Annotated in this window: 213 protein-coding genes and 2 pseudogenes (2 of these 215 only partly in view); 119 read left to right on the top strand and 96 right to left on the bottom strand. The window is 55.6% G+C overall.

The genetic code is table 11. The features are described from left to right. The 18 genes from dinG to AACY09_RS03720 all read left to right on the top strand — a co-directional run. A protein-coding gene (gene dinG, locus AACY09_RS03805; protein ID WP_339486149.1) for an ATP-dependent DNA helicase DinG crosses the window boundary here: on the top strand, positions 1-1,581 show its 3' portion. The gene continues 564 nt to the left of window position 1, outside the view; the window shows 1,581 of its 2,145 coding nt (coding positions 565-2,145); the start codon falls outside the window, past its left edge; its stop codon occupies positions 1,579-1,581. A gap of 70 nt (positions 1,582-1,651) precedes the next feature. Then, positions 1,652-4,105 carry a beta-galactosidase gene (locus tag AACY09_RS03800; protein WP_339486148.1) on the top strand — a complete coding sequence of 818 codons (2,454 nt, stop codon included), beginning with the start codon at positions 1,652-1,654 and terminating at the stop codon, positions 4,103-4,105. Positions 4,106-4,128: 23 nt separating this feature from the next. After that, on the top strand, positions 4,129-5,274 hold the full coding sequence (locus AACY09_RS03795; RefSeq protein ID WP_339486147.1) for a serine hydrolase domain-containing protein: 1,146 nt from the start codon (positions 4,129-4,131) through the stop codon (positions 5,272-5,274). A gap of 215 nt (positions 5,275-5,489) precedes the next feature. Beyond that, the gene (locus tag AACY09_RS03790) at positions 5,490-6,134 is read left to right on the top strand and encodes an OmpA family protein (RefSeq protein ID WP_339486146.1); all 645 of its coding nucleotides are present in this window, start codon (positions 5,490-5,492) and stop codon (positions 6,132-6,134) included. Between the two features lie 111 nt (positions 6,135-6,245). After that, positions 6,246-6,893 carry a pyridoxamine 5'-phosphate oxidase gene (pdxH, locus tag AACY09_RS03785; RefSeq protein WP_339486145.1) on the top strand — a complete coding sequence of 216 codons (648 nt, stop codon included), beginning with the start codon at positions 6,246-6,248 and terminating at the stop codon, positions 6,891-6,893. Positions 6,894-6,934: 41 nt separating this feature from the next. Beyond that, the gene (locus AACY09_RS03780) at positions 6,935-8,056 is read left to right on the top strand and encodes a CdaR family transcriptional regulator (protein ID WP_445323766.1); all 1,122 of its coding nucleotides are present in this window, start codon (positions 6,935-6,937) and stop codon (positions 8,054-8,056) included. Positions 8,057-8,223: 167 nt separating this feature from the next. Then, positions 8,224-9,591 (top strand): GntP family permease, encoded by a 1,368-nt coding sequence (locus AACY09_RS03775; RefSeq protein WP_339486144.1) that lies wholly within the window; start codon positions 8,224-8,226, stop codon positions 9,589-9,591. Positions 9,592-9,669: 78 nt separating this feature from the next. Next, positions 9,670-10,809, top strand: coding sequence for a glycerate kinase (locus tag AACY09_RS03770; RefSeq protein ID WP_339486143.1), 1,140 nt, complete (start codon positions 9,670-9,672; stop codon positions 10,807-10,809). Between the two features lie 143 nt (positions 10,810-10,952). Continuing rightward, positions 10,953-11,417, top strand: a complete 465-nt coding sequence (locus AACY09_RS03765; protein ID WP_339486142.1) for an outer membrane lipoprotein — start codon at positions 10,953-10,955, stop codon at positions 11,415-11,417. Between the two features lie 482 nt (positions 11,418-11,899). Then, positions 11,900-14,692, top strand: coding sequence for a monovalent cation/H+ antiporter subunit A (locus tag AACY09_RS03760; protein WP_339486141.1), 2,793 nt, complete (start codon positions 11,900-11,902; stop codon positions 14,690-14,692). Position 14,693: 1 nt separating this feature from the next. Further along, on the top strand, positions 14,694-15,023 hold the full coding sequence (locus AACY09_RS03755) for a Na+/H+ antiporter subunit C (RefSeq protein ID WP_087517786.1): 330 nt from the start codon (positions 14,694-14,696) through the stop codon (positions 15,021-15,023). Then, positions 15,020-16,525, top strand: coding sequence for a monovalent cation/H+ antiporter subunit D (locus AACY09_RS03750; RefSeq protein ID WP_339486140.1), 1,506 nt, complete (start codon positions 15,020-15,022; stop codon positions 16,523-16,525). The genes AACY09_RS03755 and AACY09_RS03750 overlap by 4 nt, the downstream gene beginning before the upstream one ends. Next, on the top strand, positions 16,522-17,025 hold the full coding sequence (locus AACY09_RS03745; RefSeq protein WP_339486139.1) for a Na+/H+ antiporter subunit E: 504 nt from the start codon (positions 16,522-16,524) through the stop codon (positions 17,023-17,025). The genes AACY09_RS03750 and AACY09_RS03745 overlap by 4 nt, the downstream gene beginning before the upstream one ends. Then, positions 17,010-17,279, top strand: coding sequence for a K+/H+ antiporter subunit F (locus AACY09_RS03740; protein ID WP_339486138.1), 270 nt, complete (start codon positions 17,010-17,012; stop codon positions 17,277-17,279). The genes AACY09_RS03745 and AACY09_RS03740 overlap by 16 nt, the downstream gene beginning before the upstream one ends. 8 nt (positions 17,280-17,287) lie before the next feature. Next, positions 17,288-17,620 carry a Na+/H+ antiporter subunit G gene (locus tag AACY09_RS03735; protein ID WP_339486137.1) on the top strand — a complete coding sequence of 111 codons (333 nt, stop codon included), beginning with the start codon at positions 17,288-17,290 and terminating at the stop codon, positions 17,618-17,620. 139 nt (positions 17,621-17,759) lie between these two features. Then, positions 17,760-18,668: a DMT family transporter gene (locus tag AACY09_RS03730; RefSeq protein ID WP_339486136.1), complete on the top strand. Its 909-nt coding sequence runs from the start codon at positions 17,760-17,762 to the stop codon at positions 18,666-18,668. 34 nt (positions 18,669-18,702) lie between these two features. Further along, positions 18,703-19,794 (top strand): PLP-dependent cysteine synthase family protein, encoded by a 1,092-nt coding sequence (locus tag AACY09_RS03725; protein WP_339486135.1) that lies wholly within the window; start codon positions 18,703-18,705, stop codon positions 19,792-19,794. After that, positions 19,791-20,300, top strand: coding sequence for a GNAT family N-acetyltransferase (locus tag AACY09_RS03720; RefSeq protein ID WP_339486134.1), 510 nt, complete (start codon positions 19,791-19,793; stop codon positions 20,298-20,300). Before AACY09_RS03725 ends, AACY09_RS03720 begins: the two co-directional genes overlap by 4 nt. A gap of 41 nt (positions 20,301-20,341) precedes the next feature. Here AACY09_RS03720 and AACY09_RS03715 read toward each other — a convergent pair whose 3' ends face one another. Next, positions 20,342-21,958, bottom strand: a complete 1,617-nt coding sequence (locus tag AACY09_RS03715) for an NAD(P)/FAD-dependent oxidoreductase (RefSeq protein ID WP_339486133.1) — start codon at positions 21,956-21,958, stop codon at positions 20,342-20,344. A 125-nt stretch (positions 21,959-22,083) separates the two neighbouring features. Continuing rightward, the gene (locus AACY09_RS03710) at positions 22,084-22,746 is read right to left on the bottom strand and encodes a COG3650 family protein (RefSeq protein WP_339486132.1); all 663 of its coding nucleotides are present in this window, start codon (positions 22,744-22,746) and stop codon (positions 22,084-22,086) included. A 65-nt stretch (positions 22,747-22,811) separates the two neighbouring features. Between AACY09_RS03710 and AACY09_RS03705 the strand changes: the two genes are divergently transcribed. Beyond that, positions 22,812-23,207, top strand: a complete 396-nt coding sequence (locus AACY09_RS03705; RefSeq protein WP_339486131.1) for a DUF488 domain-containing protein — start codon at positions 22,812-22,814, stop codon at positions 23,205-23,207. On the opposite strand, the gene AACY09_RS03700 is transcribed toward AACY09_RS03705, so the two are convergent. After that, a complete protein-coding gene (locus tag AACY09_RS03700; protein WP_339486129.1) occupies positions 23,189-23,524 on the bottom strand; it encodes a cupin domain-containing protein in 336 nt (111 codons plus the stop codon). The two genes, AACY09_RS03705 and AACY09_RS03700, sit on opposite strands and share 19 nt — an antisense overlap. A 64-nt stretch (positions 23,525-23,588) precedes the next feature. Further along, entirely contained in the window at positions 23,589-24,221 is a 633-nt protein-coding gene (locus AACY09_RS03695; RefSeq protein WP_339486128.1) for a LysE family translocator, read from the bottom strand. 331 nt (positions 24,222-24,552) lie between these two features. Between AACY09_RS03695 and AACY09_RS03690 the strand changes: the two genes are divergently transcribed. Next, a complete protein-coding gene (locus AACY09_RS03690) occupies positions 24,553-26,199 on the top strand; it encodes a phosphoethanolamine transferase (protein ID WP_339486127.1) in 1,647 nt (548 codons plus the stop codon). 154 nt (positions 26,200-26,353) lie between these two features. Here AACY09_RS03690 and plsB read toward each other — a convergent pair whose 3' ends face one another. Further along, the gene (gene plsB / locus AACY09_RS03685) at positions 26,354-28,837 is read right to left on the bottom strand and encodes a glycerol-3-phosphate 1-O-acyltransferase PlsB (RefSeq protein WP_339486126.1); all 2,484 of its coding nucleotides are present in this window, start codon (positions 28,835-28,837) and stop codon (positions 26,354-26,356) included. A 508-nt stretch (positions 28,838-29,345) separates the two neighbouring features. Here plsB and AACY09_RS03680 point away from each other — a divergent pair. After that, entirely contained in the window at positions 29,346-29,555 is a 210-nt protein-coding gene (locus tag AACY09_RS03680; RefSeq protein ID WP_339486125.1) for a cold-shock protein, read from the top strand. 55 nt (positions 29,556-29,610) lie between these two features. On the opposite strand, the gene AACY09_RS03675 is transcribed toward AACY09_RS03680, so the two are convergent. The 4 genes from AACY09_RS03675 to AACY09_RS03660 all read right to left on the bottom strand — a co-directional run bounded on the left by AACY09_RS03675 (position 29,611) and on the right by AACY09_RS03660 (position 34,705). Next, on the bottom strand, positions 29,611-29,985 hold the full coding sequence (locus AACY09_RS03675) for a hypothetical protein (RefSeq protein WP_339486124.1): 375 nt from the start codon (positions 29,983-29,985) through the stop codon (positions 29,611-29,613). A 36-nt stretch (positions 29,986-30,021) separates the two neighbouring features. Continuing rightward, a complete protein-coding gene (locus AACY09_RS03670) occupies positions 30,022-30,861 on the bottom strand; it encodes a putative RNA methyltransferase (RefSeq protein WP_339486123.1) in 840 nt (279 codons plus the stop codon). Continuing rightward, positions 30,858-32,000: a succinyl-diaminopimelate desuccinylase gene (gene dapE / locus AACY09_RS03665; protein ID WP_339486122.1), complete on the bottom strand. Its 1,143-nt coding sequence runs from the start codon at positions 31,998-32,000 to the stop codon at positions 30,858-30,860. The genes AACY09_RS03670 and dapE overlap by 4 nt, the downstream gene beginning before the upstream one ends. A 104-nt stretch (positions 32,001-32,104) precedes the next feature. Next, positions 32,105-34,705 carry a glycosyltransferase gene (locus tag AACY09_RS03660; protein WP_339486121.1) on the bottom strand — a complete coding sequence of 867 codons (2,601 nt, stop codon included), beginning with the start codon at positions 34,703-34,705 and terminating at the stop codon, positions 32,105-32,107. 352 nt (positions 34,706-35,057) lie between these two features. On the opposite strand from AACY09_RS03660, the gene tcdA reads away from it, so the two are divergent. Beyond that, complete coding sequence (gene tcdA / locus AACY09_RS03655; RefSeq protein WP_339486120.1) at positions 35,058-35,867, top strand: tRNA cyclic N6-threonylcarbamoyladenosine(37) synthase TcdA; 810 nt, start codon at positions 35,058-35,060, stop codon at positions 35,865-35,867. A gap of 5 nt (positions 35,868-35,872) precedes the next feature. Here the strand turns inward: tcdA and AACY09_RS03650 are convergent, their stop codons facing one another. The 4 genes from AACY09_RS03650 to AACY09_RS03635 form a co-directional block, all read right to left on the bottom strand. Then, entirely contained in the window at positions 35,873-36,280 is a 408-nt protein-coding gene (locus AACY09_RS03650; RefSeq protein ID WP_339486119.1) for a SufE family protein, read from the bottom strand. Then, positions 36,277-37,482, bottom strand: coding sequence for an aminotransferase class V-fold PLP-dependent enzyme (locus tag AACY09_RS03645; protein WP_339486118.1), 1,206 nt, complete (start codon positions 37,480-37,482; stop codon positions 36,277-36,279). Before AACY09_RS03645 ends, AACY09_RS03650 begins: the two co-directional genes overlap by 4 nt. A 191-nt stretch (positions 37,483-37,673) precedes the next feature. Next, on the bottom strand, positions 37,674-38,708 hold the full coding sequence (dapD, locus tag AACY09_RS03640; RefSeq protein ID WP_339486117.1) for a 2,3,4,5-tetrahydropyridine-2,6-dicarboxylate N-succinyltransferase: 1,035 nt from the start codon (positions 38,706-38,708) through the stop codon (positions 37,674-37,676). A gap of 39 nt (positions 38,709-38,747) precedes the next feature. Then, complete coding sequence (locus AACY09_RS03635; protein WP_339486116.1) at positions 38,748-39,095, bottom strand: ArsC family reductase; 348 nt, start codon at positions 39,093-39,095, stop codon at positions 38,748-38,750. Positions 39,096-39,446: 351 nt separating this feature from the next. Between AACY09_RS03635 and AACY09_RS03630 the strand changes: the two genes are divergently transcribed. Next, positions 39,447-40,262, top strand: coding sequence for a MipA/OmpV family protein (locus AACY09_RS03630; RefSeq protein WP_339486115.1), 816 nt, complete (start codon positions 39,447-39,449; stop codon positions 40,260-40,262). A gap of 100 nt (positions 40,263-40,362) precedes the next feature. On the opposite strand, the gene dapC is transcribed toward AACY09_RS03630, so the two are convergent. The 3 genes from dapC to map are packed head-to-tail and all read right to left on the bottom strand — an operon-like array spanning position 40,363 to position 45,183. Then, complete coding sequence (gene dapC, locus AACY09_RS03625; RefSeq protein ID WP_339486114.1) at positions 40,363-41,577, bottom strand: succinyldiaminopimelate transaminase; 1,215 nt, start codon at positions 41,575-41,577, stop codon at positions 40,363-40,365. Positions 41,578-41,637: 60 nt separating this feature from the next. Then, the gene (locus AACY09_RS03620; RefSeq protein ID WP_339486113.1) at positions 41,638-44,340 is read right to left on the bottom strand and encodes a [protein-PII] uridylyltransferase; all 2,703 of its coding nucleotides are present in this window, start codon (positions 44,338-44,340) and stop codon (positions 41,638-41,640) included. A 60-nt stretch (positions 44,341-44,400) separates the two neighbouring features. Further along, a complete protein-coding gene (gene map, locus AACY09_RS03615; protein ID WP_339486112.1) occupies positions 44,401-45,183 on the bottom strand; it encodes a type I methionyl aminopeptidase in 783 nt (260 codons plus the stop codon). Between the two features lie 420 nt (positions 45,184-45,603). Here map and rpsB point away from each other — a divergent pair, with 420 nt between their 5' ends. The 24 genes from rpsB (at position 45,604) to ispD (ending at position 73,633) form a co-directional block, all read left to right on the top strand. Beyond that, the gene (gene rpsB, locus AACY09_RS03610) at positions 45,604-46,347 is read left to right on the top strand and encodes a 30S ribosomal protein S2 (RefSeq protein WP_339486111.1); all 744 of its coding nucleotides are present in this window, start codon (positions 45,604-45,606) and stop codon (positions 46,345-46,347) included. Between the two features lie 118 nt (positions 46,348-46,465). Continuing rightward, positions 46,466-47,335, top strand: coding sequence for a translation elongation factor Ts (gene tsf, locus AACY09_RS03605; RefSeq protein WP_339486110.1), 870 nt, complete (start codon positions 46,466-46,468; stop codon positions 47,333-47,335). A 535-nt stretch (positions 47,336-47,870) separates the two neighbouring features. Continuing rightward, the gene (gene pyrH, locus AACY09_RS03600) at positions 47,871-48,614 is read left to right on the top strand and encodes a UMP kinase (protein ID WP_087517757.1); all 744 of its coding nucleotides are present in this window, start codon (positions 47,871-47,873) and stop codon (positions 48,612-48,614) included. Beyond that, on the top strand, positions 48,611-49,168 hold the full coding sequence (gene frr / locus AACY09_RS03595; RefSeq protein ID WP_339486109.1) for a ribosome recycling factor: 558 nt from the start codon (positions 48,611-48,613) through the stop codon (positions 49,166-49,168). Before pyrH ends, frr begins: the two co-directional genes overlap by 4 nt. A gap of 15 nt (positions 49,169-49,183) precedes the next feature. Beyond that, positions 49,184-49,945 (top strand): polyprenyl diphosphate synthase, encoded by a 762-nt coding sequence (uppS, locus tag AACY09_RS03590; protein ID WP_339486108.1) that lies wholly within the window; start codon positions 49,184-49,186, stop codon positions 49,943-49,945. Then, positions 49,938-50,753: a phosphatidate cytidylyltransferase gene (locus AACY09_RS03585; RefSeq protein WP_339486107.1), complete on the top strand. Its 816-nt coding sequence runs from the start codon at positions 49,938-49,940 to the stop codon at positions 50,751-50,753. The genes uppS and AACY09_RS03585 overlap by 8 nt, the downstream gene beginning before the upstream one ends. After that, complete coding sequence (gene ispC / locus AACY09_RS03580; RefSeq protein WP_339486106.1) at positions 50,750-51,940, top strand: 1-deoxy-D-xylulose-5-phosphate reductoisomerase; 1,191 nt, start codon at positions 50,750-50,752, stop codon at positions 51,938-51,940. Before AACY09_RS03585 ends, ispC begins: the two co-directional genes overlap by 4 nt. Next, positions 51,940-53,292, top strand: coding sequence for a sigma E protease regulator RseP (gene rseP, locus AACY09_RS03575; protein WP_339486105.1), 1,353 nt, complete (start codon positions 51,940-51,942; stop codon positions 53,290-53,292). The genes ispC and rseP overlap by 1 nt, the downstream gene beginning before the upstream one ends. A gap of 73 nt (positions 53,293-53,365) precedes the next feature. Continuing rightward, a complete protein-coding gene (gene bamA, locus AACY09_RS03570) occupies positions 53,366-55,762 on the top strand; it encodes an outer membrane protein assembly factor BamA (protein ID WP_339486104.1) in 2,397 nt (798 codons plus the stop codon). 47 nt (positions 55,763-55,809) lie between these two features. Beyond that, the gene (locus AACY09_RS03565; protein WP_339486103.1) at positions 55,810-56,319 is read left to right on the top strand and encodes an OmpH family outer membrane protein; all 510 of its coding nucleotides are present in this window, start codon (positions 55,810-55,812) and stop codon (positions 56,317-56,319) included. Continuing rightward, positions 56,319-57,380, top strand: coding sequence for a UDP-3-O-(3-hydroxymyristoyl)glucosamine N-acyltransferase (gene lpxD, locus AACY09_RS03560; RefSeq protein WP_339487067.1), 1,062 nt, complete (start codon positions 56,319-56,321; stop codon positions 57,378-57,380). Before AACY09_RS03565 ends, lpxD begins: the two co-directional genes overlap by 1 nt. Before the next feature lie 49 nt (positions 57,381-57,429). Beyond that, positions 57,430-57,870, top strand: a complete 441-nt coding sequence (gene fabZ, locus AACY09_RS03555; RefSeq protein WP_339486102.1) for a 3-hydroxyacyl-ACP dehydratase FabZ — start codon at positions 57,430-57,432, stop codon at positions 57,868-57,870. Next, entirely contained in the window at positions 57,867-58,643 is a 777-nt protein-coding gene (gene lpxA / locus AACY09_RS03550) for an acyl-ACP--UDP-N-acetylglucosamine O-acyltransferase (RefSeq protein ID WP_339486101.1), read from the top strand. Before fabZ ends, lpxA begins: the two co-directional genes overlap by 4 nt. A 2-nt stretch (positions 58,644-58,645) precedes the next feature. Continuing rightward, positions 58,646-59,776: a lipid-A-disaccharide synthase gene (gene lpxB, locus AACY09_RS03545; protein ID WP_339486100.1), complete on the top strand. Its 1,131-nt coding sequence runs from the start codon at positions 58,646-58,648 to the stop codon at positions 59,774-59,776. Continuing rightward, positions 59,776-60,372, top strand: coding sequence for a ribonuclease HII (gene rnhB, locus AACY09_RS03540; RefSeq protein WP_339486099.1), 597 nt, complete (start codon positions 59,776-59,778; stop codon positions 60,370-60,372). The genes lpxB and rnhB overlap by 1 nt, the downstream gene beginning before the upstream one ends. A gap of 255 nt (positions 60,373-60,627) precedes the next feature. Further along, complete coding sequence (locus AACY09_RS03535) at positions 60,628-62,094, top strand: alanine/glycine:cation symporter family protein (protein ID WP_339486098.1); 1,467 nt, start codon at positions 60,628-60,630, stop codon at positions 62,092-62,094. 123 nt (positions 62,095-62,217) lie between these two features. Further along, positions 62,218-65,736, top strand: a complete 3,519-nt coding sequence (gene dnaE, locus AACY09_RS03530) for a DNA polymerase III subunit alpha (RefSeq protein WP_339486097.1) — start codon at positions 62,218-62,220, stop codon at positions 65,734-65,736. A gap of 195 nt (positions 65,737-65,931) precedes the next feature. Next, entirely contained in the window at positions 65,932-66,882 is a 951-nt protein-coding gene (gene accA / locus AACY09_RS03525; protein WP_339486096.1) for an acetyl-CoA carboxylase carboxyl transferase subunit alpha, read from the top strand. Between the two features lie 49 nt (positions 66,883-66,931). Further along, on the top strand, positions 66,932-68,245 hold the full coding sequence (gene tilS / locus AACY09_RS03520) for a tRNA lysidine(34) synthetase TilS (RefSeq protein ID WP_445323765.1): 1,314 nt from the start codon (positions 66,932-66,934) through the stop codon (positions 68,243-68,245). Between the two features lie 182 nt (positions 68,246-68,427). Next, positions 68,428-70,059, top strand: a complete 1,632-nt coding sequence (locus tag AACY09_RS03515) for a CTP synthase (RefSeq protein WP_339486094.1) — start codon at positions 68,428-68,430, stop codon at positions 70,057-70,059. A 3-nt stretch (positions 70,060-70,062) separates the two neighbouring features. Then, positions 70,063-70,908, top strand: coding sequence for a 3-deoxy-8-phosphooctulonate synthase (kdsA, locus tag AACY09_RS03510; protein ID WP_339486093.1), 846 nt, complete (start codon positions 70,063-70,065; stop codon positions 70,906-70,908). Between the two features lie 206 nt (positions 70,909-71,114). Beyond that, positions 71,115-72,404, top strand: coding sequence for a phosphopyruvate hydratase (gene eno, locus AACY09_RS03505; protein ID WP_339486092.1), 1,290 nt, complete (start codon positions 71,115-71,117; stop codon positions 72,402-72,404). A gap of 224 nt (positions 72,405-72,628) precedes the next feature. Beyond that, complete coding sequence (ftsB, locus tag AACY09_RS03500; protein WP_339486091.1) at positions 72,629-72,907, top strand: cell division protein FtsB; 279 nt, start codon at positions 72,629-72,631, stop codon at positions 72,905-72,907. An 18-nt stretch (positions 72,908-72,925) separates the two neighbouring features. Then, complete coding sequence (ispD, locus tag AACY09_RS03495) at positions 72,926-73,633, top strand: 2-C-methyl-D-erythritol 4-phosphate cytidylyltransferase (RefSeq protein ID WP_339486090.1); 708 nt, start codon at positions 72,926-72,928, stop codon at positions 73,631-73,633. A gap of 139 nt (positions 73,634-73,772) precedes the next feature. On the opposite strand, the gene AACY09_RS03490 is transcribed toward ispD, so the two are convergent. Both AACY09_RS03490 and AACY09_RS03485 read right to left on the bottom strand, forming a co-directional pair. Beyond that, positions 73,773-74,087, bottom strand: coding sequence for an HPF/RaiA family ribosome-associated protein (locus AACY09_RS03490; RefSeq protein WP_339486089.1), 315 nt, complete (start codon positions 74,085-74,087; stop codon positions 73,773-73,775). A 96-nt stretch (positions 74,088-74,183) separates the two neighbouring features. After that, the gene (locus AACY09_RS03485) at positions 74,184-75,074 is read right to left on the bottom strand and encodes a LysR substrate-binding domain-containing protein (RefSeq protein WP_339486088.1); all 891 of its coding nucleotides are present in this window, start codon (positions 75,072-75,074) and stop codon (positions 74,184-74,186) included. Positions 75,075-75,248: 174 nt separating this feature from the next. Between AACY09_RS03485 and AACY09_RS03480 the strand changes: the two genes are divergently transcribed. From AACY09_RS03480 to rpoS, 9 genes are all read left to right on the top strand, one after another. Next, the gene (locus AACY09_RS03480; RefSeq protein WP_339486087.1) at positions 75,249-76,361 is read left to right on the top strand and encodes an S-(hydroxymethyl)glutathione dehydrogenase/class III alcohol dehydrogenase; all 1,113 of its coding nucleotides are present in this window, start codon (positions 75,249-75,251) and stop codon (positions 76,359-76,361) included. A gap of 79 nt (positions 76,362-76,440) precedes the next feature. After that, positions 76,441-77,292, top strand: coding sequence for an S-formylglutathione hydrolase (gene fghA, locus AACY09_RS03475; RefSeq protein ID WP_339486086.1), 852 nt, complete (start codon positions 76,441-76,443; stop codon positions 77,290-77,292). Positions 77,293-77,412: 120 nt separating this feature from the next. After that, on the top strand, positions 77,413-77,886 hold the full coding sequence (gene ispF / locus AACY09_RS03470) for a 2-C-methyl-D-erythritol 2,4-cyclodiphosphate synthase (protein WP_339487066.1): 474 nt from the start codon (positions 77,413-77,415) through the stop codon (positions 77,884-77,886). Further along, the gene (gene truD, locus AACY09_RS03465; RefSeq protein ID WP_339486085.1) at positions 77,883-78,941 is read left to right on the top strand and encodes a tRNA pseudouridine(13) synthase TruD; all 1,059 of its coding nucleotides are present in this window, start codon (positions 77,883-77,885) and stop codon (positions 78,939-78,941) included. Before ispF ends, truD begins: the two co-directional genes overlap by 4 nt. After that, a complete protein-coding gene (gene surE, locus AACY09_RS03460) occupies positions 78,929-79,678 on the top strand; it encodes a 5'/3'-nucleotidase SurE (protein WP_339486084.1) in 750 nt (249 codons plus the stop codon). Before truD ends, surE begins: the two co-directional genes overlap by 13 nt. A 41-nt stretch (positions 79,679-79,719) precedes the next feature. Further along, complete coding sequence (locus AACY09_RS03455) at positions 79,720-80,355, top strand: protein-L-isoaspartate(D-aspartate) O-methyltransferase (RefSeq protein ID WP_339487065.1); 636 nt, start codon at positions 79,720-79,722, stop codon at positions 80,353-80,355. 19 nt (positions 80,356-80,374) lie between these two features. After that, positions 80,375-81,313 carry a DUF368 domain-containing protein gene (locus AACY09_RS03450; RefSeq protein ID WP_339486083.1) on the top strand — a complete coding sequence of 313 codons (939 nt, stop codon included), beginning with the start codon at positions 80,375-80,377 and terminating at the stop codon, positions 81,311-81,313. 48 nt (positions 81,314-81,361) lie between these two features. Further along, entirely contained in the window at positions 81,362-82,207 is an 846-nt protein-coding gene (locus AACY09_RS03445; RefSeq protein WP_339486082.1) for a peptidoglycan DD-metalloendopeptidase family protein, read from the top strand. Positions 82,208-82,312: 105 nt separating this feature from the next. Further along, on the top strand, positions 82,313-83,323 hold the full coding sequence (gene rpoS, locus AACY09_RS03440) for an RNA polymerase sigma factor RpoS (protein WP_339486080.1): 1,011 nt from the start codon (positions 82,313-82,315) through the stop codon (positions 83,321-83,323). Positions 83,324-83,778: 455 nt separating this feature from the next. On the opposite strand, the gene fdxA is transcribed toward rpoS, so the two are convergent. Together fdxA and mutS are read right to left on the bottom strand one after the other, a co-directional pair. Then, a complete protein-coding gene (fdxA, locus tag AACY09_RS03435) occupies positions 83,779-84,102 on the bottom strand; it encodes a ferredoxin FdxA (RefSeq protein WP_339486078.1) in 324 nt (107 codons plus the stop codon). A 138-nt stretch (positions 84,103-84,240) separates the two neighbouring features. Then, complete coding sequence (gene mutS, locus AACY09_RS03430) at positions 84,241-86,808, bottom strand: DNA mismatch repair protein MutS (protein ID WP_339487064.1); 2,568 nt, start codon at positions 86,806-86,808, stop codon at positions 84,241-84,243. 336 nt (positions 86,809-87,144) lie between these two features. On the opposite strand from mutS, the gene AACY09_RS03425 reads away from it, so the two are divergent. From AACY09_RS03425 to recX, 5 genes are all read left to right on the top strand, one after another. Next, entirely contained in the window at positions 87,145-87,429 is a 285-nt protein-coding gene (locus tag AACY09_RS03425) for a type II toxin-antitoxin system TacA family antitoxin (protein ID WP_339486076.1), read from the top strand. Then, positions 87,387-87,908 carry a hypothetical protein gene (locus tag AACY09_RS03420; protein ID WP_339486075.1) on the top strand — a complete coding sequence of 174 codons (522 nt, stop codon included), beginning with the start codon at positions 87,387-87,389 and terminating at the stop codon, positions 87,906-87,908. The genes AACY09_RS03425 and AACY09_RS03420 overlap by 43 nt, the downstream gene beginning before the upstream one ends. Positions 87,909-88,029: 121 nt before the next feature. Continuing rightward, positions 88,030-88,542, top strand: coding sequence for a CinA family protein (locus AACY09_RS03415; protein ID WP_339486074.1), 513 nt, complete (start codon positions 88,030-88,032; stop codon positions 88,540-88,542). An 86-nt stretch (positions 88,543-88,628) separates the two neighbouring features. Continuing rightward, complete coding sequence (gene recA, locus AACY09_RS03410) at positions 88,629-89,672, top strand: recombinase RecA (protein ID WP_339486073.1); 1,044 nt, start codon at positions 88,629-88,631, stop codon at positions 89,670-89,672. Positions 89,673-89,675: 3 nt separating this feature from the next. Then, positions 89,676-90,140, top strand: a complete 465-nt coding sequence (gene recX / locus AACY09_RS03405; protein ID WP_339486072.1) for a recombination regulator RecX — start codon at positions 89,676-89,678, stop codon at positions 90,138-90,140. On the opposite strand, the gene AACY09_RS03400 is transcribed toward recX, so the two are convergent. Both AACY09_RS03400 and AACY09_RS03395 read right to left on the bottom strand, forming a co-directional pair. Beyond that, positions 90,137-91,213 (bottom strand): LOG family protein, encoded by a 1,077-nt coding sequence (locus AACY09_RS03400; protein ID WP_339486070.1) that lies wholly within the window; start codon positions 91,211-91,213, stop codon positions 90,137-90,139. The genes recX and AACY09_RS03400 overlap by 4 nt on opposite strands. A gap of 135 nt (positions 91,214-91,348) precedes the next feature. After that, positions 91,349-91,747, bottom strand: coding sequence for a quorum-sensing-regulated virulence factor family protein (locus tag AACY09_RS03395; RefSeq protein ID WP_339486068.1), 399 nt, complete (start codon positions 91,745-91,747; stop codon positions 91,349-91,351). A 228-nt stretch (positions 91,748-91,975) separates the two neighbouring features. Here AACY09_RS03395 and AACY09_RS03390 point away from each other — a divergent pair, with 228 nt between their 5' ends. Further along, complete coding sequence (locus AACY09_RS03390) at positions 91,976-92,689, top strand: tRNA-uridine aminocarboxypropyltransferase (RefSeq protein ID WP_339486067.1); 714 nt, start codon at positions 91,976-91,978, stop codon at positions 92,687-92,689. 27 nt (positions 92,690-92,716) lie between these two features. On the opposite strand, the gene AACY09_RS03385 is transcribed toward AACY09_RS03390, so the two are convergent. Continuing rightward, complete coding sequence (locus AACY09_RS03385; RefSeq protein WP_339486066.1) at positions 92,717-93,619, bottom strand: DMT family transporter; 903 nt, start codon at positions 93,617-93,619, stop codon at positions 92,717-92,719. Between the two features lie 194 nt (positions 93,620-93,813). Here AACY09_RS03385 and erdR point away from each other — a divergent pair, with 194 nt between their 5' ends. Then, entirely contained in the window at positions 93,814-94,473 is a 660-nt protein-coding gene (erdR, locus tag AACY09_RS03380; protein WP_339486064.1) for a response regulator transcription factor ErdR, read from the top strand. Between the two features lie 116 nt (positions 94,474-94,589). Further along, entirely contained in the window at positions 94,590-94,955 is a 366-nt protein-coding gene (locus tag AACY09_RS03375) for a diacylglycerol kinase (RefSeq protein WP_339486062.1), read from the top strand. 36 nt (positions 94,956-94,991) lie between these two features. On the opposite strand, the gene AACY09_RS03370 is transcribed toward AACY09_RS03375, so the two are convergent. Continuing rightward, entirely contained in the window at positions 94,992-95,918 is a 927-nt protein-coding gene (locus AACY09_RS03370) for a LysR family transcriptional regulator (RefSeq protein ID WP_339486061.1), read from the bottom strand. A gap of 115 nt (positions 95,919-96,033) precedes the next feature. On the opposite strand from AACY09_RS03370, the gene fpr reads away from it, so the two are divergent. Next, on the top strand, positions 96,034-96,813 hold the full coding sequence (fpr, locus tag AACY09_RS03365; RefSeq protein WP_339486060.1) for a ferredoxin-NADP reductase: 780 nt from the start codon (positions 96,034-96,036) through the stop codon (positions 96,811-96,813). Positions 96,814-97,021: 208 nt separating this feature from the next. Here the strand turns inward: fpr and AACY09_RS03360 are convergent, their stop codons facing one another. The 5 genes from AACY09_RS03360 to AACY09_RS03340 form a co-directional block, all read right to left on the bottom strand. Continuing rightward, positions 97,022-97,444: a DoxX family protein gene (locus AACY09_RS03360; RefSeq protein WP_339486059.1), complete on the bottom strand. Its 423-nt coding sequence runs from the start codon at positions 97,442-97,444 to the stop codon at positions 97,022-97,024. 141 nt (positions 97,445-97,585) lie between these two features. Beyond that, entirely contained in the window at positions 97,586-98,281 is a 696-nt protein-coding gene (gene tsaA, locus AACY09_RS03355; RefSeq protein WP_339486058.1) for a tRNA (N6-threonylcarbamoyladenosine(37)-N6)-methyltransferase TrmO, read from the bottom strand. A gap of 73 nt (positions 98,282-98,354) precedes the next feature. Further along, entirely contained in the window at positions 98,355-99,125 is a 771-nt protein-coding gene (locus AACY09_RS03350) for an SDR family oxidoreductase (protein ID WP_339486057.1), read from the bottom strand. Positions 99,126-99,236: 111 nt separating this feature from the next. Then, positions 99,237-99,698, bottom strand: coding sequence for a YehS family protein (locus AACY09_RS03345; protein WP_339486056.1), 462 nt, complete (start codon positions 99,696-99,698; stop codon positions 99,237-99,239). Positions 99,699-99,769: 71 nt separating this feature from the next. After that, on the bottom strand, positions 99,770-100,483 hold the full coding sequence (locus AACY09_RS03340) for an rRNA pseudouridine synthase (protein ID WP_339486054.1): 714 nt from the start codon (positions 100,481-100,483) through the stop codon (positions 99,770-99,772). Between the two features lie 207 nt (positions 100,484-100,690). On the opposite strand from AACY09_RS03340, the gene AACY09_RS03335 reads away from it, so the two are divergent. The 3 genes from AACY09_RS03335 (at position 100,691) to gltS (ending at position 103,651) form a co-directional block, all read left to right on the top strand. Continuing rightward, positions 100,691-101,416, top strand: a complete 726-nt coding sequence (locus AACY09_RS03335; protein ID WP_339486052.1) for an IclR family transcriptional regulator — start codon at positions 100,691-100,693, stop codon at positions 101,414-101,416. Positions 101,417-101,435: 19 nt separating this feature from the next. Continuing rightward, positions 101,436-102,374 carry a formimidoylglutamase gene (gene hutG / locus AACY09_RS03330; protein ID WP_339486050.1) on the top strand — a complete coding sequence of 313 codons (939 nt, stop codon included), beginning with the start codon at positions 101,436-101,438 and terminating at the stop codon, positions 102,372-102,374. 62 nt (positions 102,375-102,436) lie between these two features. Next, complete coding sequence (gltS, locus tag AACY09_RS03325; protein WP_339486049.1) at positions 102,437-103,651, top strand: sodium/glutamate symporter; 1,215 nt, start codon at positions 102,437-102,439, stop codon at positions 103,649-103,651. Positions 103,652-103,882: 231 nt separating this feature from the next. On the opposite strand, the gene AACY09_RS03320 is transcribed toward gltS, so the two are convergent. From AACY09_RS03320 to AACY09_RS03300, 5 genes are all read right to left on the bottom strand, one after another. Beyond that, positions 103,883-104,584 (bottom strand): ABC transporter ATP-binding protein, encoded by a 702-nt coding sequence (locus tag AACY09_RS03320; RefSeq protein ID WP_339486047.1) that lies wholly within the window; start codon positions 104,582-104,584, stop codon positions 103,883-103,885. Then, positions 104,584-105,351 carry a high-affinity branched-chain amino acid ABC transporter ATP-binding protein LivG gene (livG, locus tag AACY09_RS03315; protein WP_339486045.1) on the bottom strand — a complete coding sequence of 256 codons (768 nt, stop codon included), beginning with the start codon at positions 105,349-105,351 and terminating at the stop codon, positions 104,584-104,586. Before livG ends, AACY09_RS03320 begins: the two co-directional genes overlap by 1 nt. After that, a complete protein-coding gene (locus AACY09_RS03310; RefSeq protein ID WP_445323763.1) occupies positions 105,348-106,616 on the bottom strand; it encodes a high-affinity branched-chain amino acid ABC transporter permease LivM in 1,269 nt (422 codons plus the stop codon). The genes livG and AACY09_RS03310 overlap by 4 nt, the downstream gene beginning before the upstream one ends. Next, entirely contained in the window at positions 106,613-107,536 is a 924-nt protein-coding gene (livH, locus tag AACY09_RS03305) for a high-affinity branched-chain amino acid ABC transporter permease LivH (protein WP_339486043.1), read from the bottom strand. Before livH ends, AACY09_RS03310 begins: the two co-directional genes overlap by 4 nt. 118 nt (positions 107,537-107,654) lie before the next feature. Continuing rightward, positions 107,655-108,776, bottom strand: coding sequence for a branched-chain amino acid ABC transporter substrate-binding protein (locus AACY09_RS03300; RefSeq protein WP_339486041.1), 1,122 nt, complete (start codon positions 108,774-108,776; stop codon positions 107,655-107,657). Positions 108,777-109,071: 295 nt separating this feature from the next. Between AACY09_RS03300 and AACY09_RS03295 the strand changes: the two genes are divergently transcribed. Together AACY09_RS03295 and AACY09_RS03290 are read left to right on the top strand one after the other, a co-directional pair. Continuing rightward, on the top strand, positions 109,072-109,389 hold the full coding sequence (locus AACY09_RS03295) for a DUF2288 domain-containing protein (RefSeq protein WP_339486040.1): 318 nt from the start codon (positions 109,072-109,074) through the stop codon (positions 109,387-109,389). A 114-nt stretch (positions 109,390-109,503) separates the two neighbouring features. Next, positions 109,504-110,238 (top strand): DUF5064 family protein, encoded by a 735-nt coding sequence (locus AACY09_RS03290; protein ID WP_339486039.1) that lies wholly within the window; start codon positions 109,504-109,506, stop codon positions 110,236-110,238. A gap of 28 nt (positions 110,239-110,266) precedes the next feature. Here the strand turns inward: AACY09_RS03290 and phnE are convergent, their stop codons facing one another. From phnE to AACY09_RS03265, 5 genes are all read right to left on the bottom strand, one after another. Continuing rightward, entirely contained in the window at positions 110,267-111,034 is a 768-nt protein-coding gene (gene phnE, locus AACY09_RS03285) for a phosphonate ABC transporter, permease protein PhnE (RefSeq protein ID WP_339486038.1), read from the bottom strand. Next, complete coding sequence (locus tag AACY09_RS03280) at positions 111,031-111,858, bottom strand: PhnE/PtxC family ABC transporter permease (RefSeq protein WP_339486037.1); 828 nt, start codon at positions 111,856-111,858, stop codon at positions 111,031-111,033. Before AACY09_RS03280 ends, phnE begins: the two co-directional genes overlap by 4 nt. Next, positions 111,852-112,655 (bottom strand): phosphonate ABC transporter ATP-binding protein, encoded by an 804-nt coding sequence (locus tag AACY09_RS03275; RefSeq protein ID WP_339486036.1) that lies wholly within the window; start codon positions 112,653-112,655, stop codon positions 111,852-111,854. Before AACY09_RS03275 ends, AACY09_RS03280 begins: the two co-directional genes overlap by 7 nt. Beyond that, positions 112,652-113,503, bottom strand: a complete 852-nt coding sequence (locus AACY09_RS03270) for a putative selenate ABC transporter substrate-binding protein (RefSeq protein ID WP_339486035.1) — start codon at positions 113,501-113,503, stop codon at positions 112,652-112,654. The genes AACY09_RS03275 and AACY09_RS03270 overlap by 4 nt, the downstream gene beginning before the upstream one ends. 177 nt (positions 113,504-113,680) lie before the next feature. Next, positions 113,681-114,040, bottom strand: a complete 360-nt coding sequence (locus AACY09_RS03265) for a VOC family protein (RefSeq protein ID WP_339486034.1) — start codon at positions 114,038-114,040, stop codon at positions 113,681-113,683. 167 nt (positions 114,041-114,207) lie between these two features. On the opposite strand from AACY09_RS03265, the gene AACY09_RS03260 reads away from it, so the two are divergent. Then, positions 114,208-114,795: a LysE family translocator gene (locus tag AACY09_RS03260; protein WP_339486033.1), complete on the top strand. Its 588-nt coding sequence runs from the start codon at positions 114,208-114,210 to the stop codon at positions 114,793-114,795. Here the strand turns inward: AACY09_RS03260 and AACY09_RS03255 are convergent, their stop codons facing one another. Then, complete coding sequence (locus AACY09_RS03255) at positions 114,796-115,617, bottom strand: AraC family transcriptional regulator (RefSeq protein ID WP_339486032.1); 822 nt, start codon at positions 115,615-115,617, stop codon at positions 114,796-114,798. Positions 115,618-115,622: 5 nt separating this feature from the next. Then, the gene (locus tag AACY09_RS03250; protein ID WP_339486031.1) at positions 115,623-115,976 is read right to left on the bottom strand and encodes a RidA family protein; all 354 of its coding nucleotides are present in this window, start codon (positions 115,974-115,976) and stop codon (positions 115,623-115,625) included. A 162-nt stretch (positions 115,977-116,138) separates the two neighbouring features. On the opposite strand from AACY09_RS03250, the gene AACY09_RS03245 reads away from it, so the two are divergent. Together AACY09_RS03245 and AACY09_RS03240 are read left to right on the top strand one after the other, a co-directional pair. Further along, the gene (locus AACY09_RS03245) at positions 116,139-117,029 is read left to right on the top strand and encodes an NAD(P)-dependent oxidoreductase (protein ID WP_339486029.1); all 891 of its coding nucleotides are present in this window, start codon (positions 116,139-116,141) and stop codon (positions 117,027-117,029) included. Beyond that, positions 117,026-117,820, top strand: coding sequence for a hydroxypyruvate isomerase family protein (locus tag AACY09_RS03240; protein ID WP_339486027.1), 795 nt, complete (start codon positions 117,026-117,028; stop codon positions 117,818-117,820). The genes AACY09_RS03245 and AACY09_RS03240 overlap by 4 nt, the downstream gene beginning before the upstream one ends. 30 nt (positions 117,821-117,850) lie before the next feature. Here AACY09_RS03240 and AACY09_RS03235 read toward each other — a convergent pair whose 3' ends face one another. Then, entirely contained in the window at positions 117,851-120,031 is a 2,181-nt protein-coding gene (locus tag AACY09_RS03235) for a putative bifunctional diguanylate cyclase/phosphodiesterase (protein ID WP_339486025.1), read from the bottom strand. Positions 120,032-120,268: 237 nt separating this feature from the next. Between AACY09_RS03235 and AACY09_RS03230 the strand changes: the two genes are divergently transcribed. Beyond that, complete coding sequence (locus AACY09_RS03230; protein ID WP_339486023.1) at positions 120,269-121,618, top strand: spinster family MFS transporter; 1,350 nt, start codon at positions 120,269-120,271, stop codon at positions 121,616-121,618. A gap of 66 nt (positions 121,619-121,684) precedes the next feature. On the opposite strand, the gene rapA is transcribed toward AACY09_RS03230, so the two are convergent. Then, the gene (gene rapA / locus AACY09_RS03225; RefSeq protein ID WP_339486021.1) at positions 121,685-124,531 is read right to left on the bottom strand and encodes an RNA polymerase-associated protein RapA; all 2,847 of its coding nucleotides are present in this window, start codon (positions 124,529-124,531) and stop codon (positions 121,685-121,687) included. 182 nt (positions 124,532-124,713) lie between these two features. On the opposite strand from rapA, the gene AACY09_RS03220 reads away from it, so the two are divergent. The 7 genes from AACY09_RS03220 (at position 124,714) to AACY09_RS03190 (ending at position 129,714) form a co-directional block, all read left to right on the top strand. Continuing rightward, entirely contained in the window at positions 124,714-125,016 is a 303-nt protein-coding gene (locus AACY09_RS03220) for an aspartate-semialdehyde dehydrogenase (RefSeq protein WP_339486020.1), read from the top strand. A gap of 46 nt (positions 125,017-125,062) precedes the next feature. Continuing rightward, positions 125,063-125,680, top strand: coding sequence for an alpha-ketoglutarate-dependent dioxygenase AlkB family protein (locus tag AACY09_RS03215; RefSeq protein ID WP_339486018.1), 618 nt, complete (start codon positions 125,063-125,065; stop codon positions 125,678-125,680). Then, positions 125,673-125,834 carry a hypothetical protein gene (locus AACY09_RS03210; RefSeq protein ID WP_339486017.1) on the top strand — a complete coding sequence of 54 codons (162 nt, stop codon included), beginning with the start codon at positions 125,673-125,675 and terminating at the stop codon, positions 125,832-125,834. The genes AACY09_RS03215 and AACY09_RS03210 overlap by 8 nt, the downstream gene beginning before the upstream one ends. Before the next feature lie 379 nt (positions 125,835-126,213). Next, positions 126,214-126,324 (top strand): cytochrome c oxidase subunit CcoM, encoded by a 111-nt coding sequence (gene ccoM, locus AACY09_RS03205; RefSeq protein WP_339486015.1) that lies wholly within the window; start codon positions 126,214-126,216, stop codon positions 126,322-126,324. Positions 126,325-126,612: 288 nt separating this feature from the next. Beyond that, positions 126,613-128,601, top strand: coding sequence for an FUSC family protein (locus tag AACY09_RS03200; RefSeq protein ID WP_339486014.1), 1,989 nt, complete (start codon positions 126,613-126,615; stop codon positions 128,599-128,601). Continuing rightward, complete coding sequence (locus AACY09_RS03195) at positions 128,588-128,791, top strand: DUF1656 domain-containing protein (protein ID WP_339486013.1); 204 nt, start codon at positions 128,588-128,590, stop codon at positions 128,789-128,791. Before AACY09_RS03200 ends, AACY09_RS03195 begins: the two co-directional genes overlap by 14 nt. Before the next feature lie 62 nt (positions 128,792-128,853). Next, a complete protein-coding gene (locus tag AACY09_RS03190) occupies positions 128,854-129,714 on the top strand; it encodes an HlyD family secretion protein (RefSeq protein WP_339486011.1) in 861 nt (286 codons plus the stop codon). A 43-nt stretch (positions 129,715-129,757) separates the two neighbouring features. Here the strand turns inward: AACY09_RS03190 and codA are convergent, their stop codons facing one another. The 5 genes from codA to AACY09_RS03165 form a co-directional block, all read right to left on the bottom strand. Further along, a complete protein-coding gene (gene codA / locus AACY09_RS03185; protein ID WP_339486009.1) occupies positions 129,758-130,993 on the bottom strand; it encodes a cytosine deaminase in 1,236 nt (411 codons plus the stop codon). Beyond that, positions 130,990-132,219, bottom strand: coding sequence for a PucR family transcriptional regulator (locus AACY09_RS03180; protein ID WP_339486008.1), 1,230 nt, complete (start codon positions 132,217-132,219; stop codon positions 130,990-130,992). Before AACY09_RS03180 ends, codA begins: the two co-directional genes overlap by 4 nt. Next, complete coding sequence (gene codB / locus AACY09_RS03175) at positions 132,220-133,503, bottom strand: cytosine permease (RefSeq protein WP_339486006.1); 1,284 nt, start codon at positions 133,501-133,503, stop codon at positions 132,220-132,222. Positions 133,504-133,775: 272 nt separating this feature from the next. Next, on the bottom strand, positions 133,776-134,246 hold the full coding sequence (locus AACY09_RS03170) for a MaoC family dehydratase (RefSeq protein ID WP_339486004.1): 471 nt from the start codon (positions 134,244-134,246) through the stop codon (positions 133,776-133,778). Further along, positions 134,243-135,205 (bottom strand): alpha/beta hydrolase, encoded by a 963-nt coding sequence (locus AACY09_RS03165; RefSeq protein WP_339486002.1) that lies wholly within the window; start codon positions 135,203-135,205, stop codon positions 134,243-134,245. Before AACY09_RS03165 ends, AACY09_RS03170 begins: the two co-directional genes overlap by 4 nt. A 308-nt stretch (positions 135,206-135,513) precedes the next feature. Here AACY09_RS03165 and fadD2 point away from each other — a divergent pair, with 308 nt between their 5' ends. The 7 genes from fadD2 to AACY09_RS03130 all read left to right on the top strand — a co-directional run bounded on the left by fadD2 (position 135,514) and on the right by AACY09_RS03130 (position 147,864). Further along, on the top strand, positions 135,514-137,202 hold the full coding sequence (fadD2, locus tag AACY09_RS03160) for a long-chain-fatty-acid--CoA ligase FadD2 (protein WP_339486001.1): 1,689 nt from the start codon (positions 135,514-135,516) through the stop codon (positions 137,200-137,202). A gap of 345 nt (positions 137,203-137,547) precedes the next feature. After that, positions 137,548-139,236 (top strand): long-chain-fatty-acid--CoA ligase FadD1, encoded by a 1,689-nt coding sequence (fadD1, locus tag AACY09_RS03155; RefSeq protein ID WP_339485999.1) that lies wholly within the window; start codon positions 137,548-137,550, stop codon positions 139,234-139,236. 173 nt (positions 139,237-139,409) lie between these two features. Continuing rightward, positions 139,410-143,402 (top strand): ATP-dependent RNA helicase HrpA, encoded by a 3,993-nt coding sequence (hrpA, locus tag AACY09_RS03150; RefSeq protein WP_339485998.1) that lies wholly within the window; start codon positions 139,410-139,412, stop codon positions 143,400-143,402. 258 nt (positions 143,403-143,660) lie between these two features. Next, positions 143,661-146,567, top strand: a complete 2,907-nt coding sequence (locus AACY09_RS03145; protein ID WP_339485997.1) for an HD domain-containing phosphohydrolase — start codon at positions 143,661-143,663, stop codon at positions 146,565-146,567. A gap of 138 nt (positions 146,568-146,705) precedes the next feature. Next, positions 146,706-147,131 carry a 3-isopropylmalate dehydratase gene (locus tag AACY09_RS03140; protein ID WP_339485996.1) on the top strand — a complete coding sequence of 142 codons (426 nt, stop codon included), beginning with the start codon at positions 146,706-146,708 and terminating at the stop codon, positions 147,129-147,131. Positions 147,132-147,316: 185 nt separating this feature from the next. Then, positions 147,317-147,562 (top strand): hypothetical protein, encoded by a 246-nt coding sequence (locus tag AACY09_RS03135; RefSeq protein WP_339485994.1) that lies wholly within the window; start codon positions 147,317-147,319, stop codon positions 147,560-147,562. Continuing rightward, positions 147,559-147,864, top strand: a complete 306-nt coding sequence (locus AACY09_RS03130; RefSeq protein WP_339485993.1) for a cell division protein ZapA — start codon at positions 147,559-147,561, stop codon at positions 147,862-147,864. Before AACY09_RS03135 ends, AACY09_RS03130 begins: the two co-directional genes overlap by 4 nt. A gap of 118 nt (positions 147,865-147,982) precedes the next feature. Here AACY09_RS03130 and AACY09_RS03125 read toward each other — a convergent pair whose 3' ends face one another. From AACY09_RS03125 to AACY09_RS03115, 3 genes are all read right to left on the bottom strand, one after another. After that, positions 147,983-149,188 (bottom strand): MFS transporter, encoded by a 1,206-nt coding sequence (locus AACY09_RS03125; protein WP_339485992.1) that lies wholly within the window; start codon positions 149,186-149,188, stop codon positions 147,983-147,985. Between the two features lie 151 nt (positions 149,189-149,339). After that, positions 149,340-149,951 (bottom strand): LysE family translocator, encoded by a 612-nt coding sequence (locus tag AACY09_RS03120; RefSeq protein ID WP_339485991.1) that lies wholly within the window; start codon positions 149,949-149,951, stop codon positions 149,340-149,342. Positions 149,952-150,026: 75 nt separating this feature from the next. Further along, a complete protein-coding gene (locus AACY09_RS03115; protein WP_339485990.1) occupies positions 150,027-151,637 on the bottom strand; it encodes an FMN-binding glutamate synthase family protein in 1,611 nt (536 codons plus the stop codon). Positions 151,638-152,112: 475 nt separating this feature from the next. Between AACY09_RS03115 and AACY09_RS03110 the strand changes: the two genes are divergently transcribed. From AACY09_RS03110 to AACY09_RS03090, 5 genes are all read left to right on the top strand, one after another. Further along, the gene (locus tag AACY09_RS03110; protein ID WP_339485989.1) at positions 152,113-153,240 is read left to right on the top strand and encodes a beta-ketoacyl-ACP synthase III; all 1,128 of its coding nucleotides are present in this window, start codon (positions 152,113-152,115) and stop codon (positions 153,238-153,240) included. A gap of 8 nt (positions 153,241-153,248) precedes the next feature. Beyond that, positions 153,249-153,860, top strand: coding sequence for an RNA polymerase sigma factor (locus tag AACY09_RS03105; protein WP_339485988.1), 612 nt, complete (start codon positions 153,249-153,251; stop codon positions 153,858-153,860). After that, positions 153,854-154,087, top strand: coding sequence for a zf-HC2 domain-containing protein (locus AACY09_RS03100; RefSeq protein WP_339485987.1), 234 nt, complete (start codon positions 153,854-153,856; stop codon positions 154,085-154,087). Before AACY09_RS03105 ends, AACY09_RS03100 begins: the two co-directional genes overlap by 7 nt. Before the next feature lie 243 nt (positions 154,088-154,330). Continuing rightward, positions 154,331-155,644 (top strand): OprO/OprP family phosphate-selective porin, encoded by a 1,314-nt coding sequence (locus tag AACY09_RS03095; RefSeq protein ID WP_339485986.1) that lies wholly within the window; start codon positions 154,331-154,333, stop codon positions 155,642-155,644. Between the two features lie 161 nt (positions 155,645-155,805). Continuing rightward, complete coding sequence (locus AACY09_RS03090) at positions 155,806-156,933, top strand: GNAT family N-acetyltransferase (protein WP_339485985.1); 1,128 nt, start codon at positions 155,806-155,808, stop codon at positions 156,931-156,933. Between the two features lie 84 nt (positions 156,934-157,017). Here the strand turns inward: AACY09_RS03090 and AACY09_RS03085 are convergent, their stop codons facing one another. The 5 genes from AACY09_RS03085 to AACY09_RS03065 all read right to left on the bottom strand — a co-directional run bounded on the left by AACY09_RS03085 (position 157,018) and on the right by AACY09_RS03065 (position 161,887). After that, positions 157,018-157,284: a DUF2790 domain-containing protein gene (locus AACY09_RS03085; RefSeq protein WP_339485984.1), complete on the bottom strand. Its 267-nt coding sequence runs from the start codon at positions 157,282-157,284 to the stop codon at positions 157,018-157,020. 246 nt (positions 157,285-157,530) lie between these two features. After that, complete coding sequence (locus AACY09_RS03080; protein ID WP_339485983.1) at positions 157,531-159,360, bottom strand: ABC transporter ATP-binding protein; 1,830 nt, start codon at positions 159,358-159,360, stop codon at positions 157,531-157,533. 218 nt (positions 159,361-159,578) lie between these two features. Continuing rightward, a complete protein-coding gene (locus tag AACY09_RS03075; RefSeq protein ID WP_339485982.1) occupies positions 159,579-160,133 on the bottom strand; it encodes a peptidylprolyl isomerase in 555 nt (184 codons plus the stop codon). A gap of 11 nt (positions 160,134-160,144) precedes the next feature. After that, on the bottom strand, positions 160,145-160,948 hold the full coding sequence (locus tag AACY09_RS03070; protein ID WP_339485981.1) for an alpha/beta fold hydrolase: 804 nt from the start codon (positions 160,946-160,948) through the stop codon (positions 160,145-160,147). A 12-nt stretch (positions 160,949-160,960) separates the two neighbouring features. Continuing rightward, the gene (locus AACY09_RS03065) at positions 160,961-161,887 is read right to left on the bottom strand and encodes a LysR family transcriptional regulator (RefSeq protein WP_339485980.1); all 927 of its coding nucleotides are present in this window, start codon (positions 161,885-161,887) and stop codon (positions 160,961-160,963) included. 154 nt (positions 161,888-162,041) lie between these two features. Here AACY09_RS03065 and AACY09_RS03060 point away from each other — a divergent pair, with 154 nt between their 5' ends. The 6 genes from AACY09_RS03060 to AACY09_RS03035 all read left to right on the top strand — a co-directional run bounded on the left by AACY09_RS03060 (position 162,042) and on the right by AACY09_RS03035 (position 167,301). Further along, a complete protein-coding gene (locus AACY09_RS03060) occupies positions 162,042-162,356 on the top strand; it encodes a 3-phosphoglycerate kinase (protein ID WP_339485979.1) in 315 nt (104 codons plus the stop codon). A gap of 157 nt (positions 162,357-162,513) precedes the next feature. Continuing rightward, positions 162,514-163,113, top strand: coding sequence for an FMN-dependent NADH-azoreductase (locus AACY09_RS03055; protein WP_339485978.1), 600 nt, complete (start codon positions 162,514-162,516; stop codon positions 163,111-163,113). Between the two features lie 134 nt (positions 163,114-163,247). Continuing rightward, positions 163,248-164,120 (top strand): carboxylate/amino acid/amine transporter, encoded by an 873-nt coding sequence (locus tag AACY09_RS03050; protein ID WP_339485977.1) that lies wholly within the window; start codon positions 163,248-163,250, stop codon positions 164,118-164,120. Beyond that, positions 164,120-165,031, top strand: coding sequence for an EamA family transporter RarD (rarD, locus tag AACY09_RS03045; RefSeq protein WP_339485976.1), 912 nt, complete (start codon positions 164,120-164,122; stop codon positions 165,029-165,031). The genes AACY09_RS03050 and rarD overlap by 1 nt, the downstream gene beginning before the upstream one ends. 9 nt (positions 165,032-165,040) lie before the next feature. After that, positions 165,041-165,739 carry a cupin domain-containing protein gene (locus AACY09_RS03040; protein WP_339485975.1) on the top strand — a complete coding sequence of 233 codons (699 nt, stop codon included), beginning with the start codon at positions 165,041-165,043 and terminating at the stop codon, positions 165,737-165,739. Positions 165,740-165,951: 212 nt separating this feature from the next. Continuing rightward, positions 165,952-167,301: a DEAD/DEAH box helicase gene (locus tag AACY09_RS03035; RefSeq protein WP_339485974.1), complete on the top strand. Its 1,350-nt coding sequence runs from the start codon at positions 165,952-165,954 to the stop codon at positions 167,299-167,301. Positions 167,302-167,420: 119 nt separating this feature from the next. Here AACY09_RS03035 and AACY09_RS03030 read toward each other — a convergent pair whose 3' ends face one another. Both AACY09_RS03030 and AACY09_RS03025 read right to left on the bottom strand, forming a co-directional pair. Continuing rightward, complete coding sequence (locus tag AACY09_RS03030; protein WP_339485973.1) at positions 167,421-169,667, bottom strand: LTA synthase family protein; 2,247 nt, start codon at positions 169,665-169,667, stop codon at positions 167,421-167,423. Positions 169,668-169,979: 312 nt separating this feature from the next. Further along, entirely contained in the window at positions 169,980-170,168 is a 189-nt protein-coding gene (locus AACY09_RS03025) for a hypothetical protein (RefSeq protein ID WP_177408671.1), read from the bottom strand. A 319-nt stretch (positions 170,169-170,487) separates the two neighbouring features. On the opposite strand from AACY09_RS03025, the gene AACY09_RS03020 reads away from it, so the two are divergent. Together AACY09_RS03020 and AACY09_RS03015 are read left to right on the top strand one after the other, a co-directional pair. Further along, positions 170,488-171,330, top strand: coding sequence for a CvfB family protein (locus AACY09_RS03020; protein ID WP_339485972.1), 843 nt, complete (start codon positions 170,488-170,490; stop codon positions 171,328-171,330). An 84-nt stretch (positions 171,331-171,414) separates the two neighbouring features. After that, positions 171,415-171,759, top strand: coding sequence for a hypothetical protein (locus AACY09_RS03015; RefSeq protein ID WP_339485970.1), 345 nt, complete (start codon positions 171,415-171,417; stop codon positions 171,757-171,759). A gap of 74 nt (positions 171,760-171,833) precedes the next feature. Here the strand turns inward: AACY09_RS03015 and msrA are convergent, their stop codons facing one another. The 25 genes and pseudogenes from msrA to AACY09_RS02890 form a co-directional block, all read right to left on the bottom strand. Then, a complete protein-coding gene (gene msrA / locus AACY09_RS03010; protein WP_339485969.1) occupies positions 171,834-172,517 on the bottom strand; it encodes a peptide-methionine (S)-S-oxide reductase MsrA in 684 nt (227 codons plus the stop codon). 2 nt (positions 172,518-172,519) lie between these two features. After that, a complete protein-coding gene (gene msrB, locus AACY09_RS03005; RefSeq protein ID WP_339485968.1) occupies positions 172,520-173,044 on the bottom strand; it encodes a peptide-methionine (R)-S-oxide reductase MsrB in 525 nt (174 codons plus the stop codon). 73 nt (positions 173,045-173,117) lie between these two features. Continuing rightward, complete coding sequence (locus tag AACY09_RS03000) at positions 173,118-173,531, bottom strand: GNAT family N-acetyltransferase (RefSeq protein ID WP_339485967.1); 414 nt, start codon at positions 173,529-173,531, stop codon at positions 173,118-173,120. Between the two features lie 73 nt (positions 173,532-173,604). Then, complete coding sequence (locus AACY09_RS02995) at positions 173,605-173,736, bottom strand: hypothetical protein (protein ID WP_339485966.1); 132 nt, start codon at positions 173,734-173,736, stop codon at positions 173,605-173,607. Between the two features lie 115 nt (positions 173,737-173,851). Then, a complete protein-coding gene (locus AACY09_RS02990; protein WP_339485965.1) occupies positions 173,852-174,223 on the bottom strand; it encodes a DUF2025 family protein in 372 nt (123 codons plus the stop codon). A gap of 124 nt (positions 174,224-174,347) precedes the next feature. After that, entirely contained in the window at positions 174,348-174,872 is a 525-nt protein-coding gene (locus tag AACY09_RS02985; protein WP_339485964.1) for an ankyrin repeat domain-containing protein, read from the bottom strand. Between the two features lie 103 nt (positions 174,873-174,975). Further along, entirely contained in the window at positions 174,976-175,233 is a 258-nt protein-coding gene (locus AACY09_RS02980; RefSeq protein ID WP_339485963.1) for a hypothetical protein, read from the bottom strand. A gap of 189 nt (positions 175,234-175,422) precedes the next feature. After that, positions 175,423-176,058 (bottom strand): hypothetical protein, encoded by a 636-nt coding sequence (locus AACY09_RS02975; protein ID WP_339485962.1) that lies wholly within the window; start codon positions 176,056-176,058, stop codon positions 175,423-175,425. Between the two features lie 184 nt (positions 176,059-176,242). Beyond that, entirely contained in the window at positions 176,243-176,944 is a 702-nt protein-coding gene (locus AACY09_RS02970; RefSeq protein ID WP_339485961.1) for a YebC/PmpR family DNA-binding transcriptional regulator, read from the bottom strand. Between the two features lie 192 nt (positions 176,945-177,136). Then, on the bottom strand, positions 177,137-178,447 hold the full coding sequence (locus tag AACY09_RS02965) for an MFS transporter (RefSeq protein ID WP_339485960.1): 1,311 nt from the start codon (positions 178,445-178,447) through the stop codon (positions 177,137-177,139). Positions 178,448-178,563: 116 nt separating this feature from the next. Then, the gene (locus AACY09_RS02960; RefSeq protein WP_339485959.1) at positions 178,564-179,142 is read right to left on the bottom strand and encodes a hypothetical protein; all 579 of its coding nucleotides are present in this window, start codon (positions 179,140-179,142) and stop codon (positions 178,564-178,566) included. Between the two features lie 13 nt (positions 179,143-179,155). Further along, positions 179,156-179,764 carry a hypothetical protein gene (locus AACY09_RS02955; protein ID WP_339485958.1) on the bottom strand — a complete coding sequence of 203 codons (609 nt, stop codon included), beginning with the start codon at positions 179,762-179,764 and terminating at the stop codon, positions 179,156-179,158. Positions 179,765-180,076: 312 nt separating this feature from the next. Then, entirely contained in the window at positions 180,077-180,358 is a 282-nt protein-coding gene (locus AACY09_RS02950) for a peptidylprolyl isomerase (protein ID WP_339485957.1), read from the bottom strand. A 92-nt stretch (positions 180,359-180,450) separates the two neighbouring features. After that, a complete protein-coding gene (locus AACY09_RS02945) occupies positions 180,451-180,699 on the bottom strand; it encodes a hypothetical protein (RefSeq protein WP_339485956.1) in 249 nt (82 codons plus the stop codon). A gap of 140 nt (positions 180,700-180,839) precedes the next feature. Next, on the bottom strand, positions 180,840-182,249 hold the full coding sequence (locus AACY09_RS02940; protein ID WP_339485955.1) for an efflux transporter outer membrane subunit: 1,410 nt from the start codon (positions 182,247-182,249) through the stop codon (positions 180,840-180,842). Position 182,250: 1 nt separating this feature from the next. Next, positions 182,251-184,203 (bottom strand): MacB family efflux pump subunit, encoded by a 1,953-nt coding sequence (locus AACY09_RS02935; RefSeq protein ID WP_339485954.1) that lies wholly within the window; start codon positions 184,201-184,203, stop codon positions 182,251-182,253. After that, on the bottom strand, positions 184,197-185,363 hold the full coding sequence (locus AACY09_RS02930; RefSeq protein WP_445323784.1) for an efflux RND transporter periplasmic adaptor subunit: 1,167 nt from the start codon (positions 185,361-185,363) through the stop codon (positions 184,197-184,199). The genes AACY09_RS02935 and AACY09_RS02930 overlap by 7 nt, the downstream gene beginning before the upstream one ends. Positions 185,364-185,399: 36 nt before the next feature. Next, positions 185,400-185,744 (bottom strand): DUF3325 domain-containing protein, encoded by a 345-nt coding sequence (locus AACY09_RS02925; RefSeq protein WP_339485952.1) that lies wholly within the window; start codon positions 185,742-185,744, stop codon positions 185,400-185,402. Continuing rightward, entirely contained in the window at positions 185,744-187,381 is a 1,638-nt protein-coding gene (locus tag AACY09_RS02920; RefSeq protein WP_339485951.1) for a PepSY-associated TM helix domain-containing protein, read from the bottom strand. The genes AACY09_RS02925 and AACY09_RS02920 overlap by 1 nt, the downstream gene beginning before the upstream one ends. Then, positions 187,378-187,668 carry a DUF3649 domain-containing protein gene (locus tag AACY09_RS02915; RefSeq protein WP_339485950.1) on the bottom strand — a complete coding sequence of 97 codons (291 nt, stop codon included), beginning with the start codon at positions 187,666-187,668 and terminating at the stop codon, positions 187,378-187,380. Before AACY09_RS02915 ends, AACY09_RS02920 begins: the two co-directional genes overlap by 4 nt. Before the next feature lie 208 nt (positions 187,669-187,876). Continuing rightward, positions 187,877-190,378, bottom strand: coding sequence for a TonB-dependent siderophore receptor (locus tag AACY09_RS02910; protein ID WP_339485949.1), 2,502 nt, complete (start codon positions 190,376-190,378; stop codon positions 187,877-187,879). Between the two features lie 113 nt (positions 190,379-190,491). Then, the gene (locus tag AACY09_RS02905; protein ID WP_339485948.1) at positions 190,492-191,442 is read right to left on the bottom strand and encodes a FecR domain-containing protein; all 951 of its coding nucleotides are present in this window, start codon (positions 191,440-191,442) and stop codon (positions 190,492-190,494) included. A 2-nt stretch (positions 191,443-191,444) separates the two neighbouring features. Further along, positions 191,445-191,966, bottom strand: a complete 522-nt coding sequence (locus tag AACY09_RS02900; RefSeq protein WP_339485946.1) for a sigma-70 family RNA polymerase sigma factor — start codon at positions 191,964-191,966, stop codon at positions 191,445-191,447. 123 nt (positions 191,967-192,089) lie between these two features. After that, positions 192,090-192,749, bottom strand: a pseudogene (locus AACY09_RS02895) (sterol desaturase family protein); the annotation flags it as partial. 159 nt (positions 192,750-192,908) lie between these two features. Further along, entirely contained in the window at positions 192,909-193,436 is a 528-nt protein-coding gene (locus AACY09_RS02890; protein WP_445323783.1) for a GNAT family N-acetyltransferase, read from the bottom strand. Positions 193,437-193,721: 285 nt separating this feature from the next. Between AACY09_RS02890 and AACY09_RS02885 the strand changes: the two genes are divergently transcribed. Next, positions 193,722-195,788: a putative bifunctional diguanylate cyclase/phosphodiesterase gene (locus tag AACY09_RS02885; protein WP_339485944.1), complete on the top strand. Its 2,067-nt coding sequence runs from the start codon at positions 193,722-193,724 to the stop codon at positions 195,786-195,788. Positions 195,789-195,830: 42 nt separating this feature from the next. Here the strand turns inward: AACY09_RS02885 and AACY09_RS21985 are convergent, their stop codons facing one another. Both AACY09_RS21985 and AACY09_RS21980 read right to left on the bottom strand, forming a co-directional pair. After that, positions 195,831-196,661 carry a methyl-accepting chemotaxis protein gene (locus AACY09_RS21985; RefSeq protein ID WP_445323782.1) on the bottom strand — a complete coding sequence of 277 codons (831 nt, stop codon included), beginning with the start codon at positions 196,659-196,661 and terminating at the stop codon, positions 195,831-195,833. Positions 196,662-196,688: 27 nt separating this feature from the next. Further along, a pseudogene (locus tag AACY09_RS21980) lies at positions 196,689-197,465 on the bottom strand (MCP four helix bundle domain-containing protein); the annotation flags it as partial. Between the two features lie 257 nt (positions 197,466-197,722). Between AACY09_RS21980 and AACY09_RS02875 the strand changes: the two are divergent. Continuing rightward, the gene (locus AACY09_RS02875) at positions 197,723-198,466 is read left to right on the top strand and encodes a class I SAM-dependent DNA methyltransferase (RefSeq protein ID WP_339485941.1); all 744 of its coding nucleotides are present in this window, start codon (positions 197,723-197,725) and stop codon (positions 198,464-198,466) included. Positions 198,467-198,551: 85 nt separating this feature from the next. Here the strand turns inward: AACY09_RS02875 and AACY09_RS02870 are convergent, their stop codons facing one another. The 4 genes from AACY09_RS02870 to AACY09_RS02855 form a co-directional block, all read right to left on the bottom strand. Further along, on the bottom strand, positions 198,552-199,805 hold the full coding sequence (locus tag AACY09_RS02870) for an OprD family porin (RefSeq protein WP_339485940.1): 1,254 nt from the start codon (positions 199,803-199,805) through the stop codon (positions 198,552-198,554). A gap of 136 nt (positions 199,806-199,941) precedes the next feature. After that, positions 199,942-200,127 carry a hypothetical protein gene (locus tag AACY09_RS02865; protein ID WP_339485939.1) on the bottom strand — a complete coding sequence of 62 codons (186 nt, stop codon included), beginning with the start codon at positions 200,125-200,127 and terminating at the stop codon, positions 199,942-199,944. A gap of 487 nt (positions 200,128-200,614) precedes the next feature. Then, positions 200,615-201,178 (bottom strand): type 1 glutamine amidotransferase domain-containing protein, encoded by a 564-nt coding sequence (locus AACY09_RS02860; RefSeq protein ID WP_339485938.1) that lies wholly within the window; start codon positions 201,176-201,178, stop codon positions 200,615-200,617. A gap of 380 nt (positions 201,179-201,558) precedes the next feature. Further along, the gene (locus AACY09_RS02855) at positions 201,559-202,182 is read right to left on the bottom strand and encodes a cell wall hydrolase (protein WP_339485937.1); all 624 of its coding nucleotides are present in this window, start codon (positions 202,180-202,182) and stop codon (positions 201,559-201,561) included. Positions 202,183-202,521: 339 nt separating this feature from the next. Between AACY09_RS02855 and AACY09_RS02850 the strand changes: the two genes are divergently transcribed. Further along, on the top strand, positions 202,522-203,760 hold the full coding sequence (locus tag AACY09_RS02850; RefSeq protein WP_339485936.1) for a GGDEF domain-containing protein: 1,239 nt from the start codon (positions 202,522-202,524) through the stop codon (positions 203,758-203,760). Positions 203,761-203,836: 76 nt separating this feature from the next. Here AACY09_RS02850 and AACY09_RS02845 read toward each other — a convergent pair whose 3' ends face one another. Then, positions 203,837-204,280, bottom strand: a complete 444-nt coding sequence (locus AACY09_RS02845) for an Rrf2 family transcriptional regulator (protein ID WP_339485935.1) — start codon at positions 204,278-204,280, stop codon at positions 203,837-203,839. Between the two features lie 70 nt (positions 204,281-204,350). On the opposite strand from AACY09_RS02845, the gene AACY09_RS02840 reads away from it, so the two are divergent. Next, positions 204,351-205,130 (top strand): class I SAM-dependent methyltransferase, encoded by a 780-nt coding sequence (locus AACY09_RS02840; protein ID WP_339485934.1) that lies wholly within the window; start codon positions 204,351-204,353, stop codon positions 205,128-205,130. A gap of 217 nt (positions 205,131-205,347) precedes the next feature. Here the strand turns inward: AACY09_RS02840 and AACY09_RS02835 are convergent, their stop codons facing one another. Together AACY09_RS02835 and AACY09_RS02830 are read right to left on the bottom strand one after the other, a co-directional pair. Further along, positions 205,348-206,601 (bottom strand): ribonucleotide-diphosphate reductase subunit beta, encoded by a 1,254-nt coding sequence (locus tag AACY09_RS02835; RefSeq protein ID WP_087517616.1) that lies wholly within the window; start codon positions 206,599-206,601, stop codon positions 205,348-205,350. Positions 206,602-207,002: 401 nt separating this feature from the next. Continuing rightward, complete coding sequence (locus AACY09_RS02830) at positions 207,003-209,912, bottom strand: ribonucleoside-diphosphate reductase subunit alpha (protein WP_339485933.1); 2,910 nt, start codon at positions 209,910-209,912, stop codon at positions 207,003-207,005. 805 nt (positions 209,913-210,717) lie between these two features. On the opposite strand from AACY09_RS02830, the gene AACY09_RS02825 reads away from it, so the two are divergent. After that, positions 210,718-211,431, top strand: coding sequence for a response regulator transcription factor (locus AACY09_RS02825; protein ID WP_339485932.1), 714 nt, complete (start codon positions 210,718-210,720; stop codon positions 211,429-211,431). Further along, positions 211,428-213,029, top strand: coding sequence for an ATP-binding protein (locus tag AACY09_RS02820; protein ID WP_339485931.1), 1,602 nt, complete (start codon positions 211,428-211,430; stop codon positions 213,027-213,029). Before AACY09_RS02825 ends, AACY09_RS02820 begins: the two co-directional genes overlap by 4 nt. A gap of 51 nt (positions 213,030-213,080) precedes the next feature. Here the strand turns inward: AACY09_RS02820 and AACY09_RS02815 are convergent, their stop codons facing one another. The 4 genes from AACY09_RS02815 to minC form a co-directional block, all read right to left on the bottom strand. Further along, positions 213,081-213,716 carry an RluA family pseudouridine synthase gene (locus AACY09_RS02815; RefSeq protein WP_339485930.1) on the bottom strand — a complete coding sequence of 212 codons (636 nt, stop codon included), beginning with the start codon at positions 213,714-213,716 and terminating at the stop codon, positions 213,081-213,083. Positions 213,717-213,840: 124 nt separating this feature from the next. After that, positions 213,841-214,095: a cell division topological specificity factor MinE gene (gene minE, locus AACY09_RS02810; protein ID WP_339485929.1), complete on the bottom strand. Its 255-nt coding sequence runs from the start codon at positions 214,093-214,095 to the stop codon at positions 213,841-213,843. Then, the gene (gene minD, locus AACY09_RS02805) at positions 214,092-214,907 is read right to left on the bottom strand and encodes a septum site-determining protein MinD (protein ID WP_010490370.1); all 816 of its coding nucleotides are present in this window, start codon (positions 214,905-214,907) and stop codon (positions 214,092-214,094) included. Before minD ends, minE begins: the two co-directional genes overlap by 4 nt. A gap of 101 nt (positions 214,908-215,008) precedes the next feature. After that, a complete protein-coding gene (gene minC, locus AACY09_RS02800) occupies positions 215,009-215,761 on the bottom strand; it encodes a septum site-determining protein MinC (RefSeq protein ID WP_339485928.1) in 753 nt (250 codons plus the stop codon). 323 nt (positions 215,762-216,084) lie between these two features. Between minC and AACY09_RS02795 the strand changes: the two genes are divergently transcribed. From AACY09_RS02795 to AACY09_RS02740, 12 genes are all read left to right on the top strand, one after another. Beyond that, the gene (locus AACY09_RS02795; RefSeq protein ID WP_339485927.1) at positions 216,085-217,023 is read left to right on the top strand and encodes a lipid A biosynthesis lauroyl acyltransferase; all 939 of its coding nucleotides are present in this window, start codon (positions 216,085-216,087) and stop codon (positions 217,021-217,023) included. Between the two features lie 56 nt (positions 217,024-217,079). After that, positions 217,080-218,288 carry a patatin-like phospholipase family protein gene (locus AACY09_RS02790; protein ID WP_339485926.1) on the top strand — a complete coding sequence of 403 codons (1,209 nt, stop codon included), beginning with the start codon at positions 217,080-217,082 and terminating at the stop codon, positions 218,286-218,288. Between the two features lie 248 nt (positions 218,289-218,536). Next, positions 218,537-219,757, top strand: coding sequence for an aspartate aminotransferase family protein (locus AACY09_RS02785; RefSeq protein ID WP_339485925.1), 1,221 nt, complete (start codon positions 218,537-218,539; stop codon positions 219,755-219,757). A 199-nt stretch (positions 219,758-219,956) separates the two neighbouring features. Continuing rightward, complete coding sequence (gene aruF, locus AACY09_RS02780) at positions 219,957-220,976, top strand: arginine/ornithine succinyltransferase subunit alpha (protein WP_339485923.1); 1,020 nt, start codon at positions 219,957-219,959, stop codon at positions 220,974-220,976. Between the two features lie 9 nt (positions 220,977-220,985). Next, positions 220,986-222,002 carry an arginine N-succinyltransferase gene (astA, locus tag AACY09_RS02775; RefSeq protein WP_339485921.1) on the top strand — a complete coding sequence of 339 codons (1,017 nt, stop codon included), beginning with the start codon at positions 220,986-220,988 and terminating at the stop codon, positions 222,000-222,002. 71 nt (positions 222,003-222,073) lie between these two features. Then, the gene (gene astD / locus AACY09_RS02770; RefSeq protein WP_339485920.1) at positions 222,074-223,537 is read left to right on the top strand and encodes a succinylglutamate-semialdehyde dehydrogenase; all 1,464 of its coding nucleotides are present in this window, start codon (positions 222,074-222,076) and stop codon (positions 223,535-223,537) included. Beyond that, positions 223,534-224,883: an N-succinylarginine dihydrolase gene (astB, locus tag AACY09_RS02765; RefSeq protein ID WP_339485919.1), complete on the top strand. Its 1,350-nt coding sequence runs from the start codon at positions 223,534-223,536 to the stop codon at positions 224,881-224,883. The genes astD and astB overlap by 4 nt, the downstream gene beginning before the upstream one ends. A 14-nt stretch (positions 224,884-224,897) precedes the next feature. Continuing rightward, entirely contained in the window at positions 224,898-225,191 is a 294-nt protein-coding gene (locus AACY09_RS02760; protein WP_339485918.1) for a topoisomerase II, read from the top strand. Positions 225,192-225,287: 96 nt separating this feature from the next. Next, positions 225,288-226,295, top strand: coding sequence for a succinylglutamate desuccinylase (astE, locus tag AACY09_RS02755; RefSeq protein WP_339485917.1), 1,008 nt, complete (start codon positions 225,288-225,290; stop codon positions 226,293-226,295). A 200-nt stretch (positions 226,296-226,495) separates the two neighbouring features. Continuing rightward, positions 226,496-227,500, top strand: a complete 1,005-nt coding sequence (gene ltaE / locus AACY09_RS02750) for a low-specificity L-threonine aldolase (protein ID WP_339485916.1) — start codon at positions 226,496-226,498, stop codon at positions 227,498-227,500. Positions 227,501-227,726: 226 nt separating this feature from the next. Further along, positions 227,727-230,351, top strand: a complete 2,625-nt coding sequence (gene alaS, locus AACY09_RS02745; RefSeq protein ID WP_339485915.1) for an alanine--tRNA ligase — start codon at positions 227,727-227,729, stop codon at positions 230,349-230,351. Between the two features lie 81 nt (positions 230,352-230,432). Continuing rightward, on the top strand, positions 230,433-230,686 hold the 5' portion of the coding sequence (locus AACY09_RS02740; protein WP_339485914.1) for an aspartate kinase. 982 nt of this gene lie beyond the right edge of the window; the window shows 254 of its 1,236 coding nt (coding positions 1-254); it begins with the start codon at positions 230,433-230,435; the stop codon falls past the right edge of the window.

Genomic DNA, 230,686 nt, shown 5'->3' with positions numbered 1-230,686 from the left:
GAGCTTGAAGATGCCGACTGGGCGCGCCTGACCACCGATCACAGTCAGTGCACCAGTCGCCACTGCCCCAACTTTCAGCAGTGCGCCTTTTATAAGGCCCGCGAGGGCATGGGCAAGGTGGATGTCATCGTCACCAACCATGACATGGTACTGGCTGATTTGGCCTTGGGCGGCGGCGCGGTCCTGCCGGATCCTCGCGAAACCCTGTATGTGTTTGACGAAGGTCACCACCTGCCCGACAAAGCCATTGGTCACTTTGCCCACTTCACGCGCCTGCGTTCGACCGCAGACTGGCTGGAGCAGGTGGCCAAGAATCTGACCAAGTTACTCGCGCAAAATCCTTTGCCGGGCGACCTAGGCCGTTTGATCGAGCAGGTCCCCGAGTTGGCGCGAGAGATCAAGACTCAGCAGCAGTTTATGTTCAATGCCTGTGAGCAGGTGGCTGATTTCAAGCCGGGCGAAGACATGGAGGGCCGTGAACGCCCGCGTCACCGCTTCGTTGGCGGCGTGGTGCCCGAGCACCTGACTGAGCTGGGTGTCGAGCTGAAAAAAGGGTTTTCGAAACTCACCGATCTGTTTACTGGCGTCACCGAGCACCTTAAAGAAGCCATGGATGGTGAGGCCACTATCGGTATCGCCAGCCATCAGGCTGAAGAGTGGTACCCTTTGTTTGGCAGCCTGCTGGCGCGTGCGCAGGGCAACTGGGAACTGTGGTTGGCGTTTACCGCTGAAGACCCGGAAGACAACCCGCCGATGGCGCGTTGGCTGACGTTGGCCGAAAGCGGCGCGATGTTTGATATTGAAGTCAATGCCAGCCCGATCCTGGCGGCCGAGATGTTGCGACGTAACCTGTGGAATGTGGCATATGGCGCGCTGGTTACCTCGGCGACGCTGACCGCTCTGGGTACTTTCGACCGTTATCGGATGCGTGCGGGTCTACCCAAGGTCGCTGTCACCGCGGTGGTGCCGAGTCCGTTTCATCATGCCGATGCTGGCGTGCTCAAGGTTCCTGATTTAAAGGCTGATCCTCGCGATGCAACGGCGCACACTGAGGCGATCATTCGAGAGTTGCCACGGCTGGTAGAAGGCTCGAAAGGCACGCTGGTGCTGTTTTCGTCGCGCAAGCAAATGCAGGCGGTATTCGATGGGCTTGAGCGCGACTGGCGCAAGCGAGTTTTCATTCAAGGTAATTTGTCCAAGCAGGAAACCTTAAACAAGCACAAAGCCCGTGTTGATAGCGGTGAAGAGAGTGTTTTATTTGGTTTGGCGAGTTTTGCCGAGGGTGTCGACTTGCCCGGCGCTTATTGCGAGCACGTGGTCATCGCAAAAATTCCTTTTGCAGTGCCTGACGATCCTGTAGAAGCTGCTCTGGCTGAGTGGATTGAGGCGCGCGGCGGTAATCCATTTATGGAAATTGCCGTGCCTGATGCTTCACTAAGGTTGGTTCAGGCCTGTGGGCGGCTGCTTCGTACAGAAGAGGACCGGGGGATTATCACCTTGCTCGATCGCCGGGTCGTCACGCAGCGCTACGGCAAAGCAATTCTTAATGCGTTGCCGCCGTTTCGGCGCGAAATAAGTTAAGTCAAAAAAACTCGGGTGAATATTCGCTCATCAAGTTGTCCATTGGTGGGACGTTTTAGAGAGGCTGTAAATGAAGCACCGTCAATTGCTATTAGCTGTTGCCTTATTCACCTGCTCAAAAGCCTATGCGGCGCTTGAGGGGCAGCAAACATTGCTTAATTTTATCAGCCCGACTGATGTGGTCAAAGTCACCACCAAGGACGCGAGCTTTCCTCAGCTTACCGCTGAAGAAACGCCCGGGGGCGAGATCCTGCGCCGGTTTGTGTTCAACAGTGCGCAGCAACCTCGTCTTGAACTGACGCCCAATACTGGCGCATGGGATTGGTCTGATGATTCGCAGGTGACCCTGTATCTGCAAAACGCCATGGGTTGGGCACTCACCCTGAACGTACGAATTGAAAGCACTGACGGCAAGGTTTTGAACACCCGCGTTGCTTTGCCTGCTGGGCCGGGGCAAACCTTGATTGTGCCGCTCAAAGCCACCTCGGCCAATGCTCACGGCATGCGTGCTGCACCGCCGATGCCCTGGAAATATGACGGTAAGCCGGTGTTGCTCGCGACTCAGGTCGAGGGCGAACTAGACACGCAGAACGTCAGCCGTGTGACCCTGTCACTGACCAATCCAGATGTACCTCAAAGCATATTGCTGGGACGTTTTGGGGTCAACAAAGGCGCCCCAATTGAGGCGGCGGCCTATGACTCAATCGTTGATCAGTTCGGCCAGTTCACGCGCGGTAAATGGCCAGAAAAAGTTAACAGCAACGAAGAACTGAAAAGTGCGGCCAAGCAAGAGCAGGCGCAATTGGCCAAGTGGCTGACTGAACGTCCCAAGCTGGATCAGTACGGCGGTGTGCTCGGTGGGCCAACCCTTGAGGCCACGGGGTTTTTCCGCACGCAAAAAGTCGGCAAGCGCTGGATCATGGTCACCCCGGAGGGTAATCCGTTTTTCTCCCTTGGGGTCAATGCGGTGGATGCTGGCCAAAGCCAAACCTATGTCGAAGGCCGCGAGTCAATGTTCACGGACCTGCCTGATGCGGCAGGACCTCTGGCTGCGCATTACGGCAAGGGCAACAACCACAGCGACAATGGTTCGGGGAAAGGCCGTGGTTTCGACAAGGGCAAGTGGTTCGATTTCTACAAGGCCAACTTGCAACGCACCTATGCCGATGATGCCTGCATGCAGCCGGCCGCGCCCGCGACTGGAACTGCCAGTGTTGCAACTGCTTCGCCGCCAGCCGTGGACACCGGCACAACGCCTGCGGCGGGCAAGGGGGTTGATGACTCGGCCACCGCTGCCCCTGCAGTTGATTGCAGCAACGCCACATTCGATGCCAAGCGCTGGACTGAACTGGCATTGACGCGCTTGCAGGCGTGGGGCTTTAACACCATCGGTAATTGGAGCTCAGATACCTTGGGCGCAGCCCATCGCGTGCCTTATACCTTGCCGCTGTCGATCAGTGGCGATTACCAGACCATCAGCACCGGGCTTGATTGGTGGGGCGGTATGCCTGATCCCTTTGACCCGCGCTTTGCCATGGCCACTGAGCGTGCCGTCGCAATCGCTGCGCGGGATCATCGGAACGACCCTTGGCTGATCGGCTATTTCGCCGATAACGAATTGGCCTGGGCACATCCTGATCCGGGCCCCCATGGGCGTTATGCGCTAGCTTTTGGCACGCTGCGCTCGACTACGGATGTACCTGCCAAGCGAGCATTTCTTAAAATGCTGCGTGACAAATACCGTAATCAGCAGGGCCTGTCGAAAGCCTGGGGCATTGACCTGCCCGCTTGGGAGTTGATGGAAGACCCGGGGTTTGAAGCGCCGCTGCCGAATGAGAAATACCCGGCAATCGAGCAGGATTATCAAGCTTTTCAACGCAAGTTTGCTGATACATATTTCAAGACCATTGATGATGCGTTGCAATGGCACGCACCGAATCAGCTGTTGTTGGGCGGTCGCTTTGCGATTAGCACACCAGAAGCGGTTGCTTCCTGTGCGAAGTATTGCGATGTACTGAGTTTCAATTTCTACACCCTGGAACCGCAGCATGGTTACGATTTTGCTGCACTGCGGGCCTTGGACAAGCCGGTGATGATCACCGAGTTTCACTTTGGCTCCCGTGATCGTGGGCCGTTCTGGGGAGGGGTAACCGAGGTCTATTCCGAGAAAGACCGTGGCCCAGCCTATGCGCACTTTATTGAGCGAGCCTTGGCAGAGCCGTCAATTGTCGGCGCGCACTGGTTTCAGTATCTGGATCAGCCGGTGACCGGTCGTTTACTCGACGGCGAAAACGGCCACCTGGGGCTTTTGGGTATTACCGATCGACCCTTCGCAGGCTTTGTTGAGGCCGTACGCAAGACCAATCTCAAGGTGGATAGCCGTTTGCTTGAAACACTTGAAAATGGCCCCGACACCCAGAAAGCTGGCGCAGAATCTGATGCAAAACCCGCGGTGAAGTCGCCGGCAACGCCGCAACCCAAACCCGAAGCTGAGCCGCAAGCAGCGCCAGAATCGAAACCGTGACATTACCGCGATAAGGATAGAGCATGCAGATTCAGGGGTATTTCGACCTCAAGTTTGAAGGCGTCAAGGATGCCTTCGCCGAGCTGTTTGATAATCCCCAGGAACGTGGTGCTGCGCTTTGCGTTCAAGTAGCGGGTGAGACCGTCATCGATATCTGGGCGGGTACGGCGGATAAAGAAGGCTTGGAAGCATGGAGCAGCGACACAATCGTCAATCTGTTTTCGTGTACCAAAACCTTTGCTGCCGTGACAGTGATGCAGTTAGTGGGCGAGGGCAAGCTTGATCTGGATGCCCCCGTGGCGCGCTACTGGCCTGAATTTGGTGCGGCCGGTAAGGATGCAATCACGGTGCGTCATCTGCTGTGCCACCAGGCGGGTTTGCCCGCGCTTCACGCCATGTTGCCGGCTGAGGCACTCTATGACTGGGATGCGATGACCACCGCGCTGGCCGCTGAGCAACCCTGGTGGGCGCTCGGCGAAGGTCACGGCTATGCGCCAATTACTTACGGTTGGTTGGTCGGTGAAGTTGTGCGTCGTGTAGAAGGGCGTGGCCCCGGCGAGTCAATCGCTGCGCGAATTTGCCAGCCATTGGGCCTGGATTTTCATGTGGGCCTGGCAGATGAGGCGTTTCACCGCGTCGCCAATGTCTCGCGTGGCAAAGGTAATATGGGCGACGCAGCGGCGCAGCGTCTGCTCAAGGTTATGATGACCGATGCCACTGCAATGCCGACTCGCTCCTTCACCAACCCGCCCTCGATCATGACCAGCACCAATAAGCCTGAGTGGCGCCGCATGCAACAGCCCGCCGCAAATGGTCATGGCAACGCCCGTAGCCTTGCCGGTTTCTACAATGGTTTGCTCGACGGTCGCCTGCTCGAAGCCGAGTTGCTGAGCGAGTTAACCCGCGAACATAGCGTGGGTGAAGATAAAACCCTGCTGACACAAACCCGTTTTGGTCTAGGTTGCATGTTAGATCAGCCAGATGTTGCCAATGCGACGTACGGTATGGGGCGTGGGGCATTTGGGCATCCTGGCGCTGGCGGATCCATTGGTTTCGCTGACCCAGAGCGCGATGTTGCGTTCGGCTTTGTGGTGAATAATCTAGGGCCATTCGTCTTAATGGACCCCCGAGCCCAAAAACTTGCAGTGAAGTTGGCTGAATATTTGTAGAAAGCTCAGCTAAACTGTGCCGCAATTCAAAGCATTAGGGGAACGCTGAAAAGTTAGCGAGCCAAGGCAATGCCAGACTTAAAAGGCAAGTCACCGGAACTATTCGGTGTGCGCGATCTGTTTAAGTGCTTTAAAAACGGTTATTGTCCAGCGCAGTAGTTTTTCAGCGTATTCCTAAGTCTTATTTTGACTGTTCTATTAGGTGTGGATAATAAATGCGCTCACATAAGTTCTTAGCAATCGGTTTGGCTGTGCTGGTCTCTGGCTGTTCTAACTTCAAGTTGCCGGAGCAACTCAGCTTCTTGAGCCCAGGCCCCGCTAAAGCAGAAACGCCTGCATTACCTAGCCCTGCAGTGACCAAAGCCTGGTTGGATGAGTACGAGCCTCGTGTCCGTGAAGCGGTCAAGGGCAGCAACTTTGAAGTTGAGCGCCGTGACAACGTACTGGTCGTCACCGCTCCGGTGAAAGCGAACTTCAACCCTGATCGTCCAAGCATGTTGATGCCGATCACCTTGTCTCCCATTAGCAAAGTGGCCAAGTTGCTGGAAAAAGACAAAGACATGGGCATTTTGATTCTGGGCCACACCGATACCACCGGCTCGCTTGACCTGAACCGTGAGTTGAGCCAAAAGCGCGCCCGCGCCTTCGTTGCCATCTTTCAACTCAGCGGCCTGAAGCGTGACCGTCTGCTGGTTAAGGGCATGGGCCCGGATGCACCGCGTGCCGCTAACGACAGCGCGGCGGGTCGTGAGTTGAACCGTCGTGTTGAAATGATCCTCACTTCGCAGAAGACTCTGACCGCACTGCTGGCCACCTACGAGCAGCCGTTACCTGTCGTGGCCAAGACTGAGTCTAAATAAGCGATCCTTGATCCCGTTGCATCGCAGCGGGGCAGCGCCGGTTGTTGCAGATTAAGCCAGCAGCGCGGCGCTCGGGTAAGCTAAGCACTATCCTTCAGGAGGGCTTAGCTAATGACCCAGTCTCTGGCCGATATGCGCCGTGATTACACCCGTGATGGTTTAAGCGAGGCGCAGGCGCCACAGGCGCCTTTTGCGCTCTTCGAACAATGGTTCGAGCAAGCACTCAAGACCGAGCAGTTGCCAGTGGAACCCAACGCCATGACGTTGGCAACGGTTGATGCAAGTGGTCGTCCGCATTGCCGGGTCTTGTTGCTCAAGGGCCTGGATGCCAGCGGCTTTACCTTCTTCAGTAATTACGACAGCGCTAAAGGCGAGCAATTAGCCGCTCGGCCTTTTGCCGCGATGACTTTTTTCTGGCCGGCACTTGAGCGTCAAGTGCGTATTGAAGGGCGCGTTGAACGGGTCACGCCTGCGGAATCCGATGCTTATTTTCAGGTGCGTCCCATGGGCAGCCGTCTGGGTGCCTGGGCCTCGCCGCAAAGCCGGGTGATTGCCGACCGTGCTGAGCTTGAAGGGCTGTTGGCGCACGCCCAGCAACGATTTTCTGATCAGGCACCCGAATGCCCGCCACATTGGGGCGGCTATCGTTTGTTGCCTGAACGTATAGAGTTTTGGCAGGGCCGGGCCAGCCGTTTGCATGATCGCCTGAACTATCGTCTGGTCGATGGCCACTGGCAGCGTGAGCGGCTGGCACCCTGACTGCGCGTGGCAAGTGGTTTTCGCCGTTTTGACTGGCCAGCTTGAACAGGGCAAATAGATTGATACTCGACTCGGCGCTAGCGCAGCATATTGTTGATCGCGCAATGGCAATTCTGCCGCACAACATCAATGTCATGGATGCCCAGGGCATGATCATCGGCAGTGGTGATCCTGCGCGGTTACACACACGCCATGAAGGGGCGCAGTTGGTCTTGGCCAACCGGCGGGTGGTGGAGATCGACGTGCAAGCCGCCGCCTGTCTGCGCGGCGTTCGGCCGGGGGTCAACTTACCGCTGATGCATGCTCAGCAGCTAATCGGTGTTCTGGGAATTACCGGCTCTCCCGAGTTGGTACGGCCTTATGCCGAGTTGGTGCGCATGGCTGCTGAGATGCTGGTTGAGCAGCGCCAGTTGCAGGCTGAGCACAACTGGCAACGCCATCAGTTGGAGGCATGGTTACGCCTGCTGCTCGACCCGGGCCAATCATTGTCCAGCCTTGAGGCAGAGGCAGAGCGTCTGGATTTGCGCCTGAATTGGCCGATGCAAGCCTGCCTGCTGGAGTTGGCCGACGACAGCCAGTCGGCGCCAAGGCAGGCGCGTGTACTGAGTGCGCTGAACAGTAAAAGTGAACACCTCTGTACCTTGTCCAGCGCCCGTGAGCTGTTTTACTGCCGCCCGCTCAGCGCCGGCCGCACTGATAGCGCTTGGCTGAGCTCAGCAGATGAGCGTGATTGGGGGGTGTGCCGGTTACTGGTCAGCGATGCCGCACACTCGCTGGATGACTTGCGCCAGGCCAGTCTGGCGTTGCGCGACCTGCAGCAGTACGCCCGCGCACGTAACCCGCACGAGCGGTTGTTGCGTCTGGAGCAGCACCGTTTACCCACTTTACTCTTCGCCCAGCGTCACAGTTGGCTGTTGCAGGGGTGGTTGGCGCCGCTAAAACAGATGCTTAACCAAGACAGCAATGGTGTGTTGCTTGAAACCTTGCGGGCCTGGTGTGAACACGCGGGCCAAGCGCAGGTCTGCGCCGATGCACTGGGTATCCACCGCAACACCTTGCGTTATCGGCTTGAGCGAATTGCTGAATTAAGCGGCGTTGAGCTGACGCGCCCCGATCAACGACTACAGTTGACACTGGGGCTTGAGTTACTCGGTCCCGAATAGGCAGGCAGATATCGAATTCACCTGCTGTGCGCGTGCACAGTAAGGGTGTGGGTTTGCTTGATGTTTGTAGTGCGCAGGCACAGGGCATCTGCCTATGCGGCTGGGCGACAATAATCGGCTAACCGGCAAGCGCCGGCCATTCCTATAAAAACAAACTGGAGAGTGACATGGTCTTGGTCTTGATACTCATCGCGTTGATTGCATTTATTGTTCTGTCCACCACACGCTTAAAGCTTCACCCATTTCTCGCATTGCTGGCGGCTGCATTGATTGCAGGCTTTGCCTATCAAGTACCAGCGGGCGATATCATCAAAACCATTACCACGGGTTTTGGTGGGATTCTTGGTTACATCGGCATCGTTATTGTTCTTGGCACCATTATCGGGGTAATCCTTGAGCGCAGTGGTGCTGCTATCACCATGGCCGAGTCGGTTATCAAACTGCTTGGCGAGCGTTTCCCGACGCTGACCATGTCGATCATTGGTTACCTGGTTTCAATTCCGGTGTTCTGCGACTCTGGCTACGTCATTCTCAACTCATTGAAGAATGCCTTGGCTGCGCGGATGAAAATTTCGGTGGTTGCGATGAGCGTGGCCTTGGCCACTGGTCTCTATGCCACCCACACCTTTGTGCCGCCAACACCGGGCCCTATTGCAGCTGCCGGTAATCTGGGGCTGGAGTCGTCGCTGGGTCTGGTGATTGCGGTTGGCCTTTTCGTGGCGATGGTGACGGCATTGGCCGGAATGCTCTGGGCAAACCGCTTCATCAAAGAAGATGACGCTGAGCTGCTGGACGACGCGCCAAGTGAGCTGTTGGCTGAGGATGTCGACTTTGATGCACTGAAAGCCCGCTACGGCAAGTTGCCTTCGGCGATGCAGGCGTTCGCGCCGATCTTTCTGCCTATTGCATTGATCTGTCTGGGTTCGATTGCCGCGTTTCCAAGCAAGCCGTTGGGCGAGGGCGCACTCTTCAATGTGTTGAGTTTCCTGGGTCAACCTGTGGCCGCATTGCTGGTGGGCCTGGCCTTGGCCTGTACCCTGCTCAAGGGGGAAAACAAGCGCAAGCAGTTCCATGATCAGGTTGCCGAAGGGCTGGTAGCCGCGGCACCCATTTTGTTGATCACCGGCGCTGGCGGTGCATTCGGCGCTATGCTCAAAGTTACTGAGTTGGGCAGTTATCTGGGCACCAGCCTGTCTGCATTAGGCGTTGGATTGTTTATGCCGTTCCTGGTTTCGGCGGCGCTGAAAACGGCACAAGGCTCTTCGACTGTTGCCTTGGTCACCACCTCGGCGATGGTTGCACCGCTGTTGAGCAGCCTGGGCCTGGACAGTGAAATGGGCCGGGTATTGACGGTGATGGCAATCGGCGCGGGCGCGATGACTGTTTCCCATGCCAATGACAGCTTCTTCTGGGTGGTGAGTCAGTTCAGCCGCATGAAGGTTTCGACTGCTTATCGCGCCCAGACCATGGCGACCCTGATACAGGGCGTCGTTGGCATGATTACCGTTTGGCTGCTGAGCCTGGTGCTGCTGTAACTGACCGCTGCTTGCGGCACCTGCACCTTCCCATGTGCAGGTGCTGGCTTGCCAGATTCCTCTGTCTGAGAGCTGTTTATGAAAGTCGTGATTGCACCAGACTCCTTTAAAGAAAGCCTGACGGCTGCTGAAGTTGCACAAGCGATAGCGCTGGGCTGGGCAGCCGTGTATCCAGAAGCGGAGATGTCCCTCAAACCCATGGCCGACGGTGGCGAAGGGACTGTCGATGCCGTGCTTGCCGCCGCCGGTGGTGAGCGCCGGGAGCTGCAGGTGCAGGGGCCTTTGGGCGATGCAGTCACCGCGCACTGGGGATTGTTGAGTGACAACACCGCAGTGATCGAAATGGCGGCCGCCAGTGGCTTGCATTGGGTGCCCCGTGAGCAGCGTGACGCCACCATTACCAGCAGCTTTGGAACCGGTGAGCTTATACGGGCTGCGCTGGATGCTGGTGCCGGGCGCATTATTCTGGGTTTGGGCGGCAGTGCGACTAATGATTGTGGTGCCGGTCTGATGCAGGCGCTGGGTGTGCGTTTTCTCGATAAAGATGATCGCGAGTTAGCGCCGGGCGGTGCGGCGTTGATCAACCTGGCACAGGTTGATTTGTCTAACCTGGATTCGCGAGTGCTCAATGTTCAGTTCGATATAGCTGCGGACGTCGATAACCCGTTGGTGGGGCCCCGCGGTGCTTCCGCTGTCTTTGGTCCGCAAAAAGGTGCTACGCCTGAGCAGGTGCAGGCTCTCGACGCTGCCTTGCAGCGTATGTCGCGAGTGGTCACTTCAACGCTGGGTGAAGACTTCAGCGAGATTCCCGGTGTGGGAGCCGCTGGAGGCTTGGGGTTTGCAGCCAAAGCTTTCCTCAAGGCTGGATTTCGTCCGGGTGTGGACCTGGTCGCCGAACTCTCCGGCTTGAGGGCAGCGTTGCAAGATGCCGATCTGGTGATTACCGGTGAGGGCAAGCTGGATGCACAGACCCTTCACGGCAAAACGCCCATTGGGGTTGCCCGTTTGGCCAAGGCGGCCGGTGTGCCGGTTGTGGTCTTGGCTGGGAGTCTGGGCGAGGGCTACCAGCGTACTTATGCGGGCGGTATTGATGCGGCATTTAGCCTCACATCGGGGCCGATGAGCTTAGAGCAGGCCTGTACAGATGCTGCCGCTGAACTGCAGGCCAGAACCACCGATATTGCCCGGCTTTGGCAGGTTGCCCAGGCCGCGCGCTGAGCTTTTGTTTGCTGTCGGCAATGAAATTGCCGGCAACGATTGCGTTACCTTTTTCAGCGGAGCCTAAGTTATTGTTGATTAAGGCCGTGACTGCACTCAGCAAGACGCGGTCTAATGCAGTGATACTCACTGGAGGAATTGTTATGCGTAAACCCAATTTGCTCATTGCTTCGTTTGCTGCCTTGGCCCTGATGTTGGGTGGTTGCCAGTCCAGCCTGACCGGTGACAGCTATAGCCGCGATGAGGCTCGTCAAGTGCAAACCGTGCGCCTGGGGACTATCGAATCGCTGCGCCCGGTGAAAATCGAAGGTACCAAGACCCCAATTGGTGCCGGTGCAGGCGCTGTGGTTGGCGGTGTGGCGGGTAGCACAATCGGTGGCGGGCGCGGCAGTGCGGTTGCTGCAGTGATTGGTGCTGTTGCTGGCGGCCTGTTGGGCGCCGTAACCGAAGAAGGCTTTACCCGTACTCAAGGTGTAGAGATCACCGTGCGCGAAGATGACGGCAGCATGCGTGCCTACGTGCAGGCGGTTGAAGAGAACCAGGTGTTCCAGGTAGGGCAGCGTGTACGCATCATGACTGTGAACGGCACAAGCCGCGTAGCACCTTAGCGTTCACATGACGGCGGCAGCCCCGCTGCCCCGTTGCTTTATGTGCGTTGGCTTGTTCCTGGGCCTATGCACATGCCTGATAAAGCATGCAGCCAGACGATTATTGGCTGCATCGCGCAGTGTGTTTAGCCCCTGAAAATGCTGTTGCAACAGCGGTTCGCAGCTTATGTTGGCGCGCCGATCTGTGTGCAATTGCCCGGTTGACAAGGCTGTGCTGATGCCCGATTCGCAAGGGTATAAAATGCTGCACGGCTACAATTAAACATGCTCTAGAGTTTTAGTAATAATTCTATTCATGACGCTGGCTCCATAGGCATGGATAATCAGCAAATAGTCGAGCTTCTACAGGCACTTATGATCTGCACTAGGCAGATTGTCCGCCGATGGACGTTTCAGCGGGATGGCGCCAAGCCATCTGGTTGGCCAATGGATGTTTACAAGTCGCGGCGATTGCACCGCGTGCTTGCACAAGGGGTTTGTATATGGTGCTTGCGTTAATTATCGCCTTGCCTTTTTTCGGGGTGATCTTACCGCTAATGGCCGACCGGCTGGGGCGATCGGCATGTGCCGTCGCAGCGGGCATTGCGCCGCTCGCGGCACTGGTTTTGTTGATGTCGCAGCAGGCAACAGTGTTTGCTGGCGACATGGTCAGGGCCCGTGTGCAATGGCTGCCTGAGATAGGACTCAACCTTAGCTTGCGCCTGGACGGCCTTGGTTTTCTATTCGCCATATTGATCCTTGGCATTGGTCTGCTGGTCATTCTGTACGCGCGCTATTACCTCTCAAAGCAAGAGCCGATGGGGCGTTTCTTTGCCTTCTTGCTGTTGTTTATGGGGGCCATGCTTGGTGTGGTGCTCTCAGAAAATCTGCTGCTGATGGTGATGTTCTGGGAACTCACCAGCCTCTCATCCTTTCTCCTGATTGGTTTTTGGAATTCACGTACCGATGCGCGCAAAGGCTCGCGCATGGCGTTGGCCGTCACGGGTGGTGGAGGCTTGGCGTTGCTCGCCGGTGTCCTGTTGCTCGGTCATATTGCGGGTAGTTTCGAGCTTTCGCAGGTGCTGGCCGCAGGCTACGCGATACGTGCCCACGCCTTGTACCCGGTGGTTCTGGTCTTGGTGCTGCTGGGCGTTTTCACCAAGTCGGCGCAGTTCCCCTTCCATTTCTGGTTGCCCCATGCGATGGCGGCGCCAACCCCAGTCTCGGCCTACCTGCACTCGGCGACCATGGTTAAGGCCGGGGTTTTCCTGCTAGCGCGGCTGTACCCGGCATTGGCGGGCACTGATCTATGGTTCTACATCGTCAGCCTTACGGGGCTTGCGACCATGTTGATTGGCGCATGCATGGCGCTGTTCCAGCATGACCTCAAAGGATTGCTGGCTTACTCGACTATCAGCCACCTCGGCTTGATCACCTTGCTGTTTGGCTTGAACACCGAGCTGGGTGCGGTTGCCGCTATCTTCCATATTATTAACCACGCCACATTCAAAGCCTCGCTGTTTATGGCCGCGGGGATTATCGATCACGAAACTGGCAGTCGCGACATGCGGCGCATTAACGGTATGTGGAAATACATGCCGCACACGGCGATGTTGGCCATGGTTGCCGCGCTGGCAATGGCCGGTGTGCCGCTGCTCAATGGCTTCCTCAGTAAAGAAATGTTTTTCAGCGAGACCCTTAATCAGCACATGCTCGGCAGCTTTGACTGGGCAATTCCTGCGATTGCGACGCTGGCGGGTGGCTTCTCGGTGGCTTACTCGCTGCGTTTTATCCACGACGTATTCTTTAATGGCGAGCCGATCAATCTGCCGAAGTACCCACCTCATGAACCCCCGCGGTACATGAAGGTGCCGGTGGAAATCCTGGTATTTATTTGCCTGCTTGTGGGCATAGTCCCGGCGTATACCGTTGCTCCCTTACTGGCTGCTGCGGCTTCGTCAAGCTTGGGCGGCGAGTTGCCTGAGTACAGTCTGGCCATCTGGCATGGCCTGAACCTGCCGCTGTTGATGAGTTTTGCCGCGACGGTGGGGGGCGTATTGGTTTATACCTTCCGCCAGCCCTTGTTTCGCTGGTATGCCGGCTTACCGGCTATGGATGCCAAGATGGCGTTCGATCAGGGCATGGTGACATTTGTTGGTTTTTGTCAGCTGGTTACCCGACGCCTCGAGACCGGTTCATTGCAGCACTATTTAGCCCTGTTGCTGGGCTCGGCATTGGTGGTGGTCACGCTTGCGCTGGGGCCGTTGCCGCAAATGCAGGGCCCAGTGGCGTTGACGCCGATTGATGGCATCACCGCACTGGGGCTGGGCATCATGGCGCTGGCGGGGCTGATTACCGTGATATTCCACCGCCAGCGCCTGGTTTCGCTGTTGATGCTCAGCGTTGTCGGTTTGATGGTTGCTTTGGCGTTTGCCCGTTACTCCGCCCCCGATCTGGCACTGACTCAGCTCTCGGTTGAGGTGGTGACTATCGTGCTGCTAATGCTGGCGCTGTTCTTCTTGCCTGCGCAGACCCGAATGGAATCGAGCAGCATGCGCGCCTTGCGCGACTTCATTCTGGCCATCGGTTGTGGCGTGATGATCGCCATGCTGGCGTTTGCAGTCTTGACCCGGCCTTATGAAACCATTTCGGGCTTCTTCCTTGCCAATAGCGTCAGTGGCGGTGGCGGTCATAACGTGGTCAATGTGATTCTGGTCGACTTCCGTGGCTTTGACACCATGGGTGAAGTGACCGTGCTGGCGATTGCCGGTGTCGGCATTTATGCGATGCTTGATGGCCTGCGTCTGATTCAACCGCAGGCGGACGCTGAAGGCCGCAGTTGGGCGCGTGAACGCCATCCACTCATCCTCGCAACCCTGTCACGGGTATTGCTGCCGATGGCGCTGTTGATCTCGGTGTTTATCTTCTTGCGTGGCCACAACTTGCCGGGTGGCGGTTTTATCGCGGGCCTGATCACCTCTGTCGCGCTAATTCTGCAATACGTCGCCAGTGGCGTGCAGTGGACACAATCCCGATTGCCGCTCAACTATCACCGCATGGCAGGTGCCGGTGTCTTGATCGCAGGGCTGACCGGCCTTGGCAGTTGGTTGTTTGACCGACCCTTTTTGACATCGGCCTTTGGCCACTTCGAGATCCCGTTGATTGGTGAGATCGAACTGGCAACCGCTATTTTGTTTGATCTGGGTGTGTACCTGACAGTCGTCGGGGCAACGCTGCTGATTCTTGCGAACTTGGGAAAGTTGACCCAAGAAAAGCCCGGACAAGAGGTTCTCTGACATGGAAGCATTATTCGCCGCAGTGCTCGGCATTCTCACCGCGAGTGGCGTTTACCTGTTATTACGCGCTCGCACCTTTCCCGTGGTAATGGGACTCACGCTTATATCTTATGCGGTTAACCTGTTTCTGTTTGCCATGGGGCGGTTGCAAACTGGCGTTGCCTCGGTGATCACTGAGAACGGCAAGTACGGTGACCCACTCCCGCAGGCGCTGGTACTGACCGCTATTGTGATTGGCTTCGCGATGACTGCATTTGTTGTGGTCCTGGCTCTGCGCAGTGTCGGTGAGACTGAGACCGACCACGTCGATGGCCAGGAGAGCAAGCCATGAATCATGCGTTGATCCTGCCGATTCTACTGCCAATGTTCGTGGGCAGTATGTTGTTGTTTGGCGCACGATTGAGTATGCCGGTAAAACGTCTGATGTCGTTTTCAGTCGTGCTAATCATGCTGCCGTTGAGCTTTTGGTTGATGGCTCAAGCCGATCAGGGTGATTTGCAACTCTATGCGCTGGGTAACTGGCAGCCACCGTTCGGCATTATTCTGATGCTCGACCGCCTCAGCGCGCTGATGTTGGTCGCGACTGCAGTGCTGAGTTTCTTCGCCTTGCTCTATGCGACCCGTGGGGATGATGAGCGCGGCCGTAATTTCCACGCCTTGTTTCAGTTCCAGTTGATGGGTATTTACGGCGCGTTTTTGACCGCTGACTTGTTCAACCTGTTTGTGTTCTTTGAGATCCTGCTGATCGCGTCCTATTCGCTGCTATTGCATGGCGGTGGGCCCGACCGTGTTCGCGCAGGTTTGCATTATGTGGTGTTGAACCTGGTGGGGTCGGCATTTTTCCTGATTGCTGTCGGCGTGCTTTACGGCATTACTGGCACCTTGAACATGGCTGACATGGCGCAGCGGGTAGCCGTTGCCAGCGCCGATCAGGCGCCGCTGATTGGCGCTGCGGGATTTATGTTGCTGGTGGTATTTGGCCTCAAAGCTGCTTTTTTGCCGCTGTATTTCTGGCTGCCAAGGGCATATGCCTCGGCCACCGCGCCAGTTGCTGCGCTGTTTGCGATTATGACCAAGGTCGGGCTGTATTCGATTCTGCGGGTTTATACGCTGATCTTTGGTGATGATGCCGGCACCTTGGCCAATATGGCAGACGCCTGGCTCTGGCCATTGGCTCTGCTAACGATCGGCTTGGGTGCAATTGGGGCTCTGGCGGCAACCACTTTGCATAATCTGATTGCTTATTTGGTGGTGGTTTCAGTCGGCACAATGCTCGCCGGCTTAGCGATTGGCACCCCCGAGTCGACAACAGCGGCGCTGTATTACATGTTGCACAGCACTTGGGTTTCCGGCGGGTTATTCCTGTTGGCTGACTTAATCTCGCGCCAGCGCGGGGTAAAAACCACAGAGCTGGTGCAAGGGCCCGAGTTGCAGAATCCGTACATACTCAGCGCACTGTTCTTTTTCGGTGCTATCTCGATAGCAGGTCTGCCGCCGCTTTCTGGGTTTATCGGCAAGTTGCTGTTGCTGCGCTCGGTTGAGCCGGGCTTGCAAATGGCATTTTTATGGCCAGTGGTGCTGGTTGGCGGACTGATCACCGTCATTGCCTTGAGTCGTGCGGGCAGCACGCTGTTTTGGCGCGTTGGCGTAAGCCAACTGGACAGCGCCGAACTGGATTATGGCCGTCTTTTCGCCTGCATCGGCTTGCTGGTGTTGAGCCCGGTCATAGTCGGGCTGGCTGAACCCTTGTTGGATTACCTTCATGCGACCGTGAGTCAATTGCATGACCTGCCGCTGTACTACCAGATTATTCAGCCCGGAGGTGGCGCATGAAGCCTCGCCATTTATTGCCGCATCCGCTGTTAAGCCTGTGCTTGATGGTGGTTTGGATGTTGCTGGCCAATGATCTGAGTGTTGGCAACTGGGTGCTGGGTTGCATACTGGGCTGGTTGATTCCGCTGATTACCCAAGTGTTCTGGATCACGCCACCGCGCATCTACAAACCCTTCAAGCTGTGCTGGTTTTTCCTGCGTATTATTGGTGACATCATCATGGCTAACCTGCAGGTGGCCAAGCTGATACTCGGGCCGCAAAGCAAGCTGCGGCCAGCCTTTGTCGAGATTCCTATGCTGCTTGAGGATGATCTGGCGCTGACCATGCTCGCCAGTATCATCTCGCTGACCCCGGGTACGGTTTCTGCCGACCTGAGTGACGACCGCAAGATGCTGCTGGTACACACCCTTGATGTCGGCGATGAAGCGCAGTTGGTGGCTGAGATCAAGAACCGTTACGAAGCCCCCCTGTTGGAGGTGTTCACATGCTCGACTACGTGATCCCCATTTGCCTGGTATTTCTGGGTTTGGCGCTGTCACTGACTGTCGCTCGGCTGATCAAAGGCCCAGATATGCCCGATCGGATTCTGGCACTCGATACCCTGTACATCAACGCGATTGCCTTGCTGGTGTTGTTTGGAATCTGGCTCGGCTCGGATTTATATTTTGAAGCGGCGCTGCTGATTGCAGTGATGGGCTTTATTGGCACCGTGGCAGTGACTAAATATCTGCTGCGCGGCGATATCATCGAATAGGGACGGCCATGAATATCTGGATTGAAGCACTGGTTTCGCTGTTTCTGATTATCGGCAGTCTGTTTGCCTTCGTTGGTGCGCTGGGGCTTTACCGTTTGCCCGACTTTTTTATGCGTCTGCACGGTCCCACCAAATCAACTACCTTGGGTGTCGGGGGTATGGTCATTGCCTCATTGATTTATTTTGGTGCGCGGGGTGATGGCTTTAGTTTTCACGAACTGCTGATAACCTTGTTTCTGTTTATCACCGCACCGGTCAGTGCCCATATGTTGGCAAAAGCGGCGATGCAGCAAAAACTGCGGATCAACGAAAATACCAGCGGCAAACCCTGGGATCAGTAAGCCCCCCTCTGAACCCCAGCACCGAGTACGCCGTGCAGCAACATCTGCACGCGCTACCCGCACACTTTCGACACTTGACTGTATCTGTCGCCTAACGCCTGCTGGCTCTACACTGTGACCTCAATTGGCGAGGTTATTTATGAGTTCGGCGCAGGGCAGAGGTGTGGCAGTTGTCTGCCTGATAAGTGCAATGGCGATCTGGGGCAGCTCTTTTATCGCCCTGAAACTGGCGTTCGCTGAGCTCCCACCGTTGTGGGTGATCTTCGGCCGCATGCTGCTCGGTAGCCTGGTGTTCTTGTTGGCTTGGCGTTGGCGTGGCCGGTTTGACTATCGCCAAGGCGACTGGAAGTACCTGGTGGGTTTGGCAGCGTGTGAGCCGTGCCTGTACTTCATCTTCGAGGCCCTGGCCTTGCAGAATACCAGCGCTTCGCAAGCCGGCATGATCACGGCTCTGTTGCCCTTGATGGTTGCCGTTGCGGCGTTTGTATTTTTGCGCGAGCGCACCACCCGCACTACATTGGCCGGCTTCAGCCTGGCAGTGGTCGGCGCTGTTTGGTTGAGCTTGGCTGGCAGTGCCGATGAGCATGCGGTGAATCCATTGCTGGGCAACTTCTACGAATTTCTGGCGATGATTTGTGCCACAGGCTACACCCTGTTGCTCAAGCACCTGTCCGAGCGTTACTCGGCATTTATGCTTACGGCTATGCAGGCGTTTATAGGCGCGCTGTTTTTCTTGCCGGTTGCCGCTTCTCAGGCGCCGATGCCGGAGAGTATTAGCCTGCAGGGCATGCTTGTGTTGGTCTATCTGGGCATCGTCGTCACGGTCGGCGGTTATGGGTTATACAACTTTGGCGTAAGCCGTCTGCCGGCAAGCCAGGCTTCGGGTTTCATTAATCTGATTCCGGTCTTTACCCTGATCATGGCGATGCTGGTGCTGGGTGAAAGCCTCAATTTCATGCAGGTTTGCGCTGTTGGGTTGGTCTTTGCCGGTGTCGGCTTGAGCCAATGGCGTAACACGCCGCCCCTTCCGGCCGGCGTGCTCGACTAACATTAATTCAATAAAAACAGCTTAGGAGACAGCGGTGAGTGATTTGAGAGCCTGGAGTCGGGAAGCCATCCGCATCATTGAGGCTGACTTTCAGCGCAGCGCCGATACGCACCTGATTCCACTCGACCTGCCTGGTCTGCCGGGAATCGACCTGTATTTTAAGGATGAGTCGAGCCACCCAACGGGCAGCCTCAAGCACCGCCTTGCACGCTCGCTGTTTCTCTATGCCTTGTGTAATGGCTGGCTTAAGGCTGGCGCGCCGGTGATTGAAGCGTCGAGCGGGTCGACTGCCGTTTCCGAGGCTTACTTTGCACGGTTATTGGGGGTCGCATTTATCGCCGTCATGCCCGCCAGCACCTCAAAAGAGAAGATCGCGCAGATCAGCTTTTACGGGGGGCAGTGCCATTTGGTGGATGACCCGGCACAGATATCAGCCGAATCAGAACGCTTGGCGCGCGAGACAGGCGGGCATTTTATGGATCAATTCACCTATGCCGAGCGGGCGACTGACTGGCGGGCCAATAACAACATTGCCGAATCGATCTTCCAGCAACTGCGCTTTGAGCGTCATCCCGAGCCGAGCTGGTTGGTTTCCAGTGCAGGCACCGGCGGCACGCTGGCGACCCTGGGCCGTTATGTGCGGTATCGCCAGCAGTGCACCAAGGTCTTCTGCGCCGACACCGAGCACTCTGTGTTCTACGACTATTACCGCAACGGCGACGCCAGCCAGACCTGGCATTGTGGCTCGCGTATTGAAGGCATAGGCCGACCGCGGGTCGAACCTTCATTCTTGCCCTCGGTGATCGACGCCATGGGCAAGGTGCCCGATGCCTTGTCACTGGCTGCCATGCATTACCTGGCGGGTAAACTGGGGCGTCGTGTCGGGGGGTCGAGTGGCACTAACCTAGTCGGTGCCTTGCAAGTGGGTCAGCATATGCTTGCGCAGCAGCAAACCGGTTCAATCGTGGCTATTTTATGTGATGGCGGAGAGCGCTACGCCGCCACTTACTACGATGATGCCTGGTTGCAGGCGCAGGGGTTCGAGTTGGGGCCCTTGATCGAAGTGATTCGTGCCTGTGCAGAAGAAGGTGCAGCGCTACCGACCATGGCGGTGACAGGGTTATGAGCCAAGATATCAGCCTGCGTCAGGCTAATGCCGCGGATATCGACGCCCTCTGCACGCTGATTTTCGAGCACGGTCCAAACCCCTGGAATCACCTGCCGCCGGCTGAAGTGCGCGAACATTTGCAGGCGATTGCCAGTGGTGAGGTACAGGCGATACTGGCCAGCAACGACACTGAAATGCTGGGCTTTGTCAGCTATCGACTGGCAAATCATTTAGCCCACTACCAGCCGCTTGAACGCAATCATCAGCAGCATGCCTATATCTGCGAAGCCGTCATCGCGCGGCAAGCGGCAGGACAAGGTTTGGGCTCACGGCTGTTGTTGGCTGCGGTCGATAAACTGGCGGAGCAGGGCATCAAGGATATCTACATAGACCGTCACGAAGAGAACGCAGCCTCTGCTGGAATGATGCGCAAGGCTGGTTTTGTCGAGATCGATTGTTTCGATGACAAAGCCCGTCGCCCGAATGGTTCGGGGCGCACCAGTGTCTGCTGCATAAGGGTGTGAAGCACATGTCAGCGTTGCGCTGACCTGCGTCTCTTATGGTTCTACTCTTCGTTCAGACCAAGCATGCTGCGGGCAACAGCCTCGGCAACGCGTATGCCATCAACCCCGGCAGAAAGAATTCCGCCTGCGTAACCTGCACCTTCACCGGCGGGGAACAAGCCTTTTACATTCAGGCTTTGCATCTCGGCGTTACGGGTAATTCTCAGCGGTGATGAGGTGCGGGTTTCAATCCCGGTGAGCACGGCGTCATGCATTGAGAATCCGCGAATCTGCTTGTCGAAAGCAGGCAGGGCTTCACGAATTGCCTCAATCGCGAAATCAGGCAGCGACGGCGACAAATCACCCAGCTTAACCCCCGGCTTGTAAGAGGGTTCAACTGTGCCCAGTGCGGTCGAGGGTTTGCCGGCAATAAAGTCGCCGACCAACTGGCCGGGGGCTTCGTAGGTGCTGCCGCCAAGGACATAGGCGTGCGACTCCAGGCGCTCTTGCAGTTCGATACCGGCCAGTGGACCGCCCGGAAAGTCTTGCTCGGGGGTAATGCCCACGACGATACCGGCGTTGGCATTGCGCTCGTTGCGCGAGTATTGGCTCATGCCGTTGGTGACCACGCGATTGGGCTCGGACGTCGCCGCGACAACGGTACCGCCCGGGCACATGCAGAAACTGTAGACCGAGCGACCATTTTTGGCGTGATGCACCAGTTTGTAATCCGCCGCGCCGAGTTTTTCATGACCGGCGTACTTGCCGAGACGCGAGCGGTCGATCAGCGACTGGGGATGCTCAATGCGAAAGCCAACCGAGAAGGGCTTGGCTTCCATAAATACATCACGGCTATGGAGCATGCGGAAGGTGTCCCGCGAGCTGTGACCGAGGGCCAGAATAACGTGCTGGCTGAGCAATTGCTCACCATTCTCGAGGACCACGCCTTGCATCTGGCCGTCTTCAATCAGCACATCGCTGACCCGCTGCTCAAAGCGTACTTCACCGCCAAGGGCCTTGATCTCTTCGCGCATGGTGGCAACCACGCCCGTCAGGCGGAAGGTGCCGATATGCGGCTTGCTGACGTACATGATCTCTTCTGGGGCGCCGGCTTTAACAAACTCTTCAAGGACTTTACGGCCAATAAACTTGGGGTCCTTGATCTGGCTGTACAGTTTGCCGTCGGAAAAGGTGCCAGCACCGCCCTCGCCAAACTGCACATTAGACTCAGGATTCAGCACATTTTTGCGCCACAGCCCCCAGGTATCTTTGGTGCGCTGGCGAACTTCTTTGCCGCGTTCGAGCACGATAGGACGCAATCCGGCCTGGGCCAAAATAAGTGCGGCAAAAATCCCACAGGGGCCAAAGCCGACGACTAGCGGGCGCTGTTCCAGGGTTTGTTCGGCGCGGCCAACTGCTTGGTATTGGGTGTCGGGTGAAATACTGATATGGCGGTCATCACTGAGCTTGGCCAGCACTGCAGCTTCATCAGCCAAGGTGCAGTCGATGGTGTAGATGAACTGGATTTCGCTGGATTTTTTCCGGGCATCGTAGCTGCGTTTGAACAAGGTGAAATCAAGCAAATCGCTATCGGCAATTTGTAAGCGCTCGATAACGGCAGGACGCAAGGCTTCGTCAGGATGATCAAGCGCGAGTTTCAGTTCAGTGATTCGTAACATCGGACAACCCAATATCAGGGCCGGAGGTAACCCGGCAGCTAGTGTAAGCCGGCGATTATACGCCCCTATACCCGTCACCGCTCAGTGGATTCAGAGCGGCTCTGATTAATGGTCTGTGTTGTTATTCAGGGCTGTGCGCCACCAAAGAAACCGCAGCCGCGCATGACTTGGCCGTTAACCCGCAACTCAGCGCTAAGGTGGCTGACCGCGCCGCTCATGCTGTCTACGCAATGCTGCGGTGTGACCCAGAGCTCAACGCGATCGCCATTGGCTTCGCTGGAGATGCTCATGCGGCCTTCAGGTAATTGTTCTTCAAGGTAGGGCAATACCAGGTCTTTTTGTCCTGGTCGTTCGAGTAACAGGCCCTGTGCGCTGACGCCGAGATTCCAGTCAGGCTCATGGCCACTGGCGCGCACTTTGGTCAGGCGGTAAGCCAGATCCTCACACAGGTCGCCCTCGCGTTGCAGGCGATACACGGTGTCAGGTTTGAATGAGCCGTCATTGCTCTGTGCAGAAGCCAGCAGACCTCGCATATCAACCTTTAACCTGGATGCGCCATCGGCTAGCAGGGTTTTGGCATCTTCACGCAAGCGGCTGGAACCGTCATCCTTGATAACGAACTGGCGTTTTTCAGCGCATGGAGTAAAGATTAATTGTTCGCCGCTGAAATACAGTTGGCCCTGCAGGCGGGTCATTGCAGCTTGTTCATCGACCGGTTTGCCGGTGTAAACCTGGCAGCTGGCGAATAAGGGGAGTAGCGTGAACAACAATGTACGGCGTAGGCGCATCAGGAGTCTCCGGGCAAGTCGCAACACGTTACCGGTGCCAGTAGCCCACCACAAGGGTCAGCTCAATGATTCAATGTAAGCGGGTGTATGACCGCGTCGAGCCAAGTGATGGTCAGCGCATTCTGGTTGATCGATTGTGGCCCCGTGGCGTGAGCAAAGCGGCGCTTGGGCTTGATAAATGGTTACCGGAACTGGCGCCAAGCACCGAGTTGCGCAAGCAATTCGCCCACGAGCCAGATCGCTTTGCTGCATTTCGGCACAGCTACTGGCAAGCGCTTAACCAGCACCCGGAACACTGGATGGCGCTGCTGGATATCAGCGAGCAAGGCACGCTGACACTGCTCTATGGCGCTAAAGACACCCAGCACAACAATGCGCAGGTGCTCGCCGAATTTTTAGAGCAAGCATTGGATCGACGTGATCGTCCCAGTTCAGCCGTGTGCTATGGCAATGAGCTGTGAGTCTGTGATTCGGGTTTGAACCAGAGTTCAACTTCGTCGGTTTCCACCTCAAAGCTTGCGGCATGCTTGGCCTGTGCCGGTACGTGATACCAGTCGCCCACGCCAAAGCGCTGAATTTTACCGTCCATGTGCAGGATCAATTCGCCGCGGATGATCACGCCATAGTTGTCGCTGTCGTGAGTATGCGCAGGTATTGCTGTGCCTGCTGGATAGGATGCGAACAATATATCTGCGCCAGTAGCGGCAAGTTTGTAGGCATCGAAGCGGCCGTCGAACAGCGGCAGAGATCTGATTTTATCGGGGTAATTACCGGGCATCTCAACCTCCATGTTGGCTGTGTAGCAGTAAGCCAGTTTTACCACAAAGCTGTCTGGCTTGGCCTTATTTGGACATTGCCAGCTTCAGGCCCAACGCAACAAAGAGGGCGCCAATCGTCCGGTTGAGCCAAAGCACCAGTCGCTGGCTGGCTTGAATGCGGCGGCTGGCATACGCTGCCGAGATTGCAAGAAAGTGGCACCAGAGCATGCCATTGAAATTGAAGATACAGCCCAGCACGATAAAGGCGAGGGCTTTATGTTCGGCCTGTGGGGTGATGAACTGCGGGACAAAGGCGAGAAAGAACACCGCGACTTTAGGATTGAGCACATTAGTCAAAAAGCCTTGCAGGTACAGTCGGCCATAGCTGCGTGGCGTCAATGCCGCTGCCGACTGAACTTCGGGTTTTCGGCTTTTACTCAACAGCATGCTAATGCCGATATACAGCAAATAGGCTGCGCCCAGGTATTTGACCAGCATAAACGCGGTAGCTGATGCGGCAAGCAATGCCGACAAGCCCAGTGCGGCGGCAAACACATGAATAAAGGTGCCGCTGCCAATGCCCAATGCAGCGGCAGAGCCTGCTCTCCAGCCCTGAGCCGCGCCACGCGTCATCACCAGTAACGAGTCGGGGCCCGGGGCCATATTGACCAGCAAACCGGCGATGATGAAAAGCTCCAGATTCTGAATGCCGAGCATAATCGCCGGTCCTTAAATACAACATCAGTGGGGTAGCGTGGTTTTTCAGCAGATTGGTTTTAGCTATCTTGACGCCTATTTAGCAGTTAATGCACCTAGCCGCTACCCCGTATTTATCGAATAGTTGCCAGTCGCGTTTAGGCGGTACCTTGCGCTTGGTTTGCCTGTATTTTTTAAGCTGAGCAACGTTTTTTTCACGTTGGCCCGACATCGGGCTAACAGTCAGCTGATTAACGTACGAGCCATTATCGGTTCATACGCGGGATCAGCAGTGAAAAACACCTCTGAAAGCTCCAGTCATAAATCACGTTTCTCGGCTTGGACAGTCACCATGAGTCGTCCTGTGTTGACGCTTGTGGTGGCTGTTTGGTTAATCCTGTTCGCCAATATGCCGTTCTGGCGCACGATCTGGGCGGGTATCGGTGGTTGGGGTAATGGCAATCCTGTGTTTATCGCCAGTTTGCCGTTATTCGCATTGATGTGGACCTTTATCTTGCTCAGTGTTTTGGCCTGGGGGCATCTGACCAAAGCGGTGCTGGCAATTGCACTCGTTGTATCGGCTGCGGCGAGTTATTTTATGAGCAGCTTCGGGATTGTTATCGATGCCGACATGCTTACCAACGTCTTGCAGACTGACCCAGCTGAAGCCACCGAGTTGCTCACGGTGCAGATGGTTGCCTGGATTGTCGGTTTAGGTGTGTTGCCAGCTTTGTTGCTGACCCGTGTACGCATCAAAAAACGTAGCATGAGTCGTGAGCTGACCATGAAATTGGTCAGCGTCGTCGTCGCTGCCGCCTGCATCGGCGCAATCGCCATGACTCAGTACCAGTCCTACGCCTCGCTGTTTCGTAATCACCGTGAAATCCGCTTAATGCTCACGCCCTCCAATGTGGTTTCGGCAGTGCACAGCTATGTGCGCAATGAACTCAAAGCGCCGGACAAACTCGAAATTGTGGGCGCCGATGCGCACCGGATTCTTGAGGTGGGTGCCAGCCGCAAGCCGCGGTTAACCGTGATCATGGTCGGGGAAACGGCGCGGGCGGCTAACTTTGGCCTCGATGGCTATGCGCGTAACACCAGTCCGGAGCTAGCCAGGGAAGGGGTGCTCAACTTCACCCATGTAAGCTCCTGTGGCACTGCAACGGCCGTCTCGGTGCCGTGCATGTTCCAGGATGTTGGCCGCGATGAGTACAAGTCGGCCTATGCCAAAAATCGTGAGGGCTTGTTGGATATTTTGCAGCGCGCGGGTGTGGGCGTGCTCTGGCGTGACAACAATTCGGGTTGCAAGGGGGCTTGTGATCGGGTGCCAACCGAAGATGTGTCGCACCTCAAGCTGGCCGATTTCTGCGCTGATGGTGAGTGCCATGACGATGCACTATTGAGTGGCTTGCAGGCCTATATCGACACCTTAAAAGATGACACCGTTGTGGTGTTGCACATGAAGGGCAGTCACGGTCCTTTTTATGCCAAGCGCTATCCGGCGGCATACGGCAAGTTTTCCCCGGTTTGCCAAAGCAGCCAGTTGGATCAATGCTCCCGTGAAACCATAGTTAACGCTTACGACAACTCCTTGCTCTACACCGATCATGTGGTCGCTGAGACAGTGCGGTTGCTGAAGAAAAACCAAAACAACTTTGATACCGCGCTCATGTACCTTTCTGATCACGGCGAGTCATTGGGGGAGAATGGGGTGTACCTGCATGGTTTGCCGTACGCGATGGCACCTGAGGAACAAACCCATATTCCGATGGTGCTGTGGTTGTCGGAGGGTATTAAAAACCACAACGGTATCCAGAGTCAGTGCATGGCAGGTCTTGAAGATCAGCCATTCTCACAAGACAACCTGTTTCACTCAGTGCTTGATTTAATGGCCGTGCAAACCTCGGTGTTCCGCCCTGAGCTGGATATGTTTCGCAGTTGCAAAGCGGTCAACCAAGCCTCGATTATCCCTCCAGAAGCTGCAACAGCGCTCAATTAGTCGGCCAGTTACCGCAATTAAAAGCTCGCACCACCCAGCGTGGGTGATGCGAGCTTTTTTGGGATTGACTCAAGCGAGATTAGTCTGATTTGTTGTGGCTTCGGCTAGACTCGGGCCGTATTTTGCGAGCCAAGCTTGGCAACGATGACATTGTTCAAGGCGTGTCGTTTAGCTCTTCAGATTGATCCATTGTGACTTGGCGAATCGACAGTCGGAGCTCTGCAGGCAGAACCCGTTTTGCCGCACCCTCAGCCAGTTCACTGAGTAAGGGGTGGTGGCTCAACTTGCCCGCTTCATCCTGGCGTAATACGCCTTGGTCAATCAGGGTCTGGATAAAGTGGCGAAACAGGCTCTTGTCGAAAAACTCTGGGGCGTTAAGGCCGTGAAGAATTGACAAACGCTGGGCCATGACGGTGCACAGGTCTTCCAGCTCTTCAGCGCTGATGGTGTTTTGCCCTGCATTAAGCAGCAGTGCAATGGCCATGTAGAAGCGCTGCAGGGTTTGGGCAATGGCCCGCGACAACAAGGTCAGCAGCACAAATTGACGTGAGCTTGGTGCAGGACGTATGAACGCCTCGTTCTCTGCCTTGAGCAGGCCTTGCTCGACAAAGGCGTTGAGCCATTGGTCAATCACCTGATCAAGCTGATCAAGGTCCCAGCGGATAAACAGTTCAGACTGCAAATAGGGATACAGAGCGCGGGTATACCGCAGGATTTGCTCGCGGCTGATGCGTGCACTGCTCTGGAAGAAGCTGGCAAGTAACGCGGGCAGGGCAAAGATATGCAGCACGTTATTGCGGTAGTAGGTCATCAGCACCGCATTGTGCTCGTTGAGGTAGAGAATCTTGCCCAGCGCATCTTTTTGCTCGGCCAACAGATCCATGCCTATGACGTATTCGATCAGCGCTTGGCCATTACCTTCGGGTAATGTCGTGTGCGGTGAGTAGGGCACGCTGCGTAGCAGTTCAAGGTACAGATCCAGTACGCGCGTCAGCGCGCGTTCATCCAGCGCCAGTTTGCTGGTAGACAGCAATGCCAAGGCGACCAGGTTGACCGGGTTTATGGCTGCGGCTTCGTTTAGGTGCTGGGCGACCTTGTCACCGAGTCGATTGGTGGCTGCACTCAACCAGTCCGGGCGGAACTGCGGGGCGAGGGTTTGCTTGCGCCAGTCGGGTTGCTCACTGTCGAGAAACTCTGCCAGTTTAATGGGCTCACCGAAGTTGACCCAGACTTGACCGAAGCGCTGCTTGAGTGCACCGATCACTTTGAAAATATCAAAAATCGATTCTTTCTTTTTGCTTGCCCCGCGTAACTCACCCAGGTAAGTACGGCCTTCGAGTACGCGTTCGTAACCGATGTACACCGGTATAAACACCACCGGCAGGCGATTGTCACGCAAGAAACTACGCAGGGTAATTGCCAGCATTCCGGTTTTTGGCTGGAGCATGCGTCCCGTGCGTGAGCGACCGCCTTCAACGAAGTATTCAACCGGAAAACCCTTGCTGAACAAGGTGTGCAGGTATTCGTTGAACACGGCGGTGTACAGAGGGTTACCCTTGAAGGTGCGGCGCATAAAGAACGCACCGCCGCGCCGGAGCAAGCCACCGATGACCGGCATATTGAGGTTGATGCCCGCGGCAATGTGCGGCGGAGTCAAGCCATTGCGAAACAGCAGGTACGAGAGCAGCAGGTAGTCGATATGGCTGCGGTGACAAGGTACATAAATGACCTCATGACCCTGGGCGACGTCTTGCACCCCTTCGATGTGGTTAACCTTGATGCCGTCGTAGATTTTGTTCCAGAACCAACTCAGCACCACTTCCAGAAAACGGATCACCGTGTAGGTGTAGTCCGAGGCTATTTCATTGCCGTAGCGCAGGGCCTGCGCCTCCGCCTTATCGACGGGAATGCCCTCGCGCTCAGCTTCTTCGGCGATTGCCTGGCGTACTTGTGGGCCGTGGATCAGGCCTTTGACCAGATTGCGCCGGTGCGATACATCCGGGCCAATGGCTGCGGTTTTCTGGTTGCGAAAATGCACGCGCAAAATCCGTTGAACCATGCGCAGCGTGCGTTCATGGCCTTTGTTCTGTGCGACCAGTTCGCGCATGTCAATCGGCGGTGAAAACTGCACACGGGTTTTACGCCCCAGAATCAGAATGCTGACCACGCGCCGTAAACGTCCGGTGACGGCCCAACTGTCCGCGAACAGCAGTTTCCAAGGGCTGGTCTCGCGGTCGGGAGACTGGCCCCAAAACACACTGACCGGAATTATTTGTGCATCATCAATGCTGCTTTCGCTGAGGGCGCTGACCACGCGATCAAGGGTCGGTGAGATTCCGCGTTTATTCTGACGACCAAACCAGCCAGAAGGCGGATTCAGGTAGAAGTAAGCAGCGGGCTCCATCAAGTCGCCCACGGCGACAGGCAGCACCGGGCGCGGTAAACCCGCTTTTCGGCACTCAGTGTCGAGTACAGCAAGGTCGCTGATTGACGGCTTCTGCAGGACAAACAACACCGGCTTGCTGCGGTCGAGCTTTAGGGTAAAGGCAGATTGATTGATGGTTTCCGAGCGTACCCAAAGGTACAGCAGGCGGCGCACTGTGCCGAACACAAGACGGCGAAACGGGGAGCGGGTCATACGAAGTCTGCAGGCTGTAAAAACGAGCAACAGCTCGGGGTCGCTAGTGTGCCGGATCGGCCGCTGCGGGGCAAAATTCTTCGCTGTATAACGCATAAATATCTGGGGTGGAGGCTGGTTTTTGTCATTCAAGGCATTTGACGGCAGATACGACCCGCGCACAGCGCCCAGTAACGGCATCAAAGTTATGATTTTGTGCGCTGTGTCACGTTGTCGGGCGGCACTGTTTTTTGCCGGTTATGCCGGCAAAGGCTCGTGGCATAAAGCTGTAGAGCTTGTCGGGTATGGCCTTTAATCGATTGGAAAAAGTGCTTTTCAGTCACAATCCTTGTTTTATACTCGAGGTTCGGCAGCCGGATGCATTTGCAGCGATTTGCAGCAAATACCCGAGGTTTACGGTTGATCTTGCACGTTATGCAGATCGACCTTTACCAGAGCCGTACGTTAATTAGCGCGCCGCGCAATTCCCTTCGGGACAATAAAAAACTGCAGTTGGAGAGTGTGGGTAATGGCTGATCGTGAAGTAGGAACCGTTAAGTGGTTCAATGACGCCAAGGGTTATGGCTTTATTCAGCGCGAAGACGGCGCCGATGTGTTTGTTCACTACCGGGCTATTCGGGGTGACGGGCACCGCTCTTTGGCAGAAGGCCAGAAGGTCGAGTACGCGGTAACCGAAGGTCAGAAGGGCTTACAGGCTGAGGATGTTGCGGGTCTGTAATGATTGAGTGGCAACGAAACCCGGGCACGTTGTCCGGGTTTTTTAGTGTGGCGGTTTAGTTACCTGTGCGCCAGGTGATTTCTTCGACGCCATCGTTACTGATGCGCATCCAGCGATCAGCTTGTTCATCGCTTTCTTCCTCTTCCCAGCCGCCCGGGGCGCAGCGTACTTCAACATCAAGTGCGGCGAATGCGGCTTGCGCGCAGCTCAGGTCATCCTGCCAAGGGGTGGCATCACTTTCGAGAAATAAACTGTTCCATTTGCCGACCGCTTTGGGCAGCCATGTAACGGGTACATCCCCTGCGCTGCATTTGTAGGTCTGGCCTTTTTGTTGCCACGGCGTGCAGGGACCGAGTGCCGTGCTCAACCACTCGGCAACGGCATTGTGGTCCGCATCTTTCAGGTAAATCTCGATATCCGGTTGGCGCATGGCAATGGGTCCTTAAATAGGCAGGTTCGCGAACGTTTAAGTACGCACTATCCAATCGTAACGAATGGACACTGTCACTTCTAATGGTTCTGCGATTACTGTGGCACGTCGTTCTGCACTGGCGCGCCAGCCGTGTGGGGTCATGGCCAGCAAGTCGGCTCGGGCCTGTTCGGTTTCGACCTTGAGGGTAAAGCTCAGGGTCTCACTCTGCGCCAATTGCATGCCCTCGGGTATTAATTCGAGATGCTTTTGGTCGTCGTAATCGCGAACCTCATCATAGAGCTTTTGGCGTAACTCCATCAGGTGATTGCTTGTTGGACCCATGCGCAGCAAGCCACCCTTGGGTGCGAGTACCCGCTTGGCTTCTTGCCAGTCCAGTGGACTGAATACACTGGCCAACAGCTGGCAGCTGCCTTCTGTCAGCGGCAGTCGGGCCATACTGGCGACGACCCATTCAACCTCGGGCGCGCGCTTGCAGGCACGTTTAACCGCTTCACGGGAGATATCCAAGGCATAACCTTTGGCATCAGGCAGCCCTTGGGCGATTTGTGCAGTGTAGTAGCCCTCGCCACAACCAATGTCCAGCCACTGCACCGGGGCGAAGCCAGCCGCAAGCTGTGCCAGGCGCACTGCGAGCGGCGCATAATGGCCTCCATCGAGAAACCTGCGTCGCGCTTCAACCATGGCCTGGTTGTCACCGGGATCACGGCTGTTTTTATGCTGTACCGCCAGCAGGTTCAGGTAACCTTGGCGCGCGCGGTCAAAGCGGTGATTTGCCGGGCAAACCACGGTTTTATCGACCCGCCTGAGCGCGCCTTGGCAGAGCGGGCAGATAAGCCCCTGGTGATCGCTTACAGTGAGTGGATGCTCGGTCATGTCAGCAGATTGACCAGCGTTTGGTAGTAGATTTCGGTTAAGACATCGAGGTCGCTCGCCAGTACGCGTTCGTTGACCTGATGGATGGTCGCATTGACCGGGCCAAGCTCAACCACTTGCGCGCCCATGGTGGCGATAAAGCGCCCATCCGAGGTGCCGCCGCTGGTGCTCGGCTTGGTCTCACGGCCGGTCACACTGCGAATGCTGTCGGCGACAGCATCGAGCAACACGCCAGGCTCGGTCAGAAACGGCAGGCCGGACAGTGCCCACTCAAGGTGGTAGTCGAGGCCATGCTTGTCGAGAATATCCACAACGCGCTGTTGCAGTTGATCAACTGTCGATTCGGTCGAGAAACGGAAGTTGAAGATACTGGTCAACTCGCCGGGCACTACATTGGTCGCGCCGGTGCCTGAGTTCAGGTTAGAGATCTGGAAACTGGTCGGCGGGAAGAAGTCGTTGCCATCATCCCAGTGAGTGTCCGCCAATTCAGCCAGCGCCGGCGTTGCCAGGTGGATCGGGTTCCTGGCCAGGTGCGGGTAGGCCACATGGCCCTGCACGCCGCGCACGGTGAGTGTGCAGCCGAGTGAGCCGCGACGGCCGTTCTTGACCACGTCGCCTACCAATGTGGTACTCGATGGCTCGCCGACGATGCACCAATCCATGCGCTCGCCACGCTGCGACAAACGCTCCACGACGGCCTTGGTGCCGTGATGGGCCGGGCCTTCTTCGTCACTGGTGATCAGAAATGCGATGGCACCGTTATGCGTTGGGTGGTCCGCGACAAAGCGCTCAACTGCAATAATCATCGAGGCCAAGCTGCCTTTCATGTCTGCAGCGCCGCGGCCACAGAGCATGCCCTGTTCGTCGATCAAGGCGTCGAACGGCTTGTGTTGCCAGGCTTGCAGCGGGCCAGTGGGTACCACATCGGTGTGCCCGGCAAAGCACAGCACCGGGCCGGTAGCGTGACCGCGAAAGGCCCAGAAGTTATCAACTTCCTCGATGCGCATCGGCTCTATTTTGAAACCAGAGTCGCTCAGGCGGCGCGTCATGAGTTCTTGGCAGCCTTCGTCAACTGGGGTGACGGATGGCCGGCTAATTAGATCGCAGGCGAGTGCGAGTGTCGGGGAGAGGGCAGTCATTGCGGCTCCTGAGCGGCATAAAGCAGAAAGGCCGCCATCTTAAAGCAAAACGACGACCATTGGCCGCCGCTAAGCTGTAAATCTGAGGATTCGCTGGAGGGCGTTTAGCCTAGGACCTCCGCGTCTGTTTCAATCTCTGGCTCCGCCGGCTTTGGTAGTGACGACAGCATTGCCATGATCACCGCAGCCAGGTAAGGCAGCGATTGCACCAACAAGGTTGCTACCCAGAACTTCACATCCGCACTCGGCAAGCCTTGAGCGATGGTAATACCGACTACCGCCCCCCACAACAACAGCATGATGAAGACTTCTTCGCGGGCCTCGGCCAGCGCCACAAGGAACCCATGGCTGCTGCGCATTTTCGGGGTGCGGAAGAAGGGAATGCTGGTGGTGAACAAGCCATATAGCACCGCTTTGGCGATCGTATGGGAAAGGGCTAGACCGGCCACTGCCGCGCAGAATGCATCCTTGAGGTTAACCCCCACTGCGCGCTGATAGAGAAACACGATTTTGCCCAGCTTGAACACGAACAGTGCCAGGGGCGGGATTGCGAATATCAGCAACGGCGGGTCTACCCGTGTCGGTACGATAATCATCGCCGCTGACCACAGCAGTGCACCCGCGGTGAAAAAGATGTTCAGGCCGTCTGCAACCCAAGGCAACCAGCCCGCAATAAAGTGATAGCGCTGGCCGCGTTTGAGGCTTGAGTCCTTACCCAGGAACAAACTGCGGGCATGGCCCTTCATGATCTGAATAGCGCCATAAGCCCAGCGGAAACGCTGCTTTTTGTAGTCAATAAAGGTATCAGGCATCAGCCCTTTGCCGAAACTGTTGTGGGCATAGGCGGCTGTGTAGCCTTTCTTGAACACACGCAGGCCCAATTCAGCGTCTTCACAGATGGTCCAGTCGGCCCATTTCAGTTCATCCATCACGGTGCGGCGAATCATGGTCATGGTGCCGTGTTGGATAATTGCGTTGCGGTCGTTACGGGTCACCATGCCGATGTGGAAGAAGCCTTTATACTCGGCGTAGCAGAGCTTTTTGAAGGTGCTGTCCTCGCCGTCACGGTAATCCTGTGGCGACTGCACCACAGCAATTTCGGGGTCGGCGAAATGTGGCACCATGTGCTTGAGCCAGTTCGGGTCAACGCAGTAGTCTGAATCGATCACGGCGATCACTTCAACATCAGGCGCGGTGAAAGGCAGGATGTAGTTCAATGCCCCGCCTTTGAAGCCTTCAATCGGCGCTTTGTGGAAGAAGCGGAAGCGTGGTCCCAACGTCTCACAATAAGCCTGCACCGGTTCCCATACCGCGGGGTCTTTGGTGTTGTTGTCGATGATGATGACTTCGTAATCCGGGTAATCCAGATTGGCCAGCGCATCCAAGGTTTGCTTCACCATTTCAGGCGGTTCGTTGTAGCAAGGCACATGGATCGACACTTTAGGTCGGTAATCCGAATCACCCGAAACGGGCTCGAAAGGGCGGCGTCGGGCGCGCACCCAAGCGGCTTCCGCCAGTTCATGGGCTTCGGTCAGCAAGACGATAAAGACGCCAATAGCACCAATGCCGAGCAAGATGCCGACTGTAAGGCTGAACCATGTGCTGTACTGCTGGCTGTAGTCATAGCCGATCCACACCAGCGCCGAGCCACCCGCGAAGGCAACAAAAGTAAGAAACGTGCGACCGCGTTGACGCAGCGAACTGCCATCAATTAATAACAGCGCCAGTGACAGCAGGGCCATGACCACCGAGCCGATCGCCAGTAAGCGCCACTGCGGAATTGCTACAACAGGTCCGGTGAAGTTGAACTTGGGTTGGCGGGCCAAGTTGTATACGCCCCAATAAGCGCCCACTGAGCCCTCATCGCTGATCTTCCACGTCTGGTCGAAGGCTTCAATCACGAAGTAGTTATAGCCTTTGGCGTTCAGCGTATTGACCAGAGTGCGCAGGTAAATCGCCTGATCGGCTTGGGATGCATCGGCGCCGCCGCGCATACGGCCGTTACTTGGCCAGCCAACTTCCGAGAGCAACAGAGGTTTTTTCGGGAACAGTTTTTTCAGGTCACGGGCACGATCGAGGACGAACTGGGTCGAGTCCTCCATTGGAATGAACTCCCAGTAGGGCAGAACGTGCGCGGCGATCAAGTCAACGTGTTGGGCCAGTTCGGGGTGTTCTTCCCATACGTGCCATTGTTCCGACGTTGAGACCGGTACTTTGACCCCAGCGCGAACGCGATCCAGGTATTCAATCAGCTTCTTGGGCTTGATTTCCTCGCGGAACAAGGCCTCGTTACCCACCAGTACTCGCACCACACTGCGCGAGGTATTGGCCAGTTTGATGGCTTCAGCAACTTCACGCTCATTGCGCTCTTCATCGTTACTGATCCAGATGCCCAAGGTCACGCGCAGGCCGAACTCTTCGGCCAGGCGGGGGATGTTTGCCAGCGCGCCGTCGACCGAGTAGGTGCGAATGTTGTCGGTTTGCTTGGAGAGCATCTCAAGGTCTTGAGTGATCTCTTTATCGCTTGGATAAATATTATTCTGCGGGCTTTGGCCCTGGCGAAATGGCGAGAACGAGTAACCCGCGACTTGGTCCGGCCAGTCTGGCGCACTCACTGGTAAGTTATAAAGCGCCCAAAAACCAGAGAACAAGGCGGCGATCGCCAAGACAACGACTAGATTGAGTCCAAAAATTCTCGATGACATATCTGTTTCGGGTTCCGCTGCATGGAACGAGGAGGAGCCGGTGAGCACCGGATGGCGCGCATGCTACTCCGCCGTCGATAAGCTGTATAGCGCCTGACACATCCTTTTGCCAGGCGTACGAAAGTCATCCGCCTTAGAGTGCTAAATGGCTATAGAAGTTCGTGGTGTTATGCATTTATAGCCAAGGCTACACTGTGCTTAGATTTCAGGTTGAGCCTGGCGGACGATGACATTTACAGCATAGCCGGTTTAAACCCAACTGATCTTGATCTGAATTAAGCAAAGACTTGGGAGTTGCCGCTTAGCTTCTTATAATGGTTGATTGCAGATTGTGTGGTGTTGGGGTTAGGCAATGCAGATTGATGAACAACGCTTTTCAGGCATCGCCCGGTTGTACGGTCGCGAGGGTGCTGAGCGATTGTGTGCAGCACATGTGGCCGTTGTAGGTATTGGCGGCGTTGGTTCATGGGCTGCCGAGGCGCTGGTCCGCTCGGGCGTCGGGGAAATCTCGCTGTTTGATCTGGACGATGTGTGCATCACCAACACCAATCGGCAGATTCATGCCTTGGCTGGTGCCGTTGGCAAATCCAAGGTTGAGGTGATGGCTGAGCGGCTGCGGGCGATAAACCCGGCCTGCACCGTGCATGCTGTTGCTGATTTCGTGACCCGCGACACTATGGCCGAGTACATCACTGAATCGATGGATGCGGTGATTGATTGCATCGACAGTGTTAACGCAAAAGCGGCGCTGATTTCTTGGTGCAAGCGGCGCAAAATCCAGATCGTGACGACGGGCGGGGCGGGTGGCCAGATTGACCCGACGCAAATCCGCGTCGGCGATTTGAACAAAACCTTCAATGATCCGCTGGCCTCGAAAGTCCGCTCTACACTGCGCCGCGACTATGGCTTCTCTCGCACCATGGGGCGTAACTACAGCGTGCCCTGCGTGTTTTCCACTGAGCAACTGCGTTACCCGCTGCCGGATGGCACGACCTGTCAGAGCAAGAGCTTTGTGGGTGAAGGCGTTGCCTTGGACTGCGCAGGCGGCTTTGGCGCCGCCATGATGGTGACCTCGACCTTTGCCATGGTCGCGGTGAGCAAGATCATTGAAAAGCTGATTGAGGGCGCGCGGCGTCCGTCGGAGCGGGCCAAGTTACAGTAGGCTAACTAATTGGACAGCTCAGTCATGCGCCGCAGCACGGCATTCAAGCCATTGCTGCGCGAGGGCGACAGTTGCCGTGCTAAGCCGAGCTGAGTGAACCAGTCGCTCAGATCAAGCGTCGCCAAAGCCACGCTGTCCAGCCCATTGACCCGAACCAATAACAGTGCGAGCAAGCCGCGAATCAACCGTGCCTCGCTTGCTGCGCGAAATTGCCAGCATTGATCAACCTGTTCCGCCACTAACCAGACTTGGCTTTCGCAGCCGTGCACGCGGTTAGCTTCAGTTTGTTGAGTCTCGCCCAGGGGGTCGAGCTTTTCACCCCACTGCATCAGCAGGCGTGCCCGTTGCTCCCAGCTTCCTGCTTGCTGGAATACCTCAAGTGCGTGCGCGGCATCGGCTGAAAGCGGGCTCATTGGAGGATATCCAAAGCGTTGTCCAGAGCGCTGAAGAAGCGCTCAAGGTCTTGACCATTATTGTACAAGCCCAAGGAGACGCGAATCGCGCCCCTGAAGCCAAGCTGCTGCATCAGAGGCATCGCACAATGTTGACCCGCACGGACCGCAATGCCCTGTTCGGTCAGCAATTGGGCGAGGTCGTTGTGGTGGACGCCATCGATAACAAAGCTGGCCAGTGCAATGTTCGGGGTGCCAAGCACGCTGATACCGTCGCGTGCGCCAAGCCCTGCCATTAATTGCTGGTGCAATGCCTGTTCGAATGCCGCCACAGCCTGATGATCAAGCTGGTCGAGGTAGCTGAGGGTCGCGCCCAGTGCAAGCACACCGCTGATTGGCGGCGTACCGGCTTCAAAGCCAAGGGGCGCCGGATTGAATGTGGCGTTTAAATAGTCTGCGGTTTGCACCATCTCCCCGCCAAACTGCCAGTGTTTGAGTTGAGCCAATGCCGCTGATTTGCCGTAGAGCACGCCCACGCCGTCCGGGCCATAGAGTTTGTGACTGGAGAATAGGTAGAAGTCACAATCAAGCTGCTGCATATCATGGCGGCCGTGCACCACGCCTTGCGCGCCATCTACCACCGTCAGCGCCCCGTGTGTCTTGGCGAGTGCCAGCAATTTGGCCAGCGGTTGCCAGCGGCCGATGACGTTGGACAGTTGGCTGACAGCCAGCAGGCGAGTACGTGGGCCGATCAGTTGTGAGGCACGCGCCAGGTCGATGCAGCCGTGAGCATCGAGCGGTAACACCACCAGCTTCAAGTTCTGCCGTATGGCGAGTTGCTGCCAGGGCAATAGGTTGGCGTGATGTTCCAGCGCACTAATCACCAACTCGTCACCGGCCTTGAACAGATGCTCCAAGCCATATGCCAGCAGGTTGAAGGCCGATGTAGCACTGGCTGTGAAGATTATTTGCCCGGCAGAGTGTGCGTTCAACCAGCGGGCGACTTGCTCGCGACTGGCTTCAAAGGCGCGAGTCGCACGCTCACCGGGAAGGTGTTGGGCACGGTGTACGTTGGCACTGCCGGAGGCGTAATAATCGAGTAATGAGTCGAGCATCGCCTGCGGCTTTTGCGCGGTGGCGGCGCTGTCCAGATAGGTCTGGCCTTCAGCCTCCAGAGCCAAAATACCGGGGAAATCTGCGCGCCAAGGCGAGGGCAGAGCCATAAGTAGCCTTTGCAGTGTAGGGTGGGTGACGCATTATTCACCCACCAATAATAGCTGTGGACATCGAGATCATCGGTTCACGATTCAAGCATTTCGGCAGCTGAACCGTGGCGGACAAGCTTTGCGTTGTCACGCCCTGAGATCTAGCCGAAACCTGCTCATGGCAGGCCCCGGCCAGGCAGACACGACGCTTAGTTGTGCGCGTGCAGTGCTTCGTTCAACTCGACGGCAGATTTGTGCGTCTTGCACTCCACTGCGCCTGTGGTCGAGTTGCGGCGGAACAGCAGGTCGGGTTGGCCTGCCAAGTCACGGGCCTTGACCACTTTGACCTGATTGCCTTGTTCGTCGAGCAGATTGACTTTGGTGCCAGCGGTCACATACAGGCCGGATTCAACTGTGTTGCGATCGCCTAGCGGAATACCGATACCGGCGTTCGCGCCGATCAGGCAGCCTTCGCCAACCGAAATCACGATATTGCCGCCACCGGACAATGTGCCCATGGTTGAGCAGCCGCCGCCAAGGTCAGACCCTTTGCCGACGAATACGCCAGCCGATACACGGCCTTCAATCATGCCCGGGCCTGCGGTGCCTGCGTTGAAGTTTACGAAACCTTCGTGCATGACAGTGGTGCCTTCGCCGATAAAGGCGCCGAGACGGATGCGTGAGCTGTCAGCGATGCGCACGCCAGCCGGTACCACGTAGTCAGTCATTTTCGGGAACTTGTCGACCGAGAACACTTCCAGCAGTTTGCCACGCAGACGCGCTTCAAGTTGACGCTCAGCCAGTTCGCTAAGGTCGATAGCGCCTTGGCTGGTCCAGGCAACGTTTGGCAGCAGCGGGAAAATACCGCTGAGGTTCAAACCGTGTGGCTGTACCAGGCGGTGCGAAAGCAGGTGCAGCTTCAGATAGGCTTCTGGCGTGCTGGTCGGAGCAACGTCTTCTGCGAGAAAGGTCGCAACCAGCGGGTTGTGGCTCTCGGCGAGGCGGGTCAGCAGTGCCGCTTGGGCTGCATCAACGCCTTTAAGTGCTTCAGCAAGGTCGCTGGCTTGTTGCGAGGTGAACGCAATTGCTTGATTGCCGCCGTCATAACCGAGTTTTTCTGCTGCTTGGCTAACCAGTTCAGCCGCAGGGTTGAGCAGCGGCTGGGCGTAGAAAACCTCTAGCCAGTTGTTTTGACGGTTTTGCGTACCTACGCCGAAGGCCAGGCTGTAGAGAGTGTTGCTCATGTTGAGTTCCTTGCAGCAAATTCAATAGTAAAAGGAGCGTTAGGCCAGCTCGGCTGCATAACGGTCAGGTTTGAAACCCACCAGGGTTCTGTCGCCCAGATCGAGGACCGGGCGTTTAATCATCGACGGTTGGGCCAGCATTAATTCGATGGCCTTGTTCTGGTCGAGGTCGCTTTTCTGCGCATCTTCCAGCTTGCGGAACGTAGTGCCAGCACGGTTGAGTACGATTTCCCAGCCATGTTCGTTGCACCACTTTTCCAAATTGCCGCGGTCAATGCCCACGGCTTTGTAATCATGGAAGCTATAGGCCACGTCATGCTCGTCGAGCCAGGTGCGTGCCTTCTTCATTGTGTCGCAGGCTTTAATTCCAAATAGTACGCAAGTCATTGATAAATATGGCGAAATCTAAAATTTATAGGTTTGCGCCAACACTCCTCGATAATTCAGCGGCCAATTATGCCACGTCGTTTCACTCAGTGCCGCGCCTGTCCATGCCGTCAGCGCAGTTACTGGCTATACGGCCTGCTCTGTCCGGCGTTTAGATCATGATGCACCGCATATTTTGACAAAACGCCTATATGCACGGTGGATTGGCAGGCGGCTTACCAATATTGAGCCACACTGGAAGTTGGCTAAGCTCAGGCGCGCGCGTATGCGTCGCGGTCATAACTGGCAGGTCAGGCAGAGGCATGAAGACACTCGTCAGAAAAAATTGGACTATTTTATGGGGCAATCTAGATGAAAATTGCGCTTCACCACGCTACGTTCTGGGCGCTTGTTGTCTGTACTGGCGCATTTTTAACGACTCAGGCGGCCCATGCCGATATTGAGGCCGGGTCGCTGCAGCTACTTTCAACCGACTCAGACAGTTCCCCGATTCCCCGTGGCCTGGTGGTGGGGGCGGTAGCCATTGGCACCAGTGAACGATACGAGGCCGCCGGCTCCGAGAACTACCTGATTCCCGGTTTGGTTTATTTTGGTAAAGATGCCATGTACTTGGGCGATCGAGGGCGCTATTACTTTCACCGAGATGAGCGATTCGCCGCTTTTGCTTATGGGCGAGTGCGTTTCGGTAACCTTGATCCGGATGATGAGCGCGAGTTCGAGGGGATGGACAAGCGCAAATCCGAACTGGAAGCCGGGTTGGGGGTTAATCTGATCACCCCTTTTGCCTTGTTGACCGCAAGAGCTGCCAGTGATGTGACCGGGACCAGTAACGGTCAGGAAGCACTGCTGTGGGCTGATTTTCCATGGGTACACGATCGCTGGCTGATTATGCCGGGCACTGGTGTGGTCTGGCGTTCCAGCAAAATGGCTAACTATTACTTCGGGGGCGTTTCAGATTCAGAGGCCACGTTCGAGCGGCCACGCTATTCAACCGGCGCTACGGTTTCACCTATGGTGTCGCTCATAACCACCTACCGTTTCAGTAAGAACTGGCTGGGTACAGCTTCATTTGCTTATGAGCATTACGACAGCGACATCGCCGATAGCCCGCTGATTGACAGCAAGGGCGAGACCACGATGATCATTGGTGCCGGTTACACCTGGTAGCGGCCTTGTGCACGGTTTCGCGTGCGCTTCGGTGAGCAGCGCAGGTGGCCAGACCGGCGACGAGTCAACACACAGATTGTGTTGCCTCGTCGGCGCTTTCTCAGGCCGGCATTGCTTTCACGAAATCACGGATTCGCTCTGCAGCTTCAACGCATTGCGCCAGTGGCGCCACCAGCGCCATGCGTACGCGATTAGCGCCGGGGTTGTTGCCTTTCACGCTGCGTGAAAGGTAGGAGCCGGGAACAACCGTTACATGCTCTTGAACATACAAGTCACGACAGAATTGCTCGTCATCTGTTGGGGTTTTAGCCCACAGATAGAACCCGCCGTCTGGGCGCTGAACATCTAGCACGCCTTCAAGAATATCCAGGACGGCATCGAATTTTTCACGGTAAAGGTCGCGGTTGGCGCGGACATGGGCTTCGTCGGTCCAGGCTGCAATGCTTGCCAGTTGCGTCTGTACCGGCATTGCACAGCCATGGTAGGTGCGATACAGCAGGAACGATTTCAATATGTCGGCGTCGCCCGCGACGAAGCCTGAACGTAGGCCCGGCAGGTTGGAGCGCTTCGACAGGCTGTGAAAAACCACGCAGCGCTTGAAATCGTTGCGGCCTAATTCGGCGCAGGCGGTGAGTAATCCAGCGGGCGGATTGGCTTCATCGAAGTAGAGCTCGCTGTAGCACTCATCCGAGGCAATGACGAAGTCAAATCTGTCCGCCAGTTCGATCAGTTTTTTCAGGGTGTCCAGCGGAATCAGTGCGCCTGTTGGATTGCCGGGTGAGCACAGAAACAGAATCTGGCAGCGTTGCCAGACGTCATCGCTGACCGCGGCGAAATCCGGGTTGAAACCATGCGCTTCAAGGCACGGCAGATAATGCGGCTCTGCCCCGGCGAGAAAGGCGGCGCCTTCATAGATTTGATAAAACGGGTTAGGGCTGACGACATAGCCGGGCTGTTCGCCAGGTTGCGCGCGCTTGACCAGGGTTTGAGTGAAGGCGAACAGCGCTTCACGGGTGCCATTAACCGGCAGCACGTTATGTGCGGGGTCCAGGGAACCGGCAGCCAGGTGGAAGCGCTGGCTGGCCCAGTTGGCGATGGCTTCCCGCAGCGCGGGGATACCCAAGGTGGTGGGGTAAACAGCCAGTTGCTCAAGGTTGTCGCTCAGCGCCTTGGCGACGAAATCAGGCGAGCGGTGCTTGGGCTCGCCAATCGACAGCGCAATGGCCTTTTTCTCAGGGTTCGGTGTCGCGCTGCCAAGGAGGGCGCGGAGCTTTTCGAACGGGTAGGGCTGCAACTGGTTTAACGCATCATTCATGGTGTTTTCCTGGCAACGTCATAGTCGCAGGGCTTGCTGGCCCAGCGGCGGCTGTCGGGTTCAAATGGTAATTTTGCTCGGTTCACTGCCGACGGTACTCGCATCACTGAGCTGCGAGACGATGGTTTCCTGCAACCGTATGCAAAGCTCGGGATCGGAAAGTTGTTGGTTGTGGGCGTCGGTTACGAAAAATACGTCCTCTACGCGCTCGCCCAAGGTGGCAATTTTGGCATTCTGGATGGACAGGTCGAAATCAAGAAAGATGCGACCTATCCGGGCCAGTAAACCGGGCCGATCCGGCGCGGTCAGTTCAATCACCGTAAGCGGGCGCTGGGCGTCATTGTGAATGGTCACGCGCGGCGCAAAATCAAAATGCTTGAGCTGGCGCGGTACCCGGCGTTGGATGATATTCGGGTAGTCATCTGGGTTGATCAATGCATCAATCAGCCCTTGGCGGATTTGCTTGATACGCTCTGGGTTATCGCCAATGGAGCTGCCGTCGCCTTCCAGCACAATATAGGTGTCGAGGGTGAACTGGCTGGTCGAGGTGAGAATTCGTGCATCATGAATGTTCAGGTTTAGCTGAGCCATCGCTGCCACGGTCACGGCAAAGAAGTCGTGCTGGTCCTGAGCGTAAATAAATAGCTGTGTACCGCCCTCAAAATCGCGCTGGGTGGTTTCCTTGATCAGCACCAATGGATTGCCATCGTTGGGGTGCTGAATGATCGCCTCGGTGTGCCAGGCAACATCGCTGGCCGTATGGCGCAGAAAGTAATCGTCACCGAGGTGCGACCAGAGTTGTTCGGCTTCATCCGGGTCCGTGCCACTGCGCACCAAGGTATCCAAGGCTGCGGTTTGCGTCAGGCGGATCTGCTCTTCACGTTCCAGACGATTTTCCAGGCCGCGATTTAGTGCGCGCTTGGTTTCGGTGTAGAGCTGGCGCAGCAAGCTGGCACGCCACGAGTTCCACAGGGTTGGATTGGTGGCGTTGATATCGGCCACCGTCAGCACATAGAGGTAGTCGAGGTGGGTGTGATCGCCGACCAGCATGGCAAAGTCATGGATGATTTGCGGGTCTGACAGGTCTTTGCGCTGCGCAGTGGTCGACATGGTCAGGTGATGCTGGACCAGCCAGACAATCAGCTTGGTATCCCAGTCGGGCAGTTGATGGCGGACGCAAAATGCTTCGGCATCGACTGCGCCGAGTTCCGAGTGATCGCCACCCCGGCCTTTGCCGATATCGTGGTATAGGCCAGCCAGGTAGATCAGCTCTGGCTTGGGCAGTTTATCCATGAGCTTGCTGGCCAGCGGAAACTTCTCGGCCATTTCCACCCATTTGAACTTGCGCAGGTGTTTGATCAGATTGAGGGTGTGTGCATCGACCGTGAAAATATGGAACAGGTCGTGCTGCATCTGCCCGACAATATGACCAAACTCAGGTAAATAGCGGCCCAGAATGCCGTAACGGTTCATTCTGCGCAGGTTGCGATGGATGCCAGAGGGGCTTTTAAACAGTTCGATAAACAGACTGGTATTGCGGATGTCGTTGCGAAATTCGTCATCGATCAGGTGGCGATGGTCGCGTAGCAGGCGGATGCTGTCCGCACAGACACCCTTTATATGGGGGTGTTGTGCCATCAACACGAAAACTTCGAGAATCGCGAATGGAGTGCGCTTGAAGACATTCGGGTGGGTAACTTCGATATAACCATCACGCAGCTGGAAACGGCTGTTTAAGCCGGTGGCGGTACCGCGTTCGCCAGCGCGCAATATCTGTTCTTCAAAGTGCTGCTTGATTAGGTCACTCAGTTCGGCAACCCCCATGACGACGCGGTAGTACTTCTGCATGAACTGTTCGATGCCGCGCTTGCCCTCGGTGCTCTCAAAGCCCAGGAGTTCGGCGATTTGTGCTTGATGGTCGAAGAGCAGGCGGTCTTCGGCCCGGCCGGCAAGCATGTGCAGGGCATAACGCACCTTCCACAGGAAGTCTTGGCTGGCGGCGAGCATGGTGTATTCAGTTTTCAGCAGGAAGTCCTGCTCGATCATCGATTGCAGGTTGAGCGTGCCGAAGTGCCGGCGCGCAACCCACAGAATTGTCTGGATATCACGCAGGCCACCCGGTGAGCCTTTGACGTTGGGCTCAAGGTTGTATTCGGTGTCGTTGTATTTGGCGTGGCGGGCGCGTTGTTCTTTGCGCTTGGCCAAGAAAAACGCTTGGCTTGGCCACATTTGCTCGGGGCTGGTTACCGCTTGCATGCGTTGGCGCAAGCGTTCGGGGCCGGCAATGGTGCGGCTTTCCATCAGGTTGGTAATGATGGTGAGGTCGGCGCGGGCCTCTTCGGCGCACTCACTGACCGAGCGCACACTTTGGCCCACCTCTAATCCAATGTCCCAGAGCAGCGTGAGGAACCGCTCAATCGGTTCACGGAAGGTTTCGTGGTCGGCATTGTCGAGCAGTATCAGCAGGTCGATGTCGGAAAACGGATGCAGCTCCCCGCGGCCGTAGCCGCCAACGGCGAGCAGGGCAATGTCGGCATCTTCCGACCAGTCCAGGCGCAGCCAGGCTTCGCGCAAGATCTGGTCGACAAACCAGGCGCGGTCTTCAACCAGACGGCGTACTTCGCGGCCTTCATAAAAGCGTGCATTAAGCACGTCATTGGCGCGCTTGATTGCTTTTTTGAAGGCGGCAATCGGGCTGGACTTCAAGGCCAGTTCCGCTTGGAACTGCCCGCGGTCGAACAACTGAGGATCTACCTGAGGCATGCAACGGCCTTCCTTATATAGCGCGACAAGAGATTCGGTCAGAGTGGGCGGGCAGCGCCTTTAAGCTGATACGCGGGGAATTGTGTCGTCGCTGCGCAGGGTGAAGATTTCGTAGCCGTTCGCCGTCACCAGAATCGTGTGCTCCCACTGTGCCGAAAGCTTGCGGTCCTTGGTGATTGCAGTCCAGCCGTCACCTAGCAGGCGTGTGTCTGCACGGCCCTGGTTGATCATCGGCTCGATGGTAAAGGTCATACCTTCCTTGAGTTCCATGCCTGTGCCAGCGCGGCCGTAATGCAGCACTTGCGGCTCTTCGTGGAACACAGCGCCAATTCCATGGCCGCAATATTCGCGAACCACTGAGAAACCATTCTTCTCGGCGTGTTTTTGAATCACTTCACCGATATCGCCCAGGCGTGCGCCCGGCTTGACCAGTTCTATGCCTTTGTACATGCACTCTTGGGTGATCTTGGCCAGCCGTTCAGCCCACTCGGGCACCTTGCCAACCATGAACATCTTGCTGGTGTCACCGTGATAGCCATCTTTGATCACAGTGATGTCAATGTTCAGCACGTCGCCTTCTTTCAGTGGCTTCTCATTCGGGATGCCATGGCAGACAACGTGATTGATCGAGGTGCAGATCGACTTTGGAAAGCCTTTATAGTTAAGCGGGGCAGGAATAGCCTGCTGCACGTTAACAATATAGTCGTGGCAGATGCGGTCGAGCTCCTCGGTGGTCACGCCGGGTTTGACGTGTTCGCCGATCATCTCCAGCACGTCAGCGGCCAAGCGGCCGGCGATGCGCATTTTTTCGATTTCCTCGGGCGACTTGATGGTGACGGTCATATAGGGTCTCGGGGCATGCAGAAAAGTGGCATATTGTAACAGCTTAGGGAACCGCTTAAAAACTACTGCGCTAGGTATTACGGCGTTAAAAAAATGCTCAAAATGCTCATTTAGAACGCCTAAACTGTGCTTTTCCGCACTTTTTCTGCCTTGTACTCCCGTCGCTCACTACCTTTTTCAGGTGGCTCCTAGAGGCGCATTCCATAAGGGCAAAGGTAACGGTCCTGAAGTTTTGCTGTAATCGGTGTGTAGCTTATGGGCGGTTATTGTGGTATAAAACGCGCCGCTTTCATGGGCAGCTTGTCCAAAAGCATAAACCCACACACGTATCGACACGATTTCCTGGGTGCCCTTTGTTTTATGCAAATGGTTGGAGATTGGGATGCGTGGAGGCCTAACCCGACTTATTAAGGAACGACCATGTCCCAAGTCAATATGCGCGATATGCTGAAGGCCGGTGTGCACTTCGGCCACCAGACCCGTTACTGGAACCCGAAAATGGGTAAGTTCATTTTCGGTTCGCGCAACAAGATCCACATCATCAACCTTGAAAAAACCCTGCCAATGTTCAACGAAGCGCTGTCGTTCGTTGAGAAGCTGGCTTCCGGTAAAAACAAGATTCTGTTCGTTGGCACCAAGCGTTCCGCTGGCAAGATCGTTCGTGAAGAAGCAGCTCGCTGCAACTCTCCGTACGTCGATCACCGCTGGTTGGGCGGCATGCTGACTAACTACAAAACCATCCGTGCTTCGATCAAGCGTCTGCGTGATCTTGAAGTTCAGGCGCAAGACGGCACTTTCACCAAGCTGACCAAGAAAGAAGCTTTGATGCGTAGCCGTGATCTGGAAAAACTGGATCGCAGCCTGGGTGGTATCAAGGACATGGGCGGTCTGCCAGACGCACTGTTCGTTATCGACGTTGATCACGAGCGCATTGCTATCACCGAAGCCAACAAGCTGGGCATCCCAGTAATTGGTGTTGTTGATACCAACAGCAGCCCAGAAGGTGTTGATTACATCATCCCGGGTAACGACGACGCCATTCGTGCCATCCAGTTGTACATGGGTGCCATGGCTGACGCGGTTGTTCGTGGTCGTAGCAATGCTAACGGTGGCACCGACGAATTCGTCGCTGAAGCCCCGGCTGCTGAAGCCGCTCAAGGCTAAGTAGCAAGCGTCACTCGCTACGCAAAAAGGGGGCTTGGCCCCCTTTTTGTCACTTATAGAATTCATCGCCCGCCTGGCGGGTGAGATGGTTGAAGACCTACCTAAGAGGATTTCGAACATGGCAGAGATTACTGCAGCCCTGGTTAAAGAACTGCGTGAGCGTACCGGCCAAGGCATGATGGACTGTAAAAAAGCCCTGACTGCTGCTGGTGGCGACATCGAAAAAGCAATCGACGATATGCGTGCTGCTGGTGCCATCAAGGCTGCCAAGAAAGCCGGTAACATCGCTGCTGAAGGTGCTATCGCAATCAAATTGGCTGGCGATAACAAGCGCGCCCTGATCATCGAAGTTAACTCCCAGACTGACTTCCTGGCCCTGCAAGACGATTTCAAAAACTTCGTCAGCAGCAGCATCGAGAAAGCCTTCGCTGAGAAAATGACCGATGCAGCTCCGTTGGTTGCGGCCATGGAATCTGATCGCGAAGCCCTGATTGCTAAAGTTGGCGAGAATGTCAATATTCGTCGTCTGGCTAGCGTTGAAGCTGACGTTGTAGGTTCTTACCTGCACGGTCACCGCATCGGCGTTTTGGTTGCCCTTAAAGGCGGCGACGTTGAGCTGGCTAAAGAAGTTGCCATGCACGTAGCAGCAAGCAATCCTCAGTTCCTCAGCTCGGCTGAAGTCTCTGAAGAAGCTGTTGCCAAGGAAAAAGAAATTTTCCTGGCGCTGAACGAAGAGAAAATCAAAGGCAAGCCTGCTGAAATCGTTGAGAAAATGGTTGCGGGTCGTATCAGCAAGTTCTTGGCTGAAGCGAGCCTGGTTGAACAAGCTTTCGTTAAAGACGACAGCATCAAGGTTGGCGATCTGGTGAAGAAAGCTGGCGCTGAAATCGTTTCGTTCACTCGCTACGAAGTGGGTGAAGGTATCGATAAAGGCGAAACTGACTTCGCTGCTGAAGTAGCTGCACAGCTGGCTTCCAGCAAGCAGTAAGACGGTCTAAAAACTGTCGTCCCAAAGAGGCTGCCCGCTTATGCGTGCGGCCTTTTTGTCGAATAGGGTGGTCATTTAGGGTGCCACTGAAAGCGATTGCTCCCATAAAGCTGCTCATGCAGGTTTCCTCTAGTAAACTGCAGGGCTAATGCAGTGTCTGGTCTGGTCTGGTCTGGGCTTGGGTGGCGCAAAACGTTTTCAAGGGTTTGCCTGGGTCGGTTGTGAAAATTATTTTCCGGCTTTTGCTATTTAAAAGCCCCGGCTGGCGCCGAAGTACCCGATAATTGCGGGTTGTAATGTCCGCATAGGAATCCGCTGAAAAACGCAACGAGTGAAGGGATTGCAACGCGAAAGGTGCGAGATTGCGCAGTTTAGATGTCCTGAATGAGCGTTTGATTCGCATGGCTCACCCCTTCGGGACCGCACTAAAGTGCGTTCAGTCTGTAGACTGTGAGCAGCTTTTCAGCACAGCAATTACCTGGCGCAGTAGTTTTTCAGGGTTTCTTAGAATCTTAATGCCGCAGGAGAGACTGTAATGGCTCAGCAGGTGAGTGGTCGTCAACCGCGTTATAAGCGCATTCTGCTCAAACTAAGCGGCGAAGCCCTGATGGGATCGGAAGAGTTTGGTATCGATCCCAAGGTGCTCGATCGTATGGCCCTCGAAGTAGGGCAGCTAGTGGGTATCGGTTTGCAAGTCGGTCTGGTGATCGGTGGTGGGAACCTGTTTCGGGGGGCGGCATTGAGCGCAGCCGGAATGGATCGAGTGACTGGCGACCATATGGGGATGCTGGCCACTGTTATGAACGCCTTGGCCATGCGCGACGCGCTGGAGCGTTCGAATATCCCAGCCATCGTGATGTCAGCAATTTCCATGGTGGGGGTGACGGATCACTATGACCGTCGTAAAGCCATGCGCCATCTGAAAACCGGTGAAGTGGTGATTTTCGCTGCAGGTACGGGTAACCCTTTCTTTACCACTGACTCTGCTGCGTGCTTGCGCGCCATCGAGATTGATGCAGACGTGGTATTGAAGGCGACCAAGGTCGATGGCGTATACACTGCGGATCCATTTAAGGACCCGCACGCAGAAAAATTTGAGCGCCTGACCTATGACGAGGTGCTGGACCGTAAGCTCGGGGTAATGGATCTGACTGCCATCTGCCTGTGCCGCGACCATAATATGCCGCTGCGAGTCTTCAATATGAATAAGCCTGGCGCCCTGTTGAATGTTGTTGTGGGTGGCGCTGAAGGTACCCTGATCGAGGAAGGTGAAGAATGATTAACGAGATCAAGAAAGAAACCCAATCACGCATGACCAAGAGCCTTGAATCGCTGAATGTCGCGTTTGCCAAGATTCGTACAGGCCGCGCCCATCCAAGCATTCTCGACAGTGTGATGGTGTCTTACTACGGTACCGATACGCCGTTGCGTCAGGTTGCCAACGTGATCACTGAAGATTCCCGCACCCTGGCATTGAACGTGTTTGATAAAGGCATGATTCAGGCTGTTGAAAAAGCCATCATGACCTCTGATCTCGGTCTCAACCCAGCCACTGCTGGCACCACTATTCGCGTGCCAATGCCAGCGCTGACCGAAGAGACCCGCAAGGGCTATACCAAGCAAGCGCGTTCCGAAGCTGAAAACGCCCGTGTTGCCGTGCGCAACATTCGTCGTGATGCTCTGGCTCAGCTGAAAGACCTGGAAAAAGAAAAAGAAATCAGCGAGGACGAAGAGCGTCGCGCCGCTGATGAAATCCAGAAGCTAACCGACAAGTATGTTGCTGAAGTCGACAAGGCTCTGGAAAACAAGGAAGCGGATCTGATGGCCGTCTGACGGTCAGGAATCGTTATGGATAAAGCCAAAGACGGTGGCCCGGCACCCGCAGTGCCGCGCCATGTGGCCGTAATTATGGATGGCAACAACCGCTGGGCGAAAAAGCGCCTGTTGCCGGGTGTTGCCGGCCATAAAGCCGGTGTTGATGCGGTACGTGCGGTTATCGAGGTGTGTGCTGAGGCTGGGGTTGAAGTGTTGACCCTGTTCGCCTTCTCCAGTGAAAACTGGCAGCGCCCGGCTGATGAGGTCGGCGCATTGATGGAGTTGTTTATGAGTGCCTTGCGCCGCGAAACGCGCAAGCTCAATGACAATGGCATCAGTCTGCGGATTATCGGCGATCGTTCGCGCTTTCACCCCGAGTTGCAAAACGCGATGCGTGAGGCGGAGGCGCAAACCGCCGGTGAAAAGCGCTTTATCCTGCAGATCGCCGCTAACTACGGTGGTCAGTGGGATATCGCGCAGGCGGCGCAACGCCTTGCTCGCGAAGTGCAGGGTGGGCATTTGCAGCCCAACGACATCACCCCGCAACTGCTGCAGGGTTGCTTGGCGACCGGTGATTTGCCGTTGCCTGATCTGTGCATCCGCACGGGCGGCGAGCACCGCATCAGTAATTTCCTGCTGTGGCAGTTAGCCTACAGTGAACTGTATTTCACCGACCTGTTCTGGCCCGACTTCAAGCACGACGCCATGCGTAAAGCGCTTGCAGACTACGCCACTCGACAGCGGCGCTTTGGTAAAACCAGCGCGCAGGTAGAATCTGAGGCGCGGAATGCTTAAACAACGAGTAATCACGGCGCTGGTGCTGTTGCCCATCGCCCTGGCTGGTTTTTTTCTACTGAATGGCGCTGCGTTTGCGCTGTTTATCGCTGCAGTCATCAGCCTCGGAGCCTGGGAGTGGGCACGCTTGGCTGGCTTTGACTCGCAACCCTTGCGAGTCGCCTATGCTGCGCTGGTTGCAGTGCTGTGTTGGCTGCTCTATCTGCTGCCTGTTCTGGCTACGCCGGTGCTATTGCTGGCAATAATATGGTGGGGCGTTGCCACCTGGCTGGTCCTGGGTTACCCGCAGAGCAGCAAGCATTGGGCTGGCGCACCGCGTAAGTTAATCATTGGTTTGCTGATTCTGCTGCCGGCTTGGCAAGGCCTGGTGTTGTTCAAGCAATGGCCGCTGGCTAACTGGCTGATTATTGCCGTTATGGTGCTGGTGTGGGCGGCCGACATTGGTGCGTACTTCTCCGGTAAGGCCTTTGGTCGGCGCAAATTGGCCCCGCAGGTCAGTCCTGGCAAGAGCTGGGAAGGCGCGATCGGCGGCTTGTGCACCTGTCTGGTGATTACCCTGATTGTAGGTTTGGTGCGCAGTTGGAGTGCCGGTGAAATGATCGGGGCGCTTATTGGGGCTGCGATTGTGGTGATGATCTCCGTGGTCGGTGATCTGACTGAAAGCATGTTCAAGCGTCAAGCCGGGGTTAAAGACAGCAGTAACTTGCTGCCGGGTCATGGCGGTGTGTTGGACCGTATCGACAGCCTTACGGCCGCTATTCCAGTATTTGCCGTACTGCTGCTGTTATCGGGTTGGGGCAACCTGTGAGCCTTCAGCAAATCACTGTATTAGGGGCCACTGGCTCTATTGGTCTCAGCACCCTTGATGTGGTTGCTCGGCATCCAGACCGTTATCAGGTGTTTGCCTTGACTGGCTATAGTCGTCTGGATGAGCTGCAGGCGTTGTGCTTGCAGCATCGGCCGGCTTTTGCCGTGGTGGCAGACGAGGCTAGCGCCAAGCGCTTACAGGGCGCGCTGGTCGCTGCCGGGTCAAAAACCGAAGTGTTATTTGGTGAGGCAGCCTTGTGTGAGGTTGCCGGCCATGGCGAGGTGGATACGGTTGTTGCCGCAATAGTCGGTGCAGCAGGGCTGCGCCCGACACTTGCGGCTGTAGAGGCTGGCAAAAAGGTGTTGCTGGCCAATAAAGAAGCCTTGGTGATGTCTGGCGCACTATTTATGCAGGCTGTTCATGACAGCGGTGCGGTCTTGTTGCCGCTCGACAGCGAGCACAACGCCATTTTTCAGTGCCTGCCCGGCGACTATTCACGGGGGCTTTCTCAGGTAGGGGTGCGGCGTATTTTGTTGACCGCGTCCGGCGGTCCCTTTTTGCAAACCCCGCTTGAGCAGCTGGCTACAGTGACTCCTGAACAGGCGTGCGCGCATCCAAATTGGTCGATGGGGCAAAAAATCTCAGTCGACTCAGCCAGCATGATGAACAAAGGCCTTGAGTTAATTGAGGCGTGCTGGTTGTTTGACGCACAACCTGCGCAGATTCAAGTGGTGATTCATCCGCAGAGCGTGATTCACTCAATGGTCGACTATGTCGATGGTTCGGTGTTGGCCCAGTTGGGTAATCCGGATATGCGCACGCCAATCAGTCACGCCCTGGCCTGGCCTGAGCGAATTGATTCGGGTGTTTCCCCCCTTGATTTTTTTGCCTTGGCGCGTTTGGATTTCGAGGCGCCTGATGAGCAGCGTTTTCCTTGTCTGCGTTTAGCCAGGGAGGCAGCAGAGCAGGGGGGCACCGCGCCAACCTTGCTTAATGCCGCCAATGAAGTGGCCGTCTCGGCATTTTTGCAGCGTCGGATCAGTTTTGCGCAAATCCCGAGTATCATAGACCGGGTTTTAAGCAGCGAGCCCGCCACTGCGGCCACCTGCTTGGAAGATGTTTTTGCTGCGGATAGCCGGGCAAGGACGCTGGCAGCACAATGCGTTAACCAACGCGGAGAAGCGTGATGAGTGCGTTGTATATGATTGCCGGCACCCTGATAGCCTTGGGTGTGCTGGTGACATTCCATGAATTTGGCCACTTTTGGGTGGCACGGCGTTGTGGCGTCAAAGTGCTGCGCTTCTCGGTCGGCTTTGGCACCCCTTTATTGCGCTGGCATGATCGCCAGGGCACTGAATTCGTGTTGGCTGCGATCCCGCTGGGTGGCTATGTAAAAATGCTCGATGAGCGTGAAGGTGAAGTGCCAGTTGAAGAGGCCCATCGCTCGTTCAATCGCAAAACAGTCGGCCAGCGTATCGCCATTGTCGCGGCCGGCCCAATAGCCAATTTTCTCCTGGCAATCGCATTTTTCTGGTGTGTGGCACTTTTGGGCAGCCAGCAGGTTCGCCCGGTCATTGGTAATGTGGCTGAGTCGAGCTTGGCAGCCGATGCGGGTTTGGTGGCAGGACAGGAAATTGTCGCCATAAATGGCGAGCCGACCAATGGTTGGTCAGCCGTCAATTTGCAGCTGGTTCGGCGCTTGGGTGAGAGTGGTGTGCTTGATGTTACAGTCAAGAATTCCGGCTCAACGGTGCAGAGTGCAGAGCAAATCCAGTTAAAAGACTGGCTTCAAGGTGTTGAAGAGCCAGACCCGATCGCCGCGTTGGGTATACGCCCGTGGCGCCCTGAGATAAAGCCTGTACTGGCTGAAGTGGACCCCAAGGGGCCGGCAGCTGCCGCAGGTTTGCAGGTTGATGATGAGCTCGTTGCGCTTGATGGCAAGGCCCTGAGCGATTGGCAGCAAGTGGTCGATGAGGTGCGGGCATTGCCGGGTAAGTCGGTAACCTTGCAAATTATTCGTGCCGGTCAGTCGCAAGATGTAGGGGTGACGTTGGCGGCGCGAGGCGAAGAGGGCGCGCGTAGCGGCTATCTGGGCGCTGGAGTGAAACCTGTCGATTGGCCGCCGGAAATGCTCCGCGAAGTCAGCTACGGGCCTCTGGAGGCCGTTGCCGAGAGTGTTAAGCGCACTTGGACCATGAGTGTGCTGACGCTCGACTCGCTGAAGAAAATGCTGTTTGGCGAGCTCTCGGTAAAAAACTTGAGCGGGCCGATAACCATTGCTAAAGTGGCGGGCGCTTCAGCTGAGTCGGGTGTAGGAGATTTTTTAAACTTCCTCGCTTATCTCAGTATTAGCTTAGGGGTTCTCAATCTTTTGCCTATCCCTGTGCTGGATGGGGGGCATCTGCTTTTTTATCTGGTCGAGTGGGTGCGTGGTCGCCCATTGTCTGAACGGGTGCAGGGTTGGGGGATGCAGATTGGTATCAGTTTGGTGGTTGGGGTGATGTTGCTTGCCCTGGTTAACGATTTGAGCCGGCTGTAACCGCTTCTGAATTACAAATCTGTCGCCTTTAGCGGCAGATTTTTTATCGCCAGTTGGAATAAGAAAGGACTTCATGAAACGTCTGCTGCTACCTGTGGTTCTCGCCGCATTGATGATCGCCGAAGTTCACGCCGAGTCCTTCACCATCTCCGATATTCGAGTCAACGGCCTCCAACGGGTGTCCGCTGGCAGCGTTTTCGGTGCCTTGCCGTTGAATGTCGGTGGTGAAGCCGATGATCGCTCCTTGGTTGAAGCGACGCGTGAACTGTTTAAAACCGGTTTCTTCCAGGATATCCAGCTTGGCCGTGATGGCAATGTACTGGTTATTACTGTGATTGAACGCCCTTCAATTTCCAGTATTGAAATTGAAGGTAACAAGGCGATCACGACCGAAGATCTACTCAAGGGCCTTAATCAGTCAGGCCTGGAAGAAGGTGAGATCTTCCAGCGTGCAACCCTTGAGGGCGTACGCAACGAATTGCAGCGTCAGTATGTTTCGCAAGGCCGTTACTCAGCGAACATCGACACCGAAGTGATTCCGCAGCCGCGCAACCGCGTTGCGTTGAAGGTCAAGATCAACGAAGGCGAAGTGGCCGCTATTCAGCACATTAACGTGGTGGGTAACACAGTCTTCCCGGATGACGACCTGACCAGTCTGTTTGAGCTGAAGACCACCAACTGGTTGTCGTTCTTCAAAAACGATGACAAGTACGCCCGTGAGAAGCTCTCGGGTGACCTGGAACGCCTGCGTTCTTATTACCTCGATCGCGGCTATATCAATATGGACATCGCCTCGACTCAGGTATCCATTACCCCAGACAAGAAGCACGTCTATATCACCGTCAACATCGATGAAGGTGAGAAATACAAGATTCGTGACGTACGCCTGAGCGGTGACCTCAAGGTCCCGGAAGAGGAAGTGCGCAAGTTGTTGCTGGTCAAAGAAGGCCAGGTCTTCTCGCGTAAAGTGATGACCACCACCTCTGAATTGATCACCCGTCGACTGGGCAACGAGGGTTACACCTTCGCCAACGTCAACGGCGTACCAGAGCCCCACGATGACGATCACACCGTTTCGGTAATGTTCGTGGTTGACCCAGGCAAGCGTGCCTATGTTAACCGCATCAATTTCCGTGGTAACACCAAGACCGAAGACGAAGTTCTGCGCCGCGAAATGCGTCAGATGGAAGGCGGCTGGGCTTCAACCTACCTGATCGACCAGTCTAAAACGCGCCTCGAGCGACTTGGCTTCTTCAAAGAAGTCAACGTTGAGACGCCGGCTGTTCCGGGTACTGATGACCAGATCGACGTTAACTACAGTGTTGAAGAGCAAGCTTCAGGTTCGATTACCGCCAGCGTCGGTTTCGCCCAGAACGCCGGTCTGATTCTGGGTGGCTCTATTACCCAGAACAACTTCCTCGGTTCGGGTAACAAGGTCAGCCTCGGTTTGACCCGCAGTGAATACCAGAGCCGCTATAACTTCGGCTTCGTAAACCCCTACTGGACGCCAGACGGTGTCAGCTTGGGTTACAACCTGTTCTTCCGCGAAACTGACTACGATGAGCTCGACACTGACGTCGCCAGCTACTCGGTAGACAGCTACGGTGCAGGCATGAGCATTGGTTATCCAATCAGCGAGACCTCGCGTCTGACTTACGGCCTGACGGTTCAGCAGGATGACATCGACACCGGTATTTACACCGTTGATGAAATCTATGACTTCCTTGAAGAGGAAGGTGACAGCTACCTGAACTTCAAAGCCTCGATCGGCTGGTCTGAATCGACCCTTAACCGGGGCGTGTTGGCGAACCGTGGTCACTCGCAGAGCCTGGTGCTTGAAACCACCGTTCCGGGCAGCGACTTGTCGTTCTACAAACTTGACTACCGTGGCCAGATCTTCACCCCGCTTAGCGATAACTACACCATGCGTTTCCATACGCAACTGGGTTATGGCGATAGCTACGGTTCCACCTCTGAGCTACCGTTCTACGAACATTACTACGCGGGTGGTTTTAACTCGGTCCGTGGTTTTGAAGACAGCAGCTTAGGCCCGCGCAGTACCCCAAGTGTGGTGCGTAACGATCAGGGCGAGATTATCTACGGTGTGCAGGATGCCAATGGTCGCTACACCGACCCGGATCAGGACCCGCTTCCATTCGGTGGTAACGTACTGGTTCAAGGGGGCGCTGAATTGCTGTTCCCACTGCCGTTTGTGAAGGATCAGCGCTCGCTGCGTACTTCGCTGTTCTGGGACGTCGGTAATGTATTTGACACCAACTGCTCATCTGCTCAAAAGGCAGAAAGCGATAGCTGCAACATTGAGTTCGGCAATATGGCGAGCTCTGTCGGTGTCGGTTTGACTTGGATCACCGCGTTGGGCCCGTTGAGCTTCAGCTTGGCAATGCCAGTTAAAGAACCGGATGATGCTGATACTCAAGTATTCCAGTTCTCCCTTGGTCAAACGTTTTAATCGGTTAATCACCGATCAACAAAAATGGATTTTTGCAGGAGTGTACCGTGCGTAAATTTACTCAAGTTGTTCTGTTAAGCGTTGCTATGCTGTCGGTTGCTACCCCGGCCATGGCCGAAATGAAAATTGCTGTATTGAACTACCAAATGGCCCTGCTCGAATCTGATTCAGCCAAGCGTTATGCCGTTGATGCCGAGAAAAAATTCGGTCCACAGCTGAGCAAGTTGAAGAAGCTGGAAAGCGATGCCAAGAGCATTCAGGATCGTTTGGTAAAAGGCGGCAAGAGCTTGCAGACCGCTGAGCGCGAGCGTCTTGAACTCGACTTCAAGCAAAAGGCCCGTGACTTCCAGTTCCAGTCCAAAGAGCTTAACGAGCAGAAAGCTGCCGCTGACCGCGACATGCTGAAGAAACTCAAGCCAAACCTGGACAAAGCGGTTGAAGAAGTCATCAAGAAAGGCAGCTTTGACTTGGTTCTCGAGCGTGGCGCAGTTATTGATGTCAAACCTCAGTACGACATCACTCGCCAAGTTATCGAGCGCATGAATCAGCTGCGTTGATCATGAGCGAACCGGTTTACACGCTGGGTCAGTTGGCCCAGCGTCTCGGCGCTACACTGCGTGGCCCAGCCGACAAGGTCATCACGGGTTTGGCCACTTTGCAGGATGCCAATGCGCAGCAGCTGAGTTTTCTGGCTAACCCCCAGTACCGCAAGCACCTGGCAAGTTGCCAGGCCGCTGCGGTGCTGTTGACTGTGGCTGATGCACAAGGCTACAGCGGCGATGCCTTGATTGTGGCCAATCCGTATTTGGCTTATGCCGAGCTGTCCCATGCCTTTGATCGCAAGCCCGTTGCCGCTGCCGGGGTTCACCCGAGCGCGCTGGTGGCTGCAGATGCACAGGTTGATGCGACCGCCAGTATTGGCCCATTTGCTGTGATTGAAAGCGGTGCAAGCATTGCTGCCGGGGTTACGGTTGGTGCGCACTGTGTGGTTGGTGCGCGCTCAGTGATCGGTCAAGGCGGCTGGTTAGCACCGCGTGTGACCATCTATCACGATGTTCGCATTGGCACTGGCGTGGTGATTCAGTCGGGTGCAGTGCTGGGCGGCGAAGGTTTTGGTTTTGCCAACGAGAAGGGTGTCTGGCAGAAGATTGCGCAGATTGGCGGTGTGGTCATCGGCGATAATGTTGAAATTGGTGCTAACACCACCATCGACCGTGGTGCGTTGGCCGACACCTTGATTGGCAATGGCGTTAAGCTGGACAACCAGATCATGATCGCACACAACGTTCAGGTGGGTGATAACACCGCCATGGCGGGTTGTGTGGGCATCTCTGGCAGTACCAAAATTGGCAAGAACTGCATGATTGCAGGTGGTGTGGGCATGGTTGGCCACATCGAAGTGTGTGATGGGGTCTTTGTCACCGGAATGACCATGGTCACGCGTTCTATTACTGAACCAGGCTCTTATTCGTCTGGTACAGCGATGCAACCCGCAGGTGAGTGGCGTAAAAGTGCAGCACGTATTCGTCAGCTTGACGACATGGCGCGCCGCCTGCAACAGCTGGAAAAACAGCTGGCTGCGGTGACTTCTAGCGGGAACGCCTCATCTGATGCTTGAGCACGGCTAAAGTCGTGCTCTTCTTTTTTTACTACAGGCTTCTCTGGAAATGATGGACATCAACGAAATTCGCGAGTACTTGCCGCATCGCTACCCGTTTCTATTGGTAGACCGCGTCGACAACCTAGACGTAGAAGGCAAGACTATTCGTGCCTATAAGAATGTCAGCATCAATGAGCCATTCTTCAATGGTCATTTCCCTGAGCATCCTATTATGCCCGGCGTACTGATCATCGAAGCGATGGCTCAGGCGGCAGGCATTCTTGGCTTCAAGATGATGGATCTGAAACCGAGCGACGGCACGCTGTACTACTTTGTTGGCTCGGATAAACTACGCTTTCGTCAGCCTGTTGTACCGGGCGACCGACTGGTTCTCGAGGCGAAGTTCCTCAGCACCAAGCGCAGTATTTGGAAATTCGAATGTAAAGCCAGTGTCGACGGCAAGGAAGTCTGTTCAGCTGAAGTGATCTGTGCGGAACGCAAATTATGAGTTTGATTGACCCTCGTGCCATTATCGATCCCGCTGCCAAGCTGGCTGACGACGTTACTGTCGGCCCGTGGGCGATTATCGGGCCCGATGTAGAGATTGGTGAGGGTACAGTGCTTGGGCCTAATGTAATCATCAAAGGGCCAACTCGAATTGGTAAACACAACCGTGTGTATCAATTCGCATCCTTGGGGGAAGACACCCCCGATCGGAAGTACAAAGGCGAGCCAACCCGTCTGGTCATTGGCGATCACAACATCATCCGTGAAGGTGTCACCATGCACCGCGGAACGATTCAAGATCGCGATGAAACCACAGTGGGTGACCACAACCTGATCATGGCTTATGCGCACATTGGTCATGACAGCGTTATCGGTAATCACTGCATCCTGGTTAACAACGTCGCACTGGCGGGGCATGTACACATTGGTGACTGGGCTATTTTGTCTGGCTACACCTTGGTGCATCAGTTCTGCCACATTGGCGCGCACAGCTTCGCCGGTATGGGCACAGCGATTGGCAAGGACGTCCCGGCGTATGTCACCGTTTCCGGCAACCCAGCCGAAGCCCGCAGCATGAACTTTGAAGGTCTGCGCCGCCGTGGTTTCTCTGCCGAGTCGATTCATGCGCTGCGCCGCGCCTACAAGACGGTTTATCGCCAAGGGCTGACCATTGAGGAAGCCTTGAAGGAGTTGGCGGAACCGTCTAACGACTTTCCTGAAGTTGCGGTGTTCCGAGACTCGATCCAGGCCTCCCAGCGCGGCATCACACGCTAAGCATGGCTCGTATACGTGTAGCGCTGGTCGCCGGTGAGGCTTCCGGTGACATTCTAGGCGCCGGTTTAATTCAAGCATTGAAGCAGCGCCATGGCGATGTCGAGATTATTGGTGTCGGCGGCCCACTGATGGAAGCCGAAGGCTTGCAGTCCATCTTTCCGATGGAACGGTTATCTGTGATGGGCCTGGTTGAAGTGCTTGGGCGCTTGCCTGAGCTGCTCAAGCGTCGTCGCCATCTGCTGCGTGACCTGATCGCGGCCAAACCCGATGTTTTTATTGGCATTGATGCCCCGGACTTCAATCTCGACCTGGAGTTGAAGTTGCGCCGTGCCGGAATTAAAACCGTGCATTACGTCAGCCCGTCCGTGTGGGCGTGGCGGCAAAAGCGTGTGCTGAAAATTCGCGAAGCCTGTGACTTGATGCTGACGCTGTTTCCGTTTGAAGCCAAGTTCTACGACGAGTGCCAAGTGCCGGTGCGGTTTGTGGGGCACCCTTTGGCCGATGCGATTCCGTTGCAGGCTGATCGCCAAGCCGCCCGTGAAGCCCTTGATCTGCCGCTTGATGGTCCTGTGGTTGCGTTAATGCCGGGCAGTCGTGGTGGGGAAGTTTCACGCCTGGCCCCTGTGTTTTTTGATGCGGCTGAACGGTTGCGCAATTTACGCCCCGGCATTCAGTTTGTTGTGCCTTGCGCTAATGCGCAGCGCCGTGAGCAAATCGAGCAATTGCTGGTCAATCGCGACTTGTCATTGAAGTTGCTCAATGGCCAATCGCATCTGGCCTTGGCCGCCTGTGATGCGGTACTGATTGCGTCAGGCACTGCAACACTTGAGGCCTTGTTATACAAAAGACCGATGATAGTGGCTTATCGCTTAGCGCCGCTGACCTTTAAAATTCTCAGTCGCATGGTCAAGAGCCCTTACTTTTCGCTGCCTAACTTGCTGGCTGAGCGCTTGTTGGTGCCTGAGCTTATTCAAGACGCGGCAACGCCCGAAGCCTTGGCTCAGTTGTTAGCCCCGTTGGTGGACGGTGGTACTGAGCAGACGTTGGGCTTTGATCAGATTCACCGCACTTTGCGCTGTGATGCTTCGGCCCAGGCCGCCGAAGCAGTGCTTGAATTGATTGAGCGCGACTGATGCAGCTCGGCTTGGATTTCACCACGGTTGAAGCGCTGGTTGCCGGAGTCGATGAGGTCGGCCGTGGGCCACTTTGCGGTGCGGTAGTGACGGCCGCCGTGATCCTCGATCCACTGCGGCCGATTCTCGGTTTGAATGATTCGAAGAAGCTCACCGCCGCGCGCCGCGAAAAGCTATTTGATGAGATCCGTGAGAAGGCCTTGTCGTGGTGCATCGCCCGCGCCGAAGTCGAAGAAATCGATCAGCTGAATATTCTGCATGCCACCATGTTGGCCATGCAGCGTGCAGTCGAGGGGCTGAGTGTCACGCCAAAGCTGGCGCTTATTGACGGTAATCGTTGTCCGCAGCTGAAAGTGCCAAGTGCCGCCGTGGTCAAGGGCGATAGTCAGGTTCCGGCAATTGCCGCCGCATCAATTCTGGCTAAAGTCAGCCGTGACCGTGAGATGCAGGCGTTGGATCTGCAATACCCGGGTTATGGCATAGCCGGGCACAAAGGTTACCCAACTGCAGTTCACTTGGAAGCGCTGCGACGTTTGGGGCCAACGCCAATTCACCGCCGTTCATTCGCACCTGTGCGCATGCTTCTGGCTGAATAACCTGATTTTTGGCCAAAATGTCGCCACGCTGACCCAATTGGTCGCACCTTTACATGCAGCCATCCGCTGTAATGCTGGAAAGTCTCTGCCCTTTCGCTGTCTACACTGTCTTAGTGCCATTGGCGCTATTTGCAGCTGAAATTCTTTTGCGCAATCGCGCAGTCTTGCTCGTCGTTATCGTTGCGTCCGAGTTTAATTTTCTGGGGCCCACTCAAGGCCCTACGGATAGCCGCACCATGCGGATGGGAGTGATCAATGCAAGATATCGCCACTCAGGTCGTTGATATTCTCAATGGCTTAATCTGGGGCAAAATCCTTATCTGGCTGTTGGTCGGTAGTGGTTTGTATTTCACGGTCAGGCTGGGGGCAATCCAGTTTCGACAATTTGGTCATATCTTCAGCGTGTTGAAGGGCAGTCGGCAGAGTGATGATGCAGGCATTTCATCTTTCCAGGCGCTCTGCACCTCGCTGGCGGCACGGGTGGGCACCGGTAATATTGCCGGTGTAGCTGTGGCGATCACCTTGGGTGGGCCAGGGGCGATTTTCTGGATGTGGTTAATTGCCTTGATCGGCATGGCCACAGGTTTCGTCGAAGCTACTCTGGCCCAGTTGTTTAAAGTCCGCGATGAGGCGGGTCAGTTTCGCGGTGGGCCGGCGTATTACATGGAGCGCGGCCTGAATGCGCGCTGGATGGGGATTCTGTTCTCGGTATTTTTGATCCTTGCCTTTGGCTTTGTGTTTAACTCGGTACAGGCCAACACCATCAGTAATGCACTCACCGGGGCCTTTGCCCTTGAGTGGGGAACATTCAGCATCGGTCAAAGCGTGATTCCGCTGGCATCGGCTGTTATCGGTGCGGGCTTGGTAGTGCTGACTTCAATGATAATCTTCGGTGGCCTGCGTTCGATTGCCCGGTTCTCCGAGTTAGCGGTTCCGGTTATGGCGGCAGCTTATCTGCTGATTGCGCTGGTAATCATCGTCATCAATATCAGCGAAATTCCAGCGGTACTGGCGCTGATCTTCAAGAGCGCTTTTGGCTTGCATGAGGCGGCGGCTGGCGGTATTGGCGCAGCGATCATGAACGGCTTCAAGCGCGGTTTGTTCTCCAACGAAGCCGGTATGGGTTCAGCCCCGAATGCGGCGGCATCGGCCACACCCTATCCGCCACACCCGGTATCACAGGGTTATGTGCAAATGGCCGGTGTGTTTATCGACACCATGCTGATCTGTACCGCATCGGCTGCAATCATTCTGCTCGCACAAGTGCCAACCGGCAGCGCGGCGGGTATTACCTTGGTGCAAGATGCCTTGAGCAGTCAGTTGGGCGGTTGGGCCAAGTACTTCTTGACCGTGGTGATCCTGTTCTTCGCGTTCACCTCCATCGTGGCAAACTACTTCTACGCGGAAAACTGCCTGGTATTCCTCGAGCACAACCATAAGGCAGGCCTGTTGATCTTCCGCCTCGTGGTTTTGGCGATGGTTATGTTTGGCGCCTTGGCATCCTTGCCGTTTGTCTGGAACCTGGCGGATGTGTCTATGGGGCTGATGGCGATTACCAATCTGGTGGCGATTCTGTTGTTATCCAATCTGGTGTTCAAGCTGGCCAAAGATTACAACGCTCAGCGCAAAGCCGGGCTGCTGCCCACCTTCGATGCGGCCCAGTATCCAGAAGTGCAAGAGAAGCTCGAAGCCGGTATTTGGGATGACCGTAAGCCGGTATGATTGTTGAGCCTGTATCGGTCATGACTCGATTAAGCTGTTAGGGTTGATCAACTCAGGCTGATGTTTTATCCAAGGCCCGGTACAATCCGGGCCTTGTCGTTTTTGTGTTTTGTAAGGGCTGCCATGACTGCTTCGTTCGTCCATTTACGTGTGCACACCGAATTTTCGCTGGTCGACGGTCTGGTCCGGGTTAAACCCTTGATCAAGTCGGTTGCCGGAGCGGGCATGCCAGCGGTAGCTGTGACTGACCAGAGCAATATGTGCTCCCTGGTAAAGTTCTACAAAGCCGCGATGGGCGGCGGCATCAAGCCTATCTGTGGGGCTGATATCTGGATGGCCAGTGCCGCAGAAGATGGCCCCCTGACGCGCATGACATTGTTGGCGATGAACGCCAAGGGTTATCGCAATCTCACTGAACTGGTTTCACGGGGGTGGAGCGACGGGCAGAGCAATGATCTGGTGATCATCCAGCGCGACTGGGTCAAGGCGGCTAACGAGGGTTTGATCGCGCTATCGGGCTCGAAAGAAGGTGAAGTCGGCCTGGCTCTCCTGGCCGGTGATCAAGCGCTGGCTGAGGCCACACTCAAAGAGTGGATGGAAGTCTTCCCTGACCGCTTCTATCTGGAAGTGCAGCGTACTAATCGAATCAACGATGAAGAACATCTTCACGCCGCCGTGGCATTGGCTGAGCGTTATGCGGCGCCCCTGGTCGCGACCAATGATGTGCGCTTTATCAAGCAAGATGATTACGAAGCCCACGAAACACGGGTATGTATCGGTGAAGGGCGTCCGCTGGATGATCCGCGCCGCTTGCGCCTGTATTCCGACCAGCAATACCTGAAGTCGCCTGAGGAGATGGCAGAGCTGTTCAGCGACTTGCCTGAGGCCTTGCAAAACACGGTTGAAATCGCCAAGCGCTGTAATATCGAGGTGCAATTGGGCACCTACTTCTTGCCGAATTTCCCGATTCCAGACGGCTTGACCATGGATGAGTACTTTCGCAAAGTCTCGTTCGACGGCCTCGATGAGCGTCTCGAAGTACTGTTGCCCAAAGACACGCCGGATTACGACGCCAAGAAGCAGGTCTACATTGATCGCCTGAATTTTGAGTTGGATATCATCATTCAGATGGGCTTCCCCGGTTATTTCCTGATCGTAATGGACTTCATCAAGTGGGCCAAAAACAACGGCGTTCCAGTCGGCCCTGGCCGTGGCTCGGGTGCCGGGTCGCTGGTGGCCTATGTGCAGAAGATTACAGACCTCGACCCACTGGCCTATGACTTGCTCTTTGAGCGATTCCTCAATCCAGAGCGGGTATCGATGCCCGACTTCGACGTCGACTTCTGCATGGATGGCCGTGATCGGGTAATTGATTACGTTGCGCAGAAATACGGGCGCAATGCGGTGAGCCAGATCATTACTTTCGGCACCATGGCGGCCAAGGCCGTGGTCCGCGACGTGGCGCGTGCGCAGGGTAAGTCTTACGGCTTGGCGGATCGCCTGTCGAAGATGATCCCCTTTGAAGTGGGCATGACGCTGGCCAAAGCATTCGAGATGGAAGAGCCGCTGCGGGACTTCCTCAAGACCGATGAAGAGGCCGCTGAAATCTGGGAAATGTCGCTCAAGCTTGAAGGCATCTGCCGGGGCACGGGCAAACATGCCGGTGGCGTGGTTATCGCACCAACCAAGCTGACTGATTTCTCGCCGATTGCCTGTGATGAAGAAGGTAACGGCCTGGTCACCCAGTTCGATAAAGACGATGTTGAATCGGCAGGTTTGGTTAAGTTCGACTTCCTCGGCCTGCGCACGCTGACCATCATCAAGTGGGCGATGGAAACCATCAACCGCGAGCAGGCCAAGCAAGGCTTGCCTGATCTGAACATCGATTTTATCCCGCTTGATGACAAGCCGACCTTTGCCATGCTGCAAAAGGCTGAAACCACGGCGGTGTTCCAGCTTGAATCGCGGGGCATGAAAGAGCTGATCAAAAAGCTCAAGCCAGACTGCCTGGAAGACATGATCGCCCTGGTGGCGCTGTTCCGTCCGGGCCCTTTGCAGTCCGGCATGGTTGATGACTTTATCAACCGTAAGCATGGTCGCGAGCCGATTTCTTATCCGCACCAGGATTATCAATACGAAGGCTTGCAGCCGGTTCTGGCGCCGACCTACGGGATTATTCTGTATCAAGAGCAGGTCATGCAGATCGCTCAGGTGATGGCCGGCTACACCCTTGGCGGTGCAGATATGCTGCGTCGGGCTATGGGTAAGAAAAAGCCGGAAGAAATGGCCAAGCAGCGCGGCGGATTTATTGAAGGCTGCGCCAGCAATGGGATTGACGGTGATCTGGCCGGCAACATTTTCGACCTGGTGGAAAAATTCGCCGGTTACGGGTTTAACAAGTCACACTCGGCCGCATACGGCTTGTTGTCTTATCAAACGGCTTGGCTAAAGGCTCACCATTCTGCAGCCTTTATGGCTGCCGTGCTGTCGGCTGATATGCACAACACCGACAAAGTGGTCACCCTGATTGAAGAGTGCCGCAGCATGAAGCTGCGCCTTGATGCACCGGATGTGAACACCTCCGAATTCAAGTTCACGGTAAACGATGAGGGCTGGATCGTTTATGGGCTCGGCGCCATCAAAGGTGTCGGCGAAGGCCCGGTTGAAGCCATTGTTGAGTCGCGCCGTGACGGCCCATTCAAAGACTTGTTCGACTTCTGCTCCCGGGTTGACCTCAAGCGCATCAACAAACGTACCTTGGATGCGTTGGTGCGCAGTGGTGCACTGGATCGCCTTGGTCCGTACTTCCATGAGGAGATCAAGGCTTACCACGCCAATATCGACCGCAACCGTGGGGTGCTGTTGACCGCGATGGAAGAGGCCGTGCAAGCCGCTGAGCAAACCGCTCGCAGTCACGACAGTGGCCACATGGATCTCTTCGGCGGCGTGTTTGCCGATGAAGAGCAGGATGTGTACGCCAATCACCTCAAGGCCCGCGAGTTGTCACTCAAGGAGCGCCTCAAGGGTGAGAAGGAAACCTTGGGGCTGTACCTGACCGGTCACCCAATTGACGAATATGAAGGTGAAGTGCGGCGATTCGCCCGCCAGCGCATTATTGATCTCAAGCCGGCGCGCGATACCCAAACGGTTGCGGGCTTGATCGTCAACTTGCGGGTAATGAAGAACAAAAAGGGCGACAAAATGGGCTTTATTACCCTGGACGACCGTTCCGGGCGGATTGAAGCTTCATTGTTTGCCGATGCATTTGCCAGTAACCAGGCATTGCTGCAAAGTGATGCGTTAGTGGTTGTCGAAGGCGAGGTCAGCAATGATGACTTTTCCGGCGGCCTGCGTTTGCGTGCCAAGCGTGTGATGAGCCTGGAAGAGGCGCGCACCGGCCTTGCGGATAGCCTACGCTTGAAAATCGCCAGTGATGCCTTGAAAGGTGACAAGCTTCGTTGGCTGGCTGACTTGTGCAGCCGTCATCGCGGTGTTTGTCCGATCACCATGGATTACACCAGCACCGATGCCAAAGCGCTTTTGCAGTTTGGTGAGGGCTGGAGAATCAACCCGGCAGACAGTTTGATTCAAGCATTGCGTGACCAGTTTGGGAAAGACAACGTCTTCCTGCACTACCGCTAGTTTTTAGCGCTGAATTTCAGCCTGTAAATTAGCTGGATAAATTATGGCCCTGAGTGGTTTGGGTTCTGCTGTTGTCAAAAATGACGAAGCCGTGCACACACTCAGGTGTCGACCTAGATGCGCCTGATCAATTAATGTATGGCGCGAACGGATACAGCTCCCGGCCACTTGGCCGTCGACGCAAGACGGATGACTATGAACCCGAATTTTCTCGATTTCGAACAGCCGATCGCCGACCTGCAAGCCAAGATCGAAGAGCTTCGCCTGGTTGGTAACGACAACTCGTTGAACATCAATGACGAGATTGCTCGCCTGCAAGATAAAAGCAGCACCCTCACCGAAACCATCTTCGGTAACTTGACCAGCTGGCAAGTTGCACAGCTGGCGCGCCACCCGCGCCGCCCTTACACCTTGGACTACCTGCAGCATATCTTCACCGAATTCGACGAGTTGCATGGCGATCGTCATTTTTCCGATGACGCGGCCTTGGTCGGCGGTGTTGCACGTCTGGACGGTGAGCCGGTGATGGTTATCGGCCATCAGAAGGGGCGAGATGTGCGCGAAAAGGTGCGTCGCAACTTCGGTATGCCGCGCCCAGAAGGCTATCGCAAAGCCTGCCGCCTGATGGAAATGGCTGAGCGTTTCAAGATGCCTATCCTGACTTTCATCGACACGCCGGGTGCTTATCCGGGTATCGATGCCGAAGAGCGCGGTCAGAGTGAAGCCATTGCCTGGAACCTGCGGGTCATGTCGCGCTTGAAAACCCCGATCATCGCCACCGTCATTGGTGAAGGTGGTTCTGGCGGCGCATTGGCCATTGGCGTGTGTGATCAGCTCAATATGCTGCAGTACTCGACCTACTCGGTTATTTCCCCGGAAGGTTGTGCTTCGATCCTGTGGAAAACTGCAGAGAAAGCACCTGATGCGGCTGAAGCCATGGGTATTACCGCTGAGCGCCTGAAAGGCCTGGGCATTGTTGATCAAGTGATTGGCGAGCCCTTGGGTGGCGCCCATCGTGACCCAGCTGCTGCCGCTGAGTCAGTCCGTCAGGCCTTGGGTGCTCAGCTTAAAGAGCTGAAACAACACAGCACCGAAGAGCTGTTGGCGCGTCGTTACGAGCGCCTGATGAGCTACGGTATCGCATAAGTTGCCCGGGTCGCCCACTGGCCCGTATTGCAATAACTGGATGTGCGACATGAGCCTGATTGCCAAGGTGCAGGAAAATTTAGCCCCTTGGCGTCAGGCAACTGCTTGGCGAGTTGCCTACTCTGGTGGTCTCGACTCCACTGTTCTGCTGCATATTTTGGCGAGTCTTGCCCCGCGCGAGACCATCCCGCCGCTCACCGCTGTGCATATCCATCACGGTTTACAAGCTGTTGGTGACCTGTGGCCAGAGCATTGTCAGCGTGTCTGCGATGAGCTGGTTGTGCCGCTGAAGGTTGTACGGGTCAGCGTTGCGCCTGGTGCAAGCCTCGAGCAAGCCGCGCGAGATGCACGCTACGCTGCGTTTGCTGCGCAGCTAGGCGACAGTGAGGTGTTGCTGGTGGCGCAGCATGCCGATGACCAGGCCGAGACGCTGTTGTTCAGGTTGCTGCGCGGTGCTGGCGTTCGTGGTCTGGCCGCCATGCCGATCAGCCGCTCGTTGGGCCAGGGGCACGTGCTGCGCCCGCTCCTTAATTGCTCGCAGGCTGAATTACGTGGCTACGCGGTTAAGCACAATCTGCAATGGGTTGAAGATCCATCGAATGGCGATGAGCAGTTTTCACGAAATTTTCTGCGCAGGCAGGTGCTTCCAATGCTGACTCAGCGCTGGCCGCAAGCAGTCAGCCGGTTCAGTCAAGCCACTGAGCACCTGCGTGAAGCCTCTGAAATGCTCGACGAACTGGCAGTGCAAGATCTCGCTGCTGCGCAAGGCTCGGCAGGCTGTGGATGGCTCAAGCTACCGAGTTTGGCATTGGCGCCTTTGCGCGCGATCAGTTCGGCTCGTCAGCGTAATGCCTTGCGTTACTGGTTGCGCGATTTGACGTCGATGCCGGATACCGAACACTGGGAGGGTTGGCGCAACCTGCGTGATGCGGCAGTGGATGCGGCGCCGATCTGGCGCTTAGCGGGCGGTGAGATTCACCGGGGCGATGAACGGTTGTGGTGGCTCAGCGGCGATTGGTTGCGGCAACCCGAGCCCATCCGCTTGCCAATGGTAGCCGGGCAGCCATTGGCATTACCTGGTAATGGCCATGTTCGCATTGAAGGCCAGCTGCCTGTGGGCGATTGGTCGGTGGTCTACCGGCAAGGCGGCGAGGTCATGAATTTGCCGGGACGCGGGCGTCGTGACCTCAAGCGCTTGCTCAATGAACAGGCTGTGACCAAATTTATTCGCGGCCGATTGCCGCTACTCATCTGCGATGGGCAACTCGTGGCAGTGGCAAATATGCCGCAACTCTGCGCTGTTAAAGGGGCCCAGTGGTGTTTCATATGGGATTTGCCGACGAGCGATCTAGGTTTGAGCTGAAAAGGGCTTTCGAGTAGACTACGCTCCCGTCTTAATAGTGCTTTTGCTGATTCCGTTTGCCGCTGGCAAAACGACTCGGTGAATGCATTCTGGTTACTGCTATTTGGTAACCGGTGGTTTTACATTTCCTTCGCTTTCCCCGGCGGCGCTGACCGCTTAAACGCTGATTTCTAGGATTTTTCATGACGCGCTACATTTTCGTCACGGGTGGTGTTGTTTCTTCTTTGGGGAAGGGCATTGCTTCGGCTTCACTGGCGGCTATCCTGGAGGCGCGGGGCCTGAAGGTCACGATGCTCAAGCTGGATCCCTACATCAACGTTGACCCGGGCACCATGAGCCCGTTTCAGCACGGTGAAGTGTTCGTCACCCACGACGGCGCTGAAACTGACCTGGATCTGGGCCACTACGAGCGGTTTATCCGCACGACCATGACCCAGAATAATAACTTCACCACCGGTCGCGTCTACGAAGACGTTCTGCGTCGTGAGCGCCGTGGCGATTACCTCGGTGCCACCATTCAGGTGATCCCGCACATCACTGACGAAATCAAGCGCCGCATCATCAAGGGCGCTGGTGACGCTGATGTGGCCATGGTTGAAATTGGCGGCACGGTTGGCGATATCGAATCGCAGCCATTCCTCGAAGCCATTCGCCAGCTGCGTGTGGAAGTGGGGGCCAAGCGCGCCATGCTGATGCACCTTACGCTGGTGCCGTACATTGCCACTGCGGGTGAAACCAAGACCAAACCTACCCAGCACTCGGTTAAAGAGCTGCGTTCGATTGGCTTGCAGCCTGACGTGCTGGTTTGCCGTTCCGATCACCCAATTGATGTGTCTTCGCGGCGCAAGATTGCGTTGTTCACCAACGTTGAAGAACGCGCAGTGATTTCGCTGGAAGACGTCGACACCATCTACAAGATTCCTTCGGTGCTGCACGCTCAAGGCCTCGACGACTTTGTTGTAGAGCGTTTTGGTCTGGATTGCGGCGGCGCCGATCTTTCCGAGTGGGACCGCGTGGTTGATGCCAAGCTGAACCCGGAAAAAGAAGTCAATATCGCCATGGTCGGTAAGTACATGGAGCTGCTGGATGCCTACAAGTCGTTGATCGAAGCGATGAGCCATGCCGGCATCCAGAACCGGACCAAGGTCAATCTGCGCTATATCGACTCTGAAGAGATCGAAACCAAAGGCACCTCGGTGCTCGAAGGTGCTGATGCCATCCTGGTTCCAGGCGGCTTTGGCCTGCGTGGCGTTGAAGGCAAAATTGAAGCGGTGCGTTATGCCCGTGAGAACAAAATCCCTTATCTGGGCATTTGCCTGGGTATGCAGGTGGCGGTTATCGAGTTCGCGCGTAATGTGCTGGGCTGGAAAGATGCCAACTCCACCGAGTTTGATTCAGCAAGCGGCCACCCAGTCGTGGGCTTGATCACGGAATGGCAAGACGCTACCGGCGCCACCGAGCAGCGTACAGAGGCTTCTGACCTGGGCGGCACCATGCGCCTGGGGGCTCAGGAATGCCAGCTGCTGAGCGGTACCAGCGTGTATGACTGCTACGGCAAAGACGTGATTGTTGAACGTCATCGCCATCGTTATGAGGTCAACAACAACCTGTTGCCAAAGCTGACTGAAGCTGGCTTGAAAGTTACCGGTCGCTCCGGTGATGGCGCCTTGGTTGAAGTGGTTGAAGCGCCGGATCATCCATGGTTTGTGGCGTGCCAGTTCCACCCTGAATTTACTTCGACCCCGCGCGATGGCCACCCGTTGTTCAGTGGCTTTGTTAACGCTGCGCTGGCTCAGAAAAACAAAAAGGCGTAATGCATGACGCAGAAAATTGTTCGTGTTGGCAATATCGAAATCGCTAACGACAAGCCATTCGTACTCTTTGGCGGCATCAATGTTATTGAGTCGCGCGATCTGGCGATGAAGGCCTGTGAAGAATATGTGCGGGTTACCGAAAAGCTCGGTATTCCCTATGTGTTCAAAGCCAGCTTTGACAAGGCCAATCGCTCTTCTGTGAGCTCGTTCCGTGGTCCAGGCCTGGAAGAGGGCATGAAGGTCTTTGAAGAAATCAAAAAGACCTTCGGCGTCCCCGTTATTACCGACGTGCATGAGCCGCATCAGGCGCAGGCCGTGGCTGACGTTTGTGACATCATCCAACTGCCGGCATTTTTGTCGCGCCAGACTGATCTGGTCGTGGCCATGGCCAAAACCGGCGCGATCATCAATATCAAGAAAGCTCAGTTTCTTGCACCGCAAGAGATGCAGCATATTCTGGCCAAGTGTGTTGAAGCGGGTAATGACCAACTGATCCTCTGTGAGCGGGGGTCTTCCTTTGGTTACAACAACCTGGTCGTAGACATGCTCGGTTTTGGCATCATGAAGCAGTTCGAGTACCCGGTATTCTTCGACGTGACCCACGCCTTGCAGATGCCGGGCGGTCGTGCCGATTCTGCCGGTGGCCGTCGTGCTCAAGTCACTGATCTGGCTAAAGCAGGCATGAGCCAAGGCCTGGCGGGGTTGTTCCTTGAGGCCCACCCTGATCCAGACAACGCCAAGTGCGACGGGCCCTGCGCGTTACGCTTGGATAAGCTGGAACCGTTCCTGACTCAGCTCAAGCAGCTTGATGACTTGATAAAGCGTTTTCCGCCGATTGAGACTGCCTAACAAGGCGCTTATCCGGTAGAGTGCAACCCGGGCATAAGCTGACCAGTCGGTCAGCTAAATTGCATCAGCTCACTCCGTGTTGGTTTGCTGAGCAGATAGTTCGCCCGCGTTGCTTTCTAGAGAGTCTCTGTCTGCAGTGTCTGTATAGGCACCTGCAATAAAGTTTTAGAGATTCACGTTAGTTAATTTTTGGAGTGCTTAACGCAATGGCAAAGATTGTCGACATCAAAGGCCGTGAGGTTCTGGATTCACGTGGCAACCCAACTGTAGAAGCCGATGTGATCCTTGAAGGCGGTATCGTCGGTAGCGCTTGCGCGCCATCGGGTGCTTCAACTGGTTCTCGCGAAGCGCTGGAACTGCGTGATGGCGACAAGAGCCGTTACCTGGGCAAGGGCGTATTGAAGGCAGTTGCCAATATCAACGGCCCAATCCGTGACCTGTTGCTGGGTAAAGATGCACTCGATCAGCAGAGCCTTGATCGCGCGATGATTGCGCTGGATGGCACTGAGAACAAAGCATCGCTGGGCGCCAACGCTATTTTGGCAGTCTCGCTGGCGGCAGCTAAAGCAGCTGCTCAGGCCAAAGGTGTGCCACTGTACGCGCACATTGCCGACCTCAATGGTACACCGGGCGTGTACTCGATGCCGGTGCCGATGATGAACATCATCAACGGCGGCGAGCACGCCGATAACAACGTTGATATCCAAGAATTCATGGTCCAGCCAGTGGGTGCGAAAAACTTCGCCGAAGCACTGCGCATGGGCGCCGAAATCTTCCATCACCTTAAAGCGGTTCTCAAGGCCCGCGGCCTGAGCACGTCGGTGGGTGATGAAGGTGGTTTCGCACCTGACCTGACCTCCAACGAAGATGCACTGTCTGCCATTGCTGAAGCCGTTGCCAACGCCGGTTACACCTTGGGTGATGATGTCACCCTGGCACTGGATTGCGCGTCGAGCGAATTCTACAAAGATGGCAAATATGACCTGGCTGGCGAAGGCAAAATCTTCGACGCCGCCGGTTTTGCTGATTACCTTGCCGGTCTGACTGAGCGTTTTCCGATCATCTCGATCGAAGACGGCATGGACGAGTCTGACTGGGATGGCTGGAAACTCCTGACCGATAAAATCGGCAGCAAGGTTCAGTTGGTCGGTGACGATCTGTTCGTAACCAACACCAAGATTCTCAAAGAAGGCATCGACAAGGGCATCGGTAACTCGATTCTGATCAAGTTCAACCAGATCGGATCGCTGACCGAGACCCTCGAAGCCATCCAGATGGCTAAAGCGGCAGGCTACACGGCTGTAATCTCGCACCGCAGCGGCGAAACCGAAGACTCAACCATTGCTGATTTGGCAGTGGGCACGTCGGCTGGCCAGATCAAAACCGGTTCGCTGAGCCGTTCAGACCGTGTTGCCAAATACAACCAATTGCTGCGTATCGAAGAGCAGTTGGGCGGGAAAGCGGCTTATCTTGGCATTGCAGAGTTCCGCGGCTAAGCGTAAGCATGGTAAAAGAAGGGCGACGGTACAGGCTGCGTGAAAACTACTGCGCTCGACATTACAGCGTTATAAACAGACGAAAAATGCTCATTTAGAACACCTAAAGTCGAACGCGACCCCGGTGCCTTTTCGTCTGTTAAAGCCTTGTCTTGCCTTCGCTCGCCACGTTTTCAAACACCCTGGCAAGCCGCCCTTTTTTCGGACAATTTTTTCTGGGTGTTATGCGCAAAGCTTATTGGTTGTTCCCTGTTCTGATTTTAATCCTGGCTGGGCTGCAGTATCGACTGTGGGTCGGTGAAGGCAGCTTGGCGCAGGTGACTGACCTAAAACATCAGATTGCCAGCCAACAGGGTGAAAACGAACGCCTGCATGAGCGCAATCGCGTGCTCGAGGCGGAAGTGCGCGAGTTGAAAAAAGGCATGGAAACTGTCGAAGAGCGGGCACGACATGAGTTGGGCATGGTCAAAGACGGTGAGACGCTGTATCAGCTTGCCGAATAACTGCGTGAAGATCCTGCCATGACCTTGCAAAAACTCCCCGCTTTCTGGGCCGTTATTCCAGCTGCCGGCATTGGCAGCCGCATGCGCGCCGACCGTCCCAAACAATATCTGCCGCTGGCCGGTAAAACCATTCTCGAGCACAGCCTTGAGTGCTTTCTTGATCATCCACGGCTCAAGGGCTTGGTTTTGAGCCTGGCCGAGGATGACCCCTTTTGGCCACAACTGCCGTGTGCTGCTGACCCGCGAATCGAACTGGCTGCCGGTGGCGATGAGCGCGCAGAGTCGGTGCTCAACGCCTTGCTGCGTCTTGCTGAGCTAGGGGCAGATGAGCACGACTGGGTCTTGGTGCACGATGCTGCGCGGCCAAACCTGGCACGTGAAGACCTCGACCTGCTGCTGTCGGAGTTGGCGCATGATGCCGTCGGCGGGCTGCTGGCCGTGCCTGCGCGAGACACCCTGAAGCGCGCCGGAGCTGATGGGCGGGTTAAAGAAACAGTTGATCGCTCGGTTATCTGGCAGGCCTATACGCCGCAAATGTTTCGTCTTGGGTTCTTGCACCGGGCGATGGCGGAAGCGCTGGTGTCGGACGTCGCCATTACTGATGAAGCCTCTGCAATCGAGTGGGCAGGGCAGTCGCCTCGCCTAATTGAAGGGCGTGCAGACAATATCAAAGTGACCCGCCAGGAAGACTTGAATAATCTCGCTCGCATATGGCGTGATCGATAACCGCCAGGTTGGTCGGCACGTGGTTTGTCCGCCATGGCTCAGGCGTCACAACGCTCAAGGCTGAGCTAGGAAGGGGTTGCCCCTATCTTCAATGGTGGATGGGAGAAGCTGTCAGCCATCCACCACTTGCCCGCGTCTTTTAAGCTACGCGGGTTTTGCGCACATTGCGGTCAAGTACCGTGCTGAGCTTGTCGATCGCGCCGTCAATGGCCTGATGCAGGGATTCGGCATTATGGGCGACTGAAATCGGGTCGCGGCCCTTCATTCTTGCCTCAAGCTGGCAGCGCTTATCCTGGGTGCCGCTTTTATGCGCATTCTCGTCACTTAGATGTGCCTCTATGCGCGTGAGGTGGTCTTCAAAGCGTTTGATTTTGTGTTCGACGCGGCTGCGTACATTGGTCACTAAGTCAAGTGAGGCTTCAATATGTTTGTCACTGTTGACCAGAACTTGCATAACCGTTTCCTCTCGTTGATCAAGGCTAGAATGGACGCCTTAGGGATACGACGATGCGAGACTAAAAGCGGTTCCCGGTGAATCTGTGACATTCTGTCACTGCGCATATTCATGGCGTTGGGCCAGCCCAGTTTTGAGGAAATCGACCAATTGGCGAACCTTGGGCGAGAGGTGCCGCTGCTGTGGATAGAGCGCCCAAACGGCAGTGTTGGGAGGCTGATGATTGTCGAGCAACGATATCAGGGCGCCACTGCGTAAATGTTCCAGCACGTAATAATCCGGTAGTTGGCAAAGTCCCAGGCCCCGTAATGCGGCTTCGAGCACTGCCTGCCCGCTGTTGCAGCGCCAACTGCCCTGAACCCGCTGCGATGTTTCTTGCTGGTTGATTTTGAAACTCCAGGCATCTGAACTGCCAATCAAGCAATTATGCCGAGCGAGTTCAGATAGGCTGTGGGGACGGCCGTAATGTTTGAGGTAGTCGGGGGCTGCGCAGAGGTACATTTTGCGTGGCGCCAGTTTGGCGGCGACCAGGCTTGAATCCTGTAAGCGGCCCAGGCGAATGGCCATGTCCAGCCCTTCATGAACCAAATCCAGTGGTCGGTTGCTAAGTTGGATGTCCACGCGAAGCTGTGGGTGGTGAATCATGAATTCGGTTACCAGCGGTGCAATAAAGCGTTCGCCATACGCCACTGCACAGGTCATGCGCAGCAACCCTTTGGGCTGACTGTTAAGGTCGCCGACCACGCGAAGAGCTTCTTCTCGCGCATCTTGCAGGCGCTGGCAGTGTTGGAGAAAGGTTTGCCCGGCTTCGGTCAACGCCACCTTGCGCGTGCTGCGGTAAAACAAGCGGGCCTGCATGCGTTCCTCAAGTCGCGCTACTTGGCGGCTGACCTGCGAGGATGAGAGGCCGAGCTGCTCTGCTGCGGCGGTAAATTGGCCGCACTCGGCAACCGCGACAAACTCATCGATGCCTTCCCAGCTATTCATGGCGCACTCATTTTGTAGTTGATGGCGTACATGTGAATAATCCTACCGAAAAACTGATCGATTATCCCTGTGTGGCAATAATGTTTTTCCAGTAGACGGATTATTCCCAGTTGAGCGCTGATCTACACTGCATGCACTGAATTTATCTGCATCCATAATCTGTTGGAGTCTTTTATGATCAAGTCGCGTGCTGCCGTTGCTTTTGCGCCCAACCAACCGCTGCAAATTGTTGAAGTCGATGTGGCGCCGCCAAAGGCGGGTGAAGTCCTGGTGCGTATTGTTGCCTCGGGTGTCTGCCACACCGATGCCTACACCTTGTCGGGCGAAGACTCCGAAGGCGTCTTCCCGTGCATCCTCGGTCACGAAGGCGGCGGTATTGTTGAGGCGGTTGGCGAGGGTGTGACTTCACTGGAAGTCGGCGACCATGTGATCCCGCTGTACACCGCTGAATGTCGCGTGTGCAAGTTCTGCACCTCAGGCAAGACCAACCTGTGCAGCTCGGTTCGGGCAACGCAGGGTAAAGGCTTGATGCCAGATGGCACCTCGCGCTTCTCTTACAACGGCGAGCCGGTGTATCACTACATGGGCTGCTCGACGTTCTCCGAGTACACCGTATTGCCGGAAGTCTCGCTGGCCAAGATCCCCAAAGAAGCGCCGTTGGAGAAAGTGTGCTTGCTCGGTTGCGGTGTCACCACCGGCATAGGTGCTGTACTCAACACGGCTAAAGTCGAGGAGGGCGCAACGGTGGCCATCTTCGGTCTCGGAGGTATTGGTCTGGCGGCGATTATTGGCGCGAAGATGGCCAAGGCTTCACGCATCATCGCCATCGACATCAATCCAGGCAAATTTGATATTGCCCGCGAACTGGGCGCCACCGACTTCGTCAACCCGAAGGACTTTGCCAAGCCGATTCAGGAAGTCATTGTTGAAATGACCGATGGCGGCGTTGATTACTCCTTTGAGTGCGTGGGCAATGTGCAACTTATGCGTGCAGCCCTTGAGTGCGCTCACAAAGGTTGGGGTGAGTCGATCATCATTGGTGTGGCAGGCGCGGGCCAGGAAATTTCCACGCGGCCTTTCCAGTTGGTGACCGGTCGGGTCTGGCGCGGTTCGGCATTCGGTGGGGTCAAGGGCCGCACTGAATTGCCGGGCTATGTCGAGAAGGCGCAGACAGGTGAAATCCCGCTGGATACCTTTATCACCCATAACATGCCGCTGGAAGACATCAACGAAGCGTTCACGCTGATGCATCAGGGCAAGAGTATCCGCACGGTTATTAATTTCTAAGCAACGGCTGAGCTAAGGTGCAGGCTGGTTATACAGCTTGCACTGGCTGCTGTTTAGTCGATTAGTCAGGAGTGGATTTATGAGTCTGGAAAATATTTCCTGCCGGAAAAGCAGTGGCGGCTGGCACAAGCGTTACCGTCACCGGTCGAGCACACTCAATTGCGATATGACCTTTGCTGTGTATTTGCCCCCGCAGGCTGAGCAGGGTGTGAAGTTGCCGGTGTTGTATTGGTTGTCAGGGCTGACCTGCACCGATGAGAATTTTATGCAGAAGGCGGGAGCGCACAAACTCGCTGCCGAGCTGGGTTTAATTATTGTCGCATCCGATACCAGTCCACGTGGCGAGGGCGTGCCGGATGACCCGGACGGCGCATATGATTTTGGGCTGGGTGCAGGCTTTTACCTGAATGCTACGCAGGAGCCCTGGGCGCGCCACTACCGCATGCATGATTATGTGGTGCAAGAGCTGCCAGCGCTGATCGAGGCCAACTTCCCGGTTACCGACAAGCGCGGTATCAGTGGACACTCCATGGGCGGGCACGGCGCCTTGATTTGCGCCTTGCGCAACCCAGGGCGTTATCATTCGCTGTCGGCATTGGCGCCGATTGTTAACCCCATAAACTGCCCTTGGGGTGAAAAGGCCTTTACCCGTTATCTCGGTGAAGAGCGCTCGCGTTGGCGTGAGTGGGATGCTTGCGCCTTGCTGGCAGATGCCACTGAGCGTTTGCCAATGCTGGTGGATCAGGGAGACCGTGATGACTTCTTGGTTAATCAGTTAAAGCCAGAGGCTTTGCAAGCCGCGGCGCAAGCGGTGGGGCACCCATTGACGTTGCGGCTGCAGCCGGGCTACGACCATAGCTACTACTTTATCGCCAGCTTTATTGACGATCACCTGCGCCACCATGCGGCAGCTTTAAATGCGCCGGGCTGACTGGCGCTCAAGTAGGGCTTTCCCATAGCCACAACACACAACGATGCCCAGCTTAAGCGCATAGCGTTGTAGAATCAGGCCCTGATCTTTTTGGGGCCTGATTTTTTTATGAGTAGCAGCATGCGTATTGGCCACGGCTATGATGTACACCGTTTTGGCGAGGGTGATTTTATTACCCTCGGCGGTGTTCAAATTCCTCACCCTTTCGGTCTCGTTGCCCATTCGGATGGCGATGTGCTTTTGCATGCCTTGGCTGATGCGTTGCTCGGTGCCCTGGCGCTGGGCGATATCGGCAAGCATTTTCCGGACACCGATCCGACCTTCAAAGGGGCTGATAGCCGGGTCTTGTTGCGGCACGTGTACGCCTTGGTCACCGCTAAAGGCTGGCGGGTAGGTAATCTCGACGCCACTATTGTTGCTCAAGCGCCGAAGATGGCCCCGCATATCGAAGCCATGCGCTCACTGATCGCCCTAGACCTTAAAATTGAGCTTGATCAGGTCAATGTTAAAGCCACGACCACCGAAAAACTTGGCTTCACAGGCCGAGAAGAAGGCATCGCAGTCCATGCGGTAGCGCTGGTGGTTCGGCCATGAATGAAAGTGAACTCCTTGGCCCCAAGGCCCATGGCGATGCCTGTGGTACCGCAGTGCTCAAGGCCAGTGCAGAAGACTTTCAAGTCGATGAGGTGCTCGACATTCCCTTGGCAGGTGATGGCGAGCATTTATGGCTGTGGGTTGAAAAGCGTGGTCTGAATACTGAAGAGGCGGCCAGACGTCTTGCAAAGGCCGCCGGCGTGCAACTGAAGTTGATCAGCTATGCCGGGCTCAAAGACCGACAAGCCTTGACGCGCCAGTGGTTCAGCCTGCATTTGCCGGGCAAGGCCAACCCGGACTTGAGCGCCGCCGAAGACGCCAGTCTTAGCATTCTCAAACAGGTGCGTCACCAACGTAAGTTACAGCGCGGCGCCCATGCGGCCAATGGTTTCACCCTGCGCCTGACTCAGTTGAGCGCTGATCGTGAAGCCCTTGATAGACGCTTGCATGCTATTCGCGAGCAGGGTGTGCCCAACTATTTTGGTTTGCAGCGCTTCGGCTTTGAGGGCGGCAATGTATTTGATGCCCGCCAATACGCCGAGCGCAACGATCGTCCCGTGCAACGCAACCTTCGTTCGCGGCTGTTATCAGCGGCCCGCAGCTACTTGTTCAACCAGGTCCTGGCTGCACGGGTTGCTGAGGGGAACTGGAACAAAGCTCAGGTGGGTGACTTGTTGGCCTTTACTGACAGCCGCAGCTTTTTTATGGCTGGGGAGGCTGAATGCAACGATCCTCGGCTGGCGATTCTGGATGTACATCCAACGGGCCCGCTTTGGGGGTTGGGTGCGCCGTCAACCGCAGGCGCGGTACAGGCACTCGAGCAGCGTGTTGGTGAACGCGAAAAAGACTTGGCCCACTGGCTAGCAGAAGCGGACATGGCGCACGAACGTCGCATTCTGCGCCTCCCCATTGGTGGCCTTACGTGGCATTATCCCGAGTCTGACATTCTGCAACTGGAATTCGTCCTGCCGGCTGGATGCTTCGCCACCGTATTGGTGCGCGAGCTTGTCGATCTATTGCCGACAGGGCATACGGACAACCCATGCGTATTCTGATTTCAAACGATGACGGAGTGATGGCGCCAGGCATTGCCGCGCTACACGCTGCGTTAGCTGATTATGCTGACTGTACTGTGATTGCACCGGATCAGGACAAAAGTGGCGCCAGCAGTTCGCTGACGCTCGACCGTCCGTTGCATCCCTGCACACTGGACAACGGATACATCAGCGTTAATGGCACGCCGACTGATTGCGTGCATTTAGCCCTGAATGGGCTGCTTCCCGAAGTGGCCGACTTGGTCGTTTCCGGGATTAATCTGGGCGCTAACCTTGGCGATGATGTGCTCTACTCCGGCACGGTCGCTGCAGCGCTTGAAGGGCGCTTTTTGTCGCGTCCGGCATTTGCCTTCTCGTTATTGTCACGCCAAACCGATAACCTGCCGACAGCGGCCTACTTTGCCCGTAAGCTGGTAGAAGCTCACGAGCACCTCGATTTGCCGCCGCGCACTGTGCTTAATGTGAATATTCCTAATTTACCCTTGGAGCATATCCGCGGGATTCAGGTAACACGTCTGGGCCACCGTGCGCGCGCCGCCGCACCGGTTAAAGTGACAAATCCGCGGGGTAAAGTCGGCTACTGGATCGCAGTGGCGGGCGATGCTGAAGATGGCGGCCAAGGCACAGATTTTCATGCGGTGATGCAAGGCTATGTCTCGATCACTCCTTTACAATTAGACCGTACTTTTCAGGATGGCTTTAACAGCTTGCAACCATGGCTGGAGAGCTTAGTTTAATGAATCGCGAACAAGATGAAATGAACCGCCGTGGCAGCGGCATGACTTCCCAGCGTACCCGTGAGCGGCTTATCCAGCGGCTCTATGAAGAGGGGTTGTCCAACGCAAAAGTGTTGGAAGTCATTCGCCGTACACCGCGCCATATGTTTGTCGATGAGGCCTTTTCTCATCGTGCTTATGAAGACACCTCGTTGCCTATTGGCCACAACCAAACGATTTCGCAGCCCTATATGGTTGCGCGCATGAGTGAGTTGCTGCTCGAAGCCGGGCCTTTGGATAAAGTGCTGGAGATCGGCACCGGTTCGGGTTATCAGACCGCCATACTTTCGCAACTGGTCGAGCGGGTATTCAGCGTCGAGCGAATTCAGGGGCTGCAGGAGCGTGCCAAAGAGCGCTTGGTCGAACTGAACCTGCGCAACGTTGTCTTTCGTTGGGGAGATGGCTGGGAAGGCTGGCCGGCACTGGCGCCTTACAATGGCATCATTGTCACCGCGGCAGCGTCTGAGGTACCGCAGGCGCTATTGGATCAGCTTGCCCCGGGTGGACGGCTGGTGATACCGGTTGGCTCCGGCGATGTGCAGCAGTTGATGTTGATCATTCGTGATGAGCAGGGTTACTCGCGGCACATTCTCGACGCGGTACGGTTTGTACCTTTGCTCAATGGGCCACTGGCTTAACATTAGCTCTGACGGGTTTATGAAAAAATACTTTTTGCTCTACGCCAAAGGTGTGGCCATGGGCGCAGCGGACGTTGTGCCGGGCGTGTCGGGTGGCACCATCGCCTTTATCAGCGGTATCTACGACGAATTACTCAAGTCTATCTCGAGCATGCCACGCGCTGCGCTGCTGGCAGTCCGCGGGCGCTTTGCCGAGGCTTGGGCGACTGCCAATGCGACATTTTTGCTGGTGCTCTTTGCCGGCATTCTGACCAGTATCGCCAGTCTTGCCCGATTGATTACCTATTTACTCGAACAGCACCCGATCCCGGTGTGGTCATTCTTTTTTGGCTTGGTGCTGGTTTCAGCGCATATGGTGTCCCGTGAGATAAGCCGTTGGAATTGGACGCGTATCCTAAGCTTTGCCATGGGCGCAGCCTTTGCTTATTGGATAACAGTGGCTTCGCCGGTTCATCTTGGTACTGATCCGTTGAGTATCTTTTTTGCGGGCGCCATTGCGATTTGCGCAATGATTTTGCCGGGCATTTCGGGCAGCTTCATCTTGTTACTGCTGGGCATGTACAGTTTTATATTGGCGTCGGTCAAGGCACTGGATATTGGTGTTCTCGCCCTCTTTGCCGCAGGCTGTGTAGTGGGGCTTGTCAGCTTTGCAGGCTTTTTGCGCTGGCTTCTACGCTGTTATCGTGACCTTTCTTTAGCATTCCTGACGGGGTTGATGCTTGGCTCATTGAACAAGATCTGGCCATGGAAGGAGACGCTGACTTGGTTTACCGACCGTCACGGGCAACAGGTTCCCCTGCTACAGGCTAATCTTCTGCCTGCACGCTTTGCCGAAGTCAGTGGCCAAGACCCGCAACTGGTATTGGCCGTGCTGCTCGCGTTGCTGGGGGTCGTTCTAGTGTTAGGTTTGGAGTGGTTTGCGGGGCGTCAGCAGTTAAGCGCTGAGCATAATCAATAAATCCTGCACAATAGTGTCAGGCGCTAATAGCCAGTAAGGGAGAGACCGGTGAGTTTCGACGCCATTCAAGCGTGCATTCGCAATAGCAACACTCGATGCCTGTTGAGTGGTTTAGTTCTGTCGTTCATTTTATCGGGTTGTTCAAGCTCACCGGCCGGTGGGGTTCAGGTGTTGGACCGCAATGGCCGATCTGTGCCCATTACATCAAAGCAGCCCCATGTTACCAGTGGCCAGTACCTGGTCAGGCGTGGCGATACGCTTTATTCGATTGCCTTCCGCTTTGGCTGGGACTGGAAAGAGCTCGCCGCGCGCAACGGCATTCCGGCTCCTTATACGTTGAGGGTCGGTCAGCCGATTCGTTTTGACGGCAAGAAACCTTCCTCGGTCGTGGTCGCTAAACAGCCAAGCGTACGCGGTTCGTCCACCCGTACCGTTCGTCCGGCTACATCGACTAGCACCGTCAAGCCTGTTGCCAGCAAACCCGTGGTGGCGACCTCCCAAGTGAAGTCTGTAAGTGGCACATCATCAGGCTGGACGTGGCCTACCAAAGGTACGGTTATTGGACGATTTTCCTCAAACGGTAGTTTGAATAAAGGCATTGATATCGCCGGAGATTTGGGCCAGCCTGTTTTAGCTGCGTCTGATGGCTCAGTGGTATACGCCGGGAGTGGATTACGGGGCTACGGCGAGTTGGTGATCATCAAACATAGCAGTACCTATGTAAGTGCCTACGGACATAACCGCAGGCTCTTGGTGAAAGAGGGGCAAAAGGTCAAAGCAGGGCAAGCAATTGCTGAAATGGGTTCAACGGGCACTGACCGGGTGAAGCTACATTTTGAAATTCGCCGTCAGGGCAAGCCTGTAGATCCCTTGCAATTTTTGCCACGCCAATGATTGGTTGTCTGCCTGTTTCCCCAGCATAGGAGGGACGGGCTCGGGTGCCGCCATGGAGCAGGTAACGCCGGAGCTTGCTGTCGAACTCAGCAAGGGATAATAGAAATGGCTCTCAAAAAAAAACTAGTGCCCGAGTTTGACGTAGACGACGATGTGCTCCTTATAGAGCCAGGTGTCGTCTTGGGGGACATGGGAGATGTAAGTGTCGAAGCACCGGCTAAACGACCCAAGGCCAAGGCGAAGACGGCAACACCTAAGCAACACAAGTACATCGATTACACGCGGGCATTAGATGCAACGCAGCTGTACCTCAACGAAATTGGTTTTTCTCCACTTCTGAGTCCAGAAGAAGAAGTCTTTTTTGCCCGACTGGCGCAAAAAGGCGACCCAGCTGGACGCAAGCGCATGATCGAAAGCAACCTGCGATTGGTTGTTAAGATCGCCAGGCGCTATGTCAATCGCGGTCTTTCATTGCTGGACCTTATTGAAGAAGGCAACCTCGGTTTGATTCGCGCTGTCGAAAAATTCGACCCTGAGCGTGGCTTCCGCTTCTCGACGTACGCCACCTGGTGGATTCGTCAGACAATCGAACGGGCAATCATGAATCAAACGCGCACCATTCGGTTGCCGATTCATGTGGTCAAAGAACTTAACGTTTACCTGCGCGCCGCCCGTGAGCTGACCCAAAAGCTTGACCATGAACCCTCCCCTGAAGAAATCGCCAACTTGCTCGACAAGCCCGTTGGTGAGGTCAAGCGCATGCTCGGACTTAATGAACGGGTGTCTTCGGTTGACGTGTCACTGGGTTCGGACTCCGACAAAACCCTGCTTGATACACTGACCGATGAGCGACCAACAGATCCCTGCGAGCTGTTGCAGGATGACGACCTGTCACAAAGCATCGATCAATGGCTGTGCGAACTCACCGATAAGCAACGTGAAGTTGTGGTCCGGCGTTTCGGCTTGCGCGGTCATGAGAATTGCACGCTTGAGGAGGTGGGTCAGGAAATCGGCCTTACCCGTGAGCGTGTCAGGCAGATTCAGGTAGAGGCGCTCAAGCGTTTACGTGAAATCTTGGAAAAGAACGGTTTGTCGAGTGATTCCTTGTTCCAGTAAAACGTGGGCCTCCACAAAAAAACCGGTTTGCGCCGGTTTTTTTGTGCAAATTATTTGTAGGAAAAGGCTTACGCGCGTGTAAGCCATTGCAGCTACTTGGCATGGGATTTGTGAGCGTTAGAGTTTTATGGATTATTTAACTTGTTGAATTTAATGGATATTTTATTATTCTGACTGTTTTTGTAGATATTTTTGAAGGTTTTCAAGCACTTGTGATGATCTAAAAATCACTTATGATCAAGGTGTGTCTAGGGACTGACACAGGTTGTTAGGGACAACAGCCAGGACAATTGCGGGATGCAATTTCATCAGGACGATGAGCAGGAAATAAAGGGACTAGGGACAAAATGGGCGGGTCAAACCGCCCTTTTTTTGCCCGCGTTTTTTGCTGGCAGGCGATTGCCGGGCAATAAAAAACCCGCACGAGGCGGGTCTTTATAGGGGGCGAGGCGCTATTAGCGCTCTAGGTGCTCAAGCTTGTCTTTCACACCATCCCACTCTTCAGCATCAGCGAGCGACTCTTTCTTCTCGGTGATATTTGGCCAGACCTCAGCCAAGTCAGCATTCAGCTCGATATATTCCTGCATGTCCTCAGGCACCTCATCTTCAGAGAAGATGGCTTGTGCCGGGCATTCTGGTTCACACAGCGCGCAATCAATGCACTCGTCCGGGTGAATGACCAGGAAGTTCGGGCCTTCGTAGAAGCAGTCCACCGGACAGACTTCCACACAGTCGGTGTATTTGCACTTGATGCAGTTGTCGGTGACGACGAAGGTCATTCTAATTCTCTCCTCAGGCTACGGCGCGAGACTGCCCTCATAAACGGTCTCTCGGCTCGAAAAGCTTAATTCAGTGCCAGGCTTTAGCACATAGCTGTTTCGAGCGCGCAGGATTCTAACAGCTTGTTGGCGCGGGCGTTAGACTCGCGTCTTCCATGCATATAACAATTCCAGTGCATGTCGTGGGGTTAAATCATCCGGATTGATCTTGGATAATTCTTCCAGCAACGGATGCGCAAGGCTGGCAAACATATCGCTTTGTTGCGGCGCTGCTGCTTTTCCCGGCTCGGTTCGAGGCAGGTCGTGCGGCAAGCTTGTGGTTTCAAGCCGCGCCAGATGTTCACGTGCACGCAGGATCACTGCGTTGGGCACCCCGGCCAGTTGTGCCACAGCTAAACCATAGCTCTGGCTAGCCGGCCCGGGTAACACGTGGTGTAAAAATACAATACGCTCATTATGTTCCGTGGCATTGAGATGCACGTTGGCCACTAATGGCTCGCTCTCTGGCAACACGGTGAGTTCAAAATAATGCGTGGCAAAGAGTGTGTAGGCGCGCAGTTTCGCCAACTGCTCAGCCGCCGCCCACGCCAGTGACAAACCGTCAAAGGTACTGGTGCCTCGACCGACTTCGTCCATCAGGACCAAACTTCGTTCGGTGGCGTTGTGCAGGATGTTGGCGGTTTCACTCATTTCAACCATAAAGGTCGAGCGGCCACCGGCGAGGTCATCGCTGGAGCCAATACGGGTGAAAATACGGTCAACCAGCGACAACTCGCAACTCGCCGCCGGAACAAAACTGCCGATGTGGGCGAGTAAGACAATCAATGCGGTCTGGCGCATATAGGTCGATTTACCGCCCATGTTCGGTCCGGTAATCACCAGCATGCGCGTATCGTCATCAAGGTTCAGGTCATTGGCCACGAAGGGCTTGGTCAGCACCTGCTCGACCACCGGATGGCGGCCCTGGTTGATGCGCATGCAGGGTTCATCAACAAAGTGCGGGCAATTCAAGTCCAGGTTCAGCGCACGTTCGGCCAAATTGCTCAGCACGTCCAGTTCTGCCAGCGCCGAGGCGCTGTCCTGCAAGGGCGAGAGCAGGGTGATCAAGTGTTCGAGCAGTTCCTCATAGAGCACTTTTTCACGGGCCAGCGCACGGCTCTTGGCCGACAGCGCTTTGTCTTCAAACTCTTTCAGTTCAGGGGTGATAAAGCGCTCTGCCCCTTTGAGCGTCTGCCGACGGATGTAATCGGCCGGAGCCGACTCCGCCTGCTTGCTCGGCAGCTCGATGAAATAGCCGTGGACCCGGTTGTAGCCAACCTTAAGATTGGCCAAGCCGGTGCGGGATTTTTCGCGGGTTTCCAGATCCATCAGGTACTGGCCGGCGTTTTCGCTCAGCGATTGCAACTCGTCGAGCTCTGCGTCGTAACCGGTCTTGAGTACGCCACCATCGCGAATCACTGCGGGTGGGTTATCGATCACCGCTTTGCTGAGTAATTCAGCCAATTCAGGATAAGTGCTGACGGTAGTGGCCAATGACGTCAGGTGCGGCGATTCCAGCGTGGCCATGGCGCTTTGCAGTTCAGGCAACGCCGCCAATGCATCGCGCAGGCGAGCCAGATCACGTGGCCGTGCATTACGCAGGCCAATCCGCGCAAGAATCCGTTCAAGGTCACCAATTTCCTTGAGCTGCGGTTGCAGGGTTTCAAAGCGATAACGCTCAAGCAGGCAGGTGATTGACTCTTGCCGAGCCTGAAGGATGCTGAGTTCGCGTAACGGGCGATTTAGCCAGCGGCTGAGCAGGCGACTGCCCATGGCCGTCTGGCAGCGGTCAACCACCGATTGCAGGGTATTTTCGCGGCCGCCAGCCAGATTGATATCTAGCTCAAGATTGCGCCGGCTGGCGCCATCGAGAATCACCGTGTCGTCGAGTCGCTCATGGCGCAGGCTGCGCAAATGGGGCAGCGCGGTGCGTTGGGTTTCCTTGGCATAGGCGAGCAAGCAACCCGCCGCACCGATGGCCAAGGTCAGCGATTCGCAGCCAAAGCCTTTCAGGTCCTGCGTGGCGAACTGCTGGCAAAGGCTTTTGTGTGCAGAGTCACGTTCAAAGTCCCACGGGGCACGGCGGCGCACACCTTTACGCTTTTCGGCAGGCAAGCCCTGTGGCCAATCATCCGGGATCATCAACTCCACCGGATTGAGGCGCTCTAGCTCGGCCAGCAGGTTTTCCCAGCCTTTGATTTCCAGCACACTGAAACGGCCGCTGGTGATATCGAGCACGGCCAGACCAAACAGGCGCTCGTCGCCGAGGACGGCGGCAATCAGATTATCGCGACGCTCATCGAGCAACGCTTCGTCACTGACAGTGCCCGGCGTGATGATGCGCACCACTTGGCGATCCACCGGGCCTTTGCTGGTAGCCGGGTCACCGACCTGCTCGCAAATAACCACCGACTCGCCGAGCTTGACCAGTTTGGCCAGATAACCTTCAGCGGCGTGATAAGGAATGCCGCACATGGGAATCGCCTGCCCGGCGGATTGCCCACGCGCAGTCAGGGTGATGTCGAGCAACTTGGCGGCTTTTTTCGCATCTTCATAAAAGATTTCATAGAAGTCGCCCATGCGATAGAACATCAGCTGATCAGGGTGCTGGTTCTTCAATTTCCAATATTGCTGCATCATTGGGGTGTGGGCGGATAGGTCAGTAATAGCTTTATTCATCAATGGCTTAGCGTCAGATAGTTGAAGAATTTTGGACGAAATGTAAGCGTGAAATGCATGCTTACTCGGCCTCGGTAAAACGTAACAACGGGCAGGCCTCACATCGCTCAAGGTTAACACGGGGAGAACCTGATCGGCGTTGTGTTTGAGGGTGGAGCTGTAAGTCATATGCATATACAGCTACACGTTAGCTATACCGTGTTGTACCATCATTGGTAAGGTGCTTGATTGCCCCGACGTTGGTTTATGCTCAGGTGCAAAGCGACGCTCGGCGAGCGTGACGACAGGCGCCTAAGCACAGGTTATCGAGAGCAGGAACAAGTAATGGCCACGACAGTTGAACGTGAGAAGCCCGTCCCCATTAATATGCGGGTTGATACCAAGAAACGCAGCTTGATTGATGCGGCGGTTGAGTTATTGGGGACTGATCGGACCAGCTTTATTTTGGATGCCGCGTGCCAGCGGGCCGAGGAAATTATTCGGGATCGACAGTTGTATATTCTCAGTGACGACGCATTTGATCGGTTTGAGCAAGCGCTTGAGGCCGACCCAGTAACGGCCAATAAATGTCTACAGAAACTGATGAGCAAGCCTACACGGTGGAGTTGAGCAAGCCGGAAAAATTGAACTCATCCCATGATCTCACTGAGTTCGATTGTGGCGAGTTGTCGATCAATAACTATCTGCACAAAACGGCTCGCAAGGCCCAGCAAAACAAACTCGCAGTGGTTTATGTCACCTGCTTTGCAGGTAGTAAGCGCGTTGCTGGCTACTACACGCTGTCTGCCGGGTCGATTGCTCGCCAGCACGTTACGCCAAGACGCCATCAACGAAACTCGCCAAATGCCCATCCCGTGACGATTTTGGGCCGAATGGGGCTGACAGTAGAAGCGCAAGGGCAGGGGTACGCTGTTGACCTCTTACAAGATGCAATCAGTCGCTGCATATTTGCATCACAAGCGGTCGGCACATCGGCGGTGCTGGTTCACCCGCTCGACGATAAACTCGCCGCGTTCTATGAGCACCATGCTGGATTTAAGCGCTGCCCTGAGCTTTCCCCCCTGACCATGATGCTGTCCCTGCGTTAAAAAGGTCCCGGCCAACAAGCTGTGCTGCATTGCCTGCGCGCAGCGTATTAACTGTCCGGCTGAATCGCCAAGGTGTCTGGTGTAGGGTATTCACCTAGCGCGCTTTAACCCCGGAGTGAAGATGCACGTAAATCAATCTGACTTGACCCGCTTGGCGGAACATTTAGGTCGTAAGCTGACTGAACTGCATGCACAGGTCAGCACCGCTGAATCCTGTACCGGGGGTGGTATTGCCGAGGCAATTACCCGCGTGCCCGGCAGCTCTGCCTGGTTCGAGGCGGGTTACGTGACCTATTCCAATGGGCAGAAAACCAAACAGCTGGGCGTTGGCCCCGAACTGTTTGTGCTGCTGGGCGCTGTGAGTCGCGAGGTGGTCGAGGCCATGGTGCGCGGTGCTCAGGCGCAAAGTGGCGCGCGCTACGCCGTCGCGGTTAGCGGTGTAGCTGGACCCGACGGCGGCTCCAAGGAGAAGCCGGTTGGCACCGTCTGGATAGCCTGGGGCGATGCTGAGCAGGTGTACAGCGTGCGCAAACAGTTCGCCGGTGATCGACAAAGTGTCCGTCGACAAACGGTTATAGCCGCGCTAGAGGGGCTGATACGCCTCACTGCAAAAGAAAATCCAACTCTGGGGTAGGCGGACGGCCAAGCCTATGGAATAATACTGGCTACTTATACAGTTGTTGGCGGCCGTCAGGCCCTCTTGATCACGTGAGGACTTCAATGGACGAGAATAAGAAGCGCGCTTTGGCTGCTGCCCTAGGCCAGATTGAAAAGCAATTTGGTAAAGGCGCTGTCATGCGCATGGGCGATCACGATCGCCAGGCAATCCCGGCAATCTCTACCGGGTCTTTGGGCTTGGACATCGCGCTGGGTATTGGCGGTTTGCCAAAAGGCCGTATTGTCGAGATTTACGGTCCTGAATCCTCGGGTAAAACCACGCTGACATTGTCGGTTATCGCTGAAGCACAAAAGCTTGGCGCTACCTGCGCATTCGTCGATGCCGAGCATGCCCTTGACCCTGAATACGCTGGCAAGCTGGGCGTCAATGTTGACGACCTGCTGGTTTCGCAGCCAGACACCGGCGAGCAGGCGCTGGAAATCACCGATATGTTGGTGCGCTCAAACGCAGTCGACGTCATTGTGGTCGACTCCGTAGCGGCACTGGTGCCAAAAGCGGAAATCGAAGGCGAGATGGGCGACATGCACGTCGGCCTCCAAGCGCGTTTGATGTCGCAGGCGCTGCGTAAAATCACGGGTAACATCAAGAACGCCAATTGCTTGGTGATCTTCATTAACCAGATCCGTATGAAAATCGGTGTGATGTTCGGCAGCCCGGAAACCACCACAGGTGGTAACGCCCTGAAGTTCTACGCCTCGGTACGTTTGGACATTCGTCGTACGGGTGCGGTCAAAGAAGGCGATGAGGTTGTCGGCAGTGAAACTCGCGTAAAAGTGGTGAAAAACAAAGTTGCACCGCCATTCCGTCAGGCTGAGTTCCAGATTTTGTACGGCAAAGGCATCTACCGTAATGGCGAAATCATCGACCTCGGTGTGTTGCACGGGTTCTTGGAAAAATCAGGCGCCTGGTACAGCTACCAAGGCAGCAAGATTGGTCAGGGTAAGGCCAACTCGGCCAAGTATCTGGAAGATAACCCAGAGATCGCCCGCACTGTTGAGGGCCTGATCCGTGAAAAGCTGTTGGTTCCAGCCACGCCTGCCAAGGCGGGTGCTGAAGCGCCGGTTGACGCTGAAGTCGACGCTTAAAGCTTGAGCGCAATACTCGACAACCCCACAGCCGTTAGGCGAGCCGCAATGGATTTGCTGGCTCGCCGCGAACATGGGCGTGTTGAGTTAGTGCGTAAGTTGCGCCAGCGCGGCGCAACGGATGATTTGATAGACCCAGCCCTCGACCGGTTAACGGAAGAGGGCTTGTTGTCTGAAGCGCGCTACCGGGAAAGCTTTATCCGCTACCGTGCCCGCTCGGGTTACGGGCCTGTACGTATACGTGAAGAACTGACTCAGCGTGGCTTGGTCCGCGCCGAGATTGAGCAAGCATTGGCCGAAAGTGGTATCGATTGGGCCGAGCAGCTTGCCGATGTCTGGCAGCGCAAATACGCCGGGCAGTTGCCACAGGATATGCGTGAACGGGCCAAGCAAGGCCGCTTCTTGAGCTACCGCGGTTATCCGTTGGAGCTTATTGGTAAGCTGCTTAGCGGCAGGCTTAACGACTAGCTGCTCAGCCAGTTCTGATCGACGTTAATCAAATCAATCATCTCGCGCAGGCGACCGTGGTTACGGCCGTTGAAGTCGAAGATCAAGCGCGGCAGGTTTGCCAGTTCGGCAGTATCCTGGTCTTCATCCGCCTTGTCCTGGAGTTCGAAGTCGCCATTCTTGCTGATATCACTGAACTCACGGCGTATCGCCGTCAGTGCCGAGTCGGTGAGCGGGTGGTTGAGGCGAATGACAAAGCGTTTGTTCAGCCAGCGACTGGAGTTGTAGTTGCTGTAGAACTGGGTGATCTGCGCAACGGCCGCCTCGGCGCTATATACCAAGGTCATCAAGTTCAGGTCGCTGGCAAGAATATAGCCATTGCCTTTGAGTTGGCGCTCGATGAATTGCAACGCCTCTTGCCAGAAGTTACCGCCGGGCTGATCGAGCAGCACTACCGGAACCAGCGGGCTTTTACCGGTTTGAATCAAGGTCAGGACTTCGATGGCTTCATCTAGCGTGCCAAAGCCGCCGGGGCACAGTACCAAGGCGTCGGCTTCCTTGACGAAAAACAGTTTGCGCAGGAAGAAGAAGTGGAACGACAGCAGGTTGGCCGACCCGTTGACTGTCGCATTGGCGTTTTGCTCAAAGGGCAGGGTGATATTGAACCCAAGGCTGTTATCAAGCCCTGCGCCTTCGTGCGCGGCGGCCATAATGCCGCCACCCGCGCCGGTGACGACCATCAAGTCGTGGTGGGCCAGTTGGCCGCCCAGTTCACGAGCCAGTTGGTAAATCGGGTGATCAACCGGCGTCCGTGCAGAACCAAATACCGTGATCTTGCGCCGGCGCTTGAATTGTTCAAGCACTGAAAAGGCATGCTCCATTTCGCGCAGGGTCTGCAGCATGATCTTTGCGTCCCAGCGATTGCGGTCGGCTTGGCCCATGCGAATAACCGTGATCAGCATTTCACGGTACAGTTCACGATTAAGGCTGTTGGCGGGTGCGATCAGCGTTGTCAGTTCATCGACTTTGCTGCGCAGATCAATGCCACTGGTTTGGAAATGCCGGGCCAGGTAGTCGTCCGGTTCATCAGGCATGGGGTGGCTCCTTGGCAGAAGTGCAGCCAGCGTTTCACAAGTATGGCTTGGCTGTGGCAACTTGAAAGGCCATTGCTGGGTGACAGGCCGAAGGCTGGCATGAGCAACCTTGCGTTGCACATGCCATTGGAAGGCTTATTGGCCGCAATCGCCTTTGTCGAATGTTTCGCGAACGATTGGCTTGTTGGTTTTGTACTCAGTGAATTCGTAGCGCAGTTCTGCACCTTCATTGAGCAGCTTATGGAAACCGCCATTGGTGCAGACGCTTTTGCCCAGTTGTGCTCGCACTGAGTCGAGATTGTTGCGCATTTGCGCGGCATGGCGCGGCTGCACGCTTAAGTGGTTAATCAGAGTATGACCTTCAACCGTGTAGCCTTGGTCGAGAATGTCCGCGTTGATGGCGCGAGGTGTGCCGACGCTGCTTTCCTGAGCGACGCTTTGCAGCATTTTGGTCAGCTCATAATCTTTAAGCGAGGAAGCATGGGCAGCAAGGGGTAGGCTCAGGGCCAGAGTTAGAGCAGTTAGGCGTAACATCCAAGTCTCCACAGTCATTTCAATCCTTCGACAGGTAAGCACCTGCAGAGGTTCAGCAGAAGACCATGATAACGCTCAAGTCTTTGGTCGGCAGCAAAATTAGCCCCGGCGGTGTGCGAAAGCCGCTCATGCCGGTCAGTTAAGCCAGATGCGCTGGGCTTTGTTAGACTGCGCGCCGATTAATGCAGGATTGACTATGCAAAGCTTTTTTTATCATGGGGTGTGTGCATGAGCCACGCTGTAGCGCGTTTGCGCGATGTGCGTTTGGCGCGCAGTGAAAAACCGTTTCTGGCCCGTGGCTCCAAGGCTTTGCGCTGCAATCAGTGTCGAATCGCCCAGACCCATTGCCTGTGCGCCTGGCGTCCGCGTATTGAGGCGCAGTCCGCCATGTGTCTGATCATGCATGACGTTGAAGTGCTTAAACCGAGCAATACTGGGTGGCTTATTGCTGATGTAATCGCCGACACCAGCGCCTTTGGTTGGCTGCGCACAGAAGTTGACCCAGGGTTGCCGGCGTTGCTCAATGATCCGCAGTGGCAGCCTTATCTGGTATTTCCGGGTGAGTATGTGGCGCCTGAAAGGGTGGTTAGCGAGGTTAGGGTCGAGCCAGGCAAGCGGCCTTTATTCGTGCTGCTGGATGCGACGTGGACCGAAGCGCGCAAAATGTTCCGCAAAAGCCCTTACCTCGATAATCTGCCGGTGTTGAGTCTCGAGCCTGAGCGCCTGTCGCGCTACCACCTGCGCCGCTCGACCCGCAATGAGCAACTGTGTACCGCAGAGGTCGCTGCATTGTGTCTTGAGTTAGCGGGTGATCAGCGCGCTGCAGACGGCTTAAATGCGTATTTTGATGTGTTCAGTCAGCACTATTTAGCGGCCAAGGCGCCGCGAGCAGTGGATCTGGGCGATCCTGTGCATCGCCGGTTACAGCCGTTTTTGCAGTAGGCACAAACGGCTGCCGCTTCTTTGCGCTTATACCGTAGCGGCGATGCCAACGACTGGCTTTTTCGGCCATAGCTGAGCCAGGAGCATACCGGCGAACATTAAGGCACAGCCTATATAGCCGCGTAGCTCAAGTGTCTCACTCAGCAAGATTGCGCCTGCAATCGCGGCAAATACAGCTTCCAGGGAAAGGATAATCGCCGCATGGGAGGCGATCGCGTGTTTTTGTGCGACCACCTGAAGGGTAAAACCAATGGCAACCCCAAATATGCCGCCGTAAATGATCGCCGGGGCGGCCGCAATAATTGATTCCAGCGCAAAAGGCTCGAATATCAGCGCCAGCGTCATGCTGATCACGGCGCACGTGACAAACTGAATCACCGCAAGGCGCAGTGGGTCATGACGGGTCGCAAAAAAGCCAACCAGCAGCACATGAATCCCCCAAACAAACGCCCCTGCCAGTTGCAACCAATCACCCGATGCGACAGTGAAGCCTTCACCCACACTGAGCAAAAACATGCCGATAACCGCCAGACTTGCGCCTAGCCAGATGCCCATGCCGCTGCGCTGACCGATGAACAGGCCAAGTATGGGCACGATAATGACGTAGAGGCCGGTGATAAATCCGGAATTAGTCACGCTGGTGAACAACAGGCCAACTTGTTGTAAGTTGATGCCAATGGCCAATGCGAGGCCCATGATCGCTCCGCCGCACAACAAGCTTTTATCCAAGGGCGGTTTCGCCGCCGCTTTACCGCGCGAAAGCAAAGGCAGCACAGCGAATAGCGCCACTGCAGCCAGTGAGAAGCGTAAGCCGCTGTATAGAAATGGCCCGATTGAGTCCATGCCTAGACGTTGTGCAACAAATGCGGAGCCCCAAATGATGGCGGTGACTAGCATCAAAAGATCGGCGCGCAGGGCTTGGCTTCGCATACAAAAGGCTCATTAATTTCAGGGGCGCTGACTTTGCCGGAAAGTATTGCGCTTGACCACCCCGTATTCGCTCGGCATGCTGGGCGCCGCCTTAGGCGCATTTGGGGCTCGCGCCGGGTGCAGGGGTTGCTAAAGTGTTGAATTAAGTACCAGTTGAAATACCTCTTGCCCTCATAAAAATAACGGGATCTGCCATGGCTGTTTACGAAATCCTGATCGCTGATGACCATCCTTTGTTTCGCAGTGCGCTGCAACAAGCGCTAACCCTGGGTTTAGGGCCGGGGGTGCGGCTGGTTGAGGCGGCAAGCATTGCTGAGTTAGAAAGTCGTTTGACTGAGAAGCCGGATTGGGACCTGGTTTTGCTCGACCTGAATATGCCGGGCGCCTATGGCTTTTCCGGATTGGTCTTGCTACGTGGCCAGTACCCGCAAATACCGGTGGTAATGATCTCTGCCCAGGAAGAGTCTGCAGTGGTATTGCGCTCTAAAGAGTTTGGCGCCAGTGGCTTCATTCCAAAATCCAGCTCGCTTGAAACCATCCAACAGGCCGTTCGTCTGATTCTAGATGGTGAGGCGTGGTGGCCAGAAATCAGTGCCGAGGCGCAGAGCGTGTCCGCTGAAGCCAAAGCGGCGAGTGCGGGTCTTGCCAGTCTGACGCCGCAGCAATTTCGCGTATTGACCATGGTGTGTGAAGGCCTGCTGAACAAGCAGATTGCCTATGAGCTGGGTGTTTCAGAGGCAACAGTGAAGGCCCATGTCACTGCGATATTTCGCAAATTGGGGGTGCGGACACGAACGCAGGCAGCATTGTTGTTGCAGCAACTCGAAAGTATTCCTAGCGCTACAACGGTTTGAGTTGAATGACGGTCTCGGCCTTGGGGTTGAAGCCGTTCCTGTCACCCTGAAAAAATCAGACTTTTATCGGCGGTTGGCGTAGCCTGCCGTCCTTTTCTGTTAGTGGTTATCATCTTATGTCTCCATTCAAGGGCCAGACTGGCCTTAGGCGCATCCTCAATGCGACCGGTTATTCTCTCGATGGACTGCGCGCGGCATTTACCGGAGAGGCTGCATTTCGTCAGCTGGTACTGCTCAACGTGGTACTGATTCCGCTGGCGTTGGTTATTGATGTGAGCAGAGGCGAGCGGGCGATGATGGTCGCGGTTTGCTTGCTGGCATTGATTGTTGAACTGCTCAACTCTGCGGTTGAGGCGGCGATAGACCGTATTTCACTGGACCTGCACCCGCTGTCAAAGAATGCCAAAGACATGGGCAGCGCCGCCCAGTTTGTTTCGCTTTCGCTGATTGGCTGCGTCTGGCTGATTATTCTGCTCGGCTAACTGCTGCAGCGGTCATTTCGGCCAGTCGCAAGCACTTCAGGCAATTGTCGGCAATACGATCTCATCGCTGCGGGTGACCCCGGCAGTCAGGGTCTGACACAACTCCAGAAACGCGCGCATCGCCGCGGTTTGGTACTTTTGTTGATGCCAGATGAAGTAAAACTGGCGGCGTAGATCCAGGTCCGGCGTTTCAACGGCCACCAGGCTGCCGCGACGAAATGCATCGCGCAACGCAAGGCGTGAAATACAGCCAATACCCAACCCCGACTCAACCGCGCGCTTGATCGCCTCGGTATGTTCCAACTCCAGGCGAATATTCAGCGGATTAGGGTGATGACGCATGGCTTGATCGAAGGTCAGGCGGGTGCCCGAGCCCTGTTCACGGAGAATCCAGGCTTCGCGGCTAAGCTCATCTACGCTGGCTATTTTGCTTTGCGCCAGTGGATGTTGCGGCGCACAGAAGACTACAAGCTCATCTTCCACCCATGGCTGCACTTCAATATCGGGGTGTTGGCAGTCGCCTTCAATCAGCCCCAGATCCAGCTCGTAATGCGCCACTTGCTGTACCACATGGGCGGTGTTGTGTACCTGCAGCTTGACCCGGCATTCGGGGTGCAACTGCATAAAGTTGCCAATCAATAAGGTGGCCAGGTAATTGCCCACTGTCAGGGTGGCACCGACATTCAAGGTGCCAAAGCCGCTTTTTCCGGCCAGTAGGCGCTCAATCTCTTTGGTCTGGTCAATCAGTGCAACCGCTTGCGGCAGCAATTGATGGCCCAGGGCATTGAGGGTCAGTCGTTTGCCAGCACGATCGAATAATTGGCAGTCGGTTTGCCGTTCCAGCTCAGTGACCGATGTACTGGTGGCCGACTGCGAAAGGGCTAAGGATTCGGCCGCACGGGACACGCTTTCTTGCTGGGCAACAGCAACAAATACCTGGAGTTGTCTAAGCGTAAATCGCATATCTATATAACCGATAACCTATATCTTAATAATTCACTTAACAGATATTGTGCGCGCCTCTAGAATGCAGCGCAATTACCCACAGTGGGTAGCGTAATTTAGCGAGGATACCTGCATGAGCAATTTGAACGTCGAGCGTGTGCTCAGCGTCCACCATTGGAATGACACGCTGTTCAGCTTCAAAACCACCCGCAATGCCGGGCTGCGTTTTGAAAATGGCCAGTTTGTAATGATTGGTTTGCAGCAGGATACAGGTCGCCCACTGATGCGTGCGTACTCGATCGCCAGCCCGAACTACGAAGAGCACCTTGAGTTCTTCAGCATCAAGGTGCAAGACGGTCCGCTGACTTCGCAGTTGCAGCACCTTAAGCCAGGTGATGAATTGATGGTTAGCCGCAAACCAACCGGCACCTTGATTCTTGACGACCTGCTGCCAGGTAAGCACCTCTACCTGTTGAGCACTGGTACTGGTTTGGCGCCCTTTATGAGCGTGATTCAAGACCCTGAAACCTATGAGCGCTACGAAAAAGTCGTGCTGGTTCATGGCGTTCGCTATGTTAACGAAGTGGCCTACCGTGAGTTCATCACCGAGCACTTGCCGAAAAATGAATACTTCGGTGATGCCCTGAAAGAGAAGCTCATCTATTACCCAACCGTAACCCGCGAAGAGTTCGAGAATCAGGGCCGCCTGACCGACCTTATGCGCAGCGGCAAATTGTTCCGCGATATTGGTTTGCCGCCCATCAACTCGCAAGACGACCGCGCAATGATTTGCGGCAGCCCGAGCATGCTTGATGAAACCAGCGAAGTGCTGGACAGCTTCGGCCTGAGTGTTTCCAAGCGCATGGGCGAACCAGGTGACTACTTGATCGAACGGGCTTTCGTCGAGAAGTAACAAAAGATCAGTGCCATAAAAAATCCCACCTAGTGGGATTTTTTTTGCGCCCCGGCCTTACAGGCGCCCCCGGTGCTTGACGCTCTTGTAGGTGGTTGACGCTTTTTTCAGCCACCATTGGCACCACAAATATTTAATAATTTGCCACGCCATGGTGGCCAAGCTTCGCGTTGACGCACCCTACGACGGCCCTGAGCACGGCCTCGCTCTAGGCGCTGGTTGGTTTCGCGCGCAGCCTATCGAGGGCAAGGCGATCCTCATCACGCCAGGCCATGATCACTAGGCAACCGGCAAAGATGATCAGCGAGGGGTAAAACAGCGCATTGCTGCCGGTAAAGAACCAGCTCCATGGATCAATCACCGATTGGGCGACGGCAAACAAAGTCGCAGCGCTGAGGAGCAATTGAATGGGGTAGACCCAGCGGCGCAGAAAGCCGGCCACCACTAATAAACCGGCCAGCACCTGTAACACGCCACCCGCTTGGATCAGGTTATCGGCAGCGAACATGCCCATGTAAAATTTGTTGGCGATCGCAACGCCGTGCTCAACATTGACAACTTTATCGATGCCCCAAATCACCAGCAGCCAGCCGAGTGAGATGCGCAGCAGTAACAGGCTCCATTGTTTCATCGGTAGATTTTTCCTTGAGAGAACGTGCGGATGAGTTGTTATTGGGACTGAGAGGTCCGCAATAAATTACAAGCACGTCTGTCAGCAAAAAATCATGGCATCCAATCCTGATGAGGGAGGCGCTGCTGCAAAACACTCAGTTCAAGACCCCGCAACCACCTCCAGAACACAGATCTTGTCCGGCTGAGGGTAGTGCCAACGTACCTCAACATCCCACAAGCGGGTGCCATATCGGCGTTCGGGCTGAGGGGCTTGATACGCCGGGCGTGGATCTTGCGCCAGGCATTGCTCAATCAGCTCCAGCAGGGGCTGTTCGAGGCGTTGTGCATGTTCCAGGGCTTGTTGGAGGGCGAGGGGTTGCCAATCGACTTCAATCAGCGGCGGCGCGTTGCCTGCCATGCGATTGGTTGCGTGGTGGATGCAGTCGGCGTAGGGCACATAGGGCTTTATATCCAGCACTGGCGTGCCGTCGAGCAGGTCGATGCCCGACAACCAGAGTTTACCCGGCTCGACGTTGTCCAGCGCTACCACCGATTGACCAATGCCATTGGGTCTATGGGTGGCGCGAGTGGCGAATACGCCCATCGACTGATTGCCGCCCAGCCGTGGCGGACGCACTTTCAGGCGCGGTTTGTCTTCAAGGGCTTGGTGAAACATAAACAGCAGCCAAACGTGACTGACCTGTTCGAGCCCCTGAATCGCTTCTGGCTGATCGAATGGCGCGACCAACTCCAATACGCCGCGTGCGGCAGGCGCCAATTGGGGTTGGCGCGGAATGGCGAACTTTTCTTTAAAGCAAGAGCGCACAAAGCCGATGGGCGAAACGGTGTAAGACATTGCAGGCGGCCACTGTTGGAGATCGCCTATCTTAACCGCAAAGCGCAGATTGAATTAATCCGCGTGGACACTGCTAGAGGCTAAAGCCGCCATCAATCGGGATAATGTTGCCGGTCATATAGGCGCCGGCTGTACTGGCCAGACTAATTGCTAGCGCGGCCATTTCCTCCTCACGGCCCCAGCGTTTCATCGGGATCACCGCCGTGTCCTCGGCCATTGCTTGATCATCATTGGCGATGTGCTGGGTCATCTTGCTCGGGAAGCGCCCGGGTGCAATCACGTTTACGTTGATGTGCTGTTCAACCAGTTCCCGCGCGAGCATCCGCGACAGCTGATGCAGCGCCGCTTTGCTTGGGCCGTAGGCGTAGGCGTTTTCACCGAATGAGCTGATCCCCGCCACCGAACCGATATTAATCACCCGCGCCGGGTTGGCGCTGCTTCCGGCTTTACGCAACAGCGGCAGCAATTGCTGGATGCAACTGAAGACGGAGGTGACATTAAGCTGCATGACTTTTTCCCAGCCCTTGGCCGGGTAGGACTCCAGCGGCGCACCCCAGGTGGTGCCGGCGTTATTGACCAGAATGTCCAATTGCTGGAGTTTACCGCCGAGTATTTGGGCCAATGCCTGCACGCCTTCTTCGGTCGCCAGATTAGCAGCAATGCCATGGCAGATGCCAAACGCGCTCAACTCTTTTGCGGTATCTGCGCAGGCCTGCTCGTCGCGGGCGCACACGTAAACGGTTGCGCCTGCTTCAACAAAGGCTTTGGCGATCATCTTGCCGATACCACGGGTGCCACCGGTAACCAGGGCGGTGCGGTCTTTGAGGGAAAAGTAGGGGTGCATGGCGAGTCCTTGAGTAGACAGATGCCATCACCCTAATCGGCTAGCGCCAACAGTGGATGCACTATTGTTGGCGCAAATACAGCGCCATGTGCGGCGCAGAGTCGTGAATGACTAGGCGCGTTCGCGCAGGGTCAAGCCTTTGAGGAAGTTGCGCAGGAACTGGTCGCCACAGGTACGGTAGTTGCTATGGCCAAACTTGCGGAACAAGGCGCTCATTTCAGGTTTCGACACCGGGAAGTCAACGCTTTGCATGATCGCGTGCATGTCATCTTCTTTCAGCTCGAAAGCCACGCGCAGTTTTTTCAGCACCATGTTGTTGGTCATTGGCAACTCGAATGGTTGCGCTGGGCGGCTGTCGTCCTTACCGCGCTTGAAGTAAACCAAGCCGTCGAGAAAGTGCGCCATAAGCTCATCGTCACAGGCGATAAAACCTTCTTCGTCTTCTTTTTTCAGCAGCGGTTCAAGCTCGTCAGCGGTGACTGTTTTGCCACTCAGTTGGATGATTTCGGCCAGCTTTGCATCGTTGACATCGAGCATGTAGCGCACGCTGCGCAGTACGTCGTTATTAAGCATTTTGGATTCCTGATAAAGGCGCAGGCAGCATTCGGGCCAGCTACGCAAAAAATAAGTGGTGGGCGCAGTGCTTAGAAGCGCTCTTTTGCCGCGAGGTAGCGCCACTGGCCGGGTGCAACTTTTGACATGGGTACGCCGCCGACGCGAATGCGCTTGAAGCTCAGAACCTTGAGTCCCACTTCATTGCACATAAAGACGATCTGGCCGGGTATCGGGTTTTTCAGGGCGAAGCGTAAGCGGGTTTCGTTCTGCCAACTGACTTTGCAGGGTGGCAACGCATAGTTATTGAACACCAGGCCGTGATTAAGCCGCTTGAGATCACGCTCGCTAAGCTCGCCGCTCACTTCAACCACATACTCTTGCTCCATCTTGACGATGTCATCACGCAGTTTGCGCTCGATACGCCAGTCTTGGGTCAGTACATGCAGGCCTTCTGCACCCGCCTGCAGCGGAATGCAAGGCGTGAGGTTAAGCAAATGGCCTTTCAGTGGGCGGATGCCAGAGGCGTCATCTGGCCAATGGCTGGCAGTGCTGAGTTCTTCAGTGATGCGATCTGCAGTGTTGTGTCCCGGCGGGATATGCACCAGCAAGGTAACCGGGTCCAGCGGTGCGGCAACGGCATTCGGGTGCAGCACAACCTGCTGCTCGGCCACCTTGAAGTGCGGGGCATCAATCACGTCGCCATCCACCGTCACCCAGCCACCCTCAATGTACAGCTCAGCTTCGCGGCGGGAGCAGCCGGTCAGTTCGATCAGGCGTTTGGAAAGGCGTATTGGCTCGGTCATCTGGCAGTCATCAATAAAGTAATCCTCCTATTGTAACTGGCCGCAGCGCTTATGTACGGATGAGTCGGCGTTTCCTCTGAACACTGGCGTGCCCGATTTGAGGCGGTTGAACCATTGGTCACCTATTTAATGAACAATTCTCACTGGGTGGGATTGATATTTCATTAAGTGAGAAAGTTCGCGCACCATAAATCCAAAGGAGCGGCCATGAACTACAAAACCCCAACTGATCGCCTGCTACAGATATTGGTTGCCTTGGGCCAAGCCGACGAAGTCATCTCGGCCAAGGAGTTATCTGAAAGCCTCCAGCAGCCTTTGAGCAGCACCTATAGGCACCTGAAAACCTTGCTGCGCTGGGGGTTGGCTGAAGACAACGGCCAAGGGCGTTATTTGCCTGGGCCAACGTGCATGCAACTGGCAAAGAAGTTTGATCGCGACGCGGTGTTGGTGACATTGGCCAAGCCGGAGCTTAAACGCTTGGCCGAATTGAGCCGTGAAAGTGTCGCCTTGATGGTGCCAAGCAATGGTCAGGCCATTTGTGTGGAATTGGTCGACAGCCAACAACCGCTGCGTTGCTGCTATCAGAAAGGCTTGGCCCAGCCGCTACTGATCGGGGCTTCGGCTCGCGCCTTACTGGCTTTTATGGACCCTACGCAAAGCCTGAGGGTACTGGCGGATAAAGGCATAGAAGGGGTTGTGCTGGACGATTACCTGCGCAACTTCGATGAAATCAGGCAGGCCGGTTATGCGGTTTCAAAAGGTGAAATTGATGAGGGTGTCTGGGGTGTCAGTGCGCCTCTATTTGATAGTCGCGAGCGCCTCCACGGTGTGATCAGCTTGATGGCTCCCGCGTTCCGGGCAGAACAACGCAGCGATCAATTGATCCGCTGGACACAGGATGCGGCGCTGCGGGTTAGCGTGCGTCTCGATTGATATTTAAGAGATCCAACATATGACTGTCACCCCAGATATGCAGGTATGGAGCGGCCGCACCGATGCTGCTGAAGGGCAAAGCGCATTGCGTTGGCACCAATGGGTGCAGCCATATGCATCAGAGCAAGCCCCTGGTGTGACCTTGTTAGGCTTGGCCAGCGATGAAGGCGTAAAGCGTAATCAAGGCCGTACCGGTGCGCGTCAAGGTCCGTCTGCGCTGCGCAAAGCCCTGGCTAATCTGGCGTGGCATGGTTCTACACCGGTGTATGACGCGGGTGACGTCGCCTGTGACGGCGCAGCGCTGGAAACCGCACAACAGCACTATGCAGCCAAGATGAGCGAGATGCTTGGTCGAGGCCACTTGGCGCTGGGGTTGGGCGGCGGACACGAAATCGCCTTGGCCAGCTTTACCGGACTGGCAGACCACCTGCGTAGCCAAGAGTCGAAGCCGAGAATTGGCATCTTGAACTTTGATGCGCATTTCGATTTGCGCTTCGCTGAGCAGAGCAGTTCCGGTACGCCGTTTTTGCAGATTGCCGACTATTGCCAAGCCGCCGGCATGGATTTTGAGTATTGCTGCCTGGGCATCAGCCAGCACAACAACACCCAGTCGCTGTTTGATCAAGCGGAAAAACTGAATGTGCGCTTTCTGCTCGACAGACAAATGCAAAGCTGGAACCTGCCCGGCATCGAAGCCTTTCTGCAAGCATTCCTCAGCACTGTTGATCACTTGTATATGACGGTCTGCCTGGATGTTCTACCCGCAAGCCAAGCCCCGGGTGTGAGCGCGCCATCGGCGCACGGTGTCGATCTGACGGTGGTCGAGCATCTGGTTCGGCTTGCAAGAGCCAGCGGCAAATTGCGCCTGGCCGATATTGCCGAGCTCAACCCAAGTCTTGATCAAGACGCACGTACTGCTCGTATCGCGGCCCGCCTGTTGGCGAGCATGGTCATTTGAGGTTATCCACATTTACCCACCTGATCAGAAATTGATCAGCTATAACAATAGAGAAACTTGCCATGTTGACCCTAGAACTGGATGCACTTACCACAACCGCTTTGGCTCTGCTGCTGCTCGGAGTTGGCGCCTTTCTGAAAAAACGCAGTCATTGGTTAACCCTTCTTTGTGTACCTGCCCCCGTTATTGGAGGCTTTGGTTTTGCTTTGTTGGTGTGGCTGTTGCGTGACCAGCAGTTACTCACGCTCAAGTTTGATACAGCCTTGCAAACCCCCTTGATGGTGGCGTTCTTTACCACGGTGGGGCTGGGTGGCAGCCTTGGACTATTGCGCCAGGGCGGTAAAATTCTTTTTGTGTACCTGGGCGCCTGCTGGTTCTTGGCACTGTTGCAAAATGTCTTGGGTGTCGGCGTCGCCAGCCTATTGGGAGTCGATCCTTTACTGGGGTTGATGGCCGGTGCTGTATCGCTTGAAGGTGGCTTCGGTGCGGCTGCTGCCTTCGGTCCCGTGGCTGAAAGTCTTGGCGCTCAGGGGGCAACTACTGCGGCACTGGCCGCAGCAACCTTCGGTATGGTTGCCGGTGGCCTGCTTGGGACACCCATTGCGCGCTGGCTTATCGAGCGCAAAAAACTCGCGGTAGTGGCAGAGCAGGTGGGTTCACTCGGTGCCTTGGATGCGGGTGAGCAGAAACCGGCTCAAGCACTGGATGCCCCGATCCTACTGCGCTTGCTGGCCTGTGTGTTAGTGATCATGGTCTTGGGATTCTGGTTGGGTGATGCCTTAAACGAGCACCTAGGGATAGTGCTTCCCAGCTATGTTGGCGCCATGTTTGTTGCGGTGTTATTGCGCAACCTGAATGACCGTGCGCGCATCATCGAAATTCCAGACTCGGCCATCAGCACTATCGGCGATGTCTGTCTGGGGATTTTTCTGACCATGGCGATGATGAGCCTCAAATTCTGGGAGCTGGAGACCCTAGGTTTGCCGTTGCTTGGGATATTGGTTGTGCAGATCGTGGTGATGATCCTGCTGACCGTATTTGTGCTGTTTCGCTTGCTGGGCAGCAATTATGACGCAGCCGTTCTTTGTGCCGGCTTTATGGGGCATGGTCTTGGGGCTACGCCAAACGCGGTGGCGAATATGGGCGCGGTGTGCGAGCACTACAAAGTGTTCTCATACAAGGCCTTTATCATTGTGCCTTTATGCGGCGCGGTACTGATCGATATCGTGGCGATCCCGCTGATCACCTGGTTTCTCAACGCATTCGCCGGGGTCTGATGGCCGGGCGAATTCATTAGGCCAACAGCCATGTCTAGTCCTGAAATAGGGTTACAGCTGTTAACCCTAACGCGGGGTGCGCTGCACTGGCCAGGCAGTGCAAATGGCTTTCCCCCTGCAAATGGTGAATGAAGAGAGCGTCATCCACCTTGCGATCAACGCAACACCAGAACCTAAAAAGCCGCTGAAGTCAGCGGCTTTTTAGGGTGTGCCCAAAGGCTGTTGCGGCTATTAACCGCCGAGATAAGCATCCCGCACTTTTGGATCATTGAGCAGTTCTTCACCGCTGCCCTGCATGACGATACGACCGTTTTCCAGCACGTAGCCCCGATCCGCCAGCTTCAGTGCCTGGTTGGCATTCTGTTCAACCAGAAACACGGTTACACCGTCATCGCGCAGTTGTTCGATGATGTCGAAAATCTGCTGGATAATGATCGGTGCCAAGCCCAGTGATGGCTCATCGAGCAAGAGTAACTTCGGCTTGCTCATCAGCGCACGGCCAATGGCAAGCATCTGCTGTTCGCCGCCACTCATGGTGCCGGCGCGTTGCTCGAAGCGTTCTTTGAGGCGTGGAAACAGGTGCAGCACCTTGTCCATTTGCTCTTGAAAGTCATCTTTGTCGGTAAAGAACCCGCCCATGGCCAGGTTCTCTTCCACGGTGAGGCGGGCGAACACCCGGCGACCTTCAGGCACCACGGCAATACTTTTGCGCATGATGTCTGGAGTTTGCATACCAACCAGCTCTTCACCCTGATAACGGATGCTGCCGCTGGTGGCTTGCGGGTTTCCGCACAGGGTCATCAACAGGGTTGATTTACCGGCGCCGTTGGCGCCGATTAGGGTGACGATTTCACCCTGGCGGACTTCCACGTTCACATCGTGCAGCGCTTGAATCTTGCCGTAGAAGGTCGAAACGTTGTCGAAATAGAGCATTACGCTTCTCCCAGATAGGCTTTGATGACATCCGGGTTATCGCGGATCTGCTGCGGGGTTCCATCGGCCAGCGGTGTGCCTTGGTTGATCACGAAAATGTGGTCGGAGATGCTCATCACCAACTTCATGTCGTGTTCAATCAGCAACACGGTGACATTGTGCTCATCACGCAGTACACCGATCAGCGCCTTCAAGTCTTCGGTTTCGCGTGGGTTAAGGCCTGCGGCTGGCTCGTCCAGCATCAGGATGCTTGGCCGGGTCATCATGCAGCGGGCGATTTCCAGACGACGCTGTTGACCGTAGGCGAGGGTGCCTGCCGGGCGATTGGCGAATTCGGTCAGATTGACCCGCTCCAGCCAATGCGCCGCGTAGTCCATGGCGTCGCGCTCGCTTTTGCGAAACGCCGGGGTCTTGAACAAGCCGGCGAGGAAGTTGGTGTTGAGGTGACGGTGTTGTGCCACCAGCAAGTTTTCTATCGCGGTCATGTCCTTAAACAGGCGCACGTTTTGAAAGGTCCGCACCACGCCTTTACGAGCGATTTTGTGGCCGGTCAGGCCTTCAATTTGCTCGCCATTGAGGCGCACACTGCCGCTGGTTGGCTGGTAAAAGCCAGTCAGGCAGTTGAACACGGTGGTTTTGCCGGCGCCGTTCGGGCCGATCATCGACACCACTTGTTTTTCATTAACGGTCAGATTCACACCATTGACGGCCAGCAGACCGCCAAAACGCATGGATAAGCCGCTTACTTCTAGAATCGGGCGGCTCATTGTTTCAACTCCAGGTGCGGACGCTGCATGGGCAGCAAGCCCTGCGGACGCCAAATCATCATCAATACCATCAGGGCTCCGAAGAACAACATGCGGTATTCACTGAACTCACGCATCAGTTCAGGCAGCAGGATCATCACGATCGCGGCGAGAATCACCCCGAGTTGTGAACCCATGCCGCCAAGTACCACGATGGCAAGGATGATTGCTGATTCAATGAAGGTGAACGACTCAGGTGTCACCAAACCTTGGCGAGCGGCAAAGAAGCTGCCGGCAAAGCCTGCGAAGCTGGCACCCAAGGTAAAGGCCGAGAGCTTGATGATGGTTGGGTTCATGCCCAGTGCACGGCAAGCGATTTCGTCTTCACGCAGAGCCTCCCACGCGCGGCCAATCGGCATACGCAGCAGGCGGTTGATCACGAACAGCGTCAGCAACACCAGCAGCAGGGCGATCAAGTACAGGAAGATAACCTTGTTGATCGACTGATAAGCGGTGCCGAAGTACTCATGAAACGTTTGCATCCCTTCAGCGGCTCTACGCTCGAACGACAGACCAAACAGCGTCGGTTTGTCGATGCTGCTGATGCCGTTCGGGCCACCGGTGAGCCATGTCATGTTACGCAGCAGAATGCGGATAATTTCCCCGAAGCCCAGGGTCACAATCGCCAGATAGTCACCGCGTAAACGTAGCACCGGGAAGCCGAGAATAAAGCCGAAGAATGCCGCCATCAGCCCTGCGATTGGCAAGCACACCCAGAACCCCAGTCCATAGTAATGGGACAGCAGGGCATAGGTGTATGCGCCAACGGCGTAGAAGCCGACGTAACCCAGATCGAGCAAGCCGGCAAAGCCGACAACGATGTTCAAGCCGAGGCCAAGCATCACGTAGATCAGGATCAGAGTGGCGATATCCACGGCGCCCCGGCTGCCAAAAAACGGCCATGCCAGTGCAACGACGACCAAGCCAAGAATAATCCAGCGCTGGGTCGAAGGCAGGGTGATGAAGTTAGTCGCTTTGCTGGGAACACTTGGCAGTTTCGGCGCTTGTGACCATGCCGCACTGATTGGGCCGCGAAACAATTGCCAGAAGAACATGGCAATGGCGCAACCGGCGATAGTCCACAGAACCGCAGGGCTGGCATTGTGCACTTCGAGCTTGATGCCAACGGTAGTCAGCTTCAGCCCCAACACCGGGTAGGCCACAGCCACTACCAGCAGGGCACTGAAGAAAGCCGTCTTGAGGTTTTTTGTAATTGCCGAACTCATACCTTTTCAACCTCCGGACGACCCAGGATGCCAGTCGGGCGGAACAGCAACACCAGCACCAAGAGGCTGAAGGCCACAACATCTTTGTATTGGTCGCCAAAAATATCGGCGCCAAAGGCTTCAGCCACACCCAGTACCAAGCCGCCAAGCACCGCGCCCGGAATGCTGCCAATACCGCCGAGTACCGCTGCGGTGAAGGCCTTGATTCCGGCGAGGAAGCCCAGGTGCGGGTTGATCACGCCGTATTGCAAGCTCAGCAGGATCGAGGCCACTGCCGCCAGTGCGGCACCAATTACGAACGTCAGGGCGATGATGTTGTTGGTGTTGATGCCTAACAGGTTGGCCATCTTCAAGTCTTCAGCACAGGCGCGGCAAGCGCGGCCCAGGCGAGAGCGGGAGATAAACCACGTCAGGCCAATCATGACCAGGAAGGTGACGATGAAAATCAGCACCTGCATGTACGAGATAACCACGCCGTTCATGCTGTTTTCGCCGAACACGAAGTTACCCGGAAGCAGGTTGGGAATGGCCTTGTCTTTAGAGTCCTGCGCGAGAAGCACTTCGTTCTGCAGGAATATCGACATGCCAATTGCCGAGATCAGGGGGATCAAACGGTTGCCACCGCGCAATGGTCGGTAAGCGACGCGTTCAATACTGTAGCCATAGGCGCTGGCAACAATGATGCTGGCAGCGAATCCTGCGATCAGCACAATGGGCAGGCTATGGATGCCAAACATGGCGAGACCGGCGACCGCGATAAACACCACGTAGGAGCCAATCATGTAAACCTCGCCGTGGGCGAAGTTGATCATGCCGATGATGCCGTAGACCATGGTGTAGCCGATGGCGATCAACGCATAAGTGCTGCCAATGGTCAGACCATTAACCAGCTGTTGCAGGTAGTGATAAAGATCAGGCATTGCCTAGCTCCTGGGTCGTTGCGTAATGCATCGCTTGTGGCGCCGCGCAAGACCGGGATTCTTCTAATAAACAAAGCCCACTGCGGCTGCAGTGGGCTTTGGGTTCGGACAGTGAGGCTTATTTAGCTTCGGTTTTTGTACCGTCCTGGTGCCATTCGTAGACCACGAAGCTGAAGTCCTTCAGATCGCCCTTCTCGTCGAAGGAAAGGTCGCCGGTTGGCGTCTTGAAGCTGTTGGCGCGCAGGGCTGCGGCAACTTTATCGGTGTCAGTGCTACCGGCTTTTTCGATGCCGCCGGCAATTACCTGTACCGCTGCATAAGCAGGGAATACGAATGGACCGCTTGGGTCTTCGTTTTTAGCTTTGAAGGCTTCAACCAATGCTTTGTTGGCTGGGTCTTGGTCGAAAGACTTCGGCAGGGTCACCAGCAGGCCTTCAGAAGCAGGGCCAGCGATTGCAGAGATCTCTTTGTTACCCACGCCTTCTGGGCCCATGAACTGAACTTTCAGGCCTTTCTCAGCCGCTTGACGCAGCAGCAGACCCAGTTCTGGGTGGTAGCCGCCGTAGTAAACGAAATCGACACCGGCTTGCTTGAGCTTGGAGATCATCGATGAGAAGTCTTTGTCGCCGGCGTTGATGCCTTCGAACATGCCTACTTTGACGCCTTTGGCTTCAAGAGTCTGCTTCACGGCAGTGGCAATGCCTTCACCGTATTGCTGCTTGTCGTGGATGACTGCAACATTCTTCGGCTTGATGTGATCTGCGATGAAGTTACCGGCGGTTGGGCCTTGCAGGCTGTCCAGACCGATGGTGCGGAAGATCAGCTGATAACCACGTGCAGTGATTTCAGGGCTGGTCGACGCAGCGGTAACCATGAGAATGCCTTCGTCTTCGTAAATATCCGAAGCAGGCTGAGTGGAGCTGGAGCACAGGTGACCAACAACAAACTTAACGCCATCGTTGACGATTTTGTTGGCAACGGCAACGGCTTGTTTCGGATCGCAAGCATCGTCATAGACCACGCCTTCGAGCATCTCGCCGTTTACACCACCCGCTTTGTTGATCTGCTCAATGGCCATTTTTGCGCCAATGAACTGCATTTCACCGTACTGGGCAACAGCGCCAGTAACCGGACCCGCCAAACCGATTTTGATTGTGTCTGCAGCCATTGAGTAGCTTGCAACGCCAGCCAATGCCATGGCGGCTAACAGTTTGGAAACCTGCTTAGTTGCCTTTTTCATAATGCTCCACTCTTGTGTTTTTAGTTGTTGTAGTTCTTGCGGCCAAAGCTGCAGAACCGAGTTCTATACCTCGGTCGTACCCCTAGCAACTGTACCGGTACAGTGTAGAGCGCTGATTTGCGCCTTGAAAAGCCGGAAGCAGGGGGCAATGCACGAGGATGTCGCTTAAATATAAGAAATGTATAGAAAAACGGCGTGCCTTGGTTCCATTTTATGACGTCAGGCAAACTTGCCTGCCAGCATGCCGACGTTATCATGATGGCAATCAAAAATCGGCTAAAAAATAGGCATCACCATGACAGAACAACCTAGCACCCTCTATGCCAAACTTCTTGGGCAAACAGCACCTATTGTTTGGCAGGAGTTACAACCCCACTTTGCCAAGGGCGCTTTGTTGTGGGTTGAGGCGGATCAGGATTTAATAGAGGTCGCGCAGGCTGTGGTCGAGAATGACATCACCAAGGTGTCAAGCTGGCTCTCTGCTGGCCATGTCTCTAAAATGACTGATGAGCGAGCAGAAAGCCTGTTGACCCGTGATCCCCAGTTGTGGGCCGTGGTCGTTGCACCATGGGTGCTTGTTCAAGAGCGCATGGATGCACCAAAAGAGCGCTGAACGGTCAGCCAATATCGGTGGTCATAGCTGTTTTAGGAATCTGTGAAAAGCTGGAGCAGTCGTTTTCACCGGTTCCTTGGGCGTGTGATTAAATTTTCTACATGGAGTAGCACAATGTTTGAGCCAGGACACATACATCGCACCAAGCAACGCGCTTCGAGCGATATTCCTGAATTTAGTGTCGATATTTACTACGACGTGCACCGGGATGAGAATTTCAAGCCGGCCCTGTACATGCGCATGGCGGGAAACGTTAACGGCTCAATGTTTGAAGAGTCCTTTGAGCTGCCGCGCGAAGAAGCCTTTAACTTCGCCAGCGTGATTGGCCGTATTGGTAAAAAATACGGCGTGCCGGGCAGTGATGGCCTGATTGCACGTAATCATAATGACTACGACAAGATGTATGCCGATATCAAGGCTAAGCTTGGGGTTCCGGTCGAAGTACTTGAGCCTGAAAGCGTCGAGGAACCTGTGCCACTAGTGTCGAAATACGCCGAAGGTCACTTGCATCGCGCCAACAAAGTGGCCAGCGAGGGTCGCCCGGCTTATGTCGTTGATATGTACTACGAGATCCGCCAGGACCCGGTCGAAGGACCAATGCTCGCGGTGCGTATTGTCGGCAATTGCGAGGGCAAGGATTTCGAGGAGAAATTCGAGTTGCACCGCGACACAGCTTACAACTTCGGCAGTGTGGCCACTCGCGCGGCTGCCAAGCACGGTATCCCGGTCAATAACGGCTTAATCATGCGTAATCACAAAGAATACGATTTGATGTTCGCTGATATCCGCAACAAGCTTGAGCTGCGCAGTGGCGAGGCGATTGATTTAGGGCATCTGGACAAGAAATAAGCCTGGCCGCCAGTGATTCAGCGTTGGGTTACTGGCTGACCCAGCGCTGACGCGCCCACGCGCTCAATGCGTCGACAGCTAAAACCAATACCAGCATCGCCAGAATCACGGATGCCGCTTGCGCCTCTTGAAACAGACTGAGGTGGAAGTAGAGCATTTGCCCCAAACCGCCTGCACCCACAAACCCCAACACACTGGCCATGCGGATATTGTTTTCCCAGCGGTACAGGCTGTAGGCGACGAGTTGTGGCCAGACCTCGGGCAGCGTGCCGTAGCAGAACGCTGCCGCTCGTCCGCCGCCCGCGAGGCGAATGGCCCGCGCAGGTTCATCATTGACGTTTTCCAAGGCTTCGGCAAACAAGCGTCCGAGCACTCCCGCCGTGTGCAGGGCCAACGCCAGCGTGCCGGCGTTTGGGCCCAGGCCCGCAGCCAGTACCACCAATGCCGCCCAGACTAACTCCGGTATCGCCCGTAATGCATTGAGCAGCAAGCGACTGGCGCTCATCGCGAGCCAGCCAAAACGTCCGGCAGCAGGCAGTGCAAGCACAATACCGAGCAGCGCCGCCAGCAAGGTGCCAATGGATGACATGGCTAAGGTTTCCAGTGAGCCTTTAGTGATCGCAGCCAAGTGCGGGGCACTGAGGTCCGGGCTGAAAAAACCAGTGGCATAATTGCTCATCTGACTCAGGCCGTCGCCTGCAAACAAGGTCGTCAGGTCAATGTTCAGGTAGCTGAACGAGGCGAATACCGATGCCAGCAGCAAGGCGACCAAGCCGTAATTAAGCACATGCTTCATTGCAGTCGCGCCCGCAGCAATCTGCTCAACTGATCGGCGAGGAGCACCAAGACCAGAAAGGTCAAGAGCATGCTGGCGACTTCACCGCCGGCGAACATGCGTAACGACAGGTCAATTTGCTGGCCCAGCCCCCCGGCGCCGACGAAGCCCATCACCACAGACGCCCTTACAGCGCACTCCCAGCGATACACGGTGTAGGAAAGCATCTCGGCTGAGGCATTGGGTAGTACGCCATAAGCGAATGCCATCATTCGAGGGCTACCCGCCACCAGTAAGGCGCGGCAAGGGCGTGGGTCAACTGACTCGAAAATTTCAGCGTAAACCTTGCCGAGCATGCCGCTGTAGGTGATGGCGATGGCCAGCACGCCGGCCGTTGGCCCCAGGCCTACTGCACGGACGAATAACAATGCCCAGACCACTTCGGGCACGCTGCGCAGCACGATCAATACGCCGCGCACAGGCCAGCGCAGGGTGAGTGACCACCACGCCGGGCGGCCATTGCGGTGCGCTGCCGACAGCGACAGGGCGCGGGTGGCAAGCAGTGCGCAAGGAATCGCAAGTAACAGGGCCAATGCCATGCCTGCGGTGGCGATAGCCAGGGTTTCCAACGTGGCGCGCAAGAGTATTTGCAGAAATTCAGGGTCATGGGCCGGCGGCCAGAAACCGCTGAGAAAGTTGCCCATGGTTTTGCTGTTTTCAGGGTCAAACAAGACTGCCAGATTGACTTCGCTCAGTTGGATGCCGGGCCACAGAATAACCACCGCAAGCAGGGTAAGCACTAAACGGGGCAGGGCGGCGGGGTCGCGTAGAGCGCGTTTCAGCATCGTGGAATCTGCACCACAACAGGCGTTACAGGGGCAACCTCAGGTGCCGGTTGCAGCTTCTCGTTGGCGTATAGCCCATCCAGTTGTTCTGGAGTGACCTGGTCGCTTGGCAGGTCAAAGACAATGCGTCCCGCGCGGACCCCGATCACCCGTGGAAAATGGGCCATTGCCAATTCCACCGCATGCAGGCTGGCGAGCAGTGTCACGCCTCGTGCTTCGGCTTCTTTGCTCAATACACCGAGGGTATGGCCTGCGAGTACCGGGTCCATGGCGGACACGGGTTCGTCGGCGAGAATCATGTTCGGGGCTTGATACAGGACGCGGGCAATACCGACGCGTTGCAGTTGTCCGCCTGAAAGCTGATCACAGCGTTCAAAGAGCTTGTCAGCCAGGTCCAGACGGGCCAAAGCCGCTTGAGCGCCGTTGATATCCACCGGGTAAAGCAAATTAAGCAGGCTTTTAAGCAGTGACCATTGGCCGAGCTTACCTGCAAGAATCGCAGTGACAACCCGCTGGCGCGGCGGTAATGGAGGCGCCTGATGAACCAGGCCGATACGCGCGCGCAGGCGTTGACGCTGCCTTGCACTGAGCGTCCACGGCTGTTGATCAAGCAGGCTGATTGCACCCGTACTGGGTTGCAGGCTGGTTGCAAGCAAGCGCAGTAAGGTGGTTTTGCCAGCACCAGAGGGGCCGATAATGGCAATGCGCTCAGCTGTGTTGACCTTTAGATCAATATCACTGAGCGCAATGTGACCATTGGCGTGGGTTAGCCCCACGCCCTGGAGCGTTAACGTCACTTCAACAAGCCGGCTGCGCGGGCTGCTTCCTCGATGCCTTCGTAGTTTTCAGGCTTGGTTTCGATGAAGCGGCTAGCCGCCTGCAGGTCAAGAATGGCTTTCTGTTCTGGTACGGCTGGGTCCAGTGCCAGGAATGCCGCCTTGATCTTGGCTTGCAGTGCAGGATCAAGGGTGCCGCGCACGGTCCAGTTGTAGTCGAAGTAGGTTGGCGTGGTGGCAATCACCTTAACTTTGTTGGTGTCGACTTTGCCGCTGGCGACCAGTTTTTCCCAAACCGATGCATTGAGCACGCCGCCGTCGGCTTTGCCAGCCTGAACCCAGGCGGCTGTCGCATCGTGGGCACCTGAGTAGGCCACTCGGCTGAAAAACTCTTCAGGCTTGATGCCGTCTTGCAGCATGAAATAGCGCGGCATCAGGCTGCCCGATGTCGAAGACACAGAACCAAAGGCGAATGTTTTGCCTTTGAGGTCTTTGACCGATTTAACCGCAGGGTCGGCGCTGATGAATTTACTGGTGAACTGCGCATCTTGTTCACGTTGAACCAGCGGCACCGCATTACCGGTCTTCAAATGCGTTTGGACGAAGGTGAAACCACCCAGCCAAGCCATGTCGAGACGATCTGAAGCCAGCGATTCAACCACGGCGGCGTAGTCGGCCACCGGCACAAACTCAACCTTCATTCCCAGCTTCTGTTCAAGGTATTCGCCCAGCGGCTTGAACTTACGCAGCAACTCAGTTGGGGCTTCATCTGGAATAGCGGAAACACGCAGCACTTCAGCGGCGTGGCTGCAAACAGCAGAAACAGACAAGGCAATGCCTGCGGCGAGCGCAAGGGTACGTTTGAACATGGCGGGTTCTCCGGTTAAATAGCGGGGAAAGCGGGATGATTATAGAGGAAAGCGTTAGCAAGTGTGGACGCGAAGCATAACGTGTCAGCCACTTAAGTTATGCATAAATGTTTTGTTGGCTAGGCAGTCAGCGCCCACTCGATGTCTCTGCTGGCTGCTGAGAGGGCGTCAACAGGATTATTCGTTTGGCTGCGCCCATACTGCAAGTTCGTTGCCGCTGGGTTCGCAAAAATGGAAGCGTCGTCCGCCGGGGAAGCTGTAAATCGCTTTAACAATGGTACCGCCTGCCGCACTGACTTTTGCTTGCGTGGCCTCAAGGTCGTCACTGAACAGCACAATAAGTGCGCTGCCATTTGTGCTGGTCGAGCATTGCTCAGAGGCGAAGAAGCCACCGTCCAGACCCTGGTCAGAAAACGCCGCGTAATCAGGGCCGTAATCGACAAAGGTCCAGCCAAAAGCGGCGGAAAAAAATGCCTTGGTAGCGGCCAGGTCTTTGGCGGGAAATTCGACGTAATTAATTGTTTCGTGGACAGGCATGTGCAGTTCCTCTTGGTCTTTTTAACCTGTTGTGATGGTCGGGCGTCGGCTCAGGCTTAAGCGCAGTACTAGGGTAGACCAAAGCAGCAGGGTATTTTTCTTCAATCCTCACCGCCGCGCACTGTTTAGCCTTGAGCACTCTTGAAATTGAGTGGTGTGAGGCCTGTATGAGTGTTTGGTTGTCGATGGCGGCGTTTGCCTTGGCCAGTTCAATTTCACCGGGGCCGGTGAATATCATTGCGTTAAGCAGCGGTGTGCACTTTGGTTTGCGCGCCAGTCTGCGTCATGTCACGGGTGCGACAGTTGGCTTCACTCTGTTGTTGGTGTTGACGGGGTTGGGTCTGCATAAGGTGTTGCAGCTCTGGCCATTTCTGACCGAAGTGATCAAGTTGGCAGGCGTGGCTTTCTTGCTGTTCATGGCGTTTAAGTTGGCGACCGACAACGGTCAGCTGAACACCTCAGGCACTGGGCGGGCACCTTCGATGCTTTATGGGGCAACGCTGCAATGGTTAAATCCGAAAGCGTGGATGGCCTGTGTTGCGGGCATGGGCGCATTTGTGGCTGATGGCGATGTGCAGCAGATCGCCGAGTTTTCATCGATCTATTTTGTCGTCTGTTATGTGTCGATTGCCTGCTGGGCTTTGGCAGGAACCTATCTGCAGCAGTACTTAAGTTCGCCAGCAGCCATGCGTGTGTTTAATCGCTTGATGGCGGCGTTGTTGGTGGCCTGCTCCGGCTATTTATTGCTGGCCTGATCAGCCGCGGTATTGCCCGGGCGTTGCAGCGAGAAACTGTTTGAAGGTGCGTTGCAGGTGCGCTTGGTCGGCGAAACCTGCTGCTAACGCCGCGTCGACAATCAACTCACCGCGCTTGAGCAAGCCTTGGGCAAGTTGCACACGCTGGTTGGTGAGATAGGCATGGGGCGTCATCCCGAAATGCTGCCGGAAGGCACGGATCAGGTAAGAACGCGAGAGGCCGGCAGCCTCACTGATCTGTTGCAAGCTCAAGGGGTGCGCGCAGTTATCACGGATAAATTCAGCGGCCAACTCTAGCTTTGCATGGGTCAGTTCCGGTTCGCTGACGGCGCCATTGTGCGGGGCAAGCGTGCGATCCATCAGCTCAAAGAACTGCAGCGCGGCAGCGTGTTTGAGCTCAGGTGCAAGCGACGTGTCGAGTAGGCTGTCGTAGAACTGATTGAAGGCGCTGTATAAGGCTGGCGAGATACTCAGTACGGGCCGGTAAGCACGAAATATTGCGCGCGAATCCTGACGCACGGAGGCTTGTACGTCGGCCAGCCATTGGCAGTCAACGTAAAGCATGCGGTACGACCAGGGCTGCTGATCAATCGGGTTGCAGGCATGCACGGCTTGCGGATTCATCAGCACGCAGGTGCCTTGGCTGATGGCGTGTTGCTGTTCGCCATTGATGTAAGTGCAAGCGCCCGCAGTAATCACCCCAATGGAAAAATGTGCATGGGCATGCAGGGCGTAGCAGACCTTGCGTCCGTCAATGATCGAGCGCGCCTCAATCGCTGGCAATGCAGGATCCCGGCAGAATTGCGGCACGCTATCGGTCATGGTCGTTACTCGGCGATTGCAGCGACGACGGAAATTTCAACCAGCAGTTCAGGGCTGGCCATGCTCGCTTTTACGCACGCGCGGGCCGGGGCAAAGCCGCTTGGTACCCAGTTGTCCCAGATGCTATTCATCGCCGCGAAGTGGCTCATATCTTTAAGGTAAATAGTTGCGCTGAGGATGTGCTCACGGCTGCTGTTTACTGATTTGAGCAGCGCATCAACCTTGGCCAGCATGGTCTGGGTTTGCGCCTCGATTCCAGCGCTACGGTCTTCTGCAACCTGGCCACAGAGGTAAGCAGTATTGTTATGTACGACTACACGGCTCATGCGTGCGGCGGTTTCAAAGCGAGTGATGCTCATGGGAGTCCCTTGATCGGTAAAAATGATGTGAGCGCAACCACTGTAATCCAATTTTGCGGCTCAAGAGCGGACAGTCTAATCAGCCAGAGGCTGATTGACGACCTTGCTTTGGGTTTAATATAGCGGTTCGAAATGTGCCGTTGGCTAAGTTTGGAGTTGATTATGTCTGCTGCGTTACCTGCTTTAGCGTTTGCTGGAATTGGCCTGATGGGGCTACCCATGACGCGTCGTTTAATGGCGGCCGGTTATCCGTTGACGGTGTGGAATCGTTCGGCAGATAAATGTCAGTCGTTGATTGATCAGGGCGCGAGCGTTGTGACTCAGCCGGCTCAACTCTGCGGCGCAGCGAATATTGTCATGCTCTGCCTGGCCACTACAGATGTGGTGCGTGAGGTTGTGTTCGGCCCGGGCGGTATTGTCGAAACGGCAAGGCCGGGGCAGTTGTTGGTTGATTTTTCCAGCCTTGATCCTGCGCAAACCCGAGACATGGCCGCCGAGCTTGAGCGCCGCACCGGCATGCGTTGGATTGATGCGCCGGTCTCGGGCGGCACCCCGGGTGCCGAGGCCGGGTCATTGGCGATTATGGCGGGCGGCGCGGTGGAGGATATCGAGCAGGTCAGGCCGATTCTTGCCAATCTTGGGCAGCGCCTGACTCGCATGGGCGAGGTCGGTGCGGGTCAGGTGACCAAGGTATGCAACCAGATGATTGTCGCGTGCAATGCCTTGGTGATTGCCGAGGTGGTCGCCTTGGCTGAAAAGTCCGGAGTGGATGCAAGCTTGATCGCGCCTGCGCTGGCCGGCGGTTTTGCTGACTCGAAGCCCCTGCAAATTCTTGCACCGCAAATGGCCGCGAGCGAGTTCGAGCCAGTAAAGTGGCATGTCCGCACATTGCTTAAAGATCTGGATACGGCGGTGCGAGTCGCCCAGCAAACGGGCAGTGCCACGCCAGTCACGGGTTTGGCGGCGCAGCTGATGCGTTTGCATGGCAGCCAGGGCAATCTGGAAAAAGATCCTGCTACATTGGTGCAACAGTACCGCGGAGAAACTGAATGAACATCAGCGCAAATTTATCAATGCTATTTACTGAACTGCCCTTGGTTGATCGCGTCGTTGCGGCGAGTGCGGCGGGCTTTGATGGCGTTGAAATCCAGTTTCCATACGAAGTGCCCGCCATGCGCATGAAAGAAGCGCTTGAAGCGGCTGGCATGCCGTTGCGCTTAATCAATCTGCCTGCTGCTGACTTGATGACAGGCGGTTGTGGTTTGGCAGCGGTGCCGGCGCGACAGGCCGAGTTTGATCAAGCGCTGGATGACGCCCTGAGTTATGCGGCGATGGTCCGCCCCGCGATGGTTAACGTGCTGCCGGGGCGGCTGGCGGAGGGTGTCAGCCGCGAGCAAGCGCTGCAGACCTTGGCCGCGAATCTGCGCAAGGCCGCCGATGCCTTCGCTGTGCTGGGTATCGGGGTGGTTTGCGAGGCGGTCAATACAACGGATATGCCGGGTTTCTTGATCAGCAACGCTGAGCAACTGGATGAACTGTTGCGTGCGGTCGATCACCTTAACTGCAGCGCCCAGTTTGATTTCTATCATATGGCCATGCAGGGCGAAGATCTCAGTGCAGGCATTCAGCGCCTTAAAGGCCGAATCGGCCATGTGCAATTTGCCGATTGCCCTGGTCGTGGGGCGCCGGGCAGCGGCACTCTGGACTTTATCAGCGCATTGAAAACGCTCAGCAGCAGTGGGTACGACGGTTGGATCGGTGCTGAATACAAACCTGATGCGCAGGGCACCTTGGCCAGTCTGGACTGGATGGATGAAATGCGCCAAATGCTTGGCAAGGCCTGATTTATGAGTTGAGCGACTGGCAGTATGGGCTTAACGAACCGAGTTACCGACCAGGTTGCTCTTCTCTGCCGAGTAATCTGTCAGAAAGCTTAATAACTGCTGCATTGGGATGGGGCGGCTGAGCAGGTAACCCTGAATGCTGTCGCAGCGTAACTCACTCAGAAAACTCAGCTGCTGGGGGGATTCAACACCTTCAGCGACCACCTTCAGCTTCAGCGAGTGAGCCATTGCGATAATGGCTTGGACAATCTCCATGTCCTCATGGGAGCTGGGGATGTCCTGAATAAATGAGCGGTCGATTTTCAAGGTGTCGATGGGGAGGCGCTTGAGGTAGGCGAGCGATGAGTAACCTGTACCAAAGTCATCGATGGATACGCTTACGCCCTTAGTGCGCAGTTCGTGAAGCAAATCCACTGCTTGTTCAATGTTGCCCATAAGGGCGTTTTCAGTGACTTCCAGCTCAAGCAGTTGGGCGGGCACGGAGAAGTTCAGCAGCGCATCGCTGACTTCCTGGCTCAATTCTCTGCGACCTAAACTCAATGCCGAGCAATTGATTGCGATTTTGACCTGCTCGTGACCTTCATCTGCCAGGCGTGAAAGATCGCAACAGGCGCGGCGCAGCACCCAGTTATCCAGCTCGGCAATAAAGCCATTGGCCTCGGCTATACCGATAAAACGATCCGGGCTGAGCAGGCCGCGCTGCGGGTGCTGCCAGCGGACCAACGCCTCGAGCTTAGTGAGCTTACCGCTGTGCAGGTCGAGAATCGGCTGGTAGAACAGTTGCAGACCTTCATCATTACGCAAGGCATTGTGCAGCTCTTCTTCGAGCAAAAGCGCTACGCTGGCCTTGGCTTTTAGCTGAGAGTTGAATGTATGCATCTGGTTACGTCCGCTATCTTTAGCTTGATAGAGCGCAAGATCTGCGTGTTTAAGCAGTTCATCCGGAGTGTTGCCATCCTCTGGAAACAGGCTGATGCCGATGCTGGTGGTCATCACCATATGGCGGCCATTGATCACGATAGGTTCTTTCATTGCCAGCAGTATTCGTCCAGCCAACACCCGCGCCTCGTCTTTCGATTTGAGGCTTGCAAGTACGCAGAACTCATCACCACCCAAACGAGAGAGTACGTCGTCCGTACGCAAGGCTGAGCTAATGCGCTCTGCAATGACTTTCAGCATGCTGTCGCCGATTGAATGCCCAAGGCTGTCGTTGATGCGCTTGAAATGATCGATATCGATAACCAGCACGCCAAGTGAGGTATTGCCTTGCTGGTGCTTGAGCAGTTTTTCAGTGAATGCGAGGTTCAAGCCACGGCGGTTAAGGTGCTGAGTCAACACGTCGTAGTTAGCCGCTTGCTGTAACGAGGTGCGGGCATAATCCAGTTGGTTGAGCAGGCTGTTCACCCGGTGCAGGTCACGCTGACTGGTGACCAGTTGCTTGTCGCGGGCAGTGGCAACCAGGCTAGCAGCAAATCCCAACAAGGCCAGGCACGAGACAATCAGCGCCATGTGCGATTGGCCCATGAGCGTGTCTGTCTGACCAGCCTCTGGCAAGCGCGCATATACAGCTTGGATGCCGAAGCTGTGAATAAACTCAATCGCCAATGCCAGTGATACGCAGGCGGTGATGCGGCTTAACCACGCCGCCCAAGGGGACTGTGTTTGCTGGCGTGCGTAGCTGTAGAGAGCGGCGTAGCAGAATGCGCTGGACAATATTAGCGCGGCCATGAGCACGACGGGCGAATACAATAGGGCAATCACTTGATCATTTTGCGCGGTTGCAAACACATGGAGTGCGCCGCTGCTTAAACTGATCAGTAGCGAGGTTGTGAATAACCATGCAGCTGTTGTCCGGCCTTTGGAAATGCTCAACATCGCTAAAAAAGCACAGCCTGTTGCCACGCATAATGAGCTGAAGTCTGCGCCGGCTCCCGAGGTGGTTGGCGCATATTCAGCTTCAGGCAGTTGATTAATAAAGTGCAGCACCCATGAGCCGCTGCCTAGACACAGGGCGCCGACAATTCGCCACAGCCAACGGCTCAGTGGCTGCTCCGCCTGGCTGATGCGGTCAATCACCTCAAGCACTGTGTAGCAGGCAACACAGGCCAGCAAAAAAGCCAGCAACATCAAGCTCAGGCTTTGATGGCTGCCTTCTAGCAAGCGGCCATCTGCTGGCATTAGCCGGGTCAATCGCAGGTCGATCCAATCCATGATGGTTTCTCCACGTTGCCCGCGTGCTGTCGGCAATCATTCAAGTGATTGTAGTCACTCGTCATAACTTAGCTCAGCGAAGGTTGTTAAAGGTACGCGTTGGGTTAGACCTTAGGATTCAGCGCGCGAATAGTCACAGACATCTGCCGCGCGAGGCTCTAGCTTGAGCTGCCAACCGAGGACTGAAACGCAGCATTTGGTTTCAGCCTACACAACAAAAATAATAGGACATTTCGCATGCAACCCACTCCGCAGGCGGCCAATGCATGGCGCATTTTGTTTTTGCTGTTTCTGGCCAATATGTTCAATTTTTTCGACCGCACCATTCCGGCGATCATTATCGAGCCCCTGCGTAAGGAATGGAGCCTGAGCGATCTGCAACTGGGCTTGGTCGGTACTGCCTTCACTATTGTTTACGCGATTGCCGGTCTGCCCCTTGGGCGTATGGCCGATACAGGTGCACGGCGCAAAATCATGGGCTGGGGCTTGGCGGCGTGGAGTGGATTAACCGCGATCAACGGCCTTGCCTGGAATTTCTGGAGTTTCTTGCTGATCCGCATGGGCATCGGTATTGGCGAGGCGAGCTACGCCCCGGCAGCAAACTCCTTGATCGGCGATTTGTTTCCCGCACATAAGCGTGCACGAGCGATGGGTATTTTCATGCTCGGATTGCCCATTGGCTTGCTCTTGGCATTCTTCACCATCGGCAGCATGGTGCGCATATTCGACAGCTGGCGCGCGCCATTTTTTATCGCGGCAGTGCCCGGTTTGCTGCTGGCGCTGATGATGTTCTTTATCAAGGAGCCGCAACGGGGTGCGGCTGAAAGCGTCAAGGTTTCCACCGAGAAAATTGACAAGCCGCTGCGCAAGGTATTGGCCATCCGTACTTTCTGGTGGCTGGTGCTGGCAGGATTGGCATTTAACTTTGCAACCTATGCCTGCAACTCATTTATGGTGCCTATGCTGCAACGCTACTTCTTGCTGCCGTTAGAGCAAGCGGCTGTGGCGACGGGCGTGATTGTCGGCTTGACTGGCCTGTTTGGTTTGACCCTGGGCGGCTGGATTGCGGACAAGATTCATCAGCGCTCTGAAACCGGGCGGCTGCTGTTCGCGGCTTTGAGCATGTTGATTGCAACGCTGGCAACCGGTTATGCGTTGTTTTCCGGGCGTATTGAAATTGGCGTATTTGTGGGGGTATTCAGCCTCGGCTGGTTGTTCTCGTACAACTTCTACACCTGTGTGTACACCGCGATTCAGGATGTTGTCGAACCCCGTCTACGGGCCACGGCAGTTGCTCTGTTTTTTGCCGGCTTGTACTTGCTCGGCGGTGGCCTTGGCCCATTAGCCGTAGGCTTGTTGTCTGATCATTTTGCCCACGCCGCTATGCTGACCGCAGGCGCCAGCGAGATGAGCGAGGCGTTCAAGGCAGTTGGTCTGCATGATGCGATGTACCTGATTCCCGTGGCATTATTCATGACTATGCTGGCGTTGATTCAGGCTTCGCGTTGCTTTACCGCAGATGCTCAGCGCATGCAGCAGAAAATGTCTGAAGACGCTGCAGTTCAGCCGGAGCTGGTATTGGCCTGAACAACTGCGAGTTTTCAGCGTACAAAGAAGCCCGCAATAGCGGGCTTCTTTGTTCAGGTGGGTCGGTTAGCCCGCGACCAATACCCGTATTGCTTCGAGGCGCAGCGCTGCTTTGTCGAGCGAGGCCAACGCTTGCTCACGTTGACTGCGCAGGGTTTCAATCTCGCTGTCGCGCACGCTTGGGTTTACCGCTTGCAGGGCGGTGAGTCGCGCCAGTTCTTCATCCATGTCGGCGGTCAGGCGGCGCTTAGCCTCAGCAACACGCTCCAGGTGACGCGGCATGACCTTCTCTTCACCGACACCAATCTGTGGGTTAAGTGAGTCACGCTGAGCCTGAACGAATTTGTTGGCGCTGGCACGGGGCACGCTTTCCAATTGGTCGTTGAGGGTCTCGAAGGCAACCTTGTGCGCCAGATCATTACCGTTGGCGTCAAGCAGGCAGCGCAGCGCGGCTGGCGGCAGGTAGCGGCCAAGTTGCAAGGCGCGAGGGGCAACTACATCGCTGACGTACAGCAGTTCAAGCAATACGGTGCCGGGTTTGAGGGCTTTGTTTTTGATCAAAGCAACACCGGTATTACCCATCGAGCCGGAGCGCACCAGATCCATGGCGCCTTGCACCATCGGGTGCTCCCACGTCAGGAACTGCATGTCTTCACGGCTCAGCGCCAGGTTGCGGTCATAGGTGATGGTCACGCCTTCGTCGTCGCCCAATGGGAAGCTGGCATCGAGCATCTTCTCGCTAGGGCGCAGGATCAGTGCATTTTCCGAGTGGTCTTCACTGTCAATGCCGAAGGCGTTAAACAGCTGCTCCATGTAGATCGGCAGCGCGAACTGATCGTCTTGCTCTTCAATGTCAGCGGCCAAGGTTTGACCTTCACCGGCACCCCCAGAGTTGAGTTCCAGCAGGCGGTCGCGACCGGCGTGCAACTCGCCTTCGAGGCGCACACGCTCGGTTTTGGCTTCATCAGCCAAGGCTTGCCATTCGTTGTCATCGCCACTTTCCAGCAGCGGCAACATACGGCTGCCGAACTGGTGTTGCAGTGCGTTACCAGTCGGGCAGGTGGCCAGAAATGCATTAAGCGCATTGTGATACCACTGGAATAGCCGCTCTTGCGGGCTGCTCTCAAGGTAGGGCACATGCACCTGGATTCGGTGTTTCTGGCCGATACGGTCAAGACGGCCAATTCGCTGTTCAAGCAAGTCGGGGTGAGCCGGCAGGTCAAACAACACCAAGTGGTGTGCGAACTGGAAGTTGCGGCCTTCGCTGCCGATTTCGGAGCAAATCAACACCTGAGCGCCGAACTCTTCGTCAGCGAAGTAAGCCGCCGCGCGGTCACGCTCAAGAATGCTCATTCCTTCATGGAACACGGTGGCTAGGATGCCAGACCGGACTCGCAGTGCGTCTTCGAGATCGAGCGCGGTTTCTGCGTGGGCGCAGATCACCAGTACCTTGAATTTCTTGAGCATTTTCAAGGTGTCGATTAACCATTCGACCCGTGGGTCGAAGCGCCACCAGCGCTGGTCTTCATCCACCTCGGCTTGAGCTTGATAGCTCACTTCCGGATACAGGTCCGGATGCTCGCCAATCGGCAACTCCATGTATTCGTCGGGGCTTGGCAGCGGGTAGGCGTGCAGCTCACGCTCAGGGAAACCCTGAACTGCAGCGCGGGTGTTGCGGAACAGCAAGCGGCCAGTACCATGACGATCGAGCAATTCGCGGATCAAGCGGGCCGAGGCTTCGCTGTCGCCATCATTGACTGCGGCCAGCAGGCCCTCGCCTTCTGCACCGAGGAAGTCATGAATGGTTTTGTGCGCTTCTGGCGACAGCCGACCTTGGTCCAGCAGTTCCTGAACGGCCTCGGCAATCGGCTTGTAGTTAGCGCTTTCGGCCCGAAAGGCCTGGAGGTCGTGAAAACGATTCGGGTCGAGCAGGCGCAAGCGGGCAAAGTGGCTGTCCTGGCCCAGTTGCTCGGGGGTTGCCGTCAGCAGCAGGACGCCTGGGATAACTTCAGCCAGTTGTTCAACCAGTGAGTATTCAGGGCTGGCGTGCTCAGGGTGCCAAACCAAGTGGTGGGCTTCGTCGACGACAAGTAAGTCCCAACCCGCCGCAAACACCGCATCTTGGGCTTTTTCGTCTTCGCGCAGCCATTCCAGCGCAACCAGCGCAAGTTGGCAGTCTTCAAAGGGGTTGCTGGCGTCACTTTCAATAAAACGCTCGGCATCGAACAGGGCGACGTCGAGGTTGAAGCGCCGGCGCATTTCAACCAGCCACTGATGCTGCAGGTTTTCCGGCACCAGAATCAGCACCCGGCTTGCCCGGCCAGAGAGCAACTGGCGGTGAATCACCATGCCCGCTTCAATGGTTTTGCCCAAGCCCACTTCATCCGCCAGCAGCACCCGCGGTGCGATACGGTCAGCTACTTCGCGGGCAATGTGCAATTGGTGTGGAATGGGTTGCGCGCGCACCCCACCCAGGCCCCAGAGCGACGACTGCAGGTGGCTGCTGGTGTATTCAAGGGTGCGATAACGCAGGCCGAACCACGCCAGCGGATCAATTTGACCGGCGAACAGGCGATCGCTGGCCAAACGGAACTGGATAAAGTTGGAGAGTTGGGTCTCCGGCATGGTCACGCTTTGATGCTGCGCATTCAGGCCGTGATAGACCAGCAAGCCGTCGATATCGTCGACTTCCTGTACGGTCAGCTTCCAGCCTTCAAAGTGGGTGATCTCATCGCCGGGCGAGAAACGCACACGCGTTAGCGGTGCGCTGCGCGCAGCATATTGACGGGTTTCGCCAGTCGCCGGGTAAAGCACCGTGAGCATGCGGCCTTCCTGCATGAGGATAGTGCCCAACCCCAGTTCTGCTTCGCTGTCACTGATCCAGCGTTGCCCCGGTTCATACTGCTGCGCCATGCCTGTCTCCCGCGTGAAAAAGCCGGCTATGTTAACCGCTACGGGCGGTTTAGGCCAAAGCCGCATTGATCTTTTAGTATTTTGCTGGTTATAAGAAACAATAAATGTGCCGAAAGTGTAGTGAGGGCGAGCTCATGTTTGGACTAAATTGGTCGATAGACTGACCAAAGGAGGGTCAATCCGTGTTGCCACCTATTCCGCATAGCATGGCCCCAGTTACCGCCAGTCAGGATGTGGTCAAGCCAAAACCGCTCACCCCGCCCGTCGTGCCTGTGGCTGAAACGAGCAAGGAAAGCGCGCTCAATCTGGATAAACGTCATCCGCAAGATGCCGAAGCGATTTTGCGTGAAGAACAGCGCCGGCAGCAAAAACGCTATGCCGCTGCATTGCTCGCGGAGTCAGGTGACGATCAAGAAAATCCTGTGCCTGAAATGGACGACGAGGAACTGCCACGTCAGGGATTATGGGTGGATATTGAAGTCTGAGCGGCCGACAATAAGGCGCTTCCCTCTGCCTTGAGAGCCTATCGCTGTGAACCTGTTTGCTGACATGCCTTTGCAGTTGCCTGACGCTGAGCTGGATTTTCATCCGCATTGGCTGGGCGCTGAACGGGCCGACCAGTGGTTAAAGGCGCTTTACCAGCAAACCCCTTGGCAACAACCTCAGGTGCAGCTATTTGGACGAACGCATCCTGTGCCGCGCCTACTGGCTTGGTATGGGGACGAAGGCGTGGGTTATCGCTACTCAGGTTTGTATCATCCGCCATTGACCTGGACCCCATTGCTGGCCGAGATCCGCGCCCAACTAAGTGCCTTTGTAGGTCAGCCACTTAATGGCGGGCTGCTCAATTATTACCGCGATGGTCAGGACTCGATGGGCTGGCACAGCGATGATGAGGCCGAGTTGGGGCGCAACCCCATTGTGGTTTCCCTGAGCCTTGGCGGCAGCAGGCGCTTTGATCTGCGGCGTAAAGGCCACCAGCGCATTGAGCACTCGCTGCAGTTGGATCATGGTTCACTACTGGTCATGCGCGCAGCAACCCAGCATTATTGGCAACATCAGATCGCCAAGACTCGCAAACCCTGCGCGCCACGGCTAAATCTAACTTTTCGTTATCTGCTGAATGGGGAAGGCTCTAATCATGGGTAATGACGACAACCTGATCGACTTCAACGCCGAGCGTGGCAAGCGTATTCACGACCTGCACGATAAAAAGCTCGATGACATGCGCAAGGCTTTTGAACAGGCGTTGCCCTTGCCGAAAGCAAAGAAAGCCAAAGGCAAACCGAAGAAGAAGCGCTAAACAGCACGCAGCCGCTCAAAGACCAAGCCTCGGTTGGGCATGTGTGGCAACGCCCAGCGTGTCCGCCATGATTACGCCCCTTGCCGAATATCCATGGTCGCGAAGGGACACTTGTAGGGTGTGGCAACGCGAAGCTTGCCCACCATTGATCAAACGCGGCGTGGCTCAATCATAGGCAAAGTGGTTGGCTATTTGCAGCGCTTAACGGTGGATGGAAGGAACCTCATCGCGCCCAAGGCGGTAATCTATTGACCCAGATCAAATTCTGCCGCTGATTCATTCCCGCCTCGGGATCATTATTGATCCAAGTCAAATCCAGCCTGCTCGTAGTTGCGTATCTTGGACTCATTCCAGATCACACGCCGCTTAGGAGGCAACCATGTTTATCGACACTGTCGTTCTTGCAGGTATTGGCACTGTATTGCTGATGTTCGCCTTCTTTGGCGGGGTCGGTATGTTTATTTGGAAAGACTCGCACAAGCCCAAGTAAGGCTGAGTCTTTCAACACGACTGCACGCAAGGCAGCTTCAGGCGACTTAGGTCGCCTTTTTTTTGTCATCGCCCGCAATGGGCGTGGCTGGTTGTTAACCTCTCCCACGTAAGCCAATTTGGCGCCTCCCTGGCTTGAGCAGGCTAAAATTCAACGCCGGCTGAGCAACAGTATTGTTAGCATGGACTAGACGAATTTAGTTAGCTGGCTAATAATTGTCACGCTATATGGCGCGCTTTGCCCGCCAATCCGCTATTTTCATAGTCAAATGCTTTCCCGGAAACAGTTATGCCCCACGCATTGCTGGCCTTTATTGCGCCCAGCCGACACGCCATACAGTTTGCGATCAAAACATTGCTCGGAGCAGGGCTGGCGTTGTGGTGCGCGATGCGTTTGGGTCTGGAACAGCCGGTCTGGGCGATGATGACCGCATTCATTGTGGCGCAGCCGCTGTCCGGCATGGTGGTCCAAAAAGGCTTGGCGCGTATGGTCGGTACCATGATCGGCACCATTATGTCGGTGCTATTTATCGGCCTTTTTGCGCAGACACCCTGGCTGTTTATCGGCGCTCTGGCGCTCTGGCTGGCGACCTGTACGGCGCTCTCAACCATGCTGCGCAGCGCTTGGTCATACGCCTTTGTGCTCGCGGGCTACACCGTGGCTATTATCGGTTTGCCAGCGGTGGCCATTCCGCTGACCGTGTTTGATCAAGCGGTCGCGCGCTTCACCGAAATCTCCTTGGGTATTTTCTGTGCGACCGCTGCTAGCGCGATTATCTGGCCGCAGCGTGTTGAAGTGCAGCTGATCAACCAGGCCAATATCGCCTGGCGAGCTGGTTTGAATGCCGCCTCGCTGGCATTAGCCGAAGAGGGTCATGCGCGCCAAGGCCTGTTGCAGGTATTGGGTCACATTGTTGCGGTCGACTCTCAGCGTGAGCATGCGTGGTTTGAGGGTGTGCGGGGGCGCCAGCGCGCTGCTGCTTTGCGGGTGTTGAGTCGTGATTTGCTGAATATGTTGCGCCTTGCCCGTGGGGTTGGCCGTCAACTGCGTCAGCTCAGTGCACAAGAACGCGAGTGTATTGAGCCGTTGATCCGAGCGGCGCGCGAGCAGTTTGATCAAGAGCAGATGAGCGGTTTGGAAGGCTTGGCCGAGCGCGTTCGTTTGGCCGCGCTCAGCGAGCAACTTAATCCCGCGCAGCAGATCTGCCTGGAGCGCTTGTTGCTGTTGGTCACGCGTATGCAGGTGGCTGATCAATCCTTGCATGCCGTGGAGCAGGGCGTTGCGCCGCGCAATGCGCCTGAGCCATTGTCCTGGCACAGCGATTGGCAAACCGCATTGATTTACGGCGCCCGCAGCGCATTAGCCTTTCTGGCGTTTGCCTCATTTTGGATGGCAACCGGTTGGACGTTTGCAACGGGTGGCATCTTGATGACCGCGGTGGTCTGCAGCCTGTTTGCCAGCCGTGATAATGCAGCGCAGATCGGTTTGATGTTCTTGCGCGGCATCTTCGTTGCGATTCCTGTGGCTTTTGTCGTGGGAGAACTGGTGTTGCCGCAACTCAGCAGCTTTGCCATGCTCTGTTTGGCCATGGGGATTCCGTTATTTTTTGCAGCGCTGGGCATGTGCAACCCGGCAATGGGCGCCACAGCCACTTCGTTTGCGCTGCACTTTATTTTGCTCTGTGCGCCGCAAAACCAGATGAATTTCAGCGTCACCTATTTCCTTAATTCGGCACAGGCCTTGATTATGGGCGTTGGCTTTGCCGTGCTGGCGTTCAAGTTGATTTCAATCCGCAGCCCGCGTTGGCTCGGCGGCCGCTTGTTGGATGCAACGCTGACCGACCTGAGCCGCTTGACTCGACGCCCATTGAAGGGTGCGGATAACTGGTTTGGTGGGCGTATTGCTGATCGATTGTTGCAGCTGGCGCGCCATTACCCGGCATTACCTGATGCAACTCGCACGCGCTGGGATGACGGCATCGCCAGCCTCGACCTTGGTGATGAGTTGCTGCATTTGCGTGCTTGTCTTGATGCTGGCAGTAAGTCGGTGGGGGTTGCTGAGCAGCATTTTTTACAGGCGCTTGATCAGCAGCTGCGCATTGGGCCGGGTGCCGAGCGCGAAGAGGCGCTGGATGCAGCAGTTGATGACTTGTTACAGGCACTCAATGCCGACACGTCCAGTATCGACCGGCGCTTGGCGCGAGCCGCTTTGTTGCAGTTACAGTTAGGCTGGAAAAAGTGGTGCGCCCTCAAAGGAGAGCAATATGGGCTTGCATGAATGGTCGGTGGGGGGTGTCCTGCTGAGTCCATTTCTTATCTATGTGGTGCTGGCATTTGCCGTCACCGGCGTGCTGCGTTTACTCCTTGTGCGCCTAGGCGCTTCACGCTGGATTTGGCATGAAGCACTGTTTGATACGGCGCTGTTTGTGTGTGTGTTGGCCAGCATTGTTGCGGTGCTTGGGCGTTAGGGCGTCTCTGAAAAACGACTGCTACCTTTTTCTGAGCTCCCTCAGTTATGGAGAATCAATTTATGCGTTCAACGATTCGTGTGTGCATCACTCTTGCCGTTGTGCTGGCAGCTGTGTTTGCTGGCCACTGGTTATGGAATTACTACATGTATTCGCCATGGACGCGTGATGCACGGGTGCGGGCAGATGTGGTCACCATTGCACCTGATGTGTCTGGTGCGGTGGTGGGCTTGTCAGTCCAGGATAACCAGCGGGTGAAGGTGGGCGATCTGCTGATGCAAATTGATCCCGAGCGCTATGACGTTGCCCTTGAACAAGCCAAAGCCGCGCTGGATACACGTAAACAACAGTTAAGCCTGCGTCAGCATGAAGCCGCTCGACGTGCGCGCTTGGGCTCCCAGGCTATCAGCGCCGAGTTGCGCGAGAACTCGCAAATTACTGCGCAGATCGCATTGGCTGAATACCATGAGGCCGAGGCGGCTGTTAAGCAGGCTCAGCTGAATGTCAGCCGCAGTCGCCTGCTGGCAACGCGCAATGGTTACATCACCAATTTGCAGTTGGCTGAGGGCAATTACGTTCAGTCCGGGCAGCCAATGCTGGCGCTGGTGGATGAGGACTCTTATTACGTTCAAGCCTATTTTGAAGAAACCAAGCTGGCAAAAATTGCCGTCGGTGATGAAGTTGAGGTGTGGCTGATGAGTTATCAGCATCCCCTTAAAGGCCATGTGCAAAGCATTAGTCGCGGCATTACTGATCGCAACGCCAGTCCTGACCAGCAGCTGCTGGCCAATGTCGAGCCGACGTTCAACTGGGTGCGTTTAGCCCAGCGTATCCCCGTGCGGATCAAGCTGGACGACATGCCCAAGGAGGTCTTGTTGAGTGCGGGCATGACCGCCAGTGTCAAGGTGTTGGATAAGCGCTAGGTTATGGTTTTGGGTGACGGTGCCGTCACCCAAATGCGCTGCATTAGAAGCGTGCGACCTTTGCGGGCGTACGTTGCATGATGACCTTGCCCGCGCGAATCGACGTCAAGGCATAGCCTTGAGTACGGATCATCTCGTAGTCGCTAGGTGCAGAAAGCAGCAACAGGTTGGCAGGGCGGCCGGCTTCCAGGCCGTAGCGTTCACCGAGGTTCAAGGTGCGTGCACTGTTGTCGGTAATCAGGTCGAGGGCACGCTGTAAATCGGCATAGCCGAGCATATGACAGATGTGCAGACCTGCTTCGAGTATGCGCAGAATGTTGCCGTTGCCAAGCGGATACCAAGGGTCAACGATTGAATCCTGGGCGAAGCAGACATTCATCCCCGCGCGATCAATTTCGGCAACCCGGGTCAGGCCGCGACGTTTGGGATAGGTGTCAAAACGCCCCTGCAAGTGAATGCTTTCGGTCGGACAGGAGATGAAGTTGATCCCCGACATTTTCAATAAACGAAACAGCTTTGAGCAGTATGCGTTGTCGTATGAGCCCATGGCAGTGGTGTGGCTGGCGGTGACGCGAGCGCCCATGCCGCGCACTCGGGCTTCTTCGGCGAGTACTTCCAGGAAACGAGAATGCGGGTCGTCGGTTTCATCGCAATGCACATCCACCAGGCAGCCCGTGCGTTCAGCCAAATCCATCAGGAATTTGATTGAGCTGACACCTTGGTCGCGGGTGTTTTCAAAATGGGGAATACCACCCACCACATCGGCCCCCAGTTCGACCGCTTGCTCCATCAGTGCACGGCCGTTGGTAAACGACTCAATACCTTCTTGCGGGAATGCCACAATCTGCAGGTCGATCAGGTGGCGAGTTTCTTCGCGCACCTCAACCATGGCCTTGAGTGCGCCCAGTGTAGGGTCGGTGACATCAACATGGGTGCGCACATGCTGAATGCCGTGCTCAACCAGCATGTCGATGGTTTTTTTGGCGCGCAGCTTGGTGTCTTCATGGGTGACCTGAGCCTTGCGCTTGCCCCACAATTCGATGCCTTCAAACAATGTGCCGCTCATGTTCCACGCCGGGTCGCCAGCAGTAAGCGTGGCATCGAGGTGGATATGGGGTTCAACGAAGGGGGCGATCACCAGATTTCCGCCTGCATCAAGGTCATCAGTCGCCGCACTGATGGTCGGGCTGTGCGGGCTGATCTCTGCGATTCGGTCCTGTTCTAAGACGATACGGTACAGGCCTTCGCGACCCCGTAGTCGGGCGTTAATGATGTTCATGCAGTACTCCTGGCAGGGCGAGAAGAGGACAGTCGCCAAATCAGCAGTGCGATGCTGATGTTCAGGCGGTCGTGGGGATTGGTAAATGAGCTGCCTGTCAGCGTCTCTATGCGCTGCGTTCGATAACTCATGGTATTGCGGTGTACGCCAAGGCGCTGCGCGGCGAGGGCGAGGTTGCCGCACTCGTGAAACCAGGCTTCTAGCGTTGGCATCAGCACCGGGTCGTGACGGTTGTCGTCGCTGATGATTGGGCCGAGCACCTTGTCGACGAATTTGTCGAGCACGCTGCGATCACGGATAGCGCCGAGCAATTCAATCGCGCCTAACTCGTTGAAACTGCAAACGCCCAAGCGTTCGGGGAAAGATTGCGCTGCAATCAACGCTTGGCGGGCCTCATGCAAACCATGGGCAAAACGTTCAGGGCCATGGCCGGTGGTGCTCAGCCCCAGGTAAAGCCGCAGGGGGGCGAGTTCAGGGTTAAGTTCTTCAATCAACGCCACCATGACTTGGCGATTCTGCTGCTCACTGGCAGCAAGCAGGACAATCCAGTGTTCACCTTGGCATACGGGTGACAAGGCCTGGCCAAGCGCTTCCAGGCGTTGTTGAAGTGCGCGTTGCAAGCGCTCACGGCTGCTTTGCAGGGTGCGTTCAGCCTGATCCGCACCAAAGGCTTCGATCAGGCGTTCGCTGCCTTCAAGTTTAAACAGTGCCACTTGCCGACTTGTTGCCAATGGCAAACCCAGGCTGTGCGCACGTTGCAGCAATAAGTCGAGCGACTGCACATCACCTTCGAGCAATTGTTCCAGCAGATGTTGCCGCGAGCGACCCAGCATTTGCGCTTGGACCAATGCGGTGCCAATGGCTTGCGTGACCAGCACCATTTTCAGCGAGTAAGGCTGCTCGATCAGCGGTACACCCAAATGCTGAGCGGTATCGATGACGCTCTGCGGGATCTGTTTGATGTACTCAGGGCCGGTCAATATGACCAGTCCAGCGGCAACACGCTGGTGGGCTTGGCGCACCAACAACAGGAGGTTTTCCTCACTGCGCGGATGATTAATACCGGTGACGAACACCAATTCGCCACCCATGATCCACTCGGCAATGCTGCTGTTTTCGGCTACATAAGGCCAGCGAACCGGGTTGCTTTGCATCGCTGCACCGGCCCGCAACCGCAGGCTCTCGAGACCGGGAAGCGCCAGTATGTCGGCCAGGGTAAGGCTCATTTAATTCACTGAGCCCGAGGCGTTTGCTGCGCTTTTGCCTAGCGCTGGGCTGAGCACTTTCGACAGCACAATGTAGGCAAATGCAGCTACGCCAATCCCGACAATAGGTGCCACCCATGGCGATATATAGGCGCATATGGCGCCGGCCAGATAGGCGCTGAGGCCAATCCAGTTGAACGCGGGTAATTGGGTGTCAGCCAGTTTTGGGTACTGGCCTTTATGCCCATAGAAAAAGTCCGCCATGATCACGCCGCCGATTGGCGGGATGATCGAGCCGAGCAGAATCAGAAATGGGATGAGCATTTCGTACATGCCGGCAATCGCCAGCAGCGTACCAATACCTGCGCCGACAACAGTGACCAGTTTGCGCCGATCAGTGCGCAACAAGTTGCAGCCCGCTGCAGCGAAGTTGTAGATGGTGTTGTCCTGTGTGGTCCAGAGGTTAAGGAACAGCATGACTACCGCGGCCATCGACAGGCCCTGGAGCACCAGTACTTCAACCACATCGGGCTGTTGGTAGACAATGGCGCCATAAGCACCTGCAACTATCATCAAACCGTTGCCGATAAAGAACCCGAACAGGCTGGAGAGCATCGCCACGCGGCCGCTTTTGGCAAAACGCGTCCAGTTGGTGGCTTGGGTCGCGCCACTGACAAAGGTGCCGAAAACCATGGTGATCGCCACGCTCAGGCTCATGTTTTCCTTGGGTTCGATGGCCATCAAGGCGCTCATGCCGCCTGCATCACGGGTGGCAATCCACAATGAGCAGCCAAGCAGCACCATCATCGCCGGGACGGCGACCCGCGACAGCATATCCAGGCCTTTGTAGCCGATGAACGCGGTGACACAGAAGCCAAAACCAAAGAGCACCATCAAGGCGGTGGTCAGCCCTTGGGGTAAGCCAAGAATTTTCACCAGAACGATGGCGATAGTCGCCGTGCCCCAGGCATACCAACCGATTTGGGTAAAACCGAGCAGTACGTCCGACAATTTGCTGCCGATTTCGCCGAAGCAGAAGCGGCCCATCAATACCGAGTTTAAACCGCTGCGGCAGGCGATCAGGCCCAGAATTGCGGCGTACATGCCAAGCAGCAGGTTGCCAATCACGGCGGCCCAGATTAGCGAAGTGAAATCAAAGGCCATACCGATTTTACCGCCAGCAAACATGGTGGCCGTAAAGAAGGTAAAGCCGAACAAAAGAATCGAAGTTGAAAACAGGCCTTTGCGGGCACCTTGCGGTACTTCGCTGAGCGGGTAGTCGCTGTCGTTGCTACTGGTTGCCATAAGTTGAACTCCACAGGGGTCAGTGAAGTATTTGGCATAGCAGATGGCGTGCCAGCCTGCTAATTCTTGAATACCCACTTCGCGCAGAATGATCATCACAACAGGTTTTGTGCGTGATGCACAAAAAATACCGGGATATCAGCGGCGATTGCCACGAAGTATTGTGGTGGATATACAGATTAGGTCAAGCGTGGTGCGTGCAAAATTTAGCTGCACCCTGACTGTGCGCTGGCCGATGCTCAGGCTCAACGCACGCTGCTGGTTGTGGCTACTTAGCTGATCGTGACCTGAGGCATTGGTGGCATTTCAACGGTTTGTTTTTTGCGTGGCGCGAGAATTTCGGCTTCACCGTCTACCACGATTTCGTCACGCTGATTCACCACGCGAGTGGCAATGCGGACCCGGAATTTTGGCAGCTTTTCAAGAATCTCGAGCTGCACGGTGAGCGTGTCACCGAGCTTCACCGGCAAGGTAAAGCGCATGGTCTGGCCCAGGTAGATGGTGCCAGGCCCTGGCAGCTCACAAGCCACTGCAGCGCTGATCAATGCACCGCTGAACATGCCGTGCGCAATGCGCTCCTTGAACATGCTTTCAGCTGCAAACTGGGCATCCAGGTGAACTGGATTGTTATCGCCAGAAACTGCGGCAAACAGCTGTACGTCACGCTCCTCGACAGTCTTGCTGTAGGTGGCTTTTTGGCCGACTTCGAGTTCGTCGTAAGGCGTATTGCTGAGTTGGCTCATGGATGGATCTCCTGGATCACGGAACGAAACGGGCGGGGCTGGTCAATGGACTGCTCCAGCCAATCGATAATAAATCTGCTGACCTCATCGCGATTATGCTCGTTGAGCAATTCATGACGAGCATCAGGGTAAATTTTCAAGTCAACATGCTGCTTGCCGGACTCTTTAAGAGCGCCGGCTAAGTCTGCAAGACGTTTACCTTGGCTGACCGGGTCACGTGCACCGCCAATTATCAACAGCGGTAGGCTGGCTTCGATCTGGGCCAGTTTTGCCAACGCAGTGATGTCCTGCAGGCCAGCGAGCAAGTCGAGCCATAGCTGATTGCTACAGCGAAAGCCGCAGAGCGGATCCTTAACATAGTTGTCCACTTCGTCTGGATCACTACTCAGCCAGTCAAATGCTGTGCGGTTGGGCTTGAAAGCCTTATTAAACGAACCAAACGAGAGGAACTCGATCAGCGCGCTATGCCCCGTTGGCCCTTGGCGCCAGGCCTCAAATCGAGCAACTGCCCGCGCGCTTTTATACAGCGCAACAGGTTGATAATTGGAGCCCGAGAGCACGGCGCCGTGAACACTACAGCTGTGCTGCATCAGATAGGCTTGAGCGATATAGCTGCCCATGCTGTGGCCAAAGAGAAATATCGGCGCTAGCTCGTGCTGGTGGCGGATCAGGTGATTGATGCAGGCCAGGTCATTGACCACCAAACTCCAGCCATTGGCGTCGGCGTAGTGACCCAAGGTGCCATTTTCAGCTGTTTTGCCGTGGCCGCGCTGATCGTGGGCGTAAAGTTCAAAGCCATTGGCAACCAGTGCTTCGCCGAGGCGGGCATAGCGGCCGCTGTGTTCCGCCATGCCATGGGCAAGCATGACGATGGCTTTAGGTGGCTGCTCGCCGAACCAGCGGTTTATGTATAGCGGCGTGCTGTCACTACTTTTATGCCAAAAAGCCTCGTGTTGCATGGCGAATCCTTAGCCGGCGTGAACCGCTATTGTAGAACCAGGCCGATTGCTTTGACAGCCGAATGACTTAGCCACAGATTCATGTCATTGATGAAGGGTGTTCGGCTATAGGCGTGTCAGTGAGTTACTGTTAACTTTCGCTTAGCCCAGCAGGTCTGGATCGGTAATTACCCGCTACGCTTACGGCGTGTACCTCATCTATGGGGTCGGTCGCGCCTATGCTGCGTTACAGATCGGAGCATGTGCCCGTTTGCGACCTGCTTTTAAAAATCCGGGCAGATATTTTTCAGGGGAAGGGGATAAAAATAATGCAACCTGAGTTCTGGAGCGGTAAACGCGCCACTGGTGTACCCGACAACATTGACCTGAGTGCATTTCGTTCAGTCAATGAAGTGTTTGAGCGATCCTGCAAAAAATTCGCAGACCGCCCGGCATTCAGCAACATGGGCGTAACCTTGACCTATGCCGAGCTGGATCGTTTGTCCGCGGCCTTTGCCAGTTACCTGCAAAAACGTACCGACCTCAAGCCGGGCGATCGCATTGCGGTGCAAATGCCCAATGTTCTGCAATACCCCATTGCCGTATTCGGTGCGATGCGCGCCGGGCTGATTGTGGTCAATACCAACCCGCTGTACACCGCCCGGGAAATGCGCCATCAGTTTAAAGACTCGGGCGCGCGCGCATTGGTGTACCTGAATATGTTTGGCAAACTGGTGCAGGACGTGCTGCCAGACACCGACATTGAGTACCTGATCGAAGCCAAAATGGGTGATTTGCAGCCCTCACTGAAAGGCTGGCTCGTCAATACCGTGGTCAAACACGTCAAGAAGATGGTGCCCGATTACCAACTGCCGCAGGCGCTAGCTTTCAAGACAGTGCTCAAGCAAGGGCAGGGCGGCGCGTTGCAACCGATCAGTGTGGGGCATGACGATATAGCCGTGCTGCAATACACGGGCGGCACTACGGGTGTGGCCAAGGGCGCGATGCTGACCCACGGCAATCTGGTCGCCAACATGTTGCAAATTGATGCGTGCATGCAGCAGCTCGATGACGATGGCGCTCCGCTGATGAAACAGGGGCAAGAGGTGATGATTGCGCCATTACCGCTCTACCATATCTATGCATTCACCGCGAATTGCATGTGCATGATGGTCAACGGCAATCACAATGTACTGATCACCAATCCCCGGGATATTCCTGGCTTTATTAAAGAACTGGGCAAGTGGCAGTTTTCTGCGTTACTGGGCTTGAATACCTTGTTTGTGGCGCTGATGGACAATCCCGAGTTCAAAAACCTCGATTTTTCCAAGCTCAAACTGACTAACTCAGGCGGCACAGCGCTGGTTAAAGCCACTGCTGAGCGCTGGAACGAGGTCACGGGTTGCACGGTTGTCGAAGGCTATGGCCTGACCGAAACATCCCCGGTTGCCAGCACTAACCCGTACGGCAAGCTGGCGCGTCTGGGCACTGTGGGGCTTCCCGTGCCGGGCACCGCGTTTAAAGTGATAGACGACGATGGCGTTGAACAGCCTTTTGGTGAGCGTGGTGAACTCTGTATTCAAGGCCCGCAGGTGATGAAGGGCTACTGGCAGCGACCAGAGGCAACCGCTGAAGTGCTCGACACGGATGGCTGGTTCAAAACCGGTGACATCGCGGTGATCGATGAAGAGGGTTTCACTAGCATTGTCGACCGCAAAAAAGACATGATCATCGTTTCGGGTTTTAACGTGTATCCCAATGAAATCGAAGACGTGGTTATGAGCCATCCGCAGGTTGCCAGTTGCGCCGCGGTAGGTATTGCAGATGAAAAATCAGGCGAGGCGGTCAAGCTTTTCGTTGTTGCACGTGAAGGCGGGCTTAATGAGGCTGAGTTGAAAGCTTTCTGCAAAGAAAATTTCACAGCCTACAAGGTGCCCAAACAGATCGTGTTCCGCGATTCTCTGCCAATGACCCCTGTAGGCAAAATTCTACGCCGCGAACTTCGCGATATTGCGTAGCCGGTTCTAAAAAGCCCTCCCTCGGGTTCAAGCCAAGCGTTGGTGCCTCTAGCTCCAGCGCTTGGCTTTTTTATGCGCGGCTTACGGGCACTGCGGCAATCGGCGTACAGTAATTAACGAAATGGCGCGTGAGGGTTGAAGATTCAATGATTTTTGTGACTGAAACCGGCTCGCTGGTTTTCAGTGTGACCGGCTGGGTTGTGTTTGGTGCTGGTCGATCTCCGGCAAAGCTGCTAACCTCGGCCCGCTTTTGGCCCGTGTAACGGTTAAGCTTCAGGCATATAAACAACAATACAACTGCTGAAACAGCGGTGATGAATAGATGTAACTGAGGAGTGGGCTTCCATGATCGAAAACTTCTGGAAGGATAAGTATCCAGTTGGGGTTGCTGCCGAGATCAACCCGGACCAATACCCTAATATCCAAGCGGTTTTGCAACAGTCCTGCCAGCGTTTCGCTGATAAGCCTGCTTTTACCAATCTGGGGAAAACCCTGACCTACAGCGATGTTTACAAGCTGTCTGGTGAGTTTGCTGCGTATCTACAAAACCACACCGATCTGCAGCCTGGCGACCGTATTGCCGTGCAGATGCCTAATATTCTGCAGTACCCCGTGGTTGTATTTGGTGCCATTCGTGCGGGTCTGGTGGTGGTCAACACCAACCCCTTGTATACAGCACGCGAAATGGAACACCAGTTCAATGACTCGGGCGCTAAAGCATTGGTCTGTCTGGCCAATATGGCGCATTTGGCTGAGCAAGTTGTACCAAAAACTGGGGTCAAGACCGTTATCGTCACGGAAGTGGGCGATATGTTGCCTTTGTTCAAACGCTTGCTGGTCAACGCCGTGGTCAAGCACGTTAAGAAAATGGTACCGGCTTACAACTTGCCGCAGTCCATCAGTTTTCTAAGCGCTTTGGCCAAGGGCCATGGCCAACAGGTTAAAGAAGCTGCGCCAGCAAACAGTGAAGTAGCGGTTCTGCAATACACGGGCGGCACCACTGGTGTTGCGAAAGGGGCGATGCTTACGCACCGCAACCTGGTTGCCAATATGCTGCAAGTGCGTGAGTTGATGGGCGCCAACCTCAATGAGGGTTGTGAAGTGGTGGTTGCACCTCTGCCGCTTTATCACATCTACGCCTTCACCTTTCATTGCATGGCAATGATGCTGATCGGCGCGCACAACATTCTGATCACCAATCCACGTGATTTACCTGCAGTCGTCAGTGATTTGTCCAAGTACAAATTCACCGGTTTCGTTGGCCTCAACACCCTGTTTGTTGCCTTGAGCAATTTTGAGGGTTTCCGCAAGCTCGACTTCTCTGCTTTGAAACTGACCGTTTCGGGTGGCATGGCTTTGCAGCAGGCCACGGCTGAGCGTTGGAAAGCCGTAACCGGCTGTGCGGTTTGTGAAGGTTTCGGCATGACCGAAACCAGTCCGGTTGCAACGGTTAACCCATTCAGCGCCATTCGCTTGGGCACCATTGGCATTCCAGTGCCATCGACCTTGTGCCGAATTGTTGATGACGAAGGCAAAGTGCTTGAACTGGGCGAGACTGGCGAGATCTGCGTTAAAGGTCCGCAAGTGATGAAAGGTTACTGGCAGCGTCAGGAAGCTACCGACGAAATTCTCGATGCTGATGGCTGGCTGAAAACCGGCGATATCGGTTTGATTGAACCGGATGGCTACTTGCGCATTGTCGATCGCAAGAAAGACATGATTCTGGTTTCGGGTTTCAACGTCTACCCGAACGAGCTGGAAGACGTGCTGGCGACGCTGCCAGGCGTTCTGCAGTGCGCGGCGATTGGCGTGCCTGACGAGAAGTCGGGTGAGGCGATTAAAGTCTTTGTCGTGGTCAAACCGGGCGAAAACGTCACCAAAGAGCAAGTCATGGCGCACATGCGTGCCAATCTGACTGGCTACAAAGTGCCGAAGAGTGTCGAGTTCCGCGACATGCTGCCAACCACCAACGTGGGTAAAATCCTGCGCCGTGAATTGCGGGACGAAGAGCTGAAGAAGGCAGGCGTCAAGTAGCGGCTGCTGGATAATGACAAAACCTCGCTACGGCGGGGTTTTGTCATTTTGCGGCTGGCAAAATACCTGCCTGGCTGAACCCCGCGTTAGCTATGACGCACCACCAGCGGAAATCTGCGACAATTAGCGGCTGCAAGCCGTCTGCCTACTCCCACAGAATTGCCCCGGTACCGATGACTGATCACACTGAACGCCTGCTGAAAAACCTCGATCAAGCACTGATTATTGACCGTCATCGCTTGCGCAGACAGTTGCATGAGCTGCGCAAACAGCCTGATGAAGCCAAGCTTGCACAGTGGTTGGAGCGGTTTCAGGCATCAGCGGCCAAGGTCGACGCGCGGCGCTTGAGCGTACCGGCCATGCGCTATGACGACGCCTTGCCAATTGCTGCCAAGCGCGATGAGATCAAGGCCGCCATTGCCAAGCATCAGGTGGTGGTGATTGCTGGGGAAACCGGTTCGGGAAAAACCACCCAGCTGCCGAAAATCTGCCTGGAGCTGGGCCGTGGTACTCACGGGCTGATCGGCCACACTCAACCCCGTCGGCTGGCTGCCCGCAGTGTCGCCATGCGCGTTGCCGAGGAAATTGGCACGCCGCTGGGCGAGTTGGTCGGTTATCAGGTGCGCTTCGAGGACCAGAGCAACGAGCGCAGTCTGATCAAGCTGATGACCGACGGTATCTTGCTCGCGGAAACGCAGCACGATCGCTTTCTCGACAAGTACGACACAATCATTGTCGATGAGGCGCACGAACGCAGCCTGAATATCGACTTCTTGCTCGGCTACCTGAAAACTCTGCTGGCGCGGCGTCCGGACCTCAAGCTGATCATCACCTCGGCGACTATCGACCTTGAGCGCTTTTCCCAGCACTTTGATGGCGCGCCCGTCGTGGAAGTTTCTGGCCGGACTTATCCGGTTGAAACCTGGTACCGTCCCTTGGCGGCCGAGCAGGATGAAGACGGCAATCGGGTTGACGAAGACCTTTCGGTCGATCAGGCGATCATTGCCACCATTGACGAACTCACTGCCTTTGAGCGCAGTGAAGGCAAGTTGCCGGGCGATGTGCTGGTGTTTCTGCCGGGTGAGCGTGAGATTCGCGATGCTGCGGAGATACTGCGCAAAGCGCAACTCAAACACACTGAGGTCTTGCCGCTGTATGCGCGGTTGACCCCCGCCGAGCAGCAAAAGATTTTCAAACCGATGCCGGGCCGCAAAATCGTTTTGGCGACCAACGTTGCCGAAACCTCGCTGACGGTGCCTGGCATTCGTTATGTGATAGACAGCGGTACTGCACGTATCAGTCGCTACAGCTACCGCGCCAAGGTGCAACGGCTGCCCATTGAAGCCGTTTCTCAGGCCAGTGCTAACCAGCGCAAAGGTCGCTGCGGACGAGTTGAGCCGGGTATCTGCATTCGCCTTTACAGTGAAGAAGACTTTATCGCCCGGCCCGAATTTACCGATCCGGAAATTCTGCGGACCAACCTTGCCGCGGTTATTTTGCAGATGCTGCATTTACGCCTAGGCGAGATCAGTGCCTTTCCGTTTATCGAGCCGCCAGATGGCAAGGCAATCAGCGACGGTTTCAATTTGCTGCAGGAATTGTCTGCGGTCAGCCGTGACGGTCAATTAACCCCGTTAGGCCGTCAACTGGCGCGTTTACCGGTTGATCCACGCCTGGCGCGTATGGTGCTGGAGGGCGCGAAGCAGGGCAGTCTTGACGAGGTGCTGATCATCGCCAGCAACCTGTCGGTGCAGGACCCCCGTGAGCGCCCGGCCGACCGCCAGCAGGCCGCTGACCAAGCCCATGCCCAGTGGAAAGATGTCGATTCCGACTTTGCGGCGGTGATCAATATATGGCGCGGCTTTGAAGAGCAGCGCCAAGCCTTGGGCTCAAGTGCCTTACGCAATTGGTGCCGCAAGAATTTCCTCAATTACATGCGCCTGCGTGAATGGCGTGATGCGCATCGCCAGTTGCTGTTGATTTGCCGCGACTTGCAACTCAAAGGCCGATCGCAGGACAGCCCGGCTGCACCCGCTAAAAATGCTGACCAACCCCGTGCGGACAAGCCTGAAAGCAAGCAGGCAAAAGAGCAGGCAATTGCCAAATCGGTGGACTACCAGAAACTGCACAAAGCCATTTTGTCTGGCTTATTAAGTCAGATCGGCCAGAAAACAGAAGACGGCGACTACCTCGGCGCCCGGCAGCGGCGGTTCTGGATTCACCCTTCGACAGTTATCGGACGCAAACGCCCGCAGTGGATCATGGCCTCGGAGTTGGTCGAAACGACCAAGCTGTTTGCACGCATGGTGGCCAAGATCGAGCCCGACTGGATCGAGCCGCTAGCCGGGCACCTGATCAAGAAAAACCACCTTGAACCGCACTGGGAAAAGAAGCGCGGCCAAGTGGTTGCCTACGAGCAGATCACCTTGTATGGGTTGATTGTGGTTGGTAAACGGCCGGTCCACTACGGCCCAATTGACCCTGTTGTATCGCGCGAAATGTTCATCCGTGAAGGCTTGGTCCGCGGTGAGATCAATTCCCGTGCGCGGTGCCTTAGCGCTAATCGTGAATTGCTTGAGCGTCTTGATGAGCTTGAAGCAAAGGCCCGCCGCCGTGACATTCTGGCCGATGAAGAAACCCTGTTTGACTACTACGCGGCGCGCCTGCCTGCGGATATTTATCAGACCGCCAGCTTTGAATCTTGGTACAAGCGTGAAAGCCTGAAGGACGCGCAGTTGCTGATCATGCGCGAGGAAGATGTGCTCGCCCGTGATGCCAATGAAGTCACGGCTGCGCAGTACCCCGATACCTTGCACCTGGCAGAGTTGCAGTTGCCGCTCACTTATCATTTTGAGCCTAATCACCCGCGTGACGGGGTTACGGTGCGCGTACCAGCCCCTCTGTTGCCACAGCTTTCGCCTGAGCGAATTGAGTGGTTGGTGCCTGGCTTGCTTGACGCTAAATGCATGGCGCTGGTGCGCGGCTTACCCAAGGCGCTACGCAAGAATTTTGTCCCCGTACCGGATTTTGTTGCCGCTGCCCTGAGTAAAATCACCTTTGGCCAAGCCAGCTTGCCGTTGGCCCTAGGTCGAGAGTTACAGCGCATGACCGGAGCTCGCGTGCCGGATGAGGCGTGGGCTGACTCCGCTGCTGCGGTGGAAAGTCACCTGCGGATGAATATCGAGGTGGTCGACACCCACGGCAACGTGCTCGGTGAAGGCCGTGATCTTGCAGAGTTGACCGTGCGCTTCAACAAAGCCAGTCAGCAGGCCTTGGCCATACCGCAGGCAGCTAAAGCCGAGGCGCCTATCGAGGCGAAGGCCTTCGCCGAGGTGGCTGAAAAAACTCAGCATCAGGTTGCCGGGCTGTCGATGACGGTATACCCGGCGCTGGTGGAGGAGGCAGGAGCAGTCAAGGAAAGCCGTTTTCCGACCCAAGCCGAGGCCGACTACCAACATCGCCGCGCATTGCAGCGGCTGCTCTTGCAGCAGTTGAGTGAGCCGGCCAAGTTTATGCGTAATAAATTGCCGGGCCTTACCGATTTGGGCTTGCTGTATCGGGACATGGGCCGCATTGACGCTCTGGTTGAAGATATTCTGCTGGCCAGTCTGGATGCCTGCATTCTTGAAGGTCAACAGCCTTTGCCCCGCGACGGTTCTGCTCTAGCGGCTTTGGCTGAGGCTAAACGCGGCGACTGGCATGATCAGGCCGAGCGATTGGCCCGCTTAACGCTGGAAATTCTCAAGCTCTGGCACGGCTTGCAAAAGCGCTTCAAGGGAAAAATCGACTTGGCGCAAGCCATAGCCCTTAACGATATCAAGCAGCAGTTAACTCAGTTGGTGTACCCAGGTTTTGTTCGCGAGACACCCGCGCAGTGGATCAAGGAATTACCGCGCTACCTTAAGGCGATTGAACAACGCCTGGATAAAATAGGCAGCCAGGTTCAGCGTGACCGGGTCTGGAGCGGTGAGTTGGCAGGCTGCTGGGAGCAGTATCAATCGCGCTACGCCAAACACATCCAAGAAGGTAAGCGCGACCCCGAATTGCAGCTGTATCGCTGGATGCTGGAAGAATACCGCGTCTCACTTTTCGCCCAGCAACTGGGCACCAGAACCGCAGTGTCTGATAAGCGTCTGAATAAACAGTGGGCGCAGGTTGATGCCTGATATCTGAGGCACTTCAGGGGCAGCTAGCTGCCCCCTGTTTTTATACAGAAGGCAGCTATAGTTGTAGGGCAAGGTACTCCTGCAACTGCCCTATTGTGCAGGTGCCAGCCTCGCTGCTGCTCTGTTTCAACCCCTGATTGCTCACGCTTAGTGTTGTTCCGTGCTCAGTCTTTTGGCGCCTGTACAGTGTTGGGCAAGAGGACGACTTACTCCAATGACAAGGGATTATTGCCTTGGTTACTTATTCAAAGGACGTTTATGAGTAGTAGTTGGACGGTCAAATTACGGGTTTTAATTGTGTGTGCAATCGTGCTGTTGGTCAGCAGCGTGGGTGTATTTATCGCGCTTGGGGCTTATCAGCAGAGCGCTGCCTTTATCTACAGCAAGGCTTTAGTTACAGCGCAACAATCGGCCAAACAAACGGCTGTTGATTTCGATAACCTAATGCGCCCAGTACACGCCAGTGTGCGGCGGTTGGCGATCAGCCCCTATTTGCGTGAAGAGGGTTTTGATAACTGGCTCAAAGGCGTTCCGGAGATGGTCGAAGAGCTGCGCTCCTCTCAAGGCGCGGTTTCGTTTTTTGCCGGTGATCAAAAAGGCAATTATTTCGTGGTTGCCGATATTAAACGCCATGCAATCAATCTCGGCTCCCCGGACCCTGTCGGCGCCAATTATCTGGTCTATGGGGTTGAGCATCCGGCGTTTGGTGTGAGTCGCACGCGGTTCTTTTATTTAGACAGCCAGTTGAAGCAGATTGGCCCTGAAATCAATCGTCACACTGCAGGTTATGACCCGCGCCAACGGCCTTGGTACCAAGAGGCTTTGGGCCGCAGTGAAATGATTCGCACCTTGCCCTACAAGTTTTTTAATACCGGTGATATTGGTTCCACCGTGGCATTCGATACAGGCTTCCACGGAATTGTTGTCGGTTCTGATATCGGCCATGACGTCCTTGATGCATTACTTGTACAGCGGCGTCTGACGCCCAGTAGCCAACTGGTGCTGCTCAACAGTGACGGGCAGGTATTAGCGTCGGATCGACCTGCGGCATTTCAGGCCAGCCTGCGCGGGGCGCCTTATGTTGAGCAATTGAAGCAGCCGGAATTAGCGGCTTTAGCGCCGATGCTCAAACAGCTCAAGACGACAGAGGGTGTGGATTTCAGACTGGACAGCCTGGAGGTGGATGGCGATTTATGGCACAGCGAGTTGTTACGCCTGCCTGATGCGGGCACCGCTCAGGTTTTTCTTGGGATATCAGTTCCCAGTGATGAGCTGATCGGCGCAGCTCGTAAGATACGCGATCAGATTTTCTTGCAGACACTGCTAGCCCTGCTGCTGGCTGTTCCGTTGGCGGCTTGGGCTTCCGGCTATATTGCTGCGCCGATTACGCGGCTAACCCGCAAAGTGCAGGGTATCCGTAGCTTTGACTTTAGTGAGCCAATTGAAACCCAAAGCTTTATCAAAGAGGTGCGCGAACTTAGCGGAGCATTGAGTCAGAGCAGTATCACCCTCGCGCACTTCATGGACATTATCACGCGGTTAAGCGCCGAGCCTGATCTGGAAAAATTCTTACCGACATTACTGCACTTGACCAGCGAAGCCAGTCAATCAAAGGGCGCTTTGCTCTATATGCAGCAGACGCCTAAGTCGCCATTAAGAATAGTGGCTGGGCGTTGGTTGCAGCAGCCAATAGATCTCAGCCATGTTGAGGTTGATCGACAGCTATTTGCTGTGGCTGAGTCCATGACCACAGAGGAGCCGGTCAAACAGGATGCCGATGCACAGGCGTGCACGACCCTGGGTTTACCCGCAACTGCGACCTTGAGCGTACCACTGCTGAGTCGGGACAAACGCATAGTCGGCGTGCTGGTGTTGTTCAACGACCAGACGCTCGATGTAAGCCATGTGGAGTTTATTCGAGTGCTTTCACGATTTGCTGCCATGGCGCTTGAGACGCGCGGCTTGATCGAACAGCAAAAGGCCTTATTCGAGTCGCTGATACATCTGGTCGCTACCGCCATCGACGCGAAGAGCCCTTATACCGGTGGCCATTGCGAGCGCGTGCCTGAGGCCGCAAAGATTCTGGCCCAAGCCGTCTGTGACGAAACACAAGGTGCTTACGCCGATTTCAACATGAGCGATGCCGATTGGTATGCCCTGCATATCGGCGCGTGGTTGCACGACTGTGGAAAGGTCACTACCCCGGAATATGTGGTGGATAAAGCCACCAAGCTTGAAACCATCTACGACCGTATTCACGAAATTCGTTTGCGTTTCGAGGTGCTAAAGCGCGATGCGCAGATCGACTATCTCAGTTCACTCAATCAGGGAGATGATCCGGACCAAGCGCTGGCGCAACGTGACGCACAATGGGCAGTGCTGGATGATGAGTTCGGCTTTGTCGCGCGCTGCAATACGGGTAGCGAGTACATGGGCGACGATCAGCTGCAGCGCCTGCATGAGATTGCCCAACGACGCTGGTTGCGCACCCTTGATGATCGACTGGGGATATCCGGCGAAGAGCGAGTGCGTAAAGACGCACGACCCATCGTTGCGCTGCCTGTTTGGGAAAACCTGATAGCCGATAAGCCGGAGCAACAGGTCCCGCGACCGGCAAATGAGACATTTGATAAAGACAATGTGTATGGCTTCAACATGGCGGTTCCACAGTTTTTGTACGACCGTGGTGAGCTAAAAAATCTGTCTATACGGCGCGGCACCTTGACCGAAGAGGAGCGCTATAAGATCAATGAGCACGTGATTCAAACCATTAAAATGCTTAACGCCTTACCTTTCCCCGTTGCTTTGGAACAGGTGCCGGAAATCGCTGGCGGCCACCACGAGCGGATTGATGGCAAGGGCTATCCCTGCGGCCTGACCGGGGAACAGCTAAGCCCGCAGGCACGGATAATGGCAATTGCCGATGTGTTTGAAGCGTTAACGGCGCGCGACCGTCCTTACAAGCCGAGCAAGACACTTTCGCAAGCGCTACACATTATGCGGGGTATGTGTGAAGGTGGGCATTTGGACCCTGAGATATTTAGTATCTTTGTGCGCTCAGGGGCTTGCCTGCAATATGCCGAACAGTTTTTGCACAGCGACCAAATGGACGCCGATGACTTGGCGATATTTTTACCTGCCCAACGCGAGGACTCCCGCAGTTGATTGCTGTTCAGGTGGGCGAATACGCTGACACACTTTGCGTTGATTGCAGCGCATTGTTGGCTTGAGCGGTCTGACACTTGCGCCAATACTGAGTGGGTTCGACGAACAAGATAAATCAGCCGCCCATGGAGGGCTCCAATGCGATTGATGTATGCCGTGTTACCGATGCTTGTGTTGACGGGTTGTTCATCCTACAAAACTCATCCAGACCAAATTACCCCGATTCCTGAAGACCGTATGTTTGAATATCAACGGGCTGAACAGGACGCCGGTAACATTATTATTAATCGGGACATGGGCTTTATTGGTGGCGGTTGTTATGTCGCATTCAAGCTCGATCGCAAGCTCACTGCCCGTATTGGTATTGGTGAAACTGCAACCTTTGCAGTTGCGCCGGGGCGTCATATCGTTGGCATTGCCATTGATGAAGAAGGTGAAAGCCTGTGCAATAACGGCCGGCTTAACCGTGAGGTCGCCGTGACGGTGGTCAAAGGCGAAGATCAACACTTTCGCATCGTCAGTGAGTCGAGCAGTGGCTTTGATATTCGCGCCGATAAACCCTGACTTACCGGCTCACCTCTGGAACTCAGGCAGGGGTGAGCGGGTCGTAGCTGTGCCTGATCGATTGAGTGCTCAGGCATAAGAAGGGCAGCGCCTGTATTTTCAGGGTCAAAGGGTCGCAGGTGTCTGGCTTCTTCAACAAATTTTCTTTATTGTCGCGACCCGCGCAAAAGACCTGAGTATTTATTATGTTAGAAAGCAATTTGAAGCAGTTGGAGCAACTCGTCGGCGCTCTTTTGCAAGACAACAAAAGCCTGCTTGAGCGCAACGACTCACTGACTGAAGCGCTGCAAGCACTCAAAGATGAAAACGAGACCTTGCAGTTAAGCGCCCTCGAGCAGGAAGAATTGCACGGCGAAACAGCCGCTCGTATTCAAGCACTGGTTGAGCTGGCTAGCGCAGGTCAATCATCTGAGGCAGCGTTGAATCAATGAACCGTACAGACACCGAAAACGTCTCAGTCATCAGCATTCTGGGGCGTGACTACAGCATCAAAGCACCCGAAGGTAAGGCTGAGGCTTTGAGTGCTTCGGCATTGATGCTAAAAAAACTCTTGGCTGAAACCAAGCAGGCATCGCCCACCTTGGTTGGCGAGAAGTTATTGGTACTGACCGCACTTAAACTCTGTGCTCAGCAACTTGAGATGCAACAGCAGCACCAAGTGCATATCGAGCAGTTGGAGGCGCAAATCAGTGAGCGCGTTGCCGATATCAATAGCCTGATTCGAGAAGCCTAAGCCTTAGGGTAGCGTCTCATCCTGCGCCGTTGCCCATTAAGCTGAACAGATGCCTGAGGCCGCGCTAGACGCCGCTCACCGGCAGGCCCAACCCAAGATATCTGCGATGCAGCCCTTATCAAGCGTGGGGCTGCGCTGCGGTTTGTTCGATTTTCCAGGCCCAGAAAAACACCAACAATCCCGCCAAGGCAGTTGCCGCCCCGATGTAGCCGGTAGAGGTCCAGCCAAAGCCGGCACTGATAGCGAGGCCACCGAGCCACGGGCCGAGTGCGTTGGCGATATTAAAGGCCGCATGGTTGGACGCCGCAGCCAGCGTTTGCGCACCATGGGCGACGTCCATCAAATGGGTTTGCAGGGCGGGTGAGAGTGAGACCATTGTGCCAACGGCAAATACCGCTGGGAACACCGTCCAGGCCGAGTGCGCCGCCAGAGGAAAAACCATCAGGACGGCTGCGCTCCAAAGCAACAACCACGCGACTGCCTTGAATTGCAGCTTATCGAACAACCAGCCGCCGCCCATATTGCCGAGGATGCCACCAAGGCCAAAGGCGACCAAGGCGAAAGGAATCCAGCTCGGGCTCAGTTGAGTGACCTCGATTAACGTCGGCGCCATATAACTGAACACGCAAAACATTCCGGCAAAACCCACCGAACTGATCGCCAGCGCCAGCCAGACTTGTGGGCGATTAAATGCTCGCATTTCAGACAGCGGGTTGCTGCGCGCCTGCTGTTTATCCAGCGGCATAAAGATCGCGACCATGGCCACGGTCAGCAATGCGATAAAGCCGACCATGGCAAATGCATACCGCCAACTGAGCAACTGGCCAAGCCAGGTGGCAATTGGATTGCCGACCAATATTGCGATCGTGAGCCCCATCAGCACGCGGCTGACGGCTTTCGCACGCTTGTGAGGTGGCGCCATCGACGCAGCCACCAGCATAGCAACGCCAAAATAGGCACCGTGAGGCAGACCGGCGAAAAAGCGGTAAATCATCAGTGCGTGATAATCGGGGACGAGGGCGCTGGCAAAGTTGCCAACCGCAAAGATACCCATCAACAGCAGGAGCAAGTGTTTGCGCAGCAAGCGGGTGCCCATGATCGCCAAAATCGGCGCGCCAACCACCACGCCAAGTGCGTAGGTACTGATGACATTGCCCACTTGCGGCTCGGTAATGGACAAGTCTTGCGCGACATTGGGCATCAAGCCCATGATCGAGAACTCACCCGTACCAATCGCAAAACCACCAAGGGCTAACGCCAACTCGATGAGTAATATGGCGCGAGCGGTAAGGGTTTGCGATTTGTGCTGGCTGGATTCGGGCATTAGCGGGGTTCCACATACGGCTTGAACGTGAACGCCCTATTATCGACTGATTGGGTGGCAAAGGTAAGTCAAAACCGCTCTAGATTAGGTGCCATGAAGCATTTAGCCGGTGCGCAAAGTTAAATGCTTCATCCGTTGCAGCGGTGCAGTGCTAGCGCGTCATTGGTAGCGCGCTGCCGATGGCGATAAACATCACTGCGCAACTGCGATTAAAACCTTTGCCACTGCGTTGCAACCACGGACGGATGCGTTGAGCCATGCGGGCGAGCAGGTACTCGACAAATGCCTCAACCACAACAAAGGTAAGGGCCATGACCGCAAATTGCAGCCAAAGGTTGCTTGTGGGATCAAGAAACTGTGGAAGAAATGCGCCAAAGAACAAAATGACTTTGGGGTTGGACATTGCCGCGAACAAGCCTTGGCTGAACATTGCGCGCGCAGGTTTGGCTTGAACATCGCTGAGGGGGTCCAGGGAAGGCGGTGGCGAACGCCAGAGCTGAATGCCCAGCCAGATCAGATAAGCGCCGCCTAACCATTTTAGTATGGTCAAGGCATTGGCTGACGCCTTGAGCAAGCTGTCGATGCCGAACATCGACAAGGCCATCAACAGGGTAAAGCCAATGACCCCGCCCATCACGGTCCAAAGTGCGCGCCGGTGCCCATAAAGGGCGCCATGGGTCATCGCCAGCAAGCCGTTGGGGCCGGGTGTCAGCGAAAGGCCAGTGATGGCAATCAGATAAAGTAACCAGGTATTGAAAGCCATCGGCGGTGTCCATTTCGATGTTGAGTTCAGCGGAGCCAGGCATGGCTGCAACTATTTAGCTGCAGTTTTGCGCCGTTACATGACTTTGGCTTCGAAGCTGTCGCTTTGGGCCATGGCCCACATGCGTTCGTAAAATTCGCCTTCGATCTTACCGCTCAATAACTCGCCCGGCTTGAGGAAAACGTGCTGTTGCGAAAATAACTTGATTTCGGTTGCCGAGATACGCCGTACCAAATGCTTCGCATCGAGTTGTTTGGGATGTTCCAAGCCCGCCGCAGCGAGCATTTCCGCCAATGCACGCAGGGTGTTGCGGTGGAAGCTGTTGACCCGGTCTGCTTTGTCGCCCACCACCAGCGCGCGCTGGCGGAGTGGGTCCTGGGTCGCGACCCCGGTCGGACATTTGTTGGTGTGGCACGATTGGCTCTGAATGCAGCCAATGGCAAACATAAATCCACGGGCTGAGTTTGCCCAGTCCGCACCGATGGCTAATACGCAGGCGATATCGAAGGCACTAACGATTTTGCCACTGGCGCCGAGCTTGATTTTGTCACGCAGGTTCAGGCCGACTAGGGTGTTATGCACAAACAGCAGGCCCTCACGCATTGGCGTACCGATGTGATTGGTGAATTCGACTGGCGCTGCACCGGTGCCGCCTTCTTTACCATCAATCACAATAAAGTCAGGCAGGATGCCCGTTTCGTGCATGGCCTTGGCGATGCCCATGAATTCCCACGGGTGACCAAGGCATAGCTTGAAACCAACCGGCTTGCCGCCCGACAATTCGCGCAGTCTGGCAATAAAGTCGAGCAGCCCGAGCGGCGTTGAGAATTCACTGTGGCTTGATGGCGAAACGCAGTCAAAGCCCATCGGGATGCCGCGGGTCAGTGCGATTTCTTCCGATATCTTATGCTTCGGCAATATGCCGCCATGGCCTGGTTTCGCACCTTGACTGAGTTTGATCTCAATCATTTTTACCTGTGGCGACTTCGCCTGTTCGGCAAATCGCTCAGGGTCAAAATTGCCTTCGGCGTTACGGCAGCCAAAGTAGCCGCTACCCAACTCCCATATGAGGTCGCCGCCGTGCTGACGGTGGTAAGGGCTGATGCTGCCCTCGCCGGTGTCATGGGCAAAGCCGCCAAGCATGGCGCCTTTGTTGAGCGCCTGAATGGCATTGCCGCTCAATGAGCCGAAGCTCATTGCTGAAATATTAAATACCGATGCCGAATAAGGTTGAGCGCATAGCGGACCACCAATGGTCACCCTAAAGCCTTCAGGATCACTCAGCGGGGCAGGGCACATTGAGTGGCCTATAAATTCGTAGCCATCCTGATACACGTCCAGCAAGGTGCCGAAAGGTTTATCGCCACCTTCGTTTTTGGCGCGGGCGTAGACCAAGGTACGCTGCGCACGGGAAAAGGGCAGTTTGTCGTCATCGCCTTCAAGTAAATACTGGCGGATTTCGGGACGAATGCCTTCGACCAAATAGCGGATATTGCCAAGAATGGGGTAGTTGCGCCGCACCGCTTGCGGTTTCTGCAGCAAGTCGTTGATGCCAATAATACTCAGTGTTGCGCCGATGAAAATGAACGGCCAGACCCATTCGTGCTTGATAAACAGCAAATTCACCAGGGTAAATAAGACGCAAAACGCAAAAAATGCGTAACGGCTAAGTAGGGACATATTCATACAAGATCCTTTTGTTGAAAATTTGCCAGCGCCTGACTGCAAATACTGATAAAACCGGTGCTCGCGGACCTAGGACCCATGCTGTCGGACGCCATGCTGCCACTCCATCAAGTCTGTCGTTAGCTCAAGCGGATTTAGTGCCTAAGTAGCCAAACCATACGCGAAAACAGGTGGTTTTTGCGACTTCAGCCATAGTGGCAACCGCGAATCAGGTGCAAGGTGATGGCAAGTGAATGGCATTTTCTACGATAACTGCTTAATATCCGCACAAATATTGAGTTAATTCTTGCTTTCCGTCAGTCGAACGCTTGTCGGTTCTGCGGACGAATTTGCTCAGCTGTGGCAAAATCCATGCTTTATTGTTGGGTAGCACTGCCAAGCAAACTGCTCTGTATGCGCCCCGAATTGTTGCTTGTAGCTAACGGCTGCCAGCCATGAAAAAATTGACCGCGACATGCGGCTGAGGACAACAGCAATGACCTTACATAACGTCGTAATCAGTGGCACGGGCCTCTACACCCCCGTGAATAGCATTTCCAACGACGAATTGGTCCAGTCCTTCAATAGCTACGTTCAGCTATTCAATTCTGAAAATGCAGAAGCCATTGCCCGTGGTGAGGTGGAGGCGCTAACCGAGTCAAACAGCGCCTTTATTGAAAAAGCCTCCGGTATCAAAAGCCGTTTCGTGATGAACAAAGACGGTATTCTTGACCCTAAGCGCATGGCGCCACGTATTCCTGAGCGCAGCAATGATGAATGGGGCGTGCTCTGTGAAATGGCCGTCGGCGCGGCGAAAGAAGCATTGGAACGCGCTGGCAAGACTGCAGCAGATATAGATGGTGTAATCGTTGCCTGTTCCAATCTGCAGCGTGCCTATCCGGCAGTTGCTGTTGAAGTTCAGGCAGCACTGGGTATCCAGGGTTTTGGTTACGACATGAACGTCGCGTGCTCGTCCGCGACCTTTGGTATCCAAGCGGCAGCCAACAGCGTCCAGCTGGGACAGGCGCGGGCAGTGCTGATGGTCAACCCAGAAATTTGCACCGGACATTTGAATTTCCGTGATCGTGACAGCCACTTCATCTTCGGTGATGCAGCTACCGCTGTTGTGATTGAGCGGGCTGATCAAGCCTCCTCGAAGTATCAATTTGACGTGGTCAGCACCAAGTTACTGACCCAGTTTTCCAACAATATCCGCAATAACTTTGGTTTTCTTAACCGGGCCGCTGAAGAGGGTGTGGGTGCACGTGACAAATTGTTCGTGCAAGAAGGCCGTAAGGTCTTTAAGGATGTTTGCCCTATGGTGGCGGAGTTGATTGCCGCTCACCTTAAGGAAAACAATCTTAACGTTAGCGACGTTAAGCGTTTTTGGTTGCACCAAGCGAACCTCAACATGAATTTACTGATTGCTCGCAAGTTGCTCGGCAGGGATGCCGAGCCTAGCGAAGCTCCGGTGATTCTTGATGAGTATGCAAATACCAGTTCGGCAGGATCGGTGATTGCATTACATAAACACCAGGACGACCTGGCAAGTGGCTCCTTAGGCGTTCTCAGCTCATTTGGAGCCGGTTATTCAATCGGCAGTGTGATTCTGCGAAAGCATTAATGGAATATATGGAATATCCAGAAGATAGTGCGTTGCTTACCCGGCTTTTGAGCGGGGATGAAAATGCTTACAGGGAGTTGGTCGCAACCTATCAAGGTGCCATGCGTGCGGTCGCATTAGCGATTGTCGGCAGCCGTAATTCTGATGAAGTGGTACAAGATGCGTGGCTGGCTGTGGTGAACAGTTTAAAGGGGTTTCAAGGGCGTTCGAGTCTTAAAACTTGGCTGCTCACCATTACCGCTAATACCGCGAAAACTCGTTTAAAACATAACCGTCGTGAAGTGTTGATGGACGATCTCCCTGGCCCCCATGGGACTATTGGGGACGATCGTTTTGCCGATGATGGCCATTGGCTTCTTGCTCCCCATGAATGGCATCAGGACACACCTGAAGCCATGCTCCTTCAGGAGGAGTTGCGTGAGTGTTTGGAAAAAACCCTCGGCAGCCTTTCGAACCTGCAAAGCAGCGTTCTAGTTCTGCGTGAGCGACAAGGATTGGAGTTAGAAGACATCTGTAATCTTTTAGACATATCGCTCTCCAATGTGAGGGTGTTGTTGCACCGGGCACGCCTAAAGATGTTCGCCACCCTGGAGCATTTTGAGGAAACAGGTCAATGCTAAGTTGCAAGGAATTAGTCGCCAACTCCAGCGATTATCTGGACAAGCGTCTGAGTATGAGCCGTGGGCTCGAAGTGCGCCTGCATTTAACGCTATGCGTTAATTGCAGGCGTTTCATCAAGCAGATGAAAATCAGCCAGGCTGTATTTCGCAAGATGGAACTACAGCAGGATGCAGACCTTGATGGTCTTGCGCAAAAACTAGCAGAAGCCCAGCGCACCAACCGATAACAGGTTTTTGCCGCGCTCAGTTATTACCTTCCCGTTTCAATATAACCTTTAAAATCATATGGATACTCGGCCTGTATTAACAGCGCTGAGTGCTTATGCTTAATTGGTTTAAAAAGTTCCGTTGTCATCAAATATTTATATATCAGCAACTTGCCTGACATCTGCTGACGCCAAGATTCCCCCCAGCACAAACGAGCACCATCGCTCGGGTGTTTTGACCATTTGTCCAAAGGGGAATTTCCGATGATCCGTAAGTATTTCGCGGGTGTCGCAGCCAGCACACTGGCTCTTGCCATTTCAGCACAAGCATTCGCAGGCACTGTGACCACCGATGGTGCTGATATTGTGGTCAAGACCAAGGGCGGTCTTGAAGTTGCAACCACTGACAAGGAATTCAGCTTCAAGCTGGGCGGCCGTTTGCAAGCCGACTACAGCCGATTTGATGGCTTCTACACCAAAAACGGCGAAACTGCAGACGCAGCTTACTTCCGCCGTGCCTTCCTTGAGTTGAGCGGTGTAGCTTATAAAGACTGGAAATACGCAATCAGCTACGACTTCGCACACAATGCGGGTAGCTCGGACGATGGTTACTTCGACGAAGCCTCGATCGCTTACACAGGCTTCTCGCCAATGACGTTGAAGTTTGGTCGTTTTGACCCGGATTTCGGTCTGGAAAAAGCCACCAGCTCTAAGTGGATCACCGCCATCGAGCGTAACGCTGCTTATGAAGTTGCTGACTGGGTTAACGGTCACGAAAACGGCCTTGGCGCTCAGGCCAGTGGCGTGATCGGCGGCATGGCTTACATGTCGGGTAGCATTTCGTCTAAAGATGCTAACGATGACGACGGTGACAGCGTTAAGCAGTTCAACCTGCGCGGTGTCTTCGCGCCAATGGCTGAGTCTGGCAACGTGCTGCACATGGGCGTTAACTACGCTTACCGCGACCTGACTGATACCGTTGTTGACGGCCGTATCCGTCCACGTCTGACCGTTCGTGGTGTTTCCACCAACGGCGGCAACTCTGCTGGTGACAACGGCAACCGTGCAACTTTCGGTGGCTTCCAGGGCGTTTCCGGCGACTTCGATGATGACTCCGTTTGGGGTGCTGAATTCGCTTGGGCAACAGGTCCTTTCTCAGCTCAAGCTGAGTACCTGACACGTAAACTGAAATCTGCTCGCAGCACCATCGAAGACGTCAAGTCTGATGGCTACTACGGTCAGCTGGCTTACACCCTGACCGGTGAATCTCGTGGCTACAAGCTGGATGGCGCCAAGTTCGACAGCATCAAGCCTGAGAACAAGCAAATCGGCGCATGGGAAATCTTCTACCGTTACGACCACATCAAAGTTGAAGACGACAACATTGTTGTTGCAACTGCCACTCGTGATGTTGGCGACACTGAAGCAGATATCAACACCATCGGCGTTAACTGGTATGCCAACGACGCCGTTAAAGTCGCTGCCAACTATGTCATGACGTCGACTGACGCAATCACCAATGCCAATGGCGACGATGATGGCGATGCCTTTGTAATGCGCCTGCAATACGTATTCTAAAACCAGCGGGGCTGACGACTTGAGTGCTGGGGTGGGATAACGCTCAAGCCGTCAGAAAACCTCGCAGGTTTGTCGAATTAAAACGAAAGTAGCTCCTTTATAAGCCTCGTTGAAATTTCGCGGGGCTTTTTTTCGTCCGCACTAAAGTCCAGACTGCGCCTATGCAGACTAAAACCAGTATTTCGCTTCCTGAGCTTGATCCCACCGACTGGGACCGATTGGTTGCAGGGCACAGCCCATTTCTAAAGCATGGGTTTCTTTGCGCCCTTGAGTTAAGTGGCAGCGTTGGCCCGCGTACCGGTTGGACGCCTGCCCATCAGTTGGTGTTTGACGCCCAAGGCAAGCTAAGCGCCGCGCTGCCGGCTTATTTGAAAACCCACTCATTTGGCGAGTACGTTTTTGACCATGGTTGGGCCGATGCCTGTGAGCGCGCCGGGGTTGATTACTACCCTAAGCTGCTGGCCGGCATTCCATTTTCACCGGTTTCCGGGCCGCGCCTGTTGGGTGATCCGCAGATCATTGGCCAGGTGCTGGATAGTGTTACGCAGGCGCTGGATAGCCAAGGCTTGTCGAGCCTGCACATCAACTTCACTGACCCGGCAGCTGACGTGCTGATGCGCGGGCGCGAAGGCTGGTTGGAGCGTCTTGGTTGCCAGTTCCATTGGCGCAACCGTGAGTACCGCGACTTTCAGGATTTTCTTGATGCGCTGAGTTCGCGCAAACGCAAACAAATGCGCAAAGAGCGCGAGCAGGTGGCCGGGCAGGGCATTGAGTTTGAATGGCGTGAAGGTCACCAGCTCAGCGAGGCTGAGTGGGATTTTGTCTACCTTTGCTATGCCAATACCTATCGGGTACGAGGCCGTCCGCCGTATTTAACGCGTCTGTTTTTCAGCTTGCTGGCGGAAAAAATGCCGGAATCGATACGTGTGGTCATTGCCAAACAAGGCGCTCAGCCTGTCGCTATGGCCTTTAGCTTGGTCGGTGGCGACAGCTTCTACGGGCGTTATTGGGGCTGCCTGGCCGAGTTTGATCGGTTGCACTTTGAAACCTGTTTTTATCAGGGCATGGACTATGCAATCGCCAATGGCTTGCAGCGCTTTGATGCCGGCGCTCAGGGCGAGCATAAGTTGATTCGCGGTTTTGAGCCGGTCATTACCCGCTCCTGGCACTACCTCTGCCACCCAGGTTTACGGGGTGCGGTTGCGCAATTTCTTGAAGAGGAACGTGAAGGGGTCAGCCTGTATGCGCAAGAGGCTTGCAGCTTATTGCCTTATCGTCAGCAAAACTAAACCCTGAACGTGGCGAATGCTGGTTCAGGGTCTCGTCATCCAAGCGGTTTTGTCATTCGACTCGCTTAGTCAGAGCAGGGTGCGTCAGACGTTGTGCGGGCCATTGCCCCACTCAAGAAATTGAATCTTGTGGATCTCGCCTTTGCTGTCTTCATAGACAACATTGACCGGGACCACACCGACTTTCTTGGAGTTATCAGTGCGGTGCAACACTTTGCTGATATCAACTTGCATACCGTATTGGTATTTCACTGCAGGAATGCCGGAGCCGGGTTCACGGTCGAGGTCTTGCGCAAATGCTGAAGGTGCAAGGCTGGTGATGAACGCTGCTACGACTGACGCAATTTTCATAATGGTCTTTCCTCAATACTGGAAGTAACGCATCTACTGAAACTCGCAATTGTCATCGAGTGGGTCTGGATTGCACTGAACCAGAAGCCTCAGATTCAAAAGCTTGAGCAAAGCCCTAAGGCTTTAGCAAAAGGTGTGTGGCCAAGAGCGACCTTTTGTCACACCTTGTTACAGACTCTATTCAATATTGAGTTAGGAAGCAACCTATCTATAAGTCGTAGGACGGATAACGTTTTATCACTGAGGTTATTCCACACCCACGAACCCGCCGGTCTGATGCTGCCAGAGGCGTGCGTAAAGGCCGTTTTGCGCGATAAGTTCAGCATGGGTGCCGGTTTCGACGATCTGCCCCTGATCGATTACCACCAGGCGATCCATTCGCGCGATAGTTGAGAGCCTGTGGGCAATGGCGACCACGGTCTTGCCCTGCATCAGACTATCGAGGCTTTCTTGAATGGCCGATTCAACTTCCGAATCGAGCGCTGATGTCGCCTCGTCGAGCACCAGGATTGGCGCGTCTTTAAGCAGCACCCGGGCAATTGCAATACGTTGCCGCTGACCGCCAGAAAGCTTCACGCCGCGTTCACCCACTTGGGCATCGAAGCCCAAGCCGCCCTGGCCATCGTCGAGCAGGCTGATAAAGCTATCGGCCCGGGCTTTGCCAATGGCTTCATGTAATTCGTCATCGGTGGCGTCGGGTTTGCCATAGCGCAGGTTGTCGCGGATGGATCGGTGCAGCAGAGCGGTATCCTGAGTGACCACGCCGATTTGCGCGCGCAGGCTTTCCTGGCTGACGTCGGCGATGTCCTGCCCATCAATCAGAATGCGTCCGCTTTGCAGGTTGTATAAGCGCAACAGTAAGTTGACCAAAGTAGACTTGCCGGCACCTGAAGGGCCAACCACACCAATTTTCTCTCCGGCCTTAACGTCCAGGCTCAGTCCAGCCATCACCCCGGAGGCTTTCCCGTAGTGGAAGTGAATACCGTCAAAGTTGACAGCGCCGCTGCTGACCTTGAGGGGCGCTGCATCTGGCCTGTCTACCACTTGGATGGGCTGCACAATTGAGCGAATGCCGTCTTGTACGGTGCCGATATTTTCAAAGATGCCGTTGACCACCCACATGATCCATTCGGCCATGTTGTTGATGCGGATCACCAAGCCCAGTGACAGGGCGATGGCGCCGCTGGTGATCAAGTCTTGGCTCCACAGCCACAAAGCCAGAGCGCCCGTCGAACCAATCAGTAACCCGTTCAGGCAGGTTACGCTGACATCCAGCGCGGTGATGGTGCGGGTCTGGATGTGTGCTTTATTCAGCAAATGCTGCATAGCACTGCGGGCGTAGGATTCTTCTTCCTGAGTATGGGCAAACAGTTTCAAGGTGCTGATATTGCTGTAGCCATCCACCACGCGCCCCATCAACTTGGAGCGCGCTGAAGATACGGCTGCTGAACGCTGTTTGATGCGCGGTACAAAATACCTGAGCAGCAGACCGTAGGCGACTATCCAGATCAGTAGCGGAGCGATCAGGCGCAGATCGGCTTCAGCGAAGAGGTAAATGGCGCTGCCGGCATAAACAATCACGTGCCAAAGCGCATCAACCACCTGGATCGCTGATTGACTCAACGATGGGCCTGTTTGCATGACGCGCTGGGCAATTCGCCCTGCGAAATCATTGTTGAAAAAGTTGAGGCTCTGTTTCAGCACATAGCGGTGGTTTTGCCAGCGAATCAGGTTGGTCAAACTGGGAGAGATCGCCTGATTAACCAATAAGTCATGCAGGCCGAACACCAGCGGGCGAATGACCATGACCACCACCAGCATCCACAGCAGTTGCTGGCTGTAGTTGGCAAAGAATTCGCTGCTAGGGGTGCGCTGGGCCATGTCGATCAACTGGCCAAGGAAGCTGAATAGCGCGACTTCGATCACTGCGGCAAAGAATCCCACTACCAGCAACGCGCCAAGTAATGGCCAGGCTTGTTTTAAATAGTGCAGATAAAAACGCAATACGTCTTCGGGTGGGGCCTGGTTTGGCGCGGGCTTGAAGACATCGATCAGTGATTCAAAACGGCGAAACATGGTGGGCGTCCTGCCAAGGGTGGAGGTTTTGCGCGAAGTAGTGCGCCATCCCTATGGCGGATGACGCTTTTTCCATCCGCCATTTCAATCAAGTCGATCTTCGGGTCGGGCGCCCGGATAATCATGGTGGACAAGCTGCGCTTTGTCACACCTTACGAAGTGTGTGGCGGATGAGGTCTGCCATCCGCCATTTTGCCTGTAGCTGTCCGAGTGACTGGTTACAGTCGCTTAACGTCGAGAATCATCACTGGCTCGCGCGGTACATTCTGCATGCCTGCGCTGTTGCCGGTTGGCACCTGTGCAATTTTATCGACCACGTTCATGCCCTTGGTGACCTTGCCGAAGACCGCATAGCCAAAGTCGCGGCTGCCGTTATCAAGGAAGGCGTTGTCTTTGTGGTTGATAAAAAACTGGCTGGTGGCGGAGTCGCGTACTTGGGTACGGGCCATCGCCAGCGTGCCACGCACGTTGTGCAAGCCGTTGTCGGCTTCATTACGGATTGGCGCGCCCGTTTGCTTTTGTTGCATCTGCGCATCAAAACCCCCGCCTTGCACCATAAAGCCAGGAATTACCCGGTGAAATTGGGTGCCCTTGTAAAAACCGCTGTCGACGTAGCCAAGAAAGTTCTTGACGCTGATAGGGGCTTTTTCAGCATTCAGTTCAACTTCAATATCGCCCATGGTGGTGCTGATCAAAACCTTGGGATTCGTCGCCGCCCATAGCGAAGAAGCGAAAACCAGGGTGCAGGCTGCGAGCATTATTTTTTTAAGCATTATTTGAGGTCCTATAAGGGAGTGACGGCCGTTTCGACTTCATTTAGAAATTCAAGCAGGCAGCTGTTGAAACGTTGCGGTTGGTCCATGGGTGTTGCGTGGCGCGAATCTTCGATCACCACTAATCGGGCGTTGCTTAACTGGTCGACGTACGCCTGTTTTTGCGCAACTGAGGTGTAATCCCGGTCGCCACTTATCACCAGCGTAGGACAGGTGATTCGTGAAATTCGTTCGCGCACGCCCCAGCCAATGATTGCATCAAGACTCGACAGGTATGCGCGCTTATCATTCTGCGGCCAGCGTTGCTCTATTTTGGCCCGCAGCTCAGCTTGCTCGGGTTTGGGGAACAGTAGCTTACCCAATGCTTTGCCAATGGTTTCAAGGCTGAGCAGGCGCGACAAGCTCCAGCGTTTGGCAATTTCCACATAGTCGCGGGGCGATTTGGCTTTGACTTCCGGGCCGCTGTTGATAATGGTCAGGCTGGCAAGCAGCTCCGGGCGGTCTACACCCAACTGAAAGCCGATCATGCCGCCCATTGAGATACCGACCAGATGCACGGGGCCAAGCTGGCAGTGCTCAATCAATGAGGCCACATCCTCAGCAAAGGTCGCGATATTGTAGCGCTCATTGGGTTTATCTGAACGGCCATGCCCACGAACGTCGAGGGCGATGACCCGAAAGTGGGCTGCCAATGCGGGGATCTGGTATTCCCAGTCACGGGTGCTGGAGCCCAGGCCATGGACTAACACCAGCGGATTACCGTGGCCGTATACCTCGTAGTGCAGTTGGCAGCCGTCATTATCGAAATAGGCCATGTCAGACTCCTGTCAGTTGATTGGCTGAGGTGCCGCATAGCTTGCGTTGAGGGGGGCTGCGTCGAAGTTTTTGATCAGATCGATCAGGATTTGCGTAGCGGGTCCCAATGGCTTTTCTTTATCGGTATACAGATAGAAGCTTGGGTTGCGTGTGCCGCCTTGATCGAGTGGCAAGGGCAAGAGCAGGCCTTCCTTTAACTCACGTTCGATGATGTGTCGGGGCAGCCAGGCAAAGCCCAAGCCGTTGCTGACAAAGGTCGCCGCGGTGGCAAGGCTGGCAACTGTCCAGCGGTGCTCTGCGCCCAGCCAGCCTACGTCACGTGGCTGCAGGCGGCCCGAGTCTCGAATCACAACTTGCATATGGGTTTGCAGGTCGAGAAAGCTCAATTCACGCTGTAATTTATGTAAAGCATGGTCGGGGTGAGCCACGGCCACAAATTCGACGCTGCTCAATTCGCTGCCGAGAAAGCCAGAGATGTTCAACCCGCTGATGGCGACATCGGCGGTGCCTTCACGCAATAGATCTTCGGTGCCGGATAATACCTCTTCACGCAGGCGCACCCGGCAGCCACGACTTTGCGGCATAAAGGCGGTCAGTGCACGTACCAGTTTGGCGTTGGGGTAGGCGGCATCCACCACCAAGCGTACTTCAGCTTCCCAACCTTGCTCCATGTGGTGTGCAAGGTGTTCGAGTTGGCTTGCCTGGTTAACCAATTGTCGCGAGCGGCGGAGCAGCACATCACCGGCCTCGGTCAATACCGCCTTGCGGCCATCGATGCGCAGCAACGGCACGCCGAGTTGCTCTTGCATACGCGCAACGGTGTAGCTAACCGACGACTGCGAGCGATGCAGAATGTCTGCCGCTTGGGCAAAGCCGCCGTTGTCGACCACGGCTTGCAGAGTCCGCCACTGGTCTAATGTCACACGAGGGGCTTTCATATTGGGGTCCTGTTTTTAGGTGTACCGTTTGACGCGTGAATACCAAGGTATTTTTGTTGTTGCTGGCTGCAAGCCGTGCCCTCAAGCTGTTTGCAGGTTAAGCTCGATTGCAAATCGAGATTCGATTCAATCGTTCCTGCTGGAGATCTGCTACATGAATAAGCTGTGTTGCGCGTTGTTTGCATTGTTGCCACTTTATGCCTTCGCTTACCCATTAGAGGCTGAAAAGCAGCTTAATGGCGCTGAGATCTCGGTCACGCCAATGGACATAGATGACACTTTAGGTGCGGTCGGCTTATACAACTATGGTCAAACGAATGCGGAGTGCAAAGTCGTATTCCGTAATGGTCCAGAAGCCCCACGTACACGTAAAGCCGTGCTGAAAGCGGGCGATGACATCAATTTATCCGTGCGTTTCTCGCGCAAGATTATCAAATTACGTATGCAGATTGACTGTAAGCCGGTTTAGCCGTCTGGGGTGTGATGCGCCTCAGATCCTAGATTGGATTTTGCTATAAATCAAATTTGTTGATGTTTATAGGCGATTTTTTGCGCTTTTTAATCGGTTAGCTTGGCCATAGTCTTTGCCCATCATCACTCACCAACCACTTGATGGAGCAAATTCAATGGCCCGTGTCCTCGTAATTGAAAGCAGTGCCCGCAAACAAGGTTCGATCTCCCGCCAACTGACTGAGCAATTTATTGTCCACTGGCAGGCCAAGTACCCGACCGATCAGATTACCGTTCGTGATTTGGCCGTCGATCAGGTACCACACCTTGATATGAACTTGCTTGGTGGTTGGATGACCCCGGCCGATCAGCAAAGCGAAGCCGAACAAGCAGCATTGGCGCTCTCCAACAGCCTGACCGATGAAGTGCTAGCCGCTGACGTGTTGGTGCTGGCTGCGCCCATGTATAACTTCGCCATTCCAAGTACGCTGAAATCGTGGCTGGACCACGTCCTGCGCGCCGGTGTGACGTTCAAGTACACCGAAACCGGCCCGGTGGGCTTGCTCAGCGGTAAGCGTGCCTTTGTCCTGACTGCCCGTGGCGGCATCTACGCCGGTAGCAGCATGGATCACCAGGAGCCTTACTTGCGTCAGGCCCTAGGCTTCATCGGTATTCATGATGTCAGCTTCATTAATGCTGAGGGCCTCAACCTTGGCGGTGAGTTCCTCGACAAAGCCATCGCTCAGGCTAAAGAGAAGTTGGCCCAAGTTGCCTGATTGACCGGCCGTGCTGGGATAAAGCCTGCACCACCTTGAGTGGCGCGGGCTTTTTAGTGCCTGCAGATTTGTTGAATGTTGATTGTTGATTGCTGCATGACAGGCTAAGGTCTGCGCCTGATTTTGAGGTGATCATGCGCTATTTGCTGGTTATAACCCTGTTATGGGCGTTTTCATTCAGTTTGATTGGCGAGTACTTGGCCGGTCAGGTTGATAGTTATTTTGCGGTGCTGACGCGGATCGTCATCGCCGGTTTGGTGTTTCTGCCGTTTACCCGTTGGCGTGGCGTTGCCAATGGCTTCAAAGCGTCGATGCTGGTGATTGGGGCCTTGCAATTTGGCATCACCTACGTTTGCCTGTATTTGAGCTTTAGTGTGCTAACGGTGCCTGAGGTGCTGCTATTTACCATCCTTACTCCGCTTCATGTCACTCTGATTGAGGATGCGCTCAATCGCCGGTTCAATCCTTGGGCGCTGGTTGCAGCCGCCGTTGCGGTGATCGGCGCAGGCGTGATTCGTTACGATCAAATCAGTCCTGATTTTTTCTGGGGTTTTATGTTGCTGCAGCTCGCTAACGCTACATTTGCAGCCGGCCAAGTGTTTTATAAACACTTGTTGCCGCGTTACCCCTCGCCAATTCCTGCCTTCAGGCGTTTTGGTTACTTCTATTTAGGCGCCTTGATCGTCGCGCTCCCGGCCTTTCTGTTGTTTGGCAACGCCGCACGCATGCCTGCCACCGCCACCCAATGGGGTGTTTTGCTGTGGTTGGGTGTGATGGCGTCCGGACTTGGGCTTTACTGGTGGAACAAAGGCGCCAGTGAGGTTGATGGGGCCACATTGGCGGTGATGAACAACTTGCTGGTGCCCGCTGGTTTGCTGGTCAATCTGCTCCTTTGGAATCATCAGGCCGACTGGTTGCGGTTGGGGGCAGGGGCTGCGGTGATTGGTTTGTCTTTAGTTATCAGCCGTTATGCGCGTTCGCCTGCGGCACCCACCAAGGCGCAGTAATGAATCTGTCTGGAAGAGGCGTTGGGTTGTCAGTCTTTGCATCGGTGCTGTTTTCTCTGGTTCCCGGCTACGTGCAATGGTTGGCGCCCTTGGATGGTATCCAGGTATTTGCGCAGCGCGTGCTGTGGTCGGTGCCGGCTATTCTTCTGTTGTTTGTTGCGACGCGTCAGTGGCGCTTATTGGCTGGTGCGCTCGTTCGCCTTCGCCGTGAGCCTCTGTTGTTGGCAGCACTGCCCGTGGCAGCAGTGCTGATTGGGGTGCAGTGGGGGGTGTTTGTGTGGGCGCCATTGGCCGGCCACATGCTGGACGTGTCCATGGGCTATTTTCTGTTGCCGCTGGCGATGGTGCTGGTTGGGCGAATCTTCTACGGCGAGCGCTTAAGGCCGTTAATCAAGGTTGCGGTATTTTGTGCGTTGCTGGGGGTCGTCCATGAACTGTGGCGTTCGCAAGCGTTCTCTTGGGTGACGTTGGTCACTGTGCTGGGGTATCCACCGTATTTCATGCTGCGCCGCTGGATGAAGATGGATGCCTTGTCCGGATTTATATTGGAAATGCTGGTGCTTTCACCCATCGCTATTTACCTGATTATCGCGCGGGGGCCGGTTGATGCATTCCAAAGCGCACCCCAGTTGTGGTGGTTGTTACCGGGGCTGGGCATGCTCGGGGCATTGGCATTTGCTGCAATGATCGCCTCAAGCCGATTATTGCCCCTGAGTCTGTTTGGAATTTTGAGCTACGTAGAGCCGGTGCTGCTGTTTAGCGTGTCCTTGGTGTTTCTTGGCGAGACCTTTGACATGGGGCAACTCTTTACTTACCTGCCGATCTGGCTGGCGGTGCTCTTGGTGGCGTGGGACAGCGCCCGGCTGTTGAGTAAGCAACGTCGCGGCATCGCCAGCAATCCGAAAGGTTGAGAAGGTTTTATGCGCGTTAACGATGACATTTCAGTGCCGGTGGTGGTCGACAGCGAGCAACTTGAATGGCTGCCTTCGCCACTGGCGGGGGTCGAGCGGCGGCCCTTGGAGCGCTTCGCTGCAGAAAGTGGACGTACCACCTCGGTGGTGCGCTACGCACCAGGTTCGAGCTTTCGTAGCCACTTGCATCCGGGCGGTGAAGAGATATTGGTCCTTGAAGGTGTATTCGCAGATGAGCATGGCCAATACCCTGCAGGCTATTGGCTGAAGAACCCTCCCGGCAGTCAACATGCACCTTCCAGTGAACCGGGTTGCCTGTTGTTTGTGAAGCTCTGCTATCAAACGCCCGAAGAACACGACACATTGCGCATCAACACCCGCGAGGGTCAGTGGCAGCCGGGTATGATTGGGGGCTTAAGCGTATTGCCGCTCGATAGCGTTGGTACCGTACATACCGCACTGGTGCGCTGGGCGCCCGGTACCCAATTCAACAGCCATCGGCATTTCGGCGGCGAAGAGATTTTCGTGCTTGAAGGGGTGTTTGAAGATGAATTCGGCAGCTACCCAGCAGGAACCTGGTTGCGCAACCCTCACAACTCGCAGCACAAGCCGTTTTCAACCGAGGGCTGTCTGATCTATGTGAAAATTGGCCATCTGCATCGCGTTGTAGAGGCTGATGCAGCGTTAAGCATACTGGCGACTTCATAAGCCATCTAACTGAGCGTTAATCAGAAACATCAGCGTAAGCGGCTTAACTGCGCGGCATTCGTCTGATTTTTGCCGAGGTAAAGTGCTTTTTAGCCGCTATAGTCAGTCTTTGAATGCTAATTCCCAAGCTCAGTTGCACAAAGGATTCGGCCCCAGCGCCGGAAACCGTTACGCTATGCAACTGATTCCAGTTTTTTTGTCGAGGTTACTCCGTGTTTTCCCAATTCGCCCTGCATGAACGCCTGCTAAAAGCTGTGTCTGAGCTTAACTTTGTTGAGCCGACACCGGTGCAGGTGGCGGCCATTCCAGCTGCGCTGCAAGGGCATGATCTGCGGGTAACCGCGCAAACCGGCAGCGGTAAAACCGCTGCATTTGTGCTGCCAATGCTTAACCGCCTGATGGGCGATTCGAAGCCGCGTATGAGTATTCGTGCGGTGATCTTGCTGCCAACCCGTGAGCTGGCCCAGCAAACCCTCAAGCAAGTTGAGCTTTTCTCTCAGTTCACCTTTATCAAATCGGGTTTGATCACCGGCGGTGAAGATTTTAAAGTCCAGGCGGCCATGCTGCGCCGGATTGATATCTTGATTGGTACGCCAGGTCGCCTGATTGAGCATGCCAACGCGGGCAACCTGCTGCTCGACGAAGTGGAAGTGCTGGTGCTTGATGAAGCGGACCGCATGCTTGATATGGGCTTTGCTGAAGATGTTCAGCGTTTGGCTGAAGCGTGCAGCGGGCCACACCAAACTCTGCTGTTCTCGGCTACCAGCGGTGGTTCGGGCCTGCGAGAGATGGTCGGTAAGGTACTTAAAGAGCCGACTCACTTGCAGGTCAATAACGTTAGCGACCTCAATGAAGGCACGCGTCAGCAGATCATCACAGCGGACCATAACTACCACAAAGAGCGCTTGGTTGAGTGGCTGTTGGCAAATGAGACTTACGAGAAAGCCATTATTTTTACCAACACCCGAATTCAGGCGGATCGTCTTTATGGCAAGCTTGTAGCCAAAGATGTCAAAGCGTTTGTTCTGCATGGCGAGAAGGATCAGAAGGACCGTAAGCTGGCCATCGATCGTTTGCGCCAGGGCGCTGTTAAAGTCTTGGTGGCAACCGATGTTGCTGCGCGGGGCCTGGACGTTGATGGTTTGGATCTGGTGATCAACTTTGATATGCCGCGCTCAGGTGACGAGTATGTTCACCGTATCGGTCGCACCGGTCGTGCGGGCGGCGAAGGTCTGGCCATCTCGCTCATCTGCCATAACGACTGGAACCTGATGTCGAGTATCGAACGCTACTTGAAGCAGCGTTTTGAGCGCCGCAACATCAAGGACATCAAAGGTATTTACCAAGGCCCGAAAAACCTCAAGGCATCAGGCAAGGCGGCAGGTACCAAAAAGAAAAAGGTTGATCCGAAGACCGGCAAAAAAGTGGTGAAAAAAGCCGCCGCCAAAACACCGGGTAAAGCCAAGCGCAACACCATCAATAAGCCAAAGAATGACGCGCCGCAGTTGGTGAGTCAGGACGGTCTGGCACCGCTGAAGCGTCGCACACCAACCGCCGAGTAACGCACCGGTTGGCTTTGCGGGTGGATGACGCCGTTTTCATCCACCCTTTTCAGGCGAGCCATACTCGGATTGCTGGTCTGGCCATGGTGGACAACCCTAGCGTTGTCCCTTCCTACACCCTAGTTGTGCAGGTCTTCACTGGCATCTTCAGTCGATGTTTCTACCGGCCCTGGCGAGTCACTTTGTGCGGCAATCAGGCCGTCGGTGCGGGGTTCGGTGGTTACGCTGAACTCATCCAAGGCAATAGCTCCGTTGCCTTGCCCAAGTAAGTGAAAAGAAAACGCCTTGCGCGTATCCAGGTTGTTGAAGGTAAAGCTGACGCTGACAGTTTGTTCTGGCGTGAGCTTGGGCAGCGGCGGAATCGCGATTTCGACGTCACGGTCATATTCTTTGGTCTTCAACTGCAACGTAGCGCCCGCAGCGTCGAGGTTAACCGCACGAATCTTCATGGTTACCGTGGTTTGCGTGTCTTTCGGCAACTCCAGATATTGCGCGCCAACCAAGTTGTCGGCCCAGTCATCGGTGCGCTCTAGTTTAAGCTCGATCGGCTGGTGATTGGCGAACTGATAATGCTGGCTGGCATTGGCAGGGATTAACGACTGGTTGAGCTGCTCGGCTTGTTGGCTGAGCAGGCGCGCGGCTCTGCCAGTAAAGCGGCCAAGGTAGTGCGATTTATCATTGATAAAGCCCGGGCTGGCGTAGCGCCGGCATACGTGCTGGAAGTCGCACTCGGTAAACAGACCTTTGCCGTCGTGCTCACGGAGTAAACCGTTGGTGTAGGAGATGATCTGCCTGCCATGGCTGTAGTCACGAAGCAGCGAACGCCCGCTGATATTCGCGGGCACAGGCAGGGCAAAATAGTCGAGTACCGACGCGGTCAGGTCTACGTGACCGTAGACTCCTTGCTTGAGGTGCGGCAACTGTTGTTGCTCGGGCGCAAGAATCAAATTGAACCCCCAGGCGGAGGCCAGTGACAGGTTTTCGATGCCGTGGGACTCATCAGAGGTGACGATCACCAAGGTGTCTTTAAGCACTCCCTGCTGTTTAAGCGCATCGAGAAACTCCCCGACTGCATCATCCAGATACGCCACCGCAGCCAGTTTGCTGTCGGGAAAGCGCTGCAAATATTCAGGCGGCGCCGAATAGGGCTGGTGGGTGCCGACAGTCATCAGGGTCAGCATCCAGGGTTGATCCTGTTTGCGCAGCTGCTTGATGTAGCTAAGGCTGCCTTCAAAGAAGCCTTTGTCATCCATGCCCCAAGGGAATTTCAAGTGCGGCGTGTTGGTAAACCAGTCGCGGCCAAGGGTCTTATCGAAGCCCATCTGCGGCATGATCTGATCCTTGGCCATAAAACGCAGGCCAGCACCTTGCAAGTAGTGGGTGCTAAAACCATTTTTACGCATCTGCGCGGGCAGGCACTGCTCACTGCGAGCGGGGTTGTTGAGCAGTTCCACGCCTTTCGGCGTACCCGAGTCGAGCTTGGCAAAATCACCGCAGAGCATCGAGTACAAACCGCGGATGGTCTGGTGACTGTGCAGAACATAATCGGCTGTCAGCATGCCACGTTCAGCCCAGCGACTCAGGCGGGGCATGGTGTTGCCAACGTAAGGGCTGTGCAACGCATCACGGCTTGGGCTCAGGTATGCACCGGGAATGCCTTCGAGCGTGATGATGAGTACGTTGTGGGCCTGGCCCGGGCGGCTGAGCAGCGGCGCGCCATCCAAGTCCAGTTGCTGTAAGCCTGCCACGTCCACGGGTGCGCCAGGGGGTTGATTGTCCAGCCAGTTCTGCAGGTCTTCCTCGGTATCGCTCAAGCCTTCTGCCGCGAGCTTGTGCGGCAGGTTGAACTGAAACCACTGATCGCTCTCGCTGGGCGCACGGTACTGCAATGCGGCGTGGCCAGCGAGTAGCACCAGAGGTGCCAGCAGCCATGTTCTGGCAAGAGGGCGGTGTGCTCCCGGCTGCTGACGTATTAACAGCAAGACGTATAAAGCGATGTTTATCAACAAGGCCAGAAACAAGGCTGGATGGCTAAGACCCGCGCCATGGGTTGAGCGGCTGACAAACTGTGCGTCCGTCAGGTAGTGCAAGTCTGAAGGCTCTGGCATCCGTCCGACCGCGCTGATCAACTCGACGTTGGCGAGGGTCAGGATGCCCCAGAAAATCATCAGCGGTAGCGCGATTATCAGTGTGCGCTGGTAAAGCAATACGACCAGCAGGCTGCCAATGGCAATGTCCGAAAGGTAGCCATAGGATTGCGACCAGCCGAACAGACCGCGGCTGATGAGCGGAATAAAAATGAACAATGAGCAGAGCGTTAGCAGCACGCTGTAGCTTGGGCTGTGCCAGCGGTTAAGAAAACGCACGAGTACTCCTCAGGTCAATGCCATTTGAATTCAACGGCATCGCCGAATCGGCCGCTCTGGCGGCCTGTCGTGATTTTGAAACAACTGTGTGCTAACCGCTAGTGCTGATATGAAAAATAGCACTGACTGCGCGATGACTGCGCGGTGGGAAGTTTCAAGGGGGGAGGTTTCAGTTAAAGCGCTAGGGCAAGCGGTCAATGGGTTGTCATCTGCTAGCACGCTGGTGCTGTTAGATAGATGCCGAGCCTGACGGATGTCATGACTCAAGCCATTGTTGCCGTTTACCCTAAAAGTCTGGCTTTACAGCCCGGCTTACTTCTTGCCGATGGTGATCTGTTTGGTCGTGCCGTAAACCTGGCCGCTGACGCCTTTGGCGATCTGCTGGATTTCACCGCCCGACTTCAGGAAAGCTGCGATCTGCGCGTCAATCGAAGCGCTGGTTTCGACAGCCGGAGCTGGCTTGGACTTGGTGTTGGATGCTTTTACGCGCATGACGGCCATTAACCTTTACTCAAAATTAACTCGGCCGACTAGTGTACACGAATTGCTTGACAATTATTGGGTTAATACCCTTTGGAATTTATAGGCGGGGAAGTTATAAGGGGATTTATTGACCCGTTTATTATTAATTATTCGATCTCAACTACTTGTTTTAATTCAAATAAATATTAATTAAAGGCTTTTGGGTGAGAGCGTCCAGGCCATTGGTCGGGTCGGTTCTGCACCCCAGTCAACCAGACGCAGGCAATCATCAACAGCCAGAGAGAATACTGGCCGCAAGTCAGTTAGAATGCAGGCATTGCAATGAGGGTTGGGTACCATGGCGTTAATTGGACGAATGAATTCTTTACAGGTCGTGAAGCACACTGACTTTGGCCTGTATCTAGATGGCGGAGCGGACGGCGAAATCTTACTGCCCAAGCGTTATATCCCCAGCGACACCCCGAGTGAGGTGGAAGACTGGCTGAATGTATTTGTCTATCTCGACAGTGAAGACAAGTTGATCGCCACCACTGAAAAGCCAAAAGTTCAGGTGGGTGAGTTTGCCAGCCTAAAAGTCATTGATATCAATAATGTTGGCCTGTTCCTCGATTGGGGGCTGCCAAAAGACCTGCTGCTGCCGCACTCCGAAGAGAAGCGTCCGTTGCAGGTCGGCGATTATTGCGTGGTTCATGTGTTCCTGGATAAACGCAGCAAGCGGATTACCGCCACTGCGCGATTGGACCGTTACCTCGATAACGTCCCGGCGCCCTACAAGGCTGGCCAGGAAGTTGATCTGCTGATTGCCGATGCCACTGATATGGGCTTTAAGGCCATCATCAATGGCAAGCACTGGGGTTTGCTGCATAAGAACGAGTTGTTCAAATTTGTACGCAGCGGTATGCAAGAGAAAGGCTTTATCAAGGAGATGCGCGGCGATGGCAAAATCAGCCTGAGCCTGCAGCCTATAGGCCAAGAGGCCGTTGGCAGCCTGAGTGATCAAGTGCTGAGTAAGCTTCGTGCCAACGATGGCGTGCTGCCGCTTAGCGACAAGAGCTCACCCGAGGCAATCACGGCGTTGTTTAGTGTCAGCAAAGGCAACTTCAAGAAAGCTATCGGCGGCTTGTACAAGCAGGGTTTGATCACCATTCACCAAGATCATATCGAGCTGACCGACAAGTAAGCTTGCCGGTGATCGCTGCGATGGAGCAACTGCAGGCTTCCGTTGTCTGACGCTATGCAGTTCTCCACGTAGAGGAGCAAAGTCATGATCAAGCTGAATATGTTGTTGAGTGCCGTATTGCTGTTCGGCACGCTCAACGTTGCCCAAGCAGATCAACCCGCGCAGCAGACGATACGGGTTATCCCGAAAACCTATGTCAGCCCTGGAGCCACTGGCAGTATTGGCCAGTCGCGTAGCTCGCAGCAGTTCAATGGCTACGGCGGCTACCAAGTACCCAGTGATTATGATTCTGTGCATCAACGGAACAGCTCGGGCAGCCAATCCTTCGAAACCCGTGGCGGCATCCGCCAGACCACGGTATATCCCGGCGGTTACGAGGTTGAACGTACACCGGGCACCTCGACTTACGAGCGCCAACGCAACCGCTGATTTCGGGTTCCAAGATAAAAAAACACCCGCCAAAGGTTATTCGGTGGGTGTTTTTTTGCGCCTTGCAATGGGGCTTAGCCTTTACTGCCCCATACATCTTCGAGCCGTGAGTCACGGCCGCAGGCGGTGCGGTAATACTTATAGCGCAGCGGGTTTTTCAGGTAGTAGTCCTGATGGTATTGCTCCGCCGGGTAGAAGGTGGTGCCCGGCAATATCTCAGTCACTATCTTGCCTTTGAGTTTGCCTGAGTTCTGCAATGCTTCCTTGGAGGCCAGTGCAGCGGATTTTTCCGCTTCGTCGCTGTAGAAAATCGCGCTGCGATACTGGCTGCCATGGTCACAGAACTGTGCATTGGCGGTCAGTGGGTCAATAGTCGGCCAGTAGGCTTCAAGTAGTTTTGCATAACTGGTTTTGCTCGGATCATAACTCACCAGCACTGCTTCCAGGTGGCCGGTATTCCCCGATGAGACTTGCTCATAAGAAGGGTTCTTGACGGTGCCGCCGATGTAGCCAGAAGTGGTCGACAGCACGCCGGGGACTTTGTCGAAGTCTGACTCCGTACACCAGAAGCAGCCGCCCGCAAACACAGCGACACCCTGTTCACCGGGCTTCAGGTCGATGCTCGGTGGTGTTGAGTTCGATTGCGCAGTGGCAGCCGTTGATGATGTCGGCCCGCAGGCGCTGAGCAGCATGCCAATCAGTAGGGTTGCGCCGGTGAGTCCGAGGCGTCTCGTTTTTTCAAATAGTTGAGCAGTCATTGTTAGCTCCTTAAAGCCGGTAAGTCTTGGCCTTTAACAACAAATTGCAGGGCGACACCATTGTTGCACCAGCGCTCACCGCGAGGTTGCGGGCCGTCATCAAACAGATGGCCTTGATGACCACCGCAGCGAATGCAGTGGTATTCGGTGCGAGGCCAGATCAATTTGAAATCGCGCTTTGAGCCGGTGTGCCCGGCAATGGGCTGAGTAAAGCTCGGCCAGCCGGTGCCGCTATCGAACTTGTTTTCGCTTAGAAACAACGGCAAGTTGCAGGCGGAGCAGATATAGGTGCCGTCCCGCTCTTCATGGTTGAGTGGGCTGCTGTTGGGGCGCTCGGTGCTTTCTTCAAACAGCACGGCGTAGGCATCTTCGGGCAGTATTTCACGCCACTCGTCATGGGCTTTTTGCAGTGGGGTGATGGTCAAGCCCGCTGCAGGAGTTTGCGCAAATGCAGGTTGGATAAAGGAGCCTAGCAATGGGACTGCCGGCAACAGGACAAGACCGTGGAGAAAAGAACGACGTTTCATATGCGTTTTCATCCTCTGTCATGAAGTATATAGAGATTAAAAATACGCACCTGTTACAGCTGGCTACTGGATTTTAGGCGGGTGCTTTGGAGAGTGCGACCAATGGTTTGCTGCGCTGGTAACGCTGTAATCGACCATTGAGTGCCTCAGGTAACTGCACCGCTGGGCTAAAGCCCAACGCTTGATAGAAGTCACTCAAGGACGGATGACAAAATAACCAAATGGGGCTGCTGTAACCGGCGGTCGCGGCTTGTATAAGCTGCGTGGCGAGACCTTGTTGGCGGTGTTCTGGGGCTACAAATAGGCTGGTCAGCCAGTGGCCGTTGGCGATTGGTCGCAGGCAAAGCGCGGCGAGGATCTGCGAATCCTCAAGGACCCAGACTTGGTCATCGGCGGCAGCCTTCATCTTGCTGCGGTGCGCACTGTAGAATTTGTTGGCTAAGGGTTTGAGCGCTTCGGGCAAGGCTCTAAGGCGTACTGCAGGCATTGTCGGTCGTCATCAGTTTGCAGGCCAGGCAATGGGCCCAGCGCGGCCGTTTGGCAGGCGCTGGGCAATTGTATCAGGCTTGTGCGGCGTGGCTGCCAAGCAGGGTTTGTCCCTCATGCTTGGATTTCTTGGCCATGCGCTTTTCCTGAGCAGTTTTAAGCGGCTTCTTTTTTGTGTTCTTTTTTGAGTCCATACCTTTGCTCATGATCTTTACCTCAGTGGGTGAAAAGTGAGTGAGCGTGGAGCACTTTGGGTCATTGCCACCTCCCTCCGATCAGCGTCGGTAAGGTTCAGTCTACGCTGATTAACCAGAATAGTGACTACTCAGCAATGTGGCGGTCCGGCGGTCCGGCGGTCCGGCGATCCGGCGATCCGGCGGCCCGGCGTTCGGCAATTATTTCGGGCAGGTCGTTACGCTGCATATACAGGCGGATCGGCAGGGTGATGTTCAAGCGTTCATCGATATGCTGCTCAAGCAATAGCTGGATGCGAGTGCGGTTTAAGCGCATCTCCTGGCCAGATTGCAGACTCCAGACAAACTCGCAGGTCGGTTCAATAGAGCTTTCGTCGATATCCAGTCCGAAGGCATCTTCGCTAAAGCGCACGATGTGGGCTTTGATCTTTCGATTGAAACCGACAAAGCCTCGGAGTTGATCGGCAGCGCTACAGATATCCGCAGAGGTCGTACTCATGATGCTTGGCCTGTAATGATGGGACGGTCATCACAGGCTAATGGGTCCAGTTGCGGGCGCCTTGCTCCGGATCAATGCAACTGCAAAATGTGCCCGCTAAAGACTCAGATTTGAGGGCAGGTGCTTACTGCTCACGCTCTAAACGGGCCACGGCCTCAGGGCCGCCCATCAACCGCGCAGCGCTTAGGGGGGTTACGCCATTATTGTCGCTGCGTTTTGGGTCAGCGCCATGGCTGAGCAACAGGTCGATGGCCGCCACGTTATTAAACATCGCGGCCATCATCAGCGAGGTTTTGCCGTCTGGGGTTGGGCCTTCAACATCAGCGCCATGCTCAAGCAGCAATTTGATAACGTCCAGATTGCCTTTGAAAGCGGCGCCTGCCAGCGGTGTCTGGCCGTTTTGGTTACGCAGATCCGGGTCAGCCTTGGCCACAAGCAGCATCTTTGAGGTTTCGATATGCCCGTGATAACTCGCCAGCATTAGCAGGCTGTCACCTTTGTGGTTGCGCAGATTGACCGGCAAGCCTTGTTCGATCATCGCGCGCAATATGTCGGTATCGCCGCTGCGGGCGTGATCGAAAACGCGCTCAGCAAAGGCCAGCGCTTCGTCATCGAGTGGTTCGCCTACAGTGCTCTGGTGTTCGGTCATTTAACCCTCCTTGATAATGCGCCACGGCGCTTGGCAATCAGTCGGCTTACAGCATAACTGGGTTGGCATCAACCTGCCGATTGGCTTTATTGATCAAGGCGATTTATCCGCGCTCGGGAATGAACTCTGCTGCAGTCTTAACGTTCTTGATCGAGTCGGACATAGGGCGGTTAGGGTTAAGCAGGGCTTTGCGAATCTTTTCGTAGTCTTCCATCGATAGGCTGCTACGGCTCAGGACCTCAAGGGCGAACTGTTTAACCTCTGCGTCGCTGTACGCAGCCTCTCGCGGTTCAGGTTGCGTCGCACAACCACTGAGAACCACAGTTAAAGCAGTAAGCAAAAGAGCGATTGAGCGTTTCATCTGAGCACCTGTTGATCTGAGCATTTCGGGATGCCTGTAGATTATTCAGTGGCGCTGCAAAGTAGAAATCGATCGCTCTAATAGTGGCTATTGAAATTATATGAGGCTCGCATAAAAGCCTTAGGAGTTGTGCCTGGGGCAGGGGTGGCCAAGCATAATTTCCTGTCGGTGCCACTCCATCTCTGACGGTTAACGCAGGGTATTGGAAAACGCGCTGATTTCGCCGAATGGTGTGCTGTTCATGCCGACTTTGACTGACATCAGTGGAGAGTTATTCAGCCATACGTCGTCAATCACGATGGTTTTGCCGATGTCTTCGTTATCTGCTGCAACGAGCAGGTAATAGGTACCACTTTCGGGCGCTTCACCCTCCCAGCCCATGCTCATCTGGCCGATTCCGGAGGTCGCGTGGGAGGGTTTATTGGCAATTACCACGCCATAGCTGTCGAGCAACATGGCGCGTGGTTTGATGGCGAATTTACTCACACCCAGGCATGCGTCGTTGCAGCGAGAATTAACGTTGAGATTGAAGTGCTCACCTTTTTTTAGGCTCAGCGAGAACACCCGGTAATTGGAAATCGAACTGCCAAAATCCATGCGTGGTTGGTCGGCGGTAATTGTCCATGAGGGCAGCGCAACACCAGGATTTACTGGCAGAGGAATAACCTCGGCATTATGCAGTGCTTCAAGATTGGTTTTAGCCATCGGGCTGGAACCGGCAACTACTGACTGTTCATAGGTCGATTGCGACGGCAACTTGCTTGACTCAGTGCTGGCGCACGCTGTCAGCAAGACGCTGGCGGCGATGATTAAAAATTTGTGCAAGGCAAACTCCTGGGGCGGTATCCCTACTGCGTGTAATCGCACTCCTGTGCATTCACATTGTAACGGTTATTAGCTTCATGGCGGTGTGCCATCTTTGGCAAAAACGCTTTTAGCCAACAATCACGGAGCACTCGGCATGCAGGGCTGCATGCCGAGTGCTCCGTGGGCGATGCGGCGGCTGGATTTAGCCGGCAAGACCTACGTACACGTTCTGTACGTCATCGTGTGCGTCAATTGCTTCGAGGAAAGCTTCGACCTCTTCAAGCTGCTCAGCGCTGAGGCTGGTCACTGGGTTCTTTGGGCGATAGCCAATGTTCGCCGAGTTCACGGTAAAACCGTGCTCTGGCAAGGCGCGGGAAACCGTATCGAGGTCAGTGATTTCGGTAATGAAGAGGGTGTTGCCTTCTTCCGCTTCCTCAAAATCCTGAGCACCGGCTTCGATGGCGGCCAGTTCCGCATCGGCTTCACCTTCAGGCGAGGCTTCGATCAGGCCAACATGATCAAAATCCCAAGCGACCGAACCCGATGCACCCATCTGACCCTTACGGAACAGTACACGGACTTCAGCAACGGTACGGTTGATGTTGTCAGTCAGGCACTCCACGATCACCGGTACCTGATGCGGCGCGAAGCCCTCGTAGGTGGTGCGTTCAAAGTTTACCGTCTCACCCAGCAGGCCCGCGCCTTTTTTGATCGCGCGGTCCAGCGTGTCTTTGGGCATGGACGCTTTCTTTGCCTGATGCACAGCAAGACGCAGCTTGGGATTCATGTCTGGGTCGGCGCCATTGCGGGCGGCGATCATGATCTCCTTAACCAGACGACCAAAAATTTTGCCTCGGGCGTTGGCTGCGGCTTCTTTAGGTTTGGCTTTCCACTGTGCACCCATGGGGGAGTTCTCTTGAGTCAGTACTGCAAAAAGTTCACCCAAGTGCAGCAGCCATGAAGGCGCGGGGCTCGGGCATCAGAAAGTGTGTCGGTTATTTTAATCGTTCCGAGCCAGGCTGGCACCCATCAAATAGACATTTTCAACTAAAACGCCTCTGGCCAGGTGCTTTCAATGAGTCGGGGGGCTTGCGGGCTATTCTGTCTCCGGTAATGCCATCGCCAAAACAGCCCCGGCGGCGCCAAGCAATGACAAGAGCAGAATCACTGCGCTGACCCCGAGCATCATGCTCAGGGCGCCAATAAAGCCCATCAGCAGCAGGATGACGCCAATCAAGGTGTTGCTGACGGCTACATAGTCGGTGCGCCTATTGCCTTGGGCTAAATCAACCACATAGGTCTTGCGGCCAATTCGAACCCCTTGATGGGCGATGCTCAGGCAAAAGTACAGCGCCGGGATAACCCAGCTAGAGGCTAGCCAGCTGTGCTCAACGTGATCGAGGGCAAACACCAAAATGCCCAGGCCTGCGGTCATCAGCGCGGCCAGAATCATGACCTTGCGGCTTGATACGTCAGCAAAACGCCCCCAGACCGGTGCCGAAACTAAGCTCGCAGCGCCACTGGCCAGTAAGAACAGGGCCAGCAAAGAGGCGTTTGAGTCGAGGTTTTTCTGCGCCAGCACCACGTAATAGGGCGCGGTCAACGCTGAACACAACAGCAGGGCGCGGGTGATCACAAAGTGACGAAAAGCTTTGTCGGTACGCAGGATATCCAAGCGTTTGACAGCCTCAATCACCGCATTGCCTCCGCCGTCGGTTTCACCCGGGTCTTCACTGATCTGCGCATACACCAGCGCGGCGATAAGCCACAAGCAGCCCGCGCCGGCAAGAAGCAGCGCGTAGGCGATAGGGTCGGGCTGGCTCTGGGTACTGAACAGTAATATCAGCGCCAGGCCTACAGTGACCAAGCCTGCCGCGCTGGCCGACCAGCCATTGACTTGGCCACGTCGACTCTTGGGTACGGTTTTACCGATCACATCTTTTGACGCCACTGAGCTTAGGCCGCGGGCAATACTGAATAGACTGACCAGGGCGATGATTGCCCAGCCTGCAGTTGCGCCTTCCAACGTCCAGGCGACCCAACCAATACCCGCCATCGCCACCGCTTGAATCACGCTGCCGGCCACCCAGACCCACTTTCTGATTTTCATGGCGCGGATATAGCTGGCGACAAACAGTTGCGGGATCAACGAACCCGACTCGCGAATGGGCACCAGAAAACCAATCAAATACAGCGGCGCCTGTACCGTCTCCATCACCCAAGGCAGGACGATTTTCGGGTTGGCCAGTGCATCGCCCAGCTTGCTGAAGAAGTGACTGAGGATCATCAACAAGAAATTTCCGGGCACCACATGGCAGGCGCTGTCGCTCAATTCGGTGCAGACGCGCGCGTCTTCCTCATCCACCAATTTGCTGTAGATGTCTTCGGTTAGGTTGTGACCGGGCATTTAACGTCCTGAGGCTTGCTGACACTGGGGGCGGCAATGATGCCAGTTAAGCGCGTATTTGGCTTGCCTCGGCGGGACAGAAGGCCTGCTGGGCCAAGCGCCCAGCAGGTGAAGGGTTAAATCAAGTTATCTTGAACGGCTTGTTCGAGGGTGCTTTTGCTCAACTGGGTAAAGATGTTATCGGCCGACTCATTAAACGGCAGGGCAAATATCATCAGTAACTGCATCCATGAGGTGATGGTTTCTGACTTCTTTACCCGACCAAGCAGGTTGCCATTGACGTCCTTAAAGGTTGTTTCCATGGTTAGCTGGTTGGTGAATCGAGTCGGAATAATGAACAAACTAAAACCCGTTAACGACGCGCTGAATAGGTTGGAGCGTTCATTGTTGGTGATCTTTACGTTGATATAAAGATCGGCTGCTTGTTTGGCCGTGGTCAACGAAGCGAAGCGTTGGCTGCTTTGATATTCCTTGATGATTAACGCTTCTAGAGCGGGCTGATTAACGCCGCCAGATTTAGCGACACCATTGTGTAAATACTGAGCAGAAACCTTAACGAAAGCGGAGGGTTTGTGGCCAGCCGGTGCGGCTGGAGGCCACTGGTCAATAGGGGCTAGCTCATGGTTCGAGTAAGAAATGCAGCCTGTCAGGTTGAGTAGGGCGCAGGTTAGAAATGCGGCAAAAAGCTGTTTCATGGCGATGTCCTTATCAGAGCTTGGCAAGTTTTTCAGTGCTGTCTTTAATCAGTTGCTCGACCAGTTCATTGACCTGAGCCGAGCCCAACGTCGTGGTGAAATAATCGTCGTCCCATAGGCCGATGTTTTCATCGCGTTTGATTACCCTTTTGCTGTCTGTCAGCACTTTGCCGTGCGCGTCGGTAATAGACAGCTGACCCGCCAGGTCATATTTGTCCACGTAGATAGGGCCGTTGACCCATATCCATACGGTAAGGGTGAGCAGGGCACCCGGGAAGTAGGCCGGATGCGGGGTGCGCTTGCCTTTTAATGAGCTGAAGTTGAATTTAAGCATCACATCGTCTTCACCCAGCTTGGCGGGAAAGCTCAACACCTGTTTGAAGTATTCGCCTTGCTCAATGCGGTTTGACAGTTGCTCAGTGAACTGGTGGCTCAAGGTGACGCGCAGGTCGTTATTGATCTGCATGTCGGAGATAACTACATCGTCAATCATTGCCGCGCGCGGCTGAGTCTGAGGGGCCAGTTGGTCGGCCAGACCGATGGGACCTGCTGGAGTAAAGGAAATACAACCCGTCAGGCTCAGGCACAGGGTGCTGAGACAAAGATAAAGAGAAAGCTTCATGCTACGTCCTTGTATAGGCAGTGGGGCCAGCCGTTATCGCCAGCAAAAAAGGGAGCGGATTCTAGCCCCTGTTTTCAGGTGATGTTAAAAGGACATCACGTTTTTGGCTTTTTTTGTAGTTGTTGACGGTATGTGACGCGCATGCACGAGTTTGCCCAACTCAGCCAGGGCTTGAGCCGTTCTAATGATTTGAGATTTGCGAATGTGGCGCTTAAAGGCAGTAAATGCCTTGAGTCGAATTGCCGGGTGGCAGCGGCGAGGCGGGGGGGGGTAAGCGAACGCGCCGTTATCTAACGGCGCGCAGCAGGGTCATCAGTCTTGGCGATCTGTGACTTCGAGCAGGTGATAACCGAATTGGGTTTTCACTGGACCTTGTACGACATTGATCGGGGCGCTGAAGACCACGGTGTCGAATTCTTTAACCATTTGGCCTGGGCCGAAGGTGCCAAGGTTGCCGCCTTCACGGCTTGATGGGCAGCTGGAGTTGTCTTTAGCGACCTGCGCAAAGTCAGCGCCGCCTTCGATGGAGGCTTTCAGTTCGTTGCATTTGGCTTCGCTGGAAACCAGGATGTGGCGGGCAGTGGCTCGAGCCATGGGGATGTACTCCTATCAGATAAGCTGCTGAGCCTACCGTAAACAGTTAATGATTCAAACGTCGAATGCATCGACGGTCGCTGCTGGCAGCGTTAGCGCTTGCCCATTGAGCGGCGTGTGCCGTTGGGTGCGGGACCGATTTTCTTCTCGTGAGCCGATTTATTGCCCTTGGCATGCCAGGCTTGGCCGTCGGTCTTGCCCGGCGCAAAGCTGGCGGGTGAGAACGGAAACTTGAATGCCGGGATTGCAGGCTTGGCAGCTGTTTCGCCAGTGGCCTCGGTGACTGTGGCATCAACGGCCTTGGCGTCGAGGGTGGGGGCTGGCGATTGAGTGGTTTTCATGGTGGTCCGCGTACTGCATTCGATTAGAGAGCGAGCAAGTATACGCGCTGTTGGCTTGCTGCGCTGGACCAGAACAACCCGCAGTAAGTGCCCCCAGATATCTGGCGTCCAAGGCGCTTGATTTGGGGCTTGGCGTCCGGCTAACGACTGTCAGTGGCGCTTAACTGTTGGGCATGTTGCTGCCAGCCGCCGCCCAGGGCCCGGCTCAGGGATGCCCCGGCTTGCAGGTGCGCGAGTTGCAACTGAACGGTGTCATCCTGGGCGGTGTATAGCGTGCGTTGGGTATCGAGCAAGGTGAGCAAGGTTTCAGCCCCGGCGCGGTAGCGTTCCTCGGATAAACGCAAAGCCAGAATGGCTTGCTGTTCTACTTGGCTCTGCGCCTGCAACTGCGCCTCAAGCCCGGCCAAGGCATTGAGCGCTTGTTGTACCTCAGCAAAGGCATTGACGATGTTGGCGCGGTAGTTTGCAAGGAGTTCGCTGCGCCGCGCCTTGGCCAGATCGTGTTGCGCGCTGAGCAGGCCACCATCGAAGATCGGGGCGAGCAGGGCAGCGCTGAGCGAATAAATGGGATTGGACAGCAGGTCAGAGGCATGGCCGACATTGCTGTCCACCGCGCCGCTGAGGTTGAGTCGCGGTAGCAGGGCTGCTCGGGCAGCATTCACATCGGCATTGGCCGCTGCCAACTGCGCTTCGGCGCGGGCCAGATCAGGCCGCTGCAGCAAGAGCTGGCTGGGAATTCCAGCATTGATGCTTGGCAGCTGCAGGTTGCCCAATTGTTGCTCAGTCAGCGTCAATGTGTCGCTGCTCGTCAGCCCCATCAGCACGGCCAGGATGACTCGGCTGTCATCACGTTGTTGGTTAAGGCTCGCCAGGCTGCGGCGTTGCTCAGCGACAATCCCACGCTGTTGAGCCAGCTCAAGATAGGTTGCTGCACCCGCAAACTGACGAGATTCAACGATGCCCAGCACCCGCTCGGCATTGCTGAGATTAAGCTGCGCGATGCCCAGACGTTGCTGCAAACCGACATATTGCAGCCAACTTGAAACCACGCTGGCACTGAGGGTGATGTGCAGGGCCGCACGGTCGTACTGACTTGCGTTGAGGCTAGCCCAGGCGCTCTCGTCTGCGGCTTTGAGCCGGCCCCATAAATCAACTTCGTAGCTCGCTGCGACCCCTGTGAAATAACGATTGCCGTCGATTTCCTGGCTGCCGTCAAAGCGCCCATTGCGGCTTGCGCCCAGGTTGCCGTCGAGTTGCGCAAACAAGGGTGCGCCCGCAATCCGGGCGGTGGCTTGCGCCTGCTCCACCCGGGCCACCGCGGCGGCGAGGTCATAATTGTTTAGCTGCGCCTGTTCGACCAGTTGATTCAGCTCGCTACTGGCAAAGCCGGTCCACCAGTTGGGCGCAATCGGCGCGGTCGCGGTGGGTGGATGTTGCCAGCGCTGCGGTGCAGGGGGCAGTTTGGCAACAAAGGGTTGTTGGCGAGCGCAGCCGTGCACGGCGAACAGGGCAATCAGCAGCACTAAACGAGCATTGATAAGACTGTTCATATTATTGCGACGCCAGCGCGTCAACCGGGTTGAGGGCCGCCGCTGTTCTGGCTGGGAGGTAGCCAAACAACAGGCCAGTGGCGACTGCGCAGGCAAATGCTGCAAGCATTGCGCTCAGGGAAAAAATTAACGGCACATCCCACCAAATCAGCCCGCCACCGAGGAGCAGACCCAGGAACACGCCGATGCTGCCGCCAACCAGTGTGACCAACACGGCTTCACCGAGAAATTGCTGAAGAATGTCCCGTTGACGCGCACCGGTTGCCATGCGGATACCGATTTCGCGAGTGCGTTCGCGCACCGTCATCAGCATCACGTTCATCACGCCGATGCCGCCTACCAGCAATGAGACCGCTGCGATCAAACCGAGCATACGGGTCATGCTGTCTTGGGTTTCAGCTTCGGCCTGGACCTTGGCGGCGGCATTGTCGACGGCAAAATCTTCGCGTCCGTGACGGGCGAGTAACAATTCGCGCACAGCGTCCCCTGCGGCATTGACTTGGCGTGTGGACACGGCTGTCAGCGTGGCGTATTCAGGGTCGAGAATATCTTGGTAAACCCGCGCTCTGCCGGACTTGTAGGGGATAAACACCATTTCATCGTAGTAGTCGGCGCCGGACTCTTTGCCTTTCTCGGCCATCACCCCGATCACCTCAAATGGCGCATCGCCGATTAACAGCTGGCGACCCAGCGGATTGGGTTCATCGCGGAAAAACTGCTGACGGGTTTTATGACCGAGCACCACAACCGGTGCCAGAGCCTGATCTTCAGCGGCGTTAAAAAATCGCCCCAATGCCAGCGGCCAATGATGAATAGCGGGCAACTGCTCATTGCTCGAATAAACGTAGATGTCCCGTGAGGTGTTGCCATATTGCACGGTCAAGGCATTGCCAATCACCGGCGTCGCCAGGGCAACTTCGGGCAAGGCGACTACCGCTTGCATATCGGCTTCGGTGAGCACGCCCCATGGGCCGCCTTCGGGCGGTTGGGCACTATATAAATAGAGGGTTGTGGCGCCCATCGACGCCAACTGCGCCATGACTTTTTGTTTAGTGCCAAGGCCAATCGCGAGCATGACAATCACCGAGGCAACGCCAATTATGATGCCGAGCAGCGTCAGTGCAGTGCGGAAGCGGTTGAGCGACATGACTCGCCACGCCGAGCGCGCTACTTCGCTTGTGGTCTGCCACCAAGGCAAATTCTGCCGACGCTCGGCATCTTTCATGTTCGGCGCGGGCAGCGCCTGTGCAGAGGGCAAAGAGCCGCTGTCGCTGACGATTTCACCATCGAGTATTTCAATCACCCGTTGCGCTTGCGCGGCTACGTCGCGGTCGTGGGTAATCAGAATGATGGTGTGCCCAGCGGCAGCCAGCTCGCGCAGCAGTGCCATGACTTCTTGACCACTGTGCGAGTCGAGTGCGCCGGTGGGCTCGTCGGCAAGGATGATGCGTCCGCCGTTCATCAGCGCCCGAGCGATGGACACGCGCTGTTGCTGACCGCCCGAAAGCTGGCTGGGACGATGCTCAAGGCGTTCGGCCAAACCCAGGCGAGTCAGTAGATCGGTGGCCCGCTGTCGGCGTTTTTCAGCTGATGCGCCCGCGTAGAGTGCCGGGATTTCGACGTTTTCCCGCGCCGATTCGGTGGCAATCAGGTGGTATCCCTGAAACACGAAGCCGAATGCCTCGCGGCGCAGCCACGCTAGCTGGTCAGTGTTGAAGTTGGCAACGTCCTGTCCGGCAAATAAATAGGCGCCTGACGTTGGCCGGTCAAGGCAGCCGAGCAAGTGCATCAGGGTCGATTTGCCAGAGCCTGACGCGCCGACAATGGCGACGAATTCCCCGGCGTTGATGCTCAGGCTGATACCGCGTAGAACGGCGACTTCGGGAGCCCCGTCGCTGCCGCCATAACAGCGGCGGATGTTGCGCAGCTCAATCAGGGGTGCAGGACTTACCACTGGAAGCGGTCCACACCAGTATCTGCCAGCTCAGCCGTGACCAGCAGTTCCTCTTCGCGTAAACCGTCAAGCACTTCAACCCGTTGACGATTGCGCGTACCGATACGGATATTGCGCAGTTCAGGTCGGCCCTTGGCATCGAGCACCCGGGCGCGGAACATGCCTGGCTCACCTTCTACGGCGTGCAGTGCCTCCAATGGCGCAGTGAGTACGTCCCGCGCAGCGGCAGTGATAAAGGTGACCTGAGCGGTCATCTGCGGCATCAATTCGCCGTCCAGATTATCAACATCAAACAGCACGGTGTATTGCACTGCTTTGGTCACGGGTGCTGGTGCGCCTGCCTCCGCGGAGTTGGCGGCGGCCACCTGTGGCGAGGGCAGGATCTGGCGAATGTTGGCCTGCCAGCGCCTGCCGTCACCGCCAAGTGTGGTGAAGTACAGACCGACACCGGTTTTAAGCTGGCGGATATCGGCTTCAGACACTTTGGTCCACGCGGTCATCGCTGATAAATCAGCAATACGCATTACCGTGGGGGTCTGGTAAGTGGCGTTGAGGGTTTGACCCTGTTTAACATCGACGCCGAGCACTGTCCCGGCAATGGGGGCATAGAGTCTGGTGTAGCTCAGTTGAGCCTCGTTCCCCTTGAGCCGCGCTTGGCTTTCGGCAATCTGCGCACGCAGTTGCTTGAGCTGAGCCTGAGCGGTTGCCAGCGCTGCCGCCGCAATCTGCACATCTTCATCGCGTGTAGCCTGGGCTTGGGACAAGCGCCGCTGGCGCCGGTGCTGTTGTTGCGCAAGGACAAACTGCGCCTGTTGCGCTTCGAGTTGCGCGCGCAAACCGTCCAGCGCTGCCCGGTCGGCTTCAACTGTGGCTTGATGCAGGCTCGCGTCTATCTCAGCCAGTAGTTGGCCTTGTTTAACCTGATCACCAGCCTCGGCATGCAAGCGGATAATCTGACCAGATACTTGTGCGCCCACATCCACCGATTCGCGAGGCTGCAAGGTGCCGATAGCGATCACCGTGGCTTCAATATCGCCACGGCGAACCGTCTCGGTTGCGAAGGCCGAGGTTGAGGTCGTTGGCCACAGCCAGGCAGCAGTGAGGATTATCAACGGCGCGGCCAGCAGCAGTGCACGCTGTACCGGTTGTCTGTGGCGCAAATTCATGGGGTGTTAGTCCTTTAACGTTACCGGGTTTTAGCCGGCGCTCCATAGCAACGCGGGTAGGCTGCCAATGGCCGTCACACCCATTAGCAGTGCGGCTATCTTCGGGCGGTAAGGCAGGAGCAACACCAACACCAATACCGCGGCACTGAGCAAGCCAAACCAGATCACCACGCCAACCGAACTGCCCCACGCCCGCACACAAGGCCATATGGCAGCGGCCAGCAGCAGCCAGCCGATGATCCGTAATGCGCGTTGGCGCGCTGGCGCGGTACGTGTCCAGACTTGCCGGTGGTGTCGATCCATGCCCAAACAGAGGGCTGCCATGCCGGCATAACTTAAGGCCGCGCCAAGGAGCAGAGCGAGTGTCATGTTCATCAGACGACCCCTGCTTCTGGTGTGTGCATGCTAGTGCGGGTTGCCTTGCTCTTGGCTTTTTGCAGGCTTTTTTGCCAGAGCTGCCGGGCAGCCCAGACATTCAGTAGCCCCAAGAACAGGGCGGTAAGCTCGACAGCTGCCCGTTCGCCGTCACCGCGTTGCAGGTAGCTGACGAACTGATCACCGACCACTAGCCAGTTGAGCAGCGGCAGGGCCAGGCACAGTGCGGCAGTTGCCAATAATTGTTCGATCCAGGCGCGCGATGCCGGGCGCAAGGCCGCGTGCACATAACTAAGAAACCAGACCACAAAGAACGCCGTCACTTCCCATTCAGGACGATCGGCAATCCCCAGCGGGATCAAGCGGTTGCCCCAGAAGAACGCAATGCACGCCAGGCTGATACCGGTGATGGAACCGATGTTCAGCACCTCGATAATCCGATAGACCTGCGGCGTACGGGCGCCAAACTCGTTCAGTGAGCGCTGGCGGCGTTTGACCATAAACAGAATTGCGCCGGTTGCCATCATCGCCGCGCCAGCCAAGCCGCAGATGAAGTAGAGCCAGCGCGCCGTCAGCCCCCCGAAGGCGGCAAAGTGCAGGTTACGCATGACCGACTGCACATCTTGTGCCGAGCCCCCGCGTAATTCACCGGGGGCCTGAATATCCTGCTGCTCGCCACTGATGCCGTCAAAGAACACTTGGCCGCCGCCTTCACCGAGCAAACGGTATTCGCCGGTTTTTTCGATAAAGCGGCCAAAGGTCACAATCGATGCGCTGCTGTCACCGGGATGTTCAACACTGATAAAGCTGAGCGGGCGTTGCAGTTGCTTTTCGCTGCTCAGCAGTATTTGGTCGAGGGCGGTGACCTCGGCGCTGATGCCGGTTTCTTCACGCGGCGTCGGCTGGGTTAGCAGGTCGGCGAAGTAAGCATCGTCGGTGTTGTAATGGGTTTCGATACCGGCAGGCATATACAGCATGTAGAAGGTCGCCAAGCCGGTATAGGCAATCATCAACTGAAACGGCAAGCTCAGTACCGAGACTGCGTTGTGTGCGTCCAGCCAGCTGCGTTGCTGCTTGCCGGGCCGGAAGGTGAAGAAGTCTTTGAATATGCGTTTGTGGGTAATGACCCCGCTGACCAGACCGACGAGCATGGCCATGGTGAAGAAGCCAACGAACCAGATGCCTGCTGTGCCGCCGTGGAACTCGAAGTGCATATGCACGAAGTGATGGCCACCTTCGCTTTCACGCTCGGTGCTGGCTTTGATGGGCTCGCCCGTGGTCGCGTCAAGGCGCAGGTTTTGGAACTGCTCTTTTTGGTCTTGCCAGAAAACCCGCACTGCCGGGTCCGTGTCGCTGGGCAGGCCAATGCCCCAGAAGTGGCTGCTCGGCACATGCTCGCGCAGGTAGGCTTGGCCCACACGCACGGCTAGAGGACGGTCGACGCCGTCGTCCATGCCCTGCATTTCACCCGCTTGGGGGATTTGTGGCTTCATCCACCGGCTAATGGCTTCATCAAAGACGCCGAGTGAACCGGTGAGAAACACCACGAATAGCACCCAGCACGCCCACAGGCCACCCCAAGTGTGCAACCAGGCCATCGACTGGCGCAGGCCCTCTTTTTTAACTGCCTGATTCATACCATGCCCCTTCCAAGCCACCAGCCCAACGGCGCCAGCACCATTGCTGGCACCAGCAACCCCAGCCATGCACGCCGGTTGTCCTGAACCGCGAACACCCAAATGATCGCCGCCGTATAGACCGCAAAGCTGGCCAATGACGACGCCAGAATCGCCTGGCTTTTTGGCAGCGGCAGCACGGCACCGAGAAAAATCACGCTCGCCGAGGTCAGCGCGTAACCGCCGAGTATCGCGGCGGCGGTGCGTGACCACAAAATGCGGGCACGGGAAGGGGATGTTGATTTCATCAGCTAACAGCCATCGTTCGAAGCAAAGGAGGTCCCTCGACCGGGGCCGAAGAATGAACAGCAATCTTAACAAGAATCAGTCGCGCATAAATCAAAGACGAACGAGTCGGGCGAAACTATAAGAGCAATAAGCCATTAAGCTGTGACAGCATGTGTCTGTAGGCCTGTCAGAGGATTGTCTGACAGTCATCTGCTGCTCAGTCGCGCTTTAAAAATCCATGCGTAAACCCAGGGTTGCGTTGCGCGGCGTACCGAAATAGCTGGATGAGGTGCTGGTGTAGTACTCCTCATCGAGCAGGTTATTGAGGTTGAGGGTGGCACTGAGTTGTTCAGTCAGCGGGTAGCGGGCCATGACATCGACCAAGGCGTAGTCATCTTGGGTAAAGCGCACCCCTAGCGGGCCCATACCATCGCTATAGATTTCACTTTGCCAGTTGACCCCGCCGCCCAGCGTCAGGCCGTTGCCGATGTTACGCAGGGTGTAGGTACTGAAAAGTTTGGCGGTGTTTTGCGCGACGTTGGTGTTGAGCTTGGCGCCGTCGCTGTCTTGCACGATGTTGCGGCTGAAGCTGGCGCTGGCTTCCCAGTCTGGCGCTAATTCACCTGAAACTTCGACCTCAAAGCCACGAGTTTTAGTGCCGGATTCTGCTTTATAGGCCTGATTGCCATCGGGAGCGAATGCGCCGGGAATGGCGACGGCCAGGTTGTCTTGCTCAATTTCATACAGGGCTAGACCCAGATTCAGGCGGTCATCGAAGAAGGCTGCCTTACTGCCGACTTCATAGCCAACACCTTCGAGCGGGTCGATGTAGTTACCGGTTTCGGTCATGCGGCTCTGCGGTTTGAAGATGCTGGTGTAACTGCCATACAGCGACCAGTTGTCGGTAAGGTCGTAGACCAGGCCGGCAAAGGGCGTCACCACGCCGGTTTCCGTGCGCTTTTCATCGGTATCGGCGGAGGTTGGATCGTAGTAGTCAGTTTTGATCGTGTTTTCCCAGTCGCTGACGCGGGCACCGAGAATCACTGACAGCGCGTCGGTCGCACGCAGCCTCAAACTGCCGTAGACCGCTGTTTGCGCTTCACTGTAATCAATTCGGCTAACGGCAGGCATTGACGGTTTACCCGGGCTTTTGCCGTCCCAGTTGTAGATGTTATCAATCGAGTTGTCCCAGTCAGCGAAGCGCCACAGGTTATAACCGCTGGTGCGGTAATCGGTGTTTTGCTGGCTGTAGCCGAAGACGGCATCATGCTCGCGGCCAAACAAGTCAAAGTTACCGGCGATATTCAGGTCGATACTTTTTTGTACCGGCTTGGCTTCCCAGCGACCAGCCCACAAGCCGACGCCGGTACCGGTTGCAGGGTCAGGAAAGCCACTGGCGGCATAACCTATGACTTCGTCGTACTCATAGCGGCCCTGGTTCAGTGTCAGCTTGGCTTTCCAGCGTTCACTCAGGCGCTGTTCCAGGGAGGCAAACCCGGAAGTGAAGGTCCGGTTTGAGTAAGCCCAGGCGGCACCCGCCGAATCGGAATCGGACCAATGGGCAAGCGAGCCATCTTGGTTGTACAAGGGTAAACCGCTGCGCGCATGGTCATCGGCCTGATGGCTTTGATAATCCATGCCGACGGTGAGCAATGTGTCGGGCGTCAGGTCGGCTTCGATCACCCCATAGAAGACTTTTTTGCGTTCGTTGAAGCGGTCGATGTAGGACTCGTTATCCTGATACACCCCAACTAGACGACCGCGAATATTGCCGTTCTCGGTCAGTGGGCCGCTGGTGTCCAGTTCGGTACGTTGATAATTCCACGACCCACCGGTAACCGTGAGGCTGGTTTGCGGCTCGAAGGTCGGTTTCTTGCGGATCATGTTCAAGGTCGCGCCGGGGGTGCCTACGCCATTGGTCAAACCGGTCGCTCCCCGAATGATTTCGACCCGATCATAGAGCGCCATATCGTTGCTCTGGATGGTTGAGCTGTAATTGCTGTCGAGCGATTGCACCCCATCAATCTGATAGTTCTCCACGGCAAAGCCGCGTGAGTAAATAACGCTGCTGTCAGACCCGCTGTTGCCGGTCTGGTTGATGGTTAGTCCTGGTGTTTGGCGCACCACATCTTCGAGTTGTGTCAGGCCCTGGTCGTCCATCCGTTGGCGGGTAATTACGCTGACAGCTTGCGGGGTTTCCCTGATCGACAGCGGCAGACCTGTTGCGGTGCTGGTTGAACCGGTGGTGTAGGAGCCAGTCCCTTCGGTGGTTGCTCCCAGGCTGAGCCCGGTGACGTAGGTTGCATCCAGCTCCAGAGCATTGTTGCTGGCTTCGTCCGGACTTGGCGGCAGCACTGAGTAGCCGCCGTTTGCTTGGCGAACAACTTTTAAGCGGCTGCCCACTAACAGCTTTTCCAGCGCTTGATCGCTGGTGTAGCGACCACGCAGCCCTGATGAGTGCACCCCTTGAAGTGTTTGCGGGGAGGACGACACGCTGACCCCGGCAGTGGCTGCAAAACTATTGAGTGCCGACTCGAGCGGGCCTGCCGCGATATTGTATTCCTGCTCAGCTACAGCAGACTCAGCGCTGGCTGGTTTAACCTGCACAACGGCCACCAGCGGAATGGCAAGTGCTACGCCCAGTACGGCACGGTGAATGGCCACGCACAACGGGTCAGGCAGAGCGGAACAAAGCAACCGGGCGTGGCGCGTGACAGTCTGGAGTGGCATGGGGAGTCCTTGGGTGGCAGTTTTGTTGATCGCGCACGATGGCGCTTTAACTACCAAGACGAGTGAGAATACGAATCAACAACGCCTGAACGAAATATTTTTGTATTCGCAGGTCAGGCCGGTTCCACGCTTACCCAATAAGGGCTCATGCGATGAATGCGCAGTGCCAGCGTTGTGCTCAGGTTGTTGAGGATTGCGTCAGTGTCGGCCAGTTGGAATGCGCCAGAGATATGCAGGCTACTCAGTGCTGGATCGCAGCGCAGAACGCCTGTGCGATAACGGGCAAGCTCCGCGATAAACCTAGGCAGCGGCCAATTGCTGACGACCAGCATGCCGTTGACCCATGCATCTGCATGGCTTTCGAGCGGTTCGACAGCCTGCGGTTTTTCCGCGCCGAACCACAGCTGTTGGCCTGCAACCACTCGTTGCGGCTGCTGATGTTCTGCCGAGCGCACTTCAACAGCGTGTTGCATCACTTGAACATGGCAGCGATCGCCCTCGCGGCGCACTAGAAAACGTGTGCCAAGGGCGCGGATGCTGCCTTGGTCGGTGTGCACAACGAAGGGCCGTTCTTTAGCGTCCGCAGCGGTTTGCACCAAAATCTCACCTTGTAACAGGCTTATTTCCCGTAGCTGTTTGCCGTAATCAATGTTCACTGCGGTGGCGCTGTTGAGGTGCAGGATACTGCCATCATCTAAACGCACCTTGCGCCGCTGGCCGGTGGCCGTGCGTTGGTCTGCACGGAGGCTGCTAAGTGTGGTCGACTGCCAAGCCAGCCCTGAAACACCTCCGGCCGCCAGCAACATACCCACTAATTTGAGGCTTTCGCGCCTTTTATGATTGGCTGAAGACAAGGTTGGCTGGGCTAAGCCAGGCGGTAACACTGCCAGCTTGCCTTGGAGTTTTTCTAGGCGCGCCCACGCTTGGCGGTGCGTCGTATTGGCGGCCAGCCAGCCTTTGTGGGCAGCGCGTAAGCTGCCATTGTTCGGTGCGTCTTGCAGGTCCAGATACCAATTGGCGGCAGCTTGGAGCACGGCGGTGGAGGGCGATGGATTAGCGCTCACGCTCAGTCCTCAATCAACAACATGCACTGCGTCAGCGCGCGCACCAGATGCTTGCGCACGGTGTTGGTGGAAACGCCGAGACGCTTGCCGATCTCGACGTGGCTCAATCCTTCGAGTTGAGCCAGAAGGAAGATTTCACGGCCGCGTGCCCCTAAGTTATCGAGCATCTGGTCGATCTCCACCAGCGTCTCGAGGATCAGTACTCGGGTTTCCGGAGAGATATCCAACGGCTCCGGCATCGCGGCTAACGCCTCAAGGTAGGACTGTTCCAATGCCCTGCGGCGAAAACCATCAATCATCAAGCTGCGCGCAATGCTGCTCAGGTAAGCCCGTGGTTCACGCAATTCCTGAGTCTGGCGGCTGGTAAGCACCCGCACGAACGTATCCTGAGCTAAGTCAGCAGCATTTTCAGCGCAGGGTAGGCGCCTGCGCAGCCACATTTTCAACCAAGCATGGTGCTCGTGATAGAGCGAATGCAGGGCTTGTTGCGCGGTCGGCTCGGAGGAGGGAGGCGGAGAGTACACTACGGGGCCTAAATGATAATTAATATCATTTATTCTCTACGGATTACCGCTCAGGCGCAAGAGGCTAGCTGCTGGCTGGTAGCGTGTTCAATCGGACTGCTGGGTATTTGGGTCAGCGTTTTGTTGATCGACCTTATCGGATTGCCAGGCGAGTGTTCCGTAGAGCCAGTCCGTTAACGGAAAGACCAGATTGAAGTTATGGCTTTGCATCAGCTCGCGATCATGGTGCAGCTCATGTAAGCGGCGCATGTGGCGAACCCACGGCAGGCGTGAAATAGGATGGCTCGCAGGCAGGTGTTCACAGGCGTGGAAGATTTCATAACTTAAATAGCCGATCAACATTGAGCCGCAGAACAGCGCCGCGATATTGTCATTGAGTGCAGTCAATAACCCCCAAATAGGCAGGATCGCCAGACTAAAAACGACAATTAACCACGGTGGAAACAAAATTACCCGCCAGTCCTGCATCTGCTCAAAACTCATCTGGCCTCGGGCAAAAAAACTGTGGTGATCCCCGCTGTGGCGTTTATAAAACAGCGCGCCGTAGGCATGTTTACGGTGCCCCAGATGCTTGTGCACCTTGTACTCGCCCCAGTTATGCAGCAGCAATGCCGCCGGTATTGCCAGCCATTCCCAAGGGCGGACCTGTTGTACATGGCTAAAGAAAAACCCAATGCAGGTCAAACCAAACAACAGCACAAAGCCTGCGTGTAACCACGCGTTGTAGCGGGGATGAACGGCTGCGCGATAGCGCTGGCGAAAGTCACGGGTGTCGAATTTCATTTGGCCTCTCTTATTGTTTTGGGCAAGTGAACGACTGATCCCTATCGCCGGGTCGGGTTGAGGGTGGGGCTGCTAATACTCGGTCGTGCTTCGCTGTGTATTTAGCATGAGCCAGTGTTGGCATCCAATGCCAGCACTGGCTGGGTCAATTGTTGACATTCAGTTCGGTCTGACTCGGGCCATGCTTAGGGCGTCGACGAACGTGCCATCACGCACGGCGTAGGCCCGGAGCTGCCCCTCAGTTTCGAACGAAAACTTACGGTAAAGCCTAATCGCCGCTTCATTGTCTGTATAGACCGTCAATTCGAGCCGCCGCAGATTCATCCAGTTGTCTGCCACGTCCAGCGCGGCTCCCATCAACATAGAGCCCACCCCTTTACCCTGCCAAGTTTCAGCAACGGCCATTCCTAGCGTCCCCGCGTGGCTGCGGCGGATGCGCGAGAATTGCTCCAACCCGATATTACCGATCACCTCATCATTGTGCAGTGCGACCAATTGCAGGTGTCGCTCATTTTCCGTCGTCATCCGTTTGCGCCAGACATCAATGGATTGATAGGGCATTTGCAGTACTTGGCGACATACCGCGGGCTCGTTATAGAGTGCCGTAACGCCTTCAAGATAAGATTCGTTAAGGCGTTTGATCTCGATTTCGGGTCTATTCACGGTCTTTCGTCCTCTGAAGTACAGGTAGGTGGCAGGTTATCGGCGACAGCCAACTGTTAACTGCATGATTAAGCTATTTCAATCACTCTGCCCCACCCAAAACCTTCAGCAAACCTTTCGGTTGGCGGCTGTCAGCAATACGATTTGCTGACGACGGTTAAAGCTAAATCACTGTCTAGCCGATACACCAGATGTAGAGATCAGCAGCTCATTACCGTTGGTCTTATCGAATGATTACGTATGAGTAACGGCTGATGTCTTTTTGATATCATGCGCGCCGCGTCGCTACCCCCATTCAGTGAGTCTTCCATGCTGGTCAGCAGTTACAACAGCGTATTTGTTGTTTTTTCCTTGATCGTCGCCATTCTTGCTGCCTACACAGCGCTTAATATGGTCGGTCGGGTTTCAAGCTCAAAGGGACGCCCGGCAACTTTGTGGCTGATCGGTGGCTCATTTGCCATGGGTTTTGGGGTGTGGTCGATGCATTTTATCGGCATGCTCGCCTTTAGCCTGCCGATATCCTTGGGCTACGACGTTGCACTGACCCTGCTGTCGCTTATTATTGCGATCTTCTCATCAGCCTTTGCTATGTGGCTGGTTTGCCAGGAAGACCTGCCAAGCGCACGGCTGTGGCTGGGCGGGTTGTTGATGGGGCTTGGCATCGCCGCAATGCATTACACCGGCATGGCCGCCATGATGATGAGCCCCGGCGTCAGCTATATTCCCTCGTTGGTTGTGTTGTCGATTGTCATCGCCGCGGCGGCTTCTTGGGCCTCGCTTTGGATCGCCTTTCGGTTGCGCAGGGATTCAGAGATCAATACCTATGCTCGCATTGGCGCTTCGCTGGTCATGGGGTGCGCGATTGTGGGTATGCACTACACCGGCATGGCGGCTGCGCAGTTCCCTGTCGGCAGTTTCTGTGGGGCGGCCAACAATGGCATCGACACCAAGTGGCTGGCGGTGTTGGTGATCGTGGTGAGTCTGGCGGTGTTCGCCATTGCGTTGATTATCTCGATGCTGGATGTACGCACCAATGTGCTGGCCAATTCTCTGGATCGCGCCCACAGCGAGCTGCTGCAATTGGCACTGCATGACAACCTGACCAAGCTGCCGAACCGTCTCTTGTTAAATGACCGCCTAGAGCAGGCGATCAACAAGGCTTCGCGCAAAACGCACTCTTTTGCGGTGCTGTTTATGGACCTGGATGGCTTCAAAGCGGTCAACGATGTGTACGGCCATCACACCGGCGACCGCCTGCTGATAAAGGTGTCTCAGCGGATTCTCGAGACCAAGCGCGCGGAAGACACAGTGGCGCGTTTGGGCGGTGATGAGTTCGTCTTGCTGATCGACTCCAGCGAGCCAGACGATACCGCAACGCTGGCCCAGCGGTTGGTCGAAGTGATCGCCCGGCCCTATAGCATTGACGGAAACAGCCTGAATCTATCTGTGAGTATCGGCATCGCCCTGTTTCCGGATGATGGTAAAAACACCCATGAGTTGATGGTCAATGCGGACGCGGCGATGTACCACGCCAAAGAAAACGGACGCAACGGCTACTGTTTTTTTGAAAGCACCATGAACGTCAATGCCCATGAGCAAATGCAGTTGCAGCAAGACCTTCGCCAAGCCCTTGACCGCAATGAATTTGTACTGCATTACCAACCTAAAATAGTGGCCCCCGGCGACCAAATGATTGGTGTTGAAGCCTTGTTGCGTTGGCAAAGTGCCGAGCACGGTCTGCTTCTGCCGGACGCATTTTTACCCTTGGCCGAACGCACAGGTTTGATCATTCAAATGGGCGATTGGGTGATCGATGAAGCCTGCCGTCAGTTGCGCGAATGGCACGACAAAGGCCACAAGAGCTGGAGCATGGCGGTGAACTTGTCGACGGTACAGTTGGCGCACGCCAGCTTGGTCAGTGTGGTGCAAGCCGCGCTGGCACGGCATGGTGTGGAGGCACGGCATCTGATCCTTGAGGTGACTGAGTCGACGGCCATGCGCGACGCGGAGGCAAGCCTTGAAGTGCTCAATCGGCTGGCAGCATTGGGTGTGAATATTTCCATCGATGATTTCGGCACCGGCTATTCAAGCCTGCTTTACCTCAAACGCTTGCCCGCCAATGAGTTGAAAATTGACCGCGGTTTCATTACCGAGCTGGCGCAGGGCAATGATGATGCAGCGATTGTTTCGGCGATCATTGCGCTGGGGCAAACCCTGGACCTGAAAATCGTTGCCGAAGGCGTTGAGACGGTCGAGCAAAAAAGCCTGTTAACCCGCTTAGGCTGCACGACCTTGCAGGGCTATCACCTGGGCCGACCACAGCCAGCGGATATGTTGATCAATAGTCTTGGGGCACCGGCCTTAGCCTTTAGTTAGCCTGCTCAGCTTGGTAGCAACTGGCGCATGCCCCGGTTTTGCCTAGACCCGAAAGCGCCCGACCAGCTGGGTCAGCCCTTGTGACAGCTCTGAAAGGTGTTTGCTGGCCTGGGTGCTTTGTTCCGAGTTCTGTGATGCTTCATTGGAGAGGTCTCGAATATCGCTGATATTGCGGGCGATCTCTTCAGTGACGCTGCTTTGTTCTTCGCAGGCTGTGGCGATCTGTGCGGCCATATCATTGATGCGCTGCACAGAGTCGCTGGTGTCGGTCAGCGCTTGATCCACGCCAGCGGCTTGTTCGACGCTCTGTTGCGCCTTGCTGCTCCCTGAGTGAGTGGCTTTCACTGCATTCTGCACGCCCACTTGCAGGCGTTCGATCATCACTTGAATGTCCTTGGTCGATTCCTGGGTGCGCGCCGCCAGTGCACGGACTTCATCAGCAACTACGGCAAAACCACGGCCTTGTTCACCGGCGCGCGCCGCTTCGATGGCTGCGTTGAGGGCGAGCAAGTTGGTCTGCTCCGCAATGCCACGGATCACGGCCAGCACGGCGCCAATATTGTCGGCTTCCAGCTCAAGGGTTTGAATGGTGGCCGAGGCGCTTTCAACTTCCTGGGCCAGTTGGCGAATCGAATCAATCACCCCACCCACCACCTGCGCACCTTCGCGCGATTGAGTTTCGGCGTTACGCGCGGCATCGGCGGCGTTCTGTGCATTGCGCGCTACTTCATGAACGGCCGAGCTCATTTCGGTGGCGGCGGTGCTGACTTGATCGACCGCTGCGTACTCGCTGCTGAGCAGTTGATCATTGGCTACGGCCAGACTGGCCAGATTCTGCGCCGAGCTTTCGACCTCACTGGTGACCCGGCCCACCTCTTTAATCAGCGGTTGCAGCTTGTCCAGAAAGCGGTTGAAGGCATGGCTGAGTTTGCCCAATTCATCGTTAGACACCACATCAAGGCGCACGCGTAAATCACCGTCGCCTTCTGCGATCTGGTTGATGCGATTGAGCAGGTTGTGCAGCGGGCCGGTCACCAGAATCGGGAAGCCAACCACCAACACCAGGCACACGCACAAGCCAATGGCGATAATCAGGCCTTGTTGCCAGCTCAGCGCTTCGCCCAGTTCTATGGCTGAAATTCCCTCAGCATTCGCGGCTTGGTCTTCCATTTCACCCAGCTTGTCGATAGCCGCGCGCATGGCTTCAAATTGTTCTTCGCTGGCGCCAAAACTCAGCGCACTTGCGGCTTGCGGATCACTCGCAGTCAGCTGCACGACCTGTTGTGACGTCGCCTTCCAGCGCTCGAAGCCGGCATCAAACTGGGCGACCAATTTAAGCGCCTCACTGCCGGGCTGCATATCGGCAAATTTGTGCACGCGATCGTAGGCCTGCTGCAGGTTTTCGGTATGCGCCGCAGTGAGCCCCTGTGCACGGTCACCAACCGCCTCATCAAGCAAGCTGCGTTCAGCAACAAAAGCCTGATAAAGGTCACGGTCAGCATTGAGCAGCAGGCTGATGCCCGGCAAATAACGTTTGGTTAATTGGGTACTCGAATCAGCGACCTGAGCAATGCCGCGCATCCCCAGAACACCCATTGTCACCAGCAGCACCGCCAGCAGAAGAATCGGTAATGCTATTTTCCAACGAAACCCCAAATCAGCGAAGGCACGCAGCATTTTTTCTCTCCCGAGTGATTGCCCAGTAGTTTGAGTCTATACCACGCACAGCAACTCGGATTGAGCGCCGGAGACTTTGTGAACTAACGACGGATAACCCCAGATTTTGGAGGAAAGGGCAGCTCTGCATAGTTCTTTCGGCAACGCCTGTGCCTGGAGAAAACCAGCGAGGCAGGCGCGTAATATTCGTATTCGGAGTGATTCGAGTTGGGATATGATTCGCGCCCCGAAAATCCCGGTTACCACCTCAGGTCAGCATGTCCGGCAACGCTCTCTATACCGACTTGTCGGGCTACTACGATCTGATGTGCGCGGATATCGACTATCAGGCGCAAAGCGACTGTATTCAACGGCTGCAGCAATTGTTTGGTACTGCCGGCAAGCGACACCTTGATCTGGCGTGCGGAACTGGGCCCCATGTCCGTCATTTTATCGATGCCGGCTATCTGAGTACTGGGCTCGACATCAACCAGCCGATGCTCGACCGCGCCGCGATCCGTTGTCCCGAAGCACAGTTCTCGATGCAGGATATGTGTGGCTTCAAGGTCAGCGAGCCGCAAGACCTGATCACCTGCTTTTTGTATTCCATCCATTACAGCGCCGATATCGAGCGGCTCAAGGGGTGCATTGCCAGCGTGCACCAAGCCCTGCACAGCGGTGGCTTGTTCTGCTTCAATGCTGTCGACAAAAACATGATCGACAACGATTCGTTCGTGTCTCACAGCGTCAGGCACGATGCCAGCATGTTCAAGTTCAGCTCTGGCTGGCATTACCCGGGCACTGGCGCGCAGCAATCGCTGCGGCTACGCATTGAGCGCACCACGGCTGGCGAGACTCAGGTTTGGCGCGATGAACACCCGATGGTGGCAGTGAGTTTCCTTGAATTGCAGGCGCTGCTGCAGCCGTACTTTGAGGTGCACCTGCTGGAGCATGACTACGAGACCCTCGCGCCTTGGAATACCACTTCCGGCAACGCCATAGTGGCTTGCGTGAAAATCTGACCAAGGTGGACAATTCAGCGGGTTAGCGCTGAGGGTTTGCCGCCCCACGGAGAACGCAGGGCAGTCAGGCTTTTTGAGTATTGGCTCAGAGTAAGGGCAGGGTATAGCTGAGAATCAGGCGGTTTTCGTCAATGTCACTGGCGAAGTTCGATCGCACCATCGCATTTCGCCAGCGCACCGAGAAGTTCTTCATCGGACCTTGCTGAAAAACATACTTGAGTTCGGTGTCGCGCTCCCATTCCTTGCCGTCGTTAGCCGTGCCCAGATCGACATTATCGCCGTTGAGGTAGCGCATCATGAACTTCAAGCCGGGAATACCCATGCCTTTGAAGTCATAGTCATAGCGCATCTGCCAGGAGGATTCGTCCTTGTTGGCAAAATCCCCCACCTGTACATAGTTGATCAAGAACGGCACGGTGCCACCGACATAGGCAGCGCCGGTATTGCCATTCATTTTCTGGTAGCCCAGACCCAGGCTGTGGCTATTGAGGGAGTAGGTAAACATGGCAGCCAGCGCGGTATTGTCTACATTACTGCGGCCGTCGTCGGTGGAGTGTGCATAGCGCAGGTCAGCCTTCAGGTTCTGGTTTTCTCCAAGCGGCATCACCTGCACCAGATTAAACGAGTTTTGCTTGTACAGATCGTCCAGTTTTGAGTAGTAATACCCGGCGGTCAGGCCCTCGTTAATCCGGTAATTGCCGCCGAGAAATGCAAAAGCGTCACTGCTATTGGCGCCTTTAAGGCTGACGCCACGTTTGCCCGAGACCTTCATGCTCAAGTCTTCAAAGTCGTTTGAATCGCGGTTATTCACCTGGGTCAAGTAACCAGCATCAAGGAGCAAGCGCTCGAATTCCTTTGAGAGCAGTTGGCTTCCCTTGAACACCTGCGGCAGGAGACGGCCGTCGGTGGAGATGATCGCCATGTTCTTAAATTGCATGCTGCCCACGCGTACTGCCGATTTTGAAAATCGGGCCTTGGCGGCGACGGCCAGGTCAGACGAATAGTCCTGCGAGCCGCCCGAGCGGTCTGGCACCAGAAGGTTAGTGCCTGCGGTACCGCCACCACTGTCGAGCTTGAAACCGAACATGCCGATGGTGTCCACACCCAGGCCCACCAGACCTTCGGTATAGCCTGAATCCATGCGCAAAATAAAACCCTGCGCCCATTCTTCGCGCTTGTTCTGACTGGCGCCTTGTTGGCGAAAATCACGGTTGAAGTAGAAGTTACGAGCTTCAAGTTCAGCGCTGCTGTCCTTGAGCAACTCTGCATTAACCACCGGGCTTATTGACAGGCCGAGGAGGCAGGCAGTTGCGGCAAGGTCAAGGCTGTTTTTTCTCATCTTATTGTTCTCCATGGTGCAACGGTTTGGCGCACTCAACCCGCCGGTTTTATCGTCCGGTGACAGCATGGCGGGCCGGATTTCAGGCAGCACGAATACTCGGGCATAAACGACAGCCACAGTGGTGGGGTATGGGCTAGGGCGCTGTACGCGCAGCTATCGTCAGCAGGCGAACGCCAGGCTGATTTTTAGCCGAAGCACAGGGCGCGGGCGGGTCACCAAAGGTTGCGGATGAAATGTTGCGAATAACCGAGGGGACTTCGCGCACAAAGCCGGTAAAGCCTTGGGCGAGGGGATACAGATAGCTGCATTGGCTGATCATGAGCGGCCTCCTTGCCGGTTTTTATACTTGTCTTAAACACTCAATGCCGGAACTCTAACCCAGGGTTCAGAGGCTCGATATTCACCATTGTCGAACACCCTGTTCGGCGCAGATGAATTGCCAGTGGGGGGCTGCGTGGGCACTGGGATGCCTTAACTCAGGGATGAAATTTATCCTCCCTCAGTCGCGGCTAGGAACAACAAAGGTCTGTGTTCCACTGCAACACTGTGTAGGCGAGGTTCGTCTGGCCTGCCAAGTTGTTCAGCGCCGATGCCTGCTTGGCCATAGCACGCGTGAACGCACCGTCCGATGCGTCGCGAATGAAGTCGATGCCTTGGCAATGGCGCAGCGCACACTTGAGTATGACCACGCATCGCGGCCGACGAATCTATACCGTCGCTATCGACCACAAGCCTGAACCCGGATTTTTTGCAGGCCCCAGCCACTGATCCAGTGACCAGTCGGCTGGAGCCTTTGACTCAGCGCCTTACGCCGCCTCAAGCGCCGCCACGATAGTTTCGATGAATGCCGGGATGTCCTTGGGGGTACGCGACGTAATCAAGGTCCATCCATTGGCTTGGCACTGTTTGACTTCAACATCTACCCAACCGGCAGCACCGGCATTTTCCAGATCCAGCTTGACGCTAGCGTAGGAGGTGAGGGTCTTGCCAGTAACAACTCCGGCGTCGATTAGCAGCCACGGCCCATGGCAAATCGCTGCGATTATTTTGCCCGCGCCGGCGAATACCTTGGCCAGGCGCTGGGCGTTTTCATCCAATCGCAGTTTATCGGCATTGACTGTACCGCCTGGAATTACCAGTGCATCAAAATCCGACGCTTTGAGCCCGGCCAGCGAAACCTGAGACTCGACAGTGCGATCTTTCTCGGTGTCTTTAACGAATGTCTGCGCAGTTCCGCCGTCAATCGAGGCATGAGTGACCACAGCCCCCTGCGCCTTGAGCGCTTCCAAGGGTTTTAGCAACTCATCCCGCTCGATCCCGGTATTAGAAGTGATGAACAATACTTTCTTGCCTGTTAGTGGATTACTCATGGCGGTCACTTAGTCCTCTTATCAAGGTGATAAAGAAAGCATGCGGCTGATGATTTGTCCGATGCATTAAAGATGTGAGGTCAAAGCGGTTTCGAAAGTTCATGCAGATTTCTCCTGCGGAGAATTGCGCTGAATGACACCTCGGGAGTCAGGAACTAGATAGTCACGTCTGTAACGATTGGGCAGGTAAAACTACAACTGCGGGAACCTGAGGCGGCGGCAAGCATGGCTCCCCCTCATCCTGATTCTTGTGCGGCATACAATAGATGCGCGAGGAGGAGCGCCTCTGACTGCTTTGGCGAATGAGCGTCCATCCAAGGCGTCCGGCAGTCGCGTAGTGACCGGGTGCAACTGACGGCAAAAAACGCGTCACTGCGTGACTAACGCGCCGCCCCTGTCTTGGGTTTGTAGAACATAAAGCTGCCAATTTCCTTGGTCTTGATGTAGGTCCTTGACCAATCCACAGAGACGCTGCGGTCGTGGAAGAACAGTGCACCATTGGTGCGGTCGGGCAGTTGCTGGTTGAGGGCTTTGCGGGCGATCTCCTTGGCGATGACATAACGGTCTTCTTCCTGAACCTGATCGGATCGGCCGTCACACCACCAGGAAAACTGGCAGGGGCTTTTTTCTGAACCCTGCTTGACCACTTGGCACACTGTGCCGGGGAAGCTTTGATGGCTGAGACGGTTCAGCACGACATTCGCCACGGCTTCCATGTCTTCGCGCTCACCGCCTTTGGCTTCCCAGTAGATGGTCCGGGAGAGGCAAGTGATGGCGTCATCCATCGGCTCTTTTCCTGCAGGGTCGACGGCTCTGACTTCGGTTTTGCTGAGGGGCGCGGTTTTAGGGGTGGACTTGAGGCTTTGCTGGTCGGCCGCTTTTTGTTCCAGGACTTCTGCCTTGTCCTCGGCGGCGGCTTCTATAGCAGGCTGGGCTTCGGCGCCCTGGAGCCGGACCGCCAGTAACAGGAGGCCGAGGCCAATGATGTTTGCGATCAGATGCATAATCGGTTCTTCCTGTTAAACCCTGTAGCAGTGACAGCGCCAACCCTGTTCAGTGCGAAGAGGGGATTTATTTACTGACCCTACCGTTGCATTCAGCCGTTGGACAGGCAGCTGCAAGCTTACAGCGCAGAGTAGAACAACTTGATAAGTTCGTCGGTTTTTCTATTGGCTCGACCTTCATTCCCCGTGCTGCTGGTCTGCACGTAACGCGGCCTTCGCAGTCGCCGATCCAGGCTATGCACTTTGTCGCAATCCAAACTGCTGGCTAATTGCCTTCTCGTGTTCGAGGCGACTAACATTTACACTGTTGGAAAGCCCTGCCGCACACGTACGAAACACTTGGCCATTCCCACCGCGCGCACGCGCGATTCTGCCAGTGCTCGATTCCTCAAGCCGTTTTGCCAGTTGTTCGAAGCTATGGTTACCACCGTCATCCTCAGCATGCTTTGCGTGCACTTGTTGTGCTTCTGCGCGATGTTTCTGCTGATCAGCACAAGGTTGAACGACAAAAAGATGGGCATGGAGGTCTTTGCCCTAGGCAACCTTCTGCTTGGGCTCGCGTACATCCTGCAGTTGTGGGGCGGCCCGGTGAGTACGGGGTTGATGAGTATGCTCAACCACACCTTGACCCTATGCGCGCCAGCAGCTTATGTGCTCGGTGCCCTGCGTTTTTTTGATCGTCCCACCCCGGTGTGGCGTCCGCTGCTGGGCTTGGCAGTGCTTTATACAATCTTGCAGGGGCTGGTGCAGTGGCAGCTCGGCTCAGAGGCGCGCCATGCGCTTTTGGCTGCGGCATGCGCGTTGTTTTTTCTCGCAATGACCGGGGCGGTGCTCTACGCCGGGCGAACGATTGCCAAGGATCTGCGCGTTGAAATGCTGGTATTTGCCCTGTTGATCGGTGGCATCTGTGCCCTCAACGCGATGAAGTTTGTGCTGATACTGACTGAAGGTATGGCGGCTCTGGACATGGCCAGCAGCTTCCAGAGGACCTTCTATATCTATATGTCATTTTTGGCCACGGTACTTCCGCCTTGCGCGGTGTGGCTGGTGCTGCGCCGGCTCACCGATGAGCTGCGCAACACGGCTGCACGTGACCCGCTCACCCGCTTGCTGAACCGACGCGGGCTGATGGATGGGCTTGAGGCACATTTTCGCTCGCGTACTGCCGGGCATGCGTATCTGTTGGTTATTGATATTGATCACTTCAAACTCATTAACGATACCTATGGGCATAATGTTGGCGATCTCGGGCTTTGCCATATCGCGCACGTGCTCAACTCCACCGCCCGCCAAGGCGATCTGACCTGCCGGCTGGGCGGCGAGGAATTTGCACTTATTGCGCTGAATACAGATAAGGCGGGTGCCATGCAACTGGCAGAACGCCTACGGGGAGCAATCGAACTTAGCGAAGTGCCCGGCACCAGCGTGGGCCAGCGTATCCGCTGCACCGCAACCATCGGCGTCTCAGATGTTTTTAGCAACGCACAGGCGTTGGATGCGGCGATGCAGCAAGCCGATACAGCGCTTTACCGGGGTAAAACGTTGGGGCGTAACCGGGTTGAATGGGTCCAGACTTAAGGCGATTATTCGCGGGCAGGCCACGGTTTTTGAGTCGTAACGTTTAAGCGGCAGACCCTGTTTTCGACTGAATCACCTAAACCTTGGTCTTTGCCTTATTACTCGGCGGCTCGCCGAATGACCGGCTCAGCTGGCCCAGACTGATCGCCGCCAAGCGCTCTACCAAGCGTGATTCGGCCTCATGCAAAGCGTCCTCCACGGCATGATTGACCACTTGTTCGATCATGCAGTCAGGGTTGGCGTGCTCGTTGCCAATGGCAAATAGTTTGGGACCACCTACCGCGCGATACACATCGAGTAAAGACACTGCGTCGAGATCGCAGGCAATCGCCCAGCCACCGCCATGGCCTTTTTCTGAACCAACATAGCCGGCATCGCGCAGGCCGGCCATGGTTCGACGAATCACCACGGAATTGGTGCCGAGCATCTTGGCAATCTGCGCCGATGTCATCGGCCCTTCATGACGCGCCATATGCACGAGCACATGCAGCATTCGGGAGAGGCGGCTGTCAGTGCGCATGGTTCGATCCTTTGCAGGTTTGGATTTTCATGGTACTTATAAGGTTACATGACTTTAAACAGGTGAAGAAATGCGCGAATTTGAGAATCCGCAACACTGGGATAAAGCAGCCGAGCACTATCAGCAGACCGCACATCCCTTTACTGCCCATTATGCACAGGCCGCGCTAGCGCGTGTCACGCTGACCGCGCAAAGCCGCGTGCTTGATGTCGCAACAGGCACCGGGGCGTTGGCATTGGCGGCAGCGAAAACTGGAGCCAAGGTGCTGGCAACGGATTTTTCCAAGGCAATGGTTGCCTGCGTGGCCAGTGCAGGCCTGCCGAATGTCGAAGCGCGGGTCATGGATGGACAGGCCCTCGATCTGCCTGACGCCAGTTTTGATGCAGTATTTTCGATTTTTGGCGTGATCTTGTTTGCCGACTGGCGCAAGGGATTAAGTGAGATGCGGCGTGTTACCCGGCCAGGCGGATATGGCGTGGTTGCAACGTGGCGGGAGCAGGGCGCCGCGACATTTCTATTGCTCGGTAATATTCGCCGCAAGCTGTTTCCTGAGTTTGCATCCATGAATATGCCAGAAGCGGTACAGGCCCTGAGTGACCCGCAAGACTTCAGCCGTGAACTGGTTCTGGCAGGTTACAGCGATCCGCTAATTGAGTGTGTGACCTTTGATTATCAGTTGGATATCGCGGCACTCGACAACCCCGACACGTTGTTCGGCATGTCGCCGGACTGGACCAGCCTGAGCGATGTCGATAAAGCAGCGGTGATTGCCGAGGTTCGGCAAATGGCCGGGAATCAGCCAGTGCTGGCTATTCCTTCAACGGCGCTTGTTGCGGTGGCAAAACGCTAATAGCCGTCGGGGACAGTGCACGTTTATCCAGTTGAGACACTGATAAGTCAGGCCGGGGTTTACGATTTGTTTTGGGGAAACTTGGAGGCCCGAAACGGGCGATATTCTTGATCTGTGGTTTGTCCTTGCTACCGCTTTGCGGCAAAAAGAAGCCCCGCAATGGGCGGGGCTTCTGTCTTTAGCTATGGAGCTTGTATCGCTTAATCAGCGACCCGAATCAATCCCAGCTCAACGCACCGCCGGTTTGATACTCGATCACGCGGGTCTCGAAGAAGTTTTTCTCTTTCTTCAAGTCCATGATCTCGCTCATCCACGGGAATGGGTTGGTGGTGCCTGGGTATTCTTCTTTCAGGCCGATCTGGGTCAGGCGACGGTTGGCGATGAACTTGAGGTAGTCCTCCATCATCGCCGCGTTCATGCCCAGTACACCGCGTGGCATGGTGTCACGTGCGTATTCGATCTCAAGCTGAGTGCCTTGCAGAATCATCTGCGTGGCTTCTTCTTTCATCTGTGCATCCCACAGGTGTGGGTTTTCGATTTTGATCTGGTTGATCACGTCGATACCGAAGTTCAGGTGCATCGACTCATCACGCAGGATGTATTGGAACTGCTCGGCAACGCCGGTCATCTTGTTGCGACGGCCCATCGACAGAATCTGAGTGAAGCCGCAATAGAAGAAGATGCCTTCCAGTACGCAGTAGTAAGCGACCAGGTTGCGCAGCAATTCTTTGTCGGTCTCAACGGTGCCGGTTTCGAACTTCGGATCGGAGATCGAGCGGGTGTACTTCAGGCCCCACGAGGCTTTCTTCGCGACCGAAGGAATCTCGTGGTACATGTTGAAGATTGCACCTTCATCCATGGCCAGCGATTCAATGCAGTACTGGTAAGCGTGGGTGTGGATCGCCTCTTCGAATGCCTGGCGCAGGATGTACTGGCGGCATTCCGGGTTGGTGATCAAACGGTACACAGCCAGCACCAGGTTGTTGGCAACCAGGGAATCAGCGGTGGAGAAGAAGCCGAGGTTACGCATCACAATGCGGCGCTCGTCGTCGGTCAGGCCGTCGGTGCTTTTCCACAGGGCGATGTCGGCGTTCATGTTGACTTCTTGCGGCATCCAGTGGTTTGCGCAACCATCCAGATACTTCTGCCAAGCCCAATCGTACTTAAAAGGTACGAGTTGGTTGAGGTCAGCGCGGCAGTTGATCATGCGCTTCTCATCAACCGCAACCCGGGCAGCAGTGCCTTCGAGCTCAGCCAAGCCTTCGGCAACATCGAGTTCATCGAGTGCGGCTTTGGCGCGTGCGATGGCTGCAGTGTCTTCGGCCGAAACAGCACGGGCTTCTTCAGCCGCCGCGCCGCCAACTTGATCGAGCTTGTCGATGTTCATGTCTGCCATCGCGGCAGCGTTGTTACCGGTAGCGGCTGCAGTTTCTGCGCCGTCTTCCTTTTCGAATTCGTCCCAGCTCAACATAATCGGTTGGCTCCTATTGGGTGGATGGACGCGCGAGGTTCATCATTAAATCGGGTAATCGCCAACGCTAATGCGCTAACTCAACCTGAACATCGTCGCGCTACTCTAAATCTGTCGTTAAAGCGAAAGCGCTCTAACGCGGTATTTCATTAAGCCTAGCAATCTTCCAGTGTTGCCGCGCCGTGGCGCTTGATCTGAATCAGCCTGCTAGCCTTTCATCAAGAAAACGTTCTTGTTCCGGCTCTGCTCTTACCCAATCAAACAGTAAAAACCAGCGTGGGGCTGAGTGAGTAGCCGCTAGGCGCCGACCGGTTCTGAACCCCCGAGCGTACTCCAGTACGTGATGGGGGCGGAATCGGGCGGCAACAACGCGGATGCCTCTCAGCATCGCGCGTCACCTATTATTGACAGGCTTCGCAGTCTGGCTCGTCTATTGCGCAGGCCTTTGGCACTGGCGCTGGCCCGGCGGACATTTCGACTTCCGGCGCGGCCTTGCTTGGCCCAGCGCTCAGACCGTCATTACCGCCGCTCGATACGGCGTTGAGCTTGCCGGTGTTGACTGTCGATTTCTCGGTGCTGGTCGCGGCCAGGGCACGGAGGTAGTAAGTGGTTTTCAGGCCACGGTACCACGCCATGCGGTAGGTCACGTCAAGCTTCTTGCCCGATGCGCCAGCGATGTACAGGTTCAGCGACTGCGCCTGGTCGATCCACTTCTGGCGACGGCTGGCAGCGTCAACGATCCACTTGGTTTCAACTTCAAACGCGGTGGCGTATAGCTCTTTCAGTTCTTGCGGAATGCGCTCGATCTGCTGCACGGAACCGTCGTAGTACTTCAGGTCGTTGATCATGACCGAGTCCCACAGACCGCGTGCTTTAAGGTCGCGAACCAGGTATGGGTTGATCACGGTGAACTCGCCGGAGAGGTTCGATTTCACGTACAGGTTTTGATACGTCGGCTCGATCGACTGCGATACACCCGTGATGTTGGCGATGGTCGCGGTCGGGGCGATGGCCATGATGTTGGAGTTACGAATACCTTTCTGTACACGGGCGCGAACCGGTGCCCAGTCGAGGGATTCGTTGAGGTCTACATCAATGTACTTCTGGCCACGCTGTTCGATAAGGATCTGCTGCGAGTCGAGCGGCAGGATGCCTTGCGACCACAACGAACCCTGGAAGGTCTCGTAGCTGCCGCGCTCATCAGCGAGGTCACACGAAGCCTGGATGGCGTAATAGCTGACCGCTTCCATTGACTTGTCAGCGAACTCAACAGCCGCGTCTGAGCCATAAGGAATGTGCTGCAGGTACAGTGCGTCCTGGAAGCCCATGATGCCCAGGCCCACTGGACGGTGCTTGAAGTTGGAGTTACGCGCCTGAGGCACCGAGTAGTAGTTGATGTCGATAACGTTATCGAGCATGCGTACAGCGGTGTTGACGGTTTTTTCCAGCTTGGCGGTGTCCAGCTTGCCGTTGACAATGTGGTTCGGCAGGTTGATCGAGCCCAGGTTGCAAACAGCGATCTCGTCCTTGTTGGTGTTCAAGGTGATCTCGGTGCACAGGTTCGAGCTGTGGACCACGCCAACATGCTGCTGCGGGCTACGCAGGTTGCATGGGTCTTTGAAGGTCAACCATGGATGGCCGGTTTCAAACAGCATGGACAGCATTTTGCGCCACAGGTCTTTAGCCTGAATGGTTTTGTGCAGCTTGATCTTGCCGTATTCGATCAGCGCTTCGTAGTACTCGTAGCGCTCTTCAAAGGCTTTACCGGTCAGGTCGTGCAGGTCCGGTACTTCGCTTGGCGAGAACAGGGTCCATTTGCCGTCGTCAAAGACGCGCTTCATGAACAGGTCAGGAATCCAGTTGGCGGTGTTCATGTCGTGCGTGCGGCGACGGTCATCACCGGTGTTCTTGCGCAGTTCGATGAACTCTTCGATGTCCATGTGCCAGGTTTCAAGGTAGGCGCATACCGCACCTTTACGCTTGCCACCCTGGTTTACGGCAACGGCGGTGTCGTTGACCACTTTCAGGAAAGGAACCACGCCCTGGGATTTACCGTTGGTGCCTTTAATGTAAGCGCCCAGCGAGCGAACTGGCGTCCAGTCGTTGCCCAGACCACCGGCGAATTTCGACAGCATGGCGTTGTCGTGGATCGCGTGGTAAATGCCCGACAGATCATCCGGCACTGTGGTCAGGTAGCACGAAGACAGCTGAGGACGCAGGGTGCCGGCGTTGAACAGGGTAGGGGTCGAGCTCATGTAGTCGAACGACGACAGCAAGTTGTAGAACTCGATGGCGCGGTCTTCTTTTTGCTGCTCTTCCATCGCCAGGCCCATGGCCACACGCATGAAGAACACCTGCGGCAGTTCGAAACGAATACCGTCTTTGTGGATGAAGTAACGGTCGTACAGGGTCTGCAGGCCGAGGTAGGTGAACTGACCATCGCGCTCGTGGTTGATCGCCTTGCCAAGCTTCTCAAGGTCGAAGTCTTGCAGCTTTGGATCGAGCAGGTCGAAGGCAATACCTTTGGCGATGTAGGCCGGCAATGCCTTGGCGTACAGGTCAGCCATTTCGTGATGAGTAGCGCTGGTGGCAACTTCGAGGAAGGTCAGGCCTTCGGCGCGAATGTTGTCCATCAACAGGCGGGCGGTGACGTAGGTGTAATTCGGCTCGCGCTCTACCAAGGTTCGCGCGGTCATCACCAGCGCCGTGTTTACGTCGCTCTGGGCAACGCCGTCGTAGAGATTCTTCAGGGTTTCTTTCTGGATCAGCGCGCCGTCCACTTCGGCCAAACCTTCGCAGGCCTCGCTGACGATGGTGTTCAGGCGGCCCATATCCAGCGGCTCAACGCTGCCATCGGCGTGGGTCACGCGGATGCTTGGGTGCGGTTCGGCAATGCCGCCGCTGACGTCGCGCTTACGCTCTTGCGAACGTGATTCGCGGTAGATCACGTAGTCGCGGGCAACTTTCTGCTCGCCGGCACGCATCAGCGCCAGTTCAACTTGGTCTTGAATTTCTTCAATGTGAATAGTGCCGCCTGAAGGCATGCGACGCTTGAAGGTGGTGCTGACTTGTTCAGTCAGGCGCGCAACCGTCTCATGGATACGCGACGAGGCAGCAGCGGTGCCGCCTTCAACTGCGAGAAACGCCTTGGTGATGGCAACGGTGATCTTGTCATCCGTATACGGCACAACAGTGCCGTTACGCTTGATCACACGCAGCTGACCTGGAGCGGTTGCCGCCAGGTCTTGAGTGGCGTCAGAAGCCTGCGGCGCTTTGGCCTGCGGGTTCTCGCGATTGATGTCTGTATGCATGGATGTCTCCGTGTTCTGTATTTATATAGACAGGCATTTGCAGCGGATTACTGCATCGCACCATCGTTCATTCCATTTCAAAAACGCCATGCGTTGAGCAGCGTTGCTGCGCGCATGGGGGCTTGCAAAACAGGGTAGGGAAGGTGCGACTCACAATTGCCTTCCAGTGTTGTGTCAGTCTGTGGCTGGCGATACTAGATATAGTGTTTAGTCTGTTTCGGCTTCGCACGACGGTCACCCTGAGTACGCTCTGCTGGCGTGATTCACACTGTGACCGGCCTGTGCTGCTCCAAAACCAAATTTATCAGCATTAAGTTGCACTTTTTCAGTTCAGGGACTGGATCTTTTAGGTGCAAATATGCTTGGTTGTTTATGGGGCAAAACCCAATATGTAGGTGTTTTGCTCGGGTGAGATACAAGATAGTGCGGTATGGGGGGGATGGCAAGCCAACATCTTGCGTCAGCCTGTGGATAAAGCTGTGGGTTAACCTTGGGTAGTTTTCGCAAAGCCCCGATATTACTGGGATTTGTCCTATTACACCGTTCGTCGTCGTGGGTGATGTTTTTTGGCGCGCTGACGCCAAGTTTTTAGTCAGTCACATAAACACAATATGTAGGGTTTTTATTGCCCAAGTTGGAGCGCTTTATGCAGGCGCGCCGACGCTGGTTGAGGTGCACGCATCAGCACTGCGAACGGGGCGCCATTTATGCGCAGATAAGGTGCGTGATTTAATCGTCTGGTATGCGTCGGTGGGAATGGGCACTATGGGTTATTAACGGCGTGATGGGTGCTAAGGAGAAAGCTGTGGAGCAAGAGTCACCGCGAGTGTTGATTGTCGAAGATGATCAGCGCTTGGCAGAGTTGACCCGCGATTACTTGCGGGCTAACGGCTTGCAGGCTGAAATTGAGGCGGACGGTGCGCATGCCGCTGAGCGGATCATCCGTGAGCAGCCGGACATGGTTATTCTCGATGTGATGCTGCCAGGTGAAAGTGGTTTGCAGATTTGCAGCAAGGTCCGCACCCATTACCGCGGGCCGATTCTGATGCTGACGGCACGCACTGATGACACCGACCATGTTCTCGGACTCGAAACCGGCGCTGATGATTACGTGTGCAAGCCGGTGCGGCCACGTTTATTGCTGGCGCGCATTCACGCGCTGCTCAGGCGCATGCAACCTGTGCCTGCGGGTGAGGCGCGGCGTTTGCAGTTTGGGCCATTGGTGGTGGATAACGCATTGCGTGAAGCCTGGCTGGCTGGTGAGCATATTGAGTTGACCGGCGCTGAGTTTGATTTGCTTTGGCTACTGACCGCTAATGCCGGACGGATTCTTTCGCGCGAGGAAATCTTTACCGCCTTGCGCGGCATTGAGTACGACGGCCAAGACCGCTCGATTGATGTGCGCATCTCGCGTATTCGCCCCAAGATTGGTGATGACCCGGAGCACCCCCGCTTGATTAAAACGGTGCGCAGTAAAGGTTATCTGTTTGTTGCCGAGGCGGTTGTCGAGCGCGGATGAACTCCATATTCCTGCGTATCTACGGCGGTATGCTGGCCGTGCTGGTTCTGGTTGGGCTGCTCGGTGTCGGCACCTTGCACTTGGTTAACGAGGTGCGCGGCGATCAGTACCGCGAGGATCTGGCCCGCGGCACATTCAATCTGATGGCGGACAACCTGCAGCCGATGATTGATGTCGAGCGCCGACGGGCCATTGCCACCTGGTCAAGGTTGTTGGGGATTCCGCTGCAGATTGTCCCGGTGGCTGATTCTTCGCTCGACAGCACCGCGCGCAGCCGGGTCTTGCGCGGCCAGGTAGTGGTCAAGTTAGTTGGGCCCCATGCGGTTCAGATCGCCACTCTGGTCAGCGAGTCGCAGCAACTGATGCTGATCGGCGAGGTGAGCCAGATCAGCGAACAACTGGCGCGCGCGACAATCTATCTGCTGATCGACGAATTGGTGCGCTTTCCGGTCGACGAGCAGCCTGAGCGCTTAGCCGATATCAAGCAGAGTAAACAGTTCGGTTTTGATTTGCGTCTGGTGCGCATTGAAGACGCCAATCTGGATGCCGACCAGCGCCGACGGATCGATGAGAGCGACACGGTAATGGCCCTGGGCAAGGGAGGCGACACCATTCATGTGTTTTCCGGGATTGTAGATACGCCATGGGTGCTGGAGATCGGGCCGTTGTATCAACTCAACCCCTATCCGGCTGAGTTGTTGGTGTTGATCGCGATGCTCGGGCTGAGCTTGATCGGCGTCACCCTGTACTTTTTACTGCGCCCGTTGGAGCGCCGTCTGCGTGGTCTGGAGGATGCTGCAACCCTGATTGCCAGCGGCAAGTTAGAGGCGCGGGTTGCCGGGCATGGTGCCGATTCGGTCGGGCGGCTGGCCAGCGCCTTTAATGACATGGCTGAGCACTTGCAGCGCTCATTGGGGATCCAGCGCGAGATGGTCCGTGCGGTGTCTCATGAGTTGCGCACGCCGCTGGCGCGCTTGCGCTTTGGTCTGGAGATGGTTGAAGACGCTGGTAACGCACAAGACCGCCAGCGTTATCTTGAGGGTATGGACAGCGATATCCATGACCTCGACAAGTTGGTTGATGAAATGCTCACCTATGCCCGGCTGGAGCAGGGCGCGCCTGCGATTCGTTTCCAGCCGGTAGATTTACAGCAACTAATCAAGCAGGTCGCACAAGAGTTGGCGCCGCTGCGCGCCGATGTGCAGATTGAATGCGGGCCTTCAAGTGGGGCATACGCTGAACTGGGCTCAGTGGTCGATGCTGAACCGCGCTATATGCACCGCGCGTTACAGAATCTGGTGAGCAATGCTCTGCGTCATGCGGAGTCCCGGGTGCGCATCAGCTATCAGGTCGATGCACAGCGCTGTCAGCTAGATGTGGAGGATGATGGGCCGGGCGTGCCGGAGGAGGAGTGGGAGCGAATCTTCACCCCCTTCTTGCGTCTCGATGACAGCCGCACGCGCGCTTCTGGCGGACACGGCTTGGGCCTGTCGATTGTGCGCAGAATCATTTATTGGCACGCTGGCCGCTCGCAGTTGACCCACAGTGAGTCACTGGGCGGCGCGCATTTCAGCTTGATCTGGCCGCGCCGCCAGTAGTGAATACAGCGGGTCGCAGTGTTTTAGCCGGGCTGTCTGGCCAGCGTGTGGCTAGAACGGCGCAGGGCACTCAAAGCGCATGCGTTCGCCCGTTTGCGGGTGGCTCAGGGTCAGCATGTTGGCGTGCAGACACAGACGCGGGTAAGCCGCAAGTGCTTGCTCGTGTGCATAGAGACCATCACCTAGCAGTGGGTGGCCAATAGACAGCATGTGCACGCGCAGTTGGTGCGAGCGGCCGGTAATCGGCGTCAGCTCTACCCGGCAGTAATCGCCGCAGCGTTCAGTCACTTGCCAAAAGGTCAGCGCGTGTTTGCCTTGCTCATGGTCAACCACATGGCGCGGCTTGGTGGGCGGGTCGTAGCGCAGCGGTAAGTCGATGCTACCGCTGTCGAGTTCGGGTTGGCCCCAGCACAGCGCACTGTAGGCTTTCTCGGTCTCGCGGTCATGGAATTGCCGCGATAGCTCGCGGTGACTGTCGGCGTCGCGTGCCAGTACGATAATCCCTGAGGTTTCCCAGTCGAGTCGATGAACGATACGGGCTTCGGGGTAACCATTTTCTTGCAGGCGAGTGACTAGGCAGTCCTTGTTGTCTTCGGCGCGGCCAGGCACTGAGAGCAGCAGGGTCGGCTTGTTGATCACCAGCAGTGCGGCGTCCTGATGGATAATTTCAATCTGGCTGAGGGGCATGGGACTTCTGGTCTTAGGGGGTGGGGCGAGGGCTAATCTTATCAGCCCGGAGTGAACACGCCGAAAACAAAATGGCGGCTCGAAGGCCGCCATTCTATTGGGGTGTTACCTGTGGCCGAATCGATTAACGCTCGGGCAGGGTGATGTTGAGCTCCAGAATCGAGCAGCTACCCTGATTTTCCAGCGCGACCTGAACATGGTCTGAGTCGATGTTGACGTACTTGCGAATCACATCCACCAGTTCCTGTTGCAGGGCGGGAAGGTAATCCGGCTGGCTGCGCTGGCCACGTTCGTGGGCGACGATGATTTGCAGGCGCTCTTTCGCGATCGAAGCAGTTGATCCTTTTTTACGCTCACGAAAGAAGTCAAAAATGTTCATTCACGGCCTCCAAATAAACGCTGCAAGAATCCCTTCTTCTGAACATCAAGGAAACGATGTTCAACTGTTTTGCCCAGCAAGCGATCCACTGCATCGCTATATGCCTGACCGGCGTCGCTCTGGTCATCGAGAATTACCGGGACACCTTGGTTGGACGCTTTGAGTACGGCCTGTGATTCTGGAATCACACCAATCAGACGGATGGCGAGGATTTCTTCGACGTCTTCAACGCCAAGCATCTCGCCCTTGACCACGCGCTCCGGGTTGTAACGGGTCAGCAGCAGATGCTCCTTGATGGGCTCATCGCCATTTTCGGCACGGCGTGACTTGCTCGAAAGCAGGCCGAGCATGCGGTCGGAGTCACGTACCGAAGAGACTTCAGGGTTGGTCACGACAATCGCTTCATCAGCGAAGTACATGGCCAGGTGAGCACCTTTTTCGATACCGGCTGGCGAGTCGCAAACCACGTATTCGAAATTTTCAGACAGCTCTTTGATAACCTTTTCGACGCCTTCAAGTGTCAGTGCGTCTTTGTCACGGGTTTGGCTGGCGGCCAACACGTAAAGGTTTTCCAGACGCTTGTCTTTGATCAGCGCCTGAGTCAGTGTCGCTTCGCCGTTTACGACATTGACGAAGTCGTACACCACGCGGCGTTCGCAGCCCATGATCAGGTCAAGGTTGCGCAGGCCAACGTCAAAATCGACGATGACGGTTTTGTGCCCGCGCAGAGCGAGGCCGGTACCGATGGCGGCGCTAGTGGTAGTTTTGCCTACGCCACCCTTGCCGGAAGTAACTACGAGGATCTTGGCCAAGGTGATTCACCCCAAAATGTGAAATAAAAGCGGGAATCGTTCGGCCTCGTGAGGCGTCCGGATGCCCTTATATGTGTCCTGGAAATTGGCGGCAGTATCCGTTAAAGACGGGTGATGTTCAACTCATCCCCAGACAAGCTGACATGAACCCCTTTACCCCACAACGGATCGCGCCGTAGATCTTCGGACACCTTGTAATGGCCTGCAATGGACAACAGCTCTGCGCCCAGTTGCTGGCAGAATATACGCGCTTTGAGATTGCCCTTGATTCCTGCAAGAGCGCGCCCGCGCATAGGTGCGTAAACATGGATGTTGCCATCGGCGAGAAGTTCCGCCCCGGCGCTGACCGGTGCTAAAACCAATAAATCCGATCCTTGAGCGTAGACTTGTTGGCCGCCACGTACAGGGCTGGTCACGATTTTTGTCGGCTTATATTCAGGTTCTGCAGGTTTTTGCGGTTTTTCGGGCTTTTTCTCAACCGGTGCAACGGTCGGTGCCAGCTCAATCGGCCGCTCACGAGCGCCGGATGGCGGCAGCACCGGTAAATCCAGCGCGTTAGCCGCGGCAATGTGGGCGTCACTGCTGGCGCGCACGGCCAAGGTGCGCAAGCCATGTTTGCGGCACACGGCGATCAACGCACTGAGGTCGAGTGGGTCTTCGGAGGCGGGCAGTTTGTCCACCGCGAGCACCAAGGGGGTATTGCTGAAGAAGTTGGGTGCCTGGGCGACTTTGGCGGCCAATTGTTGATCGAGCAGTGCGCTGTCATTGCGTGATAGCTCCATCACGGTAATGGCCAGCATGCTGCCTTTAAGTTGGAAAACGGGGACTTGGTCGAGTAGGTCAGCTTGACTCATGGTGTGCCTGGAACGCCTTTTCGGTTGAACTGCGCGTGAGTGGCTAGGCGACTCGCGCGCAATGACAGAAGCTGTGGGACTTATAGCGAGAACGTCGCTGAGTCGCAAGCGACTCGGTGCTTTTCAGCGCGACGGTATTGATAACTTCCAGATGGACACCTGGTCGCTCTGGTCATCATCGAACCGGACCTTGGCGGCAAAATAGGCCTGCAGAGCCGGGTTTAAACAGGGTCGGTCGCTTACCGCACTCCGGCATAGACAGCAGGCACCGAGGAAAGTCCTGATAGAATGCCAATCTATTGTGTATTCGACTGGAAGTATTCATGGATCGTCCTGTGTTTCGCCGCGAGTTTTTGCACCCAAGGTTCTGGCCGTTGTGGCTTGGGCTTGGCGTACTGTGGCTGATCGTGCAGTTGCCCTATAAGGCCCTGCTCATGCTGGGTCGCATGCTCGGTGCGGTGATGCAGGTCTTCGCTAAAGAGCGCTGCGAAATCATCACCCGTAATTTGCAGCTGTGCTATCCGCAGATGGGTAACGCTGATCGCGAGCGCTTGATCCGGGAAAATTTCGCCTCCACGGGCATCGCTTTTTTTGAAATGGCGATGAGTTGGTGGTGGCCCAAGCCGCGTTTGGCCCAGTTGGCGAAAATTGAAGGGCTTGAACATTTGCGCCAAGCCCAGGCGGAAGGTCAGGGCGTGATCTTGATGGCATTGCACTTCACCACACTCGAGATCGGCGCGGCGTTGCTGGGTCAGCAGCATACTATCGATGGCATGTACCGCGAACATGACAACCCCCTGTTTGACTATATACAGCGGCGCGGCCGCGAGCGGCATAACCTGGATGCCACGGCGATTGAGCGCGAAGATGTGCGCGCCATGCTTAAAGTGCTGCGCGCCGGACGCGCCATTTGGTACGCGCCTGATCAAGACTACGGGCGCAAGCAAAGTGTCTTTGTCCCTTTATTTGGGGTTCAGGCTGCAACGGTAACGGCTACAACCAAGTTTGCCCGCTTAGGTCGGGCCCGGGTGTTGCCCTTTACTCAGGCGCGTCTGGCTGATGGCAGCGGCTACCGTTTGGTGATTCATCCGCCGTTGAGTGATTTCCCCGGTGAGAACGAAGAGGCTGATTGCCTGCGTATCAATCAGTGGGTCGAGCAGGCGGTCAATGCCTGTCCTGAACAATATCTGTGGGCACATCGACGCTTCAAAACGCGTCCGGTGGGTGAGCCAAAGCTGTATAAAAAGCGTAAACGCAAGTAACGCAGGCTGCCTGCGGCGGTCGACTCTCTATACTGACGGAAGACTAAGGTGTACGGATGACCATGATGCCCAGCGTAAATGAAGCCGTGACCGGGCTAATTCTCTCGGGCGGTGGAGCGCGGGCGGCCTATCAGGTGGGGGTGTTGGCGGCGATTGCTGATTTGCTGCCTGACCCGCAGAGTAATCCGTTTCCGGTTATTGTCGGCACTTCAGCGGGCGCTATCAATGCGGTGAGCCTGGCCTGCGGCGCAATGCACTTTGCTCAAGCGGTGCAGCGGCTGAGCAGTGTGTGGCAAAATTTTAGCACCGCTGATGTGTATCGCAGCGACTGGGCGGGCGTGCTGGCGCAAGCGAGCCGATTTGTCGGCAACAGCGTGCTTGGCATAGGTGGCCGGGTTCCCGTAGCTCTGCTCAACGGCTCACCTTTAAAAGAGCTGCTGGCTAACGAACTGGACTTCACCGGGATATCCGCGGCGGTGCGCAGTCGCAAGCTTAGTGCCGTGGCGGTGACCGCCTTTGGCTACGACTCCGGCCAGGCGGTGACTTTTTACCAAGGCCGCTCCACCATCGAGTCATGGTTCAGGCATCGGCGAATTGGTGTGCCGACCCGTCTCGGCTTGGAGCATCTGCTCGCCAGTTCGGCCATTCCGCTGCTGTTTGCTCCGGTCAAAATCAATAATGAATACTTTGGCGATGGTGCTGTGCGCCAGTCGGCCCCGATCAGTCCGGCCCTGCATCTGGGCGCCAATCGGGTGCTTGTGGTGGGAGTGAGCGATCACTTTCAGCAAGATCGCGCCATTCATATGCCCAGGCATAACGGCGTGGCACAGCCGCCAACCTTGGCGCAGATTGGCGGGCACCTGCTTAACAGCACCTTTATTGACAGTCTTGAGGGCGATATCGAGCTGCTCGAGCGAATCAATTACCTGAGCCGTATGAATACCCCCGAGCAGCAGCGTGCAAGCCATCTGAAACCGGTCGAGGTTTTAGTGATAGCCCCAAGTCAGCCATTGGATGAAATTGCCGCACGCCACCGCCGTGAAATGCCGGCTGCCGTGCGTTTGTTTTTGCGCGGCCCTGGCGCCACCCGTGACAGCGGCGCTGGGGTGCTCAGCTATTTATTATTCGAGCCGGGTTACTGCAGTGAACTGATCGAGTTGGGCTATCAGGATGCCATGGCGCAGAAGGCCAAGCTCAGCGCTTTCTTGTCCCTGGGCGGCAGTGCGGCGCAAAAACCGCTTTCAGTTAGGCAGATACCGGTTTAAAACCGCGCTATAAAATCGCTCGGCAGGGGTGGTGAAAAAATCTCAGTGCAATGCGCATGGACTGAGGTCAGCAGTTTAAACTGCGCCATACCGATGCTTTGTGTCGCATTTTCATAAGCGACGGTTTTTCAGGGGATGGCGCTATAAGAAGTTGTCGCATGCCAGCAATGCCATCCTTATTGCAATCCCTACAATCCTTCTCATCGTCTGCTACTAAAAGCAGGTGTTTCCTTGTCAGGAGAGTTCAGATGTCTGTTCAGCACGACCCGGTGCAACGCGCCGATTTCGATCAGGTTATGGTTCCAAACTATGCACCCGCTGCTTTTATCCCCGTGCGCGGTGAAGGTTCGCGAGTCTGGGATCAGAGCGGTCGTGAGCTGATCGACTTCTCTGGCGGCATCGCGGTAAACGTCTTGGGCCATGCGCATCCGGCACTGGTCAAGGCATTGACTGATCAGGCCAACACCTTGTGGCACGTTTCAAACGTGTTCACCAACGAGCCTGCGCTGCGCCTGGCGAAAAAGCTGATTGACGCAACCTTTGCTGAGCGTGTGTTCTTCTGCAACTCGGGCGCCGAAGCCAACGAGGCCGCCTTCAAGCTGGCCCGTCGTGTCGCGTTTGATAAGTTCGGTGAAGACAAATATGAAATCATCGCGGCGGTTAACAGCTTCCACGGTCGCACGTTGTTCACCGTAAGCGTTGGCGGTCAGCCTAAGTATTCCGATGGTTTTGGTCCCAAGATCAAAGGCATCAGCCACATTCCGTACAACGACCTCGACGCGCTGAAAGCGGCTGTTTCGGGCAAAACCTGCGCCGTGGTACTTGAACCGATTCAGGGCGAGGGCGGTGTGGTTCCCGCTGATCTGGCTTACCTGCAAGGCGCCCGTGAGCTGTGCGACAAGCACAATGCGCTGCTGGTTTTCGATGAAGTGCAAAGCGGTATGGGCCGCAGCGGTTCGCTGTTTGCCTACCAGCACTACGGTGTGACCCCCGACATTCTGTCCAGTGCCAAGGGCCTGGGCGGCGGCTTTCCGATCGGGGCTATGCTGACCACTAACGAATTGGCCAAGCATCTTGCAGTGGGCACCCATGGCACAACATACGGCGGTAATCCGCTGGCATGCGCAGTGGCAGAGGCAGTTCTCGACACCATCAACACCCCTGAAGTTTTGGCCGGTGTGCACAGCAAGCATCAACATTTCAAAACCAGGCTTGAACAGATTGGCCAGCAGTATGGTGTGTTCACTGAAGTACGTGGCATGGGCCTGTTGATTGGTTGCGCGCTCAGCGACGCGTGGAAGGGCAAAGCCAAAACCATTCTTGAGGCGGCTGCCGCTGAGAATCTGATGGTCCTGCAAGCGGGCCCGGACGTAGTGCGGTTCGCGCCGAGTCTGGTGGTCGAAGATGCTGACATCGACGAAGGTCTGGCTCGTTTTGAGCGTGCAGTGGCTACATTGACTCAAGCCTGATTGCACGCTTGGACAAACCGGTTCGCTGGTCTGCCCAAGCGTCGCGCTGTTGTTCCGCCGCAGCAATACCCTCAGGCCCTGTGGATAGCCTGAGTTATTCCATGGATGAACGATCTTGTGTGCTGTAGCCCCTGGCTGCAGTTTTCTCCGGCTTACTCTGCGCGAGTGCGCCGGGGCTTTTCTTTAAAGGAGTGACACCATGCTGGTGATGCGCCCCGCGCAAATGGCTGACCTTGCGGAAGTCCAGCGTCTAGCCGCGGACAGCCCGGTTGGTGTGACTTCACTGCCGGACGACGTTGGCCGCCTTAGCGATAAGATCGAGGCATCTGAAGCCTCATTCGCGGCTGAGGTCAGCTTTAACGGTGAAGAAAGCTATTTCTTTGTCCTCGAAGACACCGAGACGGGCCGCTTGGTGGGCTGCTCGGGGATAATGGCATCGACCGGCTATTCCGAACCCTTTTACAGCTTTCGCAACGAAACCTTTGTGCACAACTCCCGTGAGTTGAAGATCCACAATAAAACCCATGTGCTGTCCTTGTGTCATGACCTCACCGGCAACAGCCTGCTGACCAGCTTTTATGTTGAGCGGCCGTTGGTCAGCACGGTGTTCGCCGAGCTTAATTCCCGGGCCCGTTTGCTGTTTGTCGCCACCCACCCTGAGCGCTTTGCGGATGCGGTGGTGGTCGAGATTGTTGGCCACAGTGATGAGTCCGGTGATTCGCCCTTCTGGGACGCTGTTGGCCGGAACTTTTTCGACATGAACTACGCCGAGGCCGAGCGCCTGTGTGGCTTGAAGAGCCGCACCTTCCTGGCCGAACTGATGCCGCATTACCCAATCTATGTGCCGTTATTGCCTGACACCGCTCAAGAAGCCATGGGACAGGTGCATCCGCGTGCGCAAATCACCTTCGACATTTTGATGCGCGAAGGCTTTGAGACAGATCACTACATTGACATTTTCGACGGTGGTCCAACATTGCACGCTCGCACCTCAGGCATACGCACCATCGCCCAGAGCAGGGTGGTGCCGGTGTTGCTGGGTGAGCACGTACAAGGCGGCGGGCGAATGTATTTGGTCAGTAATGGCCAGTTGCAGGATTTTCGCGCCATCGTTGTTGAACTGGATTGGGTGCCGGGTCGTCCGGTTACCTTGGATCTGCAAACCGCCGAGGCCTTGGGTGTCGGTGAAGGTGTCAGCGTCCGTCTGGTCGCGATTTAAGGAGTCAGCATGATCGTTCGTCCCGTACGCAGTGCCGATCTCGCGGCTCTTATTGATCTGGCGCGCAGCACCGGCGCCGGTCTAACCACGTTGCCGGCCAACGAAGAGCGCTTGGCGCATCGGGTTGGCTGGGCTGAAAAAACTTTCCGTGGCGAAGCCGAGCGGGCAGATGCCGATTACCTGTTTGTGCTCGAAAACGATGACGGTGAAGTGGTCGGTATTTCCGCCATCGCCGGCGCCGTGGGCCTGCGTGAACCCTGGTACAACTATCGGGTCGGTCTGACGGTCAGTGCCTCGCAAGAGCTGAATATTCACCGTCAGATCCCAACGCTGTTTCTGGCCAATGACCTGACCGGTAACTCGGAACTGTGCTCGCTGTTCTTGCGGGCAGATCACCGCACAGGTATCAACGGGCGCATGCTTTCAAAAGCCCGCTTTATGTTTATCGCCGAGTTTCCTGAGCTGTTTGGCGACAAAGTCATGGCTGAAATGCGTGGGATGTCCGATGAGCAGGGGCGCTCACCTTTCTGGGAGAGCCTTGGTCGGCATTTTTTTAAGATGGAATTCAGCCAGGCGGACTACCTCACCGGTGTGGGCAATAAGTCGTTTATCGCCGAACTGATGCCCAAGTTTCCGCTGTACACCTGCTTCCTTTCCGAGGATGCGCGCAACAGTATCGCCCGTGTTCATCCCGATACCGAGCCGGCGCTAACCATGCTCAAGGGTGAAGGCTTCAGCTATCAGGGCTACGTCGATATTTTCGATGCAGGACCGGCGATTGAGGCCGAAACACAGAAGATCCGCGCGGTGCGTGACAGCCAGACGCTGGTGCTGGCAATCGGCACGCCGGGCGACGATGCAAGCCCTTTTGTGATGCATAACCGCAAGCGTGAGAACTGTCGCATTACTGCAGCGCCGGCGCGTTTGGCGGCAGGCACCTTGGTGGTCGATGCGAAAACGGCCAAGCGTTTGCAATTGACAGCGGGCGATCAGGTGCGGGCGGTCAGTTTGTCGGCGCGCGGTTAAGCCGGGTTAATACGAATCATGCGTCCGGTGTTTCGTCGGGTCGCGAGAATTGCTGGGAGTGGTAAAACAACATGAGCACTCATTACATTGCAGGGCGTTGGCAGGACGGGCAAGGCGCGGCGTTTCAATCGCTGAATCCGGTGACTCAGGAAGTGCTCTGGGAAGGGCGTGAAGCCAGTGCTGAACAGGTCCGTTCTGCGGTTGAAGCCGCTCGTGCTGCATTCCCTGCCTGGGCGCTACGCAGCCTTGATCAACGTATTGAAGTGCTCGAAGCTTTTGCCGCCACCCTCAAGCAGTATGCTGATGAGCTGGCGCAGGCTATAGGTGAAGAAACAGGCAAGCCATTGTGGGAGTCAGCAACCGAAGCCAGCAGCATGGTCAATAAAGTGGCCATCTCAGTGCAAAGCTATCGCGAGCGAACTGGCGAAAAGAGCGGCCCTTTGGCTGATGCGACCGCGGTCTTGCGGCACAAGCCCCATGGTGTCGTCGCCGTGTTTGGTCCTTACAATTTCCCCGGCCACTTGCCCAATGGCCACATCGTGCCGGCCTTGTTGGCAGGCAACGCCGTGGTGTTTAAACCCAGTGAGTTAACACCTAAAGTCGCTGAAATTACGGTTAAGTGCTGGGTCGAAGCCGGATTGCCGTCCGGTGTACTCAACCTGGTGCAAGGCGCCCGTGAAACCGGCGTCGCCTTGGCTGCCGATAATGGCATCGATGGCCTGTTTTTCACCGGTTCGAGCCGCACCGGCAACCTGCTGCACAACCAATTTGCAGGTCGCCCGGACAAGATTCTAGCGCTGGAAATGGGTGGCAATAACCCGCTGGTGGTTGATCAAGTGGCTGATGTTGATGCTGCGGTGTACACCATTATCCAGTCGGCGTTTATCTCGGCAGGTCAGCGTTGCACCTGTGCGCGGCGTTTGCTGGTGCCGCAAGGTGCGTGGGGCGATGCCTTGCTGGCGCGATTGGTCAGTGTGACGGCGACTATTAAAGTCGGTGCCTTTGACGCCCAGCCATCGCCATTTATGGGCTCGGTAATTTCTCTGGCCGCTGCGCAGCATTTGATCGAGGCCCAGCAGCAATTATTGGCTAGCGGCGCCACAGCATTGCTGGAAATGACTCAGCCGTCGGCGACGGCAGCCTTGCTCACCCCGGGCATTATCGATGTCAGCGCAGTGGCTGATCGAGCTGATGAAGAGTTTTTCGGCCCGCTGCTGCAAGTGATTCGCTACGACCAATTTGCCGATGCCATTCGGGAGGCGAACAACACCGCCTTTGGTTTGGCGGCCGGTTTGTTGTCTGACTCGAAAGCGCGTTATCAGCAGTTCTGGCTGGAAAGCCGCGCCGGTATCGTCAACTGGAACAAACAGCTGACCGGTGCTGCAAGCACTGCACCCTTTGGTGGTGTTGGCGCCTCGGGTAATCACCGTGCCAGCGCGTATTACGCGGCTGACTATTGCGCCTATCCAGTGGCTTCGCTGGAAACTGAAACCCTGAGTTTGCCTGCTAGCCTGACGCCGGGAGTAAGCCTGTGAGCAATGCGTTTGAAGTGAACTTTGATGGTTTGGTTGGACCAACGCACAACTACGGCGGATTGTCTTATGGCAACGTCGCCTCGCAAAGTAACAGTCAAGCTAGTTCAAGCCCGAAAGAGGCAGCCAAGCAGGGCCTGACCAAAATGAAAGCGTTGATGGACATGGGGGTCAAGCAGGGCGTGCTCGCCCCGCAAGAGCGCCCCGACGTCAATGTGCTGCGGGCTATCGGGTTTTCCGGCACGGATGCGCAAGTGATCAGTCGCGCCGCTAAGGAAGCCATGCCGTTATTGGTCGCCAGCTGTTCGGCATCGAGTATGTGGACCGCCAATGCCTGCACGGTCAGCCCAAGTGCCGATACGGCGGATGGGCGGGTGCACTTCACCGCAGCCAACCTCAATTGCAAGTTCCACCGTTCAATCGAACACCCGACAACCAGTCGTATTCTGGCGGGCATGTTCGTTGATCAGCAGCACTTCGCTCATCATGCGGCATTGCCGGCCGTAGCTCAGTTTGGCGATGAAGGCGCCGCTAACCACACGCGCTTTTGCAAAGGGTACGGCGACGCGGGTGTTGAGTTCTTTGTTTTCGGACGCAGCGCCTTTGATAGCCGTTTCCCTGCGCCGCAAAACTACCCGGCCCGGCAAACCCTTGAAGCGTCGCAGGCGATTGCCCGTTTGCATGGTTTGAGTGATGACGGTGTGGTCTACGCCCAGCAAACCCCGGCAGTGATTGATCAGGGTGTGTTCCATAACGACGTGATTTCCGTCGGTAATGGCGAGGTGCTGTTCTATCACCAGGACGCCTTTCTCGATACTGACACCGTGCTGGCGGAGCTTGCCGACAAGCTGGCGCGCCGTGGTGCTGATTTCAAACCGGTGTGCGTACCACGTGATGCGGTCACCGTTGATGATGCCGTGAAGTCCTATCTGTTCAACAGCCAACTGCTGAGCCGCTCTGATGGCGGTATGTTGCTGATTGTCCCGGAGGAGTGCCGCAACAATGCCAATGTCTGGAATTACCTGCAGCAATTGACCCGTGGCAACGGCCCGATCCGTGAAGTTAAGGTGTTTGACCTCAAGCAAAGCATGCAAAACGGTGGCGGCCCGGCGTGCCTGCGCTTGCGTGTGGCGTTGAAAGACCATGAACTGCAGGCGGTCAATCAGGGCGTGATCATGAGCCCGAGTTTGTATGACACGCTGAATGTCTGGGTTGATAAACACTACCGTGACCGCTTGAGCGAAACCGATCTGGCTGACCCACAATTGCTAATTGAATGCCGTACGGCATTGGATGAACTGACGCAGATCCTTAAACTAGGCTCAGTGTATTCCTTCCAACTTGCTTAAAGAGAGTTTTGACCATGTCCAATGATGCCCTGCAACTGATTCTCGAAGACACAGATGGCACCCAGCTGGAAACCTCCTGCACGCGCTTTGCTGTGATCTGGCAGGGTAAAGAGGTGTGGATTCAGCAAGTCGGTAATAACCAATTGATGATCGGTGTCGATGTGGCTGAAGGCGACACCGAATATGCCAACTTGCTGCTGCGTCCATTGGCCACCAACTTGGTTAGCCTTGAGCTGGAAATGGAAAGCGCTGATCTGGACGATGACGTTCAGGGCGGCCATGTTCATGGTCCTGACTGCAATCATTGATCTTGCGCTCATGCCTGGCGGGGCGGAGTGTACGGCGAACCTATAGCTGTCTTCGGCCTAGGCTGAAGTAATGTCGGCAAAACATCGGAGTTCTATATGCTTGCCCTGGGAAAATTGCTTGAACTGACGTTGGCCGGGCGCGAGCCTGCAACGAAGATCCAGGTAACGGCCGAAGGCACGCGTTTGCGGTGGTTGGCCGAGGGCGCGATGGAGATCACGCCGCCGGCGGGTAAAGACAGCGGCCTCGACCTGCTGTTGTCTGCCGGTGTTCACGGCAATGAAACCGCACCCATCGAATTGCTCGACCGACTGCTTCACGGCATTGCCCGCAGCGAAATCAAACCGCGGGTGCGCATGCTGATTCTATTTGGCAACCCTCAAGCGATACGTCGGGGTGAGCGCTATATAGAGCAAGACCTCAATCGGCTGTTCAATGGTCGCCACGAGCAAGCGGAAGGCTTTGAGGCCATTCGTGCCAGCGAGCTTGAGCATCTGGCCAGCGCATTTTTTCGCGAGCCTGAGCGTTCGCGACTGCATTACGATCTGCACACGGCCATTCGCGGCTCAAAAATTGAGCAATTCGCCATGTACCCCTGGATCGAAGGGCGCGCCCATTCGCGGCGCGAGCTGGAGCGTTTAAATGCTGGCGGGATTGATGCAGTGCTCCTGCAAAGCAAGCGTTCAATCACCTTCAGTGCCTTCACCTACGAAACCCTCAACGCGGAAGCATTCACTCTGGAGTTAGGCAAGGCGCGGGCCTTTGGTGAGAATCAGTTGGTTAATCTCGACCTGCTAGAGACGCGCATACAGCAGATTATCGAGGGCCAAGAGCCCGAGCAGGAAGCTGCAGGGCTCGATGGGTTGCAGGTCTTTACCGTGGCCCGCGAAGTGATCAAGCACAGCGATGCCTTTGCCATGCATTTGCCGGCTGATATCGAGAACTTCACGGAGTTACCAGCGGGTTACTTGCTCGCTGAAGATGCTGGGGATGTGCAGTGGATCATTGAGCAGGGTGAGCGGATCATTTTCCCCCAACCAACGGTGAAGAATGGTCTGCGTGCGGGCATTTTGATCGTGCCCTGCGATGGCGCCGACTTGGCATAGGTTCGAAAACGCGCAGCGTATCGACCCTGATCAAAGCGTGAACGGCTCATGGTTGAATACACCCTTGGGATATTTGCAGCCCGCGAGCGTGGATGAATAAACGCCATCCGCCCCGTGCTGTAATGCCCTGTAACTGTACCTTGTGAGTCGTGCGGCCAGCCTTTAGCATGGTCGCTTTAGCCCTAAAGGAAAGTCTCGTCATGCCCATTATCGATCTGCGTAGCGACACCGTCACTTTGCCAACCAGCGGCATGCGTGAGGCGATGCAGGCGGCGGAGTTGGGCGATGATGTTTATGGTGAAGATCCAACAGTCACTCGCCTTGAGGTGTATCTGGCTGACAAACTCGGTTTTGCCAGCGGCCTGTTTGTGCCCACCGGAACCATGAGTAACTTGCTTGGCTTGATGGCTCATTGTCAGCGTGGCGATGAATACATCGTCGGTCAGCAGGCGCACACCTATAAATATGAAGGCGGCGGCGCAGCGGTGCTGGGCTCAATTCAGCCACAACCCATTGAAGGGGAAGCCGATGGCTCGCTGGATCTGGCCAAGGTGGCAGCCGCAATCAAAATGGATGATTTTCACTTCGCCCGCACCCGTTTGCTGGCGCTGGAAAACACCATGCAGGGCAAAGTCTTACCCTTGGCGTATCTGGCCGAGGCTCGTGAATTTACTCACAAGCATGGCCTTGGCCTGCATCTGGACGGTGCCCGTCTGTATAACGCCGCGGTCAAGCTAGGTGTCGAGCCGCTGGAAATCACCCGTCACTTTGATTCGGTATCGGTGTGCTTGTCCAAAGGCCTTGGCGCTCCAGTAGGCTCCGTACTCTGCGGCTCGGCTGAATTCATCAGTAAGGCGCGGCGCCTGCGCAAAATGGTCGGCGGCGGTATGCGTCAGGCCGGGCTGCTCGCAGCGGCGGGTCTGTATGCGTTGGAGCATCAGGTTGAGCGTTTGGCGCATGACCATGCCAATGCCCAGGCACTCGGTGAAGGCTTGCGCGCATTGGGTTACAGCGTGGAGCCGGTGCAAACCAATATGGTTTACGCGCAAGTGGGTGAGCAGGCGAATGCGCTAAAAAACTTTTTCGCTGAGCGTGGGATCAAGCTCACGGCGGCCCCTCGTTTGCGCATGGTGACGCATATGGACGTCAGTGCGCAGGCCATCGAGGAAGTGCTGAAAGGCTTTGCTGATTTCAAACAATCTTGACCTTTATCGCACAAACGCTGTACCGATTGCTCAGGCCCTATATAATGCGGCCCTTTGCCGTGACTCCGGCATTTGTGCGCCTGCGCTAAAATGGGCGCCTTTTACCTGTTCTGGAGCGCGTGTTTACCTATGTAATGAGTGTGCTTGAGCTGTTTTGGCTGATTTAGGCCGCCGCCTTGCACGCTTTGAAATCTATGCAAAACCGCCTAATTCCGTGGAAAAGTCTATGAAAAGCGCAGAAATCCGTGAAGCCTTCCTCCGCTTCTTCGAAGAGAAGGGGCACACCCGTGTTGCCTCAAGCTCACTGATTCCGGGCAATGACCCAACCCTGCTGTTCACCAACGCGGGTATGAATCAGTTCAAAGATTGCTTTCTCGGTCTGGAAAAGCGTGCCTACACCCGCGCTACCACCAGTCAGAAATGCGTGCGTGCAGGCGGCAAGCACAACGATTTGGAAAACGTCGGTTACACCGCGCGTCACCACACCTTCTTTGAGATGCTGGGTAACTTCAGCTTTGGCGACTATTTCAAGCGTGATGCTATTCATTACGCTTGGGAATTTCTGACCTCTGATCAATGGCTGAACCTGCCCAAGGAAAAACTCTGGGTCACGGTCTACGCCAGCGATGACGAAGCATTCGATATCTGGACGCAGCAGGTCGGTGTTCCCCCTGAGCGGATGATCCGCATTGGCGATAATAAAGGTGCGCCATACGCCTCGGATAACTTCTGGGCCATGGGCGATACTGGCCCTTGTGGGCCCTGCACCGAGATTTTCTTCGACCACGGCGAGCATATCTGGGGTGGTCCTCCGGGCTCGCCTGAAGAAGATGGCGACCGTTATATCGAGATCTGGAATAACGTCTTCATGCAGTTCAATCGCACAGCAGACGGCGTCATGCATCCGCTGCCAGCGCCAAGTGTAGATACCGGTATGGGCCTCGAGCGCATCAGTGCGGTATTGCAGCATGTCAATTCGAACTATGACATCGACCTGTTCCAGAGCCTGCTCGATGCCTCGGCCAAGGCTATTGGTTGCACTAACGATGGCCAGGCGTCGCTCAAGGTTGTGGCTGACCACATTCGCTCATGTGGCTTCCTGATTGCCGACGGCATTACCCCGTCCAATGAAGGTCGCGGCTATGTACTGCGCCGCATCGTTCGTCGGGCTTGCCGTCATGGCAACAAGCTGGGCGCCAAAGGCAGCTTCTTCTACCAAATCGTTGCTGCGCTGGTGGCTGAGATGGGTGATGCCTTCCCTGAGCTGAAACAGCAGCAGGCACACATTGAGCGCGTGCTGAAAACAGAAGAAGAGCAGTTTGCTAAAACCTTGGAGCAGGGCCTGAGAATCCTTGAGCAGGATCTGCTTGAGTTGAAAGGCTCTGTGATTCCGGGTGATGTGGTGTTCAAGCTGTATGACACCTTTGGTTTTCCGGTGGACCTGACTGCTGACATTGCCCGTGAGCGCGAGCTGACCATCGACGAAGATGGCTTTGAACGTGAAATGCAGGCGCAGCGTGAGCGCGCGCGTTCAGCCAGTTCCTTTGGTATGGATTACAACAGTGTGGTCAAGGTTGATAGCGATACTCGCTTCCTTGGCTACGATGCCACCTCAGGCAGCGGCGAAATTATCGCGCTGTTCAAGGATGGCCAAGCTGTCGACACGCTGGCGATGGGTGAAGAGGGTGTGGTTGTACTTGATCAAACGCCTTTCTACGCGGAGTCCGGTGGGCAAATTGGCGACAGTGGTTATCTGGAAGGTGCCGGTGTGCGCTTTGATGTGCGCGACACCACCAAAGCAGGCGGTGCATTTTTGCATCACGGCATCATTACTCAAGGCAGCCTCGCGGTGGGCGCTTCGGTTAAGGCCGAAGTCTGTGCGGATGTGCGTCAAGCCACTGCGCTGAACCACTCCGCGACTCACTTGCTGCACGCCGCATTGCGCCAAGTGTTGGGTGATCACGTGACCCAGAAGGGCTCCTTGGTTGACAGTCAGCGTCTGCGCTTCGACTTCAGCCACTTTGAGGCCATCAAGCCAGAACAGCTTCGTGAGCTGGAAGATATCGTCAACGCTGAAGTGCGCAAGAACACTGAAGTTGAAACGGACGAGACAGATATCGAAACCGCTAAAGCCAAAGGCGCCATGGCCTTATTTGGTGAGAAGTATGGCGATGATGTACGCGTGCTGACCATGGGCGGCGGTTTCTCGGTTGAGCTGTGTGGTGGTACCCACGTTTCCCGAACCGGTGACATTGGTTTATTCAAAATCACCAGTGAAGCAGGAGTTGCGGCCGGGGTTCGTCGTATAGAAGCGGTCACGGGTGCGCAGGCACTGGCTTACCTCAATGGCGCCGAAGAACAGTTAAAAGAAGCCGCAGCGCTGGTTAAAGGCAGCCGCGAGAACCTGTTGGACAAATTGTCGGGCGTGATCGAGCGTAACCGTCAGCTAGAAAAGGAGCTGGAGCAGCTCAAGGCTAAGGCCGCCAGCGCCGCCGGTAACGACTTGGCAGGTTCTGCAGTCGAAATTAAAGGCGTCAAGGTACTTGGCGCTCGCGTAGACGGTCTTGATGGTAAGGCCTTGCTGGCGATGGTTGACCAGCTCAAGAATAAGCTCGGCAGTGCAGTGATCCTGCTCGGCGGGGTGCTCGACGACAAAGTGGTACTGGTCGCGGGTGTAACTCAGGATCTGACCGCCAAACTCAAGGCAGGTGACCTGATGAAACAAGCGGCAGCGGCCGTAGGCGGTAAGGGCGGTGGTCGTCCAGATATGGCGCAAGGCGGCGGTGTAGACGCTGGCGCTGTGGATGCGGCATTGGCCCTTGCGGCAACCTTTGTCGAACAAGGTCTGTAACGTTACGAGTTATGCCCGTCCAATGCTGGCGGGCTGTTACAAGTTTAATGGGCGCCCCTCGCGGGCTTAGGCGGCATTGAAATGGCTTTGATCGTACAGAAGTTTGGAGGCACCTCCGTCGGCACTGTCGAGCGTATCGAACAGGTTGCGGAGAAGGTTAAGAAATTCCGCGAACGCGGTGATGACATAGTTGTCGTGGTTTCCGCCATGAGCGGCGAAACCAATCGCCTGATTGAACTGGCCAAGCAGATTGGCGATCAGCCGGTTCCGCGTGAGCTGGATGTCATGGTTTCAACCGGTGAGCAGGTGACTATTGCCCTGTTAGCTATGGCCTT

It is taken from the genome of Pseudomonas sp. EL_65y_Pfl2_R95, from assembly GCF_963971045.1.
Classification (GTDB): domain Bacteria; phylum Pseudomonadota; class Gammaproteobacteria; order Pseudomonadales; family Pseudomonadaceae; genus Aquipseudomonas.
The sequence above is the reverse complement of the archived record's forward strand: the minus strand, read 5'-3'. Positions and strand labels throughout refer to the sequence as shown.

Excerpts from the sequence above, each read along its gene's own strand:
- AACY09_RS03800 (WP_339486148.1), top strand. The coding sequence starts at position 1,652 with ATGAAGCACCGTCAATTGCTATTAGCTGTTGCCTTATTCACCTGCTCA.
- AACY09_RS03795 (WP_339486147.1), top strand. The coding sequence starts at position 4,129 with ATGCAGATTCAGGGGTATTTCGACCTCAAGTTTGAAGGCGTCAAGGAT.
- AACY09_RS03790 (WP_339486146.1), top strand. The coding sequence starts at position 5,490 with ATGCGCTCACATAAGTTCTTAGCAATCGGTTTGGCTGTGCTGGTCTCT.
- pdxH (WP_339486145.1), top strand. The coding sequence starts at position 6,246 with ATGACCCAGTCTCTGGCCGATATGCGCCGTGATTACACCCGTGATGGT.
- AACY09_RS03775 (WP_339486144.1), top strand. The coding sequence starts at position 8,224 with ATGGTCTTGGTCTTGATACTCATCGCGTTGATTGCATTTATTGTTCTG.
- AACY09_RS03770 (WP_339486143.1), top strand. The coding sequence starts at position 9,670 with ATGAAAGTCGTGATTGCACCAGACTCCTTTAAAGAAAGCCTGACGGCT.
- AACY09_RS03765 (WP_339486142.1), top strand. The coding sequence starts at position 10,953 with ATGCGTAAACCCAATTTGCTCATTGCTTCGTTTGCTGCCTTGGCCCTG.
- AACY09_RS03760 (WP_339486141.1), top strand. The coding sequence starts at position 11,900 with ATGGTGCTTGCGTTAATTATCGCCTTGCCTTTTTTCGGGGTGATCTTA.
- AACY09_RS03755 (WP_087517786.1), top strand. The coding sequence starts at position 14,694 with ATGGAAGCATTATTCGCCGCAGTGCTCGGCATTCTCACCGCGAGTGGC.
- AACY09_RS03750 (WP_339486140.1), top strand. The coding sequence starts at position 15,020 with ATGAATCATGCGTTGATCCTGCCGATTCTACTGCCAATGTTCGTGGGC.
- AACY09_RS03745 (WP_339486139.1), top strand. The coding sequence starts at position 16,522 with ATGAAGCCTCGCCATTTATTGCCGCATCCGCTGTTAAGCCTGTGCTTG.
- AACY09_RS03740 (WP_339486138.1), top strand. The coding sequence starts at position 17,010 with ATGCTCGACTACGTGATCCCCATTTGCCTGGTATTTCTGGGTTTGGCG.
- AACY09_RS03735 (WP_339486137.1), top strand. The coding sequence starts at position 17,288 with ATGAATATCTGGATTGAAGCACTGGTTTCGCTGTTTCTGATTATCGGC.
- AACY09_RS03730 (WP_339486136.1), top strand. The coding sequence starts at position 17,760 with ATGAGTTCGGCGCAGGGCAGAGGTGTGGCAGTTGTCTGCCTGATAAGT.
- AACY09_RS03720 (WP_339486134.1), top strand. The coding sequence starts at position 19,791 with ATGAGCCAAGATATCAGCCTGCGTCAGGCTAATGCCGCGGATATCGAC.
- AACY09_RS03715 (WP_339486133.1), bottom strand. The coding sequence starts at position 21,958 with ATGTTACGAATCACTGAACTGAAACTCGCGCTTGATCATCCTGACGAA.
- AACY09_RS03710 (WP_339486132.1), bottom strand. The coding sequence starts at position 22,746 with ATGCGCCTACGCCGTACATTGTTGTTCACGCTACTCCCCTTATTCGCC.
- AACY09_RS03705 (WP_339486131.1), top strand. The coding sequence starts at position 22,812 with ATGATTCAATGTAAGCGGGTGTATGACCGCGTCGAGCCAAGTGATGGT.
- AACY09_RS03700 (WP_339486129.1), bottom strand. The coding sequence starts at position 23,524 with ATGCCCGGTAATTACCCCGATAAAATCAGATCTCTGCCGCTGTTCGAC.
- AACY09_RS03695 (WP_339486128.1), bottom strand. The coding sequence starts at position 24,221 with ATGCTCGGCATTCAGAATCTGGAGCTTTTCATCATCGCCGGTTTGCTG.
- AACY09_RS03690 (WP_339486127.1), top strand. The coding sequence starts at position 24,553 with ATGAGTCGTCCTGTGTTGACGCTTGTGGTGGCTGTTTGGTTAATCCTG.
- plsB (WP_339486126.1), bottom strand. The coding sequence starts at position 28,837 with ATGACCCGCTCCCCGTTTCGCCGTCTTGTGTTCGGCACAGTGCGCCGC.
- AACY09_RS03680 (WP_339486125.1), top strand. The coding sequence starts at position 29,346 with ATGGCTGATCGTGAAGTAGGAACCGTTAAGTGGTTCAATGACGCCAAG.
- AACY09_RS03675 (WP_339486124.1), bottom strand. The coding sequence starts at position 29,985 with ATGCGCCAACCGGATATCGAGATTTACCTGAAAGATGCGGACCACAAT.
- AACY09_RS03670 (WP_339486123.1), bottom strand. The coding sequence starts at position 30,861 with ATGACCGAGCATCCACTCACTGTAAGCGATCACCAGGGGCTTATCTGC.
- dapE (WP_339486122.1), bottom strand. The coding sequence starts at position 32,000 with ATGACTGCCCTCTCCCCGACACTCGCACTCGCCTGCGATCTAATTAGC.
- AACY09_RS03660 (WP_339486121.1), bottom strand. The coding sequence starts at position 34,705 with ATGTCATCGAGAATTTTTGGACTCAATCTAGTCGTTGTCTTGGCGATC.
- tcdA (WP_339486120.1), top strand. The coding sequence starts at position 35,058 with ATGCAGATTGATGAACAACGCTTTTCAGGCATCGCCCGGTTGTACGGT.
- AACY09_RS03650 (WP_339486119.1), bottom strand. The coding sequence starts at position 36,280 with ATGAGCCCGCTTTCAGCCGATGCCGCGCACGCACTTGAGGTATTCCAG.
- AACY09_RS03645 (WP_339486118.1), bottom strand. The coding sequence starts at position 37,482 with ATGGCTCTGCCCTCGCCTTGGCGCGCAGATTTCCCCGGTATTTTGGCT.
- dapD (WP_339486117.1), bottom strand. The coding sequence starts at position 38,708 with ATGAGCAACACTCTCTACAGCCTGGCCTTCGGCGTAGGTACGCAAAAC.
- AACY09_RS03635 (WP_339486116.1), bottom strand. The coding sequence starts at position 39,095 with ATGACTTGCGTACTATTTGGAATTAAAGCCTGCGACACAATGAAGAAG.
- AACY09_RS03630 (WP_339486115.1), top strand. The coding sequence starts at position 39,447 with ATGAAAATTGCGCTTCACCACGCTACGTTCTGGGCGCTTGTTGTCTGT.
- dapC (WP_339486114.1), bottom strand. The coding sequence starts at position 41,577 with ATGAATGATGCGTTAAACCAGTTGCAGCCCTACCCGTTCGAAAAGCTC.
- AACY09_RS03620 (WP_339486113.1), bottom strand. The coding sequence starts at position 44,340 with ATGCCTCAGGTAGATCCTCAGTTGTTCGACCGCGGGCAGTTCCAAGCG.
- map (WP_339486112.1), bottom strand. The coding sequence starts at position 45,183 with ATGACCGTCACCATCAAGTCGCCCGAGGAAATCGAAAAAATGCGCATC.
- rpsB (WP_339486111.1), top strand. The coding sequence starts at position 45,604 with ATGTCCCAAGTCAATATGCGCGATATGCTGAAGGCCGGTGTGCACTTC.
- tsf (WP_339486110.1), top strand. The coding sequence starts at position 46,466 with ATGGCAGAGATTACTGCAGCCCTGGTTAAAGAACTGCGTGAGCGTACC.
- pyrH (WP_087517757.1), top strand. The coding sequence starts at position 47,871 with ATGGCTCAGCAGGTGAGTGGTCGTCAACCGCGTTATAAGCGCATTCTG.
- frr (WP_339486109.1), top strand. The coding sequence starts at position 48,611 with ATGATTAACGAGATCAAGAAAGAAACCCAATCACGCATGACCAAGAGC.
- uppS (WP_339486108.1), top strand. The coding sequence starts at position 49,184 with ATGGATAAAGCCAAAGACGGTGGCCCGGCACCCGCAGTGCCGCGCCAT.
- AACY09_RS03585 (WP_339486107.1), top strand. The coding sequence starts at position 49,938 with ATGCTTAAACAACGAGTAATCACGGCGCTGGTGCTGTTGCCCATCGCC.
- rseP (WP_339486105.1), top strand. The coding sequence starts at position 51,940 with ATGAGTGCGTTGTATATGATTGCCGGCACCCTGATAGCCTTGGGTGTG.
- bamA (WP_339486104.1), top strand. The coding sequence starts at position 53,366 with ATGAAACGTCTGCTGCTACCTGTGGTTCTCGCCGCATTGATGATCGCC.
- fabZ (WP_339486102.1), top strand. The coding sequence starts at position 57,430 with ATGATGGACATCAACGAAATTCGCGAGTACTTGCCGCATCGCTACCCG.
- lpxA (WP_339486101.1), top strand. The coding sequence starts at position 57,867 with ATGAGTTTGATTGACCCTCGTGCCATTATCGATCCCGCTGCCAAGCTG.
- lpxB (WP_339486100.1), top strand. The coding sequence starts at position 58,646 with ATGGCTCGTATACGTGTAGCGCTGGTCGCCGGTGAGGCTTCCGGTGAC.
- rnhB (WP_339486099.1), top strand. The coding sequence starts at position 59,776 with ATGCAGCTCGGCTTGGATTTCACCACGGTTGAAGCGCTGGTTGCCGGA.
- AACY09_RS03535 (WP_339486098.1), top strand. The coding sequence starts at position 60,628 with ATGCAAGATATCGCCACTCAGGTCGTTGATATTCTCAATGGCTTAATC.
- dnaE (WP_339486097.1), top strand. The coding sequence starts at position 62,218 with ATGACTGCTTCGTTCGTCCATTTACGTGTGCACACCGAATTTTCGCTG.
- accA (WP_339486096.1), top strand. The coding sequence starts at position 65,932 with ATGAACCCGAATTTTCTCGATTTCGAACAGCCGATCGCCGACCTGCAA.
- tilS (WP_445323765.1), top strand. The coding sequence starts at position 66,932 with ATGAGCCTGATTGCCAAGGTGCAGGAAAATTTAGCCCCTTGGCGTCAG.
- AACY09_RS03515 (WP_339486094.1), top strand. The coding sequence starts at position 68,428 with ATGACGCGCTACATTTTCGTCACGGGTGGTGTTGTTTCTTCTTTGGGG.
- kdsA (WP_339486093.1), top strand. The coding sequence starts at position 70,063 with ATGACGCAGAAAATTGTTCGTGTTGGCAATATCGAAATCGCTAACGAC.
- eno (WP_339486092.1), top strand. The coding sequence starts at position 71,115 with ATGGCAAAGATTGTCGACATCAAAGGCCGTGAGGTTCTGGATTCACGT.
- ftsB (WP_339486091.1), top strand. The coding sequence starts at position 72,629 with ATGCGCAAAGCTTATTGGTTGTTCCCTGTTCTGATTTTAATCCTGGCT.
- ispD (WP_339486090.1), top strand. The coding sequence starts at position 72,926 with ATGACCTTGCAAAAACTCCCCGCTTTCTGGGCCGTTATTCCAGCTGCC.
- AACY09_RS03490 (WP_339486089.1), bottom strand. The coding sequence starts at position 74,087 with ATGCAAGTTCTGGTCAACAGTGACAAACATATTGAAGCCTCACTTGAC.
- AACY09_RS03485 (WP_339486088.1), bottom strand. The coding sequence starts at position 75,074 with ATGAATAGCTGGGAAGGCATCGATGAGTTTGTCGCGGTTGCCGAGTGC.
- AACY09_RS03480 (WP_339486087.1), top strand. The coding sequence starts at position 75,249 with ATGATCAAGTCGCGTGCTGCCGTTGCTTTTGCGCCCAACCAACCGCTG.
- fghA (WP_339486086.1), top strand. The coding sequence starts at position 76,441 with ATGAGTCTGGAAAATATTTCCTGCCGGAAAAGCAGTGGCGGCTGGCAC.
- ispF (WP_339487066.1), top strand. The coding sequence starts at position 77,413 with ATGCGTATTGGCCACGGCTATGATGTACACCGTTTTGGCGAGGGTGAT.
- truD (WP_339486085.1), top strand. The coding sequence starts at position 77,883 with ATGAATGAAAGTGAACTCCTTGGCCCCAAGGCCCATGGCGATGCCTGT.
- surE (WP_339486084.1), top strand. The coding sequence starts at position 78,929 with ATGCGTATTCTGATTTCAAACGATGACGGAGTGATGGCGCCAGGCATT.
- AACY09_RS03455 (WP_339487065.1), top strand. The coding sequence starts at position 79,720 with ATGACTTCCCAGCGTACCCGTGAGCGGCTTATCCAGCGGCTCTATGAA.
- AACY09_RS03450 (WP_339486083.1), top strand. The coding sequence starts at position 80,375 with ATGAAAAAATACTTTTTGCTCTACGCCAAAGGTGTGGCCATGGGCGCA.
- rpoS (WP_339486080.1), top strand. The coding sequence starts at position 82,313 with ATGGCTCTCAAAAAAAAACTAGTGCCCGAGTTTGACGTAGACGACGAT.
- fdxA (WP_339486078.1), bottom strand. The coding sequence starts at position 84,102 with ATGACCTTCGTCGTCACCGACAACTGCATCAAGTGCAAATACACCGAC.
- AACY09_RS03425 (WP_339486076.1), top strand. The coding sequence starts at position 87,145 with ATGGCCACGACAGTTGAACGTGAGAAGCCCGTCCCCATTAATATGCGG.
- AACY09_RS03420 (WP_339486075.1), top strand. The coding sequence starts at position 87,387 with ATGTCTACAGAAACTGATGAGCAAGCCTACACGGTGGAGTTGAGCAAG.
- AACY09_RS03415 (WP_339486074.1), top strand. The coding sequence starts at position 88,030 with ATGCACGTAAATCAATCTGACTTGACCCGCTTGGCGGAACATTTAGGT.
- recA (WP_339486073.1), top strand. The coding sequence starts at position 88,629 with ATGGACGAGAATAAGAAGCGCGCTTTGGCTGCTGCCCTAGGCCAGATT.
- AACY09_RS03400 (WP_339486070.1), bottom strand. The coding sequence starts at position 91,213 with ATGCCTGATGAACCGGACGACTACCTGGCCCGGCATTTCCAAACCAGT.
- AACY09_RS03395 (WP_339486068.1), bottom strand. The coding sequence starts at position 91,747 with ATGTTACGCCTAACTGCTCTAACTCTGGCCCTGAGCCTACCCCTTGCT.
- AACY09_RS03390 (WP_339486067.1), top strand. The coding sequence starts at position 91,976 with ATGAGCCACGCTGTAGCGCGTTTGCGCGATGTGCGTTTGGCGCGCAGT.
- AACY09_RS03385 (WP_339486066.1), bottom strand. The coding sequence starts at position 93,619 with ATGCGAAGCCAAGCCCTGCGCGCCGATCTTTTGATGCTAGTCACCGCC.
- erdR (WP_339486064.1), top strand. The coding sequence starts at position 93,814 with ATGGCTGTTTACGAAATCCTGATCGCTGATGACCATCCTTTGTTTCGC.
- AACY09_RS03375 (WP_339486062.1), top strand. The coding sequence starts at position 94,590 with ATGTCTCCATTCAAGGGCCAGACTGGCCTTAGGCGCATCCTCAATGCG.
- AACY09_RS03370 (WP_339486061.1), bottom strand. The coding sequence starts at position 95,918 with ATGCGATTTACGCTTAGACAACTCCAGGTATTTGTTGCTGTTGCCCAG.
- fpr (WP_339486060.1), top strand. The coding sequence starts at position 96,034 with ATGAGCAATTTGAACGTCGAGCGTGTGCTCAGCGTCCACCATTGGAAT.
- AACY09_RS03360 (WP_339486059.1), bottom strand. The coding sequence starts at position 97,444 with ATGAAACAATGGAGCCTGTTACTGCTGCGCATCTCACTCGGCTGGCTG.
- tsaA (WP_339486058.1), bottom strand. The coding sequence starts at position 98,281 with ATGTCTTACACCGTTTCGCCCATCGGCTTTGTGCGCTCTTGCTTTAAA.
- AACY09_RS03350 (WP_339486057.1), bottom strand. The coding sequence starts at position 99,125 with ATGCACCCCTACTTTTCCCTCAAAGACCGCACCGCCCTGGTTACCGGT.
- AACY09_RS03345 (WP_339486056.1), bottom strand. The coding sequence starts at position 99,698 with ATGCTTAATAACGACGTACTGCGCAGCGTGCGCTACATGCTCGATGTC.
- AACY09_RS03340 (WP_339486054.1), bottom strand. The coding sequence starts at position 100,483 with ATGACCGAGCCAATACGCCTTTCCAAACGCCTGATCGAACTGACCGGC.
- AACY09_RS03335 (WP_339486052.1), top strand. The coding sequence starts at position 100,691 with ATGAACTACAAAACCCCAACTGATCGCCTGCTACAGATATTGGTTGCC.
- hutG (WP_339486050.1), top strand. The coding sequence starts at position 101,436 with ATGACTGTCACCCCAGATATGCAGGTATGGAGCGGCCGCACCGATGCT.
- gltS (WP_339486049.1), top strand. The coding sequence starts at position 102,437 with ATGTTGACCCTAGAACTGGATGCACTTACCACAACCGCTTTGGCTCTG.
- AACY09_RS03320 (WP_339486047.1), bottom strand. The coding sequence starts at position 104,584 with ATGCTCTATTTCGACAACGTTTCGACCTTCTACGGCAAGATTCAAGCG.
- livG (WP_339486045.1), bottom strand. The coding sequence starts at position 105,351 with ATGAGCCGCCCGATTCTAGAAGTAAGCGGCTTATCCATGCGTTTTGGC.
- AACY09_RS03310 (WP_445323763.1), bottom strand. The coding sequence starts at position 106,616 with ATGAGTTCGGCAATTACAAAAAACCTCAAGACGGCTTTCTTCAGTGCC.
- livH (WP_339486043.1), bottom strand. The coding sequence starts at position 107,536 with ATGCCTGATCTTTATCACTACCTGCAACAGCTGGTTAATGGTCTGACC.
- AACY09_RS03300 (WP_339486041.1), bottom strand. The coding sequence starts at position 108,776 with ATGAAAAAGGCAACTAAGCAGGTTTCCAAACTGTTAGCCGCCATGGCA.
- AACY09_RS03295 (WP_339486040.1), top strand. The coding sequence starts at position 109,072 with ATGACAGAACAACCTAGCACCCTCTATGCCAAACTTCTTGGGCAAACA.
- AACY09_RS03290 (WP_339486039.1), top strand. The coding sequence starts at position 109,504 with ATGTTTGAGCCAGGACACATACATCGCACCAAGCAACGCGCTTCGAGC.
- phnE (WP_339486038.1), bottom strand. The coding sequence starts at position 111,034 with ATGAAGCATGTGCTTAATTACGGCTTGGTCGCCTTGCTGCTGGCATCG.
- AACY09_RS03280 (WP_339486037.1), bottom strand. The coding sequence starts at position 111,858 with ATGCTGAAACGCGCTCTACGCGACCCCGCCGCCCTGCCCCGTTTAGTG.
- AACY09_RS03270 (WP_339486035.1), bottom strand. The coding sequence starts at position 113,503 with ATGTTCAAACGTACCCTTGCGCTCGCCGCAGGCATTGCCTTGTCTGTT.
- AACY09_RS03265 (WP_339486034.1), bottom strand. The coding sequence starts at position 114,040 with ATGCCTGTCCACGAAACAATTAATTACGTCGAATTTCCCGCCAAAGAC.
- AACY09_RS03260 (WP_339486033.1), top strand. The coding sequence starts at position 114,208 with ATGAGTGTTTGGTTGTCGATGGCGGCGTTTGCCTTGGCCAGTTCAATT.
- AACY09_RS03255 (WP_339486032.1), bottom strand. The coding sequence starts at position 115,617 with ATGACCGATAGCGTGCCGCAATTCTGCCGGGATCCTGCATTGCCAGCG.
- AACY09_RS03250 (WP_339486031.1), bottom strand. The coding sequence starts at position 115,976 with ATGAGCATCACTCGCTTTGAAACCGCCGCACGCATGAGCCGTGTAGTC.
- AACY09_RS03245 (WP_339486029.1), top strand. The coding sequence starts at position 116,139 with ATGTCTGCTGCGTTACCTGCTTTAGCGTTTGCTGGAATTGGCCTGATG.
- AACY09_RS03240 (WP_339486027.1), top strand. The coding sequence starts at position 117,026 with ATGAACATCAGCGCAAATTTATCAATGCTATTTACTGAACTGCCCTTG.
- AACY09_RS03235 (WP_339486025.1), bottom strand. The coding sequence starts at position 120,031 with ATGGATTGGATCGACCTGCGATTGACCCGGCTAATGCCAGCAGATGGC.
- AACY09_RS03230 (WP_339486023.1), top strand. The coding sequence starts at position 120,269 with ATGCAACCCACTCCGCAGGCGGCCAATGCATGGCGCATTTTGTTTTTG.
- rapA (WP_339486021.1), bottom strand. The coding sequence starts at position 124,531 with ATGGCGCAGCAGTATGAACCGGGGCAACGCTGGATCAGTGACAGCGAA.
- AACY09_RS03210 (WP_339486017.1), top strand. The coding sequence starts at position 125,673 with ATGGGTAATGACGACAACCTGATCGACTTCAACGCCGAGCGTGGCAAG.
- ccoM (WP_339486015.1), top strand. The coding sequence starts at position 126,214 with ATGTTTATCGACACTGTCGTTCTTGCAGGTATTGGCACTGTATTGCTG.
- AACY09_RS03200 (WP_339486014.1), top strand. The coding sequence starts at position 126,613 with ATGCCCCACGCATTGCTGGCCTTTATTGCGCCCAGCCGACACGCCATA.
- AACY09_RS03195 (WP_339486013.1), top strand. The coding sequence starts at position 128,588 with ATGGGCTTGCATGAATGGTCGGTGGGGGGTGTCCTGCTGAGTCCATTT.
- AACY09_RS03190 (WP_339486011.1), top strand. The coding sequence starts at position 128,854 with ATGCGTTCAACGATTCGTGTGTGCATCACTCTTGCCGTTGTGCTGGCA.
- codA (WP_339486009.1), bottom strand. The coding sequence starts at position 130,993 with ATGAACATCATTAACGCCCGACTACGGGGTCGCGAAGGCCTGTACCGT.
- AACY09_RS03180 (WP_339486008.1), bottom strand. The coding sequence starts at position 132,219 with ATGAGCCTTACCCTGGCCGACATACTGGCGCTTCCCGGTCTCGAGAGC.
- codB (WP_339486006.1), bottom strand. The coding sequence starts at position 133,503 with ATGGCAACCAGTAGCAACGACAGCGACTACCCGCTCAGCGAAGTACCG.
- AACY09_RS03170 (WP_339486004.1), bottom strand. The coding sequence starts at position 134,246 with ATGAGCCAACTCAGCAATACGCCTTACGACGAACTCGAAGTCGGCCAA.
- AACY09_RS03165 (WP_339486002.1), bottom strand. The coding sequence starts at position 135,205 with ATGCAACACGAGGCTTTTTGGCATAAAAGTAGTGACAGCACGCCGCTA.
- fadD2 (WP_339486001.1), top strand. The coding sequence starts at position 135,514 with ATGCAACCTGAGTTCTGGAGCGGTAAACGCGCCACTGGTGTACCCGAC.
- fadD1 (WP_339485999.1), top strand. The coding sequence starts at position 137,548 with ATGATCGAAAACTTCTGGAAGGATAAGTATCCAGTTGGGGTTGCTGCC.
- hrpA (WP_339485998.1), top strand. The coding sequence starts at position 139,410 with ATGACTGATCACACTGAACGCCTGCTGAAAAACCTCGATCAAGCACTG.
- AACY09_RS03145 (WP_339485997.1), top strand. The coding sequence starts at position 143,661 with ATGAGTAGTAGTTGGACGGTCAAATTACGGGTTTTAATTGTGTGTGCA.
- AACY09_RS03140 (WP_339485996.1), top strand. The coding sequence starts at position 146,706 with ATGCGATTGATGTATGCCGTGTTACCGATGCTTGTGTTGACGGGTTGT.
- AACY09_RS03135 (WP_339485994.1), top strand. The coding sequence starts at position 147,317 with ATGTTAGAAAGCAATTTGAAGCAGTTGGAGCAACTCGTCGGCGCTCTT.
- AACY09_RS03130 (WP_339485993.1), top strand. The coding sequence starts at position 147,559 with ATGAACCGTACAGACACCGAAAACGTCTCAGTCATCAGCATTCTGGGG.
- AACY09_RS03125 (WP_339485992.1), bottom strand. The coding sequence starts at position 149,188 with ATGCCCGAATCCAGCCAGCACAAATCGCAAACCCTTACCGCTCGCGCC.
- AACY09_RS03120 (WP_339485991.1), bottom strand. The coding sequence starts at position 149,951 with ATGGCTTTCAATACCTGGTTACTTTATCTGATTGCCATCACTGGCCTT.
- AACY09_RS03115 (WP_339485990.1), bottom strand. The coding sequence starts at position 151,637 with ATGAATATGTCCCTACTTAGCCGTTACGCATTTTTTGCGTTTTGCGTC.
- AACY09_RS03110 (WP_339485989.1), top strand. The coding sequence starts at position 152,113 with ATGACCTTACATAACGTCGTAATCAGTGGCACGGGCCTCTACACCCCC.
- AACY09_RS03105 (WP_339485988.1), top strand. The coding sequence starts at position 153,249 with ATGGAATATCCAGAAGATAGTGCGTTGCTTACCCGGCTTTTGAGCGGG.
- AACY09_RS03100 (WP_339485987.1), top strand. The coding sequence starts at position 153,854 with ATGCTAAGTTGCAAGGAATTAGTCGCCAACTCCAGCGATTATCTGGAC.
- AACY09_RS03095 (WP_339485986.1), top strand. The coding sequence starts at position 154,331 with ATGATCCGTAAGTATTTCGCGGGTGTCGCAGCCAGCACACTGGCTCTT.
- AACY09_RS03090 (WP_339485985.1), top strand. The coding sequence starts at position 155,806 with ATGCAGACTAAAACCAGTATTTCGCTTCCTGAGCTTGATCCCACCGAC.
- AACY09_RS03085 (WP_339485984.1), bottom strand. The coding sequence starts at position 157,284 with ATGAAAATTGCGTCAGTCGTAGCAGCGTTCATCACCAGCCTTGCACCT.
- AACY09_RS03080 (WP_339485983.1), bottom strand. The coding sequence starts at position 159,360 with ATGTTTCGCCGTTTTGAATCACTGATCGATGTCTTCAAGCCCGCGCCA.
- AACY09_RS03075 (WP_339485982.1), bottom strand. The coding sequence starts at position 160,133 with ATGCTTAAAAAAATAATGCTCGCAGCCTGCACCCTGGTTTTCGCTTCT.
- AACY09_RS03070 (WP_339485981.1), bottom strand. The coding sequence starts at position 160,948 with ATGGCCTATTTCGATAATGACGGCTGCCAACTGCACTACGAGGTATAC.
- AACY09_RS03065 (WP_339485980.1), bottom strand. The coding sequence starts at position 161,887 with ATGAAAGCCCCTCGTGTGACATTAGACCAGTGGCGGACTCTGCAAGCC.
- AACY09_RS03060 (WP_339485979.1), top strand. The coding sequence starts at position 162,042 with ATGAATAAGCTGTGTTGCGCGTTGTTTGCATTGTTGCCACTTTATGCC.
- AACY09_RS03055 (WP_339485978.1), top strand. The coding sequence starts at position 162,514 with ATGGCCCGTGTCCTCGTAATTGAAAGCAGTGCCCGCAAACAAGGTTCG.
- AACY09_RS03050 (WP_339485977.1), top strand. The coding sequence starts at position 163,248 with ATGCGCTATTTGCTGGTTATAACCCTGTTATGGGCGTTTTCATTCAGT.
- rarD (WP_339485976.1), top strand. The coding sequence starts at position 164,120 with ATGAATCTGTCTGGAAGAGGCGTTGGGTTGTCAGTCTTTGCATCGGTG.
- AACY09_RS03040 (WP_339485975.1), top strand. The coding sequence starts at position 165,041 with ATGCGCGTTAACGATGACATTTCAGTGCCGGTGGTGGTCGACAGCGAG.
- AACY09_RS03025 (WP_177408671.1), bottom strand. The coding sequence starts at position 170,168 with ATGGCCGTCATGCGCGTAAAAGCATCCAACACCAAGTCCAAGCCAGCT.
- AACY09_RS03020 (WP_339485972.1), top strand. The coding sequence starts at position 170,488 with ATGGCGTTAATTGGACGAATGAATTCTTTACAGGTCGTGAAGCACACT.
- AACY09_RS03015 (WP_339485970.1), top strand. The coding sequence starts at position 171,415 with ATGATCAAGCTGAATATGTTGTTGAGTGCCGTATTGCTGTTCGGCACG.
- msrA (WP_339485969.1), bottom strand. The coding sequence starts at position 172,517 with ATGACTGCTCAACTATTTGAAAAAACGAGACGCCTCGGACTCACCGGC.
- msrB (WP_339485968.1), bottom strand. The coding sequence starts at position 173,044 with ATGAAACGTCGTTCTTTTCTCCACGGTCTTGTCCTGTTGCCGGCAGTC.
- AACY09_RS03000 (WP_339485967.1), bottom strand. The coding sequence starts at position 173,531 with ATGCCTGCAGTACGCCTTAGAGCCTTGCCCGAAGCGCTCAAACCCTTA.
- AACY09_RS02995 (WP_339485966.1), bottom strand. The coding sequence starts at position 173,736 with ATGAGCAAAGGTATGGACTCAAAAAAGAACACAAAAAAGAAGCCGCTT.
- AACY09_RS02990 (WP_339485965.1), bottom strand. The coding sequence starts at position 174,223 with ATGAGTACGACCTCTGCGGATATCTGTAGCGCTGCCGATCAACTCCGA.
- AACY09_RS02985 (WP_339485964.1), bottom strand. The coding sequence starts at position 174,872 with ATGACCGAACACCAGAGCACTGTAGGCGAACCACTCGATGACGAAGCG.
- AACY09_RS02980 (WP_339485963.1), bottom strand. The coding sequence starts at position 175,233 with ATGAAACGCTCAATCGCTCTTTTGCTTACTGCTTTAACTGTGGTTCTC.
- AACY09_RS02970 (WP_339485961.1), bottom strand. The coding sequence starts at position 176,944 with ATGGGTGCACAGTGGAAAGCCAAACCTAAAGAAGCCGCAGCCAACGCC.
- AACY09_RS02965 (WP_339485960.1), bottom strand. The coding sequence starts at position 178,447 with ATGCCCGGTCACAACCTAACCGAAGACATCTACAGCAAATTGGTGGAT.
- AACY09_RS02960 (WP_339485959.1), bottom strand. The coding sequence starts at position 179,142 with ATGAAACAGCTTTTTGCCGCATTTCTAACCTGCGCCCTACTCAACCTG.
- AACY09_RS02955 (WP_339485958.1), bottom strand. The coding sequence starts at position 179,764 with ATGAAGCTTTCTCTTTATCTTTGTCTCAGCACCCTGTGCCTGAGCCTG.
- AACY09_RS02950 (WP_339485957.1), bottom strand. The coding sequence starts at position 180,358 with ATGGCTCGAGCCACTGCCCGCCACATCCTGGTTTCCAGCGAAGCCAAA.
- AACY09_RS02945 (WP_339485956.1), bottom strand. The coding sequence starts at position 180,699 with ATGAAAACCACTCAATCGCCAGCCCCCACCCTCGACGCCAAGGCCGTT.
- AACY09_RS02940 (WP_339485955.1), bottom strand. The coding sequence starts at position 182,249 with ATGAACAGTCTTATCAATGCTCGTTTAGTGCTGCTGATTGCCCTGTTC.
- AACY09_RS02925 (WP_339485952.1), bottom strand. The coding sequence starts at position 185,744 with ATGAACATGACACTCGCTCTGCTCCTTGGCGCGGCCTTAAGTTATGCC.
- AACY09_RS02920 (WP_339485951.1), bottom strand. The coding sequence starts at position 187,381 with ATGAATCAGGCAGTTAAAAAAGAGGGCCTGCGCCAGTCGATGGCCTGG.
- AACY09_RS02915 (WP_339485950.1), bottom strand. The coding sequence starts at position 187,668 with ATGAAATCAACATCCCCTTCCCGTGCCCGCATTTTGTGGTCACGCACC.
- AACY09_RS02910 (WP_339485949.1), bottom strand. The coding sequence starts at position 190,378 with ATGCCACTCCAGACTGTCACGCGCCACGCCCGGTTGCTTTGTTCCGCT.
- AACY09_RS02885 (WP_339485944.1), top strand. The coding sequence starts at position 193,722 with ATGCTGGTCAGCAGTTACAACAGCGTATTTGTTGTTTTTTCCTTGATC.
- AACY09_RS02875 (WP_339485941.1), top strand. The coding sequence starts at position 197,723 with ATGTCCGGCAACGCTCTCTATACCGACTTGTCGGGCTACTACGATCTG.
- AACY09_RS02870 (WP_339485940.1), bottom strand. The coding sequence starts at position 199,805 with ATGAGAAAAAACAGCCTTGACCTTGCCGCAACTGCCTGCCTCCTCGGC.
- AACY09_RS02865 (WP_339485939.1), bottom strand. The coding sequence starts at position 200,127 with ATGATCAGCCAATGCAGCTATCTGTATCCCCTCGCCCAAGGCTTTACC.
- AACY09_RS02860 (WP_339485938.1), bottom strand. The coding sequence starts at position 201,178 with ATGAGTAATCCACTAACAGGCAAGAAAGTATTGTTCATCACTTCTAAT.
- AACY09_RS02855 (WP_339485937.1), bottom strand. The coding sequence starts at position 202,182 with ATGCATCTGATCGCAAACATCATTGGCCTCGGCCTCCTGTTACTGGCG.
- AACY09_RS02845 (WP_339485935.1), bottom strand. The coding sequence starts at position 204,280 with ATGCGCACTGACAGCCGCCTCTCCCGAATGCTGCATGTGCTCGTGCAT.
- AACY09_RS02840 (WP_339485934.1), top strand. The coding sequence starts at position 204,351 with ATGCGCGAATTTGAGAATCCGCAACACTGGGATAAAGCAGCCGAGCAC.
- AACY09_RS02835 (WP_087517616.1), bottom strand. The coding sequence starts at position 206,601 with ATGTTGAGCTGGGACGAATTCGAAAAGGAAGACGGCGCAGAAACTGCA.
- AACY09_RS02830 (WP_339485933.1), bottom strand. The coding sequence starts at position 209,912 with ATGCATACAGACATCAATCGCGAGAACCCGCAGGCCAAAGCGCCGCAG.
- AACY09_RS02820 (WP_339485931.1), top strand. The coding sequence starts at position 211,428 with ATGAACTCCATATTCCTGCGTATCTACGGCGGTATGCTGGCCGTGCTG.
- AACY09_RS02815 (WP_339485930.1), bottom strand. The coding sequence starts at position 213,716 with ATGCCCCTCAGCCAGATTGAAATTATCCATCAGGACGCCGCACTGCTG.
- minE (WP_339485929.1), bottom strand. The coding sequence starts at position 214,095 with ATGAACATTTTTGACTTCTTTCGTGAGCGTAAAAAAGGATCAACTGCT.
- minC (WP_339485928.1), bottom strand. The coding sequence starts at position 215,761 with ATGAGTCAAGCTGACCTACTCGACCAAGTCCCCGTTTTCCAACTTAAA.
- AACY09_RS02795 (WP_339485927.1), top strand. The coding sequence starts at position 216,085 with ATGGATCGTCCTGTGTTTCGCCGCGAGTTTTTGCACCCAAGGTTCTGG.
- AACY09_RS02790 (WP_339485926.1), top strand. The coding sequence starts at position 217,080 with ATGACCATGATGCCCAGCGTAAATGAAGCCGTGACCGGGCTAATTCTC.
- AACY09_RS02785 (WP_339485925.1), top strand. The coding sequence starts at position 218,537 with ATGTCTGTTCAGCACGACCCGGTGCAACGCGCCGATTTCGATCAGGTT.
- aruF (WP_339485923.1), top strand. The coding sequence starts at position 219,957 with ATGCTGGTGATGCGCCCCGCGCAAATGGCTGACCTTGCGGAAGTCCAG.
- astA (WP_339485921.1), top strand. The coding sequence starts at position 220,986 with ATGATCGTTCGTCCCGTACGCAGTGCCGATCTCGCGGCTCTTATTGAT.
- astD (WP_339485920.1), top strand. The coding sequence starts at position 222,074 with ATGAGCACTCATTACATTGCAGGGCGTTGGCAGGACGGGCAAGGCGCG.
- AACY09_RS02760 (WP_339485918.1), top strand. The coding sequence starts at position 224,898 with ATGTCCAATGATGCCCTGCAACTGATTCTCGAAGACACAGATGGCACC.
- astE (WP_339485917.1), top strand. The coding sequence starts at position 225,288 with ATGCTTGCCCTGGGAAAATTGCTTGAACTGACGTTGGCCGGGCGCGAG.
- ltaE (WP_339485916.1), top strand. The coding sequence starts at position 226,496 with ATGCCCATTATCGATCTGCGTAGCGACACCGTCACTTTGCCAACCAGC.
- alaS (WP_339485915.1), top strand. The coding sequence starts at position 227,727 with ATGAAAAGCGCAGAAATCCGTGAAGCCTTCCTCCGCTTCTTCGAAGAG.